Below are 230686 nucleotides of genomic sequence, written 5' to 3'. Positions count from 1 at the left end.
GCCCTGAGTAGCGCCAAGGCACTTTTCTGGCCTTGGTCCCGCGCCCTGAGCAGCGCCAAGGCACTTTTCTGGCCTTGGTCCCGCGCCCTAGCAGCGCCAAGGCACTTTTCTGGCCTTAGTCCCGCAGCCTGAGCAGCGCCAGGGCACTTTTCTGGCCTTAGTCCCGCGCCCTGAGCAGCGCCAGGGCACCTGCTTGGCCTTAGCCCCACAGTCTCGATTCCGCCGCTAAGATTAACCTCCTCGCCAGCATCGGGAGACGGCAAGTGATAACCCTGACCCGCCGACATTGCCCGTTCAATCCCCTCCAAAAAAACGACAAAATAATCAGGGAATTCCCTGATACACGAATTTTCGAATTCATGATACGATATTCGCATGAAAGTGAATTAATTCACAATATTAAGTGAAAATTTTCACAACAGGAGGGGCCCTATGATCAAAGAGAAACTGCTGCTGATCGGCAACGGCATGGCCGGCGTAAGAACCATCGAAGAAATTCTGGAGCGGGCGCCTCGACAATACGAGATCACGATCATCGGCGAAGAGGCCTATCCCAACTACAATCGCATCATGCTGTCGAATGTTTTGCAGCAAAAGATGACGGTGGATGAGATCATTACGAATCCCCTGCAATGGTACGAGGATCACGGCATTACGCTCATTCGTCACGACCCGGCGATCAAATTGGACACGCAAGCCAAGCAAGTCTTGACGGCCAGCGGTCAATATATCCGTTATGACAAATGCATTATAGCGACAGGGTCAAGAGCTTTTATCCTGCCCGTAGAAGGCGCGCAGCTGGCTGGCGTGCTGGGCTTTCGCACCCTCGACGACACGCTGCAAATGATCGAACAGGCCCAGCGGTACAAGCGGGCTGCCGTCATTGGCGGAGGTCTGCTGGGACTTGAAGCTGCCAGAGGCTTGCTCGATCAGGGCATGGACGTTACGGTCGTTCATCTGGAGAAGTGGCTGATGGAGACGCAGTTGAACGAGCCGGCCGGAAATTTGCTGAAAAGGGACCTGGAAAAGCAAGGCATTCGATTTTTGATGGAGAAAAAAACGACGCGGATACTGGGAACGAACAGAGCGGAAGGCCTCGAGTTCAGCGACGGCAGCGTCCTGGAGGCGGATCTCGTCATTATGGCCGTCGGCATCCGGCCGGTCACCGGGCTGGCCAAGGACGCGGGGCTGCATGTCGAACGAGGTATCGTCGTTGACGATTTTATGGCCACAAGCGCGGCGGACGTGTATGCGGTAGGGGAATGCGCGCAGCACAACAAGATGATCTACGGCCTGGTCGCTCCGCTGTACGAACAGGGAAAAGTGCTGGCCGATCTGCTGACCCGCCGTCCGACAGACGGCTATAAAGGCAGCACGGTGTCTACTTCGTTGAAGGTATCCGGCTGCGACCTTTTCTCGGCGGGCATCATCCACGAGGGCGACGACGTAAAAGGCATTGAAGCTTATAACGGCTTGAACAACAGCTATAAGAAGCTGTTTATCCGAGATCGTCGCCTTATCGGCATCGTGCTGTACGGCGATACGACCGAAGAAAATCGCTATTACAAAATGCTGCGGAACGAGACCGATATTACCGCCTTAAATCCCGTCTCGCTGCTGGCGTCCGCCGGCGATGAGGCAAGCCAAAGCGTCGCTCAGTGGGACGATGCCGATACCGTATGCGGCTGCAACGGCGTAACGAAGGGAACGATCGTCAACGCAATCCATACGCAGCAATTAACCTCCGTCGCCGATGTGGTCCGCTGTACCAAAGCCGGCAACTCCTGCGGCAAGTGCAAGCCGATGATCGGCGAACTGCTCTCCCACGTCCTGGGCGATAACGTAACGCTTGCGCCAACGGGAATTTGCGGCTGCACCGACCTCACAAGGGACGACATTGTGCTGCAAATTCGCGAGAAGGGTCTGAAATCAACGAAGGACGTTTTCCGGGAGCTGGGCTTCCGCAATGCCGAAGGCTGCTCGAAATGCCGCCCGGCGATCAATTTCTACCTGAATGTGACCTTTCCGAAAGAGCATCAGGATGAAAAAGAGTCCCGGTTTGTCAATGAGCGCATGCACGGCAACATTCAAAAGAACGGCAGCTTCTCGGTCATTCCTCGCATGAGAGGAGGCAGAACGACGCCGCAGCAGCTGCTGAAAATTGCCCAGGTCGCAGAAAAATACAAGGTGCCGCTTGTTAAAGTCACGGGAAGCCAGCGCATTGGCTTGTACGGTGTCCATAAAGAGGATTTGCCGGATATTTGGAATGAGCTGGATATGACCTCCGCCTCCGCCTATGCCAAAGCGGTTCGCTCCGTGAAAACCTGCGTGGGCGCCAACTTCTGCCGCTTCGGCACGCAGGATTCCATGGGGCTCGGCATGAAGCTGGAGGAGCGATACGAATACATCGACACTCCGCACAAATTCAAAATGGGCGTGTCGGCTTGTCCGCGCAGCTGCGTGGAAAGCGGAGTGAAAGATTTCGGAGTCATCGGCGTGGAAAACGGCTTCCAGATTTATATCGGAGGCAACGGCGGGACAGAAGTGAAGGAGGCTCAATGGCTGACCACGGTCGAAACGGAGCAGGAGGTCATCGATCTGTGCGGGGCCATGCTGCAATATTACCGCAAGACGGGAAACTATGCCGAACGCACTGCGCCGTGGCTTGAACGGCTTGGCTTCGAGCATGTGAAATCCGTGCTGCTCGATCCGGAGCAGAGCCAAGCTTTGCTGGCGGAGCTGGAGGCGGCCGTAGCCGGCAAGCGCCAAGACCCGTGGACGGAAATTCGCAGCAACGAGCAGGAACGAGAGCTGTATACCGTAAGGAGAGGATAAGATGAGAACTCCAAGCAAGCAAAAGGTGTTCGTCGCCCGCTTCGACGAGCTGCCGCCGCGCATCGGACGCGAGGTGGTCGTCGAAGGCCATAAAATCGCCGTGTTCCGCTTATCTGACGATCGGATTAAAGCGATCGGCGGAATCTGTCCGCATAAGCAAGGCCCGCTTGCCGAAGGAATCGTAGCCGGCGAATACGTATTCTGTCCGCTGCACGAGTACAAAGTGTCCCTGCTCGACGGCAAAGTTCAAGAACCGGACGATGGCTGCGTGCCCACATACGACACCCTGGTGGAAGAAAACAATGTGTACGTGCTGGTATAAGAATACGAGACGCGTCTTCCCGAGGGAGGGAGATCGAGATGTTCAAGCAGAATGTTGAAGCGATTGTAGAAGCCGGCGTCGCCAAAGCGAATTATATGAAGCGAGAGAAGCTCGGTTATTTTATTGCGACTATGCTCGCGGGCGCTTACGTCGGTTTCGGAATTATTCTCATCTTTACAGTAGGAGCGCCGCTCGCCCAATCCGGCTCGCCCTTTCAGCCGTTAGTTATGGGGGCAAGCTTCGGGATTGCCTTGACCTTGGTCATCATTGCCGGAGCGGAATTGTTCACGGGCAACAACATGATTTTCACGATTAGCACGCTGGCCGGCAGAACGTCCGTCCGAGATACGCTGCTTAACTGGCTCATCGTATGGATCGGAAATCTGGCAGGGGCGTTGATATTCACCTGGCTGGTGGCAGGCTCGGGACTCTTCCAGGCCGTGCCGGCGGAGCATCTCGTATTCACAGCCGCGGCGAAAAAGATGACGGCGCCGTTTACGGAATTGTTTTTTCGCGGCATTCTTTGTAACTGGCTCGTTTGTCTCGCCGTCTGGATGAGCATCAAGCTGAAAAGCGAAGGAGCTAAAATGTTCGCGATCTGGTGGTGCCTATTCGCCTTTATTGCCAGCGGCTACGAGCATAGCGTAGCGAATATGACCCTGCTGAGCGTGGCGCTGATCTTGCCTCAGCATCCCGAAGCGGTCGATTCGGCAGGCTGGCTGCATAATATGCTTCCCGTAACGCTGGGCAATATGGTGGGCGGTATTCTATTTGTCGGCTTAGCCTATTGGAGAATATCCCCGGTGCGTAGAAACGAGTAGCCGAGCGCGCTCCGAACCATCCAAACCAAAACGCCTCGGCGTCCTCTGGACGCAGAATCGCGTTTTGCCGGAGGTGATTCAGATAAGAATAGCGAATTTGATCCTTTCTGAATCACCAAGCCTAAACGGCTTGCGACGTCCTTGGGTCGGCGGGATCATGTTGATGTCGGCATAACGCGTCCGCTCTTGGCCGTAATGACATGGGCCGTGCCGCTCTTCTCCTCATGGATCAACCGGCGATTCCGATTGAACAGACAGCGTAAAAAATGAACGGCAATCGCCAAGTCGAACACGAACAGGACGAACGCGAACAGCAGCATGATCATCGGAGAAATCGAATGCAAGCCCGCCCGAACGAACGCGACGTTAGCTCCGCCTGCCAGCAGGTAGAGAAGCCCATAGCGCACGCTTAACTCCTTCAGGCTCAGCCGATCGCCCTTCCCCTTCAGCCGAATTCGCACCAGCCACTTGCCGATCGTCAGCCCGTTGGTCGCATATGGAAGCGCGATAAAATAGACGATGATCAGCAGCAGGTAAGAATACGGCACATGCAGGACGGACAACACGGCGAAAACCGGCAGCAGTATGGCCCAGTCGAACAAAAACGCGATGCCTCTCTGCGTATAAGAGACTCGTCTCTTGGACAGATCCGTGCGCTCGTCCAACTGATCCGTCCGCGGCAGCCACCGGCCGAGCCAGTCGGCAAACAGGAAGCCGATCATCCCGCCCGCCGTATTCATCATGAGATCGTCCACGTCGAATAATCTGTAAGGGTAATCGTAAATGCCGAAAATGGCGGTCACCTGCGTGATCTCGAAAAACAGCGACAGCCCCAGCGTGCAAAGCAGGCATGCCGGCCACCTGGTGCGAAAATAATGCCTCATAAACATGCCGAACGGGACCGTTAGCAGCACGTTGAACACGACTTGCAGGAAAGCCCTCTCCGTCAGAAGGCGCACGTAGGTCGCCGGACTGTCCAGTCTCGCGCCGGTTTCCTTGACGATGTCGGAAATAAAATGGAACGGAATCCACTGCGCGTACGACTCCGCCTTCGGCGGCGAGTTGTGAACCGAATCCGGAAACGGAAGAATAATCAGATAGAAGGCATTCATCAGGTACAGCAAAAACAAATACAGGATCAAGGCTCTGTACTTATGAATGTAGCCATGGCGGCGGTATTGCACGACCAGAAACGGCAGCGTGAAGATCGCCGCCGCGATCGGAAACGTGTAGAAAGCATAGGAAATCGGAAACAAATAAAATTCCAGCATGGCAAGGCTCCCGGTTCGTATTCGGAATCTTCCTCTATGAAACTACTTTTCCCTCACTATGCTTACGCTATACGAAGGATGAAAATTTTCAAAAGTCGCGCCCCAATCAAGGCGCGGTATCATTTTACCAGAAAAAACAACCATCGACGACTGAATCAGTCGGCAATGGTTGTTGGAAACCGGATTTCGATAGATTTACTTGTCAATCAATTCCGTTGTCTTCAGCAATCTTGCGATCAGCCCTGTTACTTCGGTGCGCGTCATGTTCGCCTCTTGAGCGTGAAGCGCCCTCGAGATAATCGCCCAACAATCATCCAAGCAGCTTTCATATTGCTCGCTATTCCCGTTCATAGCGCCTAATCGTCTGACTTCATCTACCCTCATCCACATCTTCTTTATCGCTTGCGGGCGATCACCGCTAACCGTCCGTTATCGGTCGAGTATTCACACGTGGACAGAACAATTAGCTGGTCGCCATGCCGGGCGGTTACGCCCGTGTCATAGAGAGAGAGTTCTTTAATGTTCCGAACATACGAATCAAACTCCTCGGATGTTCCGGTCTTCTCCACTTGGTAGAACTTGAAGACTTGATCCGATTTGCGGTAAACCTCCGAGAGAATGACGGCCACAATCTCGTATTCCGCCTTCTCGTAAAGCGTGCTGAACCGGATCGTAGGATGATCCTTATAATAGCTTTCTTGCTTGTAGTTGATCAAGTCCGCAAACATCATGCCGCTTTTCATATTGTGGCCGTGAAGCAGCAAAATGTCCGACTCGCCGATCCGGTTTTGAGCGTCCAGAAAGGGGAGTCCGTTTTCGTTTTCCTTCTTATCGAAATCCCGATGAAGATAGTACTCGCCATCCTGCTCATTCTGCATGACCGGGTAATCGATTCGGGTACCGTCGATGGTCAGCCACCCGACGAGATCCGAGTTTCTCTCGTACAGCGCCTGAAGCTCCGGCAGGATGACCGGCTCGCTCTCCTTCCGGACGATCAGCGGGGAGACGACCGCATCTCCGCCTCTGTCCGGCGCTTTCTCCAGCTGCTGCGCCAGCTCTTCGATCTGCCGCTGGGTCTGATCGTCCCGCAGGAGATTTCGCGCAAGGCCGGCTACAGAGAAGACCAGCAGAAGAGCGGAGAAGGCGATAAGAATTTTTCTGGTTTTGTTCATTTCTTATCGCCTCCCCGCATTAATTGTATTTTTTCTTTCTGAATGGCATCGCGATTCGAAGTCCGATCAAGGCGATCAGCGCCAGCGCCATGTAGAAGATGGAAGATGGGCCGCTGTCTCCGGTCTTCGGAACGTCGTCCAGTTCGTCGTCTTCAGGCGGTCTGGCATCGATTCCCGGGTCCGATCCGTTGTTGCCGTCCGGCGGATTGCCGCTGCCGGGATCCTCGTTGTCGCCGTCAGGCGGGTTGCCGTTGCCGGGATCCTGGCTGTCGCCGCCCGGCGGATTGCCGTTGTCGGGATCCTGGTTGTCGCCGCCCGGCGGATTGCCGTTGCCGGGTTCTTGGTTGTTGCCGTCCGGCGGATTGCCGTTGCCGGGCACATTGTCGTCGCCGTCAGGAGGATTGCCGTCGCCGGATCCGTAGTCGCCCCCGGAGCCGCCGCTGGAACGAATCGGCCTCATCGGCACGTCGTATCTGACGATGTCAAAGTCGACAGAAATCGTATTACTCCTGTGCGTCTCGTATCCGTTCTTCGTTACGATCAGATAGTAATCCGCTTCAGGAAACACCATGTAGGCATAGAAGCCATCTGCGTCGCTGTCCTGCTCCGGGCTCTGGTTGTCGTGCGGCGGAAAATTCGGAACCGGAGGAAGCGTTACTTTCGTACCCGGAAGTCGCCCGTTATCTCTGTTCCGCTGCGTATCCGCATAATACAGCGTAACTTTGGCTCCTTCAATTTTCTTGCCGGTGACGGCATCTCCTGTCGTCTCATCATACACCGTACCGTAAGGGTCGACCAATTCCTCGGAAATGTTCAATTCTCCGTCTTTCTTCACGCTCAACTGTGCGACCTTGAAGAGCACTTCTTCGCCGCTGTCCGCTTTATAGCGAACTTGCATGGTGTACGTCTGCTCGCTTAGCCCTTCCACGGAGAAGGTGCCGTCCGGACCCATTGGGAACGCCGTGGGATTGCTGTTCCCTCCGATATAATTGCCGTCCTTGTCCTTCAAATAAATATGCATCTTGCTGGTAACCGAATTGGTGAATAGCTCTGTCGTTCCATCCATCTGCTTGAACAGAACGATCCCTACCGCCGTAATGTCCGCCGGAACGGTCTCGTCTTTCACGCTGCTGTCCACATTGGCCTTCTGCGTGAACGGGATAGGGACATCCTTTCCGCCTACCTTATACGTCTTCGTATAGGTGATCGTATAGTCGGTATCCGCCTCGGCAGGGACGGAATATTCCCCGTCTCCATTCGTATAGATGGTCTGCTTCGCCTTTGTCTTCGCATTCGTCACAATGATTTCCGCATTCGGAATGATTTCACCTGTGTTGTTGTCGCGCAGCACGCCTTCCAGATACGGTCGGGTATTGACAAAGTGTGCTCTAGCCTCCTCGTCCTTCGGGATGCTGCCCGTGTGAACGAACTCTTCAGGATCCGTCACATATCCGTCTTCCGTGTAATCCACCTGGGTCACCGTATACTTGAGACCCGTCGGAAGGCCTTTCACGAGGAACGTCTGCGCATCTGCAAGCTCGAAAGTGTCCCCACTCTTGATCGTACCTGTGCTTTCGTCCGACTTCTGATAGTCGTAGGATTCGTTCGCTCCCTCGCCTGCGAAGGTGACCGTGTATCGGAACAGCTTCTTCTTGTCGTCTTCTTTACCCCTCACCTCGTTGCTGATGAGCAGGTCACCCTTAAACACTCGCGTGTTCGTGAATGGAGCGTACTCGTCGCTGCCTTTCATGACTCCGGTATGACTCGCAGGGATGGTCGTCACATATCGTTCAGTTTCGTAGTAGTCCGTCTGGGTCACGGTGTATTTCAGACCCTTAGGCAGCCCCGCTATTTCCAGGCTTTCTCCATGCTTGAGCGTGAAGCCTTCGCCGGACTTGATCGTGCCCGGCGTACTCGTCTCGCCAGCAAACTTCGTATACGAGTAGCTTCCATCCTTGCCGGTTTCTCCAAAGACGACGGTGTACTCGAACTCCTTCGTAAATTCGGCGCCGTTGCCCATGACCGTGTTGCTGATCGTCAGCTTATTGACGGTCCGTTCATTGATGAAGTCCTCGCTGCGATCAGCCCTCTCCATGACTCCCTTATGAGACAGCTCCTCAGGGGTAGTCGCGTAGCCCTCGTTCTTGTAACCGTTCTGGGTGATCGTATACTCCAGGTTTTCAGGAAGCCCCTTAATGGTAAAGGACTCTTGATCCTTGAGCCTGAAGGTATCGCCGGACTTGATCTTGCCCGGCGCGTCGCCCGAGTGCTCATAATCGTAGACTTGATCCTTGCCTGTGCCGTCAAAGATTACGGTATACTCGAACAGCTTGTCCGGTTCCGCGCCGTCTCCTGTGACGGTATTGCGGACGACCAGATTGTTAACGTATCGCTTGTTGACAAAATCCGCTTTGTGGTCGCCTTTATTCTCGATGGCGCCATACCGTTCACGCGTTCCCGGATCAGTCGTGTAACCGTCAGAAGTGTAATCTCTCTGGGTTACCGTATAGACCAGACCTGCAGGCAATGCCGGTAGCGTCATCGTTTCCCCGTGCTTTAGGGTAAACTTGCCGCCGCTCCCGGTCGTCCCATACGAATTATCCGACTTCCGGTAACTGTACTCTCCGTCCTTGCCCTCTCCCTCAAAGATCACGGTGTATTCGAACAATTTGTCCGGATCCTTGCCGTTGCCTTCCACCTCATTGCTGACGGTCAGCTTACCCTGGGCCGGGGTGGGCACCTTCAGCGGATTGTTCGAATCCACCCTCTGTCCGTCCACTAGGACAGGCTTGCCCGGGGCGTTGATGACACGTACCCGGTATACCGTAGTCGTAGGCAAGTATGTGTCGGGATCAATAAACGTCTGCTTAAGCAAATAATCCCCCGGCACCTGAATGATGAAGCTCGTCTTGCCGTCCGAACCCGTCGTTTTTTCCTCGATCTCTTCGTTGCTCAAATCCTTGGCCGGAGTACCATCCGGATTATAAAGCTTGAACTTGACGCCCTGCAACGGTGTTTTCTCGTCAGGACCCACCTTCAAGAGGTAGAGCAGGCCGTTCTCATTTGCGCTTCCCGCCACATCGTTCGCGTCCAGCGTAATATTGCTATGCGCTACGATCGGTGGAAGGTTACCGTCGCCCATCAGCTGAACGGAGTTCCCGGCCACCCCTGGCGACATGCCCTGGGATTCGGTCTGGTATACGATCTGATAGAGCTTGTTCGGGTCGGTAAAATCAAACCTGAGCGTCGAACCCTCGGTTGCCGGATCTATGCCTGCGGTAACCTTCACCTCACTATCCGGATCCGCAAGATTCAGCGGCTGTCCGATTCGCTCCAGGGTGCCGTCCGGCTTCAACTCGCCGGGATAAACGGCGATGTCGGAAGGCTCAAGGGAAAGGTTCCCATCTGCATCTTTACGCAGCTGCAGCCCCTTGGATAGGGTATCCAGCAAATAGACGCCCTGCTTCATCTCGAACGGAGGCGTGTAGTTCACCGTCCATTCCTGCACGCCGGAAACGGGCTTTTTCGCCGTCTTGCTTAGCGACTTCACAGGCACAAGAACTCTGTGAGTTTCGGTGGCGCTATAGGACTTGTCCCCCCATTTCATAGAGAACACCGCTTCATTCTTACCGGCATCATTAATCCCGATCGAGTAGGTCGCCAGCTTGGCGTTGGTCGGACGCGCCTTCACCAGAATAACGTAAGGGCTCTCCAGCTTGGAGAAGGTGAAAGTGCCCACATTACCGTTGGCGTTCTTGGTGAAGCTTACCACGTGTCGGGGATCGTCCAGGTGAATGATCCCTTCTGTTGGCCCGCTTGTTATTGCTTGTGCGTATCTGCCATAACCGCCTGCACTTGCTCCTGAGCCTGCATTATAGCCCGTAGTACCTATATAAAGTCGATAAGCCTCTCCCGGAGCGTACTCCACAAACTCCCATCCTTCAGGCAGCGTATCCACCAGCTTAATGTCGCTGGCTATGCGGGTGCCGCCGTCATCGGCCATCTCCTCCGTCTTAAAGCCCGGCATGTTTACCGCCAGTCGGAAAGTGATCGTTCGATCTTTGCGATCGTAGCCGGCCAGCAAGTATTTGTCAGCCCGGGGGGTTCCAACACCGGTAAGGGGGTCGTCCACATACCAGTTCGGATGGTTGACTAAAAATGGCCGCGTCCAAGTGCTGGCGCTCCAGTTGCTGTAATTTCGGTTCCAGTCGGCGGCTATGTTTCCTAGCGGGTTGCCGTTCTCGTCGGCCGCGCTCGCATACAGCATCTCCTTGTTCAGCATCCGCACTGGGTTCTTGACGGTAGCCTCTTGGTGACTCACATAATCGTCACCATCGAAGAGCAAGCCGCGGTTGCTCCAATTGCCCCCGTTATCCTGACGGAACAGGTTGTCCGGGTTGGTCGTAACGGATTCGAATGAAACGCTCCCCAGCACATCTCCTTTATACCCTGTCACCTTGATCAGATCCGCCACCGGCTTGCCGTCCACCGTCAAGGGAATAGCCTCGGCAGTCAGTTCTTGGCGGTTCGTAGACAACGAGTTCTGGCGGTATTTCTGCCAGAGCTGCTTGTCGTCGATTCTGCTCTTTATAGCTGCTAAGGTTTCCGGCGTCACCTTAGGGTTCGCATCTACACGATCCAGCACGTCGAGAGAATCGCCGTGAACGAGCAGATCGTAGATGGTCGGATTATCCAGATCGTACTGCAGCGTTAAATTGATGGTCCACCTGGCGCCTGCGACGTTCATCAGCGAATAGGCAGTGGCATTGTTTGTTGCAACGCTTTTCGTGAAGCTATGCGCGCCGATTTTTACCTGTGCCTTGTCCACAACGGCATCGGGAGCGTCCCCGTTAGTCGCATCGTTGTTCTGGATGGGCTGGCCTCCATCCATCACATCCAATTCCCAATTGGCGCGTGCTTTATAGTCGAAGGTTGACTTGTTACTGTCTGTTACTCTAGTCACAACGGTTAGATAGAGTGGCCCGTTCAGATTCCCGCCGATGGCGGTTCCGATGTCGTATTCCCCTGCGGCGTTACGGGTAATTGAGGTTTCCGTACCGCCGTCCCCATTCTTATAGGTTGCGGAAACCAACTCCGTCCCATCGGGCAAATAGTCTGTAATCTTCACGTTCTGCAAGCCGGTTCTGGACAGCACGCTGTTGTTGTTAATCCTCTGGTTGACCGCAACGGTCCACGTGATGAGCGTATCGCTTCCGCTCTTGCTGGGTTTGCCGCTCACCGCAATCCAGTTGGGGCGAATAGCAACCCGATGGGTATTGGATGAAGCCTTCACATCGGCATCATCACCCACAAGCTTAGCGGTGTAGTCAATGCGGTACCAACCATACGAATTGCTGAAATCGTTCCTCTCCGCGTAATACGTTTCCTTAGGAATCCATGTTTTGAAGGTGATGGTCGCCTTGTTTTTTACATTTTCTGCAGTGGACACATTTGGGAATTGATAGGAAAGTGTGCCGCCAGTGTACGTCGGCTCTACCTCGTCGTCGTCCACAGTGAAGGAGCCAGGCACGTAAACGCCGACGCTCGCAAGATCGTTAGCCAAGATCAGCCCGTCCAGAGGCATCGGAATCGTCTTGTCGTCCTTGTCGGTGGCAGTCACTACCGCTCGCCAGGTGATCGCGCCCTCTTGCAATGAGGCGTTGTAGATCCCGCCGTCATAGCCGCCGTTGCTTAAGGAACTGGCGACAATGGTATACTCCGGCACCAAATTCGAGTTTTGAAAGCGATAATCTTGATAGAAGATGCTCGTGTCTCCGCCGCCGCCAGGGGCCTGATTCGCTGCCTTGGCAGTCGCGGAAAAGCCGATTTTAACCTCGCGTCTGCTGCCGTCGTATACCTCTGCCCCATCAAACGTAATTCGGATAGAATCGGCAAAGAACTGAACGGTCGCAATTTTCAGGCTGCCCTGATTGATGTTCATAGGACCTGCAGGCGTTAAATTTACATCAGGGAAGTACGTTGCCTTGTCCAATACGGCAAAATCTCCCTGCTGAATGACGGTTTCGGGCGGAGCTGTAGTATAGTCGCCCTGGGTTGGCACGGCAATATCAGCCAGCGCAATAGTAAAGTTGTCCCGGCCGTTAATCTCGCCGCCTGCCGGAATCACTGAATCCCCCTGGCTCACCGTAAGATTAAACGTAGGATTGGCGGCTGCCAGCACCGCAGTTTTATCGGCCGGCCCTGCCGCGAAAGGCGTCAGAAGAGCGCCCTCCGGCACGCCGTACACCGTTTCGGTCACCGACGGCTCAGGAGCCGCAAACTCGGGCTCGTCCAGCGAGCTCGCCGCAGCGGAGAACGTCACCGTCTGCAAGGCGAGCACAAGGGCCAAGAAGAAGGACAACGCCGTTTTGTACAGTTTTTGGTTTCGCTTAACAAGCCTACTGGCCAACAACGCCTTGTTCTTGTATCGTTTCAGTCTCACGCTCTATACTTCCTCCATTCCGTTTTCTAAGAATATTTATCCCGCTTTGACCGGGACCGGCGAGGAGACAGCGCTCCTCAAGCATAAACGGCTTACGCCGTCCTTGGGACCGGCGGGATAACGTTTATGTCGGAGGTGATTCAGATAAGGATAACGAACTTTATCCTTTCTGAATCACCAAGCCAAAACGCCTTCGGCGTCCTCTAGACGCAGAATCGCGTTTTTGTCGGAGGTGATTCTAGCGAATTTTTACTCTCTGAATCACCAAGCGAGCCTCAAGCGGCTTTTCTTGCGTTCATCAAGGTTCCTCTCCTTCACTAGGCTGCGTTCTTATCGTCTTAAAACGACAAAGAACGCCCATATTCCACAGTATCTCCAGTCTATCATCTGCCCCTAGACAGATTCTCGACAAGATCCCCCCGCAACCAGGCCTCCGGCAAATAAAAAGGAGGACAAGGCTTCCGCTCATGGGCGCAAAAAGAAAAACCCTTGCGACTATTCGCAAGGGCCGCCGTTCTCTATTCCACCCAATCCTCTCCGCCGCTCACTTCTTCCCGACCGCTCGCCAGCGCTCATACCAGCGGACAATCTCGTCGCTGATCGACAGATCCAGCTCCTTCTCCACCCATTCCTTCAGCATCCAATACTGCACCTCGACCCCTCTCTGGTCCCCCAGCGCATCGTAGAGCTTCATCAGGGCGAAGTAGCTGTCCTCCTGCTCCGGACAGCGGCGCTGAATGCGGCGGCGAATCTCGACCGCTTTCTCCCGCTGATTCGAACCTTCGTAGAATACCGCGAGCTTGTTCATCTGATGCAGCCAGAGCATGCGCAGATGCTCGCGCTCGTGCTCCGCCCACAAATACCCGTGAGGAGCAAGATAGTCCCCCGTGTAGGCTTCAAGCTGACGCTCGTAGTCGGCTGCCGTGCTTTCGTCTAATGCGCCCAACTCCGTCATCCGGCGTTCCCAAATCTCGACGTCCACGCAGGCCGCACCGATATCTAGCCGGTAGCCCGTTTCCAGTTCGCCCATCCGAACCGAGACCGTGCCGTCCATCCGGCACGCCTTCAGCGTTTGGCGTATATGATAGATGGCCGTGTATAGATGCTGCGCCGCTTTGGTCTGTTCGACCTCGGGCCACAGAAGCTCCAGCAGATCGCTTCTGCCGACCGTCCGGTCCCGATGGTGGAGTAAATAGGCGAACAGCTCCTGCGCCTTGCTCGTTCGCCACTTCGGGAACTGCTCTAGCGAGCCGGGAAGCTGAAATCGAAGCTGTCCCAGACAACGAATGAAGGGCACATTCGCCGACTGGGGCTGCCGGGCTCTCGCAGCAGTCAGCTTCTCGCGCACCCTCTCCAGCGTCCGTCGCAGCCGCTCGCTGTTTACGGGCTTCAGGATGTAATCCAGGGCATACAGCTCGAACGCCTTTACGGCATACTGATCGTACCCGGTGACGAACACGATTTCGATGTTCGGAAGAACGGCCTGTATGCGCTCGCCCAATCTTAATCCGTCCGTTCCGGGCATTTGGATATCCAGAAAGGCGACGTCCGGCCCCAGCTCCGCAGCTCCGCTCACCGCTTCTTCAGGATCGGAATACTCGGCCACAATCTCCAACTCTTCCATTTCCTTGTTCAGAGCTCTTCGCAGGCTTCTTAGCGCCAACGGCTCGTCGTCGACCAATATCGCCTTCACTTCCGTTTCCTCCTCGACCCGTGACTTTCTCATCGGTGCTGGCAGGAAACATTATACCATCAGGCGTCCGTAATAGGACAAGTATACTCTTAACCGACCGACGCTCCTGACCGTTTGCTGAAAGTCGGGTCGAACGCCGTGAAGCATTTCGACCTCGGCGTTCGCCGCTGCCAGCAAGCCTCTCCGCCCGACCTCGCGGAGAAGCGACTCGTCGTGCGTGGCGATGGAGACGGGTCGACCGGAGGCAATCGCCCGTTCGGCCAGACGCAAATACGCCTCGGCGCTGTCCGCACGGCCGTCCTTCACCGCCAACGGCAGCTTTCCCTCAACGATACGGATTCGGCCGGAGAACGGCAGCAGATCGGCCATATCCCTCTCCGCGCGCTGCAGATTCGCCTGCAGCGTAAATCCCGCGGTCGGGTATCGCTCTGCGACGGACTTGTACACCGCCAGCGCACGGTCCGATCTGTGCGGCTCCTCTGCATGGATCATGATCGACATCCCGTACACGGCCGCCTCCCGGATTAACTCCTCCAGATGGCTGCGGGCCAGCCCCTCATCGACGTCCATGCCGATTCGGGACAGCCTCAGCGAGATTGTCGAAGAGCGTCCGGCGCTGCCCATCAGGTCGATCAACCGACGCAGCTCGTTCTTGACGGCCGCGCACTGCCGGGCGTCGTTCGCCTCGCTCCCTTCATAGGCCAGCGATACGCCGCAGCCGCCGTACATCAATCGGACGGCCTCGAAGACGACGTCTCTCCTCCCCGTTCCGACGTTCGGTTCCCCCCTGCCCGGTTTCATTTCCGATCTCCTCTTTTCTCTCTCATTTTCGGCTTCTCAGCAGTTAATGTATCGTGTTAAAGTGGTGGGTAAAAGGATCACTTGGAAGCAACTTTGACCATACCACTTTAACCGGAGGAGAATCGCTTTGACGTGGACGGTTATCGATCGCGACTCTGGAACGCCCTTGTTTCGTCAACTCTACGAAAGCTTCCGCAGCCGAATTCTGCTGGGAGAGCTGAAGGAAGGAGAGAAGCTGCCCAGCACGAGGGAGCTGGCCTCCAGCCTGCAAGTGTCCCGAACGGTCGTCGTCGAAGCCTACGAGCAGCTGCTTGCAGAGGGCTACATCGAAGGCCGGCACGGCTCCGGAACGTTCGTCTCGGAAGGCGCGCGACTGCGCCTCGACACGCCCGATGCGCCCGAGCCCGAGCCGTCCTTCCGGGACGCCTGGCAGCCTCGCTCCGCCGACGACCGGGAGCGAATCGACTTTCGCCACGGCATTCCCGCTCTTGACCGGTTTCCGAGAAAGCTGTGGGGCGAGCTGGCCAGACGCGTCTGTGCGGACGCTTCCGCCGAGGCGTTCGGCTACGGCCGGCCGGAGGGCCGCCGCGAGCTGCGCGGCGTGCTGGCCCGCTATCTGCGGAGAACAAGAGGCGTCGTATGCGAGCCCGAGCAGCTCCTGGTGACGACGGGAGCCACCCAGGCGATCTCCCTGATCGCCAAGCTGCTGCTGAAGGGCAGGTCGGACGTGCTGATCGAAGACCCGATCACTTCCGACATCCACACGATGCTCTCTCTCCCGGATACCCGGCTCCATCCGATCCCCGTCGACGAATCGGGGATGATCACCCGGCTTCTTCCTCCGGACATTCTGCCTAAGCTGATCTACGTTACGCCTTCCCATCAATTTCCGATCGGGGGCGTCCTCCCCATTCAGCGGCGCGTTCAGCTGATCCAATACGCCGCCGCGCACGGGAGCTATATCGTCGAGGACGACTACGACAGCGAGTTTCGTTACGAGAGCGCCCCGGTCAGCTCTCTGCAGGGGCTGGATCCGGATCGCGTCGTCTATATCGGAACGTTCAGCAAAATCTTGTCCCCGGCTCTCCGCATCGGCTACTTGATTCTGCCTCGGCCTCTCGTGCAGGCAGCTCGGGACCTGAAGTGGCTAACCGATCTTCATACGCCGTCTCTGGAGCAGCTGATTTTGTCGGAATTCATCGAAGAGGGCCACTTGGACCGTCACATCGCCAAGATGAGAAAGCTCTACCGCAAGCGTCGGGACTTTCTCATACGGCAGCTGCTTCACGTCTTCGGCGACAGGGTGAAGCTGCTCGGCTGTTCTACGGGCATTCATCTGGTCGCCGAATTCTCCGACATCGAATTCACGTCCGAGCTTCTCTCCGGAGTGGAAGAGAACGGCGTCAAAGTTTATCCGGTTGCCGTTCACGCTTTTCGCAAGGACGTCCAGCAGCGGCGACTGATTTTCGGTTACGGGAACCTGACCGAGGATCAGATGGAAGAGGGAGTTCGAAGATTGAACGCCTCATTAAGGAAATATTAAAAGCCGATACAGGATTGTGGCCGATATTGTCGAAAAATTATAGTATTGTTGATAGTGCGGAAGAGCTAGTGCAGCAGAACACGTACTTGCGAGGTGTACGATGAAGTTGGTGCGAAGATTATCGGCTTGGAGATCGTTTTCCCTATTGGCGTTCTTGTTTATTCTGGCTCCCCAGCCTGCTAATGCCCAGCACCACTCGGTTACGCTTCAGCAGTGGCAGATTCACTACATCTCGGACGGCGTAGCCGGCGATGTCCCGCCGGCCGACGAGGCGGCCTGGATGGAGGCCAGCATCGGCGACCCGAAGACCGTTCTTCCCGACGGGAGCCGCGGCGTCTGGGTCCGACTGACCCTGCCACCGACCTCGAGCTGGATCAGCCCGGGGATTCTGGCGGACCGGCTGTACGGCCACCATCTCTCCGTCTATCACGGAGAACAGCTTCTTCTGGACTCCTCCCGGGACTTCGCATTCGATCTGAACAAGCTCGTCATGCCGATAAGCCCGATCGACGAGCCGACAGAGCTGCACGTTCGCATCCTGACGACCGGGGAGAGGGCAGGCTTGCTTAACGGCGTGCGGCTCGACGACTTCAACGAGCTTTCGGAGAGGTTCATCTCCCGCGATATTCCGGACGTCCTGCTCGGATCGGGCATCGCTTTCCTGGGATTGATCATGCTGATCTGCACCGGCTACCTGCATCGGAGACAGCGAAGCACATGGATCTCGCTCTGTTTGATCGCGCTGACGACGGGCATGCTGATGGTTTTCTATTCTCCGCTGCCGTATATCTATTTCAAGGAATACGGCCAGCTGCTTCTGATCCTGTTCGACGCGTCGATGTTCGTGCTGTTTCCCGCGCTGAACTACTATATCGATCAGATGTTCGAGGGCCAGTTCCGCTTCTTCACGAGATTCCGTTACTTCCAGGCCGGCTATTCCGCCCTATGCCTGCTCGCGCTTGCCGTATACGCGCTGACGAACGGACGGTATTACGACCCGTACCATTTGGTGTCGAATCTCATATTCGGCGTCATCATTCTGACTCAGCTCGTGTTGATCGTCGTGCTTTCCGTCATTCATGCCCTCAAGGGGAACAAAAACTCCATCATTCTCTCGATGGGGATGTTTCTTCTGGCGATTCTCGGAACGACCGATATGACCCTCTACTACCTGAGCGGAAAAACCTATGTCCTGTTTCTATGGAAATTCGGCGTGATCGCCCTTATGGTGACGCTTGTCATCATTCTGGCCCGGCGCATCTCCGCCGATTACGCCATGCTGGTCAATTACTCCAAGGAGCTGGAGCTCTACAATCACCGGCTGGAGCGAACGGAGAAATTGAAGATTATCAGCGACCTCGCCGCCTCCGTGGCGCACGAGGTGCGCAATCCGCTGCAAGTGACGCGAGGCTTCCTTCAGCTGCTCTCGGGCAAGTCCGACGAGAAGAACAAGCCGTTCTTCGATCTGGCCACGAACGAGCTGGACCGAGCAGCCGCGATTATTACCGACTTCCTGACCTTCGCCAAGCCGGAGCTAGAAACCGTCTCCGTGTTGGATTTGTCGGAGGAGCTGCAGAAGATCGAAGCGATGATGACGCCGCTGGCCGCCATGCACGGCACCGTGCTTCGCTTCAGCTCCGAACCCGGCCTGATCTTCCAGGGCAATTCCTCGAAGCTTAAGCAGGCTTTCATCAATATCGTGAAGAACAGTCTAGAAGCGACGGGTACGAACGGAAGGATTGAAGTGTCCGCAGTTGCGGAGAACGGAGAGATCGTCATCCGGGTCAAAGATAACGGCGAAGGGATGGAGGAGGAGCAGATCGCCAAGCTTGGCGTCCCGTTCTTCTCCACGAAGGCGAAGGGAACCGGCCTGGGCCTGATGGTTACCTTCCGCATTATCGAAGTGATGAAAGGCACGATCGAATTTCGCAGCGTCAAAAAGCAAGGAACGGAAGCGATCATTCGTTTCCCGCTAATGGCAAGCAAGGAGCAGCTGAATCCGTCCAGCGGTGCCGGCGCCTGATTCGCAAAAAAAGAACCGAAAGGCGTCCTCTCGGTTCTTCCTCTATTCGGTTCTACCATACCGTCTTGACATTACCCGATCCGTCCCCAACATCTTCAGGCTTCGGAGGAAGAACCAGATAATACAGCGAAGCGCTCTCTTCGACGACTTTCAGATCGATTCCTCCGGGAATCTCGACTCCGAATTCCGCTTGGATCGCTTCCTTGGGATTGTTCAGCAGCCGGTTCTTAAAAGCCGAATCCTCCCAAGCCTTTTTGATAATCTGCACTTTAAGAGATTCCAGTGACACGGTGGCACCAACCTTTCCCAGAATGTGGTTGAACTCCCTATCATCATACCATGGACACTGGACAAAAGTCCTCATTTATTTGCTAAATTTGACAGCAGCGCGGACAATCCGCCCTCAGTCGCCAGACTCTCCGTCAAGGCCTCCGCCTCCAGCGCCTCCTTCTCCAGCCCGCTTACGATATCCTGATGAAAAGCGAGCAGATCTCCCGGCACAGCGCCAAAATTCGTCAGCTTCGCCTGATTCTCTTGCGAGATTTGCGCCAATCGGCGCAAGCAGCCGGCGCGATAGACGGCCCGCTTGACCGTTCGTTCATCCAACGCCCGTCCCGGCGGCCATTCGAGCGTTCGCCGGACAAGCGTCAGGAACGCATTGCGCTTCTCACCGCCTTCTGCCAGATCGTCTCGCCAATCCATCCAATCGTCGGAGAGCTGCAGCGTCGCCAGCACGAGATCCAAAGATGCCTCCAACTGCGCAAGCTTCTTCTCCCCCCCGGACAGCAGCAGCATGCCGGCTGCGCACAGCTTGACGGGCGCCGACTTGCGCGCCAGAGATGAAGCATCTGCAGGCTCGGCCGCTTGCCGGCCCTCCTCCGTCACCGCGTAGGCCCAGTCGGCCAAATACGTCTCGTATCGGTCCCAAAGCGGTGAATGCGGCGGAAAATAACGCCCGTACCGCCGTCTGAATCCGTCATGAAGAAGCTGACCCAGGGCGAGCGCCTGTCGGGTTTCCACCGGGTCGGCCGATGCGTCCGCATCCATAACGTCGTCCAGCAGGAAGAAATGCAGCATCGCATACAGGTTGCCAATCGCCAGGCTTCGGCACAGCTCGTCCCCGCATCCGGTCTGCTCCTTCAACCACAGCGGCAGGAGGAAGCAAATGTAATTCGTCCCCCCGCCTTCCCCGTCCCGGCTCGCGCCAAGCGGACGAAACCTCTTCAGCATCCGCCGTCCCTTGTCGGCCAGGCGGGATGGAAGCGGCAGGAGTCCGTCCGCGGCCTCCTCGAATATTCGCGCAACCTCCCCCTCGTACCTCCCCAGCCAACGCGTCCGCATTCCGTTCATCGCTCCCGCCCTCCGTCAACTCCCCGGCGTGGCCCGGAGAAGATGCACCATTTTCAACATGTGGCTTTCCTTGCTCTCGATTCGGATGCCCGCCTCCGCAATCATCGCGGGAATGTCCCTCGTATGGTGGCAGCCAATCGTGCGGTACAGGAGGGGGTTCAGCAGTCTTTGCGCAGCGGCGACGATGGCGTGCCGGCTAATGCCGTGCTCCAGGAACAACAGAGCCCCGTCCGGCTTGCACCAGCGTCGCAGCTTCCTCAGAACGCCGATCGGGTCCTCGTAGCTGCAGAAAGACAGCGTCGAAACGATCGTATCGAAGGAGTGATCGGGAAATTCCAACCGTTCGATGTCGGACAACAGAAATTCCGCCTCCATTCGGCATGCCTTGGCGGCCTCACGAGCCAAAGTCAGCATCCTCGGACTGAAATCCGTCGCGATGACGCGAACGCCCGCCGGATAATAACGGAAGTTCGCCCCAGCCCCTACGGCCAGCTCCAACACCTGTCCCCGAGCCCCGCTCAGAAGCTCCGAGCGCCAGCTCTGCATCGTCGCATTCTCGCGCCTTCTGCCATACTTCGCCGCCTGCCGATCGAACAGACGAACCTGCCTCGCCTTATCCAATTCGATACTCCTCCAGGCCGACTCGATAGTCGCCGTTTTCTGCCAGTATACCACGTTATTGCGGGAACATCTTGGGGAGGGGGGCAATGTTGTCAGGTTAAGCCGTTGTCGTATGCGATCGACGGCATACGGTCGATGGTATGCGACCGATCGTATGCGATCGAAGGCGCGCAACCTGCCGGCAACGTCTAACGGTTGCAGTGGCACTTAATCGATCGTTTTCCCGAAAAAGGAAAAGCTAACGGTTGCCAACGCGCTTATTTTGGGGTTATCGAGCGAAAACGCGCGTTTTCGGCTGAAATAGCCGCTGCCGCAACCGTTACAACCTCCGTACTGCGAAAAGGGCACAATTAGCGGCGCTGGCAACCGTTACGTTAGTGGGCTGGCGGGGGCTCGCGGGGTTGGCGTGTGTTGGCCTGGACTGGCGGGGGTTAGCGGAGTGCGTAGGTTGGTCTGGGCTGGCGAGGGTTGGCATGGGTTGGCACGAGTTGTCCTTGTTCGCGATGACCGTCGGGGCTCCGCCGACAACTGGGACGATTCCTGCAAGGCCGCTTGTTGACCGTTTGCTTAACCTGACAACATGGGGGGTTAGCGAACGGCATGTTCTTGCCCCTCTATGCAGTATCCGTGCGTCCATTCATTCGCACCTTAATCAATCCACGCATCCCATACGGGATGCGACTCGCTGGCCGTGTCGCTCCGGATGCAGGGGTTGGATTTCAATCCACGCATCCCATACGGGATGCGACATGTGATGCGTACCGTCGTAAGCCCGCCTAAGATATTTCAATCCACGCATCCCATACGGGATGCGACTCCGTTTGGCGTGACCAATACGGAGAATGCGACATTTCAATCCACGCATCCCATACGGGATGCGACGGTGTGCAGCATGTTCCTCGAACCGATGCTCCTAATTTCAATCCACGCATCCCATACGGGATGCGACGCATCTTGGGGCAATGTGCGGATCGACGAAAGCATTTCAATCCACGCATCCCATACGGGATGCGACGCTCTCCGAATGTGTAGTTATCAATCAACCGCAATTTCAATCCACGCATCCCATACGGGATGCGACCTACTGACATTGCTATCATAAGCGTCATGGCCAATTTCAATCCACGCATCCCATACGGGATGCGACCTCCCGACGTAGCTTTTGTGTTGAGCGCTGCCGTAATTTCAATCCACGCATCCCATACGGGATGCGACAAGGATAAATCCTCTGTTGTGCATGTTTCTAGCATTTCAATCCACGCATCCCATACGGGATGCGACCACGCTCGATCATCGCAGCCGACAGCGTATCGACATTTCAATCCACGCATCCCATACGGGATGCGACCACATAAAATGCGAGTAAGCGGCACCTAAAGAGAATTTCAATCCACGCATCCCATACGGGATGCGACGTTAACGCGCTTGACGCAGCAGTACCAGCTGATATTTCAATCCACGCATCCCATACGGGATGCGACATCAAGCGGAAAATTAGCCGAAATGCTTGTTCGTATTTCAATCCACGCATCCCATACGGGATGCGACAGCGCATTCTGCGCTTGCTCAAGGCTCATTATACCATTTCAATCCACGCATCCCATACGGGATGCGACTGCAGGAATACGACGAGCATCTATTCGTGATGTGATTTCAATCCACGCATCCCATACGGGATGCGACAGATTCGTGTCGAATATGGGCAGGGAGGTTGTTAATTTCAATCCACGCATCCCATACGGGATGCGACCAAACAGCATCGCGGCGGCGAACGCCGTTCGGTTATTTCAATCCACGCATCCCATACGGGATGCGACTAGGCTCAACGTGTAGTTTGCGATCCCACTCACTATTTCAATCCACGCATCCCATACGGGATGCGACATGAGTCCAGACTCATAAAGCTCTTTGTATACGTATTTCAATCCACGCATCCCATACGGGATGCGACGCTGTGCATTAGGTTTTGTCATCCAGTAGTAGCAATTTCAATCCACGCATCCCATACGGGATGCGACAAAACTCACTCATTCCCGCAATAAGGTGGACACATTTCAATCCACGCATCCCATACGGGATGCGACCGCTGCCGCAGCTCCAACACGACGACAAGGATCCATTTCAATCCACGCATCCCATACGGGATGCGACATGTCGGCTCTTCAGTCCATTTGGTTGTGTAAAGATTTCAATCCACGCATCCCATACGGGATGCGACACTCCAAGCCTAAATCATTCACCGCCGTAAGCCATTTCAATCCACGCATCCCATACGGGATGCGACAGGCGTTCCTCCCTCCTATCTTTCCGTCACCGGAATTTCAATCCACGCATCCCATACGGGATGCGACGGCGAAATTTGGTATAAAACACCCATTAATGGGCATCAAACTTCGCATTAACCGAGAATTCTTCGAAAATAAATGTATAAATATTACATTTAAGTAAATTATGAAGACTATTTGTGGTGCGAATCTCCCAGGGTTTTTATGGGAGCTTCACATTCGCACCTGAATTAAAGGATCAATGGGCCTTCTAAGTCCAATGACATCCTAAGCGTCGCAAACTGGGCCGCATCGACAATTGCTCCTTCGACATGACCACGTTGTCGCCGTCAAGCGACAGGTAAACATCCGGCTGAGTCACGAACAAGGTCCCCAGAAGCTTCTTCATTCCTTGATTTTCCCTTCGATATAACTACGAACAGATCTCTTGCTCATCATGTTCGGCAAGCAAATGTGCTGCAAGGAGCAGCTATTGCAGAAAGAGCCGGTTTTCACCTTGGGCGTATGTCTCCGGCGGTAGTAATCCTGCATTTCACCGACAATCCGTTTGACCTTGTCTCTCAATTCCAGGGTAATCGGAACTTCTACCCGATGCTTGATCTCGTTATAGAACAAATAACCGACCTCAACATCGCAGAGCAGCATCTCCTCCAGGCAAAGAGCCTGAGCGGTCAACTGCATAATATCTTCGTCTGCCGCCTTCGGCTTTCCCCTCTTGTATTCCACCGGATAAGCAAGATATTTCCCTTCCGCGCCGCTGATCTCCACGCCCTTCTCGTCCCGGATGAACTCAACTACGTCGCATATACCCGTTACTCCAAGAGTGTCGGATCTGACCGGCATTGCGCGGACGACAAGCTTATCTCCCCGCTTCTCTCTCGTAAAAGGTTGATCCGCATTTCGGTGCAAATGCTGGCCTTCCACGGTTCTGACGTTGTCTTCCCACTGCTGTTCGATATGGATAAAGGCCCACTGTCTCTTGCAAAACTGAAAATGCTGGATGCCCGACAGCATCAGATAGTCGTCTTCTTCCCTCACAACCCGTTAATGACCTGTACCTTCAGGCCTTCCAGTTCGTTCACGCTGAACCGGTAATCTTCGTAAGCCTTAGGCTCGTCCGAGACTCTTTCGACCGCAAGCGAACGGTGCACCTTGGCGGAGGAATATTGACCCAGCCTGGAAGAGTGCTCCCACCAATAAACATTATGCACTTCCATGCTTCCTTCCGGTCTGGCCGAGGACACGTCGTTCTCGAACAGAGTGATCAGCGCCTGCTTGATCTTCTCCGCATCTTCATTGGTAAAACCGGTCTTCTCCGCCAGTTGAGGGTTGATGCTCCCATAAAACACGTATACGCCGGAGTCGACCCGGTGCTTCATGCCCATCGTATCGGAGCCGCGAGTCGCGCCCGGCTCGGAGTTTACGCTCTTGGTAATCTGCAGGCTCGTAATATCGACAGGGTCGAGGCTGGTGGCGGGATGAACGGATACCGGGCCTCTGACCCCGACGGACACGCCGGGCGAGCCTTTTTCCGCCTTGAAGGCGAATACTTGCCCGAAGCTGCGGACATCCAGCCACTGTTGACAAGCCACTCTGGAGAACTCGTCCCCGGATACCGTCTTGGCCTTTAAAATTTTCTCCAGCTCGGCATTGGCGTCGGCACGTTCCCGCAGGCTGCCGTATGCGTCCGTCTTCCGGTCGTTCGATTGCACAAAGATAGGCTGTCCCATGTCCTGCAGGCGATTGCGGATTTTGCGCTTGAGCGCCACGTCGGAAATCTCGCCATAGCCGTCGTAGTTTTGACGGGGACGGTTTCCGTTCAGCGGATCTCCGTTCGGATTCGCATGTTTAACGGACAGCACTACGGCAAAATCGATTTTATGATCCAAAGTTGTCATCTCGTTCTCCCCTTTAATTGGTATTTTCCGGCGCGTCGTCTTTCGCTTGCTCTTTTTTCCGGTATAGCTCGTGTCTCTGGCTGTAAAATCCGAGCAAGTATAGGCCGGAAAGCGGCTTGTTGTTGAAATCTTCAATGGCGATCCGTGAGCCGACATCGTCGATCATCTTAGACCAGTAGGTTGCCTTGGCTCCCAGTTTGGCCTGGTATGGCTGTAAGCACGCCTGGATCGTTTTCCATGTTCTTTCCGGATGTCTGGAGAAGGCGTTCATGTACCGAATCGCATTGGTTGCACGCTGTTCGTCCGGTCCCAGAGCGTTGCGCTCCAGCACGTCGGCAATCGCCAACAGGCGTCCGAACAGGTAATCGCGTTGGTTGTTTTGCTCATCCAAAGCCATGTCTAATTCCTCCTTCTCGTTAATCAAGGCGCAGGCGATGCTCAGCGTCTTCTCCCATTCCCATCGCTCCAGGCCGGAAGGATTCGATGCCCGCTGGCGGGCGCTGTCCACAATGTCTCTCGGAACGGATCTTCCGTCGACGATGCATGGCAGCATGCGTTCCATCAGCCCTTTGACGACCTTCTCTCCCGCTCGGGGACCATAGGCGGCGAAAGCGATATCCTTCGTAGCCGGAGCGCCGTAAAATTGCACGAGCTCGCCCTGTTCGTTTTTGCGGTAGCGGTGGAGCCAGACACAGGTCGAATGCCAGCGGACGAGCCGGTCGAGGTAAAGTTCTTTGTTCATATTGCGATAGTATAATACGCCCATCCGACCGGTCGTGGCCGAGTCCAGCACCAGAATGTTCACGCGGGTATCCCTGTCGGAGACGATCGCCTTCAATCGGTTCCGATAGCCGTCGATCGCCTTGGAAACCTCTTCGGCAACCGCTTTCCGGGTATAGGCATAGCGCTCGTTCTCTTCGCCCGGCATGCCGACGTCCAGATCGTACGAATCGTCGTCGGGCGCAGGAATGTCTACTTCGTCGTTGCCCCATACGAGAAACACGCGTTGATCGACCATTTTGGCCTGACGGTTGATCAGCCACTTCAGCGCGTTATGCGCCTTCTGCGATACCTCGTAGCTGATCGTCGCGGCCTCTTTGCCTACATTAAACCGACCGCGGAACGTAAAGCCGCTGCTGTCGTTATTCGAGATCAGCTTGGCTTTATCTCCCGAATGTCTGATCTTGTTAGCGTGTCTCTCCGTCGCGGGAAGTCGTCTTCCCGTCACGTAACAATAATCGATATCGCCCAGTTGCTCGCTATAGTAACGGATAAAGGATTCATACACTTCCGGGTCCTTCCACACCTTGACTAGGTGCTTGCCCGGAGCGTGAACGTTAAACCGGACGAAGGCGCTCGTCTGATCGCCAGGCACGACGGAGAAGATTTCCGGCTTAACGGGGTATAAGTCTTCAACCTTCTTGTCCCATCTGTCCACCAGCCGCTGATCGGCATCGACGCAAAGCACCTTATGGCGAACCAGATCCTGAATGAGTTGCCCCTTGCTCAAATAGTTGTAGATGCTCTTGACCTTGGGGTGGGCATGCGCGGATTCGGCCCATTTCTCCAGCTCTCGAATGTAGACGGCAAAGGGCAGTTCCCCGGTCTTGATTTCGCCTCCGTAAGCAGCATAATCTCCGGCGACGTAGCTCAGCTTGTCGTGCAGCGGATAAGGCGCCACCGCCAGGCCGGAACGGCTGGCCGAGCTCTCCGTACATGGAATCAACGTGCTCACGTCGTTCTTGTCAACGACGAACGCGGACAGAAACTCGCCGTCTTCCGTAATTTCAACTTCAATATGAGCATTCTGGGTCGTATGGCAGATCGGCAGCAAGGTGAACTCCTGACCGTTATGTTTTTTTTCGACTTCTCCCACGAATTCCCGGTTGGCTTCGTATGTGTCATACAAATTCAGCAGCCAGCTCATGACGGCCTCCTTTCCTCCAGTTGTTCAAGCAGTTCGTCCGCCAACTGGATCTGGGATGGATCAAAACGCTTCGGCTCCATTTCCTTCACTGATCGCACCAACTCGCACTGCTCTGGGCGTATAAAGGAGATCACGCCGTTTTTCATGACCGGATTCCACAACCGCACCTCCATCTGATTGCGCCCCGTCTCGTCCGGATAGTTGATGCCGTGCACCATCGTCCCCATATGAATGTCTCCGTAATCGTCATAGAAGCTTTCGCCTTCGTCGAAGGGGCAGGGCTCGACATAAGCTTGGCATTCCCGGGTCCCGAGGAAAATGTCCCGCCTGCCTCCGGCACGCAGCGCTCGTTGCAGAATGTTGTGATGCTTGTGTTCGTTGTGGTCATGAGCCAGATCGGGCCGGTGGGGGTTAAATTCGAAATACGCCCGCACGTTATAGCGCACGTCTTTCAAATACGTATAGTTGGCCAGCGTATTGCCGCCCCCGTACTCCAACGGCCTAATCCCCTTCGATTCCATTCGGATGGCTTTCATCACTTTCACTTTGTCGATGTACATAATGAGGGTCGGTTTCCAGTAAATAGACTCTACAATCCCTTTGAGCGCCTGGTAGGTCGGCACTTGGTAGGAAAGCTTCTCTCCTCCCAATTTCGTCAAAGGATCGGTGAAGAGAGCGTAATGGCCATAGACGGTAAACTCGATCGCATTCCTCATTTTTCCACCTCCTTTCATTACCACATATGCAGGCTGCTGCCGCTATCGTTTTCAATGTCCACGCCGAACTCCTTGTTATACGCCTTTTCCTTCAACGCAAAAACCTTCCCGTCCAGCAGCTTGACCCACCCGTTATTGCTCGTAAGCAAATCGCACTGATAGCGGAACAGATTCACCGTATACTGCTGCGCTTCTCGCAACAACTGCGACAGATTATCGATCGTCCCTCCGCCCGTCAGCTCGGCAATGATCTCCTCGCCTCTTCCGTAAGGAACGATCGCCGAAGTCGTCAAATTCTCGATGACGTTAAAGTGCTCCGCCGCGGTCCGATGGCTATGGGTAAGGCCCAGGCGCAAAGGCCCCTTCGTCCAATCCACGTATTCCCGGTAGTACGGGCTGCCCTTGGTACTCGTCATCAGCAATTGCGTCATCGTGAGTCCGAGCTTCTTGATGTCATAGTCCAGACTGGATGCGAATTCGGTGTAAAACTCTTTAAAATACTCCTCCATCGCTTCCATGGATAGAAGATGGCCGCCGTATGCGCCGCTCTCCCGCTTCAGGACGAGAAGCATACGCCTCGCAATCTGCTTGCCTACCTTGATCTCTCGCAGCCGATTCAGGTTCTCCTCGGCGTGATCGATCAGATAGACCTGGCCAAGCTGTCCGTCCTGCCGCTCGCCATGCCGATTGCAACGCCCAGCAGCCTGAGCGATCGAGTCCAGCCCAGCCAAGGAACGCACCACGCATTCGAAGCTGATATCGACGCCCGCTTCTATGAGCTGCGTGCTGATGCAAATCACTTTCTCTTTATTTTGCAGATGGACCTTGACCTGCTCTAATATGGCGCTGCGATGCGCCGCACACATCGAGGTGCTCAAATGATAGACCGGAACCCCTCCCCCCGACAGCCGATCGTATAAGCTTTTGACGACGGCTTTCGTGTTTAGGATGACAAGAATGCTGCGCGCCTGTTCAAGCCGCTCTCCGACAAACTCCGTCAGTCCCTCCGTTGATAGTGCCTCTTGGGTCGCGCGATCGTGAATCTCCACCCTTTTGAAAGCATCGATGACTCGAGGCAGATTGGCGATCATTTCCGCATCCGAATCGATGGCAAGCCTTTGTTTGACGAAGCCCAGCTCCGGCTGGGTCGCCGTACAGAGAATCAGGCTGGAACGGGCATTGCCCTTCAGAAAATTGAGCGCCCGGTTGAACAGAGATAGACAATGAACCGGAACCTTCTGCACCTCGTCGAAAACGATGACCGCTTCGCTCAAATTGTGCAGCCTTCTGATATAGCGGCTTCCTCGTGCGTAGAACGTATTCAGAAACTGCACCATCGTCGTAAACACAATTGGAGAATCCCAATTGTCCTTGGCTAGCTTGAGCTTCTGCCGGGCGGAGAGCGTCCCGTCCTCCCGTTCGTCGTTATCCTCCGCATCGTCCACCACGTTCGAGTGATGCTCAAGCAGATTCCCGTCGTCCTTGACGATGACTCGAACCTCATTCGCGTTTTGCTCGATGATGGTTGTGAAAGGAACGATGTAAAAGATTCGCTTTTTCTCGTAGGCTAGAGCGTGCTTAAGCGCATATCGCAAGCTGGCTAGCGTTTTGCCTCCGCCTGTCGGGATTGACAGCGTATAGACGCCGGACGGCCTGGCTGCAAACCTTTCGCACATCTCCGACATTTCTTGTCGCAGCTCGTTAATCGGAGAAGTCCGCTCTGTTTGGCTGACCGCTTGCAAGCTCTCGATTTTACGCATCAGTTTCTCGTAGTAGTCTGCGAACAGCTCGTCACTCTCAGGCTCCCGGCTCTCCGCCCCGCAATTTTCGAAAGCTCTGGTGTTCGTCCGATCGGCATCGATTAACGCGCTGAAAATGTACTTCGTCAGAAACATCAGCTTGGCCCCGTTATCGGGAGAGGGAGGGGTCAGAAACGCTTGCAATTCGCTAGCCGCCAATCTCGCGTATTCCTGAAAGCTCTGCTCATCCATTACCTCCTCGAAGAAGATTCTCTTAGCCAGCTCATATTCCTCGATTTCCTTGTCTTTCACGCGGCGAAGGTAGTCGGATGTCGCCTCCGGACCTAGAAAGTCGTGAAGGTAGGAATGGTGCGAGATGATTGCATTGCCAACGATTTCTGCCAGAATTTCTTTGTACTTCGAGCTTCTGATCTTTTTGAACAAGTCGTACACCAGTTTGCCGCCCGCTGTCGAATGATCCACTTCTCCTCTTCTTGGGGACCCGTTCGGATTTAACGCGGCTTCTCGAATATAGGTTTGAAAGGCGTTCGCATATTTTCCCAGATCGTGAAGCATTCCGGCCAGACCGGCAATATGTTTAACCCCAATCTTGACTCCATACCTCTCTGCTAATTCTTTGACTTCAAGAAGGTGCTCCTTAACCGTCTGGACAGCCTGATCGGCCTCGCGAATATGAGCAATGTAAGCCAAAAGAGACGCTCCTTTCCACTCCTCACACCTTCACAACTTGGCGCCTAGTTCCTAATACACAATTACGGTAGAATTTTGTAGTAATTGGTCATATAAACCTATTCTTCGTCAAACTTCATGATTCCTCCTCGTACAGAATAATCTCTCCAAATATGGTAAAATTGCGGCGACTTCCGATCATGTCATCTATCATCAACATTTGGAATACCCCATTCTTATTTAATTTAACAAAGGGGTGGAAGAGCGATGCACGGATGGGGATTTAGCGGTATTTTGCTTATACTGCTTATTCTGCTTATTATTGTTGTTGTTTTAGTTAGACTTTCGAACTATATCGTGCATAGTGCGATTAACAAATCCGAATTTAAGAGATCAGTAGATCGTGATCTCAAAAAGATGAAGGAAGACATTAATGGCATTGTTGAACAATTAAAATCAAAGGACAAATAAAACGAGAGTTGACGACTTCTGACAGCAAAAACCTGGATCCATGCTGTCGATCTAACTCTATTTTCTTGGTATAGCTGGCACGTATGTAACAAGAAAGGGGGATAAGCAAAAACGCCTTCGGCGTCCTCTAGACGCAAAATCGCGTTTTTGTCGGAGGCGATTCAAAAAAGTGTAGCGAATTTTATACTCTCTGGAGCACACAAAAAAACGGTTGAACGAGACCACGCTCGTTCAACCGGAAATGAGTTGAGTAGACTACCGTTCTTCGTGGACGATTCAGCGCAGAAGATCGGTGTCGGACAGTCTGTCTAGCAAACGAACGAGCAAAGCCGCCGCTTCCGCGCGGGTGGCCTTCAGGCCGGGAGCGAAGCGGTTGCCGCTGATCCCCTGAACGAGTCCCTCGTTCGCTGCGACCGATATCGCACCCTTCGCCCAAGCCGGGATGTCCGCCTCGTCGACATAGCCTGGCGAGGTGTCGCCGTCGGTCGGCAGGCCGAGCGCGCGGACGACCAGAACGGCAATCTCGGCGCGCGTAATCGCCTGATTCGGACGGAAGGCGCCGTCGGCATACCCGCTTAGAATGCCGGAGGACGCAGCCGCGGCGACGGAATCCTGCGCCCAAGCGGGAATCCGATCCGCATCGGCAAAGTCCGCTGCGGCTTGGTTTCCGTTCTGCCCCGGTTTCACGGCCCGCATCAGCATCGCCGCGAACTCCGCTCGCGTCACGTGCCGATCGGGATGGAACCTGCCGTTCGCATCCCCAATCACGACTCCCGCTAGAGCCGCTTGGCGAATGGCTCCTTCCGCCCAATGACCTGCGGTATCCGCGAAGGCCGTCTCCGGTTTAGCTCCCGGGCTCTCTGGTGTCGGCACGGCTTCCCGCGCAACCGAGAAGACGGCGAACTTCGTGAAGTGATCGACCTCGGCAACGAACATCTCGCTTTCCGCCTTGCCTTTCACTTCCACCCAGCTTTTGCCCGCTTCATCGTAATAGAATAAAGCCGCTCTTCTTCCCTCGCCGATCTGATCGGGATCGAAGCGAAGCTTCAGCACAACCGGGCGCTTGAAGCGGTCTTCAAAGCTCTTCAGCAGCTCGAAGGCCGAGCTGAGCATTCGCATCGAATCCGGAACGATTCCCGAAGCCAGCTCGACCCGGTCGATCGTCACCGTAAACGGTCCGTCCGCGGCGCCTTCCGGAAGCTCCAGAATCAGCTCGTCTCCATATTGCGCCAAGCACGTCCCCGAGCCGCAGCTCGCCGTTACCCTATCTCCCGATGGGGAGGTAGGAGCAGGAGCCACAGATCCGCCGCCGCCGGACGAAGGTCTCCAAACTTCGACGGCGACTTGTGCGGAGAATCCGCCGTAAGCTGCGGAGATGACGGATGTCCCCGGCTGAACGCCCGTGACGAGACCAGCCGAGTTGACAGTCGCGATCTCCGGGCGGCTGGATGAGAAGACGATCTTGTCGGCGGCAATCGCCGACCTGTCCCCGTCGGCATAGACCGCCTGGACGACGGTGGCATGGGTATCCCCTACCCTCAGGCGATAGGAGGCGAGGTCGGTCTCAATGCCGGTCAAGACCGGCTCTTCGGGCCCGGGACTTGGGCTCGGGCTTGGTTCTGGGCTTGGTTCAGGACTCGGACTTGGACTCGGCTCCGGTTCCTGCTGCTCGGCGGCAACCCTCACCTTCACCGATGCGGTCAGATGGTTCGGATTCGCCAGCTCGGACGGCAGCTGCAGCGTCCCTACGAACTCGTAGGTGCCCTCCGCCGCGCCGTTATAGGCCGGCGTGCCCCCGTCCCAATCGACATCGAATGGCGCGATGCCGAGGCCAAGCACCGTCGCATTCGCTTGCGCCGGCAAGCCGATGTCGGACAGCTCCGTGCCGTACGGCACTTCCAGGTCGGCGATCGGAGCGACGGCTTCGACCGGATTAGGCGTAAATACGAACGGCTTCGTCGGCTCGCTTGTCTCGAAGCCCGCGGACAAGTTCTCCTTATACCTGACGGTCACGGACGCGCTTCCCGCGAAGATCGGCGGATTCAGCGGATCGACGTCGGCATAAGCTCCGCCATTCAGCGAGTACTGCATCGATCCTTCCCATCCCGTGATCGTATTCGCCGCATCGTCAAGCGTCAATCCGGACGGCGGGCTGGCGATAACCCTCTCCAGCCCTCCTCCGGAGTCGAGCGCCAAGTAATCGTAACGATCGGCGCTTCCCAGCTGGTACACGCCCTTGAAGGGCTGGTTGGCTCGGGACACCCGCCACTGCAGACGGCCGTCTGCGTCGAACTTCCATAAATCCCCTCTGTTCGTATTGCCGGAGGTCGCCGATACGACGTACCCGCCGTCTCTCGTCTCGGCAAGAGAGTTGCCGATCGTATAGGCGCTCGGAACCGAATAGGTTCTGCTCCACTCAGAAGCCCCGCTCTCCGCAATCCGGAGCAGCATCAGACTTTGGCCGCTGTTCCCCGTGATCAGGTAGTCTCCGCCGTCCAGCGGAAGAATGCGTAGCAGAACTTCGCTGGTCGCTCCGCCCACTCTGTAGGTTTGCTGCCAGACTATATTTCCGGTATCGGGGTTGAGCTTCGCAACGTAGCTCTGACGTTCTAATGCGTTCATGCCGACCGTTGTATTGCCGGCGATCACAAGAGCGCCATCGGCTGAAGGCACGGCATCGTAAATCATGTACTCTCCCGACGCGCCCGTGTTGACCGAAACTTCGCTTAGGAGGTTCCCTGAAGCGTCCAACCGCTTAAGACCGATGTCAATACTGCCCCCCGCTACCGTACGAACGGTGAACGGAACGACATATCCTCCCCCGGCCGCTTCCAGAAGCGCCACGGCTTTGCTCGCAACGCCGCCGGGCTCCTTCCGCTCCCATGCCAACGTATGATTGCTCTTGCGAATTAAGCCGTAATAGGCTTCCGCTCCGGAGTCTCTGTAATAGGTGCCCGCGAACCCGTAGCCTCCGGTCGTCTCCGTCAGGTTCGAGATCGAGACGAAATCCGGGTCCGACAGCGAATAGGCATAGAACCACACCTCCTCCAGGCTCGCGTTCAGACCCATGATGCCGTTGGAGCCTGCCAGCACGTATCCCCCGTCGCTCGTCCTCAGCAGCACGTCCGTGCTGTTGCCCAGCTTCGTCAGACCCCTAGCGGTCTCCAACCAATACCGGTCCGTCGGCGCGATGTTCGCCGAATCGTCGGCGCTTGCCCGGGGCACGAAGGGCAGCGCTCCGGCCAGCACCAGCACCGCAAGCATGCTAGATACCCATTTCTTGATCAGCCGATTCTTCATATGCGTCCTCCTTGCCGAGTCCATCTGGTCTTCCTACGGTGAATGCCGATGCCCCGCTTGCCGCCTTGAGGCGGCCCTCTCCTTTGGCTTGCGACGGGACTCGTCCCTGCGCAGCCCTAATCTCCATTGTAAAAGATCTCTCTCGCCAAAGAATCCCCCGGAAGGGGGATGCTGACCCTCGCCCGCTATTCGCCCGGGCGAATCCCGTCCAGCTCCGCCGCGCGCCGGACCGCCTCGTCCCGATTGCTGACGCCAAGCTTGCTGTAAATCCGGCTTCTGTGCGTTTTTACCGTCTCGTAGCCCATCTTCAACCGCTCAGCGATCTGCCTCCCGTTCAAGTTATCCAGCAGCCCTTGATAAACGTCCATCTCCCTTGCGGTCAGCAAAGCGGAGAGCGGGTCCGTCTCCGCGCCTGCCGCAGCCGTCGCATCCATACCCGCCAGTATGGAGCGAACGAAGCCGAGCGTCGCCGCGTTTCTCCCCCGGTAGCGGCCGCGCTGCTTGGCCAAGGCCAGCTCGCCGAGCAGAAGCTTTACCGTCTCTCCCTCATCCATCAGAATGCGAACGAAGCCGTTCTCTTCGCACAATGCGGCGGCTTCCTCCAGGCGCAGCAGGGCGAGCCGGCGCTCCCTCTGCTTGAACAGAAGCTCGGCGTGAATCCCGAGAATCTCCGCTCCGTCGATCGGCCGCAGCTCCCGCTCGCTGAGCGTGCGAAGACGCTCCAGCAGCAGCGAGGCCTCGCCGTGCTTGCCGGAGATTGCCAAGCCTCTGGCGTACAAAATATAATCGTACAGCTCGTACACCGACACGAGGTCTCCGTGCTTTAAGCTGACGCCCTCCATCCATGCCAGCAGCGGCGCCGGATCGCCGCGATGGACCAGACTCATGCGCGCCGTTTCCATCTCCAGCAGATCCGCTCCTCGAGGGAAGCCCATCGCCCGTATTCGGCGCCTTCCGCCCTCCAGTATGTCGAAGGCTTCCTGCAGATGGCCTTGGGCTGCTCTGATCCGGGCGTCCAGGCTCCACAAGGGGATGAAATCAAATTCCGGACGCGCGGGGTCCTTTTCGATCCATCGCCGAGCTTCTTCGGCGTAACGCTCCGCAGCCTCCAGATCGTTCCAGAGGTAGAGCACCTCCGCGTGATTCAGAAACAATTTGCCCAGAAACACCGGATTGACCGACCGGAACAGCTCCGCCAGCTGCAGCGTGTATGGCTCCGCAATCTCGCGGGAAGCGTGTCCCTTGCCGATGCGGTAGGTTCTGACGTTGGAAGCCTGCAGCGGCTTTTCAGGGAAGCCGAAAATCAGGCCGACGCCGGCCGGCATGCGCCGCGAAGCCAGCTCGTAATGTCTCCGGGCCTCGACCAGATCATGCCGTCCGAACACCATCAGCGTCCCCCAGACATAGTGAGACAGCGCCATAAACCGGTTGCGCTCCTCCTCGCTCATCGAATCGGAGGTCCGGGAGAACCAGGCGTCGGCCGCCTCGAGCAGCGCCTGCCCTTGTTGAGGGTCTCCCGCATCCTCGGCAACGAGAGAATTCGCGTAAGAGAAATAGAGAACGGGATGCTCGATCAGCACCTCGAGCGGGATGACGGACAGCCGCTTTTGGAGATTGGCCCAGCCCCAGTCGACGACTTGAGCGGTCATCTCCTCCAGCACCTCTACAGCCTGAAGGCTGCAGCCTCCGAGCAGGTAATACTCGACCGCCTCCTCCTTCAGCCCCTTCTCCCTGCACCAGTCTCCGGCCGCCGCATATCGCTCCGGAAGAAGAACGGCCTCCCGTTCCGCCCGGTCGCGCAGAAACTCCGAAAACAGATGATGCAGACGGAACCATTCGCCATAGGCGTCGAGCGGCACGACGAACAAGCGAAGCCGCTCCAGCTCGCCGATTTTTTCCGCCGCGTCCTCGAAGCCGGACACTGCCCTGCAGAGAGAGAGGCACCATCGGTTCAACAGCGAACAGCGGAGCAGGAACGTTCTCATCTCTGCGGACAGATTCGAGTAGACCTCCTCGAGCAAGTATTGGCGCACATGGCGAGCGTCTCCCGCGAACCGCCGAACATAAGACGTCCGGTCCGTCTCGTTCTCGAGCGCGCCGATGGCCAGCTTCAGACCGGTCATCCATCCTTCCGTACGGGCCAGCAGCAGCTCGGCCTCTTCGTCCCTCAGCTCCAGTCCCGCACCCCGGAGCAGCCGATTCCCTTCCTCGGCCGTCAGCCGCAGGTCGCCTTCGTTCAGACGAACGGCGACGTCCCGCGCCTCCATTCTGGCTATAGCAAAGCCGGGCTCCGTTCGGCTGATGACGATCAGCCTGACGGAAGGCGGCAAATATTCTGCGAAATAAGCGAAGCCCCGCAGCAGTCGCTTCTCCCGGATGACGTGAAAATCGTCCAGCACAAGCGCAAACCGATCTTCCAGCCGGCTTAGCTCGTTCAAGATTAGAGTCAGAAGCTGCTCCGGTTCGGGCGTATGCAGCAGCGGCGGCAGATGCGCCGTGCGGTCCAGGAAGCCGGGGCGCGCCCGGTCGATCGCTGCACAGACGTAAGCCCAGAAGCGTCCTCCCTCGTTATCCGTCTCGTCCAACGAAACCCAGCCGTAATCGATGCCGCTGGCGGCCAGCCACTCGCAAGCCAGCGTCGTCTTCCCGAAGCCGGCGGGAGCGCTGATGAGCGTCAGCGGCGCGTTCCTCCATCGCTCCAGCTTACTGGTCAGCCGCCTCCGATCGGTCAGCTGCGGCGTCAGCGGGGGGGCGGTCAGCTTGGTATGGAGCAGCGGCTGAAGCCTTCTCTCTCCGGTTACGGAACGGTTCGCCATGAAGTGCCCTCCTCGAACGGGGATGCCGATCCGGCTAGCCGAGACCCCTGCCTCATCCTCATACCAGCCATTGTCGGAGAATTCGTCCGCGTCGTATTTTCCCTGTTGTTTTACCTATTCGACAATCTTCGCCATCTCCCTTCCGGAAGCGGCGGAACGATTCCCGGCCTGGTCTGCCGAAGCTGGTCCTCCCCGAGGTCGAAGTCCCGATGCCTGCGTCCGCAATCGAAATCTCGAGGTCGAAGTCACAACTTCGCCTCTCTCGTTGTCTTATTTGTGCAAGCAAAAAAAACTACGTTTGACCCATTAACGCACATCAGCGCACACCCAGTGGAAGGGTCTTCCCAGGGGAACGATTCGGAGCGGATGACTGCCTCTAACGGCCCGGCAGTCCGTTCATCCTCCGAGAGACTCCAGTCATTTGATGGAAGTCAATAGGTCAGCCGTAGAAAAAAACGCAAGGAGAGATTCGAAATGGAGCTTAGAATGAACCCTCACAGCGCCAACCCGGAAGCTTACAAAGCGATGCTCGGTTTGGAGCAGTTTATCCAAAACAGCGGTCTCGACCGCAAGCTGTACGAATGGATTAAACTGCGCGCCTCGCAGATCAACAACTGCTCGTTCTGCATCGATATGCACGCCAAGGACTTGCTGAGCATGGGCGAAAGCGCGGAGAAGATCATGCTGTTGACCGCATGGCGCGAGGTGCCGCACTTCACCCCCGAAGAGCGCTCCGCTTTGGAATTGACCGAGTGCGTCACGAAGCTGTCCGAAGCGGGCGTGCCCCGCGAGGTGTACGAGCGCGTGCGGGAGCACTACGACGAGAAGGCGTTCGTCGATCTGATCATGGCGATCAACACGATCAACTCGTGGAACCGGATCGGCGTGTCCACGGGGCTGTACCCCGGGGCGCTTTCCTTCAAATAACTCGCGTCAGCTTGTCCGGATTTACGACGATATAGAGACGGCGAATACGGGAGCCTCCCGGCTCCCACTCCGCGCACATCACCTTCGTGACGACTCCCTCCTCGTTGCGAAGCGCCAGACCGGGCTCTCCGTTCAAGTCCATCCGCTCGAAACCCTCCCTGAAGGAGCCCTTGGCCGCCAAACCCTCGAAGAAGGCCAGCACCCGCTTGATCCCGAATATCGGGCGAATCGCCGCCCGGGCCTTCCCCCCGCCGTCGGACACCAGGACGACGTCATCGAGCAGCAGGGCGAGCAGCGGACGGAAATTGCCTGTATCCGAAGCGCGAAGGAACGTGTCGATGAAACGCTCCTTCGCGTCTTCCCTCCCCCCGGCCGGCTGAGCCGCCGCCGCGTCGCCGATCTTCGCCTTGGCTCTGCTGAGCGTCTTCCGGCAGCTCGTCTCGGTGCGCTCCAGCATTCTTGAGACGTCGGCATATTCGAACCCGAGCGCTTCCTTCAGCACGTAGACCGCTCTCTCGAGGGGGGTCAGCCTTTGGAGCAGCACGAGATACGCGTAGCCGATGCTTTCGCGGCGCTCTGCGGGATCGATGTCCCGCTCTCCGGCGGGCAGCGGCTCGGGCAGCCACTCCCCGACATAGGTTTCTCTCCTGCGTCTCGACGACTTGAGCAGATTAATGCAGCGATTGGCGGTCATTTTCGCCAAATACGCCTTTTCGTTCGCAATCTCTCCCGCATCCGTCTGCATATATTGGGCAAACACGTCCTGTACAACGTCTTCCGCGTCGGCAACGATGCCGAGCATCCGATAAGCGAGCCCGAACAGCATCGGCCGATGCTGCTCGTAAGCCAGGGCGATGGTCATCTGCAGTCCTCCGTTCCGCGTTTCAACAGTTTATGAATAACGACAATCCGGAACGGGATTTTGTGACAGACTTGCGCATCCGGCCGGCTCGCCGGCACTAGAACTCCTGGATCGCCTCTCTCAGATCCTCAACGCCGTGAATTCGTCCGAGATCCTCGTGCTCCAACTGGATATATTTCGTTCTCTCTTGGCGATTTTCGGCTTCCGCCTTCCGCGGCAAGGTCGTCACGAACAGCTCGACCTCCAGATCGAGCTCCTTCATTCTGCGAACGGCGTCCAGCAGCAGCTCCAAAAAAGGCTCGGGAATATCCTCCGAGACCAGGCCGATATTCCAGCTGGCCGAATGACCCGGTTGACGGGGAATCGCGACGCCGCTCTCGTCCTTCTCCGGACCGACGCCCTCTCCCAGAGGAAACGTCTCATGGACGGAGGTCACTGCAATTTTGCGAAGGCCTTCGTATTCGTAGATCTGCGGAAAAGCTTCGCGAAGACGCTCCTCCGTCCGGCGCTCCCAGTACACCACCGCGTAGTTGTCCTCCAGACGCTCCCCCCGGCCTCCGCCCTCCTCGTTCCTGTAAGGCAGCCTCTCGACCTGAATGGTCCGCCGTTCCTCGTCCCGAACGTCATACACCTTCGCCATATACGTATCGAACTTGAAGTTGAAAGAGCTCTTCGTCACTCGCGCATCCATTCCGTATTTCTCTTGCATATACCGGACCGCGTCCTTCTTGATTTGCGCACGCTTCCATGGATATCCTTCGATTTCGGTGTAGACGTAAAAGCCCGCTCCGATCAAAACAAGCGCGACAGCGGCCAGCACCAGCTTCTTCATCCCCGCTCTCCCCATCGTCTTTCCGTTGTCAGTGACGCCGATCCGACCGTCTGCACTGTCGGCGTCGCTCTTATCGTCCATCCTACCATAATCAGGGTCAAATGGGGAGCTAACGGCCGACCGCCATGAACGCGAAGCCGAGACGGCGCATCTCCGCCCGATCGAGCATGTTCCTTCCGTCCAGCAGCACCGGCGTCTCCATCCTGTCCTTGACCTCCGCCCAGTTCAGCCGCCGGTATTCGTCCCAGTCCGTGACGATCGCCGCGGCATGGGCGCCGCGCAAGGCGTCGCCCGGATTCTGCGCGAAAGCGATATGCTCCGCCAAGGACCCGTACTGGCCAGGCAGACGCCGGTCACCAGACCGACGTATCCCGCCCCGAATACGGCTAAGCTCACCGCCCAACCCCTCCCGCGACGGCTTCGCCGGCAGAGGAGACGCACACTCGACGAATATCGGAGAGGAGACGTCCGAACACGCCGTCCCACGACCGAAGCGCGGCCTCCCTCGGCCCTACCGCCGACAATATCGCTCTAAGCGCCGCATCGCCATGCAGCCGGGAGAGCGCCGCCGCGAAGGCGTCCGCGTCTCCCGGCGGACAGAGCAAGCCGTTGTCGCCGTGGCGGATATGATCCGGAACCGCTCCTCCGGCGGCCCCGATGACGGGAAGGCCGCATGCCATCGCTTCCTGTACGACGTTGCCGAACGTCTCGGTAGCGGACGGAAAAAGGAACGCGTCCGAGCCCGCCATGACGCGTCTTAGCTCGGGCTGCGGCAGCGCACCGAGAAACCGGGCCGGCACCTCCAGACGATCGGCCAGCGCCCGCACGCTCTCGGCGGAAGGCCCGTCTCCGGCGATCAGAAGCTCGGCGTCCGCACCTGTGTCGTGAACGAACCGATGCACCGCCTCTACCGCCACCTCCGGCTGCTTCTCCGGAGCCAGCCGCCCGGCATAGAGCACGGCGAACCGCCTTCGGGGCAGCTGCAGCTCTTCCCTCAGCGCCTCCCGGTCGGGCTCCGGCCGGAACAGCGACGTATCGACGCCCCGGCTCCAGATCTCCAGCCCTTCCCATCCGTCGGCTCGGCATTCCTCCAGTACGGAAGGCGAAGGCACGTAGATCCGGCTGCAGGGCCGATGAAACCAGTTCATATATTTCCATGTTGCTTTGCTGAGCCATTGGAGATTGTAGTAAGGCAAGTACCTCACGTAATGGGTATGGTGCGAGGCGACGAGGGGGATGCCGTGCTTCAACGCCAGCTGTCTGCCCGTCACTCCGACGCCGAAAGGCGTCGCGACGTGGACGACCGTCGGCTTGAAGTCGAGCAGCTTGCTCTCGGCTCCAGCCATCTGGGGAACGGCCAGGCGCAGCTCCGGGTACAGGAAAAACCGGATGCTCCTGAGCCGCTCGGCCATATCCGGCGCTTGCTTCTCCCCTCTCGGACGGGAAGGAGCGAATACTTGGCACTCGACTCCGCGCTCCCGCAAATAGGCCGTCCATCGCTCCAGCGTCTTCGCCACCCCGTTCATCTCCGGTGCGTAAGTATCCGTAAACAGAGCCAAACGAACCTCCGCCATCCCAAGCACCTCCATACGATTTGCCCCTATCGTATCAGTCGGAAGTTATCGGAATGTCAACGGAGCCGCACAAGCGAATTAACCGGAGACCGCCGGGCCGTCCCGATCGCGCAACACCGGAAAAGAGGGCCGCAGCCCGGGCGGCCCCGCGCGAAGCCGCAGGCTTAGGCCGGGTTGCGACGAAGCTCCAGCAGCGCAATGAGAGGAACGGAGCAAGAGCTGCGGAATAAGAGGGGTGATCTCGGAGCAAGCTAATCTTTGGGTTGGATTCCGAAAAAAGGAGAGTGTTCATCTTGACCGACAATCGCGCATCGAAGGCGGACGTCCAGACGACCCCGCTCAACAGAATGCCCGTCCCCGGCGAAGACGACGTCGAATTTTCCGCCGAGGAGGCCGCCGAAGCATTCGAGCGGCAGAACGACTCGGACGGACAGATCGCCGAGCGCCAGGACGAAAGCGAATAAATCTCGATTCGGGAGAAGCAGGCCGCAGCGGCTTGCTTTTTTCTTGTCGGCCGGCGCCGATCCCGGCTCGCCTAGCCGACGGAGCGTCCGACAAGGACCGGTTTTAGACGGGGACGCGCTCGGCGCGAAGCTAACGTCCGATCGCCAGACCGTCGCCCCTCGGATCGGCAGCCCCGCTGAGAACGCCGTCCTCGACGATGACGATTCCCTGCGCCTGGCCCATCACGCCGTCCCAGGAACGCACCAACTCCAGCTCGTGTCCCCACGCCTTCAGCCGCTCCGCCTCGACGCCGGAGCCGTTTCTGAAGGGCCGGTAAGCCGTCTCCGGACAGCCGCTTCGCTTTGGGGTTCCGGCTGTTCAACCGGAGACGTCCCCTGTCCGACCCTTGCCGGCGAAGAGCCCTCCTTCAGCTTAGCGGCCGCCCGGAAGGCGAGCCTTCCGGAAGTGCGGGTTTATCCGATAGCCTCAGCGGCCGAGCGTCCGGCCGTCCGGCCCGAGAAGAGACAGCCGCCGAGGAAAGTCCCCTCCAGTGCGCGATACCCGTGCATGCCGCCTCCCCCGAAACCGGAGGCTTCCCCGGCGGCATACAGGCCGGGCACCGGCGCCCCGCCCGCGCCGAGCACCCGTCCGGACAGATCCGTCTGCAAGCCTCCGAGCGTCTTGCGGCTGACGATGTGGAGCCGGACGGCGATCAGCGGACCGTTCTTCGGGTCGAGCAGCTTATGCGGACGCGCCACGCGAATGAACTTGTCGCCCTTGTAGTGGCGCGCGCCTCGCAGCGCGGTAATCTGAAGGTCTTTCGTGAAGGCGTTGTCCATCTCCCTGTCCCGGGCCAGAACCTGCCGCTCGATCTCGGAGAAGCGGAGCAGTTCCTCTCCCGTCAGCCGGTTCATCCCCGAGACGAGCTCCGCCAGACTGTCGGCCACGACGAAGTCCTCGCCCTTGTCCATGAACGCCTGAACGGGAGCCGTCGGACCGGGAAGCACCCTGGACAGCACCTGGCGCACGCTCTTGCCGGTCAGATCCGGGTTTTGCTCCGACCCGGAGAGCGCGAACTCCTTCTCGATAATCTTCTGCGTCAAGAGAAACCACGAATAGTCGTACCCTGATCGCCTCAGCGTCTCCAGCGTTCCCAACGTATCGAAGCCGGGAAAGTTCGGCGCCGGAAGCCGCTTCCCCGTCGCGTCCAGCCACAGCGAGGACGGGCCGGGGAGAATGCGAATGCCGTGGCTGGGCCATATCGGGTCCCAGTTCCGGATACCCTCCGTATAGTGCCACATCCGGTCGCGGTTGACGATGCACCCTCCCGCCTCCTCGGCAATGCCAAGCATCCGGCCGTCGACATGAGCGGGAACGCCGGACAGCATTCGCTCGGGCGGACGACCGAGCCGAACGGGCCAGTTCGCCCGGACGAGATCGGGATTGCCTCCGATTCCGCCGCTGGTGACCAGCACCGCTTGGGCTCGATACTCGAACGAGCCCGCAATCTCCCGAGAGCTGGCCTCCCCTCTGGCCGCCTCGCTCGGGATCAACACGGAACCGCTTACACCGGCGACGGCGCCGGCCTGCCGAATGAGCCCGTCCACCCGATGACGGGGCCGGTAGACGATCCGTCCGCCGTTCATATGCTCTCGGACGCGGCGCTCGAAGGGGGCGACGACGGCCGGTCCCGTTCCCCACACGATATGAAATCTCGGAACGGAATTGCCGTGTCCCTCGGCCAGATAACCGCCCCGCTCGGCCCAGCCGACGATCGGGAAGAACCGCACGCCCATGCCGTGAAGCCAGGCTCTTTTCTCTCCGGCCGCGAAGTCGATATACGCCTCCGCCCACTGCCGGCCCCATCGGTCCTCCTCCCGGTCGAAGCCCGCGGAGCCGAGCCAATCCTGCCAGGCCAGCTCCTTCGAATCCTTGACGCCCAGCCGGCGCTGCTCCGGCGAGTCTACGAGGAACAGACCCCCGAACGACCACCACGCCTGCCCTCCGAGCGACGCTTCCGGCTCCTGATCCAGCAGAAGCGTCCTCCTCCCCTTGTCGGCAAGCTCGGCGGCGGCGGCCAAGCCAGCCAGCCCCGCTCCTACGACGATCGCATCGAATTCCCTTTCCATCGCCGCTTCCTCCTTTTTGGGATTACTCCGTATGAACAAGCCGGTTTAATTCTCCTGCACCGTAATATTTCTCGTATTCGTGCATCGCGAATTGGTCCATCATGCCCGAGATAAAATCGATCACGTTCCGCAGCCGCTCGGCTTCGGAGGCGAACATCCGGTACTCCGGCGGCAGCAGCCTCAGATCGGCGTTGGCCTGCTTGTCGGCATAGACCCGGAACAAGCCGCGCAGCACCTTCTCGCCCTTTTTCTCGTATAGCTGGACGGAGGGCCGCCGCATGATGAGAAGGAACACGAGCTTCTTCAGTCCTCTGGCCAGCTTTCCGTGCTCCTTGTAGTCCAGCCTCCGCTCCGTCTCGGAGTAGTGAATGTCCCGAATGAGCCGGTTCACGATCGCGGAAGTCAGCTCCTTGCGGAACAGGAAGGAGTATTCCTCCGACGAGCCGAAGTGACGGCCCTTGTAGGCGAACTCCCGGCAGCGTCCGACGATGCGGTCGAGCTCCTCATACGCCGCCCGGTATTCGTCGTGAATATGAAACTCGTACAGCAGATCGTCGATCGTAAACAGATTTTGGCTGAGGCAATCCTCCAGATCGTGAGCCGCGTAGGCGATCTCGTCGGCCAGATCCATAATCTGCATATCGATCGTCCGCACCTCGTCCAACGGGATGCCCCGCTCCTCCAGCAAGCCCGCCACGTCTTCGTAGTCGTCATCATAGATGAACTTCTTGTTGCGGCCGCCTTCCTGGCGCCGGAAATACTTGATGACGCCCAGCTGCGTCCGGACGGTCAGGTTCAGGCCGCGGTACGCGTGATGCTTCTTCTCCAGCCTGCGCACAATGCGGAGCGTCTGGGCGTTCCCTTCGAAGCCCCCGAACACGCCGGCCAGCTCGTTCAGCACCGTCTCGCCGTGGTGCCCGATCGGCGGGTTGCCGAGATCGTGGGCCAGCGCGCACGCTTCGGCCACAAACGTGTCCCCGATCCCCATGTCGGCGGCGATGCCGCGGGCGATCTGCGCCACCTCCATGCTGTGCGTCAGCCGGTTGCGGATAAAGTGGTGCTGGTCAACGCCGAGCAGCTGCATCTTTCCCTGCAGTCTGCGGAAGGAGGCGGAATACAGAATTCTCGCATAATCGCGCGCATACGGGTCTCTTTCCCGCTCGCTGGACTCTCCCGGATGAAGCCGGAAGACCAGCTTTTTCACGCTTTCGACCTGCTCGCGAACGTATTGAAGCGTCATCGGATCATAAGGATGCGTCATCTCTCGTCTTCAGCCCTTCCCGAATGAAATCCGCCAGCAGATCGATTTTCTCCAGATTGCCGTCGGTGTTGTTCAAGATCAGGTCGCATTCGGACAAAGCCGCAACCTCCGCCTCGAAGGACCCCAGCCTGGCCGCGATCTCGGACGGGTCATGGCCCCTCGATTCCAGCCGCCTCCTGCAGTCTTCTTTGTCCGACTTCACTCCGATCAGCAGCGTCCGCTCGCGATACAGCTCGCGAAGCTTTCCCGCACCCGCCCGGTCCAGAATGACCGATCGCGGCCGGCTCCCGCCCACGACGTCCTCCACCAGCTGCAGCGGCGTTCCGTAGAGGTTGCCGTGATATTCCGTCATTTCCACCATCTGTCCCTGTTCGTAGAGACGCTCCATCTCCGCCCGGCTCCTGAAGAAATAGTCCACCCCCTCGCTCTCCCCTTCGCGAGGCGCCCGCGAAGTCCATGTCACGATCCGAGGCAGACCGAGCCGCGATTGGATCGTGCTTTTGCCGGAGGCGCTCGGCCCTTGCAGCACCACAAGCGATATCGACATATTGGCCTCCCTGTTCGCTTATCGGTTCATGCTTCCACTATACCTTCTTTTCGCGAGAAATGCAGGCCCCGAGCAGGTAAAAAGCGGAAGTCGCTCTGAGGAACAGGAAAATGAAGGGGACATGTCGAAGCTTATCCTCTATGATGTCGACAAACTCTTCCAAACTACTAAAAACAGCCGCAGCGGTCGGCTTATTCCTCTCCTTCCTGATCGGACTCCGATGGCTCTGGTCCGAGATTTTCCAGACTCCGCCGCATCCGGCCGCCGTTCAAGGCACGCTCGACCTGCGGGGGTGGAATTTCGACAACCGCCACACCTTTCCGCTGGAAGGCGAATGGTCGTTCTACCCCGGCGCCTTGGTCGATCTAGCGAACGAAGCGGAGCAGCCCGAGACCGCTCGCCGCTACATTCAAGTGCCGGGCAACTGGATCGACGATCTCCCGGAAGGCTCCAAGTACGCCTACGGCTTCGGCACTTACCGGCTGCGCATCCTGATCGATCCGGATCCCGCGCTTGATCTCGGATTCTGGATCCAGGAAATCTCGACCTCTTCCCGCGTGGAGATTAACGGCAGCGTTGAGAGCGAATTCGGCCAAGTCGCCAGCAGCAAGGAAGCGTATATCCCCGACTCCAGAACCTATACGATAGCCTATAAGACAGTCGGCTCAGGAGAAATCCAGCTTTTCGTTCAAGCGGCCAACTTCGACCGTCCTTTCACCGGGGGAATGTTCAAGCCGATCCGCTTCGGCTCTCTGGCCGCCGTCGATAAGGAGCGTTGGTACTCGATCGGCTTTCAGCTGGTGACGTTCGTCGTGCTGCTCATCCATAGTCTGTACGCCTGCATGCTGTTCCTGTTTAACCGCAAGGAGAAAGCGCTGCTGACCTTCGCGCTGCTGATGTTCGCCGCCGGCATAACGGTGGTCTCGGCTCACGACATGCTGATGCAGCAATGGCTCCCGCTGAACTATACGTGGGCGTTCAAAATAAGACTGCTCTCGTATACCTGGCTGTCGACATTGATTCTCATGATGGGCAGAGCTTTCGCCGGAAGGACGGAGAAGTCCGCAGCCTACCGAATCTATCTCGCAGCGCTGGCGGCCTTTACTCTTTTCGTATTGGTAGCGGACGCTTCGCCGATCTACTTTGCGTATAAAGCCAGAGTGTTTACTTTCTTCTATCTGACTCCGCTGCTCGGCTTTGTCGTGCTGATCGGCAGAATGGCGATTGAACGCAAGAACGACGTCGTCTATCTCTTCATGGCGATCGTCGCCGTCATATCAAGCGTCGTATGGGGTATTGTGAATACGTCTTTCATCTACTATCCGATAGACGTACTCGCTGCGATCATCTCGTTCTCGGCCTACTGGTTTAAGCGCTACTTCAGGAATACGGAGGAGAACGCCAGGCTGAACGAGCGGCTTAAGGAAGCCGACAGGCTCAAGGATCAGTTTCTCGCCAACACCTCGCACGAGCTGCGGACGCCGCTTCACGGCATCCTGAATATCGCCAGAACCGTCGTCGAGCGCGAGAAGCCCTCCCTGAACGAACGGAGCGTTGCCGACATGGATTTGCTGATTACGGTCGGCCGGCGGATGTCCCATCTGCTCGACGATCTGCTGGACGTCGTCCGGCTGCAGGAGCAGCGCGTAGCGCTGCGGAAAGCGCCGGTGTCCGTCGCCTCGATCGCCTCCGGAGTCGCTTCCATGCTTCGTTTCTTGACCGAGGGCAAGCCCGTCCGGATAGAGACCGAGATCTCCGATCAGCTTCCTCCGGCGATGGCCGACGAGAAGCGGCTCGTCCAGATTCTGTTTAACCTGCTGCACAACGCCTTGAAATTTACGAACGAGGGAACCGTCACGCTGTCGGCAGAAACGCAGGGCGGGCAAATCGTCATTCGCGTCAGCGACACCGGAATCGGAATGGACGAGGAAACGAGGCAGCGGGTGTTTCTTCCCTACGAGCAAGGCGGGGCGGGGATGAACGAGGACGGGGGCATCGGTCTCGGCTTAAGCATCTGCAAGCAGCTGGTCGAGCTTCACGGCAGCGAATTGACCGTGACTTCCGAGCCGGGCAAGGGTTCCGTATTCCGGTTCGCGCTGCCGATTGCCGGGCCGTCGGAGCAGACCGGACCGCAGGAAGCGCCGGCCGACTACGAGGAGGCCGCTGCGGCCCTTCTCGTCGCTGCATCGGACAACGAACGCTCCTTCTCCGCAGCGGAGGCGCTGACCGCCTTCGACGCCGGAAAGGCCAACATTCTGGCCGTGGACGACGATCCGGTCAACCTGAAGGTGCTGACCGGCATTCTGTCGTCCGAGCCGTATCACGTGACGACGGCAACGTCGGCTCGGGAGGCGCTGGAGCTGCTCGCCTCGAATTCGTGGGATCTGGTCGTGGCGGACGTCATGATGCCGCACATGTCCGGCTACGAGCTGACCCAGAAAATTCGCGAGAGCTTCTCGATGTCGGAGCTGCCCGTTCTGCTGCTGACCGCTCGCAGCGGTCCGGCGGACGTTCAGACCGGCTTCCTGTCCGGCGCCAACGATTACGTCGTCAAGCCGGTAGACGCGACGGTGCTGAAATACCGGATCGGAGCGCTGACCGCCCTGAAGCAATCGGTCAGCGAACGTCTGAGGCTGGAAGCCGCCTATTTGCAAGCCCAGATCCATCCGCACTTCCTGTTTAACGCCTTGAACTCGATTATGGCTTTAAGCGACGAAGATACGACTCGAATGCGCAAGCTCGGCGACGCCTTCACCTCTTACTTGAGAATCAGCTTCGACTTCCTGAACTCGGGCAAGCTCGTCGCGCTGTATCACGAGCTCGAGCTGGTCCGCGCATATTTGTACATCGAGAAGGAACGGTTCGAGGAGAAGCTGAACATCGTCTGGGAGATCGAGCCCGACTTGCATGTGATGATCCCCCCGCTGACGATCCAGCCCTTGGTCGAGAACGCGGTTCGGCACGGGGTGCGCAGCCGGATTCAGGGAGGCACCGTACGAATCCGCATCGTCCGTCGGGACGGCTTCGTATCGTTCGAGGTGTCCGACGACGGAATCGGGATGAACGAAGACAAGGCCGCGCGTCTGCTTGCTTGGGAGAATCGGGGAAGAGGAATCGGTCTGTCCAATACGAACCGGAGGCTGACCCGGCTGTACGGGCAAGGCTTGACCGTCCGCAGCCGGCCCGGCGAGGGCACGACCGTGTCGTTCCTCGTTCCGGATCGGAGCTAAAAAAGCGCCCTTGGGAGGGCGCTCAGACAGGCGGCCAAGGCGGCGCTAGCGCGTAAGCTCCAGCTGGCGCCGTCCGGCCAATGATTCGGTGAATTCGTCGAGGTCGCGGTCGGCCTTCGATTGATTGCATTCGTTGCAGGCGCAGACGCAGTTCATCGGCGTCGTATGGCCTCCCTTGGCCCGCGGCAGCAGATGGTCGATCGTGTCGCCGTACTGGCCGCAGAAGCGACACGTATAGTTGTCGCGAGTAAGAATGAGGCGGCGAAACTCCCGATTGCTGTGGATGCGGCGTATCGTATGGCGATTGACGACATACGCCGCATGCTCGCGCACGAGCGTCTTGGCGAACTCCGGCTCGATCTCCTGATAATAGGAACGCCCGCTGTCGGTCTTGCCCCGCATGCGGATGAAGCCTTGACGAGTCGCGCGCAGACCGTCGGGGTCGTGCGGATCGAGCTTCGGTCTGGCCGCCGCGATCTTCGGCGCCTCCGGCTTCGAAGCCGCAGACTTCTTGCGGGCCTTCTGACTGCCGGACCGCTTCGCTCCCGATGTGCCGACAGCGGCCGCAGCTTCCGCGACCGTCTCGGCGGCGGCCGGCGGCGGCAGAACCGGCTTCTTCGCCTTGCGCCTCCGTCTTCTCCGGCGGCGCTTGGGCTTGGGGGCCGCCTCATCCTCCGCCGGCAGGACAGCGGCGACCGACGCCTCCGCCGATTCTGCCGGGAGGCTCGCCTGGCGGCGGCACGCCTTGCACGTTCCCCGCCGCCTTCTCTGTCCCGGTCTTCGGCCGCTGCGGCTGGCGAACTCCGTCAGCGGCTTGAGCGTCCGGCACTCCGCGCATATTCTCATCGCCTGATCCGGCTGTATGTTGGTGATTTCCATATCGTGTGTCATAATCAAAGTATATCACATCCAGGAAAACGGCTGTAAAGTCCCGGCATCAGCTTCTGATCGTCTTGACCGCGTCGCCCAGAACGCGAATCACCTTATCGCACCACAGGTCGAACTCCGGGTCTTCAATCTGAAGCTCCGGATGAGCGAGAATATGCTCCACCGTCTGCTTGATCCCTTGATCGAACCGGGTCGTCGCGACGAACCCGGGGACGAGCCGCTTCAGCTTCGAGTTGTCGAATACGACCGAGTTCGCCTTGTCGCCAAGCAATCCGCCCCGGTAGTCCTCCTCGCTGCAAGCGTCCAGAAACGACGACGACGCGTAAACCGCGTTCAGCTTCACGCCGAGAGCGTCCGCGATCGCTTCGTAAATCTGGTTCCAGGTAACGGTCTCGTCCGACGTGATATGTACCGCTTCGCCGATCGCATGAGCGTTGCCCATCAGTCCGATAAAGCCTTTGGCAAAGTCGCTGTTGTGCGTCATCGTCCACAGCGAGGTGCCGTCCCCGTGGATGAGGACCGGTTTATTTTCCAGCATGCGCTTGGCGACCTGCCACGTTCCCTTCCGCCCGTGCACCCCGAGAGGGATGGAACGCTCGTCGTACGTGTGGCTCGGCCTGACGATTGTAATCGGGAAGCCCTGCTCCCGATACTGCCTGATCAAGTATTCCTCGCAAGCGATCTTGTTCCGGGAATATTCCCAACAAGGATTCGATAATGGCGTTCCTTCGGTAATGCGATAATCCGATAGAGGAGTCTGGTAAGCCGATGCGGAACTGATGAAAATAAATTGTTTCGTCTTGTCGTAGAACAGCCGATAGTCTCTCTCGAGCTGGCTCGGCACGAATGCGATAAAGTCCGCCACCACATCGAACTTCATATCCGCGATCAACCCGGCCACCCGTTCCTCGTCGTTGATGTCGGCTTGAATCGCTCTTACGCCCTCCGGCAGCCTCTCGCTCCGGTTGCCTCGGTTCAGCACGTACAGCTCGCTGCCTTGTGCGGCCAGCTGCCGCGTAATCGCGGAGCTGATCGTCCCGGTTCCTCCGATAAAAAGCGCTTTCATTAACCGTCCCGCCTCCCTATCGTTGTTCGATTCTGTGAAACGCCTTGCCTTCCTCTACCTTAGCAAATCCGGCTTCTCTTGACAATTTGGCGAGCGCTGACCTGCGGGACTGCCTTTTTCTAACTATAATTGAGAAACTATATTTAATATAGTATAATGAAAACATCAAAGGAGGCGAATCGGATATGGCCGATACGACAAAGAAAATGGAAATAGGAATCAGCACCTTCCTGGAGGCGTCGCCGCATTCGCCTGCGGGCACTCCCGTAAGCCATGCGGAACGGCTGAGAAACGCCGTAGAGGAGATCGTGCTGGCCGATCAGGTCGGACTGGACGTCTATGGAATCGGAGAGCATCACCGGGCCGATTACGCCGGCACCGCTCCGGCCGTCGTCTTGGCTGCGGCCGCGACCAGGACGAAGCGGATTCGGCTGACAAGCGCGGTGACCGTCCTGTCGTCCGACGATCCTGTGCGCGTGTACGAATCGTTCTCTACGCTGGACGGACTGTCCGACGGACGGGCGGAGATCATGGCGGGCCGGGGCTCGTTCATCGAATCGTTCCCGTTGTTCGGCTATAGCCTCGACCATTACGACGAGCTGTTCGAGGAGAAGCTGGAGCTGCTGCTGCAAATCCGCAAGACCGAGAAGGTGACCTGGCGCGGCGGTCATCGCCCGGCGATCCGCAATCTCGGCGTCTACCCCCGTTCGGTTCAGGATCCGCTTCCGGTATGGATCGCGACGGGCGGCAATCCCGAGTCGGCCGTTCGGGCTGGAACGCTCGGCCTTCCCGTCGTCTTCGCCATCATCGGCGGAATGCCCGAAAGGTTCGCTCCGCTCGTGGAGCTGTACAAGAAAGCCGCCGCGCAGGCCGGGCACGATCCGGCCCGGCTTCAGATCGCCACCCATTCGCACGGCTTCATCAGCGACACGACCGAGCAAGCCGCCGAACAGTTTTTCCCGCACACGCAGGCCCAGATGAATACGATCGGACGCGAACGGGGCTGGCCGCCTTACGACCGCGCCGCGTTCGACGCCGCCCGCAGCCTGCGGGGCGCCCTGTATGTCGGCGATCCCGAATACGTGGCCGAGAAGATCGTCCTGCTGCGCAAAAACCTGGGATTGACCCGCTTCTTCCTGCATGTGGACTTCGGCGCTCTCCCGCACCGCGATCTGCTGCGCGCCATCGAGCTGCTCGGAACTCGAGTCGCGCCGATCGTGCATAAGGAGATCGCCCGGATGGAAGGCGGGCAATAAGGCGAAGCCCCTGCAGTCCGCCCGGGAAAATTCGTTCCCTTCTGCGGACCGCGGGGGCCGAGTCGGCCTGCCCCGGACGGACCTCACCTCTCCCGCTTCCGATACTCGTTGGGCGACAAGCCCTCCAGCTTCTTGAACACTTTGCTGAAATATTTCTCGTCCCTGTATCCGACCAGCTCCGCAACCTGCGCGATGCGGTACTGCGGGTTCATCAGCAGCAGCTTGGCCTTCTCCATCCGCACGCGCTCGATGTAGTCCGAGAGGTTCTCGCCGAACTGCTGCTTGAACTTGCGGGAGATATACTCCCGGCTGAGGAAGAAGCGCTCGGCCAAATCCTGCAGCGTAATCTCCTCCGCATAGCGGGAATCGATATATTTGACAATCTCGAAGATGACATGCTCGTCCTGCCGCTGGTGCTCCACCCACTGCCGGGCCAGCCGCAGCAAATCCTGCTCCAGCCCTTCGGCAAGCTTGGCCACCTGCAGGCAGCCCTCCTGGTCTACGGGAACGGTCGTAAACACGTTCTCGGACGGCCGCGCCGGAGCCGCGGGCAGGTCCCCGAACAGCTCCTTCAGCCATCGCGCGCGAATAACGTTATATTCGTGGTTCCACAGCTCCAGCTGCTCCGTATTGATATAGCTCATCCGCTCGACCTGATTCCTCCAGAGCCGAACGACGTCCTTGACCGGCTGCTCCTGGCCGCTTCGAACCGCCGTGCGCATGCGGTCCTCGAATTCGGACAGATGAATCGCGGACAGACGCGGGTTCTCGTCCGGATCGTAGCAGCGGATTCGCGGCCGGGCCGCGCGCATGTTGCGCTGCCGCAGCACGATGTTGGCCTCGTGATAAGATTGCTTGATCCCGGCCGGCAGCGCCCCCTCCCCTCCCAGACCGAACTCCAGAGTGCTGCCGAACGACTGGCGGATGCCGCCGTTGACCGTGTCCAGCAGCGCGGCGGCTTCGCCGGTCTGCTTCCAGAGCAGAAGGACGACAGCCCCGTTCTCGTGACGGAACGCGACGCCGCGGCGGTGCTTGCGGACAAACTCGTTGCAGATGTTCAGAAGCGAGAAATACAGCAGATCCTCGCTGCCGGAGAACTTGCTGCGAATCGCCGGATGGATCGTGTCCGTCGCCAGCACCGCCACCCGGCAGAGCTTGTCGTCCTTCGACAGCCCGAATTCGGTGCGCAGCGTCTCCGCAATCGAAGAATAATAGGACGGATCCTCCACCAGATTCGTCAGAATCTTGTCCCAATATACCGGCCGCAGCTGATTGATCTCCATCGCCTTGCGCTGTTCCTGCTTCGTGCCTTCCTCCTCCTGCATGCGGCTCGCCACCGCCTTGGCGACCGCCTGATTCAGCTGCTCGGGGTCGATCGGCTTCAGAATGTAGTCCATTCCCCCGTATAGAACCGTCTTGCGCACGAAGTCGAAGTCGTCGTGTCCGCTGATGACGATCACCTTGATCTGCGGCGCATGCTCGCCTATCCAGGAGAGCAGCTCGGTGCCCGGCTTCCCGGGCATGATCATGTCCGTAAATACGATCTGAGGGCGGTCCTCGCCGATCCGCTCGATCGCCGAATCCACGTCCTGCGCCTCGAGCACATCTTCAATACCGTACGTTCCCCAGTTCACCAGCAGCCGGATCGCTTCCCGCACATGCCGTTCGTCATCAACGATCAGCGCTCTCATCCCCGTCTTCCTCCCCATCGATCGGAATCCACAGCACGACGCTTAATCCTCCCGCCTTGCCCGGTCTTATCTCCAGCCTGGCCGATTCGTTGTAGTATAGCTTCAAGCGGGACATGATGTTGGGCAATCCGATGCCCGATTCCCCGGCTTCCCCAACGCTCCTCGCGTATCTCAGCTTCTGCTGCAGCGCCCTCAGTTCCGCAGCGTTCAATCCTTTGCCGTTGTCGCAGACCTCCAGCCTCATCCATCCGAGTTCGGCGGACCTCGTTCCGTAAATCGCGATCTCGGCGTCGTTCGCCGCCGCGTCAAATCCGTGCTTGAAATAATTTTCGACGAGCGGCTGAAGGATCATCTTCGGGACGGGCCGGCTCAGCAGAGCCTCTTCCACTTCCACGATATACCGAAGCTGCTCCCCGAACCGCTGGCGCTGAAGGGAGACATAGGCTTTGACATAGTCCAGCTCCCGCTCCAGAGAGACGATCGGCTCCCCCGTATTCATGCTGTAGCGCATCATTTTCCCCAACGAAAAGATCAGGCGATAAATGTCCGGCTGCTGCTTCTGCAGAGACAGCGTCCCGATCGACTGCAGGGCGTTATTGATGAAATGGGGATTCGTCTGCGCCTGCAGCACGTTCAGCTCGCTTGTCTTGCGGGCCAGCTCAAGCTCGTATTCGCGAATGATCATCTGGTTGATGGTATCCATCGCCAGCTGGAACCGGCGGGCCAGAATGCCGAACTCGTCCTTCCGGTCGACGTCCACCGTCACCTGAAGATTGCCGCTCTGAATCTGGTTCATGTTGCGAATCAGCTTCTTGATCGGCGCCGTCAGCGAGAATGTAATCAGCACGGTCGCCGCCAACGTCAGAATCAGGAACAGAACGGCGACTCCGCTGTTGAACTGCGCGACCTCGCGCGCGGTCTGATGCAGCGTCTCGTTAGGAATTCGCTTCACCAGCGTCCAGTTCAGAAACGGAGTTTCCATTTTATCGTATACAATTTCCCCCGAGAAGCCATCCTGATTCAGAGAGAAGTTGCCGCTCCGCCCTTCCGCCTCCATCACCCGCTCGACCCAGTCCGCCCGAAGCGGCTGCCCGCCGCTGCGTTCGAGGGAGCTGTAGATGAGCGCCCGGTTGTGGTCGATGATGTACAGCTCCTCTCGGCCGACGGTGTACAGCTGTTCGACGATGGCTCGTATGCCGTCCAGACGAAGGTCGATCGACAGCGTGCCGAGCTCCTCCTTCGCCGCCAAGTAATACAGCGAGCTGTGAACGGTCAGCACCTGGTCCGCGTTGGTCGTCGGAATATCGGTCCTCCCGAACTTCTTCACCGGATGGGGAGGCTCGACGTACGAGTTGCCGCGGGACAGGCCTTCGGGGATGAATCGGCCGTCTCGGCCCGCAAAGCTTCTCTTCGAGCGGTTGTTAATGATGAGATAGTGCTGGTCGCTCTTCTTGAGATACAGATGCGCCTGCTCGAAGTCCTTCGCGGAATAGCTCAGCAGCAGCAGGCCGCGGTAGAGCTCCTGATCGTCCTTGTAGTCCTTGATTCCGTCCTCCAGAATGGTGAACAGCCGATTGTCGTTGTAGAAAATAAAAGTCGTCTGCTGGGCCGCGTTCATATAGTTGAGCAAGTTCGTCTTTCCCTGAAACAGCAGATCGGCGTTGCTCTTTAAAGTTTCCTTCGTCACCTTGCTTGTCGTCAAGCTGTAGGTGATGACAATCGAGGCGAGAATCGGAATCAGCGTGGCGGCCAGCAGAAACAGCATCATCTTCGTGCGGATACTGGTAAAGATCAATAAATTCCACCTCTTTGATCATTAGAGTCAGTGGGAGCCCCGAGCTCACATCGATATACTGGGGTCATAATCGCTACGCGCTGCGCGCTCAGGGGGGAAACCGCCATGGAAAACGCCCGTCAGAGAAAGCTTCATCAGCTCTTGTTTATCGGGCCTGCCGTTCTTTTTTTCACGCTGATTCTGGTCATCCCGTTCTTCATGAGTCTGTACTATTCCTTCACGGAATGGAACGGGGTTAGCACAACAGTAACATGGATCGGGATCGAGAATTATAAAAAAATTATGTTCAACGATCCGGATTACTACAAGTCTTTCCTGTTCACGTTCCGTTACGCCATCGTCAGCGTGCTGCTGACGAACGTCGTCGGCTTCCTGCTGGCGCTGCTGCTTACGCAGTCGCTGAAGCTGCGTAACGTTCTGCGCACGATCTTCTTTATGCCGAACGTGATCGGCGGCTTGCTGCTCGGGTTTATCTGGAGCTTTATTTTCGTTAAAGGCTTCGCTTCGATCGGCGAGCTGACCGGTCTGGCGTTCTTCAATCTCCCGTGGCTCGGCGACGCGCCGACCGCCTTCTGGGGGCTGATTATCGTCACCGTATGGAAGGGCGCCGGCTATGTGATGGTCATTTATATCGCCGGCTTGTCCAACGTGCCGAAGGATCTGATCGAGGCGGCGCGGATCGACGGAGCGAACAGAGGGCAGATGCTGTACAAGATCACGCTGCCGCTCATCATGCCGGCCATCACCGTCTGCCTGTTCCTGACGCTCTCCTGGGGCTTTAAGGTGTTCGACCTGATCATGTCGCTGACCAAGGGCGGTCCGTTCAACTCTACGGAGTCGGTATCGCTGAACATCTATCAGGAAGCGTTCCGCAACAACGCGCTCGGGCTCGGCAGCGCCAAGGCGGTCATCTTCTTCCTGATCGTTGCGCTGATCACGATCCTCCAAGTCACCTTGACCAAGAAAAGGGAGGTGGAATCCTGATGGAAGCCCACAAGCGCTATACGGCCCGGCTGTTCTCACTGGAAGTGCTGGGCATCCTGCTGGCGATCGTCTTCCTGGTTCCGTTCTACTTCGTGCTGACCAACTCGTTCAAGCCCTTCGCGGAGATTCTCGTGGATACGACCAGCCTGCCGAGGAGCTTCAGCCTTCAAAATTATGAGCAGGTGTGGGATATCATGAATTTCCCCAAGGTGTTCCTGAACTCCCTGATCATTACCGTCGCCAGCAACATCGGCCTCGTCGTCATCAGCTCGATGGCCGCCTACCGCATGGTTCGCAACAATACGCGGGTGAACCAGCTGCTGTTCCTGCTGTTCGTCTCGGCGATGATTATCCCGTTCGAGTCGATCATGATTCCTCTGGTGAAGCTGGCCGGCATGATCGGCTTCCTGAACGAGATGTGGGGCGTCGTCATCTGCTACTTCGGGTTCGGCGTATCGCTGAATCTGTTCCTGTACCACGGCTTCGTCAAGTCGATCCCCGTAGAGATCGAGGAAGCGGCCATCGTCGACGGCTGCTCCGTGTTCGGCCTGTTCTGGCGCATCATCTTCCCGCTGCTGAAGCCGATCACCGTCACTATCGTCCTGCTGAACAGCTTGTGGATCTGGAACGACTTCCTGCTGCCCTTGCTCATCATTAGCGGGCCGGAGACGCGCACGATACCGCTTGCAACGTATTCCTTCTTCGGTCAATATACGAAGCAGTGGGATCTGGCCCTGGCGGCTCTGACGCTCGGCGTGCTGCCGATCATCGCCTTCTTCCTGGGCATGCAGAGACACATCATCGAGGGAATTACCGCCGGATCGGTGAAAGGGTAAGCGGCGGCGCGAGCCGGGAGCCATGACAATAAGTTCCCCCTAATCGTTCAATTTTCTCGGTGTTTAGCTTGATGTTAATTCAATAAAATTAAAATTGTTACAGTAAAGACATTATAAGGGAGGATCACTTTGATGAAGAAAAGATCCATGATGCTCATGTCGGCCGCTCTGGCGCTAACCGCCGTTCTTTCGGGATGCGGCGCTTCCAACGACAACGCCGCGAATACGCCGGGCGCGACCGGAACCGCTCCGGCCAACGAGTCGCCCAAGAAAAACGTGACGATCAAGATGTTCCAGTTCAAGGTCGAGATCGCCGAACAGCTGCAGAATCTCGTGAACGAATACGAGAAGGAAACCGGCGTGAAGATCCAGATCGAGACCGTCGGGGGCGGAGCCGACTACGGAGCCGCGCTGAAAGCGAAGTTCAACTCCGGCGACAAGCCCGACATCTTCAACAACGGCGGCTTCTCCGATCTGGACCTGTGGCTGGAGAACCTCGAGGATCTGTCCGATCAGCCTTGGGTGAAGGATCTGGTCAAGGGCACCGACGAGCCGATGACGCACGACGGCAAGCTGTACGGCATGCCGATCGGGGTGGAAGGCTACGGCTTCATCTACAACAAGGATCTGTTCGCCCAAGCCGGCATCACCGAGCTGCCGAAGACGCTGTCCCAGCTGGAGGACGCGGCGAAGAAGCTTCAGGACAAAGGCATTACCCCGTTCATTAACGGCTACGGAGAATGGTGGGTGCTCGGCAACCACTTCGTTAACCTGCCGTTCGCTTATCAAGCCGATCCGAACGCGTTTATCTCCGGCCTGAACGACGGCAGCCAAAAAATTCCCGGCAACGAAGTGTTCGACAACTGGACGAAGCTGTTCGACTTGACCGTGAAATACGGCGGCAAAAATCCGCTGCAGACCGACTACAACACGCAGGTGACGGAGTTCGCCACCGGCAAGGCGGCCATGACGCAGCAGGGCAACTGGACGCAGGTGCAAATCTCCAAGACGAATCCGGACATCAACATCGGCTTCCTGCCGATGCCGATCGGAGAAGACGCAGAGGCTAACGACAAGCTGTTCGTCGGCGTTCCGAACAACTGGGTTGTCAACAAGAACTCCCCGGTGAAGGAAGAAGCGAAAGCGTTCCTGAACTGGATGGTCACCTCGGAGACGGGCAAGAGCTATATCACCAAAGAATTCAAGTTCATCCCGGCGCTGACGACAATCTCCGCATCGGAAGAAGATCTCGGCGCGCTGGCCAGCGACATTATGAAATACAACCAGGAAGGCAAGGTTCTCTCCTGGAACTGGTTCAAGTTCCCGCAAGGCGAGGCGTCCAGCAAAAAGTTCGGCGACTCCATGCAGGGCTATGTGGGCGGACAGCTGTCCAAGGAGCAGATGCTCGAAGCGTTCCAAAGCACGTGGGAAAGCTTGAAGAAGTAAGCCAGCCCCGGTAACGGCAAAGGGTCATTCCCATCGTCGGTTTCACGACGATCGGGAATGACCCTTTTGGCAATGGCGCCCTATCGGTCCGGGTGCCGAGCTCCCGGCTATCTAAACAGGTTAAAGAGGTAAGCAATCGCGTGCCAGAGCGTGACGCATGCGTTCCAAAGTGCGGGAATCAGATTGACGACGCTGTGGATCGGATGGAACAGCAGGCCGACGACGCTGCCCAGCAGCAGCATTACGAGGGCGATCCCGATGCCGGATATCGCGTACAGGATGTCCCAGAAGATAAAGACGGCCTTCATCCCGGCGCCGATCCCGCGGCTCAGCGTACCGGCGTTCGAGAAATAGTCCCGCTCGATCGCAATGTCCGTCTTGATGTTGTGCAGCAGCTTGGAGGGCGCGTTGACGATATACGAGAAGTTGTACAGCAGGTTAGTCGAGAGATCAAGAGAAGGGGCCACGAATTGGCCCGACTTGAATTTCAGATGATATCTCAGATCCGTCTCGCCGAACGCCAGCGCCATCTCCCGCTTCGTCTTGGCGTCCATCTTCTTGACGGAAGGCCCCAGCATCTCCATCGCGGCTACGAGATCCGCCTTGCTGTATTCTCCGACACTCGCCTCCAGCAGTCCGCCAAACCCGTCGTCGGCGCTCTCGCTGTCGTTCACGGTCGAGTAAGCGGCTACGACGGCTTTCAGCTGATAAGCGTCGTCGATCTCTCCGCTCAGCGCTTGCGAGCCGTACAGGATGACAATAAGTAATGCGCATAATCCGAAGAAGCGTTCCATTCTTGTTGCACGTCCTTTGCCTAGTTTAACTTCACCTGTCCAATCATACTACGACTGGGTATATATCCCTAGCCTTTTTTACCCAATGGCATTGGACCGAAAGTTCTCCGCTAACCGGAGGTGATTCAGATAAGGATAACGAATTTTATACTTTCTGAAGCACGAACAAAAAAAGCGGCCCATGGAATCCATGGCCGCTTCATCCGGCAAGCCCGAGCTTGCCGGCATCGGAAACGCTTCTTACACGACGCCTTGGGCGATCATCGCGTCGGCGACTCTGACGAAGCCTGCGATGTTGGCGCCGACGACCAGGTTGCCCGGATGGCCGTATTTCTCAGCCGCCTCGACGCTGTGACGGTAGATGTTGCGCATAATGTCGTGCAGCTTGCTGTCGACTTCCTCGAACGTCCAGGACAAGCGCATGCTGTTCTGGGACATCTCCAGCGAGGAGACCGCCACGCCGCCGGCGTTGGCCGCCTTGGCCGGTCCGAACAGGACGCCGTTGTTCAGGAACACGTCGATCGCCGCCAGCGTCGAAGGCATGTTGGCGCCTTCGCCGATCGCTTTGACGCCGTTCTTCACGAGCAGCTCGGCGGATTTCTCGTCGATCTCGTTCTGCGTCGCGCAAGGAAGGGCGATATCGCACGGAATCGACCAGATGCCTTCGCAGCCCGGCGTATAGACGGCGTGAGGATGCGTAACCACATACTCGCTAATCCGCTTGCGCTCGACTTCCTTCAGCTGCTTCACCAGATCCAGATCGATGCCGTTCGGGTCGTAGATGTAGCCGTTGGAATCGCTGCACGCCACGATTTTTGCGCCAAGCTGCTGCGCCTTCTCGATCGCGTAGATAGACACGTTGCCCGAACCGGATACGACGACCGTGCTTCCTTCGAAGCTGAGCCCCTTCGCCTGCAGCATCTCGTTCACGAAGTAGACGCAGCCGTAGCCCGTCGCTTCCTTCCGCGCCAGACTGCCCCCGTAGAGCAGCCCCTTGCCCGTCAGAACGCCGGCCTCGTTGCCGCTTCTAATCCGCTTGTACTGGCCGAACATATAGCCGATTTCGCGGGCGCCCACGCCGATGTCGCCGGCCGGCACATCGATGTCCGGGCCGATATAACGGTACAGCTCCGTCATGAAGCTTTGCGTGAAGCGCATCACTTCCTGCTCCGATTTGCCTTTCGGATCGAAGTCGGAGCCGCCTTTGCCCCCGCCGATTGGCTGACCGGTCAGAGAGTTCTTGAAAATCTGCTCGAAGCCGAGGAACTTGATAATGCTCGCATTAACGGAAGGATGAAACCGGAGGCCGCCCTTGTAAGGGCCGAGAGCGCTGTTGAATTGGACGCGGAAGCCGCGATTGACTTGCGGCACGCCTTTGTCGTCGAGCCAGGGAACACGGAAGTAGACGACGCGCTCCGGCTCGGTGATCCGCTCCAGAATACGGTGCTCGATGTAGTGCGGGCTGACTTCGAAGACGGGAATCAGAGAATCGAGAATTTCTTTAACCGCTTGGAAAAACTCGCGCTCTCCCTGGTTGCGGTTGATCACCGTCTCGTAGACCGACTGAACGTAATCTCTTGCTGCCTGCTGCCTTTCCAGAACTGTAGTCAAGTATAGACGCTCCTTTAGACTGAACGGCGGGGCTTGCGCGGCGCCGTTTGCAGTTTTTGAATGATTTTTTACACTTTTTTGCATTATCGCTACAAATTTTAATCAATTATGCTGTCTAATTCCAATAAAAGATTTTTTTGCAGCCGATAACCTCTGCCTTATTTGCCTTAAGGCGGGACTACAGCAGCTCTCGACGCAGCTCTGCGCCGGATTTCGGAGACAAGTAGGCGAACGGAATGTCGAACACCGTCTTCGCTCCGGTTTGACCTTCCCGGCTCAGGCGGACGGCCGCTCTCGCATAGGCGACCAGCACGCTGGCGGTAAATTCGGGATTGCTTTCAAGCTTCAGCCCGAATTCGATTATTTGCTTCGTGTTCTCTCCGGTCACGCCGCTGCGGATGACGAAGCCGCCATGAGGCATTCCTTGATGCTCGGCCTGCAGCTGCTCCTCGGTAATAAACGTCACCGTCGTGTCGTAATCCGAGAAATAATTGGGCATCGAGACGATCGCCTGGCGGATCGCTTCCTGATCGGCGCCCTCCTCCGCGACGACGAAGCATTGACGAAGATGCTTCTCGCGGGTCGTCAGATCCGGCGTCTCGCCCGAGCGAATCCGTTCGATCGCCGATTGAACGGGCACGGTGTATTGAACGCCGGCTTTAACGCCCGGCACGCGGCGAATCGCGTCGGAGTGGCCCTGACTGACGCCCTTGCCCCAGAACGTATAATCGGTGCCTTCCGGAAGAATCGATTGAGCCAGCAGCCGATTCAGCGAAAACAGGCCCGGATCCCATCCGGTCGAGATCACACTCAGACGGCCGCCTTGCCGAGCCGCGGCATCGACCGTCTCGTAGAACTCCGGAATTTTCGCATGGGTATCGAAGCTGTCCACCGTATTGAACAGGCGCGCGAACGCCGGAGTCTGCTCCGGCAAATCCGTGGCCGAGCCGCCGCACAGAATCATCGCGTCGATGACGCCTTTGTACTGCTCCGCAGCCGAGACGTGCTCGAACTTCACGCCGCCCGCAGCCAATTGCTCCGGCTGACGGCGCGTAAAGACGGCGACCAGCTCCATGTCTTGATTTTGGGCGAGCGCTTTCTCGACGCCCTTGCCCAGGTTGCCATATCCGACAATGCCTATCTTGATCTTGCCCATTTCCTTCCTCCCGGGTTTTTCACTAAATTTGTAGAAAATCAACAAATTTTCCGCATTGATATTTCAGTATTTTAAGATCTTAAGCGGATTAATGCAAATAAATATTTATATAGTGCAAATATAGTGCAAATCATTCGTCAAAAAGTGCAAACTTTATGTGGAATTTTCACAATTTATGGACGCAAAAACGCGAACGAAAGCGACTTTCCGATTCTGTTTTTAGAGGAGGGATCAGACGTTTCCGCATGAAGCCGGTCGGGGCGAGCGGAGATGGGACGAGGGGGCGGAAGACGGCTGGAGGAGAACGAGAAATCAAGGGGCGGACGGCCTCTTGATTACCGGGTATCTCCTACATAACAGGGACTGAATATCCCTTGCCTGATTTTCCCGCCCAAAGCGCTCGGATACATCCGGATGTCATCGAGCCGGTCAAGCGGAATCCATTCCGCTCCGACTTGATGCTCGTCCGGACTGCCTCCGTTGCCGATCTCGACTTCCGGAGACGCCAGTCGGCAGCGGAAATAAAATTCGACCTGGTGGATATCGCCGTCCCGCTCGGCGAATTGGTGATTTCTGCCGATATACTCCCGAACGAACAGCAGCTCTTCCACTTCGACCTCTTGTCCGATTTCCTCGATGCACTCGCGGACGACGGCATCTTTTAATTCTTCCCCCTTCTCCTGTCCGCCTCCCGGGAACAGATAGAAAAATCCCTCGTCATCCTTGTTCTTGGTCAACAGCAGACGGTCGTTGCGAATAATGACGGCTTTGGCCGAATTGCGAATCGGGTTCATAAGGAAGTCTTCTCCATTCTTCTGAAAATCTGTCGCGCTCCCTTCGATTATAGCCCACCTGAGCGCCGATGGCTCGGCTAATTCGCATGGAGACGATGCGGGAGGCTCAGGATAGGGAGGTGAACGCTCCGTCTCCTTCGCCAGCAGGTCGATCGCTCCGGTCCGCGAGGCGTTCGACAAGCAGAAAAGATTCATCGCCGATGCCTCGCACGAGCTACAGCACAGGGGCACAATTCAGGCGAAGAGCGTTGCCGGGGAGACGACCTCGTTCACCGTGCAATTGGGCTAGCGGGATTCGCCGCCCTGCGGCCGTCCCGAGCCGACACGCAACTTTTCGTCCCGGCTCGGCGTCCAACTGTATATCGATTCATCGACATACATTTCGGAGGAAACACCATGACGAAAAAACCTGCGGCGGTTCTGCTGGCTTCTTCCATGCTGCTCTCGGTCTTTGCGGGTCAGATCTCGGCACAGAAGCAGACGGTCACCCAGGTTCAAGGAAAATATGTTCAGGGACGCACCTTGATACCTTTGCGCGCCGTTTCCGAATCGTTGGGAGCGGCCGTGGAGTGGAGTCAGTCGACGTTCACCGCTACGATAACGAAGGAAGACACCGAAATCATTCTGCCGATTCATTCGGACTCCGTCACGATTAACGGGGAAAGCATTTTGCTGGACGCCCGCGCCCGGCTGGAGGGAGGCGTTACGTACGTTCCGCTCCGTTTCGTCGCCCAGACGCTGGGAGGCGCCGTCTCCTGGGAAGCCTCGACTGGCACGGCTACCGCTTCGCTCGGCGATCGCAAGGTCGTCATTGCCACGCAATACGGAAAGAAATTCCCGGCGATTGCCGCCTCACGGGTCAACGCGCTGGTCAAAGCCGCCAACGAGTCGGCCGATCTGTCCGCTTACAAGCAAATCCGTACCCATTTCCGGCCTTATTTTACGAATTCGTACATCAACAAGCTCATTCAGAGAAACGGCGTTTCCACGAAGCACGAGTTCGTCTCCAAGCCCGATACTTTCTTCTACCAAGGGGAAGGCCACGGCTACATCCGTCAATTCGAGAGCCCGCGCGATGCCGGAGGCATGAACGTCGAGCGCATGATCATGGTGCGTTACATCGACGGCGCATGGATGGCGGAGGATATTCATTACATTCTCGTGAGTCCGTAAGCAGGCTCTCCGGCGTATTGTTCAGATTGTGTCGAGTTTTGTAAGCTATAATAAATTCCACTCCGTTAGCTATGACGAGGTGGAATCGCCGTGCATGAAGACGCTCTGAAAGAAATCCGCAAGCAAAGTCACGATGACGAGCAGAGATACCGTCTGCTGATGCAGTATTTACGGACCTTGAACCACGAAAAAAAGCAAAGAGGCTTTCTTAAGAGATTAAAGAGGCAATGGGAAGCCTATAACGATTATAAAGCAGACGGCTCCTGATGGGCGGAGTGTCACTTAGCATAGGTTCTACTTTTTCGAGCAACGCCCTCCGTTCATGCCTCCGTTCATGGGCCTTCGGAGAACCGGTGCTCGATCTATCAGATTTACGGGGCTGTCCCTCAGGTGAGCTTTTGACCTTAGGGACAGCCCCGTCTTTAATTCGCCGGATGGGCTCCCTCGTCGGGAGCTGCAGAAGTGCGGCATAGGCGTTGCCGCATTCACTGACCCTTACCTCCTCTGGCGCATGAATAAAGCCGTGTACTGGCATTCGCCGCCCTTCCCTCCACAGCACGATCCTACGGATTGATAAATTGCCTCGTCTGCAGCATCCGCTTCAACTGGACGGCTCCTTGGGCGCTGGACGCATATTCCCGGGGGCCGAACTTCGATTCGGTCAAACCGCGGATGAGGGAGGCTCCAATCCCGCATTCTATGATCTGATTTACACCCATTTCCGCCCGCTGCTCCCCGCCGGCGGCACACTTTGGCGTACGGCGTGTCCCAATCTCTCCGTATGTTCCCCGCCTTGCGTTACGGTTCCGGAATGAACTTCTCCGTGCCGTCCTGCTGCTTCTCGTAGGAATGGTCCATGGATGCTTCCTGGATATAGCCGTATGCCCAGTGGGCTTGCGTGACGTCCGGCCATTGCTGCGGCGCTCCGATCAGCGGCCCGCGGCCCAGCAGCCTGCCGATCATCGTGACCGCCTCGGCGCGGGTCAGCATCGAATTCGGGCGGAACGTGCCGTCCTCATACCCGTATACGATACCTGCCGCATTCGCTTGCTCGATGACGGCTTGCGCCCAGCTTCCTTCGGTATCGGCAAATCCCGCGCTTGCGCCCGTTGCTTCGGGCAGCAACGGGGCGATCGCGCTCGCCATCTCCGCCCGCGTGATCGTCGCGTCCGGCTTGAAGCTGCCGTCGGGATATCCGATCATGAGGCTCATGCCGGAGGCGCGGTCGATGTACGCCTTCGCCCAATGCCCATCCCCTACGTCCGGGAAATCTCCAGGCGCCGCGTCCTCATTCCGGTCGAACACCCTGACCAGCATCGCGGCGATTTCCGCGCGGGTTACGTTCCGGTCCGGACCGAACGTCCCGTCGGCATAACCGAACAGAAACGCTTGATGCTCCGGATTCATCCAACGGATGACGGCAAACGTGCCCGTCTTGCCGGCGGTGACGGGAAAGCGGATCCCAAGCCGATCTTCTCCGTCATAGGGGACGATGCTTCCTCTCGCCAGCTCCTTCGTGCCGTCGTCATACAACGCGAAGACCGCGACTCTCTTCAGCTGTTCGTCGCTGAGCGGCGCACCGGTCAGCGGCAAAATCGCCTCATATCCGCCGCCGGTCGCGTTCGATCCGATCGTCATCGGACGGCCGACGGTTTCCAACGTGCCGCCTCTCGCGGCTTCGCGTACGAGCGGATCCATCGTTGCCAGCCTTTCGATCGATTCAAGGTCTTTTTCCTTGACCGGTTCGATGCGGAAACGAAGCCCGTCCGTCCCCCCTTCGAACGTTGTATCCGGAATGACGACACGCGCCCGCGTCGCGGAAATCTCCATCCGGATCTTGCTTTCGGACAGTAGGCCGGCCGAAGCCTTCGGGATCGTCACGACCAACTCGACGTCCCCGTTATCTTCGTCCGGTATGAGCATCTTCGCGAAATCGGAACCGAGCGGCTTGAGCTTGTCGATCGCTCGGGCCGCCTGCTCTTTCGTCAGTTCGACCGCCGCTTGCCGGCGTCCGTCGCTGGCGGACGAACGGACGATATAGGCATTCGATACGAGAGATCCGCCGTTGCCGTCAACGACTTGAATCGCGGACCGTCCGGAGTCGGAATCGGAGCCCGGCGTCGACGGAGACGATGAATTCGGAGCGCGCGGCGTCGCGCTCGCCTCGTTCGAAAATCCGCTGACTCCTAGGGCGTTGTGCGCCTTCACCGCGAAATAATAAGTCGTATCGTTGACAAGACCCGTCGCCGTGTAGGTCGCTCCCGTCACCGTGGTCAACGGCAAGGGGTCGTACGCACCGGATGCAGTGCCGATATAAAGGCTGTAATAGACGGCTGACGCGACGCTGTCCCAGGCCAAAGTCGCTTGGCCGTTTCCGGGTGAAGCCCTGAGATTGGCGGGAGCATGGGGAGGATTCAGACTCCACTGGGCGTATACGGTCACATCTCCGTTCACGACGGTCGTATCGTCGAAGACGGTTCCGCCGCCAGTCGGCTGCGTATTCCATCCCGCGAACGCATAGCCGGGACGGGTCGGCGGCGCGGGGAGGGCCGCCACCGTCTCGTCGTCCGTCACGCTTAAGGTCGAGGGAGTCGCCTCCGTATCCCCGCCGTTCTTATCGAACGCGACCGTGTGGGTAACCGCTTCAAGCTTTTTGATCTTGTGGTTGCCGCGGTCCGCCACATACAGGTTGCCGTTATGATCGAGATCGATCCCGAGAGGGCCGCGCAATTGCGCCGATTTCGCCGGTCCGCCGTCACCGGAATCGCCGAAAGCGCCGGTCCCGGCAACGGTCGTGATGATGCCGGTCGGACTTATTTTCCGAACGATGTGATTGCCGTTCTCCGCGACGTACAGCGTTCCGTCGTCGTCTACGGTGAGTCCGATCGGGCTATTCATACGGGCCGCCGTCGCCGGACCTCCGTCGCCGGAATAGCCGGCGACTCCCGCCCCGGCCACCGTACTGATGTTCCCGGACGTATCTACTTTCCGCACCCGATTGTTATTGCGGTCCGCGATGTACAGATTCCCGCTGTCGTCAAAGTCAATGGAATACGGAGTATTCAACTGCGCCAAATTCGCCGGTCCGCCGTCGCCCGAGAAACCGGCAACTCCCGTCCCGACTACCGTGGTGATGATGCCTGTCGTTTGATCCACTTTCCGAATGGTATGATTAAAAATTTCCGCGATATATAAATTGCCGGCGCTGTCCACGGCAACATCCACCGGACGGTTCAGCAGGGCCGCTGTCGCCGGTCCGCCGTCGCCGGCATAGCCCTGACCGCCCGTGCTCGAGCCGGCCACCGTGCTGATGATGCCGTTCGTATCCACCTTGCGTACGCGCTCGTAGCCGATTTCCGTTATGTACATATTCCCTGCGCTATCGAAGGTCACGCCCCCAGGGTATCGCAATGTAGCCGAAGTCGCCGGTCCGCCGTCCCCCGAAGGGATGCTCCAGTTCGCCTCGACTCCGGGCCTTCCGGCTGCCGTCGTGATGATGCCGGACGTATCCACCTTCCGAATCACATGATTATCCGAATCCGTAAAATACAGATTTCCGGCTGCGTCTACGGCAACGTGGTACACGTTGTTGAAATGGGCCGAAGCTGCCGGCCCTCCGTCTCCGGAGAAGCCCGGTGCGCCCGTTCCGGCGATCGTGTCGATCGTATAGTACTCCGCCGCATAAGCGCGGCTCCCCCAGTCGGCCGGCAGCAGGAGGGGCATGCCGTTCATCAACAGGATTGCCAACGCGATAAGGAGCAGCTTGGCTGCTCGTCCCTTCCGTGATGGCACTTTGGTTCTGCTCATCATTTTCCTCCGTTCTTGTAACGCGTCTACGTGCAGAGCACATAAAAGATCGCCATCATCGTCCGACGCTCATTCAAATTCACCGCAGGCACTCCGCCTCCATGAATTCCGGCACCAAAAAAGAGCGGACAACACGTGCTGTCGAACGATTAATGCTGTCAGCTCGGCTTGTTTCGCCATGTTGCCCTTTATATGGGGCTTCGTATTCGCCTGACTTTAACGTAGTCCTAGTCCAGGTGTTTGGACATCTTGTCTCCCCCCCAACTACGGATTTATAATTTAATGAACACCTTGTGGATTATTATGATGCGGGGCAAGCAAGGCTTCAATGAGCAATAATGACGAATGTGTCGGTTAACGAACACATCCGGTCAAGGTGTCGGGTTAAATTTTCGGGAATATCGGGAGGGATTCGGATGAGCGGGAACACGACCGATCTGAGGGTGGTCCGCAGCAAACAGGCGATTCGGGACGCGCTGGTGGAATTGATTGAAGAGAAGGGTTTCGAAGCGGTGACAGTCAAAGACATTACGACGCGGGCCAGAATTAACCGCGGCACGTTCTACGCCCATTATCAGGACAAATACGACCTGATGGCCAAATGCGAAGAAGAGATCATGGTCGGGATGTCCGACATTGCGAAGAGGATTTTTCCATCGTTAAAAACGGAACTGCAGCAGTCCCCGTCCCGATTGGCGATTTATCCGTTCGTTGCAGCCCTCTTCGCTTTCATGAACGGGCACAGCCGATTCATGAAAGCGGCGTTGGGACCAAAGGGAGACATGTCCTTTCAGATCAAGATCAAAGCGTTCATGCAAGAGACGATGCTGGGGAAAAGCACGGACGTGCTGATCCATGAAGAAGAGTGCCTCGTTCCGGCAAAGTATTTTGCTACGTACGTAGGATCGGCGCACATCGGCGTGATTCAACAATGGCTGGAGAGCGGCAGGCAAGAGTCGCCCGAGGAAATGGCGCGAACCCTCACAACCATTCTGGTGCAAGGTCCGTTGTATGCGGCAGGATTGAAGAAGCTGCCCGAGTCCTGAACGTCCGTTGCCGAATCTTACAATTCTCATCTGACGTTTGGGGCAAATGAACAGACGTCCTAATCCGGCTTCAAGCCGATCGCCTGTCGGAACCTATTCAGCTTGTCCATGTCCACATGCTTGTCCGAATAGGCGGCCGTCGTGCCCAAAACGAATACGTTGGCGCCATAGCTTCTGCAGAGCGAAGCCGTATCGGATCCGATATTGCCGTCCACGACGATATCCTTATCGGGGCCGATCAGCTCGCGGATTCTTCCGATTTTCGGAGCGCTGCCCTCCAGAAATTTCTGCCCGGCAAAGCCGGGCTCCACGGTCATGACGAGCACGTAGTCCACATAGGGCGCGATGTTGGCCAGAAATTCCGGGGAAGCGTGCGGATTCATCGCAATGCCAGCCCGCTTGCCCGCCTGCCGGATTTGCGTCAAATATTTGACCGGCTGGCTCGTCGCCTCGATATGGAAGGAAACATGGGTACACGCCGTAAGCAGAACCTCGTTCAGCGCCACGTCCAGATTGCCCACCATCAAATGAACCTCGACGGGAACGGCCGATGTCTCCGCCATTCTTCCGATCTGATCGAACCCAAGCGTAATATTGTTCACGAAAGTGCCGTCCATCACGTCCGCGTGGACGTAATGGGCGCCCGAGAGCCGAATCTCGTCCAGAGCTTCGCCCAAGTTCAGCGGATCGGCGCACATAATCGACAAGGCCACCTTGGCATCCATTTACGATTCCTCCTCTAGCGATCTGGCATAGAGACGATCCACTTCTTCCCGGGACGGCAGCGCGTCTATCGCTCCCGGACGGGTGACGGATATGGCTGCGGCCACGTTGGCGTAGCGGATGCTGCCGTGCATGTCCATCCCTCTCGACAGCCCGAAGGTCAAAGCCGCCATGAAGCAGTCTCCCGCCGCCGTCGTATCCACCGCTTCCCCCGCCCCGCGATAAGCGGGAAAACGGATGAACTCCTGGCCGTCATACAGCATCGCGCCTTGCGCGCCCAGCTTCAAAATGACGTTGCGGCAGCCGGATTCGTAGAGCTTGACGCAAGCCTGCCGCGCTTCCCTGTCGCTAGTTATCGCGATCCCCGTAAGCTCCGCCGCCTCGACCTCGTTCGGACTTAGCACGAGTGCGCCGCGGAACAGGCCGAGGGGAACGGATCTCGCGGGTCCGGCATCGACAATGGCATGCACGCCGCACGCCCGGGCCTCCGAGAGCAGCTCTTCCACAACCGGAAGACTGATCTCCAGTTCCAGAGACAAATAGCCGAATCGAGGCATGGCGGAGAGCAGCTTGTCCAGGTCATTCCGGGTATAGGTTTCGTTGGCTCCCATGTAAGACAGGATCGTATTGTTGCCGTTCTCTTCGACTAGAACGTAGGCGGTGCCCGTACCCGTCTGCTCGTCGTAGAAAATCAGGTCCGGGGCGATATTCTCCCGCTCGTAGGCGGACAAGAGAATATCGCCTTGTGTATCTCTTCCGATCTTGCAGCTGAACTGCATATCGGCTCCCAGACGGGACAGAGCTACGGCCCTGTTCGAGCCTTTGCCCCCTAATCCGTTCAGACGATCGCGCACGAGCAGGGATTCTCCGCTGACGGGGTTTCGGGGAACATGCAGAATGACGTCCGCGTTGGCGCTTCCCACGACCAGGATGCGTTGACTGCTGTGCATGGCTTGGCCTCCTATAAGCGGTTCATTTGATCGATAAAGCCGGCGTTCTTCTCGGCATTAACCAGCCTGTCCACCGCGCCGTACACGTTCGTGGCGCTGACGACGAAGCTGTCCAGCTTGCCGTACCCCTCATTCACACATTCGAATATTCCGTCATGCTCGAAGCTGTCCAGCGCATCCTTGACCGTTTTCGCCGCAAGACCGGCGTCGATCTGCGCCAGGCACCATACGACCCAGCCTGTCGCCGTCGCCCAGTAGGCCCCATTCTGGTATTCTTCGCGAGGCACGTCGATCAGCAGCCGATCCCAGTATTCTCCCTTGAGCAGATGACGAATCTGTCCTTTATAGACATAGTTGCCGTACTGGTCTTTCAGAAAAGCCAGCAAGCGGTCCTTCACGCCTGCCGCCGGGAAGTCAATGTAGAGCATGTAGGCGATGCCCCAGATATCCAGTTGTCTGCAGTCCTGCGAAGCGGCGAAAAACGCTCCGCTCTCCTCGTCGTACAGCCGGAAAATGGCAGACTCGACGGCCGACGCTCTTCGTTCCAGCCCGCCCGCCCCGCGGCCGTCCCCGAATCGCCGATCCAGCTCGGCCAGAAACTTGCAGCTCCGCCAATACAGCAGCGATTCTTTGAACAATTCTCCGGTTTTGCCGATCGTATCGGTAAAGCCGTACGGAGAATGCGGATCCGCCGGGTCGTTGTAGACGAGGCCGGACTCGCTCAGGACGATCAGGTCCAGACCGCCGCGCAGCAGCTCCTTCCATTCCCGGTACAGCCCGGCCGCCTTGTCTTCGGCTATCCTGTTCAAGTAGAAATAGACGACGAATACGAGAAACGGCGTATTGTCCAGGTTCGCTTGGCCTACGGGCTTGCCCGCTTCCCCGGCCGCGAACACGGCCGTGCCGTCGCTGTAGACCCGGTCGGGCATCCAGCCGTCCTCGCGGCGCGCATTTATAATGAACCGAATGGCCTTTTCGATGGAGGCATCCTGCAAATAAGCTCCGGCGTACTCGACCATATACCCGAAATCCCTTACCCACAGTGCGTTATAACTGGCAATGCCGTCCGGGGTAAACAAGACGGTGCCGTCGTGCGCGGGAGTCGCGCATCCCTCGATCAACCTCTTGGACTTCTGCCCGAGCTCGTTCAGGACGTCTTGGATCAACATGTATCAGCTCACCCTTCTGATGCGAAATAAGTGCTGCCCAAATTGTATAACATAAGTAAAATAGTTTTCAACAACACATTTAGAAATCTATTTAGTAAAATATATTTACAAAAGATTTTGTCATTGTTATACTAGCCTCAGTAAGACCCCCCGCCAAATAGAACTTGTATTTTGTCAACAGTTGTCACAAAAATGAAGTATGAAATCAATAAGGTAAAGAAGGTGCTTGTTTTGGCGGGAAATAATACGAAGATTTTGAAGCAAGCGAACAAATATCTGGTGCTGCAGTGCATTTCGACTTATGAGCCGGTCACCATCGAAGACATCGTCAAGAAAACGAACCTGAGCCGGCCGACCGTCATCAATTCTGTCAAGGAGCTGACGGAGAGCGAGATCGTGATCAAGAACGGCTACGCGGAATCGACCGGCGGAAGAACGGCCGCTCTGCTTTCCACGAATGCCGATGCCTATTATGCCATAGGAGCGGATTTCGAATTCCCCAAGGTTCGGCTTGCCCTGGCCAATCTGAAAGGAACGATTCTGGCTTCCCATCATTTTCAATATTCGCTCGACACGACGGCCGAAGAGATTCTAAGCGACTTGCCGGACCGGATCTACGATTTCATGCAAAGCTCCAACGTGCCCGTCGAGAAGATCGAAGGGCTGGGCATGGGCATCTCCGGGATTCTGGACGCGAACAGCGGCAATTCGAAATTCATTGAAAGAATCAACGGCTGGAAGGACATCGACATTCAAGCGATTTTGGAGCGCAAGCTGAAGATGCCCGTCTACATCCGCAATGACGTTCATCTGATGGGACTCGTGGAGAAGCGCTTTTATATTCCTAACGACACCCACTCCTTCATCTACATCGGCCTTCGCTCCGGTGTCGGCAGCGCCATCTTTTTGGGTAATTCCATCTATGAAGGAAAAAACGGCAATGCGGGTTTTACCGGACACATTACGCTGGATGTCAACGGGCCGCGCTGCTTCTGCGGCCAGAGAGGCTGTCTCGATGTATTCGCCGGAGAGCTGTCGCTTATCGAAAGATACAATGCCGCGAAAGGATCGGGGGCCAAAGCCGGGGACAGCGAGGAGATCAATCTGGATTACCTGGTTCGGAAGGCGGAGGCCGGAGACGAGATCGCCGCTACGATTCTGAAGGATGCCGGATTCTATCTGGGCGTGGCCATCGCCAACCTGGTCAAGACGCTGGAAATTCCTAACGTGGTCGTCGGAGGCTGTCCCCGCATCGAAGCCTCCCCTTTCTTCAGCTCCGTGAAGCAAACGGCGGACGCCCATCTTAAGCTTCAGTTCGAGGATGTCCAGATCGGCTGCGGCCAATTGGCGGAGCGTGACTACGCGCTTGGCGGATGCTTCCTCGTCTTCGATCATCTGTTCGACAAGCCGATGCTTACACTGCAAATCTGATTCATTGCCAAATTCAACTAGAGGTGTGACTCCCATGAACACAGCATTCAGCAAACCCGCTATCGGAATCCGTCCGGTCATCGACGGCCGCACAGGAGGAGTAAGGGAAGAGTTGGAAGAGCAAACCATGCGGATGGCCAGGTCGGTTGCCGAACTGATCGGCGATCAATTGCGCTACGGCGACGGCACCCCCGTACAATGCATTGTGGCGGATACTTGCATCGGCGGCATACAGGAGGCCCGACAAGCGGACGAGAAATTCTCCCGGGCCAACGTCGGAGCGACCATCTCCGTCACTCCGTGCTGGGCATACGGCAGCGAAACGATCGATACCGACCCTTTCAGGCCTAAGGCGATCTGGGGCTTTAACGGCTCGGAGCGCTCCGGCGCCGTCTATCTGGCCGCCGCTCTGGCCGCTCATAATCAGAAAGGGCTTCCCGCGTTCGGCATATACGGCCAAGACGTTCAAGATAAAGAGGACGACTCCATTCCAGAGGATGTCCGAGACAAGCTGCTTCAATTTGCCAGAAGCGCGATCGCGGTAGCGGAGATGCGGGGCAAATCGTATCTCTCCATCGGCTCCGTCAGCATGGGCATCGCCGGCTCGATCGTCAACGAGGACTTCTTTCAGTCCTATCTTGGCATGCATAACGAGTACGTCGATATGAGTGAAATCAGCCGCCGGATCGAGTTGGGCATTTACGACGAGGAAGAGTATAGAAAAGCTTTGACATGGACACAAAACTACTGCAAGGAAGGCGCCGACTTCAATGCGCCCGACATGCAGCTTACCCGGGAAAAGAAAGACGATGTTTGGCGCTTTGTCGTCAAAATGACGTTGATTATACGGGATTTAATGATCGGCAATCCCCGGTTGGCGCAGCTTGGACACAGCGAGGAAGCGCTAGGCCATCATGCTATCGCCTCCGGATTCCAAGGGCAGCGGCACTGGAACGACTACTTGCCCAACGGCGACTTCTCCGAAGCGATGCTCAATTCTTCTTTCGATTGGAACGGGATCCGGCAGCCCTTCGTCGTCGCCACCGAGAACGACAGCCTCAACGCTGTTACAATGCTGTTCGGCAAGCTGCTCACGAATACAGCGCAATCCTTCGTCGATATTCGCACGTACTGGAGCCCGGATTCCGTCGAGCGCGTCACCGGCTTCAAGCTGGAAGGCCTGGCGGCCGGAGGCGTCATTCATCTCAAAAATTCCGGCTCCGTCGCTCTGGATAGCTGCGGCGAGCAGTCGATCGACGGCAAGCCCGCCCTCAAGCCATTTTGGGACATTTCCGAGGAAGAGATGAATCGCTGTCTGAAGGCTACGACCTGGCATCCGGCGCATCAAGGCTATTTCCGAGGAGGCGGCTTCTCCAGCCAAGTGCTGTCCCGAGGCGGCATGCCGATCACCTTGTCGAGGCTCAATCTGATCAAAGGCTTGGGCCCCGTCCTACAGATTGCCCAAGGCTATACCGTCGATCTCACGGAGCAGGTTCACCGCATGCTGGATGACAGAACCGATCCCGCTTGGCCAACCGCATGGTTTGTCCCGATCGTTACAGGCAAAGGCGCGTTCAAGGACGTGTACACCGTCATGAACAGCTGGGGCGCCAATCACGGCTCCTTCAGCTACGGGCATATCGGCGGCGATCTGATTACGCTGGCGTCCATGCTCCGAATTCCCGTGACGATGCACAATGTGCCGGAAGAGCAAATCTTCCGTCCCAGTTCCTGGCTTGCATTCGGCGTCGAGGAAGATTACGTCGGCACCGATTACAGAGCGTGCGCGAATTACGGCCCGCTGTATTCATCGCTTTAACCAATCGTTGTGTCGCGCCTGGATGTTGAATTGGCCAACAGCGTCCAGCAGCGCTTTCACATATAACTAAGCTACAAGATAAAGGGAGGCTCTCACATGAAGAAAGTCGCATCTACGCTTACGGCAGTCGTCTTGCTGTCCTCCGTACTTGCCGCTTGCGGATCCAACAACTCCGACAACGGCGCCGCAAGTCCGGGCTCTGCGGCGCCGAGCGCCGGGAATGGGACCGAGCCGGTTAAGCTGCAGGTATTGTCCCTCAAGCAGGAACAATCCAGCCAGGAAGCATTCAAGCAAATTACTGAAAAATTCCAGAAAGAAAACCCGAACATCACGATTGAAATTCAGACGATGAACGCCGATCAGCTCAAAACCACGTTAAGGGCGAGAGCCGCTGCCAAAGAGATGCCCGATCTGGTCACCTGGATGAAGGAGATCGAGCCGGACAGCCTGCTGGATCTATCCGGAGAAAGCTTCCTGTCCAACCTGAATGCCGAAAGCGTCGCCGCAGCTAACGCCATCTACGATGGCAAAGTATACGCCATGCCGATCGACAACGGGTATATCGGCTTCTACTACAACAAGACGGTGTTGGCGGACAACGGGCTTGAAGTACCGAGAACGCTTTCAGAGATGAAGAAAGCCGCTGAAACGCTAAAAGCCAATGGAATTCCGGCATTCGCCACCGGGGCCAAAGATTTGTCCGTCGCCTATATGCCGCTGATCTCGCTGTTCTCCGAGACGGTATTCGGACAAAATCCGAACTGGTCCCAGGATCGCGACGAAGGCAAGGTCAGCATTGCGACCGACCCGAACTGGAAGCTGGCATTCGACCTTCATAAAGACTATGTATACGGTTACAGCGATGTCGGAAATTCGTACAACATTTCCTACGACGACGCCAACGCCATGATCGCTCAAGGAAAAGCGGCGTTCTACGGCAACGGACCTTGGGCGCTGAGCGGCATCCGCGAGGTCGGACCGGATGCCGACCTCGGTCTGATGGCGTTCCCGATCTCCGAGAATCCGGACGATTCGAAGCTTCTTGTTTTCCCCGATACGTCTCTGTCCATCTCCAAGGACAGTAAAAATATCGAGGCCGCCAAAAAATTCCTGGCCTTCATGACGACGCAGGAAGCGGGCACCATCTGGTCCGAGAACGTTAAAGTGGCTTCTACCGTAAACGGGGTCAACGTCGACTACGATCCGATTGCCAAAGACATCAACGAGTATATTTCCAGCGGCAGGTTCACACCTTACGGAGACCGGGTGCTTCGTTCCGTCTTTACGGACAAGCTCTGGGAAGATTTCTCCAAATATATGCTCGGTCAAACGGATTGGGCGAAGCTGTCCGCTGATCTTGACGAGTTCTGGGACAAGGCTAAGGATATCGATAACACGGCAGGAAAATAACGTCCGTTGTTCAGTCTGACGACCGCTTGACGGCACCGCATGGATATTCCTTGACAGGGCTCTGTTGATGGAATATCCATGCCTTTCAATCGACACTTCTTCCCTTCGGGCGATTGAACGGCTAGCCAATATGCATGTCGAAAGAGGAATTTATTATGAAAATAAACCGAAATGGATTGTTTTACTTTCTCATCCTTTCGCCAGCTTTGCTGCTGTTCACTGTCTTTTTCATCATCCCTGTCGTGCAGAGTCTGACGCTTTCCTTGACGGACTCCTACGGTATGAGAGCGACGCACAATTTTATCGGACTGGATAACTACATCGAAGCGCTGAAGGACGACAGCTTCATCGATACGATCAGCGCAACTCTTCTGTTTACGGCCTTTGCCGTAATCGTCGGCAATCTATTATCGCTTGCGCTGGCCTTGCTGCTGGATACCAAGCTAAGAGCAAGGAGCTTCCTTCGCTCAATCTTTTTCATCCCGAACATTATGAGCCTGCTTGTCGTCGGTTATGTATGGTCGTTCGTATACGGAGACGCGATACCGGATCTGCTCAGCTTCCTTCAGGTTCCCCAGCAGATGCAGCGGTCCATTCTCGGAAATCCGGACATTGTCGTCTACGCGCTGGCGATCACCGCCATCTGGAACGCGGCGGGGTACTACATGATCATCTACCTGGCGGCGCTTCAGGGCATCTCCGACGATCTGATGGAAGCGGCCAAAATCGATGGAGCCAGAGGCCGGGATATCTTGTTCAGAATCAAGCTTCCGCTGATCTCGCCTGCCATCATCACCTGCCTGATGCTGTCCGCAGCGGCTCATATCAAAGTATTCGAGCTGCCCTTCACGATGACGTCCGGCGGCCCTGCAGGCGCCTCCATGACGATGGTGCTCAAAATATACAATACGGCATTCAATGCGAACCGGACGGGTTACGCCACGGCGCAGTCGACCATCTTCTTCATTCTGATCGCGACGATTACGCTGGTGCTGGTCAGAATCATGAAGTCGAGGGAGGCGAAGCTCTAGATGCATACCACCGCCAAACGTTCGAAGTCGAAGGGGCGGAACCTGCTGCTGACGGCAATCGTCTGGCTGTTCGCCCTGCTGTTCTTCGCTCCGATCTATATCGTCATTTTGAATTCGTTCAAGACCAAGTCCGAGCTTATGGTTTCGGCCATCTCCTGGCCGAAGAGCTTTACCCTGGACAACTATGCCACGATCCTGACCCATAACGACTTCTTCCCGTCGCTGCTGTTCAGCGTGTTCATCGTCGTGGTAACGACAACGCTCACCATTCTCGTGTCTTCGCTTGCGGGGTATGCTCTGGCGCGTTGGAAAAGCAAGCTTTCGGGCGGAATTATGCTCGTGTTTCTGTCTACGCTGTTCGTTCCCTTTCAGGTGTATATGGTCGCGTTGATCGTCATCGCCAGAGATCTTCATTTTACCGGAAACGCCATCGGCCTCATTCTGATCTACGTTGCCCTCGGAATGCCGGTGCCGATCTTCCTGTACCGGAGCTACGCCTACTCCATGTCCTCCGAGATCGAGGAAGCCGCGGCGATCGACGGCTGCAGCAAACTGCAGTTGTTTTTCCGAATCGTGTTCCCGCTCATGAAGCCGATCACCGCCACGGTAGCCGTTCTGAACGCCCTGTGGGCATGGGGAGAATTTTTGGTCGCCTTCCTGGTCTACGGCAATCACAAACCGATGACGATCCCGTTGTCGCAGCAATACTTTTACGGCACATACAACCAGCAATGGCAGCTTATTATGGCCGGCTTCGTCGTATCGACCATCCCAATCGTCGTGTTCTACATCCTGATGCAAAAGCATATCGTCAAGGGCATTGCCGCAGGCGCCGTCAAAGGATAACTCCAAGCAGAAAAGAGAGCTGACAGCATGTATTCATCCATTCATCGCACAGCGGAAGCCGCGGCCGGGCGGTTGAACCGGATCAACCCGGAGCTTGCGCGCGTATTCCGGCAATCTTATCTCAATACGCTAGATACGACAGTCGAACGGCTGGCGGACGGAACGACGTTCGTCATCACCGGAGATATTCCCGCCATGTGGCTGCGGGACTCTTCCGCCCAAGTTCGGCCTTACGTGAAACTCGCGTCCAAGGACGAGCAGTTGGCCGCGATGATCCGGGGGCTTATCCTGAGGCAGGCGCAATATTTGCTGCTGGATCCTTACGCCAACGCCTTCAACAAAGAAGCCAACGGCAACGGCCACCAGCAAGACCGGACGGAGATGGGCCCGACGATATGGGAAAGAAAGTTCGAGTTGGATTCGTTATGTTATCCGGTTCAGCTTTTGTACGATTATTGGAGCGCCACCGGAGACCGGAGCATCTTCAACGAAGTCGTCCGCATGATGATGACAACCATAGTCGATACCATGATCGTCGAACAGCATCACGATTCGCAATCTCCTTATTCATTCGAGCGTGACGATATTTTGCTGCCTTCCGATACGCTGCCTTTCGACGGCCGGGGCACCCGCACCAATTTTACAGGCATGGTATGGTCGGGCTTCCGCCCAAGCGACGACGCCTGCAAATTCGGTTACCTGATCCCGGCCAACATGTTCGCCGTCGTGATTCTGGGTCATATCGAGTCGTTCGCGCAACAGTTCTATGACGATGCGCCGTTGGCCGAGAAAGCAAAAAAGCTGAGAAACGACATCACCTTCGGCATCGAGACCTACGGCGTGTACAACCACCCCGTCCACGGCCCGATTTACGCTTACGAGACCGACGGATACGGCAACTACAATCTGATGGATGACGCCAACGTGCCGAGCCTGCTCTCCATCCCGTACTTGGGCTTCCTGCCCGCGGACGATCCGATGTACCAAAGAACGAGAGCGTTCGTTCTTAGCCCGGATAATCCCTATTACTATGATGGAGCGTTCGCCAAAGGAATCGGGAGCCCTCATACGCCTCCAGGCTATATTTGGCCTATCGCGCTAATTATGCAAGGCTTGACCGCCACCGCCCGGGAAGAGCGGGAAGCGTTGATCGAACAGCTTCTCGCGACTACAGCAGGCACGGGGTTCATGCATGAAAGCTTCGATCCGGACCAATTCACCCGCGAGTGGTTCGCATGGGCCAACAGCCTGTTCGGCCAGTTCGTCCTCGAGTGGCTGGAAGAGAAAGACGCAACCGTCCCCGTATGACCTATCGCATGTCGCGAAAACGACGGTCGGCTCCTAGACGGAACGCGCCCTTGTACACAGTCGCAGGCGGGACGCTCGAAACCGGCTGATTGTGTATGAAAGCAAAGAAACGACAGAACGGCGGTGCAGGGATAACCCCCTAGCACCGCCATTTCTTTATTTTGCCGATTTGGGATAGCCTCTTCGTCTTGCGGCCTGGCTTAGGACAGCTCCTTCACGAGCTGGCCCACAGCTTCGCGAATCGGCGTCAGCGGGCGGCCGAGCAGCTTCTCGAAGTCGCCGCTCTCGACCTCCAATCCGCCCTCCCGGATGCCCTGCTGGATGCCGACCAGGAACGGGATGACGAAATCCGGCACGCCGGCTTGCGTCATGATGTCAGCGTAAGTCTTGTCGTCGACCTGTCGAACGGGAACGTCCCGGCCCAGGACGGCGCCGACCTCGGCGGCGAGCTGCTCTTGAGTCAGAAGCTTGCCGGACAGCTCATACACCGTATTCTCGTGTCCCTGGCCGGTCAATACGGCCGCCGCCGCTTCCGCGTATTCCTGCCGAAGCGCCCAGCCCACTTTACCGGACTGCGCGGACGTGACCCAGGGCGCTCCGGCCAGCACGCCCTGAATGCCGGAGCTCTCGTTCTCCAGATACCAGTTGTTGCGCAGAATGGAGTACGGGATGCCCGTGCTTAGAATGGCTTTCTCCGTTGCCTGGTGAGGCGGGGCCAGCAGAAGCTTGCTCTCTCCCGCATTGGCCAAGCTCGTATAGGCGATGAAGCGGACTCCCGCCCGGGCGGCCGCCTCCACCGCATTCGTGTGCTGGCGGATTCTCGTCTCGGTGTCTCCGTCGGCCGAGATGATCAGAATCCGGTCGATGCCCGCAAAGGCCGCATCCAGCGACTCCGGACGATCGAAGTCGCCCTGACGAACGTCCACCCCCCGCGCGCGAAGTCCGTCCGCCTTGCCCGGATCGCGAACGCTAACCGCCAGCTCGCTCGCCGGCACGCTTTTCAACAACGCTTCCACCACTTTAGTTCCCAGCTTGCCCGTTGCACCCGTCACTAGAATGCTCAAGTCAATCCCTCCGATATGTCGTATTCTTTTCGTTATAACCATTTTGATTACAACGAATCTATAAAATAAGAGCCCTGTAAAGAGCTTTTATTTCAACTTCCCGATCAGCTCCGCCAGCGTCGTCCGCTCAAGCCTCCGCTCCATCATCGTCTGAGCCTCATCCAGCTCCCGCTGCAACGCTTGCTCGATGCCTCGTCCCACCGGACAGTCGATATTCGGGTTGTCATGGATGCGGAACAATCGATCCCCGTCGGTCACGTTCACGGCCCGATAAATGTCCAGCAGCGTAATCCGGCCGGGCTCCCTCCGCAGGGAGGCGCCCCCCACTCCCGGACGCACGTCCACCAGCCCCGCCCGCTTCAGCATGCCCATAATTCTTCGAATGACGACCGGGTGGGTATTCACGCTGCCCGCGATGTCCTCCCCGGTGCATTCGTTCGGGCTGACTGCAATCAGAGAGAGGGTATGGACCGCCATCGAAAAGCGCGTGCTGATCTGCTTCATCCGTCAATCACCGCCGTTGTAACCATTTTAGTTACTCCCCCTGCAGCTGTCAAGCACAAACAGCCGCCGTCCCTCAACATCGGGGCGGCGGCGGCGGCTCCTTCCGGCTCCGCGGTCTAGACCGCCTGCAGCTCGCGGCTCAATCCGAGCGTCCGGGCCGTCGAGGCTTGGATCTCCTCGTTAAGCTCCGGATGTTCCGCCAAGGACAAGCCATAGGAAGGGATCATCTCTTTGATTCTCGGCTCCCACGCTTTCAGATGCTCAGGGAAGCATTTTTTGATCACTTCCACCATGACATGAACGGCGGTGGAAGCGCCGGGAGAAGCGCCGAGCAGCGCGGCGATCGAGCCGTCGGCGGCGCTAATGACCTCGGTGCCGAATTGAAGCGTGCCTCTTCCGCCCGATGCCGTGTCCTTAATGACCTGCACGCGCTGACCCGCCACGACCAGATCCCAGTCCTCGCTTCTGGCATTGGGGATAAACTCGCGCAGCTCCTCCATGCGTTTTTCCTTGGAAAGCATCACTTGCTCGATCAAATACTTGGTCAGCGGGATGTTCTTCGCTCCGGCCGCGAGCATCGTAATCACGTTGCCCGGTTTAACGGAGCCAATCAGATCGAACATCGAGCCGGTTTTCAGAAACCTTGGAGAGAAGCCGGCAAAGGGACCGAAGAGCAGAGACTTCTTGTTGTCGATAAACCGGGTGTCCAGGTGCGGCACCGACATCGGAGGCGCTCCGACCTTGGCCTTGCCGTATACTTTGGCGTGATGCTGCTCCACCACTTCCGGGTTTTTGCACACCATGAACAGTCCGCTGACCGGAAATCCGCCGATTCCTTTTCCTTCGGGGATGCCCGACTTTTGCAGCAGGTGCAGGCTTCCGCCCCCGCCCCCGATAAAGACGAACTTCGCCGAATGGCGCTCGACGGCGCCGCTGTCGGTATTGCGCACCTTCAGAACCCACGAGCCGTCTGCGGCGCGTTTAATATCATCCACCTGATGCCTATATTTTATACCGACGTTTCTCTTCTTTAAGTGATCGAATAATAGACGCGTCAAAGAACCAAAATTGACATCCGTTCCGGAGTCGATTTTGGTAGCGGCGATCGGTTCGTTAACCGATCGGTCCTGCATAATGAGCGGAATCCATTCCTTCAGCTTGTTCGGGTCCTCGGAATATTCCATTCCTTGAAATAACGGGTGGTTGGACAGCGCTTCGTACCGTTTTCTCAGAAAGGCGACGTCCTTCTCCCCTTGCACCAGACTCATATGCGGCAAGGGCATAATAAAGTCCTGCGGGTTGCGTATTCGGTCGCTGCTGACCAGATACGACCAGAACTGCCTGGAAATTTGAAACTGCTCGTTGATGTTCACAGCCTTGCTGATATCTATCGATCCGTCCGGCTTCTCGACAGTATAATTCAGCTCGCACAGCGCGGCATGTCCCGTCCCGGCATTATTCCACTCGTTGGAGCTTTCCTCTCCGGCGCTGGAGAGCTTCTCGAATACGGTAATCTCCCATTCCGGGACCAGTTCCTTCAGAAGCGTCCCCAAAGTCGCACTCATAATGCCGGCACCGATCAAAATGACGTCTGTTTGGTGTTGTCTGCTGCTCATAATTACCGTCCTTACACGCTTTTATTTGGAGGAAGTCGGATTTGATGCCGCTTGGCTCCATGGCAAGCCAAGGTGCGGCCGAAGCGCGCACCCTTCCCGATTAACGATATTCATAGTAAGAGAATACGAAACGATTACTCTCTATTATATGATAGTTGCAAGCGAGTTGAAAGCCGGAAAATTCAGAGATTGCAGAAAAGAGGCCGCCTAATTGGGCAGGGCCCCTCCAGCACGAACCGCTCCAACGTCTCGAGCGGCTTATCCGACCTTCTCGAAGCTGCTTGACTTCCGCCGCAGGAAAAGCCTAGCGAGGCCACTTCTCCTCCATCGCCTTCCAGAACATGCGCATCGCGGGACTGATCAGCTTATTCCGGTGACGCACGGCGTAGATGAACCGATCGGCGTCCCATCCGGGAATGCTCCGCATTCGCAGCTTGCCTTCGGCGATCTCCGTCCGAACGCACGACTCGGCGATCATGCCGCAGCCGATCCGGTGCATGACCGCCGCCTTGAGCGCCTCCGAGCCGGACACTTCCATCGCCACGTTAAGCGTGACGCCGTTCGACCGCGCCCAGCCGTCCATGAGCGTGCGGCTGATCGATCCCGGCTCGTGAGACACCAGGGGGTGCTCGGCGAGCCGCTCAGCGGACAGGTCGGCCGCGTCGGCAAGCGGGTGGCTCGGATCGAAGACGAGCACCAGATCGTCCCGCATGAGCGGAAGGGCGACAAGATCCGGGTCGTCGATTCGGGTCTGCGAAATGATGCCCAGATCCAGCTCGTACTGCTTGAGCTTCTCCAGAATAAACGAGGCGGGCCGAACGTCAAGCAGGATGGAAAGCCGGGGATAGCTCCGTTTCAGCCCGGCCAGCAGAGAAGGAAGCAGGTACGTCGCCGGCGTATGCGTGCTCCCGATCGACAGCTTTCCCGCTTGGTACTCGCGATAGGCGTCCATCGTCGACGCCGCCTCGGAGGACAGGGCGCTGATCTGCGACGCGTAATGATAGAAGGCTCGGCCGGCCTCGGTCAGCCGTATGACATGATACGACTTCGTATGGAACAACGAGACGCCCAATTCCTCCTGCAGCTTGTTCAGGTGAAACGTAACGGTTGGCTGGGTGATGTCCAGCCTCTGTGCGACCAAGTAAAGCTTCTGCAATTCCACGGCCAGCACGAACGCCTTCAACTGCTGTAAATTCACGGCGATTCCTCCCTTGTCTGCCGCCTTCAATCCTTGATTCTATAAATCTTAAACTACAATTCATAGATATTATTTAATTTCATGTTAACGAGGGGTTAATTTTTGACTGACGCAGCCCTTGTACACTGAGGAAGCGATCGAAGACCAAGCATTTAAAAACCCGTGAGTCAAAATGGAGGATGTCATGAAAACAAATCGAAGGACGAAGCGGCCATCGGCCGCCGCGCTGCTCGTCGCCGTTCTGCTGCTGTCGGCCTGCGGAGCGCGCTCCGCCCCATCGAACGCCGAGGCCCCGGAGACGGGCGCGCCGGCGCCCAGCGCCGCGAGCGCGGGAGCGCCGGCAGCGTCTGCAGGCGGCGAAGCGCCGGAGGATACCGGGAAAACGATTTATTTGTACGGCAACGACTTTGTCAATTTTATCGCCCCCAAGTTTGCCGAGGACACCGGCTATCGAATCGAAGCGGTTCACTACGGCGGGGGCGAAGCGCTGGCCAAGATCGAGGCGGAGCAAGGCAACCCGCAGTGGGACGTCCTGATGATGGACGGGCACGGCTCCGTGCGCAGTCTGGCCAATCGTGATTTTCTGCTGACGGGTTGGCGGCCGGGCAATCTGGACAGCCTGTCCGAGACCGGAGCCTCGCACGTACCGGACGACCTGGCTTATTTCCCGGTCGGCATTCACGCTTCCGGCGTCATCGCTTATCATACGAAGCTGGTGTCCGCAGAAGAGGCGCCCAAGACGTGGGAGCAGTTTTTCGCCTTCCAGGGTCCGGTCGGTCATGCCGATCCGGCGGTGGCCGCCCCCGCGTACCCGCTCGTCTCCGCGCTGTTCGAGAAATGGGGCGTCGAGGAAGCGAAGAGCAAATACGAGCAGCGGTTCAAGGACGGGCTGAACATCTATCCGAAAAACGGACCGGTCGGCAAGGCGCTGCTCAGCGGAGAAATCCAGGCGGCCGCTCTGCAGGAGCATAACGCGTACGAATTGAAGCTGTCCGGAGAACCGGTGGAGGTCATCTGGCCGGAGGAGGGCGCCCCGGGAAGCCTGCGGGTCGTCGCGATCAGCAAGCACACGAAAAATCCGGCGGCAGCCAAAGCGTTCGTCGAATATATGCTGAAGCCGGAGACGCAGCGGCTGCTGACGGAGATCGAGTCGACGGAAAGCTTCTTCACGCCGCTGGCCGAAGGCGTAGAGGGAAGAAGCGAGCGCGAGCCACACGGCAAGTTTCTGCTTCCGGACGCCGAGTGGGCGGCCGAGCACGAAGTAGAGATCAAAACCTGGTTCGCCGATCAGAACGTCAAATAGGAGACCGGACATGAATGCCTCGGAATCGCGTTGGGGAGGCGGGGTAACCCTCCTCCTGTTTCTTTTCATTTTTTTGCCGCTGCTGGCCGTTCTGATCAATGTTGTCTTCCCGGGACTGTTCTTCGGCCGATTCGAATTCGGAGGGTTCGCTCTCGTCGGGGAGATCTTCCACCGCCCCCTCTGGCGGCAGTCGCTGTGGAACTCGGTGCTGCTGGCGCTCGGCGCCGCCACGCTCGGGACGGTGATCGGAGGGGCGCTGGCCACGATACGGGCTCGCTGGAATATCGCCGCCGGACGGCTTCTCGATACGGCGGCTTGGCTGCTGCTGATCGCCCCCTCGTTCATGATCGCCCAGGGCTGGGTGCTGTTCGCCAGCGCGGACGGCCTTGTCCATCAGTGGCTCGGCTGGACGTGGGTGACGTCGTTTATTTTCCAGCCTGCCGGTCTCGTCTTCGTCATGGCGCTCAGCAAGTTCCCGCTGGCGTACCTCGCCATCGCGGCGGCGACGGAGTGGAACGTCCGGCAGTACGGTCAGGCGGCGCGGCTGAACGGCGCCAAGCCCTGGACCGTCTGGAGAACCGTCGAGCTGCCGCTGGCTCTGCCCTCCTTCCTGGCGGGCTGGACGCTGGTGTTCATGGATACGATCGGCGACTTCGGGCTGCCGGCCGCTCTGGCGACCGTCTATAAATTCCCGACGCTGACCTACTCGATCTACTCGGCGATCTACCAATCTCCGGTCCGCTTCGACATGGCCGGCGTGCTGGCCTTCTACCTCGTCGTGCTGCTCGCGCTCGCCATGGCGCTGCTGGTGTTCGCGCTGCGGCGCTCCCGCTTCGATTTCCTGAACGCCAAAGCGGTCCGGACGGCGAAGGAGAAGCCCCGCCGCGCATGGGCGTTCAATATGGCGATCGGCGCCTTCCTGCTCCTCTGCCTCGGCGTTCCGCTCGGGACGAGCGCGGTCGTCTCGCTGCTTAAGCGGACCGGGGAGGGGCTGTCGGCAGGCAACTGGACGCTGGAGCATTATCGCAGCCTGCTGGCCGGAGCGGCCGGCGATCACCGGCTGCTCGCCTATCTCGAAGGCATGTCCCATTCGCTCTCGATCGCCGCGGTCGCGGCTGCGTTCAGCATGATCATCGGCTTCGCGACAGCTTACGTGCTGAGCTTTACGGAATCCCGATTCAGATCGGCGCTGCAGCTGTTCTCGGTCGTCTCGCTGGCCGTTCCGGGCGTCGTGCTGGGGATCGGTTACATCTTCATCTGGAATCAGAAATGGCTGGAGCCGATCGGCCTCCATCTGTACGGTACGCCGGCGCTGCTCGTCATTGCCGGAATCGCCGGGGCGATTCCGTACGCCGTTCGGGTGCAGATGGGCGCTTTCGGCACGTTGTCCGGAACGATGCTCAAGGCTGCGGCCATCCAGGGGGCTGGCATCTTCGACCGGGTGCGCCACATCGTGCTGCCGCTCGTGCGCCAGTCTCTGCTGATGGCGACGCTCGCCGCGTTCGGCACCAGCATCTTCGATCTGGCGCTCGCTTCGATGCTGAAGCCGGCCAATTACTCGCTGATGCCTCTAGTCATTGACCGGGCCTTCGAGTTCTCCCAGTACGGCTACGCGACCGCCGCTACCGTCTTCAGCTGCGCCGTCGTCGTGATGCTGATTGTGACGCTGCAGGCAGCCGGAGGCTGGCTGTTCCGCCGCCTGGACCGAAACCGTTATTAAGGGGAAGATGTTGTGACTGCGATACTAAAGCTAAAAGACGTTACCAAATTCTACGGGGACCAGCAGGTGTTGAAGCCGATCTCGTTCGAGGTTGGGGAAGGCGAACGCATCTGCATCCTCGGCCCTTCAGGCTGCGGCAAGTCGACGCTGCTCCAGCTCGTGGCCGGACTGACCCGCATCGACGGGGGAGAAATCGAAATTAACGGCATCTCCGTCGAGCGAGGAAAGGGAGGCTACGTGCCGCCCGAGCATCGCCCGATCAACATGGTATTCCAGGATTACGCGCTCTGGCCGCATATGTCCGTGCGCCAAAATATCGAATACGGCATGAAACGCCGGAAGGTCGCCAGAGGCGAGATGGAAACCCGGCTGAGCCGGCTGCAGTCGCTGCTGAAGCTGGACGGGCTGCTCGAGAGGCTGCCGGCTCAGCTGTCGGGCGGCCAGCAGCAGCGAATCGGCATCGCCCGGGCGTTGGCCACGGAGCCGCGGCTGCTGTTAATGGACGAGCCGCTGTCGAACCTCGACGTCAAGCTGCGGACCGATATGCGCGGCGAGCTTGCCGGCCTTCTTGGCGATCTGTCCATCGCCACCTTGTACGTGACGCACGATCGGATGGAGGCGTTCACGATCGCCGACCGGATTCTCGTGCTGCGGGAGGGCGGCATCGATCAGATGGGAAGTCCGACGGAGCTGTTCGAGCGTCCGGCTACGCCTTGGGTTGCGCAGCTGATGGGCTATCATAACCGGCTGAACATCGCATTCGGGGACGGGCAACGCTCGACGACGGCGCTCGTGGCCGGTTCTCCGATCCGGGGCGTGCGGATGACGCCCGACTTCTCTCCGGGAAACGGCGTTATGATGCTGCATCCGGAAACGATCTCGGTCCGCGCGGGGAGCCCGGGAGACGGCGAGAACCTGCTCGTAACGAAAACCGTCCAAGCGATCTACGAGGGAACGAGATGGCGACTGATCGCCGAGACGGCCGACGGACAGCCGCTGCATCTGTTTCACGACAGGAGGGTGGAGCCGGGCGAGCCGCTGACGATTCGTCTGCCTTCGCAAAGCGTCATGCTGTACGCCGGCCCGGCTCATGCGGGGAATGGGTAGACTGTTCGCCGTGTCCGACGTTCACGGCTACGGCCTTCTGCTCGAGCGGCTGCTGGCCCGCGCCGGATACGATCCTCGCGCGGACCGGCTGTATCTGCTCGGCGACTACGTCAACAAAGGGCCGGACTCGGCCGGCACGCTGGAGCTGGCGCATCGTCTATGCGGGGACGGAGCCGTGGCTCTGCAAGGAAACAACGAGCGCAAGTGGCTTCACGGCACGGTTCCGGACGGATGGGAGACGGAACGCTATCGCCGGTGGATCGCCAATATGCCGCTTTGGGCGGAGCACGGCCGCTTCCTGTTCGTTCATGCCGGCCTGCGTCCCGGAGTTCCGCTGCGGGAGCAAACGCCGGAGGACTTGACGGAAATTCGCGAGCCTTTTTTCCAGGGGCCCGCGCTGCCGGGCCGAATCGTCGTGTTCGGCCACACGTCCACCTCTCGCTTCGGCATCCCTCCCGATGCCGTCTGGGTTGGAGCCGGCAAGCTCGGCATCGACACGGGCGCGGGCCACGGCCATTACCTGATTAACTGAGGGCCGGCAGTGGGCAGTCTCCGTGAAGCGGCCGCACGCCGTGCGTCTGGCCCGCTTTGCGATCTCCTCCGACCGCCGCGCCGAGGAACGGGCCGGAGATTAGCTCCTTCGCCCAGGCGACTTGAATTCGCATCGCTGCCGGTCAGCCCCACCTGCCGGATGGCCGGTCCCGCTTCGCCCAGAAGCATCCGGCGTCGCTTCGAAGAATCGTCCCGACATTCGGCAGCCGCGCGGTCGAGCTTCATGGCCTCGCGGTTTTTTCTGCAGCCGCCGGATGACGAACGTCAAACATGGGCGCTTTAGTCTCAAAATTCATTGACTGCCTAGTCCGCGGTATGGGCAGGCTCCCTTCCTCCGTCCCACCTTTTGCATATACTGCTAACTATGAAATGTAAAGGAGGCATCTTTCTGATTCTGTGCTCAGACGAACCGCCAACTCGGAAACGCGATCGTTTCAGGACTATCGCGATTTCTTTGCATTTGCCTGCAGCTCTCGATCACTCCGTTTTTAGGCACGGCGATTCATAACTTCATCAAAATAAGGGGACCTGTAAATGCGAAAAACCGTTCCTCTCCCTGCCAAAAGGGTTTCCCGCATATGCTTGCGAGCAGGCGGGAAAAAAAGGCGCGTTTGCTGCTGCATCCGTTGCTTGCGCGGAAGAAGGCGGAATTCAGCAACCGGGCGAACGGCGCGGAGGCGGCCGGGCCGTATCCAAAACCAAAACCGAAACCGAAGCCGAAACCACAACCAAAGCCAAAGGCGAGACCACAGCCAAAGGCAAGACCAAAACCAAAAGCGAGACCACAGCCAGAGCCAAAGGCGAAGGCAAAGAACGTTGAACCGGCTTGAAATAAGGCGGGGGCTTAGAGAACTCAGAGAGCTTAGACGTCAGGTGATCAGGCTTGCGAAACGCAGGGGGCCCAGGGGACCGAGAGGGTATCGGGGCTACAGAGGCGACGAGGGACCCATGGGTCCCACAGGTCCGATGGGAGAGCAGGGTTGGACCGGGCCAGTCGGAGCCCGGGGTTCTACCGGGGCGACGGGCGCAGCTGGCGCGACCGGACCTACAGGAACAACCGGCGCAACCGGCTTGGTCGGATTGCCCGGCGGCATGGGACCGACTGGACCGACCGGGGTGGCAGGCGCCGTCGGGGCGCAAGGTGCGGCGGGGCCTGCCGGCGCGACGGGCGCAACCGGCTTGGTCGGTTTGCCCGGCGGCATAGGACCGACCGGAACATTTATATTAGGAAAACAAACTACCGTTAAAAATGCGGTTCTCTAAACCGCGTCTTCAGAGATATTGATCTCGATGTATTCCGAAACTCTGCGGTACTCATTGGCAAATTTCAGCTTCACGCTTATATTGCCATTTTCGTATACCTTGATGGTGTCAACAAGCTCGATCAAAATATCCCTTGTCAGTTTGTTGATGTTTTCATACTTCCGAAAAGTTGCTAAAAACGGGTTTTCTACATCGACTCCATTTTCAAGCTCTGCCTTTTCTTCTTGCAGATTGCTTATCACTTCGTTAATGGCTTCGATTTGCCGCTCGTAGTCCTCTTTCATCTGGCGATAATCCTTATGAGAAATTTCGCCGTCTTTCCAGTCCTGATAAATACTTTGCTTATAACGTGAAATCTTGGACAGTTCTTTTTCTTTGGAAGCAATTCGTTCATTCAGACGGATAGACTGGCTTTTCTGGAGCGGAGCCTTGTTAATCCGTGAAACCATTTCGGAAAGAGAAACCGCAATGTATACCTGTTGCTTGATGGCATACAATACCGCTTGTTCTAAATGGTTGTGCTTCATCGTATGCTTCGTACAAGCCGCCTTGGATTGGTCTTTGTACGTGCGGCAATAGTAGTACACATTCCCTCTAACGGTGCTTCGTGTCATGGCCTTGCCGCAATCTGCACAGCGTAGGAAGCCGCTGAACAAATACAACGTTTTTTGCTTTGGTGCGGTGCGCGTATCTTTTTTCAAAAGCTCCTGCACTTTGGCAAAATCTTCACGACGGATGATCGGCTCATGCGTGTTTTCGACAATGAACCATTCCTCTTCGGGAACCGTTTCCTGCACATGGATTTTATAACTCTTAATGCGGTAACGCCCTTGCACCATATCGCCCACATAAATGCGATTTTTCAAAATGTTGGTGACTGTCATGGCACACCATAAAGGGTTGCCGCTCTCGCCATTGGGATTCTTGTATTTCATGCCCTTGCTTTTCTTATACGCCGACGGGCATAAAGTGCCGCTTTCGTTCAACTTGCGAACAATCGCATTTTTGCTCATACCCTCTAAGAACCAGGCGAAAATGCTTTTGACATTTTCTGCGGCTTCCTCATCGAGGATAAGAGCGTTTTTATCCTCCGGGTCTTTCTGATAGCCATAGGCGGCAAACGAGCCAATATGCTGTCCTTTTTCACGCTTCTTGTCAAAGGTTCTTCTGACGCTCTCCGAAGTTCCCCTTGCATGTTCCTCATTCAGAACGCCCTGAACCGGAACCGCGATGTTTTGCGCGTTCTGCGGGTCCTTGTACGTATCAACGGGCTGTTGGTAAAGAGAAATAAACCGTACATTGTTTCGCGGAAACCAGTCACCAAGATAGTAGCTTTGATCACCATTGTTGCGGAAGCTCCGCGCAAGGTTCTTTACGATCACACAGTTGATTTTTCCCTTTCGTATATCGGTTAACAGCCGTTGAAAATCTTCACGTTCCTCATCTGTCGTACCGCTTACACCGTCATCGACATATTCACCAACAAAGACATACTCGTCATCATCATCTTGCTGTTCAAGGAAGTCTGTCAAAATCAATCTTTGGTTGGTAATACTTTCGGATTCCTCCTTTCCGCGCTTGTCTTCGCGTGAAAGACGGATATAAAAGCCTACATACCATACCCGCTTTTTTGAAGCTGATTTTACAATATTCTGCCTGTTGGCTACTCTGGCCATGTGTCCTCCTTCCTATCACATTACACCTCTATTATACCATTCGGGCGTAACGCGAACCATGTTGTCGAGGGCACAAAGCCGCATTACAAGCCGCTTTTCTTGCGTATTATAAAGTTCGTGAGTACTTCTTGAATCGGCGGCGCCGTATCGTCAAATTCAAGCTTGATACCCACTTCACCACAACGGAAACACAACGGGTTTTTCAGTTTTTCTAATACATAAGCAGGACGCTTTTCTATCGGGAGAGAATTATCAAATTCAAGCGTGCTGATATCAGCCAGTTTTTCCGTATCTACGGTTTCCATATTTACGCTCATAAAATGATCAATCAATGCGGAAGTAATCATTCATCATGCCCTCCTTGATGTGCATGATTCAATATATGCGTTTTCCCGTTTGTCCTGTGAGGAAACAGAAGCAGCCACCCCGTTATTAACAAAAGGGATGGCTGTTTATCTGTCCGCATACTTCGGGACAAATTGGCCCGAAGTCAATAGGGACTGTTCCGGTAATGCTCGTCTGCTTCCTGTGTGGATTTGAAATCAAAAACTTCATGCAATTCCATCACCACGCGCTGAATATCATCAGAGCCGAAACCGCAGTTTTCCATCGCCCAGATGACATATCCGCGGCAAGCATTATTGCTCCATTGTTCAGGAAGCATTCCTGCGAAAATCGTATCTTTCCCCATTTCGATTCTCCTCACGTTAAAATAGGAGAGGTATCGTGCCGGGAAATATTGGGCTGTCGTTAGACAGAAAAGTCCGGCACGTCCTCCTGTAGTTCAGATAAATAGATAACCCGGACAGGCGACGGCAACCGCCCTCATGGGAATTTCACCCCGCCCCATACTGATGGCGCGACGGTCAATGCTGTGAAGCGTTCAAACCGTAAGTATCATTATCTCACGTGTGGAATCGTCGCCCGGCAGACTGCCACAGTCTGCTTGCCATAGATGGTGTTCCTCGCTCGTTTTCAAGCGATAAATCGCTGAAAAGTTATGGCGCACCCTTGCGGCTTGGCTTCTCCACACATGAAACGTATCCGGATCATCGGTATGCAGTTATCAAAGAACACTAGCGGAAGAAAAATCTCCTTCCAATAACCGTGACATTTTCAGGGCAAAACCGACCCTCATTCAGAAAAGTTTCTCAAAAAAATTTCCAAGTTCCGAAGTCCTTGGCTGATGGACTTGCGGATGTTTTTTTCCGAAACTCCCTCGGCCCGCGCGATCTCGGATTTGCTAATGCCAAGTACGTAATGCGCGTAAATTCGTTTGCCTTGCTTGTCCGGCAAAGCAGTGATAGCGGCATGCAACTGTTGGGCTGTCATTTTGCGTTCGTAGACCTCGAAAGGGGACGGAGATTCGAAGCAAATATCGTGCTCGATTCCATCGTTCCGGTCAAGAGAATACTGTGCCTTGTGGCGGTACATACGCCGCCGATACGCTTCTTCCTGCCGTTCAGCTTCCAGAAGGACTGTTGCGACTTCATCGGGGATGTCAAGAAAAATATCAGTATTGCAAAACGGGTAGTAATCCCGCAGATTAATCATTGACATATGGTGTTCCTCCGTTTCGATTTTTTTGGAGAAGAAAAATCGAAACGGAGGCGGTGGAGAACGACAGCGGGGAGGATGCCGCACATCGGGCCTAGTTGGCCCGTAGAGGTTATGAGGCTTGTCCGAAAAAACGGACTGATGGAATCTAACAATAATCAAAAAAGAATGAAAAAAGACACCTTTTAGGGAAAATCCCTGAAAGGTGTCGAATAAAAAATGGGCGCACTTGTCGCCCATAAATCCCTGCATTTTTTTGGAATCATGTATTATGAAAACTTTTGCTACATCTGACCGCCACCATAAGGTGACGGTCCCTCAAGTGAAAAGAAAGAAAATAGCTTTAGAAACACAAGGAACCCTCCAATCGTATAACTGCCATTGGAAGGCCCCGTGCATTTAAATTACCAACCAATGCCTGTTACTAGACATCTGGGAGTTTGCTTTTCGGCTCCGTATATTATCGTTTACCGACAAAAAGCGTACCAACGCTGTCTCCTTTGATAATTTCATATAGAGCGGACGGGTTTTTGCCGTTTGTAATGATAGTATCGATCCCCTGCGCGGTTGCCAGCTTTGCCGCTTGCAGTTTGGTTTTCATACCACCTGTACCACGCCGAGATCCTGCGCCTCCGGCTAATGATTGTACATTCTCGTCTATTGCGTCGATACGCTCTATTCGTTTTGCGCTGGGATGGAGGCGAGGATCGTTGTCATAAAAGCCGTCAATGTCGGACAAAATGATGAGTTTTTGCGCCCTGCACAATACTGCGACAACCGCAGAGAGCATATCGTTATCGCCAAATAGTCTATCTTCCGATTCGATTTCGGTATAGCTAACCGAGTCGTTTTCATTCACAATCGGTATAATGCCCATGTCCAGCAAGGCGTCAAAGGTGTTCGTTAAATTCTCCTTCTTTTCCTCAATTTCTATATCCTCGGCGTTCAATAAAATCTGTGCGATCGTCTTGTCGTAATCATTGAAAAATTTGTCGTATAAGTACATAATGCTGCATTGTCCTACCGCAGCAGCAGCTTGCTTCAAACGCATACTCGTTGGGCGTGTTTTCATCTGCAGCTTATTTGTGCCCACAGCAATCGCGCCAGATGAAACTAAAATGACTTCATGGCCCATGTTCTGAATATCGGATAATACACAGGCAATGCGGTCAAAGGAACGTAGATCGCTTTTCCCTATATCATTTGTCAAGGTAGAAGTCCCTACTTTGACAACAATTCTGTTTTGATACAGACTCAAATTATTCACCTTTCTTTTGCTAAACATGAATAGTCTTAGGGGAGTGTTTCGCAAATTTAAGGAAGTCATGGAACACTTGTGATGTTTTGATTTTCATATACCCGGTAGTCGTGCCATCACTACACCCATACCATTCTTCCGCAAGAACGTCCTTATCGAAAATAATCTGTACCCTATTGTCCTTATCCAATAAGGCGCTGAAAACAGTCGCTGCACCTATCGTTGTTCCCAGCATCTTCTCCATCAAGTCAGCAGGAGCAAAAGAAACGCGGGAAATACCCAATGCATTACTGAACTCCTTTGCGCTAAACGACTTGTCTGCTGTGGTAACAAACAGGAAAAACTCTGTCTGCTTCCTGTTGCACAGAAACAGCGTCTTGACCATTTTCATATCTAGCGCCTTATTAATCTGAACGCAATCGTTCATTGTAATTGCCTCGTCGGTATCGACTCGCTCAAACGGGATATGCAGGTCTTGCAATACTCTATATGTTTTTTCCTGGAGCTCCGTCTTGAACTTAGACGGCGCTGTTGTATAAATATCACTTACAAAGAACATAGTCACTTTCCTTTCACTTGAAATGGCTGTATTTATAGCGTATCATGACTTTATTAATTACAAAAACGAATATTTATCATGATAATCATGATAAATTCAGATGCAAAGTGGGTGAGAAATGTATGGATATGAACATTCAAAAATATATGGCTTTTGTCAAAACTGTTGAATATGGCAGCTTTACGAAGGCCGCAGCAGTATTGAACTATTCCCAATCCGGTATCAGCCGTATGATTAACGATTTGGAAAAGGAATGGAGCGTGTCGCTTCTTGAGCGTGGGCGCGCCGGTGTGCGCCTGACTTCCGACGGATTGAAGCTATTGCCGTTTGCTCAAAATGTATGTAACGAATATCAAAAATTGCAGGCGCAGGTGGACGAACTGAACGGCTTGCAATCGGGGCTAATTCGGATTGGTACATTTTCAAGCGTAGCGACTCATTGGCTTCCGAATATTATCAAAGAGTTTCAAAAGGACTACCCTAATATTGATTACGAGCTTCTGTTGGGCGATTATACCGAAATTGAAAGCTGGATTTTCGAGGGGCGTGTGGATTGCGGCTTCCTCCGGCTTCCCACACACCCGGAGTTTGAAACGATATTTTTGGAGCAGGATAAGCTACTTGTTGTTTTGCCGGAAGATCATCCTATGGCCGACTGTGAATGCTATCCTGTAAAGGCGCTATGTGACTATCCGTTCATGCTTTTAGAAAAAGGCGCTAAAGCTGAAATATCAGAAATATTTGAAAGATGTAATATTGAACCAAGAGTGCATTTTACGACATGGGATGATTATGCCATCATGTCAATGGTCGAAAGTGGATTGGGAATTAGTATTTTGCCGGAGCTTATTTTGCAGCGTATTCCGTACCGAATTGTAATCAAGGAACTGGACATACCAGCGTACCGTAAGATTGGCCTTGCAATGAGAGATAAAAAATCTGCATCGCTTGCAGTTAAACGATTTTTAGACTATCTACAATGCAGGAACAACTCTAAGAAAGAAAGGGGGTAGCAACTACATCTTGTCATTTTCAAATTTCCATTATCGTACGTTACAATTAGATAAATTTGATCTGCTTGCTTTTAAAGTGCCAGGCGTCAATAGTGTTGAACTATTCCCAATCCGGCATCAGTCGCATAATAACGATTCGGAAAAGGAATGGAGCGTGTCGCTTCTTGAGCGTGGGCGCGCCGGTATGCGCCTGACTTCAGATGGGTTAAAAACTAGTACCGTTTCATAAAACGTATCAGATTTCAGATTTTCACAAACTGGCAAGCAGGGCAAGTGTATTGACACTTGCACATTTTTGAGTTTTTCCCGCAAGGGAAAATCTCAAAAATTGCTTGTTGGGGAGTGCCTTCCCCAAACCCTGCAACTTCGGGCCAAGTTGGCCCGAAGTCGGCGCTTCGCACCTCATGTTGCGTCATGTCGCTATCGCTCCATTTCCTTATTTTTCTGCGCGTCCGTCAGGCCGAGCAGATGGTCAATATTGGCCTTTACCGTCACAATCTCTTGCATGTCCTTTCTTGCCGCCCGGTACTCGCCATAGGCGGCTTTTTTCTTTGCAGCAAGCTCCCGGCTCTCCGCTTTGAGCGTGTTCATTTTCGGGAGCTTAGCCCCGGACAATAAGCGCCGAAAACTATCCTGCGCCGCCCGATAGGCGGCAAGGTCGGCCCCATGCTCCGCAAGATATTTTCGGCTGTATGTTGCGGCCTTGTATCCCTCAAACACTGGCCGGGTTCTGGCGTAAGCAACCATTGCCGTCTTTAGTTCCGCATTGATTCGCATAGCAGCTTCGGTCGTTTTTATGCGGTCAGAAAGAGTATGGAAGCGGTCTGTAAGCTCTGCGGTTTTCTGCGAGAGTTGCTCATATTCCATCAGTCCGTTTTCCTGCAAATACTGTAACGCCGCCGCCATCTGCTTGAGATTGAATATTTTCGCCCACCGTTCATAGGCAGGGCCTTTTCCAGCTCTCATGCGGGATTCAATATCCACAATCAGATTGACCTTGCGCCGTTCCCGTGGAGCGGCCCGGCCCTCAATAACTGCCCGTATGTCCTCCTGACCGTAGCCCTTGCCAAGCGTGGAAGCCCGAAGCCGGGTAAAGCGTTCCTGTCCCTCTGCACGGAAGCTTATTGTACCGCCGCGCCCATGCTTGACCTCATAGCCAGCCGTCGCCATGGCCTGTAAAAAAGCGTCCATATCCGGCGGCTTCTCCACAAGGCAACGATCAATCTGCGCCTTTAATTTTTCTCGAAATGACTGCGGTTTATTGCCGCCAAGCCACTCGCCATAATGCTTGAATGTTCCTTTGCTGTGGAGCTTCGGATTGGTAATGACAGATAGTCCATGTTCAAGACAAATCCGGTCAGAGAGCCGCCGAACCGCACGAGCCGAGCCGATAAAATCCCGGAATTTCCGTGTGCAATCCAGAGAGGTTGAATTGTAGTAAATATGACAATGCGGGTGGGGGCGATCAACATGAGAAACCACGAAAAAAGCGTGCTGGCCTTTCGTCCAGCGCATGGCAAGATCATAGCCGATTTTGAGTGCTGTTTCCGCGTCAATTTCACCGGGCGGGAACGACTGCCGAATCTGATAATACAGTACATCCTTTTTCTGTTCCCTGCCCGTAATCGCCTTATATTTTGCTTTGGAAAGCAAAAATTCTGCGTCGGCTGTGGCAGGGTCACATTCATAGGCGAGAATCAAATCGCCGTTCCGGGTCTTATTCGGATTTTTCCCGTAATCGAAGCTGTCCTTTAAGGTTGCCATGATGGTCTTTCCACTCCCGATATGACGGGTCATCAAGCGAATGGTTGCCATGTGCGTTCCTCCTTTCCAGAAAAAAACTTCGAGCCAAGTTGGCCCGAAGTGATCCGGCAGTCCTGCCATTTCCGGTTTTAGCTTGCGATAAAAAAACGAAGCGAGCTTTTCAGGCTTTGCAACTTGTCAATCAACCATTCTGCAATAGCAGGAATGCCAAGCGGAGAAATCAGAAACGACAGGAACAGGAACACGCCGAAGCCATGCGTTTCCCCGCTTATCAGCAGAACGATACTGATCAGAACGCCGATCCCGGAAACAACCTGTAATATGGCGGCGGCATAAGAAAACAGAAATATAAAAATGGGTATTGTAATCGTCAGTAGAACCACAAGCGGCGCGGCGATAATCTTGAATAAGAGTTTAATGACCTTCATCACGATTCTCCTTCCATCATTTGGTCATACTTCTATTTTACGATCTACCGAAGAGGTCATCAATGTTGTCGCGGCCGCACCGATCTTGTCCTGTGACATCGGGCCAAGTTGGCCCGATGTAGTAAAAAAGAATATAGTGTGCTTATTAATAAAACAGTCTTTATGAAACAGTCTTTATAGTATATATTGTTCATATAGCATTTCCAGCATTCACCTATTTATAGGTCAAAAGGGGTGATTTTCGTGACATATACAGTACAATCATCGGAGAAGCTTAGAAAAAAAGCATCTGATACAGAAACAAAAGCACTGCTATATTTAATGAATTTTTGTGATGATAGCGATGAAATTCACTATTTTGTTGTGGATTTTTTTAATGACTTGACGGGGATGGATCGCTTCTCACACAAACTTTGGGATTTACAATCAAAAGGTGCTTCTAATTCATCGCCAGCTGCAGTTGGCAGAGAATTAGTAACACTTTTCAAAAATTATTGCAGTAACTTTACCTTTCATAAGTACATTTTGTTTTTAGGTGGAGTATCCCCTAGCTTACGAATTGATTCGACAAAAGATGTATTTGATATAAGTAACATAAAGACAAAAGCACTTACTAATTTAAAAGAAGGATTAAAAGATGAATGTAAGGAAAAAACATACATTGATACATCATCAGCAACGGACGATAAAATAGATGATTTTTTAAGCAAAGTGATGTTTGTGATAGATAACAGAACTCCCAGCGAATACGTAAAATCAATTATCAAAATTCACCCAGGTATCATGCCTGAAGAGCATATACTAACTGGAATTTTTAATGAGATAAGAGATACACAAGCAAGTAAAAAAAATATAAATGTTGTGGAAGGTATTACAATAAAAACAACTGATCAGGCTTTAAATTACTATAGACATCTGACAAATGGTGAAATTAAATTATTTGTGCTTGGTCGCATCATAAATCGCAATCCATTTGACAAAGGTTGTCCGCTACCCTTTATACCCATATATAATCATTTCCCAGAAGAAAAGCGGCAAGAAGCATTGGATGACTGTAAGCTTGCATTATCTCGAGCATTGTTTAATAAAAATTGTGCAGATAATTTCTGGAGGCTCTTTAGCAACATATATCATTCTATTATTGCAAATCCGACTTATGGGGTAGAGGAAATATACCGAATTTTGGACGTGACAATAGCAACTTCTTGCCCTGATTTTGATGTCTTATCATTAAAGTACTTTATTTCTACAGTAAAGGAGGGAATAAAAACATGATTATTAGGCGCATTGCTGTCGGTAATGAGAAAGAGGCGTATGTTGAAAATTTGTTAGAAGACAGTGTCAACATTATTTCAAGCGATGATAATAACAAAGGGAAAACTATTATTATTCAATCAATGATGTATTGTTTAGGCAATGTACCTGTTTTTCCTTCCTCATTTGATTACAAGTCGTATTTTTATTATGTGGAGTTTATACATAATGAGATTGATTTTATTATTTGTCGAAAAGGAGATACTTTTGTAATTTTTCATGAAAATAACTTAATGTTTTTTGATAATGTTTCCGAGATGAAACGCTACTGGACAAAAAATATCATTCCATTACCGCAAATAATAAAAAACGATGTGAATCGTATTGTAGATCCGGAACTGTTTGTTCAGTTATTTTTTGTTGGCCAAGATAAAAAGGATACATCCAATATAGCTAATAAAGGATTTTACACAAAGGAAGATTTTGTTAATATGATATATGCCTTTTCTGGTTTTGGGGCAACAGGACTATCTACAGAAGAAATATCAATTGCAAAGAAACGAATAAGTGAACTAAAAACAGAAAAGAAATCATTGCAAACACAACACAAGATATTAAAATCTGGAAGTATTTCTTCTACATATTTAAGCCAATATAGTGATAGGACTGTCTTGGAAAATAAGATAAAAAATGTAGAGAAAATAAAAGATAGGATTTCCGTTTTACGAAACTCAAGAAATGCAACTGTAAATCGCAAAGTAAAGTACGAAATTACACTAAAAGAACTAAATTCATTAAACAGAACTATGAGCAGTGGTGAACTAAGGTGCTTAGATTGTGGCTCTACCCATATCGGATTTGCTACTGACTCAAATGCATCATATACATTTGATGTATCAACACCGGAAATAAGGCGGCAAATTATTGAATCTATAAACGAGAAAATTTCAGCTTATGATGAAGAAATTGAGCGTATCACTCTTGACATAAATAAAGAACAAGAACAACTACAACAAATTTTAGCGGATGATGATATCTCGCTTGAATCAATTGTTATTCATAAGCAATCAATTTTAGATGCAACTGGTGTTGAAGCTCGCTTATCTGAAATCGATAATGAAATAAAAAAATTATCTGATGCATTAAAAGCAAATGATAGCAACACATCAGAACAGGTTGAAAATCAGAAAGCGTTGTTATCATCCATTCTTTCCGAAATGAATCGAACCTATAGGGTTATCGATCCAGCAGGTAACCTTATATTTGACGGTCTGTTCACTAAACGTGATCAAGTATTTTCAGGTAGTGAAGCAACTGAGTTTCATTTAGTAAAGGTTTATGCCCTTGCTACAATACTCAAGCACCCCTATCCTATAATCGTAGACTCATTCCGAGCCGAAGATCTATCGACTGAACGGGAAAACACTGTTATCGAATTATTTTCCCAATTAGGGAAACAGGTGATATTTACGACTACATTAAAAGCCGAAGAAATAGGTAAATATAAACATATGAAAAACATAAACAATATTGACTATAGCAAAAATACCGATAGTAAAATTCTAGATAAAAAGTCAGTTTCCGAGTTATCGAGATTATTAAAAGGGTTATCAATTACTATTTAATGAAAGTCAGGGTGAGGCGAATAATTATGCCACACCCTGATTTATTACGATTAGGATTCAACCACTGTTGCAAGCTGTTGAAGGACATCAGAAACACGATCCCACAACCGGGCATAATCCTTTTGCAAGGTCACTATATCCGATTGGTACACGCCATAGGTATTAGCATGAATGGCAACCTGATTCAGATTGTTGGCACATCTGCGTTGCAGGGAAACAAGCTCCCGGACGGGGGTTAGATCAACATTCAGCACATAGCCGTTGATCGCCATTTTGCGGATATATCCGCTTAAATTCTGTGTACCGGCCTGCTCCATTCGTTCCCTAATCGTCGCGTATTCGTCTTCATTGACCCAAACATACAGCGGAACACCGCGCCTTCGTTTGGGGCGGCTGTTCACCGTTCCTCCCGTTCTCGACTTCGGCGCTTTGCTGGCGGCTCCTTTACTCGGGCCTTCCTCTAGTTGAGCCAGTAACGCGGGTAGAGTAGCAATATTAGATTTCTGTTCGGTGGAAAGCTTTGCGTTCTTCAGAAAGTTGTCCTTTTCATTCATACAAAAACTTCCTTCCTTAAATTGATATCGTATTGCCGCGATGATATAATCTGAGAAATTAGTTATAGAAAATATTGGTGCGATGTGGGGGTATTTATGGATTATCAGGTTTTTGTGAATACAATGATCGAGACACTAAAATTTGATGAGAAATTTAAAGAACATAGAGATAAAATACTACCAATTATCAGGCGTTCAAAAGTAAATTCAATTGCTAAATATGCTTTTGCTATACGTCCAGGACAGCATTATGAAGATGTAGAGATAAGAGTACCTATCCCCTTGATAAATGAGGCAAACAAACTAAAACATCATATAGCTGATTTAGTAGGATATGTATATGAAGAATCTGATGATTATGCTTTAGGTTCCACTCTTATTAAGCCTCAAATGCTTTATTCAGAAACTCAGGAAGACAGGGAACATGATGTTGTTTTCTCAGAAATTGAAGAAACAATTATTCAAGGAATTCGAGATGCAAGATTTCTAATATGGGCAGCCGTTGCATGGTTTACCAATAAAACCATATACGATGAGTTGCTAAAGAAAAAAGAAGAGGGACTTAACATCCGTATCGCAATCTCTGATGAAGAAACGAATAGCAAATTGCTTCCCGATTTAAAAGCTAATTTTGAGTTAACTGTTATTTCGAGATATGGGTGGAACAACTATAACCGAATGCACGATAAGTTCTGTATCATTGACTTGGATTATGTAATGCATGGCTCTTATAATTGGACACCAACTGCAAATCATAATGAGGAAACACTTGCAACAGCATTAGACAAAGACTATGTAAAAAAATTTGCTGATGAATTTATGCGCTTGTTCAAAAAACAGTGTTAATCAAGTATAAAGGGACATCGGGCCAAATTGGCCTGATGCCCCTTATGTTTGTTTCCTCCGAGTCAGGGCACATAAAAATAAAAGTACGGCCTACTCCAGTTTAATATTTTAAAACTGCGTCATAAAATTGTTTTAATCCCATAAAAGCTAACGATCATCCTGCTTTTTTCTCATATATTTCCGTTGACGTTTACGCCAGGCGATGTCGGCACAAGTTGGCGAACAATACGTCTGCCTTCCCTCCGAGACAGTATCTAATCTCGGCGAATAGGCACTTGCACAGGTAGAATCGTTGCAAAACTTACATTCCCCGCAATCAGAACTTTTTAGCCGTTTTTGCGATGGTCTCCGGCGAGAAGGACGCGGTTTTTCTTTCATCATTTTTTCAAAGGGACTGTCTGTAAAGTTCATACGTCCTTGTCCTCTCTGTTGTCAGGATGCTCGTTATCCGTATCCCACGGCGGGGTATCGTCCTCCTGATCGTCGTCGAGATCGGCCTCGTACTCGTCATAGTCCTCGTCAGCTAAAGCGGCCTGTTCCTGCTTCGGGCGGTAAATCTTAACGTAATATCCGACCCCGCCGCCAATCACCACAACGGCCAGCACAAGCAGAAACGTGCCCATATTGCTTTTTTGCCCCGGCTCCGGTTCGGGCGTTGGCTCCGGCGTCACTTCGGGCGTACTCTCCGGCTCCGGCTCGGATAGGGTGCTTTCCCAGTCAGGAGAGTCCCCGGATTTCTCCGCAAGAGCCAGCAGGTCTTTCTCCGTTACGGCGTTCAGAAAATACACATTGTTCTGTCCGCGCTGCTTGTCGATAACCAAGTAAAACACGTTTTCATCAGGGGTCATCACGGTGTAAAACTCTTTTCCATCCTCGTCAGTGGCGTTGTCTACGACAGTGCCCGTTCCAGCAGGAGTAAAAGGATTGGGGCCAGCCTCCGGGGCCGGGGAGTGCATTATCTCCTGCGGGATTTCCTCACCGCCGCCCGCATAGGCAACGGCGCTAAAGAAAAAGGCCAACAAAAAAACGGCGTACAGCGCCGCGATCCTGCGAAATGTTCTCATGCTTCGGATTCCTCCTTTGGGATGTCGATCGGTGCGGTGGACTTCGGGCCAAGTTGGCCCGAAGTTGCACCGCCTGTTTTGACGGCTTTCAATAGCGCGGCAAGGTCGGAAAGCGGAATATCCACACCGCGCACCGCATCTACAATTTCCAGATTTTCAAGCTCGGTTTTCTGCCGTTCCAGTTCTCGCAGCTTCGTTTGAAACCCATGGATTTTGCCTTTGATTTTTTCAATTTCCTTGTTGACACGCGCAATTTTTGCGTTCAAATGAATCCTCCTTTGCACAGAGCTACAAGCGGCCCATCGCATAAAAATGTTCCGTCCAGTATGGGCTGTCCGTGCGGGCATACTGTACACCGCCGCTGGCACTGTGAAGCATCATATTCTCTCCCACATAGATGCCTAAGTGCGACACAGGCCCGGAACTGTCATACGTTCCCGTAAAGAAAATCAGATCGCCGGGCTTGGCTTCGGAGCGCGGAATCTTCGCCGTCAGATTAAAAATACCCTGCGCCGTTGTCCGGCTCATCGGGTACACGCCGGACTTGTCCAACACATAGCTGACAAAGCCTGAACAGTCAAAGGACGTAGCTGGATTTGAACCGCCCCAAACGTATGGGTAGCCCAAATATTTCTCGGCTTCAGCAATCAGAGCGGCAAATTCCGGGTCGGCCAGCGCTTCCGGCGGGATGTCGTATTTGGTGTATTCCCCGGTATGAGCATAAATGTTCCCCGCAAAGAGATTCGGACGGTTGCCCTTGGTTCTCTGATAGATGGCATACTGTTCCTGTTGCTTTGTATCGAGATTAGCTATGGCCACCGCACCAAGCGACTGGTTTCGTAAAGTAACGTTGAGAATGAAATAGTCATAGGGAACCTCCACAGTATAGGTGTCGGAATGCGTGATGGTTTCCCCGGTTTCCAGGTCCGTTTCCGTCCATGTGTCCGTTCGGGTTTCCGTGCGGTAGCGCACCTCCACCGTTTCCGTGATGGTCAGCATATACTGCTCTCCGAACAGGGCTTGCAACTCGGCCTGAACCTCCGCGGGGGAGTAACCGCCGTATTTGGCGGTCAGGTAGGAAGCCAGTTCAAAGGGATCATGCCCGATTTCGTCCACGGCATAGCGGTACTCGTCATAACCGGGATAGTCGCTTTCGATCCGGGCCAGCCTTTCCCGCAAATCCTTTTCCAGTGCGGTATAGCTGGCTTCCACGGCTTCAATGTCGTGGTCCGACGAACCATAGGAAGTGCCGCCTACGACGCTAATCAGGCCGTTCCCAATGGACGCCATTCCCGCCATACAGGATTGCAGAACGACAATCAGCAGGAACAGCGCCAGCCCAATTAGCAGAAGCTTCGGATTTCGTTTCACAAAGATCGTAATCGCGCGGGCGATTTTGTCTGTGAACTTGACCGCCTTTTTGCCAAGCTTGGCAGCTTCTCGTGCCTGTTTCCGAACCTGCCTTTTCAGTCGTTGCTTTTGCCAAAGCCGGGAAACAGGATTGCTTTGTAAGCCCGGATTTTCCTGTACCAACTGGCGGTAGGCATCATCGGCCTTTGCGCGGATCGTTTTCCGTTCCCACTTGCGAACCTGCCGGGCCGGGCGGGTGCGGATATGGCGCCTCATGAAGCGTATACCGCCACGGACAAGACGCTCCCCGGCAAGCTCGGCTTTATGGGCGGCTTCTGTGCCGACATTTTCACGCTCCACCTGATGGAGTTTCCCATGCACATACCGCCATGTTTCATCGTGCGCGGCGCGACCAGCAGCTTTGATGGGGCCGGGCTTTTTCAAGGGCTTTTGCGCGGCCGCTTTCTCACGGGCAGCGTTTAACTTGTCGCCACTCTTTTCCATGCGCTTCCCGTTCTGTGTCGCTTTTTTATCGGTATGGCGAGCAGAGGGGGCGGCTCCGGCATTAGCCTCTCCATCACCGGGCGAGGGTGGCTCCTCACGCCGCAAGCGTTCAGAAGGCCGGGGCTGTTTGCTTTCCTGCCGAAGCTTCCCCGACTTCGGGCCAAGTTGACCCAAAGTTGCCGCCTGTTCCTCATGTTCACGCATGTTGATTCTCCTTTTTCACATCCTCCGGGCGGGTAGTGAGCAGATTGTAAATCTCACCGCGCGGGAAGCGGTCAATAAACGGAATGGTTGTATTCCCGAAAAACAACAGGCCCTCCCCGGAATTGCTGTGCGCGATATAGGATAGCTGGTGTTCAGAGATCCCAAGCTGTTTGGCCAGAATGGCCCGATCGCCCTGCGCTTGTGATAACAGAATCATAAAATCGCTGTTCTCCAAAATATTTTCAATTTCCCGGCTCGCCAAAAGGTCTTTGACGTTTTGGGTTAAAGCGGATGGAACACAACCCTTTTTACGAAGCATTTTCCAGACACGCACAAAGTAGCTGGCGCTCAAGCTGTCCTGCAACAGAATATGAAATTCGTCATAGTAGCACCAAGTCGCAAGGCTCCGCGAAAAGTTTTCGTCTACCGCCTGTGTGACCAGCTCGTTGGTGATGTGCATGGCAATTTTCCGCAGGTTTTCGCCCATGCTTTTCAGTACGATACAGGTAATACGGCGGTCGGTCTGTACGTTGGTCGGGTGGTTGAACATATTCAGGGAGCCAGTGCAGTAAAGCTCCAGCGCGGTTGCGATCCGTTTGGCTTCCGGCTCCGGCTGCTGACACAGCGTTTCGTACAGGTCTTGCAGGAGGGGCATTTTCCCGTCCTCGATTCCAAGCGCAAGCTCTCGGTAAACCAGACGCACACAGCGGTCAATGACCGTTTTTTCAATCGGCTGTAAGCCCTCTTTGCCGCCGATAATCAGCTCGCACAGCGACATTAAAAAGTCCGCCTTCATGGAAAGCGGACTTTCTTCTCCGGTTAAATTCAGTTTTAAGTCCATCGGATTGATGTGATGGGGGCTTTCCGGCGAAATGTCGATCACCTCGCCGCCAAGCCGCCTTACCAGCGGGGCATATTCGCCCATCGGGTCTACGATGATTATTCGATCTTTTGTAGCAAGAAACACGTTGATTAGCTCCCGCTTTGCGGCGAAGCTCTTGCCGCTTCCGGTGGAACCCAAATACAGGCCGTTGGCCGATTTCAGCTTTTTGCGGTCTGCCATAATAATATTGTGGGAAAGAGCATTCATGCCGTAATACAACGCTTGCCCGTCCATACGCAGCTCCTGTGTCATAAACGGCACAAAAATAGCGGTGCTGGATGTCGTCATGCCCCGCTGTATCTCAATACCGTTATATCCAAGCGGGAGAGAAGACATAAAGCCTTGTTCCTGCTGAAAATCCAGCCGTTTCAAAAAACAGTTGTATTTCTGCGTAATGCCCGATACGGTGAAAATATCGTTTTCGAGCTGCTGGCGGGTGGGAGCCGTGTTCACCACAAGAAAGGTCAACAGGAACATTCTTTCATTGCGGCTTTGCAGATCGGCAAGCAGAGCCGCCGCGTCCTTGCTGTACGTCAGCAAATCCGGGGGCAGAATGTCCATGTCATACCCGGCCCGCGCCGCTTTTTTCTGTTCGTCCATCTTCATCCGGTCAATGTCGGTCAGCTTGGCCTTTACCGTCTTTACCGCTTTGGCCTGGTCTACCGTCTGGATATGCAGCGTGATCGTCATTTCCGCGTCCACTTCCAAAAGCTCTGCAAGAAGCTTGTCGGAAAGCTCGGAAGCCATAATCTGCATATGCATCGCCGCGCCCCATGTGGTTCCCACACGAAAGGCGCGGCTTTGGCGAAAGTCAAAGGAAGTGGGGGCAATAAAGTCCTTTGTTCCCATGCCTGTTTTCGGGATCATCTCCCATGAGAAGTGAAACGGCTCTCGGCCACCGGGGTGTAGCTGGCTGTGTATCACCCGCAAGCGTTCCCGCCCATCCAGCGAAGACGATTGTACGCCTAGCTTTTTGAAGTTGCCTACAATGTCAGTCTCGATACGCTCCAAGCGGGAGCGAGCGGTTGCGATTCCGTCCGCATGGATACCAAATGTCATATATTTGGAGCGAACAATGCCGTTATTGCTTCGGGCAATCTGACTTTCCAGCATAGCGGTAAATTCGCCGCGGATGCTGTTAAAATCATCGTCCTGCGGAGTAATGTTCACGCTGTAACGGTTTTCCGGGCGGGAGCGGTGGTTAATGAACGACATTTGAAACGGGAGCGCGCTGTCAAAATAGTTGAGGAACGCGCAGTACCCGTCAAAGATGGCGCTTTGTGCATCCGATGAAGCCACAGCATAGTTAATATCCTCGTAAGAGAGCGTTTTGGTGTAGTAGCCCTCCCGCACCTTGCAGATTCCGTCCCGGAACATTTCTTTATACGGTATGGTCTGCTGTGCCGACTGCGGCCCGCGCCGTTTACGCTTTCCGATTTTGGCGGGAACGGGCGGACGTTTTGCTTTGTGCGTCATTCTGCGGAACCTCCTTTCCAAGATACGCATAGAAATTTTGGGTCTGATACGGTCTTACACGGGGCCACAGCAATTTGGAACGGATGATATTCCGCACCACCTTTTCAAAGGGAAGCCCGTCACGCTCGTACATGGCGAAGAAAAAACAAGGGAGCATCAGGGCAATCATCAGAAGCAAGGCTCCGGTATTGCCAATGGCGGTACGGGTAAAAAGATAACTCGGAATCCCGATGACCGCCGCGATGCCAAAGCAGATAAGCTGGCGTTTGGTCAGGTTAAACGCAATTTTGGTTTTGATTTTCGATAAATCATTGGGGACACTGACGTATGCCATAGATGTCAAAAACTCCTTTCCGTTGAAATGAAAACATCGGGCCAACTTGGCCCGAAGTCCGTTATCGTTCAACGTGGCGAACAGGGGGCATCTGCCGGGCCGAAGCCTTTTCAAGACTGGCCTGCCGCACTCGCCAATAGTCAGGGTTGTGTTTTCGGATCGACTTGTTGATGTTTTCCTCAAAAGCGGCCTTGTCCTTCACACGGTCGGGAACTGTCCAAAGCTTTTTGTCTAAAAGCTCCCGCAGGACAACATCCTCCTGTGTATCTTCCTCAAAGCAGAGAAAGCCACTGTGACGAAAGCCGCACTTTTGAGCGGCGGGAGAGAGAATAGCCGCCATATCGGTGGCAACCATAGTTCCGCCATGACTGGCGGTGCTGACAAGAAACACACCGGGGCAGAGATCGTCACAGGTCTGCACCTTCCCCCACGGCGATTGTTCCGGCTGTTGGTAGAGCATAAAAACCTCCTTTCCGGCACTTCGGGGCAAATCGGCCCGAAGTCGCACGATCATCTTTCAGCATTTTTGGCCCTATTCGCCTTTGCAGAAGCAGGCCGGGCCGCTTTTTCCTGTGCCGCCTGTTTCGCGCCCCCGGCAAGTTGTTTCGGGATAGAATGCTTTTCGGAAGACGTAATAGCAGCGGTGCGGGACTGTAACCTTTCTCGCTCCGCACGATAGGCCGCTGTCACCGCTTCAGTAAGCTCTGCGCGAAACGCCTTTGTGATGGGGCGGGCGGTATCCCGGTAGCCGGTCTTGCTAGTCTTATCCGGCTTGCTCGGCATACCGACAAAAATGCCCTTGTCGCTCTGCAAAATCTTAAAATCATCAATCACAAAGCTGTCATTGATTTTCAGACTGGCAAAGCCCACAAGGTTGCCCTTTGGCTCAATGAGCCGTGCGGTAACGTCCAGTTTCAGCGGCATCGCCGCCTGTTCCGTTTCCTGCGGAATCGTTGTTTTTTCCTTGCTCATCGTAAGCAATTCTCCTTTCTCACTTCGGGCCAACTTGGCCCGAAGTCCTCAATGCGCCCCGAAGATGGATTTGGCAAGGGTTCCTGTTTTGAACATGGTGAAGCACAGCAGCACCGAATAGCCGATAACCGTCCATATGGCTTTAATGGGGTCGCCGCCTATGGCGATACTCTGCACCAGCTTGGCGTAAATCGCCACGCACACCAAGATCAACAGCCCTTGAAAGGCAATGGCGCACAAGGCTTTCAAATAGTTTTGACCCATACCGCCGATTTCCCGATTGACCATTGTCGCCATCGGCACAGGCGCTAAGCTGGTCAGCAAATAAATTTCAATCATTCTGCCGTACACGATCACAAAAACGACAATGTTGATGGCTACGACCACGATTCGGATCAGGAAGGATTGCATCCACAGGCCAAGCAGGGGGCCAATCTCCATCGCCATAAGCTCCGCCTCCAAGCTGTCCAGCATACCGGGGCTTACTGCCGTATCGCTTGCGATCAGCCCGCCCGCGCTATTGATGACGCTTTGGGAAACATCAAATACCGCCATCACGATATTGAACGTGTTGGAAAGAAGCAGTACCGCAACAAAGGTTTTGAATATCCACTTGAAAAAAATCCAAGTGTCCATGTCGTGCAGGTTATTGCGGTCAATCAGCATTTGAATCAGCTCATAGCACATAACAAAGGTCAGGACAAGGCCGGCAATCGGCAAGACAACTGTTTCGGAAAGCTGCCGGATGAGGGAGAACACGCCGGGGTTCCAGTTCCCCGGCGTTGTTCCTACCTGTGTGGCAATCTCTCCGATCTGGTCGTTCACGTTCTCAAAAAGGCCGCCTAAGTTGCCCATGATCCCGTCCACCAGCAGGCTCTTGATCCATTCGTTAATCCAGTCGGTGAGAAAATCCATACGGACTTCCCTTAAAACAAGCTCGACAGCATCGGGACAAGCGTCGTTCCCAAGAGGATGACACCGCCGCCAGCCATAAGCTGTTTAACCCCTTGTGATTTCGCGCCCGGATTGTCAGAGCCATAGCCTTCCAACAGGTTGATCACGCCCCATACGGCAAGGCCCGCGCCAAGCGCCACAACAAGCGTCTGCAACGTGCTTACTGCACTCGTAAAAAATCCCATAATCGAATGACCTCCATCGGTTTGATTTTGTTTTCGGGCATAAAAAAATCGCCATTGCTGGCGGTGTTCACTTCGGGTCAAGTTGCCCCGAAGTCAGGCGAATGCTTCCGGGTCATCCACATCATCATAGTTGAGAATGTCCTCGTTCTCGTTGATGGCGGCGGCTTCCTCGTCAGCGTCTATTTCGTAAACGGTATACGGCTCATTGGGATGGAGCCTTTTCATGCGGCGGTTGACGAGCCGAGCCGGGTCAAAAGCATTCCGCATGTCAGCTTCCGCCGTATGCCTGTAATTCGGATGCTTCTTTAAGTCATATTTGGGAGAAAAAAACGGCCGCAAGCCGCGAAGCTGTAAAATACATCTGTTGCCCGGCATGGTGGTCAGTTCGTCCATGGTCATTAGCTCCTTGCCGAGCCGCTGCATGTTCTGTCCGTAGCTTTCCGACTGCCCTCGCGTCCGGCTTTCCGTTTGCATGGAGATGGTTTCTTTCCCCAAAACCTCCGAAAGCTCCTTGATGGTGCTATGCTCCCGGCCGCCAAGAAAAATCACGCTGTCCATATTGCCCATAATGGTTTCCGCATGATCTTTATACAGCGCTTTTAACTGGCTCTGCGCCTGTAAAAACAGGCACAGGGAGATTTCGCGGGAGCGAATCACCGCCACCAGCTTTTCCAGTTGCGGCACTTGCCCCGTATTGGCTGCTTCGTCCCACAGCACCCGCACATGATGAGGCAGTCTGCCGCCGTGCTTGTTGTCGGCCCGTTCGCATAACAGGTTGAACATCTGCGAGAAGGCAAGGGCGACGATAAAGTTGTAGGTCGTGTTCGTATCACTGATGATAAAGAAGGTCGCGGTTTTTCTATCGCCCATGCGGTCAAGCTCCATTTCATCATCGCTCATCATTTCCCGAAGCTGCTCAATGTCAAAAGGGGCCAATCTGGCCCCGCAGGAAATGAGGATGCTTTTGGAGGTCTTACCACTTGCCAGCTTATATTTCTTGTACTGCCGCACCGCAAAATGGTGCGGGTTCCGTTTCTCCAAGCCCATGAACATATAGTCCACGGCGTTCTTGAAGTCTTCATCATCTTCCCGTGTTTCCATACTGTTCAGCATATCGACCAAGGTATTGAGATTCCGTTCTTCCTCCGGTCCTTCAAAGACGATATAACCGATTAAAGCACAATACAAAAGCGTCTCCGCTTTCGTCCAGAATGGATCGCCTTCCTTGCCGTCGCCCTTGGTGTTCTCAATCAGGGCGTGGACAAATTTCAGAATGTCATTTTCCGTCCTGATATAGGCAAGGGGGTTATAGTGCATCGATTTTGAAAAATCGATGCTGTTGAATACCTTGATTTTGTAGCCCTGCTTTTGCAGGAATGAGCCGACTTGCCCCAAGATGCCGCCTTTCGGGTCAACCACCACGTAGGAAGAATGCGCCTGTAAAAGCTGTGGGGTCAGCCAGAACCGGGTTTTGCCGGAACCGGAGGAACCAATGACACAGCAGTTCAGGTTTCGGGCGTTGGCGGGATTCGCCGGGCGGGTGTTCATCGTCAGAAACTCCGTGCCGGTCAGGATGACGTTATTTTGAAATTTGGGGTCGATAAAAGGCTTGATATCCTTTGCCGTTCCCCACCGGGCCGAACCATATTCCGCATCTCTTCTGAATTTCTTTGCGTTTTTTACTTTGTGCCATACCATCAGCCGAATCAGGACGGTTACGGCTAGGCCAATGAGCCAATCGGACACAACAAAGCCCGGCGCGATGGTTTCAAACGCCGGGCCTATGGTTTTTATCGTGCCGATGAGCTTTTCTCCCAAGGTTGCGCCTACCGCAAGGCGGTAGGCTGTGCCGAGCTTCAGGCCGAACCACAGGATAAACAGATAGGGGATGTTCGGCAAAATAACCTTCCTCATGTTATCGTTCATTCCGCACCGCCTCCCGTGTTCTTTCTTGCTGTCGCGGTTTGGTGCGCTCCTTATCGGCAAAGGTTTGTAGCTGTTTCAAAATAGAAGGACGCTTGCTCTTGCTTTGGTTCAGCACCCGCTTGGTGTATTCGCCAAAACAGGCAGTGATGGCGTCTGCCTGTCCGGCCTTGAAGAATAGCAGGTATTTATCCGGCCCAGTTTTGTGGAAGGCATAGTCCACATTGTATTTTCGGGCCACACGGTCAAACAGGCGGGTATTGCCGGACAAATCAAGACTGTTTGTGGCAACGCCGTGATTCATCAGCTTTTTTACGCTCTGTCTGCCCTGTGGGGTCTGCCGCTTTTGATGTCCCCTTTGAATTTGCCGAAGGGCTGCCGACAGCACATTTGCCAATGTTCGCCCTGTCAGCTTTGTGGCATTAACGGATAGGGCAATCGTCCGCTGTTCGATATCCTCCTGCATGAAAAACCTCCTTTCCTGCCACTGTCGGCACGTACACAGGCGGGAGGACCTCGGGCCAAGTTGGCCCGAAGTGGCTTATCGCTCCACATCGGCAGAGCGGGGCCGCTCAACAGCAGGAGTGTCTTTTTTTTTCAGTTTGGTTTTTTCATGATGGGCTTCAATCGCTTCCCGGATAGACGTTTTTTTCTCTGTTGCCCGTTCTTCCAGCCGGACAACAGCACCGATAGCCTGTTCCACATGCTTTTTCAGATGGGCAAAATGGGAACGCTCGGCACGAAACGGAGCAGATATGGCTTTTGCCAGCTTACCGGGTGGTTTCGCTTCCTGAATAGCTTCCCTACCAAGCATGGCCCGGCCTATGTTTTTCAAATGCCGCTCGGCCTGATGGTATTCGGTGCTGATGGCTTCAATCTTGGTGATAGCCTTGTCGTCAGCCTGGATATTCTTCGTGAGCGTATCCCGCATCACTTCGAGCATGGGCCTGATGTTGAAAAAACGGGCCGCATGATCCAGAGCGGAAATACCCTTTTCCTTAAAAGCGACAACAGCATGTTTGCAGCCGTCTATGACCGTCTGCTTTAGCTCGGAAAGTCGTTCCCGCAAGTCCAATACCTGCCGCTGCATGGCGGTATCGGCTTTTTGCAAGGCCGTTTTAAGCGGGTGGTTTTGTTCTTGCGCCGCTTTCAGCTCCTGCCGCATAGAAGCAAGCTCTTTTACCGCCGCGTCAAGCTGGCGTTCCATTGCGCTGATCTGATTCAGAACCGCAAGAAAATCCGGTGTCGATGGAGCGTTGTTTTCTCGTAATAGGGCCAAAAGCTCTTTTACCTGTTCGTTTTCCAGAATAGGGGCCGTCGGCGTTTTGCTTTTCTCCATTGATGTTTCCTCCCTTCCAGACTTCGGGCCAAGTTGGCCCGAAGTGATTTACCGTTCCTCAAAGGACGGCGCGGGGCGGCTTTTTGAGGAACGGTCCATAGGGTCAATTTTCTGCTGATACTGCTTGAGAGTGTCACGAATAGAAGCCTTTTCAAGCTTTGGATAAGCAAAAACCCGGTGTTCCTCTGGCAAGTCGTCCCTGCCGCTGTAATGCTCATCGAAGCTTTCGCCTGTCCGTACCACATAGCCGCCATCGACAAAGCGCCCGTCCTCGTTGATGCTCATATCCCGCCCGTAGGCTTCATAGTCGATGTAGCTCTGTACATGCTCCGGCACTTCCAGCGCGCACATTTCCTCGATATAGTAGCGGCCCAAATCCTTCTCGTCCGCAATGCCCGAATACAGCTCGAAGCCATCCAGATTTTGAGCCAGGTTGATCAAGTCCTTGGCGCTATGGTACTCCCCAAATTCCAGAGCGGCGGCAAACTTTTCCGCTTCCCATTCCGGCATATCGTCCAGCAGGGAAGCCAGATAGTTCAGCTCGTCAATACTTTCGTATTCGCCCAAACAGTCGTGAAGGCCAGAAATATCGGTTTCATAGTTTGTAATGAAAACTTCCTCGTAGCGTACTCCGTCAACGCCAATACGTTTCAAAAGAGCCTGTACTTCCTCGGTGGTAGCGGGAAGTTTCAGATACTCACCGATGACGTAGCCTTCATTGTATTTGCCAAGATTGGTCACATAGGCTTCAAGCATGTTCTTTCGCCCGGCCCTGTGTATTCACAGTCAGAATCCCGTCCAGCGTAGTGGCTGTGATCTTCAGCCGCCCGGCAACGGCAATGTCGTTTTTGACATCCTCGTCAATATCGCTCCCGCACACGACAAGCACATGGGCGCGGCGCAGCAGATCCCGGCTCATGTCAATGCCGCTTTTGTGTTCCTCCGGGATGGCGTCATTAAGGAACAGCGGGAGATACAGGATCGGGCAAATGGGAGAAAATCCAGCTTCATAGACTGCCCGGCAATACGCCGCCGCCTGTTTGGTGTCGGCGTTGTGATCGCCGCTCCATGCCGCAGTAATATAAGCTAAAGGTCGTTTCATGATAAAAGCACCTCCGTTTATGTTGCGTGAAGCCATCAACCTATCCCCCCGCCCTTTCCATTCTTGGAAAGGGAGCGGCTCAAAGGAATATATATCCCCGTCGCTTGACAGCCTTAAAGCATAACCGGGAGAAATCCGTCAAGAGCTAGCCGCCGTAGGCGGTGCTTCGCACTCTTGACTGATTTTCCCGGTTATGCTGCCATGTATATGGCGACGGGGAATATATCATATCCTTAGAGCTTTGGGGTGTGGGGCAAAGCCCCACAAAAGAAAACTTCGGGCCAAGTTGACCCGAAGCGTTTATTTTTCCTTTTCTGTTTTCTTTCCCGGCTTGGCAAGCTCCGGTTGCTTATCCTTCCATTCATCAAGCAGCTTGATAATGGTATCCTTCATTTCGCGCGGGGTTTTGTCCTTGCCAAAATACTGGCTCAATTCCTGACTGGAAATAATCACTTTGTCTACCTCCTTTTTTTCTTCTAGCATGATGCCGTCAATCACATCGGGATTTAACAGCTTCTTTTGGTCAAGGTCGCGCATCCGTTGTGCTTGTGAAAGAGAAGGGGACGACTGTTGCCCCTCAATGGCTATCGCGATATAGCTTTGATTTTTCGGCGTTATGAAGGCAAGTTCTACCGCCGGAGTAAAGGCAATTTTCTTTTCGTCTACCATTTTCATCAGGTCGGGAACAAGCGCATTCAGTTTGATATATCGCTGAACTTGCTTCACCGTCATTTTGTTGCGCTCGGCTACAACCTCATTGGAGCGTTGCCCGTTGCCGGTACGCGCTCCTTGTCGCTTAATGGCTTCCAACTGCATGTGCAGCGCTTTGGCCCGTTCACTGGGCAGGATATTTTCACGCTGGTTGGTGTTGTCCTCTACCATTTGCGTGATTGCCTGCTCGTCCGTCAAGTTGCGGATAATACAGGGCATATCCGCAAATCCGGCTAATTCACTGGCTTTCTGGCGGCGGTGGCCGGATACGATTTCATATCCTCCATCTTCGCGGGGACGTACAATGGCGGGCTGTGTAACCCCTTTGTCCTTGACGCTTTCCACCATAGCCGCCATTTCTGCGTCATTGCGGACTTGGAAAGGATGATCTTTGAACGGATGAAGCTCGGAAAGGTTCAGATAGACGATCTGCTCCTGTTTGCCTGACCGGGGAGCCTCCCTCGGTTCGGGCGGCAGTTCCAGAGACGGTGCTGCCTGCTGCGCCTGTTCCGTAGATTTTGCGGAAACAGAACGTCCTTTGCCAAGTCCTGCTGCCTGTTTCTGCTTGTCAGGCTTATCGTTCTTTGCAGCCCTCGATGCTTTTTCCTGTTTGGCAGAGCCGGTAGGCTTCTTGACTGCTGTTTCGGTAGTCTTGCTCCGGCTGGTTTCCGGCTTATTTTTCTGCTCGACTGCTTGAAGCGGTTTTTCCCTTTTCTGCCGGGTGTTCTCGGTTTTCGACCTGGTTTTGTCGAACTGTACCGTTTCAGCGGCAGGGTCGCTTTTTTCTGTTTCCTTTCTCGTCGGCTGTTTCTCGGAAACAATCTCTTTGATTTTGTCAAAGGAAACTACGATATCTCCGGGAGTGGAGATACGCTCACCGCTAACAGGAGAGGGCGGCCCCGCTTTAGCTTCGCCTATTTCCTTTGCAGCCGCTTCATTTTTTTGGGCTAATGTCGCTGCTTTCCCCATGCTTGTTTCCGGGGCGGGGGCATTGTCGGCAATCTCTGCCGCTTCAGTGGGAACGGTCTGCTCTTTCGCAGGAGCTTCTTTTTTCGGCACGATTTTTATTTCGTCCGGCTTAGTTGGCTCATTTTTTGCCATACGCTTTACCTCCTTGTCCGTTTTATGGCATGAAAAAAGAGCCTGGTTTTAATCAAGCCCAGTTGGCATGCAGCCATCCCTCCTTTGACTTCGGGTCAAGTTGTCCCGAAGTAGCGCTATCCAGATACAGAAATACCGCCCTGCTTGTCCAATGGGGCGGTATCCTGTGTAATGTGATAGCTCATATTTTATTTTTTGCCCTTTTACCGGGCTATTTGCAGTTTTCCTATTATGTACGCCCCCACCGGACCGACCGGGGCGACAGGCGCAGTCGGAGCGCAAGGAGCAGTGGGGCCTGCCGGCGCGACGGGAGCCACCGGCTTGGTCGGACTGCAAGGCGGCATGGGACCGACCGGACCAACCGGGGCGACAGGCGCCGTCGGGGCGCAAGGTGCGGTAGGGCCTGCCGGCGCGACGGGAGCCACCGGTGCCACAGGAACAACGGGCGCAACCGGAGAGGCTGGAGCCACCGGAGCCACCGGAGCGACTGGAGCCACCGGAGCGACTGGAGCCACTGGGGCGACTGGGGACACCGGGGCGACTGGAGCCACTGGGGCGACTGGGGACACCGGGGCGACTGGAGCCACTGGGGCGACTGGAGCCACCGGAGCGACTGGAGCTACCGGAGCGACTGGAGCTACCGGAGCGACTGGAGCTACCGGAGCGACTGGAGCCACCGGAGCGACTGGAGCTACCGGCGGCACCGGAACAACCGGGAGCACCGGTCCGGAGGGAAGAGTGCTGGCCTATGTCGCCAGCAACCGCAACGATAGTCCCGACAGCGTATACGTGATCGATACAGAGGCCGTTCCAAATGTGGTGATCGCCACCATTCCCGATGTCGGTATTTCTTCCGATCACATCGCCCTCACTCCAGATGGGACGCGAGCCTACGCGGGAGTCTCAAGCAATTCAAGAGTGGCGGTGATTGATACGCAAACCAATACCGTTTCAGTGTCTATCCCGATCATATTTTCTTCTTCCTACCTGCAAATATCTCCGGACGGCACCAGGGTTTACGCTTCAAACATCACACCCATCGGCCAGCAAACTCCCAACCCGGTGTCGGTGATCGATACGGCTTCCAATATGGTGGTGGGGACCATTGAGGCAGGCAGAGAGCAGCGAGGGATTGTGTTTACGCCTGACGGCGCCCGGGCCTATTTGTCCAACTGGAACGAGGCCAATGTGTCGGTGGTCAACACCGCCAATCTGCAGGTGATCCAGACGATTCCGGTAGGCAGTTCCCCGATGGGGATGGCGATTACGCCGGACGGAACGAGGGTTTATGTGGCCAACGACAATTCTCATAATCTATCCGTCATCAATACGGCCTCCAACTTGGTCATCGAAACCGTCCCGGTCGGTTCTTATCCATTAGACCTGGTTATAACCCCGGATGGAGCCAGAGCCTATGTCCTAAATTTGGACCAGATCTCCGTGATGAACACTTCGAATCATCAGATTGTGGCCACGGTGGACAGTCCATCAAACCAGCATGCCGCGGTTACGCCTGACGGGGCCCGTGTTTATGTCACCCATAGTACCGGACTAGTAACCGTGATTAATACGTCAAGCAATACAGTGTCGGAAACGATCACAGTCGGCCCGGCGCCACTGGGCATAGCCATTGGAACAATCCCGATTCAAGCCTGATGCAAAGCAACAATCCATTGAAGGTGGCAGGCATCCGCCTCGCTGCCTTCCTACAATAGCAGGCACATAAAAAGGCTGGGCGGAAAACTTTACGTTTTCTCACCCGGCCTTTTTATTTTTAGGGACTTATTGGGCAGCCCCGTCGGATCAACTCGGATCTGTTTTCTCGGGCAAGCCGTCGTCCAATAAGTTCAATCTCCCGCCTTCTCCTCGGCCGCTGCTCCGGTTCTTTCCTTGCCGTCCTTCAACAACTGCTCCAAAACCAGCAAATTGTTCAGAATGGCCGGGTCGTCCGGGCTGTAGGTCAAGGCTTGCTTATTATGATAGTAGGATTCGGCATACTGGCCCAACCGGTAGTAGCAGAGGGCAAGCTGAATATGGGGCAGCAGCGTCCGGCTCGTCTGATTCACAATGACCCAGCTGCCAGGCTCCACGGGAAAGGCGAGGGCCTGCTTATACCAATAGACGGCTTGACGGTACGCATCTTTCTGCAGAAAATGGTAGCCAAGCCGACAGCAGCTTTCCGGTCTTGGAATATCATATTGGAACGATTCAAAGGTGGCGGAAAATTCCTTGTCCGTCTGGCCAAGTCTGTGATAGCAGTCGGCAAGCTGCTGCAGGGCGCAGATGCGGTTTTCCGGAGAAGGCCCGGAGCGGTCCAGGAAGGCCGTATAGTGTTCCACTGCTTCTTCCAGACGGCCGAATTGGTGCAGCTCTCTGGCGAAATGGAACAAATCCTGGGGACTGAACGGTTTGCCTTCGCGCAATCGCTTTTCATAGATTTGCAAATTCCGGTCGGTCATGCGGCGCTCCTTTTTGTGAGTGACCGCGATGTCGCTGTTCCAGATCCTTCCGCTCACCAGCAGCATCTCATGAACGGCGCCCTGCCAGCGGTACTTCCTGGAACGCTTGACCAGACGAAACCGTCTGATGCTTGTTACCGGGTTGCCGTGCTTGTCGCGGGCGATATGGTAATCCATGGATACCGCATCCACAGCAGGATCCAGGGTCCGCTTCAGCGCAATCAGCTTTTCCTTGTCGGGAGGAAGGAGCACATCGTCGGCGTCCAGCCAGAAGATATAGTCTTTCGTGGCTTGGCTGAACGCATAATTGCGCGCCGCGGCGAAATCGTCCTGCCACTCAAAGTCCAGCACATGAGGCGTATAGGCCTTCGCGACGGTTTTCGTCCTGTCGGCTGAGCCGGTGTCCACGATAATGATTTCGTCGGCCACGCCCGCCGCCGATTCCAGGCATCGCTTCAGCGTCTCCTCCTCGTCCTTGACGATCATGCACAAGCTTATACTTATCATGGCTGCCAGCTATTCCTCCTCGTGTTGCACGGCCTCAGCCCATGGAACAAGATGAGGGCGTTCGTCCAGAATGGATAAATACTGCTCCCGCCAACCATACTTGCCTAACGGATCGTGCTGCATATAGCCGGCAGCTCCTGGATGCTTCCGGGCCGCCTGTCATTTCGACTCCTCCGCAGCCCCGAGCGGCGTCTCTTGCATAAGCTCATGCTCCTGGATAAAGCGCCGGGCTCCTTCCAGATCGGAATCCCGATAAATATGATAGGCCGGATAATGGGTATCCACATAAAGCTCCAAGCCGAGAGCGGCTGCCCGGATGCAGAAATGGCGGTCTTCGCCCCAGAATGAAACATTCGGAATCGGGCTGAAGCTGACTCCGGCCAGCAGCGCTTTGCGGCTGATCAAGGTGCACGCGCCCAAGCCGCCGACCGGATAAAGCCCAGGGGTTTTCAACATGTCGACGAACTGCTGGTAGCGGCCGACCATCTCCTCTTCGCTCAGCACCTCGCCTCTTTCGTGTTCCCATTGCGTGTACTGGTCGCTGAGCCAGACTTGGGGCTGGGGAGAAGCATCCGGCTGCCACCGGGTCCAGAATATTTCCGACACGATGTCTTTGCCCGCGGCCATCAGGCGCGGCACCGTTCCGGGCCGGAGCACAATATCGGAATCGATTAAAAACAAATAATCATAGCCTTCGTCAATCGCCTTCCGAATCATCCGGTTTTTGTACTCCGCCACTTTCCATACAAGCCGTTCATTCCAATAATGCGTGACATCGTCGCGGATGTACGGCTCTTTATGAGCGGAAGGCAGCACCTCGGCTTTCCCGGAAGCTTCGGCAAATTCATGGAGCAGCCGGCTGGCCGCCTCGTCCGGGTTGTCATCGACAAATATATAGCCGGCCTGCAGTTGCCCGGTCTTCTCCTGCAGCTGCAAGGTTTGAAGAAAAAGCTGCAAAATGTCGGCCTTCTGGTTGACCGGACTGCCGATCAGCACTCGCTTCCGGCCTTCGGCCGCCCCGCCGGTCCGGTCCTGTTGTCCGCCTCCCAGAACGGATTGCAAATAGGTGCGGTTGTGCAAAATGCGGGAATCGTCGGGCCGATAGCCGGCCGCCTGTTCATTATGGTACCGGGCCAGCTCGAATTTTCCCGACCGGCTGTAGCAGACGCATAGCTGCAGATGGGGAAGCCAGGTGGAACAGACCGGATTGTAAAATCCCATGGTTCTCTCCGATTTTCCCACTTCCAAAGCGAGGTTGTACCAGAAAGCGGCCGTCTCGATGTCGTCCTCTTGCAGGAAATGAAAGCCGAGCCTGCAGCAAAATTCCGCCCGCGGCCGGCCGAATTGAAAGGATCGCAAGGCAGAAGCCAGCTCCTGCTTCTTGTCCCCCAGTTCATGATAGCAGTCGGCCAGCTTGCCGCAGGAGGCGATATTGTCCTCCACCCATCCTTTGCCGGTGCACAGAAACTGCTCGTAATAGGAAATCGCCCGCTCGTATTTGCCGTGGTCGACCAGCTCATTGGCGTAGTAGTAAAGGTCTCTGGGTGAGAACTTCTCGCCCCGGGCCAGCCGGCTTTCGTAAATTTGCAGATTGCGGTCGCGGGCATGGCGAACGCTGCGGTGGGTAACGGCAATATCGCTGTGCATCTGCTTGCCCCGAACCTCAAGATATTCATGTACGGCGCCGATCCATTGGAACTGGTTGCTCCGCTTGACCAGACGGTTGCGTTTAACGCTGAACGTCACATTGCCGTACTCGTCGAAAGCAAGGTGGTAATCCATCGTTACCGCATCCACCGTCGGATCCAGTTTGCTTTTTAGCGCGGCGAACTTGCTTCGGTCAACCTCCAGCAGCACGTCGTCGGCGTCGAGCCAGAAGATATAGTCTTGAGAAGCCTGCTGAAAAGCATAATTGCGGGCCGCCGCAAAATCGTCCGTCCAGGAAAAATCGAAAATCCGGTCCGTATACCGGGCCGCAATCGATGGGGTTTGATCCGTGGAGCCGGTGTCTACGATCACGATTTCCTCAACCAGGTCCTTGACCGAATCCAGACAGCGTCCCAGCACTTCTTCCTCGTTTTTGACTATCATGCAGAGGCTGATCACGAAGAAACCCTCCCTGTTGCCATAATCTCGACAGTATATGCGGGGAGCGGAAAGAATGGCTCTGTCCGGCTCGTTTTTTACCGCATAGCTGCCGGATCTCCGGTCCATTCCCCGGAGCCCTCACGGCACAAGGGATTGGGAGGTTTAAGAGGACTGCATGCGCGGGGATATTACTGGCGACTGCAAACCAGGCAGCTTGCCAGGGAGGCAAGCCCGCCGGATCACGGGGCAGACCTTCGCGTCAACGGCGGATTGATGGGAGGTCGCGGACGGAGAGGCTCAATCTCTCGGGTCTCTCCCCCGTCCCGCCAATCCGTAAAAGAACAGCTCCGTCCATTGCTCCATGTCCGGATCGGACCGTTCCTCGCCCTTGCCCTCTGCGCCCCAATAGCGGATCAGCTCGTTTTTGAACATCGCGAAGTAGCGCATCGCCGTCTCCTCCGACAACTCCCGATGAATGAAGCCCTCCCGTTTGCCAAGCGCGACATATCTCCGGAAGAAGCTGCCGACTTTCCGATCGCCGTAGCTGTCCATCCGCCGCATCCACCCGTTCCGCTCGGCAGAAGGCAGCTGCGGCCATTCCGCCGTCAGAAGCTTCAAGCTTTCGGCCTCCAGACGAATCAGCTCCCGAGTCTTCCCGGGAAAAGACATTTCCGATTCCAGCAGCCTCTCGTACCGCTCCAGCCGCTCGTCCATCCAGCTCGTCAGCGTATCGGCATACAGCTGCTCCTTCGTGCCGTAATAATTGTAGATCGTGGCGGGCGAGACGTTCGCGCGCTCCGCAATTTCATTTACGCTGACTTTCTGAAAGCCGTATTTGACGAACAGCTCGAAAGCCGCCTCGTGAACCTGCTTCCGCTTTTGCCGTTTCCGCCGTTCGTAACCGTCCATATTCTTCACCTCGTCCTCTACAGTGTAGCCCAATTTTTATAGTACATCAATAATTCGAGTTTAAAACTACAAAACTAAAGCTTATAATGGTTTTGGAGTGATTGTTTAATTGTAGTACATAACTCTATAAAAGGGGTTGCGGAGGATGAAGCCTGTTCGAATTCCTTCTTACTTGCACGACGTCTTTGGCGAGACGCCCGCAAAAGGGGCGATGGCGGGAATTCTGTTGTTCGGCGGTTTGCTGACGGCGGCGCTGTATTGGAGATTTCCAGACATGTCGGACCGCTTGCCGGCTTGGCGCATCGGCTTGGCCCTACTTCTGATCTTCGATATTTTTGCCGGCTGCATCGCGAACTTCACGGAATCGACGAGCAATTATTATGCGGAGAGAAAAAGGCATCGGATCGTGTTCCTCGCCGTTCATATCCACCTCGTCCTTGTCGCGCTGCTGCTCGGCACCGATATCGGGCATGCGACGGGGGTGTGGGTCTATACGATCGCCGGCGCGTTCGTCGTGAACGCCCTGATTGGCAGGTCTTCGCAGCGGTACGCCGCGGCTCTGCTGTTGTCCGCAGGGCTGGCCGCCCTGCCCATGCTGCCGGGAATGCCGCCCTATATGCTGATTGTCTGCTCCCTGTTTATGGTGAAGGTACTGTTCGGCTTCGCTGTCGATCATGAGGCCTGGGCCAAGCCAAAACGCCTTTAGCGGCCTCCAGACGCAGAATCGCGTTTTTGTCGGAGGTGATTCAGAAAAGGATAACGTATTTAATACTTGCTGAATCACGCAAAAAACGGGCGCCGATCGCGGCCTTGACCGCATCGGCGCCCGTTCTGAGCTTAATGGCAGAATAACCCGAAATGACGCAGCGCCAAAGGGGCGCGATCGCTCGGGCCCTCGTGATGGTCGTGAAGCTGATACGCTTCCGTTGATCGGCGTCTGAGACGGTCTCGGGAACGTCCCGAACCCGACTAACGATAAACCCCGTCCATCAGGCCTTTGATATAGCCCACGGCGAACAGCCGTCCCAACGTCTCGTAGCCGGGATTGCCGTTGTCCTCGCCCGCCATGGTCGGCACATGATCCGGACGGAGAGGCCCGTCGAAGCCCACTTCGGCGTACGTTCGGATGCATTCGTACATATCGGTCATCCCGTCGTCGTGGAACGTCTCCTCGAAGCGGTCGGCCGTTCCGCGCGTATCGCGGAAGTGGACGAAGATCAGCTTATCCTGCTTCGCGAACCTGCGAATCGTCGCCGGGATGTCCTCTCCGGCAGCCGACAGCACGCCCTGGCACAGGCAGATGCCGCTGTATTCGCTCGGCACCAGGTCGATCGCCTGCTGCAGCGCGTCCGCACTCGTCAGAATCCGCGACATGCCGCGTACCGGGGAGATCGGCGGATCGTCCGGATGAAGGGCCAGCTTGACCTTCGCTTTCTCCGCCACCGGAACGATCGCCTCCAGGTAGTGCTTCAGGTTCGACCACAGCTCGTCTTCGCTGACGGGCGCGTTCTCGGAGTAGGGCGCTTCGGAGACAAGCGAGTGGTCGTAGCTGGAGACGAGAGCGCCGCCGCGCGTCCGGGTCGTCGTCGAGGTGCGCAGCCAATTGAAGTCGGCCATAAAGTCGTAGCACCAGATCGGGATGCCCAGCTTGCCCATGTTGACGATCAGTTCCTTCACGGCCGCAATCTCTTCGTCGCGTCCCGGCTTGCCCAGCTTGATGAGATTTGCGGGCGGCCGGGATTCGATCACTTCGATCCGGAAGCCGGCATTCTCATACCGCGTCTTCATCTGCAGCAAGTTCATGTAATCCCAAGGCTTCATGCCGTTATGCTCCGGCGGCAGCGCCGCGACGCCGTAGTCGACGCCCATCTGCCTGCACAGCGTCCACAGCGGCGATTCGTGCGTGCCCAGTCTTTCCGCTAGCTTCAGCATTCGCATCCCCTCTTCGTCTAATATTGCCGGTCCGGATCCACCCGGTTGAGCGGCGGGGTGCGGCCCTCTACGTAAGCGGTCAGGTTCTCGAGGAAGATGTCGGTCGCCCGCTCCCGATACCGGTCGGTCACTCCGCCGTTATGAGGCGTCACGATGACGTTGTCCATCGCCCACAGCGGATGATCGGCCGGCAGCGGCTCCTGCTCGAAGACGTCCAGCCCCGCTCCGGCGATCTCGCCCTCCCTCAGCGCGGCCACCAGCGCTTCCGTATCCGTCGTCCCGCCCCGGCTGACGTTGATGAAGTAAGCGGAGCGCTTCATTGCCGCGAACTGGTCGCGGCCGAACATATGCTTCGTCTCGCGGGTTAGCGGCATTACAGCCATGACGTAGTCGCTTTCCCGCAGCAGGTCGTTCAGACCGCTCCGGTCGCTCATCCGGTCGACGAACTCCGCCGGCTCGCCCGAGCGCCTCATGCCGAGAACCCGCATGCCGAACGCCTTGGCCAGACGCGCCGCCTCCAGTCCGATCGTGCCGACGCCGACGATGCCGATCGTCTTCCCGTGAATCTCGCTTAAGCTCCCCGCATCGAGCCAGGCTCCGCTCATCTGGTTGCGAACGGCCGTGTGCAAGCCCCGGCTGAAGGCGAGCATCATCGCGAACGCCGTCTCCGACACCGGGTACGGATGGACGCCGCTGGCGGTCGTGACGGTTACGCCCGCCTGATCGAGCCGGTCCAGCGGCAGTTTGTCCACGCCCGCGCCCCAGACCTGCAGCCACTGCAGCCGAGCGCCTTCGCCCAGACACCGCTCCGCCGCTTCCGGCTTCCAGCCGCAGACGATCTCCGCCTCCCGCAGGCGCGGCAGCCAGTTCGCCCGCTCCTCTCCGGAGATCACTTCCCATCCGGGGGCGGTCAGGCGAATGCGCTCGAGCGTCTCTTCCGGCAGCTCCTGAAGGATAACCATCGTTCGCTTGCTCATGACGAAACCGCTCCTTTAAGCTGCTTGCAGGCGTCGACGAACGCGGAGAAGATCAGCCACGCCGAGGCCGCCCCGGGATCGATATGCCCTTTGGACCGTTCTCCCAGCCGGCCTGAACGGCCGATTCGCGAGACGAGGTCCCGGGTCGATTCCATCCCGAGCCTTCCGGCCTCGGCCGCCTTGTCCAGCGCCGGCTCCCAGGCCTCTCCCGCTTCCAGCGACGCGCCGAGAGCTTCGGCGATCGGAAGCCAGGTATCCAGCATCGTCTTGTCCCCGATCTGCGCCTTTCCCATCTGCTGAATGCCGTTCACCGCCGCGATCCAGAATCCCATGACGTCCTCGATGCTCGCTTCCTTCTTGTCGATCAGAACGGCGCTGCCCCGCAGAAAAGCGGTGCCGTACAGCGGGCCTACGGACGCGCCTACCGCATTCAGAAACGTGCGGGACGCCGATCTCAGCAGTACGCCGAAATCTTCCTCCCGCTCCATCCGTGCGAGCTCCTCCCGGATCGCCTGCCAGCCGATGGCCATGGAGACGCCGTGGTCGCCGTCTCCGATGACGCGGTCCAGATCGCACAATTCCTCCTTCTTGGCTTCGATCTTCTCGCCGATCGCCGTCAAGATCCGTTTCCATTCCTGTCCGGTCAAGATCATGCCGCCACTCCCTTCCTCTCTACTGGATTTGCGTAAAAGCGGGACAATCCGCCGGGTGGTCGATCATCCTCGCCAGCTCGTCATCCAGCTTCATGACCGTGATCGAGCAGCCGCCCATCTCCATAGAGGTGACGAATTCGCCGACATAGGAACGATGGATGCTCACGCCCAGCTCCGTCAGCGTCGCTGCCGCCTTGCGGAAGACGACGAACAGCTCCATCATCGTCGTCGATCCGAGCCCGTTCACCAGGACGGCCACCCGATCGCCCCGGCTCAGCTCCAGCTCGCCCAGAATGCCGGTCAGAAGCCGTTCCGCCACCTCATCGGCCGTCGCCAGCTTGCCTCGCTCCATTCCCGGCTCGCCATGGATGCCAAGGCCGATCTCCATCTCGTCGCCGGCCAGCTCGAACGCGGGCTTGCCCGTCTGGGGCAGCGTGCAGGGACTGAGCGCGACGCCCATCGTCCGCGTTCTGTCGTTCGCCTTGGCGCATACCTGCGCCAGCTCCTCCAGATTGTAGCCCAAGTCGGAAGCGGCGCCCGCCACCTTGAACAGCAGCACGAAGCCGGCGATCCCCCGCCGCTTCTCCGCCTGATCGGCCGGCGCGGAGGCGACGTCGTCCGTAATGCGAACGGTAGCCGTACGAATGCCCGACATCGCCGCAAGCTCCGCGCTCATATCGAAGTTCATCCCGTCTCCCGCATAATTGCCGTAGATGTACAGCACCCCGGCGCCCTGGTGCACCGCCTCGGTGACGGCCACGATCGGCTCGGGCGACGGCGAGGCGAAAATGTTGCCGACGGCCACGCCGTCCGCGAAGCCCTGCCCGACGTAGCCCATGAAGCCCGGCTCGTGGCCGGAGCCGCCGCCGATGACGACGCCGACCTTGCCCGGCGGCAGCTTCTGCCGCACCAGCGCCCTCGGGCTCGAGTCGAGCCGGCGGATGTATTGCGGATACGCGCCTACGTAGCCTTCAACCATTTCATCTACGACTCGCGCGGGATCGTTCAACAACTTTTTCATGGAATTTCCTGCCCCCTGCTCGTCTGATACAACCCGTACCATTCCTCTCTCGTCATCGTCTCCGACTGCCGAACGGCGTCCGCGCAGGCGGCGATCCGCCCGGGATTCAGCGTCCCGATCACCGGCTGGATCGCAGCCGGATGCTTCATCAGCCAGCCGAGCACGATCGCCTCCGGCGTCGTCTCCTTCTCCTGAGCCATCTGCCGCACCCGCTCCGAAGTTTTCCGCTCCGCCTCCGTCCCGCCCGCTTCCTCCAGTCGGCCCGTGAAGCGGCCCTGAGCCAGCGAGCCCCAGGCCTGCAGCTGAATATCGTGCATCCGGCAATGCTCCAGCGTGCCTTCCGGGAATCGCACCGTATGGTCGATCCTCCGGTTCATCAGCACGCCGCTGTCCAGCCAATCGAGCTTGCCGAGGCTGAGATCGAGCTGATTGACGACGAGCGGCATGTCCAGCGCCTGCTGGATGTAACGAATCTGGTCGGCCCCCAGATTCGAGACGCCGAAGTGGCTCGCCTTGCCGGCCGTCCGCAGCCGGTCGAACGCCTCCGCGATCTCGTCCGGCTCCATCAGCGGATCCGGCCGATGCAGCAGCAGAATGTCCAGACGATCCGTGCCCAGCCTGGCCAGACTCCGATCGACGGCTCTCAGAATATGATCGCGGGAAAAATCGTACATCTTCGGAGAGCCGCTCTCCACCCGATACCCGCATTTGGACTGGATCACAATCCGGTCCCGCAGCTGCGGCCTTCTCCGCAGAACCTCGCCGAATACCGCTTCCGCTTGACCGCGCGCATAGACGTCCGCGTGGTCGAACATCGTGATGCCGGCTTCGAGCGCGGCGTCGACCGCCCGCTCGGCCAGCAGAATTTCATCCTCGGTAATCGGATTCGCCTTGATGCCGCCGCACAGCTTCATGCAGCCCAGGACGAGCCGGCTGGCGGCAATGCCGCGCCGCTCCAAGGGCATGATGCGCTTCTGCATCGTACGGACCTCCTCCGTTGGTTATTTTTCGCCAAGGTTACCCGATCCTCATCGCTACGCACGCGGCGCGCCGTCGGACGGCCCGTCTCCTCTTTCCCGCCGCTTCGCCTCTTCCCATTCCTCTTCCCAGGAAAGCGACCGGTATTCCGCCGCCTTCTCCGACGAGCGGAACCAGCCGAGGAAGTCCTCCCACAGCGCCGTCGTCCAGTCGCCGTCGATATCGGCCGTCGTATAGGCGCCCTGCTCGAGCCGCTCGAAGCCGAAGAGGTCGCGAACCTGCGACTTCTCCGCCAGCACGACGACCAGCTCCGCCAGGTGCGGCGGGATGAAGAGCACGCCGACGGGCGTCGCCATCACGACGTCGCCGGGCAGGCAGATCGCATTGCCGATTCGGCACGGAACGTTCATGCCCGTCATCGTGACCTGGCGAATCGGCGTCGGGTCGACGCCGCGATGGTACACGTTCACGTTCGCGATCTGCTCCACCTGCTGCACGTCTCGCATGCCGCCCCATACGACGGCCCCCCCGCGCTTGGTCCGGGTGGAGATCGCCGTCATCAGATTGCCGCCGACGAACGTGCCTTTATAGATCTTGTCGAACATGTCGGCCACGACGACGTCGTCCTCGACGAGACTGTCGATGACCCACTGGTTAAAGAAGCCTTGCCTTCCCTCTTCCCGATTGCCGTATTGAAGCAGCGCGTCGTTCAAGTCGGGACGCTCGGGCACGAACACCGCCGTGACCGCCCTTCCGACGATCGTCAGCTTCGGGTGCACCGTTTGAAAGTCCCCTTGAAACTGAAAGTCGTACCCTCGCCGCCATAGCGGACTCCAGGCTTCCTCCAGCGTAATTCGCCGCATTCTGCGCAGAATGTCGTCCGGCACCTTAGGACGTCCGTTGGCGAACCGTTCCCCTTTCCATAGGGGGGTGATCTGGATGATGTCTTCCGGATTGTCGTATTTCATCCGTAGCTTCCCTCTCTTCTTGTCTGCGTTGAATCGGCGCGTCGCTTCAGCTCCACAGCCGATCGTTCGACCACGATACGTTCCACTGCTCCGTCGGCTCCCACAGCCCCGGAATCTCCGGATGAAGATGCTGCGCGATCACCTCGTCGTTCAAATCCTCGATGCCCAGGCCCGGCGCCTCAGGCACCTGGATATAACCGTTCTGCACGAGCGGCTTGGGCAGCTTGCTGATGATCAGATCGTCCCACCAAGGGACATCGCTCGAGTGGAACTCCAGCGCCAGAAAATGCTCCGTCGCCGCGGCCGCATGCACGCCGGCCAGGCAGGCGATCGGGCTTTCCGCCATATGGATGGCCATGGCGACGCCGTAGGACTGAGCCAGATCTCCGATCTTCTTCGTCTCCAGAATGCCGCCGGCGGTCAGCACGTCCGGGTGGACGACCGAGATGCCGCCGGCCGCCATCAGCGGCTCGAAGTTTTCCTTCAGATAGATATCCTCGCCGGTGCAGATCGGCGTCGTGACGGATCGAGCCAGTCTGGCGTACTGATCCGTGTACTGCCAAGGAATCATGTCTTCCATCCAGGCCAGATTAAATTTCTCGATCCGCCGGCCGAGCCGGATGCAGTCTTCCACTCCGATATGGCCGAAGTGATCGATGGCCAGCGGAATTTCGCAGCCGATCTCCTCGCGAACTTCGGCGACGTACTGCTCCAGCATATCCAGCCCCTTCTCCGTCACGTGAATGCCGGTGAACGGATGCGCGATATTCGTCAGCTCGTAATGTCTGCGCTTTTCCTCCGGAGTCAGCGGCTGCTCAAACCGGTTGCGCCACTTGTCGGCCAGCGTCCGCATTTCCTCCACGAACCCGAGCGGACCGTTCAGAGTGCCCGGTTCGCCGGCAAGCTGGTTAATTCCGAGGTCCATTTTCAGAAAAGTAAAGCCCTTCTCCATCCGCTGCTTCAGCGCCTTGCCCATCGCGCGTCCGGTGTCCTTGCCGTCCACGTCGGTGTCGCAGTATATGCGGATCCGGTCGCGATACTTGCCGCCCAGCATCTGATAGACCGGAACGCCGTAGGCTTTGCCGGCCAAGTCCCACAGCGCGACCTCCAGCCCGCTGACGCCGCCGCCCTGCCGGCCGTGACTTCCGAACTGCTTGATGCGCCGGAACAGCTTGTCGACATTGCAAGGGTTCTCGCCCAGCAGCCTGCTCTTCAGCATCAGGGCGTACAGCTTCTCGGCGTTGTCGCGCACTTCTCCGAAGCCGACGAGACCCTGATTCGTATAGACCTTGATCAGGCTGCAATGAGTCGGTATGCCGTGAATGTCCGCGAAGCGAATATCGGTGATGCGGAGCTCCGAAGGCTTCGAGCAGGTATTGACATGCGCCAGCGCGCTCTCGTGTACGTCTTTCATTTCCATCGCTCTCCCTTGTTGCTTATCCCTTGACGGCGCCGCTGGTCAGGCCTTTGATGAACTGCTTCTGCATCAGGACGAACAGAATGATCATCGGAATCATCAGCATGACCATCGCGGCGAAGAACATCGGCCAATCCACGGAAAACTCGCCCTTCAACCGCTGCAGCCCGAGCGTGATCGGGAACAGCTTCTTGTCTTGCAGCAGAATCAGCGGCAGGAAGAAGCTGTTCCATACGTACAAGCCGGTCAAGATGACCACCGTGGCGATAATCGGACGGGAGATCGGCAGAATGATGCGCCAGAACGTCCCGACGTCCGAGCAGCCGTCCAGCTGCGCCGCGTCCTTCAGCTCCACCGGAATCGTCTTGAAAAATCCGAGAAAAATAAAGACGGCCATCGGCAGATTAAATGCGATAAAGACGAGGATCAGTCCAAAATGCGTATTGATGATCCCGAGCTGCTTCAGCAAAATGAACAGCGTAATGATCTTCGCCTGGATCGGAATCATGATTCCCAGCAGGAAATAGCTGAACAGCGGCTTGCTGCCTTTGAAATTCCAGCTCAGCCCGTAGGCGGTCATCGATCCGAACAGGACGATGAACGCGATGCTGAGCACGGTAATGATCGCGCTGTTGCCGAAGTACGTGGAGAAATTCGCGCTGTGCCACGCGGCTTCATAGCTGGCGAACGTCCAGTTCTTCGGCCAGCCGAACGGGTCGGACATGAATTCCGGACTCGTCTTCATCGAGGAGATGAAGATCAGAGCGATCGGGTACAGAATAAGCAGGCTGGTCGCCGACAGGAGGAGATAGACGGATGTCCGCTCGAGTGTCTGAACGATTCTCATCTCAATACTCCACCTCCCGCTTCTTCAAGTACCTCAGCTGCCCGAGCGAGATGACGGCGATGATGAAGAACAGAATCAGGGACATGGCGATGCCGTATCCGAATCGGTTCATCTCGAACGCGATCTTGTAGATCGCTGTGCCGATCACCTGCGAAGAGTCGAACGGTCCGCCGCCGGTCAGAATATAGACGAGGTCGAATTCCTTCAGCGCGTTCACCGTCGACAGGATCAGATTGATCGTCAGCGCCGGGGCGATCAGCGGGAACGTCACGTGCAGGAACTGCTTCCAGCGTCCGGCTCCGTCCATCCCGGCGGATTCGTACAGATCGGCGGGAATCGTCTGCAGTCCGGCCAGGTAGATGACCATCGCATAGCCCATGTTCTGCCAGATGGAGACGAACACGACCGTATACAGCGCGGTCGAGCGGCTTCCCAGCAGATCGAGCTTCGCGATGCCGTCCAGCCCCAGCGCCTGGAACAGCGTCTGCCACGAGCCGAACACCGGATTGAAGATCGTCACCCACGTGTACGCGACGATGATCGAGCTCAGTATGGCCGGCATAAAAAACACGCTGCGAAAAAATCCCGTCATTCTCAGCTTCTTGTCCAGCAGAATCGCGAACCCCAGCGCAATCGCGTTCTTGATGACGACGACCAGAATCGCGAAGGTGAAGGAGTTCTTCACCGACTGATAGAACAGCGGGTCCTGGAAGATCTCCCGAAAGTTGCTCAGCCCGATCAGCTTATAGGTGGGAGAAATGCCGTCCCAGTTCGTCAGGGAGTAATATAAGCCGCTGAGGCTCGGGTACATCGCGAACAACGTATAGATAATCGTGGAAGGTAAAATAAATAGGAGCAGGCTTAGCGCCCTTCTTCGTTTCATAACTGCTGCTCACCTTCGTTCTGACGGGAAGCTTCGGCCCGCGTCGCGCGGCTCGAAGCCTCCCCCTAATCGCGAGCCGCGGCTCGTCATTCCTTACTGGCTTGCAAGCTCCTTGTCCGTCATGGCCTGCACTTCCTTGGCCAGCTCTTCGAGCGCCGCCGTATCCTTGGAGATGATGCGTTGGAAGGCGGTCGCCAGCACGTTCTTCGTCTGCGGAAGCACGACCGCATGCATCAGGTCCGCCGTCGGCATCGACAGGAGCGGCATGAGCACTTGAGCAATCGGATGGAAATCATACTGGACGCCCTTCACGGAGCTCGGCAGGTTGATCTCCGTCGACATCAGCTGAGCGTTCTCGGTTTGCGAGATGAATTCCAGGAACACCTGGGAAGCTTCCTTGTTCTTGCTGCCGTTGTACAAAGCCATCGTATGTCCGCCGGAGAACGGCAGGCGGAGCGTCTGACCCGGAGCGTTCCCCGGGGGCGCGAAGGCGCCGACCTCGAAGTCCGGCGTATTCGCCGCGAGGAACTCGATGACGCCGACCTGCTGGGAGATCATCCCCGCCTTGCCCTGATAGAAGATCTGGTAAGCCTGATCCCTCCCGATGCCGAGCGCTCCTTCGATGAAGTACCCGTTGTCCGCCAGCTGCTTGTACTTTTCCATCGCCGCAAGCGACTCCGGATCCGTCCACTTGGCTTCGCCTCTGCCGACCTTCTGCACCCACGTCGGATCGTCGCTCAGCAGCGAGCCGTAAGGAATCGTGCTGAAGTGGTTGTTCTCGCCGTAGTCCTTGGACCCGATCACGATCGGCACTTCGCCCGCTTGCTTCAGCGCTTCGCAGACCGCCAGAAACTCTTCCCAGTTCGTCGGCTCCTTCAGGTTGTACTTATCGAACATCGTCTTGTTGTACCAGGTGACGTAGAAGTTCATCGACAAGGACAGCGCGTACAGCTTGCCGTCCACCATGCCTCCTTCGATCACCGCGGGGTTGTAGTTGTCCAGATAAGGCAAGTCGCTCAGATCGACCAATTGGCCGGTCTTGGCCAGCTGCAGATAGTCCGGCCGCAGCGGCGTGATCAGGTCGACATTCTCGCCTCCGGCGGCCAGCCGGGTTTTAATGACTTCGGATATTTTGCCGCCTCCGATCGTCTCCCAGTTGACCTTGATATTCGGATGCTCGGCGGCGAACTTCTCCAGCATCTTCGTCGGCTCCAGCGCTTGCGTCAGCACGTTGACCGTGCCGGACACGTCTCCGCCCTCTCCGCCCGCAGCCGCCTGCTGCGACGGGCTTGCGGCGGACGGCGCGGGAGTCTGCCCCTCCGAGTTCCCTCCGTTGCCGCCGCATGCCGACAATAGCAGAACTGCTGCTCCCAGGACGATCGACAGGAACTTTTTGCTCATCTTGACCATATCCCTTCCGAAGTGTTGTAAACGCTTGCAACTACATCTCAAATTGTAGGGTAAGCGCTTCAAAGACAAAAGGAGACCGTCATGACCAACAAGTCTCCTCTCTTGACCCGATTTGTCCCGGGAAGAGCGTCATTCGCTCTCCGTTCGCGAATCAAGTCCATATTTTTGTCGTTTAGGTCATCTTTCTTGACCCGGCCGTTCCCGATACTCGGTGGGCGTGTGCCCGACCGTCTCCTTAAATAGCTTCATGAAGTAACGGGTGTTGCGGTAGCCCGACCGCTCGGCGATCTCATAGACCGGAAGCTCCGTATGCTGCAGCAGCCGCTTCGCTTCCTGCAGACGAAGCCTCGTCAAATACGCCGTGAACGTCACGCCCGTCTCCCTCTGGAAAAGCCGGCTGAAGTAAGCCCCGCTCATGTGCACTCTCTCGCATACCGTCTCCAGCGTCAGCTCGTCCATATAGTGGGCCTGCAAGTAATCGACGGCTTGACGGATCGACCCGTGGAGAGATCGGGAATGCCGCACCTCCTCCATCCGTTCCTCCAATTGCCGCCTCAGCGACGCATAGGCGGCGGGCCACTCCGAGAAGGCGACCGGATGCTCGCAGCAGACGAAGGCCTCCGACGGGCGGCTTGCGGCCGCCGCCTTCCCGTCCTCGAAGCCCGCCACAATACGGCAGTCCTCGTAGCCGAACGACAGCACGCCCTCTTCCTCGAACGCCTCGGCGATCGTGTCGGCCGGCACGTAAGCCAGTGCCGCCCGGAACGGCTCGTTCCAGTGCGACAGCCCTTCGCTTAACAGCTTCAGATAGCGCTCGTCCGCTTCGTCGTCCAGCGCCATCTTCAGCAGGCTGGCGGCGACGACCGCTCGGCGGCTTAACGATTGGCCTCCGGCAGTACGACCGGACATCGCGATCGCCTGCTCCTGCCGCTTCAGCCAGTCGGACTTCGCCTTGTTCAGACAGCCGAGCAACTCCTCGTCGGAGATCGTGGCCTTATGCACATAGTCGCTGACGTTCAGCTTAAGCGCCGTACGGACATACTCGAAATCGTCGTAGCTGCTCAGGATAACGACCTCGCAGCCCAGCCCGCCGGCCGATATCCGTTCGATCAGCTCGAACCCGCTTAACACCGGCATGCGGATATCGGTCAGCACGATGTCGATCGGCTCGGACGAGAGGAGCTTCCACGCCTCTTCGCCGTTGGCGGCTTCCCCCGCTATCGTAAAGCCGTGCGCCTCCCAATCGATTAACGACTTGATGAATCTGCGGACGATCGTCTCGTCTTCAACCAGCAGCACATTCATTCGATTCATCCCCTTCCTTCAGAATCGGCCACCGGACCGATACCTTCGTGCCGATCTGAGGCGCGCTCTCGACTTCCACATCCGCAGCCTCTCCGAATTGCCGCTTCAGTCTTTCGTACACGTTGCGAACGCCGATCTTATGATACCGATCTTCGCCGTCCGCTTCCCCTCCCGCGTCCAGCAGCCTGCGGCTGGCCGTCCGGTCCATGCCGACGCCGTCGTCCTCCACGATCGCGACGATCTGTCCGGCGCTCTTGCGCAGCGTCACGCGGATGCTTCCCCGGCGCTGCAGAGGGCCGATGCCGTGGAACACGGCGTTCTCGACGATCGGCTGCAGCAAAAACGGGAATACGAGGTGCTCCGACAAGTCCGGCTCCGCCTCCAGCCGGAAATCGAAGTTCTCGTTGCGGAGCTGCATCAGCTTGACGTACTGCCCGATCAGCTCCAGCTCGTCCCTCAGCTTGATCATTTTCCTCTTGTTTTTGGCGCTGAACTTCAACAGGTGGACGAGCGACGCGATCAGCTCGCCCAGCTTGCGGTTCCCGTCCGTGACCGCCTGAATACGAAGCGCCATCAATGTATTGTACAGAAAATGCGGGTTAATCCGCGCCTGCAGCGCATCCATCTCCAGCTGCGCCTTCTGCTGCTCCCTTATCCGGTTCTCCTCCAGGAGAGCCTTCATCCGCCCCATCATCCGGTTGAATCGCTGGGTCAGCTCGCCGACCTCGTCCCGGTGCACGAGGGTGATCTCTCCCTGGAACTGGCCTTTCTCGATTTGCTGCATTTTGTTCTTCAGCGTCTGCAGCGGCTTCACGATGCTGGCGGACAGCAGCCGCGCCATCACGACCGCGCTGGCCGACAGCAGAATCGTCAGCATGATGATGAAGCTGCGGATGTTCTTCGATTCCTTGAACAGCTCCTCCTTCGAGGTCAGGTGAATGCTGGTCCATCCGGTCACCGGGGAATACGAGCTGGACTGAAGCCAGTCCTCGTCCTGCAGCCTGGACTCCGCCTCGTTCGTGGACAGGATCGTCCGGCCGTCCTCGTCCAGAATGACGACATGACGGCCTTTGTCGGCGATGCCCAGTATCGCCTCGAACTCGCTGATCCTCATATTGATCGCCAGCACCCCCATCGGCTGCAGCGAATTCAAGTTTTTGATCAGCCGCGCGAACGTAACGACCTCCACCTCTCCGCGACTCTGGTAGGAGGCGAATTCGCTTTCGACTCTCCGCCCGCTGAGCACCCAGCTTCCGTTGCGCAGCGCCGCCTTTTTGTACCAGTCTTCCTGGGCATAGTCGAACCCGGATTCGAAATTGCGATCGGGATGGGTAAAATCGACGATGCCGTTGTAGCCGAACACGGCAATGCCGGACAGGCCCGGAGTCAGCTTGTGAATGCCGGCCAGAAACTTCTTCACTTCGGATTCCTGCTCGATCTGCTTCGTCGTCCAGGCGACAGGCGGGACGAAAGCCTGCGTCAGCCTCGTCTGGATGACCGGCGCTTCGACGATATTCATCGACAGCGTGTCGAGGTTTTTCACATATTGGGTAAACTGCTGGTTCGTCGCTTCGGATAAATATTGGAACTGTTCTCTCGCCTTTTCTTCCAGTATCGAAGCGCTTTTCAAGTAATTGAACACGGCGATGAGCGACATCGGAATCATCAGCAGCACAATGAACGACACGAGAATTTTGCTCTTGATCGACTGCCATTTGCGCCAATTCACGCCCAGCCCTCCCTATCGATTAGAAGCGCTTTCATTTTCCTTCAGATTGCGCTTGCGGTCAAGTCCCCGCGAATGTCAGGCGCATACGCCAAAGGCCGCAGAGCGTCCTGCTCGCGCGACAAAGCCGGCAACGCAAAAGGCGGGCTCTGCGCAGCCGCGCATCCCCGCCGTTGATCCTCGCTTGCAAAAAGTTAGGCCGACAACTTCTCAGACCTGGGCCGTCCCGGGCGAGCTGCACTCGCGGGTTCGGCCCGTTCGCCTCCCTCCGATTCGCGACTAATCTTGTTTATACTTTTTCTTAAGCGTGTCGGAGCCGATCCCTGCGCCGATCATCAGAATCAGAGGGCCGAAGTTCCACAGAAACGAGCCGCCAGGAAGCTCGATATCCGTCGAAGCGAGCTTGTTCAGAAGAAGGACGACCAGCTTGAACACCAGCATGGCGGCGCCTGCCAAAAACAGAACGTCAAACGTTTGCTTCAGTCTCGGATAGGCCAGCCTCTTGCTTTCCTGGATCACTTTGTTCGTCAACGCCTCATCGCTCCTCAATAATTCGTCGATCGTGATTTCGAGCAGATCGCTCAGCTTGATCAGAATCTCGATACTGGGGTAATTTTGGCCATTCTCCCACTTCGATACCGACTGACGGCTTACAAACAGCTTCGCAGCCAGCTCTTCCTGCGACCAGCCCTTCTTGCTTCTTTCCGTTCTAAGTTTCTCTGCAAAGATCATCGCATGAACTGCCTCTCTATCGTTGATAGGCCTATACTGATTGAACCGCATGCAAAAGTAAAGACCGTATGAGTTGCGCGGCCCCGCAACCTCCGGTTGACGGCCGTCTAGGGCAGGGCGCTGTCGTTCAGAGCGGCCGAATTCGGAGCGACCGGCCTGACCGCTTCCGCCAAGTGATCCGCCAGCGCTTGCTGCAGCGTCCCCTTCGTCACGGCTCTGCGCTCGAAGGACAGGCCCGACCGGATCATCATCTTCACGACCTCCGGCCTCAGACCGGTCACGATCGTGCGGCCGCCCATCATATGGATCCCTTCGAAGACGTTAATCAGCTTTTTCACGACGCAGGCATCCATCTCCATTACGCCTGACAGGTCGATAATTAACGTCTCGATCCGTTCGTTGCCGATCTGCGAGATGACCTTGTCCTCGATCGTATGGGCTCGTACCTCGTCGATTGTGCCGATCAGAGGCAGGATGGACGTCGTCCGCGTCAACGGAATAATCGGAACGGACAGTCCCTCCACCAGCTCGCGCTGCGCCCGGATCAGATCGTCCTTGAACTGCGCGTAGCTGATGAAGAGCTGATTCAGAAATTGGTCCATCAGTTGATTGACGCTTTTCTCCAGATTGTAATAATGCTCTTTGCCGTCGTTCTGGTTGTTCAACCGGTCGAAGTTGTACAGGAAATCCCACATGACGCGCCGAACGGTCTGAATCCATTCCAGCTTAAAGGCGAGGGTCAGGGATTGCTTCGCCCATGTGACCCCTTCCTGCCGGGCGAAGGCGACGACTTCGTACTCTTTGCGGTCTACGACGAGAAGCACCAGCTTGTGCGCGTTGTCCAGCAAGTTAATGTTGCCGATCGCCAAAATCTCGTTGATCTTATCCCGAACGTTAACCGCTTCCGCCAACAGCCGCTGTTCGAACTCCTCCCGGTTTACGATGAAGAAGTCCCTTAAATTCGCCGTCGCCTGCAGATCCAGATCAACCACCTCTTTCCATTGCGCGCTCTTCTTTTCCTTGGGGAACGTAATCGTAAACCGGGTTCCGGCGTTCTCCGCGCTCTGTACGTCGATGGCTCCGTTATGCTGGTAGATGACGGAGAACACCAGGGTCAGCCCCATCCCGGTGCCGTTGGCCTTCGTCGTAAAGAACGGCGTGCCGAGCATGCCGAGCTTCTCCTTCGGAATGCCGACGCCGCTGTCCTGGATACGAACGATCACTTCGTCCTCGGTCGACATGTATTCGATATGGATGGAGCCCTTCTCGGGGATGGCCTCGAAGGCGTTCTTCAGCAGATTAAAAAACACCTTCTTCAGCTGATTCCTCTTGCCCGTTATGTAAGAGCCCGTATCCTCCAATTTTTTGTGAATCGACACCCGGTAAAATTGATCCTGAAACAGCTGCGTCAGCGACTCCAGCTCAACTCTCAGATCCACCGACACGTACGGCTCGTCCTCCAAATCGGGCTTGGACACTTGGAGCAGGTTTTGCAGAATATCAATCGCGTTCTCCAGCTCCGATTCGGCGATCTCTATGTATTTCCTGTCGTTGCGTTCTTTCAGCAATTGAAGAAATCCTTTGACGGCCGTCAACGGATTTTTGACCTCGTGGGCGATGCCTGCGGCGATCTGTCCAACGGAGGCCAGATGGCTCAGATGAGAATCGTTCCTTTTTTTGTCTGCGGCGTTTTCCTGCACCCTGAACAGCCTCCAATCTGCAACAACTATGCTATGCCGAAGCGAGGAATCAAGAGGGGTATTCCATACACACCTATAGTATACCTACTGGCCGGGACTTTTTACCATCCCCCATTGTTTAGGAATGTCCCGAACCTTGGTCGCCCTGGCGTTGTTAGATCGCGAGCTGTTCCGGTTTGCTTCATAAAAAAGGAATCGGCGTACATAATAATCGCGACATCTTTGTCATGTCGGAGGGAGGGGGATCGTTCGTCCATACGCTATTCAATCGAAAGAAGGAGCGGTGACCTGGAGATGGGGATGGATATGTTAAAAGATTTGCTGCTTGTAACCGGGAGAATCGTCACGATCTTCCCCCTTATGCTGCTGATCGGATTGTTCATGGGCAAGCGGTCCGTCGGAGAGCTGCCCATATTCGATTTTCTCGTCATTATCGCTCTGGGCGCTGTCGTCGGCGCCGATATCGCCGACCCGAACATTGAGCATATCCATACGGCTGCGGCCATCGTGCTGATCGGCCTTCTGCAGCGCGGCGTCTCCACGCTGACGATCAAATCCAGGAAATTCGGAAAGCTCATTACGTTTGAACCGACGGTCGTCGTGTATAAGGGCAGTCTGCTGGCGAACAACCTCAAGAAGGCCCGCTACTCGATCGACAACATCTCGCAGATGCTGCGCGAGAAGGATATTTTCCATCTCCATGACGTCGAACTCGCCGTGCTGGAGGCCAACGGCCGGCTGACCGCGTATAAGAAGGAGCCGAAGGCGGCCCCGACTCGAGAGGACCTGGGGCTGGCCATGAGGCGGAAGGATCTGTCCTACCCTCTGATCGTGGAAGGGACCGTCTACGGCGAGACGCTGTCCTACATCCGGAAGGATACGAAATGGCTGGACTCGCAGCTGCAGGCGCAAGGACTTCGCAGCGACGATATCTTCTACGCCGCCGTTGACGACGACGGGAAGATCTATCTTTCCAATCCCGCAGTCGGAAGCCCCCCGCCTATTCGGCACTAATCTTCACGGCTTAGGCCGGCTCCTCCCTCTTCCTTCTTCCCCGGCCGGGCGGGCTTTCTCAAGTTTTCTCGAGCCTGCTCGCGCGCGCCCTTCCCCTCTCTCCCGAATTCAGGGCAACTATCGTCATGCCGATCAAGGATTGAATATTTACATTGAAAGCGTTCTCCCCGTATATTGGGGCATGACGACACGACAGTCATGCCAGGGGGGGAGTGCATCAATGTTGTCAGGTTAAGCCGTTGTCGTATGCAATCGACGGCATACGGTCGATGGTATGCGACCGATAGTATGCGACCGATAGTATGCGACCGATAGTATGCGATCGAAGGCGCGCAACCTGCCGGCAACGTCTAACGGTTGCAGTGGCGCTTAATCGATCGTTTTCCCGAAAAAGAAAAAGCTAACGGTTGCCACCGCGCTTATTTTGGGGTTATCGAGCGAAACGGCGCATTTTCGGCTGAAATAGCCGCTGCCGCAACCGTTACAACCTCCGTACTGCGAAAATGGCACAATTAGCGGCGCTGACAACCGTTACGTTAGTGGGCTGGCGGGGGCTCGCCGGGTTGGTGTGTGTTGGCCTGGACTGGCGGGGGTTAGCGGAGTGCGTAGGTTGGTCTGGACTAGCGGGGGTTAGCGGAGTGCGTAGGTTGGTCTGGACTGGCGGGGTTAGCGGAGTGCGTAAGTTGGCCTGGACTGGCGGGGGCTCGCGGGGTTGGCGTGTGTTGGCCTGGACTGGCGGGGGCTCGCGGGGTTGGTGTGTGTTGGCCTGGACTGGCGGGGGTTGGCGTGGATTGGCACGAGTTGGCCTTGTTCGCGATGACCGTCGGGGCTCCGCCGACAACTGGGACGATTCCTGCAAGGCCGCTTGTTGACCGTTTGCTTAACCTGACAACATGGGGGAGTGCATTGGAAGTCAAGAACAGCGCCGCATTGGCGACTCGAGAGAGCAGACGCCCGCCGGTCGCCAGACGAATACAGCCTCGCTGCCATCCGGGAAATGCTGGACGAAGCGGTGGAGCTTGTCGCCGCGCGCAGGCCGAGCCGCAATCGGGCTTGATCCAGAAGGTCCGGCGCTATATCGAGAGCCAGTACGAGGACAGCTCGCTGTCTCTGATCGGCCTGGCCGAGAACTTCGGCGTATCCGAGGCCTATATGTCCCGGGCGTTCAAGCTTCAGACCGGGGAAAACTTCAACGAATTCGTCGAGAAGCTGCGGCTGGGCAAGGCAAGGACACTGTTGGAGGAAACCGAGCTGCCGGTGAACCGGATCGGGGCGAAGGTCGGCTACAATTCGGCGAACACGTTCGCCCGGGCGTTCAAGCGCCGATTCGGCGTCAGCGCGTCCGAATACCGGGAGAAGCACCGCCGAGAGACTTGAAGGAACCGCTGCGCTCTGGTGAAAAAAAGAGGGAACGCCTGCCGCGCCCAAAAAGGCGTTAAAGGTTCGTCTCGACGGCAGCGGTTCCGCATCGCGCAGGAACGGATCGCTCGGCTAACGCATTCTATCCATCTCCAGCACGTCGACGCGCTGGGCGGCCCGCCAGGCGTCCAGCTGCTTCTGCACTTCGATCCGCACCTCGTCGATGCCCGCCTGCCGAAGCTCCTGGTTAAATTTCGGCAGCACGGTGTCCACATTCACGCTGCCCGTCATCAGGCCGGGATAGTACTTCTCCCAAACCATCTGAATGTTCTGCACCTGGATCGGCATCCGGGACAAGTCGGGGGTGAAGCCCAGCGTGCTCGAATTCACCGCCTCGCGGTTGCTGGCTAGAAACTGGTCCCACTTGTCCAAGGGATCCGGGAATTGTCCGCCCATCGTCTTCAAGATGAACCAGTTGCCTTGGGTGTACTGTACCCCTACATAGCTTGGCTGAGCGTCCGGGAGCGGATGGCCGTTATGATCCTTGAGCGGACTGGGCACCACCTGGCCGTTGTCGTCCAACGTATAGTGCACGCCTTCGATTCCGAAGTTAAACAGATTGCGCACTTCCGGATCCGTATTCAGCAGATTGAGGAACTTGACGGCTTCGACGGGGTGCTTCGTATCCGCGCTTACGGCCATAACCCCTCCCCGAGTCGATTCGGTCGTAATTAGCGCGGGGGTTACCGGGTGCGCCACCAGCTTGTAGCCGCGATCCTTGCTCCAGCTGTTCTCCGACAGCGGTCCGCCTCCCGCGGCTTTCCAGAATACCAGCGCGCCCCGCTTCAGTCCCGGGTTTTCCCGCAAGGCCGCGTCCTCGTTAATAAAGCCCTCCGCATAGTAGCGCCGCAGAAGATCCAGCACGTTGCGGGCTTCCTCGGTTTCGAAGATATTCACGACCGGAGCATCGGGTTCCTGATCTCGCACCATAAGCGGAAGCGTTTTCTCCGACACGTATTGATAGCCGTCCAGCGCGAAGAAATTTTGCGAGCCCTTGTCGAGCTCCATCGGAAGATAATCGGGCTCCTTCTCCTTGATCATTCGCAGCAGCGGCTCGAGGGAAGCGAGCGTCGTATACTTGGAGATGTCGATGCCGTGCTTCTTGACCAGCGCCTCCGGGTACATCCAATGATCGCGCACGGCCAGCTCCTTATTGGTGGGCACGCCGTAGATGCCTCCGTCGTCCATCCGCACGCCCTGCCAGAAAACCGGGTCGATCGCGTCGTACATTTCCTTCCCTACGGTGGACAGATGGTCGTTAAGCCTTAGCCACGCGCCGCGCTGAGCGTAAGTCGCATACTCCATAGCAAAAGCGATGTCGAAAGGCGTGCCTGCAGACACTAACGTGTTCAGGCGGTCCTCGTATTCCTGCCACCCCACTTTTATATAAGTGATCGTAACGCCGATCTTCCTCGCCAGCACCTCGTTAATCTTGTCGTTGACCATCTGAAGGTCCTTGTCGGGATCTCCGATCGTATAATAGATCAGGTTCACCGTATCTCTGCTTATTGAGGCATGCCCGCCATCGCCGGACGCCGAGAAGCATCCGGATATCGGCAGCGCCAGCGCCAGCGCGAAGAACACGGCAAGACGGCTTAAGGTTCGCTCTTGTCGCATGTCGGCGTTATTCCTTTCTGCGCATATCCGACGGCGATTTGCCGAAATAAGCATGGAAATGAGAATAGAAGTAGTTCAAGTTCGGATATCCGACAGACAGCGCGACGGATCTGATCTTCTCGTCCGTGGACTGAATGCGTTCCCGGGCGCGCAGCATTCGGTAGGCCATGAGATATTCGGAGAACTTCTTGTGCGTCTCCTTCAGGAAAAGCTGCCCCAGGTACGTTCCGTTCATGCGAAAGCGCTCCGCAACCGATTTCAGGCTCAAGTTCTGGGCGTATTCCGCCTTGACGATCAGCAGAATGCGATTGGTCAGCCTGGACAGGCTGTCGTAGCGCACGCCAAGCACCGGGTCGATATCCAGGTCGTCGCGATCGGCGCCCTCCACCGTGCCGTTCAAATCCTCTACGATAATTCTCTCGACCAGATGCTTCAGCTTCAGACGATCGACGGGCTTAAGCAGATAGTCCTTGGCCCCGCAGCGGATCGCCTCCAGCGCATACTGGAATTCGCCATACCCGCTCATCATGATATATTTCGAGGGAAGGTGCAGCTCGTTAAGCCTGTGGATGGCATCGTAGCCGCGCTGCTTGCCGATGCACACGTCGAAGATCGCCAAATCCGGCAACAGCTCCACCGCCTTGGAAATCGCGCCCTCATACGTTTCGCTCGTCTCGATGCGGCCGAAGCCGTATTTCTCCCAGTCCAGCGTACGCTTCATGCCCTCCAGAATCTGCGGTTCGTCATCTACGATCAGCAGCTTGTACATCCCTAATCGCCTCCTTGGATAGGATTACGGATATCTGAACGCCGGCTTCCTTGTTGTTGTCGATCTTCATGGAGAAACCTGACCCGTAAAAGAAGTGCAGACGGGTGTACACGTTGCGCAAGCCAATGTTCTCCACCGGGGCGTCGTCCCCTCTGGCCAGCCTTCTCCTAACTTCGGCCAGGCGCTCCTCGGAGATCCGGCGGCCGTTGTCCACGACCTCCAGCACGAAGTGCGAATCCTCCTCCCAACCGTTCACGACGAGCAGGTTGTACTCGCTCTCCGGGCGAAAGCCGTGCACGAAAAAATTCTCCGCCAGCGGCTGCAGCCAAAATTTCACGGTGGGCAAAGCGTGCAGCGCCGTCTCCACATTAAACTGATAAAAAAAACGATTCGGATATTTGAACTCCATAATTTTCAAATACTTTTGGAGCAGGCTCAGCTCGTTGCCGAGCGTGATGATATTGTCGTTCTTCACGATGTCGCGGTACAGCGCACCCAAGGTGGCGATCGCGTCGGAGGTATAGTCTGCGCTGTTCACCAGGGCAGAGGAACGAATCACCTCCAGCGTATTGTATAGGAAATGAGGATTGATCTGATTCTGAAGCGCTTTCATTTCTGTCTCCTGCTGCTTGAGCTTCAGGAGATAGTTGGTGCGGATATGCCGATCGAGCTGGTGAATCATATCGTCCAGCTCCCGGGCGATCATGCCGTACTCGTTCCTCCGGTAGCGGGCCGGGCTCAGCCGCGTAAAATCCGCCGTTTTGGCGCGTCCGATGGAAGCGATAATCCGGCGCAGGAAGTTCGCGTCCTCGCGCAGGTTGTAGACGATCAGCATCAGGACGCAGACCATCGCGGCCAACACGATCAGAAATACGCCGATCAGCACGCTCGCGTTACGACGGATGAGGGAGGCCAGATCCACAACGCTGACGAACCGGTAATCGAACCCGTTGGAGTTAAACGCCACAAAGTAGGCGCGATTCGCCCAGCCTGTCTTGAGAAAGCCATGCGCGCGCCCATCCGCGGCGATCCGCCGAACGAGCTCTTCCGTGTCGGGTCCGCCGCCGGAGATCAGGTACACGTCTCCGGATGCGCTCACGGCTGCCGCTTCGTCCGACTGGTCCATTTTCACCGTGCCGAATATCCGCTCGCTGCTGGCCAGAAATCGAAATTCGCCCAGCTGTCGAGAAATCTGGTTCGGATCCGATAGCTTCTTGTGGTAGACGAAGCCCTTGCGAATCGAATCGCGGAACATCTCGTCCGTATTGGGCAGACGAAACAGGAAGCTCGTATTGCCGCTGCTGTCGAAACGGATCACGTTGCCCTCTTGCCCGGTATGCAGGCTGATCTGGGTGATGTCTCCCTTGCCGCCGTTGCTCAGGAAGGCTTTCATGTCGTCGGGGAAGGAGACGAGCGGACGATGGTATTCGCTGTCCTGCAGCCTGGCCGTCAAATAGCCTTCCGCGTTGTTGCCCAGGAAGCTGCGAATGTCGGCCACCAGCTCGCTGTTGGAGTACACCCGCTGCATGAACGCTTCGATACGGTCGGCATCGTACTGAAGCGCGCTTTCCGCCCGGGAGAACGCTCCGGCAGCTTCGTTCCGGGAATTGCCTATCCACTGATCCAGCAGCACCGCGCAAGTGAGCGCGCCCAAGGCGAGGCCGATGAACACCACAAATACCGCATAAGCAACGAACTTGCCGCGATAGATTCTGATTCGCATAAATGAGAGCATGCGGCGTCTCCTTTGCCGTGGGGTTTGTCGCCTCTCGCTTTCAACCATATAACGTCTTTATCGCTGAAAGCAATCCCCAAGTTGAAAGCGGATCCATACCGGTCGACGAACAAGGCGCTTGAAACCCCGAACGGCCTTCCCGTTCGGGGCTTCAACGATCGATGGCTAGCGGCGCTTATTGGAAATACGTATCGATCTGCTCTTGGGCGGCGTTCATAATCGTATCCATGCCGGCAGCCTTCAGCTCGGCCACGATCTTCGGCACCATCTGCTCCGGATCGGAAGCGCCTGTAAGCAGCTCGTACCGGTATTTGTCCCAGACCGCCTTCGTGTTGGCCACTTCAGTGCTCAGCTCGCTGATGTCCAGGGCAAAGCCCAGGTTCGTGGAGGAGGTCGCCTGATCGTTCAGCTTGCGAACCTGCTCCCACTGATCGACCGGAGCGCCCTTGGTGACCGCCATATTGAAGAACGTTCCTTGCGTGTAGGCGGCCAGCGGCCATGTGTCCGTCTTGCGCTCGATGACTTTCTCGCCGTCCACAGGGTCATAGTCGACGCCCAGTTCCCCGAAGGCCAGCATATTGCGCAGCTTGGAATCCGTATTGACCAATTGCAAATATTTCAAAGCTTCGTTCTTGTATTTCGAGTTGGCCGAGATGGCGTTCAGGGAGCCTTGAATCGTGCTCGTCGTATAGATCGGACCGAAGATCGGGAACATGTCGTACTTCTCGACGCCCTCGGTAATCTGCCAGTTCGCCTCCGCGCCGGGGAACGCCTGCGCCGCGAAGAACGGCCGGCCCTTGTCCGCCTCGGTCTTGGTCGGAGCGTCCGGATTGATGATGCCGTCCTTGTACCACTGGTGCAGCAGCTTCAGGCCATCCATGATGTCCGGCTGCTCCAGCACGGAGACGGCTTGGCGGGAGGCGTCGTCGACCTTGACGCCGATCGGCGGCAGACCGAGCGTCATATCGTCATAACCGTTAAAGAATCCGTTAAACCCGTCGCCCTGGGTGAGCGGCAGCGGATAGAAGCTTCGGCCTTCGCCGGCCTTCATATCGCGGAAAGGCTTGTCGAGATCCTGCAGCGTTTTGATGCTTGCCGTATCGATGCCGTACTTCTCCACGTACTTATGGTCGAACACCCAGTATTGGGTCAGAGACGAATCCTTGTACGTCGGCACGGAATAGATTTTCCCGCCGATCTTCGTTCCGTCCCAGACTTTCTGAGGGATGAAGTTATAGAGCTCGGGCGTCTCGCTTTGCACCAGGTCGGTCAGGTCAGCGAACGCGCCCATGGCCACTTGCTGGCTGTATTTGCTGTTGTTCGTAAACATGATGTCGAACGGCTCGCCGGTGTTCACGATCGTATTGATCTTCGTATCCCAGTCGCCCCAGCTGGCGACCTTGATGTCGATTTTCACGCCGATCTTCTCGGCCGTATACTCGTTCATTGCGGCGACGGCTTTGTCGAAGTTGGCCGGCACTTGGCCGCCGATCGTCCACCAGACAAGCGTAGGCGCCTGACTGGAGTCGGCCGGCTTGCTCGACTCCGTAGGCGCGCTGGAGCCCGAGGGCGCGCTCGCGCTTGGCTCGGAGCCGGAATTTGAGGACCCGCAGCCCGCCAGAGCGGTAGTTAGAAGAGCCGCGGCGCCGATGGCAAGAAGCTTTCTCTTCGTTTCTTTCATTTTCATTTCCTCCCTTTGGTATCGTTCTTCTTATTCCCGCCGGCGCCAACCCGGGCGCGGCGGATATCATAAACCGGAGATGGCCGGTTTATTGCGGGGTTATCCCTTCACGGCGCCTACCGTCAATCCGGAAATAAAATATCGTTGGAAGAACGGATAGACGATGGCGACGGGGACGACGATGACGATGGCCACCGCCATGCGCGCCGATTCCTTGGGCATCGTCGCGACAAGCTCCGCATAGCTGATGCCCATGCTGGAGGCGTTCTTGGCCAAGGCGTCCACGTTGCTCATCAAGCTGTTCAGCAGCGCCTGCAGCGAGTACAGATTCTGGTTGTCAATGTACAGCATGGATTGGAACCAGTCGTTCCAATAAGCGAAGCACAGGAACAGGCCGATTGTCGCCAGCACCGGCAGGGAGATCGGCAGCACGAGCGAGCAGTAGATGCGCAGCTGGCCCGCGCCGTCGATCTCGGCGGATTCGATCAGCGCGTCCGGTATCGTGCTCCTGAAAAAGGTTTTGCAAATAATGACGTTAAAGGAGGAGACGGCCAGCGGCAGAATCAACGCCCAAACCGAGTCCTTCAATCCCAGCAGATTCGAGTTGATATAGTAGCTGGACACCAGACCTCCGTTAAACACCATCGGGATGAATACGACCCAGGTCAGCAGCCCCTTGAGCTTGTAATTCGGCCTCGAGAGGACATACCCCATCGAAGTCGTAAGCACGACGCCGAGCACGGTGCCGACGGCGGTCACAAGCACGGAGACGCCGAGCGCCCGGGTAATCATCTGCCCTTGCCGGGCGATATACTGATAAGCCTCTCCGGAGAAGACCGCCGGAATGAGGCGATAGCCGTCATGGCGGATCGAATCCTCGCTGGTCAGCGAGATGGACAGAACGACCAGGACAGGCACGAGACACGCCAAAGCCAGTAGAATAAAGATCAGATGGAAGGTCCAGTTCGTGACGGTCCCGATTCGGTTGAATCTGTCGAGACCAGACTCGTAGGCCGCTCTCGATTTCATGCCTCGCATCCCCCTTTACATCATGGCGCTGTCCGGATCTACGCGGCGAACGATCCAGTTGGCCAACAGAATGGTCAAGCAGCCCATGACGGATTGCACGAAGGCGGAGGCGGAAGCCATGCCTACCGTTGCGGTCTTCAGCTGCTTGTAGACGAGAACGTCGATGGTCGTCACGACGTCGAACAACGAGTTGGAGTCCCGCGGCACTTGGAAGAACAAGCCGAAATCCGTGTAGAAGATGCGGCCTACGGCCAGAATGAACATCATGACGATGACCAGCTTCATGAGGGGCAGCGTAACGTATCGCGCCTGCTGCCACTTGGAGGCGCCGTCGATGACGGCCGCCTCGTAATACGTGCTGTCGATGCCGGTGATGGTCGCCAGATAGACCACCATTCCGTACCCCAGCCCCTTCCATACGTTCATGAAAATAAGAAAGTACGGCCAATACTTGGGCTCCATATACCAGTTCACAGGATCCACGCCCAGGCCGGTCAGGAGCTGGTTGGCGATCCCTTTGTCGAAGCTCAGGAAGGACCAGACAATGGCGGAAACGACGACCCAGGACAGGAAATACGGCAAAAACATAAGCGTTTGATAGAGCTTGCCGGCCTTGCTGCTGTGAAGTTGACCGATCATCAGCGCGAGGACGACGGGGATCGCAATGCCCAGTACGATGAAGATCATATTGTAGCCCAGCGTGTTGCGGATCACGATCCAGGCGTCGTTGGACTTGAACAGAAATTCGAAGTTCTTAAGGCCGGTCCACTCGCTGCGGATCACATTGCTTAGAAATCCCCCATGGATCTTGAAGTCCTTAAAGGCAATCACCAGGCCGAACATCGGCAAGAAACAAAACAAGACATACCAAATGGTCGTCGGCAGGGCCAGAAGCGTCAGCTCGGTATCCTGGGTGCGCCAGCGCGTTCGCTGACGCACTCGCCCGCTCTTCTTGTCCATCTTAACCCCCCCTTGTTGGCCATTCCTTCCACCGGTTAAACCCCGCCTTGCATACGCTTTCATTCCCGTATAAGCGCATTCGCCGTAACCTTAAGTCTCATCCGATTGATGTTCATTGTATAGAAAATCCCCGGAGCGATTCCAGACCAAAAACATGAGAATGCAGTCAACAAACGTTAGATCGCTTTAAAAAAGAGCGGTTAGGACGGCCAAGCATAATCGAGTTGCGAAGTCCTAGAGGATCGGCCAAGCAAAAACGGCTTCGGCGTCCTCTGGACGCCGAATCGCGTTTTTGTCGGAAGGGGCTCAGAAAAGGATAGCGAATTTTTTACTTTCACGAAAAAAACAACGGCCCGCGAGCCGCGCAGTTCCCTAGCGGAACATGCGGCTTCACGGGCCTTGCACATTTTCTCAGGATAAGGCCCGCCGGACAAGTCCGACGGGCCTCACGCAATTCGGATCGTTTTACAGGCCGAGCTCGTCGGCGCTTGGGCCATAGACGCCCGGCACCGGCTGGTCGAGCAGACGCAAATACACGCCGAGCTGCGCCCGGTGATGAACCATGTGGCTCATGCCCACTGTGCGGAACGCCATCGCCTTCGGCTGAACGGCCATGATCGTATCGCCCCGGCGAAGCGTCCAGTCCGAAGCCAGCGCCGCTTCGTCGACGGCGTCCAGCGCGCGCTCCAGCTCCCGGATGTTCGTATCGAACTCGTCTAGAAGCGCCTGACGGCTCGTTAACGCCGTCCGCCGGGCCGGAATGGCCGCCAGATCAATCTCCGGATCGCGAAGAATGCTCAACTGCCAGTTCAACAGGTTCACGACGTGCGTCGCCAGTTCGCCGAGCGTATACGACTTCTCATGCGGCCTCCAATCGAAATTCCCGTCCGGCAAGCCGGCCAGCAGCCGGCGCGTCCCCGACCATTCGTGCATGACATCCCCGATCAGCAAATCTTTGTTCAACATCGCCTGTTCCTCCTCGCACGAGCAAGTCGTCCTGCTTCGTGCCGCCAGTAGATTCCCCGATACAAGCGTAATGGAACAACCGACGTCTTGTAAAGCGCGCCCGTCACGACAAGCAGCGGGACGGTCAGAAAACTTCAGGTGCGCTCCGCGCGGAGATCGAACCCCTTCGCCATGATCCAGACGGGAAACGCGATCTCGAATACGGCTCCCGGAATATACAGGACGGATCCGACGTCGTAGCCCAAGAGCGCGAGACAGCCGCTTGCCAACAAAGCCGCATACCCGACGAACCCGATGACCGACAAGATTCGCGGAATCAGTCTCGCCCGGTAGAGGACACGGCACAGCAGCAAGCTGCCCAGACTCAGCACGATCATGGCCATCTGGAAAAGCGCGGACCGGACCTCCAGCCCTATCTTTCCGATCGTCTCCAGGTATGAGCCTTGGGCCGCGTCTGCCGCGAGGTAAATCTCGCTCAACGCGACCAGCGCCAGCGGACAGACGGCACTTGCCAGAAGCAGTGCGGACTCCAGCAGCCGGGATCCGAAGTATCCAAGGGCGTACGCTTCGTTATGCTTCTGCAAGACCGGGTACAGAAGAACGGCGATCCCCACCACCGCCATGGCATTCAATAACTCCAGGAAAACGCCCGCAGCCGCGGTCGCTCGATCCGGATACAGACTGGCGAGAAAATCCGGGCGATGCAGAACCCCGTCCAGTAGACCGCTTCCGATCAGGTAGGCCCCCGTCGCCACCAGAAACAATGCTCCTGCCGTTCTTGCCGCTTTTTTCATCCTTTATCTCCTCTTCGCTTCACTCTTTTGTATGCAGTATAGCTCGAGGAGAATGAGGGGCTGTAGACACTTTAGTGTGATTTGCGGGTGGGGGGGAGCAGGTTCAATTCGGCGGCGCGGACGACCGCTTCCGTACGCCTCTGGACCTGAAGCTTCTCGAAAATTCGGCGGTTGTGCCCTTTGACCGTGTCCAGGGCGAGGAAGAGCCGCTCGCCGATTTCCTTGTTCGACAATCCCTTGGCGATGAGCTCGAGCACTTCGGTTTCTCGCTGGCTGAGCGGCTCGATCAGGCGGCTCTTCTCCATCCCGCTCCTGCGTACGCGCTCCAGACCCCGCTGCGCTTCGCGGAGAGCCGGCAGCGGCAGATCGCCGCCCAGGCGCTGAGCTTCCTGGTAGTATTCTTCCGCCGAACGGGGCCGGTTCTCCGCTTCCTCGAGCTGGCCCAGCCCTATGACGGCCATTACCGCCATCAGCTGGTGACCCATCGCCTGGCAGTTTGCGACGACCTCGCGATAGGCCTCGCGAGCGTCGGCATGAAGTCCCCGTCGCTGACAGGCTACGCCCAGCATCCAAGCGGCTGCCGCCCGAACGGGAAGATTGTCCGGGCGCAAATAAGCCAACGCTCGCCGCGATTGGCAGATCACTCTCTCCACTCCTTCGTTCTCCCCGATCCCTGCGTCGCTTGCAGGCGCAATCAGGCCGACCAGCTCGTCGGTCCTGTCGTCCGGTTCCGCATTTCCCATGGCGGCTTCGGCTGCCTGCAGGCTCCGATTCGAATGCTCGCCGGTCAGCGCCAAGGAGGCCAGTGTGGCCCGGGTCGCGGCAATCCATCCGATCAGATCTCTGGCTCCGACGTCCGGTTCCGCATCCGTCAGGGCCGCCTCCGCCGCCTGCAGCTTAGACTCGACGCCCGTTGGCTTGCCCGTAAACAGCAGAGCCGAACCATACATGACCCACAGCGAAGGCCGAGCGTCCAGCTCAGCGGCTGGCAGCGACTGCAGCCAGCTCAGCGACAGGCCCGCAGCTCCGCGAAGATGCAGAGGCATGCCCCCGCCTTCGAGCAGGCGCGCCGCACGCCCGATGTCCCGGGATTCCGCAGCATGGCGGAACGCTTCGATCTCGAAGCCGTCGTTCTCGTACCATTCGCTCGCCCGTCTATGCAGCTCCGCGATCGCGTCTCTGTCGAGACTTTCCTGCAGTCTTCTGCGGAGAAGATCGGCAAATAGATGATGGTAGCGATACCACCGCCGTTCCTTGTCCAGGGGGACAACGAATAAATTTCTTCGCTCCAGATCCATTAAAGCCTGTTGGGCGGAGCCCGCGGAATCGAGCGTCACGGCATCGCAGAGAGAGCCGCTCAGACGGTCGAGGATCGATGTCCGCAGCACGAAGGCCTGTAAAGCTTCGGATTGCCGCTGCAGCACCTCTTCTATCAGATAATCCAGCACGAAATAATGACTGCCGGTGAAGGACGGAATAAGCCGCTCCGCGTCGCGGTCTCCCTGAATGGAGACCGCAGCCAGTTGGAGACCCGCAGCCCAGCCCTCGGTGCGCGCTTCCAGCGAAGCGACCTGCTCCGCAGACAGGTTAAGGCCCATCGTCCGGTTCAGGAAATCCTCGGATTCGGAGAGAGTAAACCTCATGTCGGCTGCGCGGAGCTCGGTCAGCTGGTCCCTAGCTCGCAAACGGGCCAACGGGACGCCCGGATCCTCGCGGGTCGTTATGACCAGATGCATTCGAGCGGGCAGATGATCCAGCAGGAAGCCTACAGCATCGTCCACCTCTTCCGAACGAGCCGCGTGATAGTCGTCGAGAACGAGAAGGAAGGGAGTCGGGAGAGCCTCGATCTCGTTAAGAAGGGCGGCCAGAATCGACTCGGTCGGCGGCCGCTGAGGAGATTGAAGCACGGCAAGCACCCCCGTTCCCACCTTCTCCTCGAGGGTCTGCAATGAGGCAATCATACACGTCAAGAAGCGCGCAAGCTCGCTGTCGCCTTCCTCAAGCGACAGCCACGCGGCCGGCCTTCCGCAGTCGGCGAGCCATTCGCTGACCAAAGCCGTTTTGCCGTAGCCCGCAGGGGCGGAGATCAGGGTAAGCTTGCGGTATAAGCCCTGGTTGAGCCTTGCCGTCAGACGCGGACGGAGAACCGCCATCGGCCGAGGCGCTGGAATATACCGTTTCGTGGCCAAGATGGGGAATGACATCGAGTTTACCCTCCTGCCCGCATAAAACCGGGTCCGGCCTATTGTGCCTGTTGTTCTCCCAAGCCGTACCTGCTTTTAGGAGTTATTCGCTACCTTATTATAACACTTCGGTAAGCGGGCTCTGCAGCTGCTTTTTCGCCCTGCCCCAGAAGGTCCTCATGAAATGGGAATGAGCTGCGCCCCATGGGCTATATCAACATCTTGGCTGCAAGCCGAGGCTGAACGGGATGTCCCGTATAGAAGCCCTGTACCTGCGAACATCCGTGGCTGCTCAGAAAAAGCAGCTGTTCCTCCTCCTCGACTCCCTCCGCGATCACCTGAACGTTTAAGTTGTTGCCGAGATCAATTAACATTTTGACGATACTTCGGGTTTTTGTATCGTTTAACAAGTTTACGATGAAGGATCGATCAATTTTCAACCGGTCAAAGGGGAGCGCAATGAGATAGGAAAGCGAGCTGTACCCTGTGCCAAAATCGTCAATCGCAATTTTCACGCCGACCTGTTTCAGATCCTGCAAAATTTTGATGACCTTATCCGGATTCATCATCATATTTTCCGTGACCTCAATTTCAAGGCATGCAGGCTCCATCTCATAGGTGGACAGGATCTCCTGCACCTTATTCGCAAAACCGGGCTCAAACAGCTGCTGCGGGGATAAGTTGATCGAGATCAACACTTCCTTCTGGTACAGGTCTCGCCATTCTTTCCACTGCCGGCATGCCTCTTGGAGAACCCAGTCGCCGATTTTTTGAATGAGTCCTCTATCCTCAGCAAGCGTAATAAACGTCCCCGGTTCGATTCGCCCTTTCTCCTTATGGTTCCAGCGAATAAGCGCTTCAAACCCAATGAGCTCGCGGTTGACTACATCGAATTGAGGCTGGTAGTCCAGTGTAAAGTCGCTGCTATTCACCGCTTTGCGAAGATCGGTGAGCAGCGCCAACCGTTCCGACGCCGGGTAGTCGAAATCCGAGGAATAAAGCTGGAATCGATTTCCGCCCTTGCGTTTAGCTTCATACATAGCCGCATCGGCGTGCATGATCAGCGCTCCTGCCTCTTGTCCGTCGTACGGAGATAAGCAGATGCCTATACTTGCCGTTACAAAACAATCTTGACCATTGACGCAGAAAGGTACAGCAAAGCCGTCGAGAATTTTTCTGGCTTCTTCGCAAGCTTCTTCAACGGACGCATCGCTTAGGAGAATGGCAAATTCATCGCCGTCCACCCTAGCAACGAATCCTTCTCGGGAAAGCGAATGGGCGATTCGATTTCCGATTTCCCGGATTAGCACATCGCCCAATTCATTTCCGATGGAATCGTTGACCATTTTGAAATCGTCCAAGTCCAGAACCATCACCGCCAACGTATGATCTTGCGACTCGGAGGCCTTGATTTTGAGCTCCAGCTCTTCATTCAGAAATTTCCGGTTGGGTAAGTCGGTTATCAGATCATAGTAAGCCATATGTTTGATCTGCTGCTCCGCTAGCTCTTGCTGTATGGCCAACTTGGAGAGATGGGTAGCGATTTTAATGACCTCTTGCTCCATATAGCTGGGGGCGTGAACGTGTTTATAATACAACGCGAAGGTACCCAGCACCTCCTGTTCCTTCCCCAGAATAGGCGTGGACCAGCAGGCTTTAAATCCATGGGGGGCTGCTATATGGCGATAATCGTCCCACAACGGATCGGTTGTAATATCAATCGAGACGATCTGCGCCTTTGAATAGGCAGCCGTTCCGCAGGAGCCGTTCGTAGGCCCGATAGACATTCCGTTGATCGCATCGATGTAAGCCTCCGGCAGGTTTGGCGCTTCGCAATGCACAAGCGTGTTTCCTTCCTTGCATAGAACCGATACCACCGCATCGGTCTGTCCTTCGACATCTAATATAATCGACCTCAATATTTGGTTCAGCGGCTCCCGGTTCGCTATCATTTCAAGTACATCGTTTTGTTGAAGCAAGCTTTTTTGCAGCCGAACAGACTCTGTCACGTCGTGGCAGGATATCAGCAGGCCCCGTCTGGAACCGTCCTCATCAAAGATCGGAATTTGCAAAATATGGAAACTGATGGATTCGCCGTTCAACATCAGCTCTTCGAAGGTGGAAATCGGCTCCCGCTTCACCCAAAGGTTCGGATTATTTTGTCCAAAGTCAAGTAAGGATAAGAGCCTGCCGCTCCTCTGCGCAAGATCAAACAGCTTCTTCGCCACTTGATTCTGTACGATCACACCATCTCTTAGGTCCTTAACAAATACGGGATACGGAATGGCCTCCATTAAAACGCGAAACCCGTTGATCGATTGAAACAGTGTACGGTTCCCGTCTCCTGACTGGATATCTGGCTTATTCATGTTTGAGCCCTCCGACCAAATGATTAGTCCGCTTTATGAATCGATTCGATGACAAGCCGATTGTCGGAAACATACAAAGCCACATCATATAACGGTTCCGATAGCTGATGGATATATCGGTTATCGATGACCACTTTCCCGCCGTACATTCGGTGAACCAAAAGTCTTCTTCCCGCTTTCACCGTCACTTCCCCGCCTGTTTCTCCGCCGACCACCGCTGCCGAGACGGAAAGTCCCGCCTCCAGCGTCGATCCTCTGCAGATGGCATCCGGATCTTTAAACACAATATTTTGCTTCGAGTACAGCGTGCTTTGCAGCACACCCTCTCTATAAACGACGATGTCTCCGTTAGACAGTATTTTACTTTTGTGGCACTGATCGAATTCGCACAATACCGTTGTCTCCTCAGAACGCTTAATATGCTCAAAAGTTTCGACAAGCAGGTACTGCAAGGATGAAATATAGGTATAAAAGGAAGAATCCCATACGGTCATCGGGTCTTGAAGCCCAAGCAGCTTCTCCTTAAGTTCAGACATCATGCCCGATTGTATGTTTTGAATGTTCGCAATACAAACCAGAATTTCCTTGACCAGGGATGGAATCTCTTTAAACTTCGACTCCAGCAGCATTCGCAGCGCCTGTTGAAACGTAAATGGGAGCCCCCTTTCTTCCAGCTTGCCCACTAGCTGCTTCAGCGCATTTCGCAGTTGCTGCAACTGTTCGTGAAGCGACAACGAGAAATTGTACAGGCGATTGAAAAGGACACCGTACTGGCCGGAATATAAATTCGCTCCGATGACATTTCCTTTAACGGATATACTGCCTGTCGCCGTTACCGTTGCCCGAAAAACGCTGCCCGCCACATATACATTGCCCAGAGACTCAACCAGCATACCGTCTGTAACGTCGCCATATACGACAACATCGCCGGTAAAAAATATATTCCCGGTTTCAAGATTTACATCTCCGGATACTACGTAGCAATCGTTAACTTCAATAAATTTAATCCGGTCTCCCGTCACCTTGGGTCTGCCCTTTTTCGTAGCGACAATTTCATTGTTTCCGGATAGTGCTGCATTCGATTTCGCGATCATAATGTAATCGATCGGCCTGTTCGGCTCAACGGTGTTTCCGTATACGTCAAAACCATTCTTGCCGTATACAGGGAGAACCTTTCTCGCGACCACATCTCCTTTGCTTGCTGTTGGTATCTTCAAATGGTTGCGGAAATCAATTGCTCCGTTAATTTCCTCAAAGCTGCTTTCGATGTTCTCCTTAAAAAACAAATCTATCCTTGCGTCCACGCTTGGAATAGGGGGCACTCCTTGCGATACGATGACCGGACAAAAGGTGGGGTCCAGCAGCTCGCGCTCGATGGCTGAGACGTTAATGTTCTTGATCCCCATCTCCTGCAGCGATTCCAGAATGTTCACCAACTGCAAGGAGGAGATGACCTTGCCGGTATCCTCCGCCGCTGTTATCCTAGCGATACTGGCTTTTTCTTTGTCTTGCAGCCGCCACTCATATTGATTCAGAGTACTCAACTGCAAGGACGCGGTCATGGCGTCGTCAGAAATGAGCACCTTGTATTCCGGCTCCCGAACAATCTCCCATTCAATCTGGTCATCTTGCTTGACTGTATAGTCGCCTTCAATTTTGATGCCATTCACGATTAGTCTCACCGGTGCTTCGGCATGAATAATGGGCCCTGGAGCGAATTTTCCTACAAATGTATGTATGAGATTATCCTTCACCATAACCCAGTTGTCAGAAGCATGGTCGTTATGCCCGTCTGCTTCCTCCTCGCTGCTTGGCTTGTTCAGCCCTTGGATCAGCTGAAGAATTTCCTTTTCCAGATTTGAACCGCGCATTCCGACTCCTCCATTTATAAAAATAAAGAACCCTTTACAGGGATAGAGAAGTACCCCTGCTTTCGGCATTCCCAGCCGCCATAGGGATAACCCCCTTAGGCCTGTGGTTTTGCGTCCGCATCTTTCGACGAGTTTGCCATTTTTCGAGCAGATTCGACATTATTCGACTTAGTTCTTTATGCCTATTATAGAAGCTGCAGAAATAGGTGTCAATTACCGTCTGAACCGATGGCTGCGGCCTCCAAGCGGCCTCGATAAGCCAAGCCCTAGCGCTCGGAATGGAGGCGGGCTGCAACGGCAATCGCTCAATAAGGGGCTCCTTCCAAAATGACGGGTTATAGTATAAAATACCCACGGTAAGACGCAACCAAAGAACCGAATCCGATCATCAGCTGCCCTCGCGCCCCGTTACTCCTTTCCCGCCGCTAAAAAACGGTATACAGCTTCACCCCAAAAAGGGGTTGCCGTATACCGCTTGCTTCAAACTAATTCCCAAGCAACTATCCTTATTTAATACTCTCCCTTAATGACGAAAAACGAGCCCCGAATCGTTCCGGCCAGCTTGGACTTCTGCCTGGCGAACTTAAACTTCTTCTCCTCCAGCTCCCGGGGAACCTCCATCCCCTCGGAAAGCTTAAACCCGACGGCCCGCTTCTTGGGATCATCCACCGTGTACAAGACGTTAACCCCCAGACCGTCTTCATAGAAGACGAAGGTCCACTTGATATTGTCCACCTGAAACTGCGACGTCTCCAGTGGCTTGGCCGCGAATTCAATGCCGCGTTCCTCCTTCAGGATCCGGTTCACATAATCCAGGGTCTCCTGGCTCTCGCTGGCGGGCACCACGGTAAATTCATGCTTGTACTTATTCATGAAGTACCGGGCTTCATTGGCGCGCAATCCGGCAAGCGCCTCCGCGACAGGCGAAGAATCCAGACCCGCCGTGGACACCGTCTTAAAATCAACGACAGTATGCATGACCGCCGCTCCTCCTTTCGATCGGTTTATTTCCTGATGACGGGAATCCACATTTCGCCATAGATTACCCCGTCTCGCTCTCCCATCAACACCGATGTATTCGGCCCTCCTACATAGGCCAAATGGGTCTCGCCCGGCAGCACCTGGCCGAAGGCCATGCCGGCCAGCGCTTGATTCAACTCGTCGGTCGTCTTCCCTTCCCCTTTTACGACCAGGTATTCCCCTTTAGGGAACTGGATAACCCTGGACCCTTCCGACGAAGGAACCGCAGCCTCTGTCATCACTCCGGCATAAAACATCATCTTGTGATTCACAGCCTCGTTCACGGCGAAGACGTAGTCGTTAACGGCCATCGCTTTTAAGCTGTCCAGCCTTCCATCCTCGCTGACCACCTGCCAGAAGTCCGACTTCTCCTTGTTGATGCCCGCATAGTCCGTGTAGTCGCTCTTCAGCTCCGTTCCCAGACCGTAAACGATAAAGCTCTCTTTTTCTTCCAGTCGATAATCCGCCATTGTTCGCAGCCTTCTTTCTTTGATCTTGAATTTGCCTTCTTGATCGGCTAGGTATATGATAACTTCTAATCATGTCAAAAAATGATACTGTTTAGGAGCTTCCATGAAAAAAGTTGAGCGGATCAACACCATCATGCGGTATATCAATAATCGGTCGCATTTTACGATAACTGAAATTATGCGGGAGTTCCGCATCTCCCGTTCGACTGCGATTCGGGATATTAGGGAAATCGAAGCTTTGGGGATGCCGCTTGTCGCGGAGGTCGGCAGGGATGGGGGGTATTCTGTCATGCATAACTCTCTCCTGCCGGGGGTGCGCTTTACCGACAACGAGGTCAAAGCTCTGTTCATTGCGTTCATGGCCACCCGGAACGCGCAGCTCCCCTATCTGAAGAGCCGTCAGTCTTTAGCGGAAAAGCTGCTGGGTCTCATCTCCGCGAACCAGCAGGACGACCTCGTTCTGCTGAACCAGATCTTGCTTTTTGCAGGAACCAATCCGCATAATCCCGATCTGCTCGAGCTATCGGACCTCCCCCACCCGATGTTGGAGAAGCTGATCCGAAGCCTGCTTGTCGACCGCCATCTGTGGATTACTACGGAGGAAGAGAAGGGCGGCAAGTCCTACGCCGTCTACCTGCTGCATCTGTACCATGAGAAAAACCTATGGTTGATGGAAGCCTTCGACCTGCAGGAAGAGAAGAAGTTGATGGTTCCCGTCGACGGACTTGTAGACGTCAAGCCCGACCCGGCGAAAAAAAGCATCAGCCGGAAAAAAATCTCCGAAAAGCTAAGTAAACGGGAAGAAGAAATCAACGTTGATCTTGAACTGGGCCCCGGAGCCATCGCCCAGTACAAAAAGTATCATCCCTTACGGACTTCCATCTCCTTTACGAACCCCTACCAAACGACAGCCATTCTAAAGACGTTCGTCCATGTCAATAAGCCCGAAGAGGTCACGCAAATGGCCGACTGGCTTCTTTTTCTGGGCGGGGATCTCCGGGTCAGGGAAGCGCCGGATGAAATCCGGGAAGAGATGCAGAAGCGATTGCAGCGTCTTCAAGAGCAGTTAAACCGATAAAAATGCAGAGAGCTTCTCAACCCGCCCATAGTTTGATACAATGGCCATGTTGTTGAGGGGGTGCGTCCCGTGCGTCTGTTCCAGCAGACTCACATGAATAGGAGGCATCCTTTTGCTTTTTTGTGATCTTGTCAAGATATGTGCAGCAACTTCCGGACGCACAAGACCATTGGCAGCAGGACATGATGTTCTAGCGGCAACATTACTTGGCCAAAGGAGAGGTCTCTTGTTACGAAGAGGATTGATACTTCTGTTCTCGATGCTATTGCTTCTGTCCAGCAGTGCGACAGTATCGGCTGCGGAGAACGTTAGCGGGGGAGATGACGGAGCGGTCCCTTCCGGGATTCCGCTGGCCGGGTTGGAAGACTATGTCGACCGTTATGTAGAAGAGTACATCGGACGACAAGTCGTAGGCGCGTCTATTGTGGTGGTCAAGGATGGCCGGGTGATTCTCTCCAAGGGCTACGGCTATGCCGATGCGGAGCAGCAGATCCCTGTCTCACAGAAGACGGTCATGGAGTGGGGCTCGATCAGCAAGCTTGCCGTATGGACGGCCGTGATGCAGCTGGCGGAGCAAGGGAAAGTCGATCTGAATGAAGATATCCGCAGCTATCTGCCGGCGAATTTCTTAACCCGGCTAAAATATAGCGAGCCCATTACGATGCTGAATCTGATGAACCACAATGCCGGATTCGAAGAGTATATGTTTGACATGGCCTATCAGTCCCCTGAGGAAGTAAGGCCGCTGGAAGAGGGACTGCTGCTGGCCCAGCCCGCACAGATCTACAAGCCCGGCGAAATTGTGGCCTATTCGAACTATGGCAGCACTCTGGCGGCGTATATTGTGGAAAGAATAAGCGGCCAGCCCTTTCATGAATACGTTCAGCAGCATATATTCGACCCGTTAGGCATGAAGGATTCCATCGCCTATTCCGTCGTAGAGGATCGCCCGGAGCTGCTCGAGCGTAAAGCTAAAGGTTATTTCCTTGAAGGGGAAGGGGCCTTCGCGCAGGGAGCGTGGAATTACATGTCCATGTACCCTAACGGCGGCAATAACGGCACGGCGGAGGATCTGGCCAAGTTCGCGATGGCCCTCCTGCCGGCTGCCGGGGAACCCTCGCCTCTGTTCGACAAGCCGGAGACGCTGGGCGCAATGCTGGCCCAAAGCTATGCCCCGGCTGAGGAAATGCCGGGCATTGCCCATGGGTTCTGGGAATACCCCGGACAACGCCGAACGTTGGGGCATGGCGGGAATACGATCGCTTTTTCCACGAATCTGCAGATCGTGCCCGAAGACCGGTTCGCCATCATCGTCATGGCCAATCAGGCCGGCGAGTCCCATATCGTATACGGCCTGGCCAACGCGATCGTCGGCATGCGCGAGCAGGCGGGTGCTGTCGATCTGCCGGACGCATCGGAGGTTCAAGGCGAGTTCGTCGCCGCTCGCCGCCCTGAACATGGCTTCATGAAGCTGTTCCCCTATCTGACGATGATGAAGCTGAAGCCGCAGGGAGCGGATAAGCTCCAGATGTCGCTTGCAGGCGCGACCGCAAGCTATAAGCAGGTTCAGCCCTATCTCTATCAGAAAGTAAGCGGAGACCCGGCGCTCAACATCTGGCCCATGCTGTATGCCAAGGTCAGTCACGGCAAGGTAGAGAAGATCTCCGTATACACCTCTGATTACTTGCCGCCGCCTGCCGGCAGATCTATGCCGGTGCTGCTTTCGAATGCCGCGTTGGCCGTGCTGGCCATTGCTTATTTCGTCGTCGCCCCGATCGTATTGCTGGTGCAGACGTTCTTGCGAAGAGCCCGAGTACGCCCTGCGCCTCGTGCCGCCAGCCGCAAGCTGCGGGTGGGTCTCACCTTGACCGGCACCGGCCTGGTCGCGAACAATCTGCTTCTGGCCTTGCGGATGCTCAGCAACAACGAGCGCGCCTATGCCGAAGTGTATCCGCAGCTTCTCGCGAACTACGTTCTGACGGGACTGGCTGCACTAGGCATGGCGGCGCTGCTGCTATCCTGGAGGAAGAAACGGACGGCTTCGACTGCTCGCGACAAGTGGGCGACCGTTCTGCCTGCGGCGATGATCGTGGTTCTGGTGGGGCTGCTTGTATTCTGGGAATTCTACGGTTGAACGGCCGAAGAGTCCGGCGACCGGTTCGAGTCCGTCAACCGTTTCAGCAACATGGCTCAAGCAAGATACCCGCTGAGCCGAATAAAACAGGAAACTTAGGGAACTATAACGCAAACCCACGAAAGAGGAGTAAGCCTAATGAATAAGTTGATGGACAATAAGGTTGACGCTTATCGAATTGGCGTCGGACATATGAAGGAAACACTCCCGAACGTAGTTGAGACATACCATAGCTTTACCGCCCAATGTTTTGAAGATCATGCAGTAAGCGCGAAAAATAAACAGCTGATCGCCCTTGGGATCGCTTTGTTCGCCAACAACGAAATATGTACATATTTTCATGTGAAAGAAGCGCTGTCCCAAGGCGCGAGCCCGAGCGAGATCATGGATGCCGTTGCGGTTGCCGCCGCAGTGGGCGGGGGGCACGCCTTGAGCCAGGGAGTGACTCGCGTGCAGCAAGCTTTAGCGGCACAGCTGCAATAAAATTTGCAGGCTGCCGTAAAGTTTGCATATTTTCCATTCGGTTGCAGCACAATTTAATCGTACGACCGCATACAAACCAATTGTGGAGGAATGGAAATCAAATGAATTCTCTCGGGGCACACGAGGTACTGGAGCTTCACGAAGTGTTGAACGATGCTATTCACGGGTTAAATACGCTCAATCTATTCCGCCCGCACGCACAGGACCCTATGCTTCAGGCGATTATGGACCGGCACATTCAGGCTCTTACGATGGAGTACAATAATATGGTTCAATTAGCCAATCAACAAGGCGCCGGCCAGGCTGTGCCTGCTCGGCGGATGAGTGCCGGTATGCCGGCAAATCCCATCAATCAAACGTTTCAACCCTCGTACGGGCTGCGAAATCCGCAAACTCAAACTCCGGCCAGAAGCGCACAGGAGTTGGATGACGTTGATGTAGTCCTGTGCATCGTCAACTGCCACAAGCAGACCGCCGCCCTAAAAATGAAGGCTGCGCTTGAAATGGCTAACCCGACGCTGCGTCGGGTCATGCAGCAGGGGGCTAACGCTTCCGCGGACTTGGCTTATGAGGGATTCCAATATGCCAACCAAAGAGGATATTATCAAGTTCCAACGCTGAAGGATACGACACAAAACACTTACCTTCAATCTTTTGGAATGGCTCAGGCCCCTCAAACGGGTATTCCGATGGTTTAACCTTCCCCAGCAAAAACGCCTTCGGCGGCCTCTAGACGCAGAATCGCGTTTTTGTCGGAGGTGAGGGACCGGCACCTAAGAAAGCCGCCTGCTTCCAGGCGGCTTTCGAACCGTCAGCCCGGTGAAGCTGCCGAATCCTCGATTTCCAAAAAAACTTTTCAGCTCCCGGTTCCTAGCATTTGCCGGATGCTCCCCAAGTGGTAGGCAACATGGGCGGCGCTGGCGATCGCTCCTGTCATCGAATCCGCATCCCAATCCCGCCTCAGATGAACCTGTTGTATCCACTTGTCGGCCTCGTGCCTTAAACCTTCAATGAGTTGACTCCACTCTTCCTCCGTAACGGATTCCACTTGCCAGCTCTGCTCCCAATCAGCATCTTGATAGGCATTCTCGCCTTGCGCCCAACGATTCAACAGCTGCAAGCTGTACCGAATATGATGGACATGAGCGGCGATACACGCCCGATCCAAGCGAGGCTTTACCGAAGCTTCCGCAGAGCTCAAGCGTTGCAGCGAAGGAATAAGCCCGGATTCCGGATTCGGATTCAGCACCCATGTAAATTGATCAGGCCGAGGACCATTGATCAGTTCCCGAAGAAGAGAACTTAAACTACGGCTGACAGCTGCAATGTCGTTCATATGCGCATTCTCCCTTCATTGCGACAATAAGCTCGCCTCAGATCATGCTAGCGGCGGCTCTGGATTTCCGTGAGGGTCAGATCCCACAGCAGGACGTTCGTATTCGGATTCTCGTCTTCATTTCTGACCGTTAGGGTAAGCTCTCTCGCCCCCCGAGCATCCATTTCAAAATATTGGGGTTCGCTGCTCTCCGTTCTGCTTAAGGTTGTCGTAGCCGTGCCGCCTTCGCCGCCGTCCAGGGTGATGACAATCGTACTCACCCCCTCACTGATGTCGTCCGGAACAGCCATGTAACCGGAGAAGGTCACATATTTTCCATCCAACGCGTACGTAACGGTCATCGATCCGGGATTTTCTCTGCTAAACAAATTCACTTGCGGCTTTACTCGGTGACCGCCGACTTCAAAAACGGCGAGGCTAGGGTCCCAGACAACCGAACGAGCCTTCACCGGGAGACTGTCAATCCCGACCTCTCTGCCGGCCTCAACGCTTGTTGCCTTTTCAATCAAATGATTCATCCCCTGGACGGCAACGATCGTTCCGAACGAGAGCAGAGCCGCTGCGGCTAAAATTTTCGCAAATCCCTTCCATGTTCCCTTCGGACGAGGCACCCAACGCTGCGCCATATACCCGACGACTACCCCTAGCATATTCGTCAGTATGTCGTCAATATCGAAGCTGCCCAGCCCGGTTCCCCACTGCAGCGTTTCAAGAATCGAGATCGTAACGAGAAAAAGCCCTGCAAGCCGGAGAAGTCCGACCCGTGCCACCAGCGGGACGAACATCCCATAAGGCAAGAATGCTGCAAAGTTCGCAAAGTTATAAAACCAAAGCCAGCTCCATCCGCCTATCGGCAAAGATAGCGGAATGCCGTTGGGGACAAGGTTGTAACCTTGCGTCCCGTCGTGAATATTGTTCATTCGGTCAAAGCCGAAGTACAAGATATATAACATAATGGCGGTATAAACCGTCAGGGCGATAAGGGTGGCGGTTCGAGCCTTTCCCGCGATCATTTGAAGACCTCTCTTCCTTGGACAGCATGCGCTTATTCCCCATTTTCTTACCTGATATCATTGAAGCGCACAGCAGCCCCAAAATCAAGGACTCATTACGTGAAATATTCAATTTTTGCTTGAGGAAAATAAGTGTGGATATACCCGCTTAGCGTATCTTTAATCTCCTCCTGCTCCCGATCGGTGTACACATATTTCCCAATCCCGTACCGTCCCCATTTCCACTTCCTCTTAGTTTCATCAAGCTCCAGCTTCGTCATCGGATAATTTTTCTCAATCACATTCTTCGCCGGTTTAGTAAAGCGATGCTGAATCAATTCGAAGGTCAAATCTTTAATGGCAGAATGGGCAAGTCCGGACTCCAATTTTTCGAACATGTCCTTATAGCCCTGTTTCCATCCGTCATGCAAATATATGGGGGCAATAATGAAGCCTAATGGATAGCCCGCTTCCCCAACTTTTCTGGCTGCTTCTATTCTCTCTGCCTGTCTGGAGGTGCCCGGTTCAAAATTTTGAATCATATACTCGTCATTCATACTAAAGCGAAAGCGGGTCCGGCCATTATGCTTCGCATCAAGGAGATGATCGATATGAGCAAACTTCGTAACAAAGCGTAGTTGCCCCAAGTCTGACTTCCCAAAATATTCGATCGCCTTCTTGAGCGTATGGGTTAAGTGATCAATACCTACGATGTCCGATGTGCATGAAGCTTCAAACCTTGTCATCTCGGGTGCTCTTTCCTTCATATAATGGTCCGCAGCTTCAAAAATGTCGTCAATGTTGACATAAGTGCGGATATACGGCTTACTTCCCATCGTCGTTTGTAAGTAGCAATAATGACAATGACCCATGCAACCTGTTGCAAACGGAATCGCATACTCTGCGGAAGGCTTTGAGGTATCAAATTTTAAGGCCCATATTTTCAAATTTGGCCACTAATTCTTTCCCGAGCGGATAATCCAATGCCCTTGGCTCTACGTATACTAGCTGAGGCACAAATGGCTTAACCATAATACGACTCCGCATCAGATAAACCGAAAGCTTCTCTATAGGCGTTTTCGGCTTCGCTTGCCGTTGGGTACACCGCGACATCATCGTTTAATGGATAGTACGTTTCATATAAAAATAACGCAACTTTTCCTGGCGAATTCGGATCGTTCACTACAGCGGCTTCCTGAACATTGGCGACTCCCTGAACATGCGGATTTCGAATAATGACATACACGACTTGCCCCGGTTGATATTCATTCATCGCTTCATGACCCCTAACCTTCAAGTTTCAATTAGTGTCACACGAAGCCATGTAGAATATACCGGCATGTAAGGGAATCCTGTACTGTCTGGGGGGAAGTGGCTGCAGGCGGCGCGCACTGGGGCAAGCCCTTTCTCCCAACTGGGGCGGGGGACTTCCTAGACTAGCGCCTGTTTAACAAAGTCAATGAGCCGGGACTTTAAGGTTTCCCCCTGTTCTCCCCTATGGTACATATCCGTTCCGTGATAACCGCTCTCATCCACAATTAACTCTTTATCCGCTGCTCCAGAGGCTTGATACAATTGACGCACTTCTTTTTCAATGGAGCCTCCGTAATCGCCAGGCGAAAAAACGAACAAGGATGGCGCTTTAATCTTCTTGACACTTGGAATTGCGTCAAGGGGCCCGCATTGCGCAGGAGAAGAAAGAATCATTAGCCCCTCTATGGGAAGCTCTTGACGAACGCCAGCAATGATGGCTGTGCTGCCGCCGCATGACGCGCCCGCCAAAAATACTTTTTTTGCACCCAATCGGTTGAGTTCGCTTAGGGCTGCATCCGCATCGCGATCTATATTTTGATTATCCTCCGGGTAATTCTGCGAGGCGCCGTGATTACGGTACTCGGGAATAACAACCAGATATCCGCTGTCAGCCAGTTCCGTTCCCATGTCAACAAAAGAGCAAATGTTATAGCCCTGCTCGTGTGCAAGCAAGACGCCTTTATCTCCGCTGCCGAGCACAAGTGCCGACAGATGCACCCCGTCACTGGTTGTCAATGTCGTTGCTTTATCTTGTAGTTCATCAGGAACACAACTATTGACAAGATGCCCGTTAGAAGACTTCACCGTGCGATCCGGCCAGGCAGGCTCATACTCAACCGGCGGATTTGTTGGCATGTTCGTCTCTTCGGCAAGCGGCGTTTCCTTTACCGTCTCGGTTATGGAGTCAGTATTTTGCGGTTGATTAGATAAAGCTTGACCAGGATTGGGAGTTGCGGCGGTGCATCCTGTAATTGTTATTAACAAACCGAGTATTGCAAAAACGACTTTTGTTCCTCTAAATGTGATGTTCATTGGTTTTCTATACCTCTTCCTATTCGTTTAAATAGGTTGTCACTCTGTTCTGGATCAGCTTTGCGACTTCTTCAGCGGTTTTTTGCTCGCTAAAGAACGCCATCGATTCTTCTCCTACAATAGAAATCACTTTGCCAGCCGCTGCCGAACTGTTATTCGCCGCATGAATGAACGCTTTGAACTGGGCAAATTCATCCTTCGACACTTGCGGCGTTTTCCCTTCCGGCGTCTTGTATGTTCCGTTTTCCACTTGTTCCTGAATGTCGTCCAACTGCTTCTCATTCACAGATTTCAGCAGCGAAAATCCTTGTCTCTCTTGCAGCGATTGCCCTTCTTCGGATAGCATGAAGGCAATAAACTTCCAAGCCTCCTCTTTCACCGAGGATCTGGCTTGAATGGCGAACTGGGATGCGAGAACCATTCTGGCTCCGCCTTTTTGTTCCGGTTTTTGCAGCAGCTTCGGATTGGAGAAGTACAGGTGCAGATCATTGATGAAGTCTGCCGGCGATCTCAACACGGTTGAATAGAACATTTGCATTCCTGCATCCGCCTGTTCTGAAGTCATGACTTTATTATCGTACATAGCTTTAATTTGCTGCATCGCATCCACGAATAAGGGCGAGTCGAACATCGCCTTTTTCGCTTCAGAGTCCACAAACTCCGCGTACCTGTCCACAACCATTTCCTGCATGCGGAACTCAGGCGCTTCGCCCGCCATCGCATACCGACGTTCCGCACCGGTCGCTCCCAGTTCCTTCGATATTTCCTCGAGCTGCTTCCAAGTCCAATTCCGGTCGTCGATCCTCGCATTTCCAAGAATATCTCCATCGCCTACAAACGCCCGCAGGTAAAATCCGAAAGGCATGGCATACAGTCCGTCATTTGACTTTATTGCATTCAAAATGTTCATTTGCAAATCGCTTTTATTGAGCGTTTTGTCTTGCTCCATGAGATCTTCCATGTTCAGGAGAAGGTTTTTATTCACATAATCTTTGAGAGGCAAACTGCTTATTTCAAAGATATCCGGGCCTTTGCCCGATAGTATTGCTGTATTCGTCGTTTTTTGATATTGTTCATAATCTTCTGTCACTTGAATTTGCAGCTCGATATCCGGATGCTTTTCCTCAAACTTTCTCTTTGCTGTCTCATAAAATGAGCTCGCTTGTTGGACAGACCATGTAACGACGGTTTTCCCCGCTGGGTTGACCGAATCTTTCGCGCTTTCCGACGGTTCGCCGCCCCCGGAACTGCATGCGGTCGCTAATGCGATTAGAAAGCCCATAAATATCATCCATAGCTTATTTTTCATCGAACTGAACTCCTCCTGTATTTCTTTCTCATTCTCGCTATCTTATTGCAGTCGAACACGGTTTCCGTCTTGCAAAGGCTCGCTGCTTTCCAGAATCATCAGATCGCCCTCATAGAGGCTGTCCGCCAGAAGCAATGTTTCCGCGTCATTGCTTTCGCTGGACTGAATACGCACTTTGCGGGCGACGAAAACATTGCCCAACGCTCCTCTCTGCTCGTCAATCTTGTAGACGAACATGCCGCCCTGATCGCGATGAATCGCCTCGCTTGAAACGACCAGCCCTTCCAGACGGGAACGTCCTTGGATGTTGATCCATGCTTGCTCACCCCCTTTCAGCTCAGAATCGACGACCTTGATGCGAAGCAGCTTCCGAGGAACCGTCCGAGTCTGGCCCGCCGCTTCTCCGGATTCGGAAGAGCGATCGGTTCTCGGCTCGGCATCCATCATTTCGGCAACCGTTCCTTCGAGGGTACGAGTCTGTTGTTCCTGAACAGTGTGCGCCTCGACCTCTATCTTGGCTCCGACCGCAATGCCCAATCGAGTCAACAGCGCGGAATCGGCAGGAATATCCACTCTGTAACCGAGGCTGTCATTTGTGATCAAGACATCCGCTTCTCCCGATGACGCCAACCCCTCGACGGCATTCAACCTTGTGACGATGCCGTCGAATGGGGCGTTAAGTTCCTGTCCGCGTGCCAAACGGTCTCTCAGCTCATCAATCATTCGTTCCTGCATGTCCAGGTCAAGCTTTCGCGTTTCGATCGCGCGGCGTGCGCTCCGAATGCCGAGTTCGTCCTCTTCCCTTGTTGTTTGGATGAACTGGTCCTGAAGATTTTGCAGCTCAATATGCAGCTTCTTCAAGTTAGCGACCTCATTTTCCAATTCCCGTTCGGCAGTTTTGCTGTCATATTCGATCAGCTTTTGCCCCTTCTTCACGCGGTCTCCTTCCTTTATGAAAATCTTTTGGACCTCCCAGCCGGCCGGATTCGTTAATTTCGCTGCCGCGAACGGCTGCAGCATGCCGCTGCCCTCGAGCGTAAATACAAGACTTCCGGAAGTCAGCGGCTCCGTTCTTACTTTCGGCAAGGTTAATGATTGGAGCGTATTGCCGAAAAACGTAAGCAGCAGCAACAATCCCATAAAAACAAGGAAGACGATTTGAATGGTTCGTTTGCGTCCGCGGTCAACTTGTTCGTTTGCTAACTCCATATCCCGTCATTCTCCTCCTACAAAAGCTTGCCTCCGCTACCCCTTGATGCCGGATAATTGAATGCCTTTAATGAAATAGGTTTCCGCATACAGAAATAACAGCACCATAGGGGTCATATAGAGCACGGATGCCGCGAAAGCGATCCCCGGCTCATCGTTGATCCTGGACAAGTACACGGATAGCGGCTGCCTGAACGGATCGTCCAGAAAAATAAGCGGCTGCTCCACCATGTTCCAATAATCGACAAATAAAAGAACGACAAGCGCGGCAAGACCCGGCTTCACCATGGGAACAATAATCGTGAAGAAAATCCGCAAATGGCCGGCCCCGTCCATCTTCGCCGCTTCTATGTAGGCATACGGAATATGCAGCATGAACTGTCGAAGCATAAATACGCCGAAAGCTGCGAAAATGCCGGGCCATATTACGGCATTCGGACTATTCAGCAGCCCCAATGTATCCGCCATAATATAATTCGGTACAAGAGTCACCTGGAACGGCATGAGCATCGTCATAACATAAACGAGAAACCAACGATCCCGGCCGCGAAATTGCAGCTTGGAGAAGGCGTACGCGGCAAATGCCGATACACAGGTCTGTCCGGCGATGATCGGCACCACCAAAAAGACCGAATTCCAAAACATCGACAAATATCTAGGACTGTCCACCAGCACTTTGCCGTACTGTTCCATAGATACTTGATCCGGCAGCCATTTTAAGTTCCCAAAAAGGCTCTTTCCTCTTTCAGTCGCTTCATTCATCTGCCCGATGGGCCCATAATTGATATCGATTTCCTGTGCGGTCATGAACGAATTCGTGAACGTAATCAAAATCGGAAATAAGAACAGAAACGCGACCGCGCCCATGGCGAGCGTAAGTGCTGTTTTTCGCAATACGTCGGAAATTCGCATGATCTAACCGCCTTTATTCCATGAACTGCCGATACCGGCGCTCAATCGCAAACAATCCCATGACGATCAGAAGAATACAACCGACCATCAACGTCGCCGCGGATGTCAGTTTCTGAATGTCCAACGACGTGAACATGTTGTTCATATAATGCTGCATCATGTATATACTGTCATGCGGATAATCGCCCGCGATCAAATACGTTTCCCGGAATACTTTAAATGAGTGCATGATCGACAAAATGACGACAAAGAACATCGTGGGCGTGAGATAGACAAGGGTGATACCGCCGAACTGCCGCAAGCGCCCCGCTCCTTCCACATGGGCCGTTTCATAATAATCCTTCGGAATTTGCTGCAGTCCCGCCAGGAATAAAATGACGTTATAGCCGATGTTCTTCCATAAATAAACGACAATGATGACAGATCGGGACGCTTCCGTCTTCATCCAATCCACGCGATCGACTCCGAAGCCGCTCAGCCAGGCGTTTACGGACCCGTTCCAATCGAACAGCATTTGCCAGACGAACACAATCGAGGCAACGGGAACGACAAGCGGCAGCACGTAGGCGGTCCGCAGCCATTGTCGCAAATACAGCTTTGAATTCAGCAGCAACGCCAGCCCTAACGACAGCGCGAGAATAAGCGGAACGCTCACCGCGCTAAAAGAAAACGTATTAAACGCCGCCTTGCGGAAGGAGCCGCTCGCAAGCAATTCGCGGTAATTGTCCAAGCCCGCAAAATGACGATTTATCGGGCTGTCCACAAATGAATAGAACAGTCCCATCACAAACGGAATCAGGTAGAACAGCGCAAATCCGACTGCGCTCGGTCCGAGAAATATCCAGACCGCCGCCGCATCCCTGCGCATCCACATCTTTACCTTCCTGGCAACGTCATACCTAATGATCCATTTCTTCATTCAAAACCCCACTTCTTCATTCTCAGTTCCCTTCCATCTATCCCTATCTATAGAATAGGAAGGACTGTTTAAAGAATAAGTGGGGTAAAAATAAAGTTTTTTTAAAAGCTCGCTTCTTGTGAACCAGCTGCTACGGATGCTGTGACCGCGGGAGACGGACTTCAAAAAGCGTACGAATGGAGTCGCTTTGGGCCGAGATCGCGCCTTGGTGCTGCTCGACAATATTTTTGGCAATGAACAGGCCAATGCCGGAGCTTCCTTCCCGCCCCGTGCGCGCCTTGTCGCCCGTATAATACATATCGAATAGATACGGCAGCTCTTCCGAGGGAATGCTATGACCGTAATTGATGACCTTGACCACTGCATGTTCCGTATCCGGACGGCATTGAATGTCAATATACCGGCCGTCTTTGCCATAGCGAATGGCATTCGTCAGGAGATTTTCAAATACGCGCGCCAAAAGCTCCCCGTCACCCCAAATCGTCACATGCGGAGTCACCTGCAATCGGGTTGTCAGGCCGTTTTTTTCTAAAGCAGGGTATAGTTCCTCGTTTAATTGAACGAGAAGCTCGCTAAGATCGATCGGTTGTTTGTCCAACTTCAGCTTGCCGTAGTTCATGCGGGCGATTTCAAACAATTCGTCAATCAGCTTCTCCAGCCGTTGCGACTTGGAGAAAGCAATGCTCGTGTAGTGCCTGATTTGTTCCGCCGTCAGCTTCTCGCCCTGAAGAATGAAGTCCAGGTAGCCCAACACGGAAGTGAGCGGCGTACGCAAATCATGGGCCAAATTCAAAACCAATTGCTCTTTGCTGTTCTCCGCAAAGTCTCCCCTCTCCAGCGCTTGCTTCAGTTTTTCACTTGCCAGATTGATATCCCGCGCAACATCTTCGAACTCGTCATTGGATCGAATGTTGATTTTGCTGTTGAAGTCGCCGTTTGCCAATTGATTGATTCCACGCGATATTTCGTTAAAATAATGCGAATACCGTTTTGTGAGGAGGAAGAAAAAATAAAAGGAGAGCGGAATAAAAAGGATCAAGAAGAAGTTGAGGTCCCCGATTTCTCTCATGAAGTAACGAATTTTGGTCGTCGGGTCTTCAAACTTCGTCGTATGATAATAGAACTGGAAAGCTTTAAAGATCAGAAAGGTGACGATACCGGAGCAGAGTGTGCTTAGCACAAATAGCTGAATCATTTTAAACCGAAAACTTCGGATCTTAGTAGCCATTGAACGTATAGCCCACTCCCCAGACCGTCTTGATCCATTTGTTTTTATGCGTGTCTTCTTCGAGCTTTTTCCGCAACGTGCGGATATGCACCATGACCGTATTGCTGCCTTCATAGTAGGCCTCCCCCCACACCCGTTCGAATATATTTTCAGTGCTGAAGACCTTCTTCGGGTGGCTGGCCAGCAGGTACAAGATGTCAAACTCTTTTGGCGTTAGTTCGACTGGGCTGCCATACAGAAGAACCGTTCGATGTTCAGGATGGATGACCAGGCCGCCCGCTTCCAACACGGGTGTGCTCGAAGAGGCCGGTAGATTGAACTGCTTCGCACGCCGCATCTGCGCATTGACGCGAGCGACCAATTCCATCGGGTTGAACGGTTTGGTTACATAATCATCTGCGCCTCTTACCAGCCCTGTAATTTTATCGAGATCCGTCGCTTTGGCGCTTAAAAAGATGATGGGCAAATGGTAACTTTTCCGAATGAGCTGCGTCGCTTCGTAGCCGTCCAGATTCGGCATCATGACATCGAGAATCGCCAAATCGACGGACTGTGTCCGAATGGCTTGAACGGCTGCCAGCCCATCGGACACTTTGATGCAGCGGTAGCCTTCTTTGGCCAAATGAAGCTCCAGCAAATCAGCGATTTCCGCTTCGTCGTCTGCTATTAAAATCGTGATCGGTTTCATTATTCGCGCTCCAAGTCATTATTTTGCAGCCGAACAACCCAAGTTCGCACCGGTTTCAGCTCACATCCGTTCCCCTACTCCGGAAGCGCACCCGTCGGCTGCTTAACTTCCGGCTTCGTCGAAGCCTTATCGGTCGAAGACTCGTTCATCCTTCGTTCCCTCCTTAAACCTGCAATCTACTCTAGGCTAAGGGAAACAGTTTAAAAAGAAATGGGCCAAAAATTAAATTTTTTCTTAAAATCGGCAGCACGGGCCAGTTTCTTTATGCATTATCCTTAACTTGCTGGGGCCGTCCTATTGGCGGGTCAAATAGGCGGTCGCAGTAGGAGCCTTAATAAACCAAAACTCTCTTATCCAAAACGGATTTATTTTTCACTTGGTTCCCCAAAACATACAGCTTTTGCAATTGATCCAAATTCACTAATGGCTCCACATCATAGCATTGATGGTTTTTACATGGTGCAGCCTGTGCTCCAGGCTTGCAAGGCCAAAGAGTCCAGCTCCAGAGACTGCAGGTTCGGCTTCCACACTCTCAAAATGACTATCCTCGAAATTGTAATGCAGCGTGGCGCTGAAAGTGAAGCTGACTGCTGACGATCTAGCAGATGAACGCATATCCCCTAAAAAGGAAGGGGTCCGGATCCTCATGGTTAACTTAGGTGATTTCCCCGAATGCTGTGGAGGTACAATGAGCACCCTAATCGACCACACTTTGCTCAAAACAAAAATAACCGCTCCGGTTATCCGAGACGGCTTGGTGAAGAGAACCCAAGGCTTTGCCGAACGTATCGGTCCACTCCTTCCTTGACGAGCTGATGAACGAACTCTTCGTTTTCGGAGGACCGGTTGTCCTGATCCTCGACGATTATCACTCGATTGCCGACGGGCAGATCCATGCTAGTCTGACGTATTTTATCGAGTATCTGCCGGACAACGTCCATGTCGCCATCGCGAGCCGAACCGACCTCCCCTTCCCCACCAGCAAATGGTTGGCACGGGAAGGTCGAACGCCGATTACCTCGGATCAACTGCAATTTACAATGGATGAAATGATTGTCTTCTGCGCAAATACGGCGGAACGGCCCCTTTCCCATCGCCATATGGCGAAATTGCTGGAACGGACGGAAGGCTGGGTGACCGGGCTGCTTCATTCTCTTGCAGAAACTCCTGGTATTTTTCTAACTTATCCAGCTCTAATTCAAATGCTTCCAACTCTGCTTCGGATAACTCCCCCTTCTCATAGGCTTCCAGTTTCCTTTTAAATTCATTACTCTTTCTCTCCCGCCTGTCTACCTCTAAATAACAATACCTTGAAATGACTTCGCCGAACGTCCATCACCTCTGCCGCTTCCGCTTGAGATAATCCATGAAAACCATGGAGGAGCACCGCCGATTTATGCTTCTCAGGCAGGTTGTCTAGCAGCGTAACGATCTCCTCCAATTCTTCTTTTGCAACAAGAGCATCCAATGGGGCTTTCTTCTGGTCGGAGAGGTCTGAGAAGAAACCTTGCTCCTTGACCACCACTCGATTATACTTGCGGTAGTAGTCGATATATGCCCGGTACGCTACGGAAAACAACCCCGATTTGGCGGTCCTCCCATCATAATGCAATAAGTAAGGCAATAAGAAAGGCACCTCTCTCGAGAGTGCCTATTGAGGGAATCCGCTTGCTCCAGCACATATGCCAAATTGGCAAGGCTTCCGTAAATTACGATTCGGCCAACCTTGCAAGAGATCTGATAAAAAACTGTCCTCCGCACACGCTAGGCATGGCAGAGGACAGTTTTGACGAGCATGGTATATATCACTATCGCCACCCGCTTGCGGACTGCCCCGCAAGTAAAGAACCATTTCTTAATCGATAAACCGCACGTGCTGCAAGAATCGCTTCAGCATGACTGCGGCCTGTGCCCGGGTGGCGTTTTCCGCCGGCGCGAACGTGGCTGCGGGCATGCCTGCGATGATGCCCGCAGCCACCGCTCGGGCAACCGAATCGCGTGCCCATGAGGAGATCGCCGCCCGGTCCGTGAATCTGGCAAGCTGTCCGCTCTCATCGTCTGACGTGTCCGACGGCTTGTTTACGATCGACAACGCGTTGGCGATCATAACCGCCATCTGCTCGCGGGTGATCCGATCGTCCGGTGCGAAGCGTTGAGGCGTCATCCCCTGCACCAGCCCCGCCTTCACCGCAGACTCCACAGCAGAAGCGTACCAGGCATCTGCAGCCACATCAGTGAATCTCGTATTAACGGCATTCGGGTTCATCGACAGCCCCAGCGCACGAACGAGCAGCGCGATGAATTCCGCTCGCGTGATGTCGGCGTCCGGCGAGAAGCGGCTCTCTGCGACCCCCTTCACAATCAGTTTGGCGGCCAGCAGTTCCACGTCTGCCTCCGCCCAGTGTCCGTCCATGTCGGTGAACGATTTGCCGCCGGTTTCCACGATGGCATAGATACTGTTATGCGGCACGCTCATCACAACCTCCCGTTTGCCGTCCGGGCGGGTGGCCAGAACGGACGGGACGAATGAGAGTGTTCGAGCGACAGGATCGTATCGCACAGCCGTCAAGCTCTTGTTTGCCATTTCCGTGTCCACCGCAATCGCTCGGGCCATATACGTTCCGCCGAAATCACGGATCTCTGCCGTTTGACCGTCCGCCGCCGCGGCTGTCACCTTATAGTCGACAGCGCTGCCGATCACCTTGACCCCCTGGGAAGCGGCGATTTCATCTATTTCTTCCCTGACCTTCCCTTCGACAGTTTCTATGATAACGTTCACCTTCAAATCCTTGAGCTCAACACCGAGTTGTGACGCCAAGCCTTCCAGATCGAGCACGTTGATGACGAGTTGGAAGCTGGAGCCGTTCAGCCTGACTTCGATGACGGCGTTCGGAACGGACTGGAGGACCGTCGCGATCCAGGTCGCCGGCAGCGGCACCTGGACAGCCCGTGCCGTATTCACCTCGATGGTCAAGACCGGGATCTCCGCGTCATTCAACAATTTCAGCGCTTGATTCAGCGTTTTATCATCAAGGTTGACGACTTCGATGTCGGTGCCGTGAGAGCAGGCTTTCTCGATCATGGTCGGATCAATGATCAGTTTAACGCCGCCTCCCGAATCTGTAACAATTTCAGCTTTCGGCGCTTTACACGGTTCATACGTTATATTGCTGGTCGGCCCTTTGCCCGGTTCATCCGTTGAATCGCTGACCGGCGCCGCCCGGGTTACCGTGACGCTGTACGTTGTCTGCAACCCGTTTAGAGCGGTGACCGCCACCGTAATCGTATTCGCCCCAGTATCCAGCATCAACTGCCCGCTCGCCGTACCGCTAGCCACCAGCTGCGGAGTGCCGCCGTTAAGGCTTACCGTTACCGTGTCCGATGTATTTCCGGTGACGGGCGTGACGGTTATGCTGTCAACGCTGTTTGCCACCCTGGCCGTATACATGATCCAGTCTGCCGCGAATGCCGGGCTCAGCGTACCGGCCGATAACGACAAATCCGCTAACGATGGCGGGGTGCTGTCCACCATAAAAACAAGGGGTGAAATCGGTGCGGCCACCGGATCATTATAGGTATCCTCAGCCGTAATATGTAATGTATAGGTCCCGTCACTCCATCCAGCCAATGAGATCGTGCGGGCGAACGATTGCGCGCCGCCGTCGGCATATACGCTGTACGTGGCGCTTGCAACGGTGACATCAAGGCTATCTTTAGCAATAAAATCAATGGTAATCTGCTCGCCGATGCTATTGTCGCGCACCGTGCCCGTCACCGACAGCGCGTCCTGACCGGGAGACAAATTGTACATTGTCGCTGCAAGCGGATCCGCCGAAATTTCCGGCTTGTACGCAAGCAGATACGGATACGTCTCCCCTTCGCGGATCCCCCAGACATTGTCGAAATCGAGATGGGCGTAAGCGGCCCGCGACTTCATCTCCGCCGTTGTCTTCTCTATGCCCGTTGCGCTGGTCGGTTGGCCGGTGGTTTCCGTGTTCCAATAGGAGTTTTCACTGACGCCGCTGTCGTTATTTACAGCCACCAGCCCGCCGGTATTGGCGACGCCGGTTACGAGGCCGGTTGCATACGAATTCACGATGGCGCTTCCGTTTGCGTAATTCCAGCCCACCAGGCCTGCCACATACCGATTCCCGCTTGCGCTGCCTGTCGCATACGAATCCCGGATGGTGCTTCCGTTATAGTTCCAACCCGCCAAGCCGGCGATATACTGATTGCCGCTTACGCTGCCTGTCGCATATGAGCTTTCGATGAGTCCGCTCGTATTCATGTTGACGCCCGCCAACCCGCCGACCCTTTCGTTCCCGTTTATATCGCCGGTCGCATGCGAGTTTTGGATCGTTCCGCCATTAACGCCCGCTGCCCCTCCAACATAACTATTGCCGCTTACGTTGACCGACGCATACGAGTTCTGGATGATTCCGCTGTTGTTGCCCGACAAGCCCCCGACACCATTAGTCCCTCTGACACTGCCGGTCGCATACGAGTTGCGGATGGCGCTCCCGTTGTAACTCCAGCCCGTCAGGCCGCCAACATTATCTTTGCCTGTCACATCGATATCAAGCAGCCGGATATTTTCCAATTGCGCGTTGTTGTCGATGGCTCCAAACAGCCCTACAGCGTCAAGGGATGGACGGTTGATCGTCATATTTCGGATCACATATCCGTTCCCGTCCAGCTTGCCGGAAAATCCCGTGATTGGCATCCAGCCGCCCGTATCGGGGCCTTCTCCGTCGTAGTCGTAGCCGGCGAGATCGATATCTGTCCCCAGCTTGTAGTGCTTCGACGAATCGTTGCGAATATCGGACAAATGATGTTCCGTCAAAATAATAAAAGGATCGCCCGGCGACCCGTCTCCGCCGCCGAACGCCGCATGCACTTTCCCCATCTCGACGGATAGGGACAGCGGCTGAATAACGAGCACAAGCATCAATATGCAAATGATCATTTTTTTCATCATTTCAATTTCCTTTCCATGGATTCTACCAAATGAAAACAAACCGTTCTCATTCTCAGTTTAGAGGAAAGACAATTTTCGCACTATTCCTCCTTGGGGGTATTTTTTTCAGTTTTGTTATACCCCCATATTTCGAGAGACCTTTCCAAACGGCTCTGGTTTTGCTATAATCTGCTGCCGCTGCTCGAACGATTCACGACGGCGGAGATGCGGCAGCATCCGGAGCTCGGGTACATGTACGCCTACTCGCTTGTCCACGCGCGCAGAATACATGCCGCCGAACAAATCATAAGCATGCTGGATACCGCCGCAGACGGCGGAAGCATCATGCTGACCTCCACGGGGGAGCCTCTGAGCGGTTATGTGGCAGCGCTCCGTTCCATGATTCATTTCTCCAAAAGAGAGACGGAGCTCGGGCTGTTCTATATGAAGCAGGCCGAAAGCGAGCTCTCCGGACCCGGCAAGCTTCATCGCGCTTCCCTTTACTTCCATCCCTACACCTCTTCAATTCTGGGAGGAAAGTACGGGCATTACGGTGTGCTGAAATCGGCTCGTGGTACCTACGAATATTGTTTGCCCCGCTGGGGCAGACAAGATACGGCCTATAGCATACTGCTGGTCGGAATGGGAGAATGTTGCTATGAACCTGTCATGGGCGGCGCTCCAGGAGGCGCGGGTGCAACTGATTGAGCGTCATTTGGGAGCTCGACTCACGCTTGTCGATGCTTGTGAAGCCAAGCTGCAAATATTGGAAAAAGATATAAAAATTTTTTTGAAAATGGATGAAATCCCTTGACATCAAACCGAACTCCACAATCCCCCAGATCCGGACGTTCGAAGCGATTGTGTTGTTGCGCGCCTGTTTGTTTCTGGGTATAACAACGGAAGCGTTGATGCTCGGGGAAAAACTGCTGCAGGCTGCATTATCGGCGAACAACCCGAGAAATTTGATTGTAATCAATCTTCTCCTGGCACAAATCCACCGCAAGCAAGGGGACGTCGTTGAGGCACTCGATAAACTGGACCGCGCTCTCGCGGAAGCCCATGAGCACGGCTACGTCCAGATGGTGGTGGATGAAGGGGCTGCCTTGTCCGTATTGCTGAAACAATACCGCAAACAACGGAGGTTGAAAGATTACCCGGAGCTGAGAGAATTTTCCGGCATGATTGCCAAAGCCATTCCCAAAGATGAGATCTATGACGCGGCAAGCTCCCCGATCACCGCTTCGCTGACGCGCCAGGAGAACCGTGTTTTTCAGCTTCTTGTGAGCGCGGTCCGGTTGATCTGCTGTTCGTCGAGTTCTCGGTGAACGACGTCGGAAACCGGGACGAACCTAATTACCTTAGATTCTCCTGATGTTGTTAGATTAACAGACAAACCGGATCATTCGCCCCGGACGTTCACCCACATCGGATCGATTCATGACAGCAAGATTCGTACCCTTCTCAGCCGTCAAGATTGGGGTGAATTGGAACGATTTATCGAACGAATGCTTTCCGTGTGGGAACAAGAAAACTGCTCTTTATACGCGCTCGAACGGAATATGAAGAAACTAACCGGTATAATTGTCACGAGCAGGAAAGTAGTCGCGCATAAAAACACCCCCGGAATGAATCGTCCATTCCAGGGGTGGCGCCTGCGCCTATGCCTCGTTCACCATCGTATTCGTAATCGAGCCCAGCTTTTCGATCTGGACGGTCACGCGATCTCCTGCCTTCAGGTACGTCTGCTGCTCCGGAGGCCGGCCCAGCACGACGCCCTCCGGCGTTCCCGTCAGAATAATGTCGCCCGGGACGAGCGTCATGTGTTGGGAAATATAGCTCACGAGCTCCTCGCAGCGGAAAATCATGTCCGACGTGTTGGAATGCTGGCGCACCTCGCCGTTCACGATGCACTGGATGCTCAACCGGTTCGGATCGCCGACCTCGTCCGCCGTAACCAGATACGGGCCGAGCGGCGAGAACTTGTCGCAGGATTTGCCCGTCAGCCATTGGTGCGTACGCAATTGCAGGTCCCGGGCCGACAAATCGTTTACGTTGCAGTAGCCGAACACGTGCCGAAGCGCGTCCTCCTTCGCGACATACTTCGCCTTCTTGCCGATGACGATCGCGAGCTCCGCCTCGTAATCGACCTTATCCGACACCTTGGGCAGCGGAATGTCCTCCCCGTGGCCGGCAAGCGTGTTGTTGAACTTGTTGAACAGGATCGGATAAGCGGGCAGCTCGGCGTTCGTCTCCTCCGCGTGCTTGCGATAGTTCAAGCCGACGCAAATGATCTTGTTCGGATGCGTCACGCACGGGCCAAGCGTTAGGCTCGACTCTTGCTTAACGCAGGATTGGCGGTCCGAGGATGGCACGCGCAATACGCCCTCGACGAATGTCCTGAGCGCGGACAACGCGGCATCTCCGCCTTCGATGACCTCCTGGATCGTAACCGGAACGCCGTCCGTTTCCGCCGCCGGGAGCTTGCCGGACATGCCCTCCAACGCCTCGGCGATATCGAGAATGTCCTCTCCTTCGTTCGTATGCGCGCCTAGCTTCATTTTCCCGTTCTCGATAAAGGTTAACAGCTTCATCCCGTCGCTTCTCTCCTCTTGGCTGCCTTAAGCATTCTTCCCGAACACGACGCCCCCGTCGATATAGAGCGGGGAGCCCATCATGAACTTCGATTCGTCCGAGGCCAGGAACAGCGCCGCTTGCGCGACATCCTCGGGACGGCCCAGCTCGCCGCTGAGCTGGCGGTTTTTGATCGATTGGATGGCGGCGTCGGGGTCATCATACGAGTTTTTCAAATAATTTTCTACGAACGGGGTCAATATCGTTCCCGGCAACAGGGCGTTCACCCGTATCCGGTACGGCGCATAGTCCACCTGCATCGATTTGGTCAGCGCAAGAATCGCGCCCTTCGACGCAGCGTAGGACGCGCGCTGCGCAAGTCCCATCTCCGCCGCGCAGGAGGACATGTTGATGATCGTCCCCGACTTGCGCGCCATCATGGAAGGCAGGACGTATTTGCTCGGCAGATAGACGCCCCTAACGTTGACGTTCATCACCTTGTCCCACGTCTCGGGCTCTACCTCATGCAGCGCGCCCACGCCGCTGATGCCCGCGTTGTTGAACAGGACGTCGATGCGCTCGTATGTCGACAGCGCGCGATCGACCATCGCCTGCACCGACGCGGGATTCGTTACGTCGGCTTGCATGAACGCCGCCTTGCCGCCCGCGGCCCGAATCTCCTCCGCCGTCTCCTCGCCCTTCGCGGCGTCGAGATCGTTCACGATCACCGTCGCTCCTTCTTGGGCGAAGAGGCGCGCCGAGCATCGCCCGATGCCGGAGCCGGAGCCGGTAACGAGCGCTACTTTGCCACTTAATCGCATGCCGGTCGTCCCCCTTTCGGTTGGTATTTTTTTCGTAAAAAAAGCATGGTCTTCAGCAACGGCCGCCTTACTCGGTTTCTATCCGGTACTCCGCGAAGAATGGAATCGTCTCGCCTGGAGCGATGCCTCTTGCGCCGGTCCGCTCGCTGCCGAAGGCGACATTAAACGCGTCGGTAACGGACGTATACGGCTCGATCGAGAAGGCCGAGCACCAGTCCGGTCTGAACAGTACCGCATGCGAGAACACGGCGCCGAACCGGAAAGCGATCGCATAGCCGCGATCCGGCAGCCTCAGACGGCAGGTCGAGTCGCCTTCCCGCATCGACAGCAGCGAGCAGCCGAGCGCGGGATAACCGGCGATCGAGACGCCTTCGTTCAAGGCGCGGCTGAACGCCGTTTCCTCGGGCTTGCCGTTCACGAATGCCAGATTCGTGACCGGCCATTCGAGCGCGGCGGGCGCTTGCAGCTCGATCCGCTCTCCTTCGGCATACGGCACACGGAAGTAGGGATGCAAGCCGAAGGCGAAAGGCGCATCGTCGCTGCCTTCGTTCGCGATCGTGCCGCTCATCCGCAGCGCGCCTTCTCGCACGCTGTATGTGATCGTGAACGTTAAAGGATGAGGAAAATACGCCATCATATCCGGATGATCCGCATACCGGAAACGGCTAACCGCGTAGGCTCCAAGGTCTTCCGTCGCTCCCGCATCCGTCACCTCCCACGCGCGGGAGCATAGCTCGCCGTGCAGGTGGTGATCAGGCGGCTCGTTGATCGGCAGCCGGTAGGTTCTCCCCTTGAAAGCGAACGCGCCGTTCTTCACGCGATTCGGCGGAAAAAGAATCGGCACGCCGTACCGGTAGACCGCATCCCCCTCCGCGAGCGACGCGACGCTGTCCGGCGGCATAAGCGCCTCGCGCCCGCCGCTTGCGAACCGAATGACGTTGCTGCCGATCGAAGGAATGAGCTCCGCGCAGGTATCGGCTGCCTCGTCCCGCAGCGCGATGCGCATTGCGCCGTCGATCGTCGACCTGTGTACGCGATAACGGCTCACCCGGCCCCCTCCTTTTTGTCGCATGCCCGATAATATTCGTACGGCTTCCAGCGGGAAGTCTCGGATACGGCCTGTTGCGCTGGCCAAGGCCGGCCTGTGATCCAGGCGCCGGAATCCCGGAGCGCCTCGCTCCAGATGAGCTCGACTTCGTCGTAGCCGATAACCGGCGGTTTTTCAGTCTGCGGCCAGCCTTCCGCCTTCAGCCGTTCGGCCTCCTCGCACAGTCGCCTTAAGCAGGCCTTCATGATCCGTTCTCCGAGCTCGGCCGTCGCCTCGTCCGCATCGGCGCCGAGCGCCAGCCTTCCGCCCGCTTCGGGTACGCGCTCCAGCGTCCGCGCCCCCATATCGATTAGCTCGGGATGCAGGTACATCATCTGCGACAGCTCGTACTTGCCGGCGTGGTCGCCTTCGTACAGTCCCTCGACCAGCTCCGGGTCGCTTCTCGCCCATACGCGAACCTGCGGCACGCGCTTCATGAACAGCTCCGCCACGGCGCGCAGATCGCGCTGGTTCCCGCCGCTATGGCCGGATACGACGACGATCGAGCGGAACCCGGCGTTGGCGAACGCGCGCAGTTGGTAGAGAAAGAAATGCAGCATCACCGCCGGCGGAATTGCCGTCATATGCGGATTTTCCTCCCCGACCTCTTCCTCCAGCCACCTCGCGTGGTAGCCCGCCTCATGGATGTGGTAGCCCATCGTCGGGGCCACGATGCCGCCCGTCCTGCGGGCAGCCTCCTCGCACAACCACTCCGCCTTGAACGTATCGAGGCCGAACGGGCTGACTTGTCCATGCGGCTCGCAGATGCCGAGCGGCAGATAGACGATCGGACACGCCGCCAGCCTTTCCCTGAATTCGCCGGGCAGCAGCTCCGCCCACCGCACCTTATGCCCAGTACTTGGTCTCATAGAAGTTTCTCACCCAGCGGTAATGGCGCCGAATTTCCTCGAATACGTCGTCGGGCAGCGGATCGGCGTTGGCGGCCGCGATGTTCTCTTCGGCGTATTGCGGCACGTGCATCGAGCTGATGGCCGTCGTGATGCCCGGATGGTGCAGGACGAACTTGATCGCCAGCTCCGCGAGGCTTCGCGCGTACTTCGGCACGAACGCCTCCTTCAGCTTGTTTACGCGCTCGATGTAGACGCCGCGAGGCATATAGTCGAAGTACGATTTTCGGAAGTCGCCTTCCTCGAAAGCCGTATCTTCCCGCAAAAATCCGGTCAAGCCCCCTTCGTCCAGAATACAGCGCGCGATGATGGCGACACCGTTGTCTTGGCAGATCGGCACGAGGCAGTCGAGCGCCAGCGGATCGAAAATGTGGAACACCGTCTGCACCGAATCGATCTTGCCGCTCTGCGCGAGGGAGAGGACGATATCGTGGCGTTGATCGGGCACCGATACGCCGATGCCGCGAATTTTGCCTTCTTGCTTAAGCTGCAGCAGCTCGTCCATCCAATAGTCCGCCGCATCCCACTGCGGCCAATACTGATGCAGCTGCATCAGGTCGATCGTCTCAACGCCAAGCTGACGCAAGGAGATTTCGGTGCTCTCCCTCAGCCATCCTCGCGGATAGGCCGTCTCGACCGGGATCGGTTGTCCCCAGCCGAGATTGCCGGGGCCTCGGGACTGAACCTTGGAAGCGATGAACGGCCGCTCGCCCTTCCATTCCTTCAGGGCCAAGCCGACGATCCGCTCCGACTCCCCGTAGTTGCGCGCCGTGTCGATGAAATTGACGCCTAGCTCCAGACTGTGCAGCAGCGAGTAGACGAGCCGCTTGTCATCGAACTGGCCGAACGAGCCCCCGAGGCCCATCGCGCCAAAGCCCAGCCGGGACACCGGCGTCTCTAATTTTCCGAACGGATTGTATTGCATCGTCGTTTCCTTCCTTTCCGGGCATGTGCCGCGCGAAATGCGTGCAAGCCGCACCATCCGTTACGGACGATGGATGAAGCCTCGTTCGTAAGTTGTCTTCACGCTGCGATTGCCGTTCGCGCGTTATCCGCGGAGCAGCGCCTTCAGCTTCGCCGACGGATCGGAGAGCTGCTCCCGGGCCGGCGACGCCCGCTGCTCGACCAGCATCTCCGCGAGCCGCATCTCCCTGGCGATGGCGCCGCCAGCGGGTCCGATGCCGCTCGCGGCTGCGAGACGGCCGTCCTCCGCCAGATGGAAGTAAATCCGGCCCGCCGCCCCCATGTCGCGCAGCACGAGCTCGTTCGACGGATCGGCCAATCCGGCGACCTGCAGCGTCCAATCGTACTGATCCGACCAGAACCACGGCACAGACGCGTATTCGTTCGCCGCGCCCAGAAGGTTCGCCGCGACGTGCGCTCCCTGATCCCGGGCATTGCGCCACGCTTCCAGCCGAATCCTTCGCCCGCCGTACAGCGGATGAGGGAAGGAGCAGCAATCGCCGATCGCATAGATGTCGGGATCGGACGTCTGCAGCTGGCCGTTCACCTTGATTCCGTTCTCGATGTCGAGTCCGCTCGCCGCCGCGAGCGCCGTCTCGGGGATCGCCCCGATGCCGGCCACAATCGCGTCGCACCGGATCGCCGAGCCGTCCGCCAGCCTGATGACGTAGCCGTCGTCTTCGCGGTTCGCGCTGTCGATCCCGACGCCCAGCTTGAACGCCACGCCCGCTTCGCGGTGCCTGGCTTCCGCCTGCGCGGCGATCGGCTCGGGCACCCCGCGCATCAGGATGCGGGGAGCGGCCTCGACGAGCGTCGCCTCGCATCCGAGCGCGATCGCGCTGGCGGCCACTTCAAGACCGATGAAGCCGCCGCCGATGATCGCCAGCCGCTTGCCGGGCAGCAGCCGCTTGCGCAAAGCGAGCGCATCGTCATACTTGCGCAAATACAGCACATCGTCCGATGCGTCGCCCTCCACGGATAACCTGCGCGGCTGCGAGCCGGTGGCGAGCAGCAGCCTGCCGTAGCCGACCTCCGCACCGCTCGCCAGGCGTACGACGCGCTTGTCCCGATCGATCGCCATAGCGGCGTCCCCGGATAAGAAGCGGATGCCGTATCCTTCCATTCGCTCGTCGCTCAACACGGAGACAGGCCTGGTCTGCCCTTCGCCGGTCAGCTGTTCCTTGGACAGCGGGGGCCGCTCGTACGGCAGACGCCCCTCGTTCCCGATCAGCGTCATCTTGCCCGCCCAGCCTTGCTCTCTCAGCGCCTCGGCGGCACGCGCCCCCGCTTCCCCGGCGCCGATGATCACCATTCCGTAATCGTTCATCCGAATGCTCCCTTGCCCTTAAATCCGAATAAATACTTTGCGGTTCTCGATTTTGACCGCGTACGTCTTGAGATCGACGCAGACGGGGGCGCGCTTCGCCTTGCCCGTCGCGATATCGAACCTGCCGTTATGCTTGGGACATTCGATGACGCTCCCCATGACCAGCCCGTTGGACAGGTGGAACTTCTCATGGGTGCAGTACCCGTCCGTCGCATAGTAGCCGCCTTTGTCGTCGCGGTAGATCGCGAAGGTGCGCTCGGCGTGATCGAATCGGATCACGTCCTCCTCTTCGATGTCTTCCGCGCCGCAAGCTTCGATCCATTGTTCTTCGCTCATCCCGATCGCCCTCCTGTATCTCAAAATAAATTTTTTGAATATTCCGAATGTTTAACGCACGCTTACAGGAGACTCCCCCTGAACCCCGGTTCCGTAATAATAAGGTCGGGCGGTAGCAGGCAGCGGCTTCACGACCACGTAGGCCGGATCGTGCTTCTGCTTCCGCAGCGCGTCGATGACTTCCTTGAGCGCCGCCAGCAATCCCGGACGGGCTGCCGGGCAGTCCGCCTTCATCTCCTCATGGAGCTTGGGCAGCGCATGGTACGGCACCATCGGAAACATATGATGCTCCGTATGATAGTTCATGTTCCAATATAAGAAGCGGCACAAGCGGTTCATGTAGATCGTCCGGCTATTCAGGCGATGGTCCAGCACGTCCTCGTACAACCCCAAATGCTGCGTGATGCCGAACGCGATGACGACGAACGCGCCGTAGAAGGACGGCAGGAAGACGAACATCGCCGGCAGAATGCTGCCGCTGTAGACGCAAGCCCCGACGATCGCGAGCAGAATCAGCAAGTAGACGCGGGCTTCCCAGAACGTCTTGGTGCGCTGGGAATCCGGAATGTATTCCTTCTCTTCCTTCTCCAGCCGCCCCATCGCGTGTAACGCGAACCGCTTGATCTCTATCGGACCGCCGTAGAGATGGAAAATCTGCATGAGCAGAATGCGCCAGATCGGCGGGCGCTCGGTGATGATCTCCGGATCGCGTCCGACGATGATCGTGTCGGTATGGTGCCGGGCGTGGCTCCAACGCCACGGCGTAGCGGAGCGGAGCACCATGAACGATGCGATCTGGTATAACGCCTCGTTCATCCATGGCGTCTTGAACGCCGTGCCGTGTCCGCATTCGTGCCATCTCGAGTCCCCCGGCGTGGCGTAGAGAATCCCGTATGCGAGAAAAGCGGGAATCGCCCACCAGGTTCCCCAGGACAGGTAAGCCAGATAGCCGAGAACGGCCAGTCCGCCGAACCAGATCAGCGTATCCCTTATGGCGGGACCGTTCCTGCGCTTCATCAATTCCTTCATCTTCTGTCTCGGGATCGGACTCGTATACCATTCGGCAGCGGTCAAGCCGCGTTCCTGCGCGCGCTTGCCCTCCGGGCCCGTTAAGCTGTAATCCCTTCTCCTAGACCTATCGGCCATCGGAAGTCGCCTCCTTGCCCTATCGATAAATCAATGGACGCCGCAACGGAGCAGAATCTTCATCGCGCTGCCGCCGCTCTCCATCGTCTTGAAGCCTTCCGCCGCGCGTTCGAGCGGCAGTACGTCCGTAATGAGCGCGTCGAGCGGCAATCTGCCGGAGTCCGCCAGCTCGATCGCCTTGACGAAATCCTCCCGTTCGTACACCCTTGCGCCGAACAGCTGCAGCTCCCGCCAGAAAAACCGGTGCAGATCCACCGCCGGAGGCTTGGCGAATATCCCGACGACGACGATCCGTCCCCGCGTTCTCGGCAGCTTCGTCATCAGCTCCGCTCCGGCCTGCGAGGAGGTGACCTCGAACACGACATCGGCGCCGGTCCCTCCCGTCATACGGTTTACGAGCTCGACCGGGTCCGCCTCGATCGGGTTGACCGTCATGAAGCCGAGCTGCCGAAGCAGCTCCAGCCGGTGCGGATTGATCTCCGAGACGAGGACTTGCGCGCCTCTGTCCCGAGCCGCCATGGCGATCAGCGCGCCGATCGGCCCGCCGCCGATGACGACGGCGAATTCGCCTTCCTTCACTTGGCCGATACGGACATCGTGACAGGCGACGGCAAGCGGCTCGAGCATCGCGGCCGTCTCCAGGCCGAGCGATTCGGAGATCGGCAGCACCGCGAAGGCCGGCACGGTCCAGAACGTCTGGAACGCGCCCGGCGTCTCGATGCCCAGGAACTTCAGGTGATGGCAGATGTGTCCGTGCCCGGCTTCGCACGCCGGGCATTCGCCGCACGGATGCAGCGGCATGACCGTGACCCTGTCCCCGACGCGCAGCCCTTCCACGCCCGCTCCGAGCTCCTCGACGATGCCGGACATTTCGTGACCGATCGTCTGCGGCGCCGTCACTCTCTGGTCCATATGCCCTTGATAGATATGGAGGTCGGTGCCGCAGATGCCCGCGTACGCGACACGGATCTTCGCTTCTCCCGGTCCGGGCGGAACCGCTGCCGACTCTCCGATCGTGACGGTCTTGTTCCCTTCGTAATACAGCGCTCTGGCCATCGCTTCCCGCTCCTTCTTCATGCAGAATCAGAATCGCCTATTGCCTTATTCCGCTGAGGGTTAAGCTTTCGCATAGGCTTTGCTCTCGATCTCGTCCCAGTCGAACGAATAGCCGATTCCAGGTCCTTGCGGCGCCGTGATGAAGCCGTCCGATTCCACCTCTGCGTAACCGAAGCCGATCGGATCGGTTCCCCATACGAGCACTTCGAAGAAGCTGTTGTTGTTAATGCCGCACGCCAGCTGCACGTTCGCTTGGTCGCCGCCGTGGATTTCCGCTTTCATGCCGAAGCTGTCCGCCAGGTGGGCGATCCGCAGCGCCCCCGTAATGCCGCCTTTCAGCACCGTGCCCGTACGAATGATGTCGCAGGCGCCATGCACGATAAAATCGGCCGCATTGTAATGGCATCCGTCCGACGTCTCTGCCGCGAGCACGGGGATCGTCAACTCGTCGCACAGCTTCTTGTAGTTCCACATGTTGAACTCTCTCATCGGCTCTTCGTACCAATGATAGCCGGCTTGCTCCAGGGACTTGCCCAGATAGATCGCGTCCTGCAGATGGAAGCCCGCCGAGCCGTCGTACATGAGGCAAATATCGTCGCCGACGTGCTTGCGGAGCGCATGACACAGCTTGGCGTCCTCGCGCGCGTCCCCCCAAGCGTGAAGCTTGATCGCCTTGTAGCCTCTCTCGAGACAGTAGTCGGCGACGCGCAAATATTCGTCCACCGTATCGTAGGTGACCGTCGAGGCGTACGCCTGCACGCGGTCTTGCGAGCCGCCGAGCAGTTGGTAGAGCGGCATGCCGGCCTTCTTCGCCGTAATATCCCACAGCGCGACGTCGGGCAAGCCCATATAGTAAATCTGAAATTCCTCAGCGCGGTCCATCTCCCACATCTCGTGCCACAGCCGTTCCTTCAGCAGCGGATCCCGGCCGATCAGCATGTCCCTCAGCCTGCGCTTCGTATAGTCCACGGTCATCAAGCCGCGCTGGGCGACAGCGATGCCCTCGATGCCTTCGTCCGTTAGGATCCGCAGGATCCCCGCCTCGTTCAGATGCGAGCCTTGCGGAAGCCCCTTGCGCCATTTGAACGGAATCTTCACGTCCTGCTTGATCGCGTATGCCTTCACGTCGATGATTTTCACGGTTCTTCCGCACTCCTTCGCTGTCCCCATTTAGACGTTCCTCCCCGGCGCAAGGCCAAGGAGGAACGCGGCGTAACGGCGGTTTCACATCTCTTGCTTCTCTCTCGTCTTTCGGCTCGCGAACGTTTACTTCACGATTTCGTCCCACTTTTGCTTCAGCTGGTCGAAAGCTTTCTCAGGGTCGATCTGGCCGAAGCCGAGCGCTTGCGAGACTTTCGCGTATTCGTCCGTCCAGACGCCGTAGCCTTGCGGTCTTCCCGGGAACTGGTTGGCGACGGGAGCCGTTCGGTCGATAATATCGATCTGCGCCTTGTCCTGGTCGCTGAGGGTTTCTTGCAGCGTTTCCAGCACGCTCTTGTTCACGACGACCCCGCGAGACAAGCCGAGCGCGGCGCCCGCGTCTTTGTCGTTAATGAACCAGTCGATATAAGCCTTCGCTTCGTCCGGATGCTTCGTATCGGCGCTGACCGCGAAGAACTGCGTCGGCACCAGCCATGCGCCCGAGTGCTCGGCATGCGGAACGACCGTGATCGCGTATTGGCCAGGATTGACGCTATTGTAGCTGGGGAAAGCGGCCGCGTAATCGCGCTTGATCAAGGTTGTGCCGTTCAGGAAGTTATCAAGCTTTGGATCGCCCGCCTTGTGGGCTACCGTCACGTCCGCCGGCGGCACGAGCCCTTCCTTGCGGAGATCCTCGAACAGGTTGTTGAACTCGATGAACGTATCGCGGTCGATGTTGAACTTGCCGTCCGCCGTCGTAAGGAAGCCCTTGCCCTTCGACAGCTGATAAATTTCGTACTTGTCGGATTCCTGGGTGATCGTGGAGATCGAGAAATCCTCGAGCAGATACTTGCCTTTCTCCAGCTTCGGCTGCACTTTGCGCGCCGCTTCGATCCATTCGTCCCAGGAGAGGCCTTCGGCGGGCACGTTCACGCCGAGCTTGTCGAGCGCAGTCTTATTGTACATCAGGGCGATCGCGTTGCTGCCGATCGGGATGCCGTATTGCTTGCCGTCGACCATCCCCGCGCTGACGAGCGTCTTGTCTACCGCGCTCGTGTCGATCGTGCCGCCCAGATCGAGGAATTGGCCGCGCTGCGCGTAATCGACGATATTGGACGTATCGATCTGAATGATGTCAGGCAGGTTCTTGGCCGCGGACAGCGTGGCCAGCTTCGTGAAATACGTGTCGAAGCCCATATAATCCGGTGAGAACGTAATGTTGGGATGCAGCTTGCTGTACAGCTCGGTGGAGTTCAACGTTGCGGTGTGCCTGTTCTGGGAGCCCGCCCACGTAATGCCGAGTTTGATAGGCTCTCCGCCCTTGCCCGAATCGCCCGCATTCGTCGAAGCCGCGCCGTTCTGGTCGTTCGAGGATCCGCAAGCCGTCATGGTCGCGACCAACGCGATCGCCGACAAGGAAATCCCCCACTTTTTCATCCGGTTCATGACCCATTCCCTTCCCTGTGTCAGTGTGATTTGCGTTACACGTTGATTATAGTTTCAGGTGTAAGCGATACCAATAAGATAAACTAACAAAAACTTACGTAAATCAACAATCGCGCGCCGAACCTGTTTATTTCTTGACCAGGTCGGTCGGATTAACGCCGATATATTTCTTGAACTGGCTGCTGAAATACGGGGTATTGTTGTACCCGACCATCTCGGCGATCTCGTAGACGAAGTGATTGCCCTCGAGAATGAGCCGTTTCGCCTTCTCCATCCGGATTCTCGTGACGTATTGATTGAACGATTCGCCCATAACGCCGCGGAAGATCTGACCCAGGTAATTTTTCGAGATCTGCACGGCGTCCGCGAGCGCGCCCAGGGTAATCGGCTCCGCGTAATGCTCGTGCACGTAGTTTTTGATGAAATCGGCGATTTGCTTATGCTTCAGGTTGTCCCCGGTGAACTGGCTGTCGATGATCGTCGAGACGATATACGTCAGCCACGTTTGGATGTCGGCCGGCGTATATCCGTCGCCGATGCCGCTCACGGGCGGGAAAACCGGGAAGATGCTCTCCAGCTCGATGCCTACGTCGTACAGGGAGTAGGCGAATACGATCCACAGCTCGCCCGCCCACGATTTCACGTTCCGTTCGGTCATCGCCGCCGGATCGTCCAGGCGTCCGACGAACGCCTCGATGATCCTGAAAGCCTCGTCCGCGTTGTTGTTGCGAACGGCATCCGCGAGCTGCTGGTAGAACGGAAGGGAGCGCAGCGAGTTGTCGGCCGCGTTGCCAGGAATGAACAGCGCCTTGAACGAATCGGATACCCGGTTCCAGTCCTCGACGATCCTGCCCGTCTGGATGCGTACGTTGATTTTCAGCCATTCGCGCAAATACTTGTCCAGCTTGTCCTTCAGGAGCAGCACCCGCGGCATGAACCGGCCCTCCCGCTCGGCACTCCTGTCTCCGTGCAGCAGAATGACCGAGAAGTGGCTGTGCATCTCGATATAATCGTAATCGGCGAACAGCTCGTCCGCGATCTCCGTCGCAACGTTTTGAATCGCGAAGCGAAGCAGGTTCCGCCGGCGCTCCCACCGCTCCCACATCGGATTGCCGATTTCCAGCTCCAATCCGAGGACCAGATGAATCTGGCCGGACCGCCGCTCGATGAGACGGCGGATCTCGCCGAACCGACCGACGTCTCCTTGAGGCGCTCCGGTCAGCACGGACTTGAGCCATTGCTGCCTAACGAACGGCTCGTACAGGCTCATCCGGTCCTTGAGCGACGCGTATTCGCTCTCCGTCCGCCTGCTCTCCTCCAACTGGCCGATGGCGTCGCCCATGACCTTCAGCAAGCTGTCGACCGCAATCGGCTTCGACAAGTAATCCTCGATCTGCAGCCTGAGCGCCTGACGGGCGTACTCGAAGTCGGAGTAGCCGCTCAGAATGACCATTTTCCCTTTATAGCCTTCCCTTCGTAAAATCTCGATCATTTCGAGCCCGTTCATGACGGGCATATTGATATCGGTGATGACGATGTCCGGCGCAGCAGAGCGAACGAGCCTCAGCCCTTCCTCCCCGTCTATCGCTTCCCCGACCCATTCCGCGTCGAGCGCCTCCCACGGAATCGCCTCTCTCATCCCCTCGAGCAAATTCTCGTCGTCGTCGATAATTGCGATTTTCCACATGGCTATGGATGCACCTCCGTTGGATTCTGTTGCTGCAGCAGCGGCATCGTAATCTCGACTGACGTTCCGCCTTCCTCGCGGCTGACGATGTCCAGCTTGTACGCTTCCCCGAAGAAGGCCTCCATCCGCTCCCGGACGTTGCGAAGCCCGTATCCGCCTCTCGTTCTCGGCGCCTTGAGCCGGGAGCGGTCGCGAAGCCCGATGCCGTCGTCCGCGACGGTTAGGAGCAAGCTGCTTCCCGCGATCCGCCCTTCGATGCGAATCTCGCCGTTCGTCCGCCCGTGGAAGCCGTGCTTGATGCAATTTTCGACGATGGGCTGCAGCGTCATTTTCGGAATATAGCAGGCCGGCAGCGGCTCCGGAAAATCCAGCGTATACCGGATCGCGACGTTCTTGCAGATTTGCTGGATGTTCATATAACACTCGATTTGCTCCAACTCGCTGGCGATCGGGATCAGCGACTCTCCGTTGGACAGGCCGATCCGCAGCATTCTGCCCGTCAGCTCCAGCACCTTGCTCATCTTCGCGTTCTTGTCCTTGATCGCCATCCAGTTCAACTGGTCCAGCGTATTGTACAGAAAGTGCGGATTGATCATCGCTTGCAGCGCCTTGATCTCCGATTCCTTCTGCTTGTCGTATTGGATCCGCAGCGATTCGTACAAGTCCTCGATCCGATCGATCAGCTTCGTGAAGTTCTGGTACAGCTGCCCGAACTCGTTCTGGTAATCGTGAGGCAGTTCGGCCTTCACGGCGGACAGCGAATACTGCTTCATCGCGTTCACGAGCAGATGGATAGGCTTGGTCAGCCGCCTGTTCAAGTACCAGAAAATCAAGATCAAGACGAGAACGGCAAAAATGCCCACCGTTACGAGCACTTGAGCCGTGTTTCTGCTGCCTTGGACGAGCTGGCTCAGCGGCGTCACTTCGATAATCAGCCAGTTCTGGTCGCTCAGATTCGTCCATACGAGCAGCGCCTTGGAATAATATTGGAATTTGCCGCTCTGGGCGGCGAAGTTCGTGCTCCCCAGCTGCTCGTTGATCTGGGCCAGGTAGGGCGCGTTCCGGCTCTCGATCGGCTCGCTGCCCACGTAAGTGATGACGGATCCGCCCTTGTCCAGCAGCATGCGGTTGGAAGCTTCGTTCCGATCCTGAATCCACCGCTGCACTTCGCTCGTCAGGACGTCGATCGCGACGACGCCTTTATAGTCGCCGGCGATCGACGTCAGCTTGCGTACGAAGCTGACGACGGACACCTCTCCCTTGTATGAGGATGTCCGGTGCGCTCCGACCCATGTGAAGTCGGAATTCTCGACGAGCGGATACCACGTCTCGGACTTCAGCTCGTTCATATCCGCGAACTGCACGACGTCCTCCGCGCCGCTCTCGGGCGCGCCGTCCATATAGATCCGGATGTCCAGTATCGAAGGCGTGCTGAACGTAAGCGTATTCAGAGACGCCACCACGTTTCTTGCGGCAACGAAATTCAGGTAGGGTTCCTTGGGAGACGAGAGGAGTTCGAGAAGCTCGTTGTTGCGGGCTACCGACAGCGATACCGATTCGATCTGGTCGAACTGGATTTGCAGCCGATGGTTGAGGTCCGTCAACGTTCTCTCCTGGTAGGTCGAGGTATTGGCGATAATGTCCTTGACGGAGAAATAATAGCTGGTCCAGATGACGATCGCAAAAATAACAGTGATGAAAATCGTCGTCGTCCAAAAATACAGCTGATTGATGCGATATTTCTTGAACAAGCTTTCCATCAGGCAGTCCCCCCGGATCAATCGCGCGCGCCGAAGGGGATTGCCGTCCGGTGAAGTCTTTATTTCAGACCGGTAGTCGCGATCCCCTCGACGATGTAGCGCTGGCTGAAGAAAAAGATAAGCGCGCTGGGAACGACGGATAAGAGCGACATCGCGAACAATTGCCCCCACGGCGTGGCCGATTGCGAATCGACGAACAGCTTCAGGGCGAGACCTACCGTATACTTGTCGATCGACTTGATGAAGATCATATGGCCGAAGAAATCGTCCCAGTTCCACAGGAAGCAGAAGATCGCAACGGTCACGAGCGCGGGGAAGAGAAGCGGCAGAACGATGCGATAGTAGATCTTGAAGTTGCCGCAGCCGTCCATCTTGGCGGCCTCGTCCAATTCCTTCGGAATGCCGCGAATGAACTGCACGAGCAGGAAGACGAAGAACGAGCCTCCGATCCCTCCGGCGAGCGCGTGCGGAACGATAAACGGCAGGTACGTGTCGATCCACCGGAATTTATCAAACATAACATACTGCGGTACGATTGTCACTTGATTCGGCAGCATCAGCGTGAGCAGCACGATGGCGAACCAGAAGTTTTTCAGCGGAAAGCGCAATCTCGCGAAGCCGAAGGCCACCAGGCTGCAAGAGACGAGCGACGTGAACAGCACGCTGAACATCAGCTTGAACGTGTTCAGATAAAACGTGGTGAAAGAATGATTGACGATCGCATTCCATCCTTGCGTGAAATTGTCCCATGTCGGATGTCGGGGGAACAGGCCGGCCGACGACAGTTCCGCGTTCGGCTTAAACACCGCGCCGATCCACCAGAGGACGGGGTAGAACATGACGAGGCAGAGCAGGATCAAGCCGAGATGGGCGATAAGATGATGGCGCCGCACGAATGTCATAGCTTAGTCTCTCCCTTCATTCTCGTAGTGAACCCAGGTTCGCGACGTGGAGAAGATCAGCGCGGTAACGATGCCGATAATGACGAGCAAGATCCACGCGAGCGCCGAAGCGTATCCCATCTCGAAACGGGTGAAAGCCTTGTCGAACAAATAAAGCGCATACATATACGTCGCTTCAACCGGCCCGCCCTTCGTGATAATGAACGCTTGAGTGAACATCTGGAAGGAACCGATCACTTGCAGGACGAGGTTGAACAGGATGATCGGGGACAGAAGCGGCAGCGTAATCTGGAAGAAGCTCCGCACCTTGCCTGCTCCGTCCACGGACGCCGCCTCGTAGCATTCCGTCGGAATCTGCTTGAGCCCGGACAGGAAGATGACCATGGACGAGCCGAACTGCCAGACCGCCAGCACGACCAACGTGCCCAGCGCCGTCTCGGGCAGCCCGATCCAGTTCTTGCCCGCGATGTTCAAGTACTGAAGGAAGTGATTGACGATGCCGTCGATGCCGAAAATGTTGTTCCACAGAATCGCCACCGCGACGCTGGCGCCGATGAGCGACGGGAAGTAGATCACCGTCCGATAGAAGTGCATGCCCTTCAGCTTCATGTTCAGGACAAGCGCCAGCAGCAGCGCGAAAGCGAGCTTGAGCGGCACGGACGTCGCGACGAACAGGAACGTCGCTTTCAAGGAATTCACGAACGTCGAATCCCGGTTGAAAATTTTGTCGTAGTTCTGCCACCCGACCCAATTGGCGGGCTGCAAGAGCGAATAGTCGGTGAAGGAAAAATAGAGCGACTGTCCCATCGGCCAAACCGTAAGGAGCAAAAACCCGATCAGCCATGGCGCGATATATAAGTAGCCCTCGAAGGACTTGTCGCGTATTCGGCGATTGCGTCTTCCGGCCGCGGCCGCTGCGTTCTTCTGCGTGTTCATCGTATCCGTCTCCTCGTGCTAGTATCGGTTGCGCATGGCAGCGGTGTTCACAACCCCATTCTAGGACGGATGGACACTTTAATGAAGTAGACAAGATAATGAATGTTTACAGATTTCAACAATGCGGGCCGTTTTTTTATTGAAGCGCCTACGCCGAGGCGGAAACCGCACTGGAAAATAGGCAGCCTGCACGGTGACGGTAACGATTCGACCTTTTCCGGTTTCGTTCGACTGTGGACAGGCGTCGCCACTATCGAATAAAATTGCAATTGATGGAGTTTGTTGGAAGAAGCAAAATAGGGAGGCAGGGATATTTTTGATCAGCAGAATATCAGGGATTAGTTTGCTTGTGTTCGCGATGATCTTGTCCGGTAACTTGGTTGGGATTACGACAACCTATGCCGCATCCGATTCCAATAGCGTCCAGTGGTATCGGGCATCAAGTCAGATGGTGTCCAACAACCTGAACGATATTGTCGTGAACGACCGCCAAGTCTATGTAGCGGTTGGCGATGAGGGCACGATCTTGTCCTCTTCCGACGCGAAAACATGGAGTGCCGCGAACTTTACAGGCACAGTAAAATTGACGTCGGCGGCTACGAACGGGCAGGCTTTCGTGGCGGCCGGAGAGCAGACGATCGTCACTTCGAAGGATGGCGTCAACTGGACGCAGGGGAATTGGAAAAAATCTCCTACGCTTGGGGAGCTTATCTCTCCCTCATACAAAAAGGCGATAGACCAAAGCTATACGGTCAATTGGAAAACGAAATTGCCGATCTCATCTTTGAACGTCGAAAGCGTGATCTGGGACGGTCAGCGCTTTGTGGCGATCGGGTACTGGAGAGCAGAGGCGGGAAAACCGAAAAAGAAAAACGCGGCGGAACCCCAGACGGCTTCGCTAAGCGGAACGTTTGCCATAACTTCCCCCGATGGCCTCAAGTGGGATATTAAAGGCATTGACGCGTACGGCAATAAGCTCGTTTTTACCGGAAAAAAGTACGTAGCGATCAATTTCAACAGGGTCTATATCTCTGCGGATCTGGTCGAATGGAAAGAGTATGTTCCGGAGGCGTTCAAGTCAAGAACCGCTTTTTCATTCAAAGATTTGATCTATCAGAACGGGACGTTCTTCGCTGTTTACTGGGACCCCGGCATCAGCGCCCAGACCGGAGTGATCTATACGTCAAAGGACGGGATCCATTGGAAAGAAGAGACCTCCGGCTTTAAAAACAGGGTCATGAACACGATTTTATGGGACGGGGTGCAGTATTGGATCGGCGGCGCCCACGGCCTCCTGCTTCGTTCCGAGAACGGAACGGACTGGGAGCATTGGAAAGATGCCGTCAACAATCCGTGGGATAACGTTGACCTCGCCGGCGAGGAAGCAGCCATCAACAAGATGATTTACGACGGCAAGCGTTATGTTCTCGTTGGCAATCGCGGAACGATTATCCTCTCCGACAACTTAATGAGCGCTGAAGTTGTTCGCCAGCGAATCGCCGTCGATTATAAATATATCGATTATGACGGCAACCGTTATGTAGCCGGAGGAGCAATGGGGCCCCTTATGGAATCCCCGGACGGTTACGACTGGCAGCCTGCGGACTTGGGCAATTTTACGGGATCATATTTCCATTGGACGGGAGTGGCTGCAGGGAATGGCATCGTAATCGCTCTCGGGCGTATACAGGATGGTCTGGCCATCGAGAACGAGGAGTATTATTATTCTCCGCGTCCCGGCGCTTGGGAGCGGAAAAAGTTTCCGTTGAAGGTAAGAGCCCCGGACGGCGTCGAATTCAGAGACGGGAAATTTTACGTGTACGATGACGGAGGCTATATGGCTTCGACGGATGGAATCAATTGGAGCAGGCTGGTCAAGTTGAATCCTCCGATGGAAAGGGTCGTCTCGAACGGCAAAGTCAAGGTAGGATTGACGGCGATGACGATTGACAAGACGAGTACTGTTCGCCCCGGTGGCGACGTGTATGCATCGCCTGACGGGTCGAAATGGACGACAGCGAAAATCCGGCAAAACAATAAAAGCGTGCCGTTCGCCGGCAAGGATCTTGTATGGAACGGCAAGAGGTTCATTGCCGTTGGCGTAGCGTGGCCGCATCCGCCGGAGTATGAACCCGCGGTCTTCTCCTCCTCGGACGGCTTATCCTGGAGTTACCGATTGACCGAAGCCCGCCTCGAAAGCATGGCCTGCAGCGTGCAAGCTTGCGTCGCGGCAAGCGATGACGGAGATTTATATGCCTCCAAAAGCGACTTAAAGTTCCAGGCTTCTCCGCGGCCGACCGCGCATCGCATTTCGAAGGTGCTGTGGGACGGAGAGAAATTTATCGCATTGGGCAAAAGCGGCACGATTCTGGTATCCAAAAAGCCGCCCGGGGCAAACAAGTTTGTAGAAGAGCAGATCGTGCCGTTCACGATCAAGTACGACCCGAACGCCGCCGCCATTTTGGAAGCTGCGCTGGAACAGGAAGCCGCCGCATTTCGGGCCGAAGCAGAGAAGCAGGTCGCTGTCGTCAAACGAATCGGAAGCGAGAACAAGTACGAACCCTTCGTCCAAGAGAAATACGATGAATGGCTGTGTCGCCTGAATTCCATCGAATATATGGAATATTATTTTTATAAATCAGGAGAGTACCGAAATAAGCTGTCATTCGCCGTGTTCTTCAACGGCATCGACCGCAGACAGCTCAAAACGGCCGGCGAAATTATCGGAGAGCATATCGGGGCCTCGCAGGACGAAGTGAATGCGGCGTTGAAAACCATCGTGGACGGAGGAAATACGAACGCTAACGGGACCGCTCGGGTCGGCGACATCGTGATGAAATATACGCTGACCATGGTCCAGGGTCAAAACAGTCCATACGGCGAGCTCGAGATTTGGTATTAAAAAAAACCATTCACGGAAGAAAATCCCTCAATTCGTCTTGGGACGGGTTGGGGGATTTTATTCGGATCGCCGACCGGATTTGCCCGTCAGCCATTGGTGGGTCGCAATCCCCTAATCATGAGACCCACTACAAAAATGTGCGTATTTTGTCTAAACACTCATTGACGACTTCATTAGGAGCTTTTCCGACAATATCGATGCGTCTAGCTCGCCAATCAAGATTTTTGATCTGATCCGTTATCGCCCCTTGTTCTTTGATGATGGCGATCGGGGTTAGCAACTTCCTGCCCGACCATCTGATGGACCTCATCGCGCACAATGAAATCGTGCCCGCCGTCAACCAGATCGAAACGCACCCCTTCTACCAGCAGTCGGACCCCATTGCCTCAGGTAAGAATCCGCCTAATAAAAAACCCGATAGAATGGAGTTACTCCACTCTATCGGGTTTTTGATTTCGGATGATGTGGGTTGTTTCCACACCTTCACTTCTGATTCAGCCACGGCATCGTCAATTATTTGGATTCTTCCGTATATCGCTTGAAATTGTCCAAAATCGCTTGCCAGCCCGACTGCTGAAAATCAACGGGGTGACTATTTTCGGCGTCGAAGGTTTCAATGACCTTCGTTGTCTCGCCTTGATCGACGAACGTAATCTCTACCTTACGGCCATCTCCCATAGTGTAAGAAATCGTCTTATGAAGCTTCACTTCATCATATATTCCGCCAAAATCAAAGCCCATGCTGCCATCCTTCGCTTCCATTCTGGTTACGAACTTTCCGCCGACTCGCAAATCATTTTCCGCATGCGGCGCATGCCAGTCCTCGGAAGCCTGATTCCACTTGATAATGTGCTCCGGCTCGGTCCAAGAGCTCCATACTTTGGCTACAGGGGCTTGAACGACGGCCTCTACTGTTACTTTTACCGGTTTGCTTGTTTCCATTGTGAATGACACCTCTCTAAGGGTATTTTTTTGCCTCTCCCTTCTATAGACGAATGCCAAGCTTTAAATTCATCGGTCTAATTGTTCCGGAAGCCCCAATCGAGAAAATAATTTTGTGTTTATGAAGTTTTGAACATGTCGTATGCGATTATCCTTCACTTCTAGGACGTGGACTCCCCAAGGCACCAGAACAGACCCGTCCTTGCTCGGCATATACTGTGCCAAAGCCGGATAACCGCCATTCACGGTGGCCGGCAAAAATTTAGACCCCTCGCAATGCCAGCGCGTAAGCGTGAAGAACTTGAACAAGTCGTCCTGGCCGCTTACCCACATAGGGAATGGAGGCATAGACATACAGCCTTCCTCATGGAACAGCGATACAAGCGCGTTAATATCAAATTGTTCGAAGGCCTCCACATACCGGGAGAGGAGATCCGGTTCGGGCTCCGCATCCATCCTGCTGATCTCGTCGGAACGAAGCTGCGTCCGGCTCATCGTCTCTCTGGCACGCTGCAAAGCACTGTTCACGGCCGCCGGCGACATATTCAAGGTTTCCGCGATTTGTTTGGAGGACCATTCAAAAACATCCTTCAAAATGAGAACCGCCCGTTGACGAGGCGGCAAGGCTTGTAGCAGGGCGATAAAGCAGAGCTTAAGGGTATCCCTGCGAACGAGAATGTCTTCCGGGCTTCCCCCAAAATCAGGCGAAGGCCAAATCCAGGCGGATTCTGGCAGGGTCTCGCTCGGTGCGACAATGGCTGCCGCCGGATCGGACAGGTCAACGGGAAGAACCCGGCGCTTGGCCTGCCTCAGCTTGTCCAGACATAAGTTCGACGCGATCCGGTAGATCCATGTTTTAATGGAGGCTTCCTGCCTGAACACGTCCCAGCTTTGCCAAGCCCTAATGTACGTTTCCTGAACCGCATCGTCCGCATCATCCATAGAACCTAACATTCGATAACAAAACGCTGTTAACCCCGGCTTATAGCTCTCAAACAATTTCATATCAAAAGCTGCTCCGCTCATCTTGACCTCCCCAGAATCGTTCTCCTCTCATCATAATCGAAGCGTTCGGCTTCGGCGAGATCTTTCGTATTTATTAGCAGACGACCAGGCACCAAAATTCCATCTCACGAAATTCCACCGAGTTCAGGCCGCCTGCTGCCGGGCACGATGCGGTGAGTCTGTGTGAGTGTCGATAACCTCCGGACACGCCCAAAATTAAAAAACCTTCCATGCCGGAAGGTCGTCCTGTGATAATATTTAGCTATCGGGATCGATTCGGTTATTCCGATCCCACAAGCAACGGATTCGGGAGGCCGGAAAATGAGCGTCATTCTGTGGATCCTCGGTTCGCTCGCCGCAGTCGCAGTCCTACTCGTGACAGCGGCGGGAACTTACGCGGCGCTGAAGGGAAGAGGCAACGAGCTTGACGTCAGGCGGGACGAGCACGGCAACGTGATCCTGCTCGATACTCCCAGCATGCGCATCGGTGCCGCCTCCGCGTACGACCAGACGATCGAGATGGAGAAGCGGGGACACGTGAACTCCGACGGCATGAGTTGGAACGACCGTTGGCTGGGTACGATCTGCTCGATTCGGAAAAATACCGAGAACCCGGAATGGTACGTTCAATATATCATCGACCAGCGGCGCAAGGCGGGACTCCCCGAGCTCGAAGGGGTCGACGAAGCCTGGCCGTGAGGCGGTTAATCACGAGTAAACAGCTTCAATAAAGGTATTTTGGTGGATTCTCTTCTTAATATCTTATGCGTCGTTCTGAATGGAGCCATGATCAACTTGCTCCTACAAAGTGAGCATGAGTTCTGTTATTCCGTCTTATTCTCGAATATAATGACCATTTTTTTGCTGCCTAAATATTCAACAGAAGTGTTAAGCTGCTCCGACACAAAGCGTACAGGAACAAAAGTGCTGTTATTTCTCAGTAGTAAAGGAGCGTCGGACATTACGGTTTGTTGGTTGATCTTAACTTGCTTATTCCCCACATGCCAACGAATCGTTTTACCGTCTCTTTGAATCGTTACCTCTTTCGTATTCTGGCTCCATTTTACTTTTGCCCCAAGTTTCTCGGAAATGAAACGAATAGGAACGTAGGTACGGCCTTTCTGTATGAAAGGAGCTGCTGTTATCTTGTAGATTCTGTCGCCCAAATAAGCTGTCTTGTTGCCGACCATCAACCGCTGAGTCTTACGCTGAGACAGAATACCATAAGGATCCGCATTCAATTTATTAAATACTTTATAGGTTGGGGTTCCTTGGCTTAAATCCAAGTAGTTATCGTTCAACTGCAGTCCGTATCGCTCCGCCCCCGTGTCCCAATGGAAATCATAACGATGATTTTGAATCGGCTCCAAATTCCACACCCGGTTATTGTTCAAATGCAGGATTTTTAGAGCTTTCAAATTTCTTAGCGGTTCCAGGTTCCACACTCGGTTGTTATCCAAGTAGAGGGTACCCAGCTTGTTCAAATGGTTTAACGGCTCTAGATCTTTAATCTTGTTGGAGGATAGATCCAATGAAGACAAGTTCGTTAATTTCGCTAAAGGAGCAAGACTCTCGATTTTATTGTTGTTAGCAGAGAGACCTCCGAGATTATGGAACCCTTCCAGAATCTTAAGATCAGTAATCTGGTTGCCATCAATCTCTAGATACGTCAGACTTTTGGACAGCATCCGTAACGGCGAAAAATCCTTAAATTTATTGTTAGAGATATCCAGGTAGGTCAGCTTTTTTAGGTGGCCGAGGGGAGCTATGTCTTCGATCGCATTGTCGCTTATTTTCAAATACACTAATTCTGCGGCACTGGAGAGCGCCTGAACATTCGAAATTTGATTGTGGTCGGCGTCTAACTCGACTAGACGGGGCAGCTGCTTCACTACATCCAAGGATGAAATCTGATTCCGGCTTACTAACAGATATTTCATCTCCTTCAGAGCCGACAATTCCTCAATCGAGGAAATTCGATTCCCTTTCAGGCTAAGATTACGGAGCTTTGAAAGGTTCTTTAGCGGTGTGAGATCAGTAATCTCATTATTGTCTAAATCGAGTTTCATGACATTGACGGCATACTCCAATCCTTGCAGATCTTTAATTCCTTTACCTGTCAAAGATACGGAGGTGAGAGATTCTAAATCCGCTTTGGTAAGTGGCTCATCGTCTTTTTTACCTAGCCACGAATGAATCGCTTTTTCGAGATTTTCATCTTTAATAATCGGTTCTTGGCTAGAAGCTTCCATCGAAGCTTGTCCTGGAAGAACCAAGCTTAGAACAATAATAAAAATAAATAAGCGTAAAGCAGTACGTTTCTTCATGAAGTTGGCTCCTCCGGTGACTGAATTATGTGTATATTGCCTCGAGCCTTGTAAGACCAAACCTAATGTATATCCGGTATGCTATTGAAAAATTAGTATAACACCAGAAACCTTCTTATCGGGCAGGAAAATACTGGTCAGCATGAATCAATGCTTATAACCGTTTACGATACCAATCAAAAGGGAAGCCCACTATGCCCATTGTGGCTAACACTGAACGGCTTAATGGCAGGATTGTCAACCTTCAATGCCCGATTCTGCTTTCATAAATCTACACAGAAAGCCGCCAAAGTATTCGGTGGCCCTATTAACAATAGGCACCATCCTTGTGTTATACATTGATTTATGGGCCAAGCTTTTTAGCAAGCTTTTTCCCGACTTTTCTCCAGAAACCGTTATTTCTCCCATTAATATGCTTCTCATTGTGAATTAGCAGACTATAGGAAGACCACAGCATAGATGTTCGAATAATTGCATATGCACCCATGGCGATCAAAACGACACAAACCGGATAATATGGGACTAATGCGCCTTCGGAGATCCCCTTTCTCTCTAGCAAAAAAGCCATTCCGCCTACCACCACCATACCAGCACCGACGATGATTACGGTTGCGTACCTACTCTTCAATCGGTTCAAGCGTTCCATCAATTGCTTCACATAACCCTGATCCAGCATAAGTGCTTCTTTCTCCAGTACGTGGTACCGTTCCTCGTCTTTAAGTATGGCAGATATGAGCGTAATGACTCCTCCTGCCGCTAACAAAATAATAAGAAAGGAGTATACGACCGGTTCCTGTCGAAACATCAAATACGGCAAACAAGCCAATATCAGCAGGAACACGCCTGACGCGATGCGATTGGTTGACTTCTGCTGATGACTCAAATACCCTTCCGCCATCTCTTGGCTGACATAATACCCACGCTCTTCAACTCCGCCCTTCACCTCGCTCTCCTTCAGCAAATAATCGATGGACACTTCGAACAGGTTGCCGATCATTAGCAGCTTTTCGGTTTCGGGGAACCCTTGACCGTTTTCCCACTTGCTGACTGCCTGTCTGGTCGTGCCTAGTTTTTCGGCCAGCACTTCCTGGGAATAACCCTTTTCTTTTCTAAGTTGCAACAATTTCTCGCTAAAAGTCATTGGCTTGATCTCCTTTGCTATTTGTGACCTTAAGTATAGAAAAACAATGGAGTCAATGCTATATAATTGAGGTTGCGTTAGCGCCACTTACAGTTGCAAATGCGTAATAGTCAGAAAATCGGTAACATAATTGCCGCCTTTTTGGCCCCCGGTTTATCGGCAAATCTCCCTAAGTGACAGAGAAAATGCATTTGGTTGGTGCGGATAGGGCATGAGGCCGGGAAAATTAATGATAAACCATTCCCGTTCTAAAATACGGAAAATATTTTCATTTGTGACAAATAGAAAGGCCCCTGCAAGCGACAGGAGCCTTATCTTCATTATGGTTCGCATACACTTATACCGCCTACCCCAACGTCCTTGTCCGATGAATTGGCCGATCCGCAGCTTGGAGTGAACCATGATCCCACCAGTAAGTATGCGAACATCATCCCTCGTTACTAGCCGCCCGTTTGCGACAGATGAAAGCTTTGTTACGGATGAACTAATGATTATTTCGTTTGTTAATTTCAATCGCAATGAACTCCGGCAAATAATTGGGAGTACAGCCCTTCGATACCATTTCATCTTTATAAAGACCCGTTTTCTCACCAAGTTTAATACAACGTGCACGATTCTTTTCATCATAAACGCCTATCCAGCCTGCAGTGAAATTCATCGCCCATTGAACTTCCGGTTCTTCCTGCGTAATATTAGCTTCTAATGTAGATAGTAAGTGTGCGGTGTTATCAGGCGGTGTTTGTCCAGTCCATCTCAATCGCGCTTGATAATACCAGAAGGCTCGCCTTTGAAGAGCAGAAGGGCTATTTTCCCATGACTCCATCCATGCAATTGTCTTCTTGTCTTTGGTGAGCTGATTAGCCATTAACCAATCCATTAAGTTATTGCGCTCATCAAAAGTGTGAGTCTGCATATCTTTATCAAGCTTATCTAGCACTTCTTGTGAAAAAAGTTTTTTATCCATAATTAAGATTGCCAATAGTCTGGGCAAATACTCTTCGGTTGACCACAGCTCCATTGCTAGTTCGTGATCTTTTTTAATGTCCTTCGCGATTTTTCGCAAGTCGCCTAGCTTAGTTTCACTATTGATCTGTGCTAGAATGTTTTCTGCTTTGGAAGAGCGTTTCATTTCCGTACTTTTATTCTTATTCATTTGACACAACCCCTTTACTAAAGCACTAAAGAGCGAGTTTTTATCCTGCCGCAGCATACCTTTTCCACTATAAAATTTGAATTTAACACTTCAGTTTCTCACTTTAATTTGCTGTTCAAATAACTTGCCGTATAAGCTACGAATTCAGAAACGTCGTCAACAAAGTCAAAAGACTCATAAGGGATTCCCGCTTGCTCCATAGCTTGTTTTTGGATCGGTGCCGGCGATGTATAAGGAAATAAACCTATCACGTAATAGGATTGCAACTGAAAGAATTTATCAATGGTTTTATCATCCCATGCGGGAAAAACGATTTTAAGTACATCATTTGCCTCGGACATTATATTCAGATACTGTTTTTTAAAATCAACAAGCTTTTCGAGAGAAACATTTCTCTCAATCATCGTAAAGAGAATAGAAATAAGCTTTAAAAACCTTTGATGCCGGTACAAAACTTGTGCCCACTGGTGCGAAAAACCTTGAATATCGCGAGTCATGTCAGTGACAAAAGTCCCTCGGATGTCATCTAACCAATCTGTGAATTCATCCAAAGCTACCAAAAGATAAATTTCCTCTTTTGAAGAGATATATTTATATAGATTACCGCGCGTAAATGTGGTTTCATTGGCAATTTTGGCCAGTTCAATTTTATGGAATTGCTCTGTATCAAGTAGCTTAATCGCTGCTTTTTTAATCTGCTCCACTCTGATCTTTCGTTGCTCATCATTTCTTACTCGATCAAATTCCATCCTTAGTACCCCCTTCGAAAAAAATTATAGCATATATAACTTGCGTAACCTTCAACAACAATTTATAATAACCGTAAATTAACGTGACGTCACGTTACTTAAAAAGCGCAAATCCGGAAAGGGATGGCATGTACATGAATAAGCCGAAAGTTGTTTTGGTCACAGGAGCATCGGCAGGCATAGGCAAAGCCACAGTGGAGTTGCTTTTACGAGAAGGATTTGTTGTATATGGGGCCGCCAGGCGAGTCGAACAAATGAAAGATATTGAATCCAAAGGTGCGCGGATTATAGCAATGGATGTAACCGACGATGTATCCATGATCCATGGTGTAAACCAAATCATGAAGGAACAAGGCAGAATCGACGTATTATTCAATAATGCAGGGTATGGTTCCTATGGGTCGGTCGAAGATGTACCACTAGAGGAAGCAAGACGCCAATTTGAAGTGAACCTTTTTGGATTAAGTCGTCTAACGCAATTGGTTCTTCCTGTAATGAGACAGCAAAAATCAGGGAAGATCATCAATACTTCATCAGCTGGCGGCAAGGTTTATACGCTGCTCGGTGCCTGGTACCATGCAGCCAAACATGCCCTGGAAGGGTTCTCCGATTGTCTGCGCCTGGAAGTCAAGCCGTTCGGTATTGACGTCATTATTATTGAGCCAGGGGCTACTGAAAGTGAATGGTCAAAGATTGTATTCCAACATGTGCAGAAAACTTCCGGGAATACTGCATACAGTAAAATAGCCAATGCTTTTATCAAAACATTTGAAAAGCTTGAAAAATCGAGTACTGTTTATCCTCCTGATCGTGTCGCGCGATTGGTATCAGAAGCGATCCGATCGAAAAAACCAAAAACAAGATATGTGGCAGGCAATGCCCGGCCCGTATTATTCATGCGGAAAGTCTTGTCGGATAAAATGTTTGATCGTATTCTCAATCGAACATTTGGGATATGATCGCTTGACGGTTCTCCGAGGATTTCTTGTTTCGTTCAAGCGGATCTTCGGAGTGACTCGCTATAAACGATCGGACGCATAGTAAGAACAACAGAAACAGACGGATATCCGAGTTAACGAATCCTAATCGCCCGGAGGCCGGATGGAAGGAACATAGATGCCCCGAGCCTTGACGGCCGTGAGCCGGCCTCAGCGTCTGCGTCACCAATTCCTTCGTCATCCGGTCGCCCATGTGCCCAGCCGGCGATTTTGCAGGAGTACCCGTCCATTACGCTCGCCACTGTCCACTATTTAGTCTAGTATCACCCTTCCGCTAATGAAGCAGGGGGGGGCTTTTTGTGTTCCTGGCAAAATAGTTCGTAGTAAGTAGAAGATTATGATAGCAATCTATTTTTTTATATCGTATGATTTTTCACATACACTAAGATTTTACAAAAATAAGCTTCATAATATATATCTTATTACACTTTAGGGGAATAAGGCGTACCGCGGATTATTTATATTTTCCGTACGGGAGTTTTTTCGGAATGGAGAAACTATGAAAAAAATGATTGTCTTTATGATTGCATCACTTATACTGTTCACCGGATTCGCGACACCAAGTTATGCATTGTCAAATTCGCAATCCGATTCAATACAAACATTGTTGGATGATGCAAGCCGTATATCTGGTGTACCGGGAATATCCATCTCAATACTTGCGAACAATGAAGTGCTCTTCTTTTCTTCCGGGTACGCAGATCGTGAAAAGGGACTGTCGGCAAGTGAAAATACTCTATATGAGCTGGCTTCGGTAAGTAAAGCTTTCACCGGCATGGGTATTCTGCTGATGGAAGAACAAGGACTGCTGTCCATGTCAGACTCTATCCAGAAATATTTGCCTTGGTTTACGCTAAAGTATCAGAAGAAACACGTTGATATGCAAAGTATGACACTCAATCATTTTTTACACCATACTAGCGGCTTAACAAATGGCCGTCACAGTCAAAACATTCCACAAGGCAATACGCCGGATATGTTGCCAAAAACCGTAGAAATGCTCGTAGATTCTGAATTGTCTTTCTATCCTGGTGAGCAGTATCATTACGGAACTGTTAATTATGACGTATTAGGTCTGGTTATTGAGATTGTGTCGGGACAAAGCTATGAAGACTTTATGAGGGAACAGGTATTTCAGCCGTTGGGTCTTCACCAGACGTATGTTTATAAGGAAGATGCACAGGCTACCGGACAGTTGGCTCAGGGCTACCGTTCTTCCTTTTTTATGACAACTCCATATAACGCTCCGGATTATTCCGGGAATAAACCCGCAGGCTACATCATTTCTTGTACAAAAGATATGGCGCGTTGGATGGGCATACAGATGGGTATTGTGCAGGACATACCCGAAATATTCCATAAGGTTATCGAAAAATCGCATCAGGGTGATCGGTCTGTTCCGGCTGTCAACGAAATGTATTATGCGGCGGGCTGGTCGGTAAACGCCAACCAAACGATTATAAAGCACCCAGGGAGCAATCCCAATTTCGGAACCGAAGTGGTCATACTGCCAAATGAACGAATAGCCATCTGCTTGCTGACCAACGGCGCAAATATCAATAGGAGCATGGTACTAAAAGTTAAAGATATATTAGACGGCAATCTGACGCAGTCCTATGAAATAAGCGGCACACAGCTTTTGGATATCATTTTGTCGTCTGCCACAATTATTCTTTGCCTATTGGCTGTTCTGTTCTTTCTCTTAGGATTACGCAGAAGGAAAACGAATGAGCGGCAGCCCATGACAAAAAAGCGAATAATCGTAACCGCTATTTTGCTGATTGCTACGATTATCCAGTGTATAATGTGCTGTGCATTAGATTGGTCAACGATACTTATTTGGCAAACCTATAGTGTTCTTACAGCTTTGATTTCGTCGGCATTATTAACAGCAAGCATTACATGGTTTGTATACGCTCGCCGATATAATGCCTCGCTCCGAAAATAAGCATTTCTTTCGTTCGCACCCCCTATTTTTCGCCTTATTTATGATGCAGTTCAGCCTAACGGGTATATCGGCGAAAATGCTAGATGTAAAAATGTGTTTGTAACAAATGTGTTGGGAGGGAACGCTGAAATGATTCCTACATGCTTATCAGATTATTGCTCAAAGATACCCCTGCTGAATGAGGTTGCTAAATGGGCACCATTGAGGAAATGGGCTCTTTCGGAAGTTTACCGAGTAAAGCTGACAACAGGTGAATCACGAATAATTAAATGGGGCGGGAGTGAGATGGCAGGAGAAGCGGGCATTTACCGAAATCTAGTGCATCCACTACAAATCAAGGCCCCACAGATCTTTAAGTTTGTACAGCTGAAGGACAGCGGAGTAATGGTCATGGAGGATGTGGGTGAATATAATTTGGAACAGCAACCGCATCCTGCTCATTTTCTTGAGGCGTCAAGGGAACTAGCGAGACTAAGAGTGAGTGCAACTGCCAACTTAGAAAGAATGCTCTCTAAGAAGGTCATTGACACTTACTCAGTTTCAATGGAAAACTTTCTGGAGCTACTTGATGATCTATTGAAATCCAAAAAGTTAGCAGACACCGAAGTTTTATTAAAACTCAAGAAAGTGTTACCTCGTCATTTAGAAAGACTCTATCAAACGCTACCAACCTCAATAGTACATCATGATTATCATGCAAAGAACCTATTGATTCAAGACAATGGCATTATGCCAATCGATTGGTCCATTGCATATCTAAGCCCTCATCTTGGAGACCTATATTGCTTGATTACAGAAGCACACGCTTGGAGTAATCTCTCAAGAGAAGAAATGATTTCAGCATACCTTGACGTACCTGATCTTCAAATTGATCATCTAAACTGGCAAGTGCAAATAGGCGGTTTATGTTGGCTGATTAAAACATTACGTTGGCTTGTTTATGGTGGTACAGATATAATCCCTGGATCAGAAACTTGGATACCTGATCTGCTGAAGGATGTAGAAAATCTATACCTGGAAATTGTATAACTTTTCTTGCATTCCGAGCTTGTGAAGTGAAAGCATTTATAGACATATATCATATCCGTGAGCCAGTACCTAGACCCCTTTTCGAGGGGTCATTTTAAAGCAGACTTCGCCGAAAGCTATGTAGTCGAACGGATCGCGGCGGTAGTATAAACACCAAAATTGCTGATCGAACGCCAGTTGAGAACGCTAGACTCCCAGAAGCAAAGCACTTTGCCCTCTACGAAAGTGGATTGTCAACACAAAATTGGGCAGTTTTTATGAGGGTAACCGCCTAGCTTACAGGCGTCCGGTAACCTAGAGTCCCACGAATGCGATAATGATTGTCCAATTTAGTGTAGACGATTCACCGTCACTTATTATACGGTTCACCGCGCTGTCTCCGCTATCCGTGTCTTTTTGGCTTTGACATGCGTTCCATGATCAGAGCTACCCTGCGCCTGCTCAAAAATCGGATCATTTGAGCCATAAAGTAATTGTTACGGCCATCGATGATATAGCTTCGTCCCTGGTCAATCCCTCGAAATCCGGCTCGTACAACCTTCTCCGGGGTCGAGAGCTTTTGGCCCGCCCCCATTTCCTCGCTGCCGACCGCATCGAAAAACCCCGTCTCGGTTGCACCCGGGCACAGTGCGAGCACGCGAACGCCTCGCCCGCGCGTTTCCGCCCATAGCGCCTCAGAGAAGGACAATACAAATGCTTTGGTAGCCCCGTAAACGCTAGAATAAGCACAAGGCATAAACGCGGCCATCGAAGCCACGTTAACGATGACTCCGTCCGCTCGCCTCAGCATATCGGGCAGCAACCGATGCGTAAGATCGACTAACGCAGCCGTGTTCAGCATAATCTCTTCTTGCTCGCGCTCCGGGTCTATTTCCTCGAAACGGCCATAGGTGCCAACGCCTGCGTTGTTGATGAGAATATCGACCGACAAGCCCAGTTCGGATATTTGTTCGGTCAGTTGACGCGGGGCATTCGCTTTGGACAAATCGCAAGCGAGCGCATAAGCCTGTACGCCGTACTGGCGGTTGATTTCCCGTGCCATTGCATCCAGTTTGTCCTTGGAGCGCGCTGCCAGGACGACATGACAGCCTCGTGCCGCGAGTTCTTTGGCATACGCTTTCCCGATTCCGGATGAAGCACCGGTGACCACAGCCAGCTTGTTTCTATATGCATACTTATTCAAGATACAAAGCCTCCTATCGATAGCACTGTACTGATGTAATCGTACTATCGGCAGGAGGGGTTAGCCACAGCATGTTTATTCTATTAACGGGAGTAACAGCATCGGTATTCGTTATGGTTCTCTTTGGTGGCAATGAGACCTTAACAGAGATTATAATGATCGTATACGAAGAGCTTTGAGTCCATTTGGTTAATTAAGATACGTATCCCTCATATAAGTAGTTAGAGGTGAGTTACTTGAAAACAAATCGTGTCTCATCCGCATTGGGTGAGTTCATAAAATCGCGCAGAGAACGCTTGCAGCCTTCAGAGGCAGGAATCCGGCCGCTGCCCGGACGAAGACGCACTCCGGGACTTCGAAGAGAAGAGGTCTCTTATCTTGCCAATATAAGCGCGACTTACTATGCCTGGCTGGAGCAAGGCAAGGAGGTGAATCCTTCGCCGGAAGTGCTGCTAAGTATCAGCAAAGCACTTCAGCTTGACGAAGACGAGCAGAAGCATCTATTCGATCTGGCCAATGTAGATGTGGCGAGCGTCGTCACAGTGCCCAATAACGGTGGGCCGGATGCGGGAGTTTTGCAAAAAATCGTAGATCAACTTTATTATCCTTCTCTTATCACGGACGAAGGTACGGATGTTATCGCTTGGAATCGGGCAGCAGAACTGATCGTAGCCGATTTCGGCAGTCTGCCGGACAACGAACGGAATATGATGGACATTATGTTTTTAAAGCCGGATTACCGCAACAGACTGGTGAATTGGGAAGCCGCTGCCCGTTACTCTGTAGCCGTTCTGCGGGCAGGCTTCGATCTCTACAAGAACAACCCGTTATATATGGAACGGTTTGAACGCTTGACGCGGGAAAGCGTGGAGTTCGTACATTTCTGGGAATTATATGAAATTAAACAAAAACGCGTAGCCACCGCTTTATTCCGTATTCCTGACGCACAGGAGATGGAGTTCGAGCTCCATTCCGCGGCTGTAATCGATAATGACCCCGGACTGCACTGGTGTTTTTTTGTTCCGGTGCCCGGTTCAGGTACGGAGGAGAGATTATTACGTTTACTTGAGCAGGACAGGCAGCTCCCGTAGACTGTTACTCCCGTTAATAGTATAGACGTGCTGTGGCTTGCTCCTTCCAGTTGCTTGTATGATTCAGTGGATGACAACGAATGGAGGGTGTTTAGCATGCAAACTTGGTTCATTACAGGAGCGTCAGGAGGCTTGGCTTCACGTATAACTCGCCGGTTGCTGGATAGAGGGGACCGTGTAGCCGCAGCGGTACGCAAGCCGGGTGTGCTGGATGATCTGCAGGCACAGTATGGCTCCCAACTATGGCAGGCTAATCTAGATCTCACAAACCCTCAGCAAATTGCTGAAGTCGTGGAACGTGCATTTTCAGAACTGGGCACGATCGATGTGTTTGTCAATAATGCTGCCTATGGCTTGTATGGCGCAGTGGAAGAAGCAAGCGACAGGCAAATGGAGCATCAGTTTATGACCAATGTGCTTGGATCTCTGCGTGCAGCGCGTGCAGTCTTGCCCTTTTTCCGCAAGCAGGGCGGCGGTCACATGGTACAGATTTCGAGTATGGCAGGTCATTATTCTATTCCGGGTATGGGACTGTATTGCTCTTCGAAATGGGCGGTCGAAGGAGCCTTTGAAGCGCTAGCTAAGGAAGTGGCTCCGTTCAATATTAAGGCCACTATGGTGGAGCCCGGCGGAATCCGAACGAATTTCATTACAACCAACGCCGTATTCGGCGAGCGGATGGACGAATACCGGGATACGGAGGCGGGCCGATTCGTTAGCCTGATGAAGGGAGAACTGCCTGGTATAGATAGGAGCATGTTCAATCAAATGGTTGTCGGCGATCCGGATAAAATGGCGCAGCAGATTATCCGTCGTGTCGACCAGGAAGAGGGTCCGATACGTATGGCGTTGGGCAGTGACGCCTATGAGCAAATCCGGGCAGCCCTGCTGGACAGACTGGCCGCTCTGGAAGCACAGAAAGAGCTGGCTTACTCCACTGATTCAGATGATGTGATAAAACCATTTTAAAGAACACCACAGCATTCGACATCCACGGCAACTGATATGCTCCTCTGCAAGTAGCCGGTTTATTTATGAATCCTGTTTACATAAAGAGGAGCCTATTTAAAACTTGCCCCTATTTGTGATACGGTTCTCCGCGCTGTTTGTAACGGCAAGCTTTAAGTGGCTTGATTGACAAGATAATGAAAAGCCTGTACCGCAGCGTCAGCTACTTCTACATCTTGAGCACTAGTCCCTCCGCTGACGCCTACGCCGCCGATTACTTTATTATGGCTAATTAATGGGATCCCCCCGCCTAAGATCACAACCCGACCCTGGTTTGTTGTATTAATCCCATATGCATCGCCTCCCGGAAGAGCCATCCGGGCAATGGCTGCGGTCGGCATTTTCAAGGCTACACTACTCCAAGCTTTATTCTGCGACACTTCGATATCTCCCGCCCGCGCATGATCCATACGGTACAAGGCGACCAAATTTCCCCCTTCATCTACAATAGCGATGTCGCAGCGAAGCCCCATCTGTCCAGCTTTGTACACTGAGGCGGCAAGAAGTTGTTTGGCCAAGGACAAGGACATTTTGTCCAACTTACTCCCTCCTTCGGAAGGATCTGGATGAAGGTTGAGCGACAGGAACAGTCGTTTCAATTTGCCCGACGATCTGATCAAAAGTCCTGACCGCCACCTGCGCCACTTCCAGATCTTGCGCGCCACTCCCTCCGCTCACCCCAACCCCACCAATGATTCGTTTGTTGCACATGAGGGGAATCCCTCCGCCTAGGATGACGACTTTTCCTTGATTCGTTGTATTGACCCCATACGCATCGCCTCCGGGAAGCGCTAAGCGAGCTAGATCTGCAGTAGGCATCTGCATGGTTACGCTAGTCCAGGCTTTATTTTGCGCAATGTCAATTCCCGCAAGCCGGGCTTCGTCCATTCGGTGAAACGCGATTAAGTCACCGCATTCATCCACAATTGAAATGTTGACGGGAATTCCCAACTGCCAAGCACGCTGCTCAGCGGCTGTAATAATATGAATCGCCATATCTAACGTGATCCGATCCATAGTGATCCTCCTCAAACGAGCAAAAGGAAACGTTAAGTTACAATCGTTCCACCGTTTACGAACAAAATTTGTCCCGATATATATGATGCATCGTCGGAGGCAAGCATGACATAGGTCGGCGCCAGTTCAAACGGTTGTCCCGGCCTGCCTAAAGGCACGTCGGTGCCAAATGTAGTGGTTTCTTCAGCAGTAAACGCCGTTGGTATCAGGGGAGTCCAAGTGGGGCCGGGGGCTACGGCGTTCACCCGAATCCCTTGCTTGGCTAGCGAGAGAGACAGAGATCGGGTTAAAGAAACAATGGCACCCTTCGTAGCCGTATAATCGATCATATTGGCCATTCCAGAGAAGGCTGTATCCGAGGTTGTATTGATAATGGAGCTTCCAGGAGGAAGATGAGGCAGGGCTGCTTTTATCATCTCAAAGAAAGAAATGATGTTTGTATGAAACGTATCCAACAGCTGATCGCGGCTTATATCCAAAATGCTGTTCTGGTGATATTGCACGCCGTGATTGTTGACCAGAATGTCAAGCTTTCCAAAAGATTTTAGAGTGCGCTCCACAACATAAGCACAGGACCCCTCAACCCTCAAGTCAACCGGCATCGTGCAGCATCGGCGGCCCAGTTGATGGATCAGGTTCTTCGTCTCGGCTGCATCCTGGTGCTCGTCCAGATACGGGATGACCAAATCGGCACCTTGTTTAGCAAAGGCAATCGCAACCGCTCGCCCAATGCCGCTATCGCCTCCAGTTACGATGGCAACCTTGTTCAGCAGCCTTCCACTCCCGATGTAAGCAGGATTATCCGAGATCGGCCGCGGGTTCATTAAATACTCGTACCCTGGCCTTCGGTTCTGGTGTTGTGGAGGAAATACGATCGGCACATCGGTACACTGCTGTTTCCATCCCATATAAGGGTACATCGGAAATGACATGATTCAACATCTCCCGAACTTAAGATAACTAAAATATATTCAAGAGAAAATGAATAATGCCATTGCGGCAAGACCTGCCGCTGTTTGTGATACGGGTTCTCCGCGCTGTCTGTATTTGCAAGTTGCTGATGTCTTAGTAACACATCTACAGAATTGGCGGGAGCCAGGAGGATCGATGTTTCATGTAGCCAACGCAGATTTCCGGTCTGGCGGTGTAATCCACTGCAGCCAGAAGCCTTCTGATGGCGACACCATGTGGGTCAAATTTGTATACAGTGAAGTTGTTGAGCGGAGAAAATCGTTTATACCTGTTTCTCTTCAGATGAGGAAGGCAACGTCATTCGCGCACCATTCGAGGCAAACTGGCCGTCACTTATGGTACGGTTCACCGCGTTGCCTGTAACGGCAAGTTTTTAGGGCCATCCTTTGTGGGATGGCCCTTTCCTTGAAGACTTCCTAAACGCTAGTGCTTACTCGAAGAAGAGCTTCGTCAATTGAAAGTATCTGTTTCTCGTTCGTTCCGCGGTCGACGTATTCTACATTACCATGGACCGAGTCCTTACCAACGACGATGCGAATAGGGAGACCGATCAAATCGGAATCATTGAATTTCACGCCTGCCCGTTCGTCCCTGTCATCTAGTAGCACTTCGATACCCCTTTGCCTTAATGCATCGTACATATCATTGGCTATTTTCCTCTGAGTATCGTCCTTAATAGAGATAGGAATGAGATGCACTCTGTAGGGAGCAATTGCAGTTGGCCATACAATCCCGCGCTCATCATGATGCTGTTCCACAATTGCTGAAACGATGCGCGACACGCCAATGCCGTAACAGCCCATAATCATCAGTTGCTCTCTTCCGTTCGTGTCCAGATAGCGGGCCCCTAGTGCCTCACTATATTTTGTCCCAAGCTTGAATACATGGCCTACCTCAATTCCTTTCACGAAGCGTAGCTTGCCTGCTTCGCAACGAGAGCATGATTCACCTTCCTTGACGTTACGGAAATCACCGACGCGCTCAACCGTGAAATCCCGACCTGGAACGACGTTCCTTATATGAAATTCGCTTTCGTTTGCACCAGCTACGCCACACTCCATCCGGGCTACAGCTTCATCTACAAAAAGGGGGATCGACAGCCCGATCGGACCTGCAAACCCTATTGATGCACGTGTAACCGCTACTGTCGTCTCTGCATCTGCAAGCGCCACCGTGTCGACACCTAACGCGTTCTTTACCTTGATTTCATTCACTTCATGGTCTCCGCGAACAAGGACTGCGATTGGATTTCCATCGGCAATGTAGATGAGTGTCTTCATGACGTCAATGGGCCTAATTTGTAAGTGCTGGGTAAGTTGCTCGATCGTTTGCACTCCGGGGGTGTGGATTTTCTCATACACTGGTATTTCACTTTCGCTGCTCTCAAAACGATCCTCCATGGACGTTGCCTTCTCTACGTTGGCAGCATACCCGCAATGAGAGCAAATCGCTATTGTATCTTCCCCAATGTCGGCTAGAGCCATGAATTCATGGGTGCCACCTTCTCCACCGATTGATCCCGCATCGGCTTCTACCGCTTTGAAAGTCAATCCACATCGTTCGAAAATACGATGGTACGCATCGTACATTGCTCGGTAAGATCGGTCCAGTCCTTCCCATGAGGCATCAAAGGAATAGGCGTCTTTCATTAGAAATTCGCGACCTCGAAGCAAACCGGAACGTGGACGACGTTCGTCACGGAATTTCGTCTGGATTTGATATAGTGTTACAGGCAACCGACGATAGGATTTGATTTCGTTCTCCACCAACATCGTAACGACTTCCTCGTGCGTCGGTCCCAATGCAAACTCCCGCTGATGCCGATCGGTAAGTCGGATTAGCTCTGGACCATACGAGTTATAACGGCCCGATTCCTTCCACAACTCCGTAGGCTGAAGTGCTGGCATGAGAAGCTCTTGTGCGCCAGCGCCATCTAGCTCTTCGCGTAGAATTCGTTCAACATTGCGCAGTACGCGCCAGCCCAGTGGCAAGTATTTGTAAATGCCTGCGGCAAGTTGGCGAATATAGCCCGCCCTCAGCAACAGTCGATGACTTGCGACTTCCGCTTCCGCTGGTGCCTCTCGTAAGGTGTTGGCAAATAATGGGGTTTGACGCATGAACATACCTCCTTTTAATACACTAAAGAAACAAAAAGACACACTCGTCAGGGACGAATGTGTCGTGGTACCACCCTAGTTTTGACCGCCTATTCTTGGCGATCCTCCATCCGAATAACGGTCGGCACCGGCAACGGTTACTTAAATTCGCCGTTGCAGCTCACAAGGCGGGAAATGTATCTTTCGGGGGAGACCTTGCAGCTCTAGGGTCCCTCTCTGGGCCGCCGAATTCGATAACATGCTCCTTGGTCTAAGCTATTACTGTCATTTATTGTTATAGATCATAGTTGATGGGGAGCTCCATGTCAACCATTCTGAACGGAGGTGTCGTTGTGCTGTGATAATGTCACCCTATAACTGTTCTGAGATAATCAAGTATACTTCAGGCCACCAACGTTATAGTCCAGAAGTCGGAGCAGATCTCATAGATCTCCCAGATGTTTCCCCTCACCCGCCAATGGGTCGGCATGTAGTATTCGTTCGCAGACATGGCTTAGTTCATCCTCTCTAACAACTGTTCGATTTCGGAATTTAATGAGATCGCTCGCAAGAGGACGGTCAAAGCTTCGGCTCGGGTAGCGCTCTTATCCGGGTCAAAAACATTCTTGCTTCTTCCGCTGATAATGCCGGCAATCGCGGCTTGCTGAATCTGATCCTTAGCCCATGTACGATCGATATCCCGGTAATTCACCGTCTTCAATTGCTTCACCGCAGTCAGATTCACGACCCTTGCGAGTATCGCAATCATCTCGGCTCGCGTAATATTTCGATCGGCCCGGAAAGTACCGTCCTCATAGCCGTTAATGATACCGTTGCTAGCCAGCGTAACGACTGCGTCCCTGGCCCAACTGTCCCCAAGATCGGTAAAACCGGGCGTTGCCGCGGTGCCTTTGGCAAGCGGGAACAGCTTCGCCAGCATCGAAGCGAATTCTCCCCGCGTAATGCTTGCATCAGGCTTGAACGTCCCGTCGCCGTATCCTTGAACGATCCCGAGTCTTGCGAACAAGCGGATGCTATGAGCCGCCCAGTGATTTTCCACATCCGCAAAGACAGGAACGTTCGCATTGCGGTGATCGCCCAATTTGACGGCAAGTGCATCCAGCATCGTTTGGATCGCTCCCGCGTCATTCACGTCGACCGGCGGTCGGCCGGGAACGACATTGAGTATTGGGGGCTTCTCAGACGGCTTCGTTGTCGGGACTGTTGGTGCCTTAGGGTCCGACGGTGTCGTCGGATTCGGATGTGACGGCGTTGTCGGGGTATCACCACCGCCTAGTTGACGCCCGTAGATCGTGATCTCTTGGCTTCCGACGCTCCCGGAACCATCCTGGGCCGTCGCCTGAACCGTTACGAGGCCGGCATGCTCTGCTTTCAACAATCCCGTCTCATCAATGACGGCCCTGCCACTACCCCCTTGTATCGACCAGGATACCTGCTTGTTGGTGGCATCGTCCGGACTCACGGTGACGGTCATTTGCAGCGTGCCGCCTACATAAACGGAGGATGTGGCGCTTGTCACCTTGATGCTGGCAACCGGGATCGTGTCGACCGGTGCCGAGGCCCTCGTGATCGTAACATGATAAGTTTTGGTTGTACCATCTTCCGCCGTTACGATTATCGCTACGGGGTTGGAACCGACATTCAGATTGACCTGTACGGGCTGACCTGACTCCGCTACATTTCCGTTGACGGTTACGGTTGCCGCCTGATCGGATACTTCAGGTACGATCGCGACGATGCTTGTCGCATATCCGACATCGGCGCTATAACTGGTAATCCCGGCTTGGAACCGAGGATCCAAATCACCTGCGCTTAACGTCAACCCGGCTAAGCCGGCATCCGAACTCGGATTCGGGCCAGGCAGCGGACTTACTTGAATCGATACCGTTGCAGGCTCCGCACTCGATCCATCAAGGGTTGCCGACAGCTCGACCGATGCAGTCTCGAAGACATAAGGGGCCTTCCAATAGACTTGGAAAGTGCCATTCATATCGGTTGTCACCGTTGCCTTGTCGCTCTCCGTTTGGCTCCATTTACCTAAGCCCGAGCTGCTCAGGTGAACGGAGATGTTGGCCTGAGGCGTAGCGCCTTCATCATATACCGTACCGGTCACCGAGATTTCATGACCGCTTAACGCCACAGTGCTACTCGTGACTAAACGGATCGCGAGCTGCTTGCGCTCCCACTTGGCATACAAGGTCATGTCCCCGGTAACGGTGTTCTGTTCGAAATTCCATTGAGTCGTATAGCTCGGATCCTTGTACCACCCGGCAAATCGGTACCCCTCTTTGCTTGGTGCCGGCGTCGGCTCGTCGAGAAGAGTCCCCGCATTGGCGGTCGTTGCAGGAATCGCCGTTCCCCCGTTCGTCTCATACGAAACGGAAAATTGCCCAGACTCCCACACGGCATAAAGCTTTACAACTCCTCTGATAAGCTTGAATTTATAGCTTTCGCCTGCCTCATAGAAGTCTCCGCTGCCATCCTTCTTTGTGTTCCACCCTTGAAAGGTATATCCGGTTCTCTTCAAGCTCCCGCTCGGTTGAATGGGAACCGATGAATAATAATCGTAATGAGTACCGTCGACCGGTGCTTCTCCTTCGGTTTCCCCGTTGGCGTTGCCATCATATTCGATGCGGACATCGCTTATTTCAAACGGGAACCCGTTCGAGAGCGCATAGTTGACCATTTCACTATTGCCTTCAGCCGGGAAGATAAGCTTTACCCCGGTCTGCATCGTCCCTCCGAACACGCTGCTCCCTAACTCCAGGGTCGCAGGCATGATCACTTGAGAGAGCTTGTTATTTTTAAAGGCCTCCGAATCCAAGTAGGTTAACGTCTTTGGAAGAACGATAGATGACAACTGATTATCGGAGAACGCGCCGAAACCGATCTCTTGCAAACCGTCTTCGGCGAACGTTACATCCTCTAGAAGATTGTTAAAGAACGCATAGTCATCCACCAGTGTGACGCTATTGGGGATCGTAATCGAAGTTAACCGATTATCCTCGAAAGCATGGCCGTACACTGAAGTTAAGCCATCCGGGAGTATGATTTGGGCTAACTGGTTTTCCGTAAAAGCATAGTATCCTATGCTTTTTAAGTCTTTCGGCAGAGTCACCGCCGTTAACAAATTGTTACTAAATGCGTTCATGGAGATGTTCGTCACGGTATCGGGTATGGAGACGCCCGTCAACTCCAAGTTCGCAAAAGCCCCCGTCCCGATCTCCGTCACGACATAGCCGTCTATCTTCTCGGGAATGACAACGTCCGAATCCGCTCCTTTGTACCTCATAATCGCAATTGTGCCGTCGTCGTCTTTCAAACTGTAAACATAATCCCCGCTGATCACGGTATCGGCTCTGCGCACGAATATCAAGAACGTTCGAGCATTGATCCCATCCCCCGCGGTTACATCGATTCTAATTATATTCATTCCGGTATGCAGCGGTACGCTGACGGGTGAACCGCTGACAACAGGTAAGCCGCTGGTGTTGGCAGACATATTGTCGATCACCAGAGTGGACTGATCGCTGGCGGTCGTTGCCGTTACGTCGATACTCGTTACGACATTGCTGACGTCCGCCACGGTATAGCTGTACGTGTCGCCCGAGAATTCCGGAACGAGAGCGATGGACCCTAGCGACAAATCGCTTAACTGGGCATTGGACTCATCTGGCGGAACGACCTGAAACGTCCGGTTGTCCGCCACCCCGATCGTACCGTCTACGCTTGCATAAATCGTTACTGATCCTGGATTCGCTACCGAAGGAGCCGTCCATTCCACTGCAAACCCGCCGCTTGCATCCGTTGTCGCCGATACGTCGCTGTTATCGGTAAGCTTCCATTTGCCCAGGGTGCTACGCAAAATCACGACGGCGTTCTCAACAGGCAAGCCGGTATCGTCCCTCACTACGCCGGTGACCGTAAGGCTATCGCCGCCAGTTACATGATCGCCATCCTTCCCTAACGCTAAGGACGCGATTGTTGCTGCTCCGTTCCACTTCCATTTCGCATACAACGTCATATCTTCGGTGACCGTGTCGTTGTCATAATCCCACGAGTCGGTATATTCCGGATCCGTATACCATCCGACAAAGGCATATTCCGCCCTCGCAGGCTCCTCAGGCTTGGGAGCTAGTCCTCCGTAGGCAACCGATTGGGCCGGAATTTGCGTTCCCCCTCTCGTGTCGAAAGACACTTGATAGGAATTCGCCTCCCAGTTGGCATATAAGGTAAAGCCTCCAGCCTGAATGCCATAAATAATCGGATAGTTTCCGTCCGAATAATTCATCCCGCTTCCATCTGGCTTCGTGTTCCATCCTTTGAAGGTGTGACCCGTCTTCGTTAACGCGCTTGGATCTTGATCTAGATCTGGTATCGGCACCTTAAATACCCGATTATAGCAAACATAAGGAGTATTCGGGGGAGCGGTTCCCCCTGTGTTGCCATTTCCGTCATAGGTAATATTATAATTGCAGGGAAAAATGTTGATGCTGTATTTCGCAGCGTGGTCAAAAACCTTTACACTTGACTTCGGGAAATAAAGGGTTGCTTTTGAATCAAATACAGGATGCATTTCCGATCCGCCGAGAGTGACTTCCGGCGGAATCGCAACATCACCCAATGAATTGTTCATGAACGCCCCGGAGTAAATGGCAATTACCGACTTCGGAATCTGGAGCGTCTTTAAATGATTGCCATTGAACGCATAAGAATCAATTAGCTCTAGTCCTTCCGGAAGGGTCACGCTTGACAAACGATTATTCTGGAAAGCATACCTTCCGATGGTAGCCAGACTGTCCGGAATCGTTACGCTTTCGAGTTGATTGTCAGCGAACGCATACTCATCAAGAAAGGTAACTTCTCCGAACACAATGCTTTGCAGCAGGTTGTATTGAAAGGCCCCTCTGCCGATGCTCGTGACGCTCGGAATCTCAATAGCAGTTAATTCATTGTGGGCGAATGCAAAATTGGAAATCATCGTAACGCTAGGCGGGAGCGTTACGCTTGTTAGCTTAGGTTGACCAGGATTATTAAGTTGGTCAAATGCATACGACCCGATGGCAGTGACCAGCTTGCCGTTGAATTCGCTCGGAATGACGACGTCCGTGCTCGTTCCCGAGTAATCCGTAATCATTAAAGTGTTGTCCAATTGCAACACATAAGTAAAATCGCTATCCTGGATGGTCTCCGCGTGAGCAGCCGGTAATGGCAAGCTGCCGCCAAGCAGTGCACACAACATCAACAAGGATAAGATCCGACGCATCATTCTTTTCCTCCAATAGTAAGAGATTCATTATCTATTAATGTAGAATAATCGGGTATATTAAAAAATCCCCCGAATGGGGGGGGATTGGGTAGAGTGCCTATCGGCTATGGAATGATCTTCAATTCCTTGGCGCGCTGCAGCGCCCTTACGCGGTTATTGACGTCCAACTTCCGGAAGACGTTCTTCAAGTGATACTTAACCGTCTCCGAAGTGATGTGCAAAGTCTCCGCAATTTGCCTGTTGGATAACCCTTCGGCCATATATTGAACGATTCGAGTCTCCTGTCCGGTCAGCAGACCGATTGCGCCCGGCTCCTCCTCAGAAGCATAATCGCGATACTTTTCCTTGATCTTCTCCCACGTTCGGGCGAGCCGTTGTTCCGTTACTGGCTTCATTAAGTAATCTAATGCACTCACTTCAAAGGCTTGTACCGCATAATCGTCATAGCCCGTAACGAATATGACGGATAGGAAGGGATCGCGCTCTAGCAATAATCGAGACAAAGACATCCCGTCAACATCCGGCATGGAGATATCGAGGAACGCCACCTGAAAGGGGGTGGCTCGCGCATACTCATACGCCTCGCGTGGCGTTAGGAATGCGCCGCATATCTCGAGTTCCTCGAATTCGGCAAGCATATACTTCAGCCGTCGCACCGACAAAGGTTCATCATCCACGATTATGGCCCTTATCATCCATCTTCCTCCTGTCTGGCAGATAGGGAAGCTCGAAAGACACTTTCGTTCCGATTCCGACCGTGCTGTTGACTTGCAAGCTTGAGTCGTACAGCAGCTTGATTCGTCGCGATATATTCCTCAACCCTATTCCAGTACGCTCCGAACCCGAACCAAAGACTTCCTGCTGCTTGGCCACGCTCATCCCGTACCCGTTATCCTCGACAGCGAACTGAAGCTTATCATCATGCTCCAGAATCGAGATTGTGACGGTACCGCCTCTTTCGTTAGACATCAGACCGTGCTTGATCGCATTCTCGACCAACGGCTGCAAGACGAGCGGAGGGATGAGGTGATTCGGATTGGCATCGATGTTGTACTCGATGGCTAATCGGTCGCCGAAGCGCACCTTTTCGATATTAAGGTAAGCCTTGGTCAATTCTAATTCGTTCTCCAATGTCGTGAAAGTATCCATTTGCTTGAAGTTGAGCCCGATTCTGAAATATTGAGATAGATCTAGCGTAAGCTTCTCCGCCTGCCTAGGGTCCTCCACGCAGAGGGCGGCTATCGAATTCAAGGCATTATATAGAAAATGCGGCTGAATCTGCGAACGTAAAAAAGCAATCTCTGCATCTTTGGCTTCGGCCACTCGCTGCTGATTTTTCACTAGCGTCTCCTTAATGACCTCATTCATAGCAACGAAGATCAGCACGACGGTTATCATGACCAAGGTATACAGAAGCATAGCGCCTAAGAATGTTTCGGATAAGCCGATGAAGATAGCCATAGACAGAAAGCTGCAAACGCAATAGCTAACCGTAAGACCTGTCGCTATCCACAGCCTCCGGTTCTTATTCCCTTGCAGGAATCGGGACTGGAAGAATATGAATATGGGGATGCACATGAACACCGCCAGCGTCGTCGCATAGAAACCGTCATCTATCCCAAGGTAGGAGCGGTAAATCAAAATAAGCAAGGATAGAAACATCGTCGTCTCGACCCCGCCGTAGAACGTCCCCAGAAGCAGCGGAACGATACGGATGTCGATGGTTAGTTGGTCGGTAACTTGGACGGGAAAGCTCATGCACAACACAAGCGCTACTCCGAATAAAACAGCCTGCATCAGCCTGAAATACTTAAATCTCCCGAAGCCGATCAAATAAATGAGCTGGAAGGCAAAAATCAACGTAACGACGATCGCTACTTGCAACAATAAGTCTTCGAGGATATTCATGATTACAGCCCCATATCCTTCCTACCATTCTATTAGGAGCATTGTAAATAATTTCTGGCTCTTTTGTCTATTGAGAAACCTTGATCCGCAGGCTCATGGGCAAAAATACTGAAGGTACGGATATTAATCAAATCGTAAAATTAAATTAATATTTCCTATAAAAGATTTCACTCTATTTGTGATACGGTTCACCTTATCATACTAACGGCGACGCAACTGGAAGCTAATTCGTCCCGGAGTCACTAAATTTTCTAAATGGAGCATGACAATATTTATTTGCTGGGTATTTAAAAACTGTCCTCTAAAGTCTTTAGACTTTGTGAGGGCAGTTTTCGTCAAGTAATTATGCAAAAAATCTTCTGAATAAATCCGGGTATTCATCGGGAGGTATTGGTTCGTTGTTTGGTCCTTTACGAACATGGTATTTTCCATCAAACAAAGATGGTTCATTTCTACTCTCAATTTGAAATATAAGTACTGACTTGTCATAGTAATTAATCAGTTTTATATTTCTTGATATTTGGTTTTTATCGGCTTCTGAAATAGGCATTTGAGATATTTTTTGTATGATGTACTGAAAGTATCCATCAAGTCCATTTTTATATTTTGAAGCTTCACCTTGAATGCCCGTAATATCAAACTTATTAAATTTTACTGATCTTGTTCCATAAATTGATTCAATCCTATCAGCTGCGACTTGGTCATCTGCAATTCCAATAATTACGTAACCTACTGTATTCGGACCCACGTTTGCCATTGCTGTCAATGTTAGAATCACTTTTAGGAAAAGGGCTTCATCAAACTCGAAATCCCCTCCCAACCTATGGAATCCTTGCTTAAAATCATATAAGGATTGCTCTGTAAAAGACTGAGTTAAAATATTTTCGAATTGAGTTATCCAAGAGTCTATTGCTGGGTCTCTTCTTTCTTTCTTGACAAAAACACTTCTGATAATGCCTGCTACTGCGGCTACATTACTTTGACGTTCTCTTGCACTCCAACGACCTCCCCCGCCACCTAAATTCATGTTCCTACTACCCATGTTATTTAAAAGATCACTTAATCCCCTATAGTTAGCAATTGATAAAGACTCTAAAATCAATAGCTCATACAATGCTAGGAATAATATTTGGAAATATCTTGGGAGTCGTGGTCCTGCGTCTTCAAAAAGCAATCTATTAAAGGTTTGACCCGCGTGGTTCAATATTTTTCTTAACTCATCGTATACATGTAAGAACTGTTGACCCAAGACTTCTGGTGTAACTTTAAGAACTGCTGATTCAATTTCCTGAAACCTACTATCTCCTTCCCCTTCTCCTAAAGAAAGTCCGTAATACTCATCAAGAATATCCGAACTTGAAGGTGGTTTTATGCTTAACGCCATATATGCCAAAATATCAGCGATCACTTCCTCATCACGTGATTGCCTAACGTATTCTCTAGTTAGTATGCCCTCAGCAACCCAGAAAACGCTATCAACGTTAATCCCATAAGGTAAGTCGCGGCTTGTAATACTAATATTTTTCATACCATTAAGTAGGAGCGTATCGTGCGCAGAAACATCACCACGGACCTTACTAGATATGTGTCTGACAAGCTGAGCAAAATGTCCTGTTGCTCCAGCTTGTCTTAATTCTTGTTTAGATAAATGTTTACCGTTCGAATTAATCCTTCGAAAAATCTCATCAATCTTGTCTATACCTTCAAAAGAATAGATAGATAGTGGTAAATTATAACCAGCTATTTGGGTGCAAACTTTTCTATCCATTTTAGGTAGCTTTTGGGTTAAATCACCGCTGTCTAATAATAGTTTTGTTTTCGCCATTGTTTCTAGGTCAAAATACTCACCTTCTAAATCAAACTCACCCTCAATGAAAGAAATCAACGCATTTAATCTCTGCATACCGTCTATTATTTCAAAGTTTTTTTGGTCATAAAAGCTAACCTCAGCTACTAATATAAGCGGTATAGGAAAGCCTTTACGAATGGAGTCAATAAATGCTTTCTTCTCTTCAATACTCCAAACCAATTTTCTCTGGTATCTTCGATTTACTAAAAAACGCTCACCAATAAAGTAATCATAGATCCTCTGTATACTTTCACCACGTATAGCCAAATCCTGCATTAATCTATCCAATTCTAATGCTGCCTCCCGTCTCTAAGCCAGTTACAAACTAGTATTCTATAGAAATTCTATTTCAAACTTATTTATCCTGCAAGAATCTTCCTGCAGTAAAATTTCGCCGTCACTTATGATAAGGTTCAGCTTAACGGGGCTATCGGCGAAAAATGCTAAGCGATGCATAACTGCCAACTCTTATGCCGATTCAAGAACTTGATCAAGCCTTCATACATATGCACTGAAGGCCGCCGAAGTAATCGGCGGCTAAAGTTCTTGATAATATTTCTATTCGTATGTCCCTTCCCCTGAAACGCGGTAATAAATCCAATATCTTAGTCTAGAATGCAAATAATCCAACTGGTTCTTGAAATGCATAAAATCAATTCCAAAACTTTCTTTCCCATCTCCGTATTTGAACTCTTCAAGTTGTTTGTCAAATGGATACCTGAAAGTCATTGAACTATCATCTGTTTTATGTAGTTCGATAATTAATACGCCTACAGTCTTCAATTCATTTTTTTCACTTTGGTTAGAACCAAAATTGTATTTACTTCGAATTTCATTATTAACTCTTGTCCATAAACTTTCAAGGCTGTGTCCCTCTAGTTTCTCTTTAATCCTATTTTCATCCAGACCGGACGCTATATATATCCGATGCAGAATAGCTTTAAGAGATAACTCAACAGAGTGCCTATACAAGAATAGTGCGGGATTGATTATACCATCAGCAATATGTCCCCGATTAGCACCAATGGAGTCTATTAACTTGTCTGCAGCTTCTTTAAAATGTTCAGAATATAAATCAAAAAATTCATAGGATTCCCTGAAATTTTTTTGCCAATTAGGGTAAGCATTTTTATAAATATCAGAATTTGAAGTAAACAGCATATTAAATCAGTCCTTCCAAAAAAATAACTACTAAATAATACATTGTTCCAAACACTCTTCAAGTTGAATTCTCAGGCGGGAACTAATCAAGCTCTAATCTTCCAATTTCATCAGCATATACTCTGCCACAAGTCCTATTGCTTGTATGGCATTAGATGCTTCAGCTTGTGAAATACTTGGGAGAAAGGGTCGTCCATGACCTGTTCCTTCTTTGTTACGAATTGCGTTCACTGCACATCCGAGATCATATAACGCTTTTTCATAACGGGTTATGAAGGTCTCATTAGCCCCCACTCTTGCCTGAGCTGTTGCCATATCGAGAGCAGTAAAGGCCTGACCTAATAAGAAGGGAAAGTTATAATTAGTACTTACTTGCCCCCATTTAACATTTAATACATGTTTAGCTACAGCCTCAAGTAAGTCCTTCCCTGTACCTGCTAACAATGCCGCATCCCTAGAGCCTTTCTTTGCCCTTCGGACATAAGCTTGAAGTGCTTCCGTCATCTCTCTATCGGATAAATTTTCGAGCACTGCTGGTTGAATCTCACCATTAAGTGTCAGTAGGTAACCCTCTGATTTAAAAGCTTCAATTGCGTTATTTAAAGCATCTTTACCAACAAAATTAGGGGATTCTTCTCTGAACCCACCATAACCTCGGATAACCTCAATTAACCGTTTTGTCACCTTTTCCCCAGTCGGAATATCATTCTCTAGCGCCCAGTAAAGCACCCCCCTTACTCTTTTGAACTTGCCAACTGTCTGCCCCTGAGTTCTTGGATCAGCGTGACTTAGCCCAAATTGACTGAAGAGAAAATCAAGATCAGAGTGAGACGGTTCCCTTTTAGCTTCAGTTTGTGAATCGTCTATCATCTTGGAAACTGCTAGCAATATTGCTTCGTTAATTGGAACATAATCAGTTTTCATATTTCATTAATCCTCCTCGGAGCATTAGATTTTCCCTTGATATGGGTTTTCAGTTCCCCATCTTTCAATAGCCAGTTGAATTAATTTTCCGTGAACTTCTGTTAACTTTTGATAACCATCCAATAAATATTTGATATCCAAGGTGGCTAAATGATTATTAATAAAACTCCCTAGTGAAATAAGCACATAGTTAATAGACTTCTCAAGAGCAAACCAACTAATCCTAATCGATGTTTCTGAATGCTCCGGTCCATTTATAGCTAACACGACATTCCCTTCTATGAGATACCCATGTTGCATCTGGATCAATGGATTACTATGCTTCACCATGCACAGCTGTCTGTAATCAGAATATTCTTTCTCTGTTCTTCCATCTATATCACTAACATTGAAACTTTTAATTGCTTCCTTCGTTAAATCATACACTGATATAAAGAGTCTCTTAGGATTATCATGTTCTATCCACTTGATAGCCCTTTCTTCATCATTGCCTACATAAGCGATCATAAATGAAGACTCATACATTGAAGATACAAGTGAAGCAGACTGAATCGAATATCCCCTTGCACTTAGTAACGAAGCGCATCTGATATCATTCGATATCTTAATTAAAAGAGAGACAGAAACTTTAAAGGAACTTGAAATCTCCGATATGTTCATTTCTGGAAAAACGTTTATCGCGAGGCAAATTAAATTGTACGCGAGTTGTGTAGCATTCAAATGGTGCTCTAATTCTAAGTTCAATATTCTTGAAGATTCTTGTTCACTTTCAGCTAAAGAGTGGTCCATTAGTTGTTTTACCCCCTTTATTGTAAAATATCGAGCCTAGACATATCCCCGAGCAATTGTCTTTATAAGCAAATTATCGATGATAATACAGAATAGGAACAGGGTGAATGTATGGCAAACTATTTATTCTGTATAATTTAACCCGCTTAAGTGGTCTAGCAGCAAAAATACGAAAGGAGCATGCAAAAGCTGCTCCTTCGTTGTTTGTCATTATACCTTCTGTACCGATAGTTCACTAAAAAACTTAGCCTTAGCGACATAGAAGCTTATGTAAAGGATTTTCATCCCAAAAATATATTCTTATTGTTTTGCTTCGCATTAACTTTGGTCTAACTAATTCTTATCTGGATCGGCTACACTAAGTTGGACAGAAAAAATAAGGGCTTGTAGAATAAACCTATCATGCTAAGGAGCGGATCTCTACAGTGCCTAAAAAACAACGACGTACGTTTACAACTGAATTTAAAAAACAGATGGTACAGCTCTATGAAAATGGGAAGACCAGAGCAGCAATTGTGGAGGAATATGACCTCACAGCTTCTGCTTTAGACCGCTGGATCAGCCAATCCCAGACAACGGG

Annotated in this window: 183 protein-coding genes, 5 pseudogenes, 1 CRISPR repeat array and 1 riboswitch; of the genes and pseudogenes, 49 read left to right on the top strand and 139 right to left on the bottom strand. The window is 54.4% G+C overall.

Features of this window, described 5'->3' with window-relative positions; translation table 11 throughout:
* The first annotated feature begins 432 nt into the window (after nucleotides 1–432).
* Genes nirB through ACFO3S_RS08300 form a run of 3 tightly spaced genes read left to right on the top strand, consistent with a single transcriptional unit; the run spans nucleotide 433 to nucleotide 3978 of the window.
* A complete protein-coding gene (gene nirB / locus ACFO3S_RS08310; RefSeq protein WP_378094287.1) occupies nucleotides 433–2835 on the top strand; it encodes a nitrite reductase large subunit NirB in 2403 nt (800 codons plus the stop codon).
* Between the two features lies 1 nt (nucleotide 2836).
* Nucleotides 2837–3157 carry a nitrite reductase small subunit NirD gene (gene nirD, locus ACFO3S_RS08305; protein ID WP_378094285.1) on the top strand — a complete coding sequence of 107 codons (321 nt, stop codon included), beginning with the start codon at nucleotides 2837–2839 and terminating at the stop codon, nucleotides 3155–3157.
* Nucleotides 3158–3195: 38 nt separating this feature from the next.
* Nucleotides 3196–3978, top strand: a complete 783-nt coding sequence (locus tag ACFO3S_RS08300; RefSeq protein WP_378094283.1) for a formate/nitrite transporter family protein — start codon at nucleotides 3196–3198, stop codon at nucleotides 3976–3978.
* Nucleotides 3979–4133: 155 nt separating this feature from the next.
* On the opposite strand, the gene ACFO3S_RS08295 is transcribed toward ACFO3S_RS08300, so the two are convergent.
* The 5 genes from ACFO3S_RS08295 to ACFO3S_RS08275 form a co-directional block, all read right to left on the bottom strand.
* A complete protein-coding gene (locus ACFO3S_RS08295) occupies nucleotides 4134–5249 on the bottom strand; it encodes a VanZ family protein (RefSeq protein ID WP_378094281.1) in 1116 nt (371 codons plus the stop codon).
* A gap of 395 nt (nucleotides 5250–5644) precedes the next feature.
* Nucleotides 5645–6421, bottom strand: coding sequence for a class B sortase (gene srtB, locus ACFO3S_RS08290; protein ID WP_378094279.1), 777 nt, complete (start codon nucleotides 6419–6421; stop codon nucleotides 5645–5647).
* A gap of 19 nt (nucleotides 6422–6440) precedes the next feature.
* Nucleotides 6441–12863, bottom strand: coding sequence for a DUF7601 domain-containing protein (locus ACFO3S_RS08285; RefSeq protein WP_378094277.1), 6423 nt, complete (start codon nucleotides 12861–12863; stop codon nucleotides 6441–6443).
* A 544-nt stretch (nucleotides 12864–13407) separates the two neighbouring features.
* A complete protein-coding gene (locus ACFO3S_RS08280) occupies nucleotides 13408–14556 on the bottom strand; it encodes a response regulator (protein WP_378094274.1) in 1149 nt (382 codons plus the stop codon).
* A 51-nt stretch (nucleotides 14557–14607) separates the two neighbouring features.
* Nucleotides 14608–15357: a proline dehydrogenase family protein gene (locus ACFO3S_RS08275; RefSeq protein ID WP_378094272.1), complete on the bottom strand. Its 750-nt coding sequence runs from the start codon at nucleotides 15355–15357 to the stop codon at nucleotides 14608–14610.
* Between the two features lie 127 nt (nucleotides 15358–15484).
* On the opposite strand from ACFO3S_RS08275, the gene pdxR reads away from it, so the two are divergent.
* Both pdxR and ACFO3S_RS08265 read left to right on the top strand, forming a co-directional pair.
* Nucleotides 15485–16900 carry a MocR-like pyridoxine biosynthesis transcription factor PdxR gene (pdxR, locus tag ACFO3S_RS08270; RefSeq protein WP_378094270.1) on the top strand — a complete coding sequence of 472 codons (1416 nt, stop codon included), beginning with the start codon at nucleotides 15485–15487 and terminating at the stop codon, nucleotides 16898–16900.
* Nucleotides 16901–17000: 100 nt separating this feature from the next.
* Entirely contained in the window at nucleotides 17001–18923 is a 1923-nt protein-coding gene (locus ACFO3S_RS08265) for an ATP-binding protein (RefSeq protein ID WP_378094268.1), read from the top strand.
* A gap of 52 nt (nucleotides 18924–18975) precedes the next feature.
* Here ACFO3S_RS08265 and ACFO3S_RS08260 read toward each other — a convergent pair whose 3' ends face one another.
* From ACFO3S_RS08260 to ACFO3S_RS08210, 11 genes and pseudogenes are all read right to left on the bottom strand, one after another.
* Nucleotides 18976–19212 carry an NHLP leader peptide family RiPP precursor gene (locus ACFO3S_RS08260; RefSeq protein ID WP_378094266.1) on the bottom strand — a complete coding sequence of 79 codons (237 nt, stop codon included), beginning with the start codon at nucleotides 19210–19212 and terminating at the stop codon, nucleotides 18976–18978.
* 71 nt (nucleotides 19213–19283) lie between these two features.
* Nucleotides 19284–20273: a hypothetical protein gene (locus ACFO3S_RS08255; RefSeq protein ID WP_378094264.1), complete on the bottom strand. Its 990-nt coding sequence runs from the start codon at nucleotides 20271–20273 to the stop codon at nucleotides 19284–19286.
* Nucleotides 20274–20288: 15 nt separating this feature from the next.
* A complete protein-coding gene (locus ACFO3S_RS08250) occupies nucleotides 20289–20894 on the bottom strand; it encodes a class I SAM-dependent methyltransferase (RefSeq protein WP_378094262.1) in 606 nt (201 codons plus the stop codon).
* A gap of 649 nt (nucleotides 20895–21543) precedes the next feature.
* Nucleotides 21544–23245: a CRISPR direct-repeat array (repeat unit 33 nt; unit sequence ATTTCAATCCACGCATCCCATACGGGATGCGAC).
* Between the two features lie 232 nt (nucleotides 23246–23477).
* Nucleotides 23478–23567 (bottom strand): annotated as a pseudogene (locus tag ACFO3S_RS08245) (CRISPR-associated endonuclease Cas1); the annotation flags it as partial.
* On the bottom strand, nucleotides 23564–24193 hold the full coding sequence (gene cas4, locus ACFO3S_RS08240) for a CRISPR-associated protein Cas4 (protein WP_378094532.1): 630 nt from the start codon (nucleotides 24191–24193) through the stop codon (nucleotides 23564–23566). The gene cas4 and the pseudogene ACFO3S_RS08245, both read right to left, overlap by 4 nt.
* Before the next feature lie 20 nt (nucleotides 24194–24213).
* Nucleotides 24214–25077, bottom strand: coding sequence for a type I-C CRISPR-associated protein Cas7/Csd2 (gene cas7c, locus ACFO3S_RS08235; RefSeq protein WP_378094260.1), 864 nt, complete (start codon nucleotides 25075–25077; stop codon nucleotides 24214–24216).
* 13 nt (nucleotides 25078–25090) lie between these two features.
* Nucleotides 25091–27004 carry a type I-C CRISPR-associated protein Cas8c/Csd1 gene (gene cas8c, locus ACFO3S_RS08230; RefSeq protein WP_378094258.1) on the bottom strand — a complete coding sequence of 638 codons (1914 nt, stop codon included), beginning with the start codon at nucleotides 27002–27004 and terminating at the stop codon, nucleotides 25091–25093.
* Nucleotides 27001–27720 (bottom strand): type I-C CRISPR-associated protein Cas5c, encoded by a 720-nt coding sequence (gene cas5c / locus ACFO3S_RS08225; RefSeq protein ID WP_378094256.1) that lies wholly within the window; start codon nucleotides 27718–27720, stop codon nucleotides 27001–27003. The genes cas8c and cas5c overlap by 4 nt, the downstream gene beginning before the upstream one ends.
* Nucleotides 27721–27737: 17 nt before the next feature.
* On the bottom strand, nucleotides 27738–30170 hold the full coding sequence (cas3, locus tag ACFO3S_RS08220) for a CRISPR-associated helicase Cas3' (protein ID WP_378094254.1): 2433 nt from the start codon (nucleotides 30168–30170) through the stop codon (nucleotides 27738–27740).
* A 726-nt stretch (nucleotides 30171–30896) separates the two neighbouring features.
* Nucleotides 30897–33920 carry an S-layer homology domain-containing protein gene (locus ACFO3S_RS08215; RefSeq protein ID WP_378094252.1) on the bottom strand — a complete coding sequence of 1008 codons (3024 nt, stop codon included), beginning with the start codon at nucleotides 33918–33920 and terminating at the stop codon, nucleotides 30897–30899.
* Nucleotides 33921–34105: 185 nt separating this feature from the next.
* Nucleotides 34106–36736: a winged helix-turn-helix domain-containing protein gene (locus ACFO3S_RS08210; protein WP_378094250.1), complete on the bottom strand. Its 2631-nt coding sequence runs from the start codon at nucleotides 36734–36736 to the stop codon at nucleotides 34106–34108.
* 474 nt (nucleotides 36737–37210) lie between these two features.
* On the opposite strand from ACFO3S_RS08210, the gene ACFO3S_RS08205 reads away from it, so the two are divergent.
* Nucleotides 37211–37663 carry a carboxymuconolactone decarboxylase family protein gene (locus ACFO3S_RS08205; protein ID WP_378094248.1) on the top strand — a complete coding sequence of 151 codons (453 nt, stop codon included), beginning with the start codon at nucleotides 37211–37213 and terminating at the stop codon, nucleotides 37661–37663.
* Here ACFO3S_RS08205 and sigJ read toward each other — a convergent pair.
* From sigJ to ACFO3S_RS08185, 4 genes are all read right to left on the bottom strand, one after another.
* Nucleotides 37656–38525 (bottom strand): RNA polymerase sigma factor SigJ, encoded by an 870-nt coding sequence (gene sigJ, locus ACFO3S_RS08200; RefSeq protein WP_378094246.1) that lies wholly within the window; start codon nucleotides 38523–38525, stop codon nucleotides 37656–37658. The two genes, ACFO3S_RS08205 and sigJ, sit on opposite strands and share 8 nt — an antisense overlap.
* Nucleotides 38526–38622: 97 nt before the next feature.
* Nucleotides 38623–39357 carry a YfjL-like protein gene (locus ACFO3S_RS08195; RefSeq protein ID WP_378094244.1) on the bottom strand — a complete coding sequence of 245 codons (735 nt, stop codon included), beginning with the start codon at nucleotides 39355–39357 and terminating at the stop codon, nucleotides 38623–38625.
* A gap of 109 nt (nucleotides 39358–39466) precedes the next feature.
* Nucleotides 39467–39682 carry a UDP binding domain-containing protein gene (locus ACFO3S_RS08190; protein WP_378094242.1) on the bottom strand — a complete coding sequence of 72 codons (216 nt, stop codon included), beginning with the start codon at nucleotides 39680–39682 and terminating at the stop codon, nucleotides 39467–39469.
* Between the two features lie 67 nt (nucleotides 39683–39749).
* Nucleotides 39750–40931, bottom strand: coding sequence for a glycosyltransferase family 4 protein (locus ACFO3S_RS08185; protein ID WP_378094239.1), 1182 nt, complete (start codon nucleotides 40929–40931; stop codon nucleotides 39750–39752).
* Nucleotides 40932–41224: 293 nt separating this feature from the next.
* Between ACFO3S_RS08185 and ACFO3S_RS08180 the strand changes: the two genes are divergently transcribed.
* Nucleotides 41225–41395 carry a hypothetical protein gene (locus tag ACFO3S_RS08180; RefSeq protein ID WP_378094237.1) on the top strand — a complete coding sequence of 57 codons (171 nt, stop codon included), beginning with the start codon at nucleotides 41225–41227 and terminating at the stop codon, nucleotides 41393–41395.
* 453 nt (nucleotides 41396–41848) lie between these two features.
* Here the strand turns inward: ACFO3S_RS08180 and ACFO3S_RS08175 are convergent, their stop codons facing one another.
* The 3 genes from ACFO3S_RS08175 to ACFO3S_RS08165 are packed head-to-tail and all read right to left on the bottom strand — an operon-like array spanning nucleotide 41849 to nucleotide 45312.
* Entirely contained in the window at nucleotides 41849–43504 is a 1656-nt protein-coding gene (locus ACFO3S_RS08175) for an FAD-binding dehydrogenase (protein WP_378094235.1), read from the bottom strand.
* Nucleotides 43505–43526: 22 nt separating this feature from the next.
* A complete protein-coding gene (locus ACFO3S_RS08170) occupies nucleotides 43527–44765 on the bottom strand; it encodes a deoxyguanosinetriphosphate triphosphohydrolase family protein (protein ID WP_378094233.1) in 1239 nt (412 codons plus the stop codon).
* A complete protein-coding gene (locus tag ACFO3S_RS08165; RefSeq protein ID WP_378094231.1) occupies nucleotides 44749–45312 on the bottom strand; it encodes a guanylate kinase in 564 nt (187 codons plus the stop codon). The genes ACFO3S_RS08170 and ACFO3S_RS08165 overlap by 17 nt, the downstream gene beginning before the upstream one ends.
* Before the next feature lie 140 nt (nucleotides 45313–45452).
* Here ACFO3S_RS08165 and ACFO3S_RS08160 point away from each other — a divergent pair, with 140 nt between their 5' ends.
* Nucleotides 45453–48542 (top strand): hybrid sensor histidine kinase/response regulator, encoded by a 3090-nt coding sequence (locus ACFO3S_RS08160; protein WP_378094229.1) that lies wholly within the window; start codon nucleotides 45453–45455, stop codon nucleotides 48540–48542.
* 45 nt (nucleotides 48543–48587) lie between these two features.
* Here the strand turns inward: ACFO3S_RS08160 and ACFO3S_RS08155 are convergent, their stop codons facing one another.
* Both ACFO3S_RS08155 and ACFO3S_RS08150 read right to left on the bottom strand, forming a co-directional pair.
* On the bottom strand, nucleotides 48588–49433 hold the full coding sequence (locus ACFO3S_RS08155; protein ID WP_378094531.1) for an HNH endonuclease: 846 nt from the start codon (nucleotides 49431–49433) through the stop codon (nucleotides 48588–48590).
* Between the two features lie 46 nt (nucleotides 49434–49479).
* Nucleotides 49480–50496 (bottom strand): SDR family oxidoreductase, encoded by a 1017-nt coding sequence (locus ACFO3S_RS08150; RefSeq protein WP_378094227.1) that lies wholly within the window; start codon nucleotides 50494–50496, stop codon nucleotides 49480–49482.
* Between the two features lie 185 nt (nucleotides 50497–50681).
* On the opposite strand from ACFO3S_RS08150, the gene ACFO3S_RS08145 reads away from it, so the two are divergent.
* Nucleotides 50682–51752: an LLM class flavin-dependent oxidoreductase gene (locus ACFO3S_RS08145; RefSeq protein WP_378094225.1), complete on the top strand. Its 1071-nt coding sequence runs from the start codon at nucleotides 50682–50684 to the stop codon at nucleotides 51750–51752.
* 83 nt (nucleotides 51753–51835) lie between these two features.
* On the opposite strand, the gene ACFO3S_RS08140 is transcribed toward ACFO3S_RS08145, so the two are convergent.
* On the bottom strand, nucleotides 51836–53443 hold the full coding sequence (locus tag ACFO3S_RS08140) for a response regulator (protein WP_378094223.1): 1608 nt from the start codon (nucleotides 53441–53443) through the stop codon (nucleotides 51836–51838).
* On the bottom strand, nucleotides 53424–55238 hold the full coding sequence (locus ACFO3S_RS08135) for a sensor histidine kinase (protein ID WP_378094221.1): 1815 nt from the start codon (nucleotides 55236–55238) through the stop codon (nucleotides 53424–53426). Before ACFO3S_RS08135 ends, ACFO3S_RS08140 begins: the two co-directional genes overlap by 20 nt.
* A gap of 105 nt (nucleotides 55239–55343) precedes the next feature.
* Here ACFO3S_RS08135 and ACFO3S_RS08130 point away from each other — a divergent pair, with 105 nt between their 5' ends.
* The 3 genes from ACFO3S_RS08130 to ACFO3S_RS08120 all read left to right on the top strand — a co-directional run bounded on the left by ACFO3S_RS08130 (nucleotide 55344) and on the right by ACFO3S_RS08120 (nucleotide 58504).
* On the top strand, nucleotides 55344–56222 hold the full coding sequence (locus ACFO3S_RS08130) for a carbohydrate ABC transporter permease (protein ID WP_378094219.1): 879 nt from the start codon (nucleotides 55344–55346) through the stop codon (nucleotides 56220–56222).
* The gene (locus ACFO3S_RS08125; RefSeq protein WP_378094217.1) at nucleotides 56222–57058 is read left to right on the top strand and encodes a carbohydrate ABC transporter permease; all 837 of its coding nucleotides are present in this window, start codon (nucleotides 56222–56224) and stop codon (nucleotides 57056–57058) included. The genes ACFO3S_RS08130 and ACFO3S_RS08125 overlap by 1 nt, the downstream gene beginning before the upstream one ends.
* Before the next feature lie 132 nt (nucleotides 57059–57190).
* Nucleotides 57191–58504, top strand: coding sequence for an ABC transporter substrate-binding protein (locus ACFO3S_RS08120; protein WP_378094215.1), 1314 nt, complete (start codon nucleotides 57191–57193; stop codon nucleotides 58502–58504).
* Nucleotides 58505–58611: 107 nt separating this feature from the next.
* Here ACFO3S_RS08120 and ACFO3S_RS08115 read toward each other — a convergent pair whose 3' ends face one another.
* The 4 genes from ACFO3S_RS08115 to ACFO3S_RS08100 form a co-directional block, all read right to left on the bottom strand.
* Entirely contained in the window at nucleotides 58612–59298 is a 687-nt protein-coding gene (locus ACFO3S_RS08115) for a hypothetical protein (protein WP_378094213.1), read from the bottom strand.
* Nucleotides 59299–59538: 240 nt separating this feature from the next.
* On the bottom strand, nucleotides 59539–60909 hold the full coding sequence (gene gdhA / locus ACFO3S_RS08110) for an NADP-specific glutamate dehydrogenase (RefSeq protein WP_378094211.1): 1371 nt from the start codon (nucleotides 60907–60909) through the stop codon (nucleotides 59539–59541).
* A gap of 178 nt (nucleotides 60910–61087) precedes the next feature.
* Nucleotides 61088–62065: a diaminopimelate dehydrogenase gene (locus tag ACFO3S_RS08105; RefSeq protein ID WP_378094209.1), complete on the bottom strand. Its 978-nt coding sequence runs from the start codon at nucleotides 62063–62065 to the stop codon at nucleotides 61088–61090.
* 335 nt (nucleotides 62066–62400) lie between these two features.
* The gene (locus tag ACFO3S_RS08100; protein ID WP_378094207.1) at nucleotides 62401–62859 is read right to left on the bottom strand and encodes an NUDIX domain-containing protein; all 459 of its coding nucleotides are present in this window, start codon (nucleotides 62857–62859) and stop codon (nucleotides 62401–62403) included.
* Between the two features lie 396 nt (nucleotides 62860–63255).
* On the opposite strand from ACFO3S_RS08100, the gene ACFO3S_RS08095 reads away from it, so the two are divergent.
* Nucleotides 63256–64032, top strand: a complete 777-nt coding sequence (locus ACFO3S_RS08095; RefSeq protein WP_378094205.1) for a copper amine oxidase N-terminal domain-containing protein — start codon at nucleotides 63256–63258, stop codon at nucleotides 64030–64032.
* Nucleotides 64033–64830: 798 nt separating this feature from the next.
* Here the strand turns inward: ACFO3S_RS08095 and ACFO3S_RS08090 are convergent.
* Nucleotides 64831–67839 carry an NHL domain-containing protein gene (locus tag ACFO3S_RS08090; RefSeq protein ID WP_378094203.1) on the bottom strand — a complete coding sequence of 1003 codons (3009 nt, stop codon included), beginning with the start codon at nucleotides 67837–67839 and terminating at the stop codon, nucleotides 64831–64833.
* Nucleotides 67840–68255: 416 nt separating this feature from the next.
* On the opposite strand from ACFO3S_RS08090, the gene ACFO3S_RS08085 reads away from it, so the two are divergent.
* Entirely contained in the window at nucleotides 68256–68885 is a 630-nt protein-coding gene (locus tag ACFO3S_RS08085) for a TetR/AcrR family transcriptional regulator (protein ID WP_378094201.1), read from the top strand.
* A gap of 59 nt (nucleotides 68886–68944) precedes the next feature.
* On the opposite strand, the gene ACFO3S_RS08080 is transcribed toward ACFO3S_RS08085, so the two are convergent.
* The 3 genes from ACFO3S_RS08080 to ACFO3S_RS08070 are packed head-to-tail and all read right to left on the bottom strand — an operon-like array spanning nucleotide 68945 to nucleotide 71727.
* The gene (locus ACFO3S_RS08080; protein WP_378094199.1) at nucleotides 68945–69610 is read right to left on the bottom strand and encodes a ribulose-phosphate 3-epimerase; all 666 of its coding nucleotides are present in this window, start codon (nucleotides 69608–69610) and stop codon (nucleotides 68945–68947) included.
* Nucleotides 69611–70558: a ribokinase gene (locus tag ACFO3S_RS08075; RefSeq protein ID WP_378094197.1), complete on the bottom strand. Its 948-nt coding sequence runs from the start codon at nucleotides 70556–70558 to the stop codon at nucleotides 69611–69613.
* A gap of 11 nt (nucleotides 70559–70569) precedes the next feature.
* A complete protein-coding gene (locus ACFO3S_RS08070) occupies nucleotides 70570–71727 on the bottom strand; it encodes a hypothetical protein (protein ID WP_378094195.1) in 1158 nt (385 codons plus the stop codon).
* A 231-nt stretch (nucleotides 71728–71958) separates the two neighbouring features.
* Here ACFO3S_RS08070 and ACFO3S_RS08065 point away from each other — a divergent pair, with 231 nt between their 5' ends.
* The 6 genes from ACFO3S_RS08065 to ACFO3S_RS08040 all read left to right on the top strand — a co-directional run bounded on the left by ACFO3S_RS08065 (nucleotide 71959) and on the right by ACFO3S_RS08040 (nucleotide 79572).
* On the top strand, nucleotides 71959–73158 hold the full coding sequence (locus ACFO3S_RS08065; RefSeq protein WP_378094193.1) for an ROK family transcriptional regulator: 1200 nt from the start codon (nucleotides 71959–71961) through the stop codon (nucleotides 73156–73158).
* 34 nt (nucleotides 73159–73192) lie between these two features.
* Nucleotides 73193–74977: an L-fucose isomerase gene (locus ACFO3S_RS08060; protein ID WP_378094191.1), complete on the top strand. Its 1785-nt coding sequence runs from the start codon at nucleotides 73193–73195 to the stop codon at nucleotides 74975–74977.
* A 96-nt stretch (nucleotides 74978–75073) separates the two neighbouring features.
* Complete coding sequence (locus ACFO3S_RS08055; RefSeq protein ID WP_378094188.1) at nucleotides 75074–76387, top strand: ABC transporter substrate-binding protein; 1314 nt, start codon at nucleotides 75074–75076, stop codon at nucleotides 76385–76387.
* Between the two features lie 155 nt (nucleotides 76388–76542).
* Entirely contained in the window at nucleotides 76543–77418 is an 876-nt protein-coding gene (locus tag ACFO3S_RS08050; protein WP_378094186.1) for a carbohydrate ABC transporter permease, read from the top strand.
* Nucleotides 77419–78264, top strand: coding sequence for a carbohydrate ABC transporter permease (locus ACFO3S_RS08045; protein ID WP_378094184.1), 846 nt, complete (start codon nucleotides 77419–77421; stop codon nucleotides 78262–78264). It abuts the gene before it with no gap.
* 27 nt (nucleotides 78265–78291) lie between these two features.
* Entirely contained in the window at nucleotides 78292–79572 is a 1281-nt protein-coding gene (locus tag ACFO3S_RS08040) for a glycoside hydrolase family 125 protein (protein WP_378094182.1), read from the top strand.
* 200 nt (nucleotides 79573–79772) lie between these two features.
* On the opposite strand, the gene ACFO3S_RS08035 is transcribed toward ACFO3S_RS08040, so the two are convergent.
* The 4 genes from ACFO3S_RS08035 to ACFO3S_RS08020 form a co-directional block, all read right to left on the bottom strand.
* Nucleotides 79773–80636, bottom strand: coding sequence for an SDR family oxidoreductase (locus ACFO3S_RS08035; RefSeq protein WP_378094180.1), 864 nt, complete (start codon nucleotides 80634–80636; stop codon nucleotides 79773–79775).
* Nucleotides 80637–80723: 87 nt separating this feature from the next.
* Nucleotides 80724–81140 carry an Rrf2 family transcriptional regulator gene (locus ACFO3S_RS08030; RefSeq protein WP_378094178.1) on the bottom strand — a complete coding sequence of 139 codons (417 nt, stop codon included), beginning with the start codon at nucleotides 81138–81140 and terminating at the stop codon, nucleotides 80724–80726.
* Nucleotides 81141–81256: 116 nt separating this feature from the next.
* Nucleotides 81257–82756, bottom strand: a complete 1500-nt coding sequence (locus tag ACFO3S_RS08025) for a malate:quinone oxidoreductase (RefSeq protein ID WP_378094176.1) — start codon at nucleotides 82754–82756, stop codon at nucleotides 81257–81259.
* Between the two features lie 304 nt (nucleotides 82757–83060).
* Nucleotides 83061–83954, bottom strand: coding sequence for a LysR substrate-binding domain-containing protein (locus tag ACFO3S_RS08020; RefSeq protein WP_378094174.1), 894 nt, complete (start codon nucleotides 83952–83954; stop codon nucleotides 83061–83063).
* A 184-nt stretch (nucleotides 83955–84138) separates the two neighbouring features.
* Here ACFO3S_RS08020 and ACFO3S_RS08015 point away from each other — a divergent pair, with 184 nt between their 5' ends.
* The 4 genes from ACFO3S_RS08015 to ACFO3S_RS08000 are packed head-to-tail and all read left to right on the top strand — an operon-like array spanning nucleotide 84139 to nucleotide 88616.
* Complete coding sequence (locus ACFO3S_RS08015; protein WP_378094172.1) at nucleotides 84139–85257, top strand: extracellular solute-binding protein; 1119 nt, start codon at nucleotides 84139–84141, stop codon at nucleotides 85255–85257.
* A gap of 10 nt (nucleotides 85258–85267) precedes the next feature.
* On the top strand, nucleotides 85268–86977 hold the full coding sequence (locus tag ACFO3S_RS08010) for an ABC transporter permease (RefSeq protein WP_378094170.1): 1710 nt from the start codon (nucleotides 85268–85270) through the stop codon (nucleotides 86975–86977).
* Nucleotides 86978–86989: 12 nt separating this feature from the next.
* Nucleotides 86990–88084, top strand: coding sequence for an ABC transporter ATP-binding protein (locus tag ACFO3S_RS08005; RefSeq protein ID WP_378094168.1), 1095 nt, complete (start codon nucleotides 86990–86992; stop codon nucleotides 88082–88084).
* The gene (locus tag ACFO3S_RS08000; protein ID WP_378094166.1) at nucleotides 88077–88616 is read left to right on the top strand and encodes a metallophosphoesterase; all 540 of its coding nucleotides are present in this window, start codon (nucleotides 88077–88079) and stop codon (nucleotides 88614–88616) included. Before ACFO3S_RS08005 ends, ACFO3S_RS08000 begins: the two co-directional genes overlap by 8 nt.
* A 1279-nt stretch (nucleotides 88617–89895) precedes the next feature.
* Here the strand turns inward: ACFO3S_RS08000 and ACFO3S_RS07995 are convergent.
* From ACFO3S_RS07995 to ACFO3S_RS07970, 6 genes are all read right to left on the bottom strand, one after another.
* Complete coding sequence (locus tag ACFO3S_RS07995; RefSeq protein ID WP_378094165.1) at nucleotides 89896–91575, bottom strand: recombinase family protein; 1680 nt, start codon at nucleotides 91573–91575, stop codon at nucleotides 89896–89898.
* An 83-nt stretch (nucleotides 91576–91658) separates the two neighbouring features.
* The gene (locus tag ACFO3S_RS07990) at nucleotides 91659–91922 is read right to left on the bottom strand and encodes a DUF6870 family protein (protein ID WP_378094163.1); all 264 of its coding nucleotides are present in this window, start codon (nucleotides 91920–91922) and stop codon (nucleotides 91659–91661) included.
* A gap of 143 nt (nucleotides 91923–92065) precedes the next feature.
* On the bottom strand, nucleotides 92066–92266 hold the full coding sequence (locus tag ACFO3S_RS07985) for a hypothetical protein (protein WP_378094161.1): 201 nt from the start codon (nucleotides 92264–92266) through the stop codon (nucleotides 92066–92068).
* A 443-nt stretch (nucleotides 92267–92709) separates the two neighbouring features.
* Entirely contained in the window at nucleotides 92710–93135 is a 426-nt protein-coding gene (locus ACFO3S_RS07980; RefSeq protein WP_378094159.1) for an RNA polymerase sigma factor, read from the bottom strand.
* Between the two features lie 457 nt (nucleotides 93136–93592).
* Nucleotides 93593–94399, bottom strand: coding sequence for a glutamate 5-kinase (proB, locus tag ACFO3S_RS07975; RefSeq protein ID WP_378094529.1), 807 nt, complete (start codon nucleotides 94397–94399; stop codon nucleotides 93593–93595).
* Between the two features lie 10 nt (nucleotides 94400–94409).
* Nucleotides 94410–94949, bottom strand: a complete 540-nt coding sequence (locus ACFO3S_RS07970; protein ID WP_378094157.1) for a prolyl-tRNA synthetase associated domain-containing protein — start codon at nucleotides 94947–94949, stop codon at nucleotides 94410–94412.
* 128 nt (nucleotides 94950–95077) lie between these two features.
* On the opposite strand from ACFO3S_RS07970, the gene ACFO3S_RS07965 reads away from it, so the two are divergent.
* Together ACFO3S_RS07965 and ACFO3S_RS07960 are read left to right on the top strand one after the other, a co-directional pair.
* Complete coding sequence (locus ACFO3S_RS07965) at nucleotides 95078–95962, top strand: LysR family transcriptional regulator (RefSeq protein ID WP_378094527.1); 885 nt, start codon at nucleotides 95078–95080, stop codon at nucleotides 95960–95962.
* A gap of 50 nt (nucleotides 95963–96012) precedes the next feature.
* Nucleotides 96013–96173 (top strand): annotated as a pseudogene (locus tag ACFO3S_RS07960) (helix-turn-helix domain-containing protein); the annotation flags it as partial.
* 209 nt (nucleotides 96174–96382) lie between these two features.
* Here ACFO3S_RS07960 and ACFO3S_RS07955 read toward each other — a convergent pair.
* Together ACFO3S_RS07955 and ACFO3S_RS07950 are read right to left on the bottom strand one after the other, a co-directional pair.
* On the bottom strand, nucleotides 96383–97777 hold the full coding sequence (locus ACFO3S_RS07955) for a relaxase/mobilization nuclease domain-containing protein (protein ID WP_378094155.1): 1395 nt from the start codon (nucleotides 97775–97777) through the stop codon (nucleotides 96383–96385).
* A 77-nt stretch (nucleotides 97778–97854) separates the two neighbouring features.
* Entirely contained in the window at nucleotides 97855–98154 is a 300-nt protein-coding gene (locus tag ACFO3S_RS07950) for a CD1845 family protein (RefSeq protein ID WP_378094153.1), read from the bottom strand.
* 243 nt (nucleotides 98155–98397) lie between these two features.
* Between ACFO3S_RS07950 and ACFO3S_RS07945 the strand changes: the two genes are divergently transcribed.
* Both ACFO3S_RS07945 and ACFO3S_RS07940 read left to right on the top strand, forming a co-directional pair.
* Nucleotides 98398–99429, top strand: coding sequence for a hypothetical protein (locus ACFO3S_RS07945; RefSeq protein ID WP_378094151.1), 1032 nt, complete (start codon nucleotides 98398–98400; stop codon nucleotides 99427–99429).
* Nucleotides 99426–101033, top strand: a complete 1608-nt coding sequence (locus tag ACFO3S_RS07940) for a hypothetical protein (protein WP_378094149.1) — start codon at nucleotides 99426–99428, stop codon at nucleotides 101031–101033. The genes ACFO3S_RS07945 and ACFO3S_RS07940 overlap by 4 nt, the downstream gene beginning before the upstream one ends.
* A 50-nt stretch (nucleotides 101034–101083) precedes the next feature.
* Here the strand turns inward: ACFO3S_RS07940 and ACFO3S_RS07935 are convergent, their stop codons facing one another.
* The gene (locus ACFO3S_RS07935) at nucleotides 101084–101587 is read right to left on the bottom strand and encodes a plasmid mobilization protein (protein WP_465251399.1); all 504 of its coding nucleotides are present in this window, start codon (nucleotides 101585–101587) and stop codon (nucleotides 101084–101086) included.
* Between the two features lie 96 nt (nucleotides 101588–101683).
* On the opposite strand from ACFO3S_RS07935, the gene ACFO3S_RS07930 reads away from it, so the two are divergent.
* Nucleotides 101684–102433, top strand: a complete 750-nt coding sequence (locus ACFO3S_RS07930; protein WP_378094147.1) for a phospholipase D-like domain-containing protein — start codon at nucleotides 101684–101686, stop codon at nucleotides 102431–102433.
* A 407-nt stretch (nucleotides 102434–102840) separates the two neighbouring features.
* Here the strand turns inward: ACFO3S_RS07930 and ACFO3S_RS07925 are convergent, their stop codons facing one another.
* The 15 genes from ACFO3S_RS07925 to ACFO3S_RS07855 form a co-directional block, all read right to left on the bottom strand.
* A complete protein-coding gene (locus ACFO3S_RS07925) occupies nucleotides 102841–103497 on the bottom strand; it encodes a DUF4366 domain-containing protein (protein WP_378094145.1) in 657 nt (218 codons plus the stop codon).
* Nucleotides 103494–103763 carry a DUF4315 family protein gene (locus ACFO3S_RS07920; protein ID WP_378094143.1) on the bottom strand — a complete coding sequence of 90 codons (270 nt, stop codon included), beginning with the start codon at nucleotides 103761–103763 and terminating at the stop codon, nucleotides 103494–103496. The genes ACFO3S_RS07925 and ACFO3S_RS07920 overlap by 4 nt, the downstream gene beginning before the upstream one ends.
* A gap of 22 nt (nucleotides 103764–103785) precedes the next feature.
* A complete protein-coding gene (locus ACFO3S_RS07915; protein WP_378094141.1) occupies nucleotides 103786–105555 on the bottom strand; it encodes a CD1108 family mobile element protein in 1770 nt (589 codons plus the stop codon).
* Nucleotides 105548–107914 (bottom strand): VirB4-like conjugal transfer ATPase, CD1110 family, encoded by a 2367-nt coding sequence (locus tag ACFO3S_RS07910; protein WP_378094139.1) that lies wholly within the window; start codon nucleotides 107912–107914, stop codon nucleotides 105548–105550. The genes ACFO3S_RS07915 and ACFO3S_RS07910 overlap by 8 nt, the downstream gene beginning before the upstream one ends.
* Nucleotides 107862–108248 (bottom strand): PrgI family protein, encoded by a 387-nt coding sequence (locus ACFO3S_RS07905; RefSeq protein ID WP_378094137.1) that lies wholly within the window; start codon nucleotides 108246–108248, stop codon nucleotides 107862–107864. The genes ACFO3S_RS07910 and ACFO3S_RS07905 overlap by 53 nt, the downstream gene beginning before the upstream one ends.
* Before the next feature lie 61 nt (nucleotides 108249–108309).
* Nucleotides 108310–108708: a DUF7007 domain-containing protein gene (locus tag ACFO3S_RS07900; RefSeq protein ID WP_378094135.1), complete on the bottom strand. Its 399-nt coding sequence runs from the start codon at nucleotides 108706–108708 to the stop codon at nucleotides 108310–108312.
* A gap of 50 nt (nucleotides 108709–108758) precedes the next feature.
* Nucleotides 108759–109220 (bottom strand): septation protein SpoVG family protein, encoded by a 462-nt coding sequence (locus ACFO3S_RS07895; RefSeq protein WP_378094133.1) that lies wholly within the window; start codon nucleotides 109218–109220, stop codon nucleotides 108759–108761.
* A gap of 48 nt (nucleotides 109221–109268) precedes the next feature.
* Nucleotides 109269–110135: a VirB6/TrbL-like conjugal transfer protein, CD1112 family gene (locus tag ACFO3S_RS07890; RefSeq protein ID WP_378094131.1), complete on the bottom strand. Its 867-nt coding sequence runs from the start codon at nucleotides 110133–110135 to the stop codon at nucleotides 109269–109271.
* A gap of 11 nt (nucleotides 110136–110146) precedes the next feature.
* Entirely contained in the window at nucleotides 110147–110359 is a 213-nt protein-coding gene (locus tag ACFO3S_RS07885; protein ID WP_378094129.1) for a Maff2 family mobile element protein, read from the bottom strand.
* A gap of 93 nt (nucleotides 110360–110452) precedes the next feature.
* Complete coding sequence (locus ACFO3S_RS07880) at nucleotides 110453–112285, bottom strand: VirD4-like conjugal transfer protein, CD1115 family (RefSeq protein ID WP_378094127.1); 1833 nt, start codon at nucleotides 112283–112285, stop codon at nucleotides 110453–110455.
* Nucleotides 112275–112748 carry a PcfB family protein gene (locus ACFO3S_RS07875; protein ID WP_378094125.1) on the bottom strand — a complete coding sequence of 158 codons (474 nt, stop codon included), beginning with the start codon at nucleotides 112746–112748 and terminating at the stop codon, nucleotides 112275–112277. The genes ACFO3S_RS07880 and ACFO3S_RS07875 overlap by 11 nt, the downstream gene beginning before the upstream one ends.
* Nucleotides 112749–112823: 75 nt before the next feature.
* Complete coding sequence (locus tag ACFO3S_RS07870; RefSeq protein WP_378094123.1) at nucleotides 112824–113621, bottom strand: DUF6674 family protein; 798 nt, start codon at nucleotides 113619–113621, stop codon at nucleotides 112824–112826.
* 48 nt (nucleotides 113622–113669) lie between these two features.
* Nucleotides 113670–114377 (bottom strand): antirestriction protein ArdA, encoded by a 708-nt coding sequence (locus ACFO3S_RS07865; RefSeq protein WP_378094120.1) that lies wholly within the window; start codon nucleotides 114375–114377, stop codon nucleotides 113670–113672.
* Nucleotides 114370–114723 carry a DUF7768 domain-containing protein gene (locus ACFO3S_RS07860; protein WP_378094117.1) on the bottom strand — a complete coding sequence of 118 codons (354 nt, stop codon included), beginning with the start codon at nucleotides 114721–114723 and terminating at the stop codon, nucleotides 114370–114372. Before ACFO3S_RS07860 ends, ACFO3S_RS07865 begins: the two co-directional genes overlap by 8 nt.
* 300 nt (nucleotides 114724–115023) lie before the next feature.
* Nucleotides 115024–116535, bottom strand: coding sequence for a ParB/RepB/Spo0J family partition protein (locus ACFO3S_RS07855; RefSeq protein ID WP_378094115.1), 1512 nt, complete (start codon nucleotides 116533–116535; stop codon nucleotides 115024–115026).
* 738 nt (nucleotides 116536–117273) lie between these two features.
* On the opposite strand from ACFO3S_RS07855, the gene ACFO3S_RS07850 reads away from it, so the two are divergent.
* Nucleotides 117274–118191 carry a YncE family protein gene (locus ACFO3S_RS07850; RefSeq protein ID WP_378094113.1) on the top strand — a complete coding sequence of 306 codons (918 nt, stop codon included), beginning with the start codon at nucleotides 117274–117276 and terminating at the stop codon, nucleotides 118189–118191.
* Between the two features lie 191 nt (nucleotides 118192–118382).
* Here the strand turns inward: ACFO3S_RS07850 and ACFO3S_RS07845 are convergent, their stop codons facing one another.
* From ACFO3S_RS07845 to ACFO3S_RS07835, 3 genes and pseudogenes are all read right to left on the bottom strand, one after another.
* Entirely contained in the window at nucleotides 118383–119501 is a 1119-nt protein-coding gene (locus tag ACFO3S_RS07845) for a glycosyltransferase (protein WP_378094111.1), read from the bottom strand.
* Nucleotides 119502–120542: 1041 nt separating this feature from the next.
* Nucleotides 120543–121592, bottom strand: a pseudogene (locus tag ACFO3S_RS07840) (tetratricopeptide repeat-containing glycosyltransferase family 2 protein); the annotation flags it as partial.
* A gap of 294 nt (nucleotides 121593–121886) precedes the next feature.
* Nucleotides 121887–122498, bottom strand: a complete 612-nt coding sequence (locus tag ACFO3S_RS07835) for a TetR/AcrR family transcriptional regulator (protein ID WP_378094109.1) — start codon at nucleotides 122496–122498, stop codon at nucleotides 121887–121889.
* A gap of 145 nt (nucleotides 122499–122643) precedes the next feature.
* On the opposite strand from ACFO3S_RS07835, the gene ACFO3S_RS07830 reads away from it, so the two are divergent.
* Nucleotides 122644–123204: a hypothetical protein gene (locus tag ACFO3S_RS07830; protein WP_378094107.1), complete on the top strand. Its 561-nt coding sequence runs from the start codon at nucleotides 122644–122646 to the stop codon at nucleotides 123202–123204.
* Nucleotides 123205–123467: 263 nt separating this feature from the next.
* Here ACFO3S_RS07830 and ACFO3S_RS07825 read toward each other — a convergent pair whose 3' ends face one another.
* The 14 genes from ACFO3S_RS07825 to ACFO3S_RS07760 form a co-directional block, all read right to left on the bottom strand.
* Nucleotides 123468–124430, bottom strand: a complete 963-nt coding sequence (locus tag ACFO3S_RS07825) for a mannonate dehydratase (RefSeq protein WP_378094105.1) — start codon at nucleotides 124428–124430, stop codon at nucleotides 123468–123470.
* A 17-nt stretch (nucleotides 124431–124447) separates the two neighbouring features.
* On the bottom strand, nucleotides 124448–125407 hold the full coding sequence (locus ACFO3S_RS07820) for a D-2-hydroxyacid dehydrogenase (protein WP_378094103.1): 960 nt from the start codon (nucleotides 125405–125407) through the stop codon (nucleotides 124448–124450).
* Nucleotides 125404–126060, bottom strand: a complete 657-nt coding sequence (dhaL, locus tag ACFO3S_RS07815; RefSeq protein ID WP_378094101.1) for a dihydroxyacetone kinase subunit DhaL — start codon at nucleotides 126058–126060, stop codon at nucleotides 125404–125406. Before dhaL ends, ACFO3S_RS07820 begins: the two co-directional genes overlap by 4 nt.
* A gap of 19 nt (nucleotides 126061–126079) precedes the next feature.
* Nucleotides 126080–127081: a dihydroxyacetone kinase subunit DhaK gene (locus ACFO3S_RS07810; protein WP_378094099.1), complete on the bottom strand. Its 1002-nt coding sequence runs from the start codon at nucleotides 127079–127081 to the stop codon at nucleotides 126080–126082.
* Complete coding sequence (locus tag ACFO3S_RS07805; protein ID WP_378094097.1) at nucleotides 127078–128061, bottom strand: aldo/keto reductase; 984 nt, start codon at nucleotides 128059–128061, stop codon at nucleotides 127078–127080. Before ACFO3S_RS07805 ends, ACFO3S_RS07810 begins: the two co-directional genes overlap by 4 nt.
* Nucleotides 128062–128115: 54 nt before the next feature.
* Nucleotides 128116–129027, bottom strand: a complete 912-nt coding sequence (locus tag ACFO3S_RS07800) for an RraA family protein (RefSeq protein ID WP_378094095.1) — start codon at nucleotides 129025–129027, stop codon at nucleotides 128116–128118.
* Between the two features lie 46 nt (nucleotides 129028–129073).
* A complete protein-coding gene (locus tag ACFO3S_RS07795; protein ID WP_378094093.1) occupies nucleotides 129074–130441 on the bottom strand; it encodes a mandelate racemase/muconate lactonizing enzyme family protein in 1368 nt (455 codons plus the stop codon).
* A 22-nt stretch (nucleotides 130442–130463) separates the two neighbouring features.
* Entirely contained in the window at nucleotides 130464–131291 is an 828-nt protein-coding gene (locus tag ACFO3S_RS07790; RefSeq protein WP_378094091.1) for a carbohydrate ABC transporter permease, read from the bottom strand.
* A 1-nt stretch (nucleotide 131292) separates the two neighbouring features.
* Nucleotides 131293–132174, bottom strand: a complete 882-nt coding sequence (locus ACFO3S_RS07785; protein ID WP_378094089.1) for a carbohydrate ABC transporter permease — start codon at nucleotides 132172–132174, stop codon at nucleotides 131293–131295.
* A gap of 93 nt (nucleotides 132175–132267) precedes the next feature.
* Nucleotides 132268–133575, bottom strand: coding sequence for an ABC transporter substrate-binding protein (locus ACFO3S_RS07780; protein WP_378094087.1), 1308 nt, complete (start codon nucleotides 133573–133575; stop codon nucleotides 132268–132270).
* A 186-nt stretch (nucleotides 133576–133761) separates the two neighbouring features.
* Entirely contained in the window at nucleotides 133762–134889 is a 1128-nt protein-coding gene (locus ACFO3S_RS07775; RefSeq protein WP_378094085.1) for a helix-turn-helix domain-containing protein, read from the bottom strand.
* Nucleotides 134870–136618 carry a sensor histidine kinase gene (locus ACFO3S_RS07770; protein ID WP_378094083.1) on the bottom strand — a complete coding sequence of 583 codons (1749 nt, stop codon included), beginning with the start codon at nucleotides 136616–136618 and terminating at the stop codon, nucleotides 134870–134872. The genes ACFO3S_RS07775 and ACFO3S_RS07770 overlap by 20 nt, the downstream gene beginning before the upstream one ends.
* A 276-nt stretch (nucleotides 136619–136894) precedes the next feature.
* Entirely contained in the window at nucleotides 136895–137347 is a 453-nt protein-coding gene (locus ACFO3S_RS07765; protein ID WP_378094081.1) for a helix-turn-helix domain-containing protein, read from the bottom strand.
* A gap of 107 nt (nucleotides 137348–137454) precedes the next feature.
* Complete coding sequence (locus ACFO3S_RS07760; RefSeq protein WP_378094079.1) at nucleotides 137455–139047, bottom strand: ATP-binding protein; 1593 nt, start codon at nucleotides 139045–139047, stop codon at nucleotides 137455–137457.
* A gap of 300 nt (nucleotides 139048–139347) precedes the next feature.
* Here ACFO3S_RS07760 and ACFO3S_RS07755 point away from each other — a divergent pair, with 300 nt between their 5' ends.
* The gene (locus ACFO3S_RS07755) at nucleotides 139348–140061 is read left to right on the top strand and encodes a DUF421 domain-containing protein (protein WP_378094077.1); all 714 of its coding nucleotides are present in this window, start codon (nucleotides 139348–139350) and stop codon (nucleotides 140059–140061) included.
* Nucleotides 140062–140967: 906 nt separating this feature from the next.
* Nucleotides 140968–141438, top strand: a complete 471-nt coding sequence (locus ACFO3S_RS07750; RefSeq protein WP_378094075.1) for a helix-turn-helix domain-containing protein — start codon at nucleotides 140968–140970, stop codon at nucleotides 141436–141438.
* 114 nt (nucleotides 141439–141552) lie between these two features.
* Here the strand turns inward: ACFO3S_RS07750 and ACFO3S_RS07745 are convergent, their stop codons facing one another.
* The 13 genes from ACFO3S_RS07745 to ACFO3S_RS07685 all read right to left on the bottom strand — a co-directional run bounded on the left by ACFO3S_RS07745 (nucleotide 141553) and on the right by ACFO3S_RS07685 (nucleotide 158944).
* Nucleotides 141553–143097, bottom strand: coding sequence for an ABC transporter substrate-binding protein (locus ACFO3S_RS07745; protein WP_378094072.1), 1545 nt, complete (start codon nucleotides 143095–143097; stop codon nucleotides 141553–141555).
* Nucleotides 143098–143104: 7 nt separating this feature from the next.
* The gene (locus ACFO3S_RS07740) at nucleotides 143105–143866 is read right to left on the bottom strand and encodes a response regulator transcription factor (protein WP_378094070.1); all 762 of its coding nucleotides are present in this window, start codon (nucleotides 143864–143866) and stop codon (nucleotides 143105–143107) included.
* Nucleotides 143841–145601, bottom strand: a complete 1761-nt coding sequence (locus tag ACFO3S_RS07735; protein WP_378094067.1) for a sensor histidine kinase — start codon at nucleotides 145599–145601, stop codon at nucleotides 143841–143843. Before ACFO3S_RS07735 ends, ACFO3S_RS07740 begins: the two co-directional genes overlap by 26 nt.
* A 175-nt stretch (nucleotides 145602–145776) precedes the next feature.
* The gene (locus ACFO3S_RS07730) at nucleotides 145777–147282 is read right to left on the bottom strand and encodes an ABC transporter substrate-binding protein (protein WP_378094065.1); all 1506 of its coding nucleotides are present in this window, start codon (nucleotides 147280–147282) and stop codon (nucleotides 145777–145779) included.
* 99 nt (nucleotides 147283–147381) lie between these two features.
* Nucleotides 147382–148311, bottom strand: a complete 930-nt coding sequence (locus ACFO3S_RS07725; protein WP_378094063.1) for a carbohydrate ABC transporter permease — start codon at nucleotides 148309–148311, stop codon at nucleotides 147382–147384.
* Between the two features lie 15 nt (nucleotides 148312–148326).
* Nucleotides 148327–149271: an ABC transporter permease gene (locus tag ACFO3S_RS07720; protein WP_378094060.1), complete on the bottom strand. Its 945-nt coding sequence runs from the start codon at nucleotides 149269–149271 to the stop codon at nucleotides 148327–148329.
* 465 nt (nucleotides 149272–149736) lie between these two features.
* Nucleotides 149737–150237: a DinB family protein gene (locus ACFO3S_RS07715; RefSeq protein ID WP_378094058.1), complete on the bottom strand. Its 501-nt coding sequence runs from the start codon at nucleotides 150235–150237 to the stop codon at nucleotides 149737–149739.
* A 134-nt stretch (nucleotides 150238–150371) separates the two neighbouring features.
* Complete coding sequence (locus ACFO3S_RS07710) at nucleotides 150372–151031, bottom strand: DUF4386 domain-containing protein (protein ID WP_378094056.1); 660 nt, start codon at nucleotides 151029–151031, stop codon at nucleotides 150372–150374.
* Nucleotides 151032–151102: 71 nt separating this feature from the next.
* On the bottom strand, nucleotides 151103–153235 hold the full coding sequence (locus ACFO3S_RS07705) for a winged helix-turn-helix domain-containing protein (protein WP_378094054.1): 2133 nt from the start codon (nucleotides 153233–153235) through the stop codon (nucleotides 151103–151105).
* A 188-nt stretch (nucleotides 153236–153423) separates the two neighbouring features.
* Nucleotides 153424–155583 carry an EAL domain-containing protein gene (locus tag ACFO3S_RS07700; protein ID WP_378094051.1) on the bottom strand — a complete coding sequence of 720 codons (2160 nt, stop codon included), beginning with the start codon at nucleotides 155581–155583 and terminating at the stop codon, nucleotides 153424–153426.
* A 23-nt stretch (nucleotides 155584–155606) separates the two neighbouring features.
* Entirely contained in the window at nucleotides 155607–157454 is a 1848-nt protein-coding gene (locus ACFO3S_RS07695; RefSeq protein WP_378094049.1) for a DUF342 domain-containing protein, read from the bottom strand.
* Between the two features lie 61 nt (nucleotides 157455–157515).
* A riboswitch (cyclic di-GMP riboswitch) is annotated at nucleotides 157516–157602 on the bottom strand.
* Nucleotides 157603–157964: 362 nt separating this feature from the next.
* Nucleotides 157965–158432, bottom strand: coding sequence for a phage tail protein (locus tag ACFO3S_RS07690; RefSeq protein WP_378094047.1), 468 nt, complete (start codon nucleotides 158430–158432; stop codon nucleotides 157965–157967).
* Between the two features lie 26 nt (nucleotides 158433–158458).
* Nucleotides 158459–158944: a GyrI-like domain-containing protein gene (locus ACFO3S_RS07685; protein ID WP_378094045.1), complete on the bottom strand. Its 486-nt coding sequence runs from the start codon at nucleotides 158942–158944 to the stop codon at nucleotides 158459–158461.
* Between the two features lie 103 nt (nucleotides 158945–159047).
* Here ACFO3S_RS07685 and ACFO3S_RS07680 point away from each other — a divergent pair, with 103 nt between their 5' ends.
* The 4 genes from ACFO3S_RS07680 (at nucleotide 159048) to ACFO3S_RS07665 (ending at nucleotide 163337) form a co-directional block, all read left to right on the top strand.
* Nucleotides 159048–160022, top strand: coding sequence for a helix-turn-helix transcriptional regulator (locus ACFO3S_RS07680; RefSeq protein ID WP_378094043.1), 975 nt, complete (start codon nucleotides 159048–159050; stop codon nucleotides 160020–160022).
* Between the two features lie 226 nt (nucleotides 160023–160248).
* Nucleotides 160249–162156 (top strand): serine hydrolase domain-containing protein, encoded by a 1908-nt coding sequence (locus ACFO3S_RS07675; protein ID WP_378094041.1) that lies wholly within the window; start codon nucleotides 160249–160251, stop codon nucleotides 162154–162156.
* A 138-nt stretch (nucleotides 162157–162294) separates the two neighbouring features.
* Entirely contained in the window at nucleotides 162295–162639 is a 345-nt protein-coding gene (locus ACFO3S_RS07670; protein WP_378094039.1) for a carboxymuconolactone decarboxylase family protein, read from the top strand.
* 101 nt (nucleotides 162640–162740) lie between these two features.
* Nucleotides 162741–163337: a spore coat protein gene (locus ACFO3S_RS07665; protein WP_378094037.1), complete on the top strand. Its 597-nt coding sequence runs from the start codon at nucleotides 162741–162743 to the stop codon at nucleotides 163335–163337.
* Between the two features lie 158 nt (nucleotides 163338–163495).
* On the opposite strand, the gene ACFO3S_RS07660 is transcribed toward ACFO3S_RS07665, so the two are convergent.
* The 11 genes and pseudogenes from ACFO3S_RS07660 to ACFO3S_RS07610 all read right to left on the bottom strand — a co-directional run bounded on the left by ACFO3S_RS07660 (nucleotide 163496) and on the right by ACFO3S_RS07610 (nucleotide 173578).
* A complete protein-coding gene (locus ACFO3S_RS07660) occupies nucleotides 163496–163975 on the bottom strand; it encodes a hypothetical protein (RefSeq protein ID WP_378094035.1) in 480 nt (159 codons plus the stop codon).
* 47 nt (nucleotides 163976–164022) lie between these two features.
* Entirely contained in the window at nucleotides 164023–164988 is a 966-nt protein-coding gene (locus ACFO3S_RS07655) for a VanZ family protein (RefSeq protein ID WP_378094033.1), read from the bottom strand.
* A gap of 95 nt (nucleotides 164989–165083) precedes the next feature.
* Nucleotides 165084–165999: pseudogene (gene splB / locus ACFO3S_RS07650) on the bottom strand (spore photoproduct lyase).
* Nucleotides 165992–166240 (bottom strand): transcriptional regulator SplA domain-containing protein, encoded by a 249-nt coding sequence (locus tag ACFO3S_RS07645; RefSeq protein WP_378094031.1) that lies wholly within the window; start codon nucleotides 166238–166240, stop codon nucleotides 165992–165994. Before ACFO3S_RS07645 ends, splB begins: the two are co-directional and overlap by 8 nt.
* Before the next feature lie 158 nt (nucleotides 166241–166398).
* Nucleotides 166399–167313 carry an alpha/beta hydrolase gene (locus ACFO3S_RS07640; RefSeq protein WP_378094029.1) on the bottom strand — a complete coding sequence of 305 codons (915 nt, stop codon included), beginning with the start codon at nucleotides 167311–167313 and terminating at the stop codon, nucleotides 166399–166401.
* A gap of 19 nt (nucleotides 167314–167332) precedes the next feature.
* Nucleotides 167333–168622, bottom strand: a complete 1290-nt coding sequence (locus ACFO3S_RS07635) for an ABC transporter substrate-binding protein (RefSeq protein WP_378094027.1) — start codon at nucleotides 168620–168622, stop codon at nucleotides 167333–167335.
* 42 nt (nucleotides 168623–168664) lie between these two features.
* Nucleotides 168665–169831, bottom strand: a complete 1167-nt coding sequence (locus ACFO3S_RS07630) for an efflux RND transporter periplasmic adaptor subunit (RefSeq protein ID WP_378094025.1) — start codon at nucleotides 169829–169831, stop codon at nucleotides 168665–168667.
* Between the two features lie 36 nt (nucleotides 169832–169867).
* Complete coding sequence (locus ACFO3S_RS07625) at nucleotides 169868–170743, bottom strand: carbohydrate ABC transporter permease (RefSeq protein WP_378094023.1); 876 nt, start codon at nucleotides 170741–170743, stop codon at nucleotides 169868–169870.
* A 13-nt stretch (nucleotides 170744–170756) separates the two neighbouring features.
* Nucleotides 170757–171617, bottom strand: a complete 861-nt coding sequence (locus ACFO3S_RS07620; RefSeq protein ID WP_378094021.1) for a carbohydrate ABC transporter permease — start codon at nucleotides 171615–171617, stop codon at nucleotides 170757–170759.
* A gap of 175 nt (nucleotides 171618–171792) precedes the next feature.
* A complete protein-coding gene (locus ACFO3S_RS07615; RefSeq protein WP_378094019.1) occupies nucleotides 171793–172890 on the bottom strand; it encodes a sensor histidine kinase in 1098 nt (365 codons plus the stop codon).
* On the bottom strand, nucleotides 172880–173578 hold the full coding sequence (locus ACFO3S_RS07610; protein WP_378094017.1) for a response regulator transcription factor: 699 nt from the start codon (nucleotides 173576–173578) through the stop codon (nucleotides 172880–172882). The genes ACFO3S_RS07615 and ACFO3S_RS07610 overlap by 11 nt, the downstream gene beginning before the upstream one ends.
* A 776-nt stretch (nucleotides 173579–174354) precedes the next feature.
* On the opposite strand from ACFO3S_RS07610, the gene ACFO3S_RS07605 reads away from it, so the two are divergent.
* Nucleotides 174355–174840, top strand: a complete 486-nt coding sequence (locus ACFO3S_RS07605; RefSeq protein ID WP_378094015.1) for a hypothetical protein — start codon at nucleotides 174355–174357, stop codon at nucleotides 174838–174840.
* 5 nt (nucleotides 174841–174845) lie between these two features.
* On the opposite strand, the gene ACFO3S_RS07600 is transcribed toward ACFO3S_RS07605, so the two are convergent.
* The gene (locus tag ACFO3S_RS07600) at nucleotides 174846–175202 is read right to left on the bottom strand and encodes an RNA polymerase sigma factor (protein WP_378094012.1); all 357 of its coding nucleotides are present in this window, start codon (nucleotides 175200–175202) and stop codon (nucleotides 174846–174848) included.
* A gap of 231 nt (nucleotides 175203–175433) precedes the next feature.
* A complete protein-coding gene (locus ACFO3S_RS07595) occupies nucleotides 175434–178553 on the bottom strand; it encodes an S-layer homology domain-containing protein (RefSeq protein WP_378094010.1) in 3120 nt (1039 codons plus the stop codon).
* A 114-nt stretch (nucleotides 178554–178667) separates the two neighbouring features.
* On the opposite strand from ACFO3S_RS07595, the gene ACFO3S_RS07590 reads away from it, so the two are divergent.
* Both ACFO3S_RS07590 and ACFO3S_RS07585 read left to right on the top strand, forming a co-directional pair.
* Complete coding sequence (locus ACFO3S_RS07590) at nucleotides 178668–179243, top strand: hypothetical protein (RefSeq protein ID WP_378094008.1); 576 nt, start codon at nucleotides 178668–178670, stop codon at nucleotides 179241–179243.
* A 92-nt stretch (nucleotides 179244–179335) separates the two neighbouring features.
* Nucleotides 179336–179863: a tetratricopeptide repeat protein gene (locus ACFO3S_RS07585; protein ID WP_378094006.1), complete on the top strand. Its 528-nt coding sequence runs from the start codon at nucleotides 179336–179338 to the stop codon at nucleotides 179861–179863.
* Between the two features lie 333 nt (nucleotides 179864–180196).
* Here the strand turns inward: ACFO3S_RS07585 and ACFO3S_RS07580 are convergent, their stop codons facing one another.
* The 15 genes from ACFO3S_RS07580 to ACFO3S_RS07510 form a co-directional block, all read right to left on the bottom strand.
* Nucleotides 180197–181129, bottom strand: coding sequence for a fumarylacetoacetate hydrolase family protein (locus tag ACFO3S_RS07580; protein ID WP_378094004.1), 933 nt, complete (start codon nucleotides 181127–181129; stop codon nucleotides 180197–180199).
* 27 nt (nucleotides 181130–181156) lie between these two features.
* Nucleotides 181157–181930, bottom strand: coding sequence for an SDR family NAD(P)-dependent oxidoreductase (locus ACFO3S_RS07575; RefSeq protein WP_378094002.1), 774 nt, complete (start codon nucleotides 181928–181930; stop codon nucleotides 181157–181159).
* 67 nt (nucleotides 181931–181997) lie between these two features.
* Nucleotides 181998–182978: an aldose 1-epimerase gene (locus ACFO3S_RS07570; RefSeq protein ID WP_378094000.1), complete on the bottom strand. Its 981-nt coding sequence runs from the start codon at nucleotides 182976–182978 to the stop codon at nucleotides 181998–182000.
* Nucleotides 182975–183886: a creatininase family protein gene (locus ACFO3S_RS07565; RefSeq protein WP_378093999.1), complete on the bottom strand. Its 912-nt coding sequence runs from the start codon at nucleotides 183884–183886 to the stop codon at nucleotides 182975–182977. Before ACFO3S_RS07565 ends, ACFO3S_RS07570 begins: the two co-directional genes overlap by 4 nt.
* Entirely contained in the window at nucleotides 183864–184850 is a 987-nt protein-coding gene (locus tag ACFO3S_RS07560) for an aldo/keto reductase (protein ID WP_378093997.1), read from the bottom strand. Before ACFO3S_RS07560 ends, ACFO3S_RS07565 begins: the two co-directional genes overlap by 23 nt.
* A gap of 123 nt (nucleotides 184851–184973) precedes the next feature.
* On the bottom strand, nucleotides 184974–186215 hold the full coding sequence (locus ACFO3S_RS07555) for an NAD(P)/FAD-dependent oxidoreductase (RefSeq protein WP_378093995.1): 1242 nt from the start codon (nucleotides 186213–186215) through the stop codon (nucleotides 184974–184976).
* 18 nt (nucleotides 186216–186233) lie between these two features.
* Complete coding sequence (locus ACFO3S_RS07550) at nucleotides 186234–186551, bottom strand: MocE family 2Fe-2S type ferredoxin (RefSeq protein ID WP_378093993.1); 318 nt, start codon at nucleotides 186549–186551, stop codon at nucleotides 186234–186236.
* Between the two features lie 51 nt (nucleotides 186552–186602).
* On the bottom strand, nucleotides 186603–187697 hold the full coding sequence (locus tag ACFO3S_RS07545; protein WP_378093991.1) for a fatty acid desaturase family protein: 1095 nt from the start codon (nucleotides 187695–187697) through the stop codon (nucleotides 186603–186605).
* Nucleotides 187698–187727: 30 nt separating this feature from the next.
* Nucleotides 187728–188753 carry a zinc-dependent alcohol dehydrogenase gene (locus ACFO3S_RS07540; protein ID WP_378093989.1) on the bottom strand — a complete coding sequence of 342 codons (1026 nt, stop codon included), beginning with the start codon at nucleotides 188751–188753 and terminating at the stop codon, nucleotides 187728–187730.
* Nucleotides 188754–188813: 60 nt separating this feature from the next.
* Complete coding sequence (locus tag ACFO3S_RS07535; protein ID WP_378093986.1) at nucleotides 188814–189923, bottom strand: enolase C-terminal domain-like protein; 1110 nt, start codon at nucleotides 189921–189923, stop codon at nucleotides 188814–188816.
* A 96-nt stretch (nucleotides 189924–190019) separates the two neighbouring features.
* A complete protein-coding gene (locus ACFO3S_RS07530) occupies nucleotides 190020–191339 on the bottom strand; it encodes an ABC transporter substrate-binding protein (RefSeq protein WP_378093984.1) in 1320 nt (439 codons plus the stop codon).
* 127 nt (nucleotides 191340–191466) lie between these two features.
* Nucleotides 191467–193026 carry a response regulator transcription factor gene (locus tag ACFO3S_RS07525; protein ID WP_378093982.1) on the bottom strand — a complete coding sequence of 520 codons (1560 nt, stop codon included), beginning with the start codon at nucleotides 193024–193026 and terminating at the stop codon, nucleotides 191467–191469.
* Between the two features lie 2 nt (nucleotides 193027–193028).
* Nucleotides 193029–194786, bottom strand: coding sequence for a cache domain-containing sensor histidine kinase (locus tag ACFO3S_RS07520; protein WP_378093980.1), 1758 nt, complete (start codon nucleotides 194784–194786; stop codon nucleotides 193029–193031).
* A 59-nt stretch (nucleotides 194787–194845) separates the two neighbouring features.
* Nucleotides 194846–195688 (bottom strand): carbohydrate ABC transporter permease, encoded by an 843-nt coding sequence (locus ACFO3S_RS07515; protein WP_378093978.1) that lies wholly within the window; start codon nucleotides 195686–195688, stop codon nucleotides 194846–194848.
* 3 nt (nucleotides 195689–195691) lie between these two features.
* Nucleotides 195692–196624, bottom strand: a complete 933-nt coding sequence (locus ACFO3S_RS07510; protein ID WP_378093975.1) for a carbohydrate ABC transporter permease — start codon at nucleotides 196622–196624, stop codon at nucleotides 195692–195694.
* A gap of 316 nt (nucleotides 196625–196940) precedes the next feature.
* Between ACFO3S_RS07510 and ACFO3S_RS07505 the strand changes: the two genes are divergently transcribed.
* Both ACFO3S_RS07505 and ACFO3S_RS07500 read left to right on the top strand, forming a co-directional pair.
* Complete coding sequence (locus tag ACFO3S_RS07505) at nucleotides 196941–199526, top strand: DUF6242 domain-containing protein (RefSeq protein ID WP_378093973.1); 2586 nt, start codon at nucleotides 196941–196943, stop codon at nucleotides 199524–199526.
* 263 nt (nucleotides 199527–199789) lie between these two features.
* Nucleotides 199790–199912, top strand: a pseudogene (locus tag ACFO3S_RS07500) (aldo/keto reductase); the annotation flags it as partial.
* A 127-nt stretch (nucleotides 199913–200039) separates the two neighbouring features.
* On the opposite strand, the gene ACFO3S_RS07495 reads toward ACFO3S_RS07500, so the two are convergent.
* Complete coding sequence (locus ACFO3S_RS07495) at nucleotides 200040–200468, bottom strand: SRPBCC family protein (RefSeq protein WP_378093971.1); 429 nt, start codon at nucleotides 200466–200468, stop codon at nucleotides 200040–200042.
* Between the two features lie 69 nt (nucleotides 200469–200537).
* Nucleotides 200538–201494, bottom strand: coding sequence for a sigma-70 family RNA polymerase sigma factor (locus tag ACFO3S_RS07490; protein WP_378093969.1), 957 nt, complete (start codon nucleotides 201492–201494; stop codon nucleotides 200538–200540).
* A 300-nt stretch (nucleotides 201495–201794) separates the two neighbouring features.
* Between ACFO3S_RS07490 and ACFO3S_RS07485 the strand changes: the two genes are divergently transcribed.
* Complete coding sequence (locus ACFO3S_RS07485) at nucleotides 201795–202172, top strand: hypothetical protein (protein WP_378093967.1); 378 nt, start codon at nucleotides 201795–201797, stop codon at nucleotides 202170–202172.
* 125 nt (nucleotides 202173–202297) lie between these two features.
* On the opposite strand, the gene ACFO3S_RS07480 is transcribed toward ACFO3S_RS07485, so the two are convergent.
* The 4 genes from ACFO3S_RS07480 to ACFO3S_RS07465 form a co-directional block, all read right to left on the bottom strand.
* A complete protein-coding gene (locus tag ACFO3S_RS07480; protein ID WP_378093965.1) occupies nucleotides 202298–203800 on the bottom strand; it encodes a stalk domain-containing protein in 1503 nt (500 codons plus the stop codon).
* A gap of 343 nt (nucleotides 203801–204143) precedes the next feature.
* A complete protein-coding gene (locus tag ACFO3S_RS07475; RefSeq protein WP_378093963.1) occupies nucleotides 204144–204941 on the bottom strand; it encodes a helix-turn-helix domain-containing protein in 798 nt (265 codons plus the stop codon).
* A 484-nt stretch (nucleotides 204942–205425) separates the two neighbouring features.
* Nucleotides 205426–206094, bottom strand: coding sequence for a DNA alkylation repair protein (locus ACFO3S_RS07470; RefSeq protein WP_378093961.1), 669 nt, complete (start codon nucleotides 206092–206094; stop codon nucleotides 205426–205428).
* Nucleotides 206095–206192: 98 nt separating this feature from the next.
* Nucleotides 206193–206843 (bottom strand): TetR/AcrR family transcriptional regulator, encoded by a 651-nt coding sequence (locus ACFO3S_RS07465; protein WP_378093959.1) that lies wholly within the window; start codon nucleotides 206841–206843, stop codon nucleotides 206193–206195.
* A gap of 128 nt (nucleotides 206844–206971) precedes the next feature.
* On the opposite strand from ACFO3S_RS07465, the gene ACFO3S_RS07460 reads away from it, so the two are divergent.
* The 3 genes from ACFO3S_RS07460 to ACFO3S_RS07450 all read left to right on the top strand — a co-directional run bounded on the left by ACFO3S_RS07460 (nucleotide 206972) and on the right by ACFO3S_RS07450 (nucleotide 210818).
* On the top strand, nucleotides 206972–207802 hold the full coding sequence (locus ACFO3S_RS07460) for an oxidoreductase (RefSeq protein ID WP_378093958.1): 831 nt from the start codon (nucleotides 206972–206974) through the stop codon (nucleotides 207800–207802).
* A gap of 538 nt (nucleotides 207803–208340) precedes the next feature.
* A complete protein-coding gene (locus ACFO3S_RS07455) occupies nucleotides 208341–209789 on the top strand; it encodes a serine hydrolase domain-containing protein (protein ID WP_378093956.1) in 1449 nt (482 codons plus the stop codon).
* A 129-nt stretch (nucleotides 209790–209918) separates the two neighbouring features.
* Nucleotides 209919–210818 (top strand): phosphotransferase family protein, encoded by a 900-nt coding sequence (locus tag ACFO3S_RS07450; protein ID WP_378093954.1) that lies wholly within the window; start codon nucleotides 209919–209921, stop codon nucleotides 210816–210818.
* Nucleotides 210819–211200: 382 nt separating this feature from the next.
* On the opposite strand, the gene ACFO3S_RS07445 is transcribed toward ACFO3S_RS07450, so the two are convergent.
* On the bottom strand, nucleotides 211201–212001 hold the full coding sequence (locus ACFO3S_RS07445) for an SDR family NAD(P)-dependent oxidoreductase (protein WP_378093952.1): 801 nt from the start codon (nucleotides 211999–212001) through the stop codon (nucleotides 211201–211203).
* Nucleotides 212002–212237: 236 nt separating this feature from the next.
* On the opposite strand from ACFO3S_RS07445, the gene ACFO3S_RS07440 reads away from it, so the two are divergent.
* Together ACFO3S_RS07440 and ACFO3S_RS07435 are read left to right on the top strand one after the other, a co-directional pair.
* The gene (locus tag ACFO3S_RS07440) at nucleotides 212238–213092 is read left to right on the top strand and encodes a helix-turn-helix transcriptional regulator (protein ID WP_378093949.1); all 855 of its coding nucleotides are present in this window, start codon (nucleotides 212238–212240) and stop codon (nucleotides 213090–213092) included.
* Between the two features lie 96 nt (nucleotides 213093–213188).
* Nucleotides 213189–214061 carry an SDR family oxidoreductase gene (locus ACFO3S_RS07435; RefSeq protein ID WP_378093947.1) on the top strand — a complete coding sequence of 291 codons (873 nt, stop codon included), beginning with the start codon at nucleotides 213189–213191 and terminating at the stop codon, nucleotides 214059–214061.
* 152 nt (nucleotides 214062–214213) lie between these two features.
* Here the strand turns inward: ACFO3S_RS07435 and ACFO3S_RS07430 are convergent, their stop codons facing one another.
* The 11 genes from ACFO3S_RS07430 to ACFO3S_RS07380 all read right to left on the bottom strand — a co-directional run bounded on the left by ACFO3S_RS07430 (nucleotide 214214) and on the right by ACFO3S_RS07380 (nucleotide 230106).
* On the bottom strand, nucleotides 214214–214630 hold the full coding sequence (locus ACFO3S_RS07430; RefSeq protein WP_378094523.1) for a GlcG/HbpS family heme-binding protein: 417 nt from the start codon (nucleotides 214628–214630) through the stop codon (nucleotides 214214–214216).
* Nucleotides 214631–214640: 10 nt separating this feature from the next.
* The gene (locus ACFO3S_RS07425; protein WP_378093945.1) at nucleotides 214641–215117 is read right to left on the bottom strand and encodes a GlcG/HbpS family heme-binding protein; all 477 of its coding nucleotides are present in this window, start codon (nucleotides 215115–215117) and stop codon (nucleotides 214641–214643) included.
* A 32-nt stretch (nucleotides 215118–215149) separates the two neighbouring features.
* Nucleotides 215150–216049, bottom strand: a complete 900-nt coding sequence (locus ACFO3S_RS07420; protein ID WP_378093943.1) for an SDR family oxidoreductase — start codon at nucleotides 216047–216049, stop codon at nucleotides 215150–215152.
* A gap of 456 nt (nucleotides 216050–216505) precedes the next feature.
* Nucleotides 216506–218206 carry a proline--tRNA ligase gene (locus ACFO3S_RS07415; RefSeq protein WP_378093940.1) on the bottom strand — a complete coding sequence of 567 codons (1701 nt, stop codon included), beginning with the start codon at nucleotides 218204–218206 and terminating at the stop codon, nucleotides 216506–216508.
* Between the two features lie 493 nt (nucleotides 218207–218699).
* Complete coding sequence (locus ACFO3S_RS07410; protein WP_378093938.1) at nucleotides 218700–223475, bottom strand: leucine-rich repeat protein; 4776 nt, start codon at nucleotides 223473–223475, stop codon at nucleotides 218700–218702.
* Nucleotides 223476–223579: 104 nt separating this feature from the next.
* A complete protein-coding gene (locus ACFO3S_RS07405; protein WP_378093936.1) occupies nucleotides 223580–224170 on the bottom strand; it encodes a response regulator in 591 nt (196 codons plus the stop codon).
* Nucleotides 224145–225383 carry a sensor histidine kinase gene (locus ACFO3S_RS07400; protein WP_378093934.1) on the bottom strand — a complete coding sequence of 413 codons (1239 nt, stop codon included), beginning with the start codon at nucleotides 225381–225383 and terminating at the stop codon, nucleotides 224145–224147. The genes ACFO3S_RS07405 and ACFO3S_RS07400 overlap by 26 nt, the downstream gene beginning before the upstream one ends.
* Before the next feature lie 343 nt (nucleotides 225384–225726).
* A complete protein-coding gene (locus ACFO3S_RS07395; protein ID WP_378093932.1) occupies nucleotides 225727–227520 on the bottom strand; it encodes a GmrSD restriction endonuclease domain-containing protein in 1794 nt (597 codons plus the stop codon).
* A gap of 270 nt (nucleotides 227521–227790) precedes the next feature.
* Nucleotides 227791–228393, bottom strand: a complete 603-nt coding sequence (locus ACFO3S_RS07390; protein ID WP_378093930.1) for a hypothetical protein — start codon at nucleotides 228391–228393, stop codon at nucleotides 227791–227793.
* Nucleotides 228394–228486: 93 nt separating this feature from the next.
* Entirely contained in the window at nucleotides 228487–229317 is an 831-nt protein-coding gene (locus ACFO3S_RS07385) for an abortive infection family protein (RefSeq protein WP_378093928.1), read from the bottom strand.
* A 24-nt stretch (nucleotides 229318–229341) separates the two neighbouring features.
* Nucleotides 229342–230106: a hypothetical protein gene (locus ACFO3S_RS07380; RefSeq protein ID WP_378093926.1), complete on the bottom strand. Its 765-nt coding sequence runs from the start codon at nucleotides 230104–230106 to the stop codon at nucleotides 229342–229344.
* Between the two features lie 425 nt (nucleotides 230107–230531).
* On the opposite strand from ACFO3S_RS07380, the gene ACFO3S_RS07375 reads away from it, so the two are divergent.
* On the top strand, nucleotides 230532–230686 hold a 155-nt coding region (locus tag ACFO3S_RS07375; RefSeq protein ID WP_378094521.1), incomplete at its 3' end, for a transposase.

This window comes from Cohnella hongkongensis (assembly GCF_042654645.1).
GTDB classification, from domain to species: Bacteria; Bacillota; Bacilli; order Paenibacillales; family Paenibacillaceae; genus Cohnella; species Cohnella hongkongensis.
The sequence above is the reverse complement of the archived record's forward strand: the minus strand, read 5'-3'. Positions and strand labels throughout refer to the sequence as shown.

Bases quoted from the DNA above. Each gene is read 5' to 3' on its own strand.
- nirB (WP_378094287.1), top strand. From the start codon at position 433: ATGATCAAAGAGAAACTGCTGCTGATCGGCAACGGCATGGCCGGCGTA.
- nirD (WP_378094285.1), top strand. From the start codon at position 2,837: ATGAGAACTCCAAGCAAGCAAAAGGTGTTCGTCGCCCGCTTCGACGAG.
- ACFO3S_RS08300 (WP_378094283.1), top strand. From the start codon at position 3,196: ATGTTCAAGCAGAATGTTGAAGCGATTGTAGAAGCCGGCGTCGCCAAA.
- ACFO3S_RS08295 (WP_378094281.1), bottom strand. From the start codon at position 5,249: ATGCTGGAATTTTATTTGTTTCCGATTTCCTATGCTTTCTACACGTTT.
- srtB (WP_378094279.1), bottom strand. From the start codon at position 6,421: ATGAACAAAACCAGAAAAATTCTTATCGCCTTCTCCGCTCTTCTGCTG.
- ACFO3S_RS08275 (WP_378094272.1), bottom strand. From the start codon at position 15,357: ATGAAACCGGGCAGGGGGGAACCGAACGTCGGAACGGGGAGGAGAGAC.
- ACFO3S_RS08265 (WP_378094268.1), top strand. From the start codon at position 17,001: ATGAAGTTGGTGCGAAGATTATCGGCTTGGAGATCGTTTTCCCTATTG.
- ACFO3S_RS08255 (WP_378094264.1), bottom strand. From the start codon at position 20,273: ATGAACGGAATGCGGACGCGTTGGCTGGGGAGGTACGAGGGGGAGGTT.
- cas4 (WP_378094532.1), bottom strand. From the start codon at position 24,193: ATGCTGTCGGGCATCCAGCATTTTCAGTTTTGCAAGAGACAGTGGGCC.
- cas7c (WP_378094260.1), bottom strand. From the start codon at position 25,077: ATGACAACTTTGGATCATAAAATCGATTTTGCCGTAGTGCTGTCCGTT.
- cas8c (WP_378094258.1), bottom strand. From the start codon at position 27,004: ATGAGCTGGCTGCTGAATTTGTATGACACATACGAAGCCAACCGGGAA.
- cas5c (WP_378094256.1), bottom strand. From the start codon at position 27,720: ATGAGGAATGCGATCGAGTTTACCGTCTATGGCCATTACGCTCTCTTC.
- ACFO3S_RS08215 (WP_378094252.1), bottom strand. From the start codon at position 33,920: ATGAAGAATCGGCTGATCAAGAAATGGGTATCTAGCATGCTTGCGGTG.
- ACFO3S_RS08210 (WP_378094250.1), bottom strand. From the start codon at position 36,736: ATGGCGAACCGTTCCGTAACCGGAGAGAGAAGGCTTCAGCCGCTGCTC.
- ACFO3S_RS08205 (WP_378094248.1), top strand. From the start codon at position 37,211: ATGGAGCTTAGAATGAACCCTCACAGCGCCAACCCGGAAGCTTACAAA.
- sigJ (WP_378094246.1), bottom strand. From the start codon at position 38,525: ATGACCATCGCCCTGGCTTACGAGCAGCATCGGCCGATGCTGTTCGGG.
- ACFO3S_RS08195 (WP_378094244.1), bottom strand. From the start codon at position 39,357: ATGAAGAAGCTGGTGCTGGCCGCTGTCGCGCTTGTTTTGATCGGAGCG.
- ACFO3S_RS08185 (WP_378094239.1), bottom strand. From the start codon at position 40,931: ATGGCGGAGGTTCGTTTGGCTCTGTTTACGGATACTTACGCACCGGAG.
- ACFO3S_RS08175 (WP_378094235.1), bottom strand. From the start codon at position 43,504: ATGGAAAGGGAATTCGATGCGATCGTCGTAGGAGCGGGGCTGGCTGGC.
- ACFO3S_RS08170 (WP_378094233.1), bottom strand. From the start codon at position 44,765: ATGACGCATCCTTATGATCCGATGACGCTTCAATACGTTCGCGAGCAG.
- ACFO3S_RS08165 (WP_378094231.1), bottom strand. From the start codon at position 45,312: ATGTCGATATCGCTTGTGGTGCTGCAAGGGCCGAGCGCCTCCGGCAAA.
- ACFO3S_RS08160 (WP_378094229.1), top strand. From the start codon at position 45,453: ATGATGTCGACAAACTCTTCCAAACTACTAAAAACAGCCGCAGCGGTC.
- ACFO3S_RS08155 (WP_378094531.1), bottom strand. From the start codon at position 49,433: ATGACACACGATATGGAAATCACCAACATACAGCCGGATCAGGCGATG.
- ACFO3S_RS08150 (WP_378094227.1), bottom strand. From the start codon at position 50,496: ATGAAAGCGCTTTTTATCGGAGGAACCGGGACGATCAGCTCCGCGATT.
- ACFO3S_RS08145 (WP_378094225.1), top strand. From the start codon at position 50,682: ATGGCCGATACGACAAAGAAAATGGAAATAGGAATCAGCACCTTCCTG.
- ACFO3S_RS08140 (WP_378094223.1), bottom strand. From the start codon at position 53,443: ATGAGAGCGCTGATCGTTGATGACGAACGGCATGTGCGGGAAGCGATC.
- ACFO3S_RS08130 (WP_378094219.1), top strand. From the start codon at position 55,344: ATGGAAAACGCCCGTCAGAGAAAGCTTCATCAGCTCTTGTTTATCGGG.
- ACFO3S_RS08125 (WP_378094217.1), top strand. From the start codon at position 56,222: ATGGAAGCCCACAAGCGCTATACGGCCCGGCTGTTCTCACTGGAAGTG.
- ACFO3S_RS08120 (WP_378094215.1), top strand. From the start codon at position 57,191: ATGAAGAAAAGATCCATGATGCTCATGTCGGCCGCTCTGGCGCTAACC.
- ACFO3S_RS08115 (WP_378094213.1), bottom strand. From the start codon at position 59,298: ATGGAACGCTTCTTCGGATTATGCGCATTACTTATTGTCATCCTGTAC.
- ACFO3S_RS08105 (WP_378094209.1), bottom strand. From the start codon at position 62,065: ATGGGCAAGATCAAGATAGGCATTGTCGGATATGGCAACCTGGGCAAG.
- ACFO3S_RS08100 (WP_378094207.1), bottom strand. From the start codon at position 62,859: ATGAACCCGATTCGCAATTCGGCCAAAGCCGTCATTATTCGCAACGAC.
- ACFO3S_RS08095 (WP_378094205.1), top strand. From the start codon at position 63,256: ATGACGAAAAAACCTGCGGCGGTTCTGCTGGCTTCTTCCATGCTGCTC.
- ACFO3S_RS08090 (WP_378094203.1), bottom strand. From the start codon at position 67,839: ATGAGCAGAACCAAAGTGCCATCACGGAAGGGACGAGCAGCCAAGCTG.
- ACFO3S_RS08085 (WP_378094201.1), top strand. From the start codon at position 68,256: ATGAGCGGGAACACGACCGATCTGAGGGTGGTCCGCAGCAAACAGGCG.
- ACFO3S_RS08080 (WP_378094199.1), bottom strand. From the start codon at position 69,610: ATGGATGCCAAGGTGGCCTTGTCGATTATGTGCGCCGATCCGCTGAAC.
- ACFO3S_RS08075 (WP_378094197.1), bottom strand. From the start codon at position 70,558: ATGCACAGCAGTCAACGCATCCTGGTCGTGGGAAGCGCCAACGCGGAC.
- ACFO3S_RS08070 (WP_378094195.1), bottom strand. From the start codon at position 71,727: ATGTTGATCCAAGACGTCCTGAACGAGCTCGGGCAGAAGTCCAAGAGG.
- ACFO3S_RS08060 (WP_378094191.1), top strand. From the start codon at position 73,193: ATGAACACAGCATTCAGCAAACCCGCTATCGGAATCCGTCCGGTCATC.
- ACFO3S_RS08055 (WP_378094188.1), top strand. From the start codon at position 75,074: ATGAAGAAAGTCGCATCTACGCTTACGGCAGTCGTCTTGCTGTCCTCC.
- ACFO3S_RS08050 (WP_378094186.1), top strand. From the start codon at position 76,543: ATGAAAATAAACCGAAATGGATTGTTTTACTTTCTCATCCTTTCGCCA.
- ACFO3S_RS08045 (WP_378094184.1), top strand. From the start codon at position 77,419: ATGCATACCACCGCCAAACGTTCGAAGTCGAAGGGGCGGAACCTGCTG.
- ACFO3S_RS08040 (WP_378094182.1), top strand. From the start codon at position 78,292: ATGTATTCATCCATTCATCGCACAGCGGAAGCCGCGGCCGGGCGGTTG.
- ACFO3S_RS08030 (WP_378094178.1), bottom strand. From the start codon at position 81,140: ATGAAGCAGATCAGCACGCGCTTTTCGATGGCGGTCCATACCCTCTCT.
- ACFO3S_RS08025 (WP_378094176.1), bottom strand. From the start codon at position 82,756: ATGAGCAGCAGACAACACCAAACAGACGTCATTTTGATCGGTGCCGGC.
- ACFO3S_RS08015 (WP_378094172.1), top strand. From the start codon at position 84,139: ATGAAAACAAATCGAAGGACGAAGCGGCCATCGGCCGCCGCGCTGCTC.
- ACFO3S_RS08010 (WP_378094170.1), top strand. From the start codon at position 85,268: ATGAATGCCTCGGAATCGCGTTGGGGAGGCGGGGTAACCCTCCTCCTG.
- ACFO3S_RS08000 (WP_378094166.1), top strand. From the start codon at position 88,077: ATGGGTAGACTGTTCGCCGTGTCCGACGTTCACGGCTACGGCCTTCTG.
- ACFO3S_RS07995 (WP_378094165.1), bottom strand. From the start codon at position 91,575: ATGGCCAGAGTAGCCAACAGGCAGAATATTGTAAAATCAGCTTCAAAA.
- ACFO3S_RS07990 (WP_378094163.1), bottom strand. From the start codon at position 91,922: ATGATTACTTCCGCATTGATTGATCATTTTATGAGCGTAAATATGGAA.
- ACFO3S_RS07985 (WP_378094161.1), bottom strand. From the start codon at position 92,266: ATGGGGAAAGATACGATTTTCGCAGGAATGCTTCCTGAACAATGGAGC.
- ACFO3S_RS07980 (WP_378094159.1), bottom strand. From the start codon at position 93,135: ATGTCAATGATTAATCTGCGGGATTACTACCCGTTTTGCAATACTGAT.
- ACFO3S_RS07970 (WP_378094157.1), bottom strand. From the start codon at position 94,949: ATGTTCTTTGTAAGTGATATTTATACAACAGCGCCGTCTAAGTTCAAG.
- ACFO3S_RS07965 (WP_378094527.1), top strand. From the start codon at position 95,078: ATGAACATTCAAAAATATATGGCTTTTGTCAAAACTGTTGAATATGGC.
- ACFO3S_RS07955 (WP_378094155.1), bottom strand. From the start codon at position 97,777: ATGGCAACCATTCGCTTGATGACCCGTCATATCGGGAGTGGAAAGACC.
- ACFO3S_RS07950 (WP_378094153.1), bottom strand. From the start codon at position 98,154: ATGAAGGTCATTAAACTCTTATTCAAGATTATCGCCGCGCCGCTTGTG.
- ACFO3S_RS07940 (WP_378094149.1), top strand. From the start codon at position 99,426: ATGATTATTAGGCGCATTGCTGTCGGTAATGAGAAAGAGGCGTATGTT.
- ACFO3S_RS07935 (WP_465251399.1), bottom strand. From the start codon at position 101,587: ATGAATGAAAAGGACAACTTTCTGAAGAACGCAAAGCTTTCCACCGAA.
- ACFO3S_RS07930 (WP_378094147.1), top strand. From the start codon at position 101,684: ATGGATTATCAGGTTTTTGTGAATACAATGATCGAGACACTAAAATTT.
- ACFO3S_RS07925 (WP_378094145.1), bottom strand. From the start codon at position 103,497: ATGAGAACATTTCGCAGGATCGCGGCGCTGTACGCCGTTTTTTTGTTG.
- ACFO3S_RS07915 (WP_378094141.1), bottom strand. From the start codon at position 105,555: ATGCGTGAACATGAGGAACAGGCGGCAACTTTGGGTCAACTTGGCCCG.
- ACFO3S_RS07910 (WP_378094139.1), bottom strand. From the start codon at position 107,914: ATGACGCACAAAGCAAAACGTCCGCCCGTTCCCGCCAAAATCGGAAAG.
- ACFO3S_RS07905 (WP_378094137.1), bottom strand. From the start codon at position 108,248: ATGGCATACGTCAGTGTCCCCAATGATTTATCGAAAATCAAAACCAAA.
- ACFO3S_RS07900 (WP_378094135.1), bottom strand. From the start codon at position 108,708: ATGCTCTACCAACAGCCGGAACAATCGCCGTGGGGGAAGGTGCAGACC.
- ACFO3S_RS07895 (WP_378094133.1), bottom strand. From the start codon at position 109,220: ATGAGCAAGGAAAAAACAACGATTCCGCAGGAAACGGAACAGGCGGCG.
- ACFO3S_RS07890 (WP_378094131.1), bottom strand. From the start codon at position 110,135: ATGGATTTTCTCACCGACTGGATTAACGAATGGATCAAGAGCCTGCTG.
- ACFO3S_RS07885 (WP_378094129.1), bottom strand. From the start codon at position 110,359: ATGGGATTTTTTACGAGTGCAGTAAGCACGTTGCAGACGCTTGTTGTG.
- ACFO3S_RS07880 (WP_378094127.1), bottom strand. From the start codon at position 112,285: ATGAACGATAACATGAGGAAGGTTATTTTGCCGAACATCCCCTATCTG.
- ACFO3S_RS07875 (WP_378094125.1), bottom strand. From the start codon at position 112,748: ATGCAGGAGGATATCGAACAGCGGACGATTGCCCTATCCGTTAATGCC.
- ACFO3S_RS07870 (WP_378094123.1), bottom strand. From the start codon at position 113,621: ATGGAGAAAAGCAAAACGCCGACGGCCCCTATTCTGGAAAACGAACAG.
- ACFO3S_RS07865 (WP_378094120.1), bottom strand. From the start codon at position 114,377: ATGCTTGAAGCCTATGTGACCAATCTTGGCAAATACAATGAAGGCTAC.
- ACFO3S_RS07860 (WP_378094117.1), bottom strand. From the start codon at position 114,723: ATGAAACGACCTTTAGCTTATATTACTGCGGCATGGAGCGGCGATCAC.
- ACFO3S_RS07855 (WP_378094115.1), bottom strand. From the start codon at position 116,535: ATGGCAAAAAATGAGCCAACTAAGCCGGACGAAATAAAAATCGTGCCG.
- ACFO3S_RS07845 (WP_378094111.1), bottom strand. From the start codon at position 119,501: ATGATAAGTATAAGCTTGTGCATGATCGTCAAGGACGAGGAGGAGACG.
- ACFO3S_RS07835 (WP_378094109.1), bottom strand. From the start codon at position 122,498: ATGGACGGTTACGAACGGCGGAAACGGCAAAAGCGGAAGCAGGTTCAC.
- ACFO3S_RS07830 (WP_378094107.1), top strand. From the start codon at position 122,644: ATGAAGCCTGTTCGAATTCCTTCTTACTTGCACGACGTCTTTGGCGAG.
- ACFO3S_RS07825 (WP_378094105.1), bottom strand. From the start codon at position 124,430: ATGCTGAAGCTAGCGGAAAGACTGGGCACGCACGAATCGCCGCTGTGG.
- ACFO3S_RS07820 (WP_378094103.1), bottom strand. From the start codon at position 125,407: ATGAGCAAGCGAACGATGGTTATCCTTCAGGAGCTGCCGGAAGAGACG.
- dhaL (WP_378094101.1), bottom strand. From the start codon at position 126,060: ATGATCTTGACCGGACAGGAATGGAAACGGATCTTGACGGCGATCGGC.
- ACFO3S_RS07810 (WP_378094099.1), bottom strand. From the start codon at position 127,081: ATGAAAAAGTTGTTGAACGATCCCGCGCGAGTCGTAGATGAAATGGTT.
- ACFO3S_RS07805 (WP_378094097.1), bottom strand. From the start codon at position 128,061: ATGCAGAAGCGCATCATGCCCTTGGAGCGGCGCGGCATTGCCGCCAGC.
- ACFO3S_RS07800 (WP_378094095.1), bottom strand. From the start codon at position 129,027: ATGAAATACGACAATCCGGAAGACATCATCCAGATCACCCCCCTATGG.
- ACFO3S_RS07795 (WP_378094093.1), bottom strand. From the start codon at position 130,441: ATGAAAGACGTACACGAGAGCGCGCTGGCGCATGTCAATACCTGCTCG.
- ACFO3S_RS07790 (WP_378094091.1), bottom strand. From the start codon at position 131,291: ATGAGAATCGTTCAGACACTCGAGCGGACATCCGTCTATCTCCTCCTG.
- ACFO3S_RS07785 (WP_378094089.1), bottom strand. From the start codon at position 132,174: ATGAAACGAAGAAGGGCGCTAAGCCTGCTCCTATTTATTTTACCTTCC.
- ACFO3S_RS07780 (WP_378094087.1), bottom strand. From the start codon at position 133,575: ATGAGCAAAAAGTTCCTGTCGATCGTCCTGGGAGCAGCAGTTCTGCTA.
- ACFO3S_RS07775 (WP_378094085.1), bottom strand. From the start codon at position 134,889: ATGAATGTGCTGCTGGTTGAAGACGAGACGATCGTCCGCAGATTCATC.
- ACFO3S_RS07765 (WP_378094081.1), bottom strand. From the start codon at position 137,347: ATGATCTTTGCAGAGAAACTTAGAACGGAAAGAAGCAAGAAGGGCTGG.
- ACFO3S_RS07755 (WP_378094077.1), top strand. From the start codon at position 139,348: ATGGATATGTTAAAAGATTTGCTGCTTGTAACCGGGAGAATCGTCACG.
- ACFO3S_RS07745 (WP_378094072.1), bottom strand. From the start codon at position 143,097: ATGCGACAAGAGCGAACCTTAAGCCGTCTTGCCGTGTTCTTCGCGCTG.
- ACFO3S_RS07740 (WP_378094070.1), bottom strand. From the start codon at position 143,866: ATGTACAAGCTGCTGATCGTAGATGACGAACCGCAGATTCTGGAGGGC.
- ACFO3S_RS07735 (WP_378094067.1), bottom strand. From the start codon at position 145,601: ATGCTCTCATTTATGCGAATCAGAATCTATCGCGGCAAGTTCGTTGCT.
- ACFO3S_RS07730 (WP_378094065.1), bottom strand. From the start codon at position 147,282: ATGAAAGAAACGAAGAGAAAGCTTCTTGCCATCGGCGCCGCGGCTCTT.
- ACFO3S_RS07725 (WP_378094063.1), bottom strand. From the start codon at position 148,311: ATGAAATCGAGAGCGGCCTACGAGTCTGGTCTCGACAGATTCAACCGA.
- ACFO3S_RS07720 (WP_378094060.1), bottom strand. From the start codon at position 149,271: ATGGACAAGAAGAGCGGGCGAGTGCGTCAGCGAACGCGCTGGCGCACC.
- ACFO3S_RS07715 (WP_378094058.1), bottom strand. From the start codon at position 150,237: ATGTTGAACAAAGATTTGCTGATCGGGGATGTCATGCACGAATGGTCG.
- ACFO3S_RS07710 (WP_378094056.1), bottom strand. From the start codon at position 151,031: ATGAAAAAAGCGGCAAGAACGGCAGGAGCATTGTTTCTGGTGGCGACG.
- ACFO3S_RS07705 (WP_378094054.1), bottom strand. From the start codon at position 153,235: ATGTCATTCCCCATCTTGGCCACGAAACGGTATATTCCAGCGCCTCGG.
- ACFO3S_RS07700 (WP_378094051.1), bottom strand. From the start codon at position 155,583: ATGAATAAGCCAGATATCCAGTCAGGAGACGGGAACCGTACACTGTTT.
- ACFO3S_RS07695 (WP_378094049.1), bottom strand. From the start codon at position 157,454: ATGCGCGGTTCAAATCTGGAAAAGGAAATTCTTCAGCTGATCCAAGGG.
- ACFO3S_RS07690 (WP_378094047.1), bottom strand. From the start codon at position 158,432: ATGCATACTGTCGTTGATTTTAAGACGGTGTCCACGGCGGGTCTGGAT.
- ACFO3S_RS07685 (WP_378094045.1), bottom strand. From the start codon at position 158,944: ATGGCGGATTATCGACTGGAAGAAAAAGAGAGCTTTATCGTTTACGGT.
- ACFO3S_RS07680 (WP_378094043.1), top strand. From the start codon at position 159,048: ATGAAAAAAGTTGAGCGGATCAACACCATCATGCGGTATATCAATAAT.
- ACFO3S_RS07670 (WP_378094039.1), top strand. From the start codon at position 162,295: ATGAATAAGTTGATGGACAATAAGGTTGACGCTTATCGAATTGGCGTC.
- ACFO3S_RS07665 (WP_378094037.1), top strand. From the start codon at position 162,741: ATGAATTCTCTCGGGGCACACGAGGTACTGGAGCTTCACGAAGTGTTG.
- ACFO3S_RS07660 (WP_378094035.1), bottom strand. From the start codon at position 163,975: ATGAACGACATTGCAGCTGTCAGCCGTAGTTTAAGTTCTCTTCTTCGG.
- ACFO3S_RS07655 (WP_378094033.1), bottom strand. From the start codon at position 164,988: ATGATCGCGGGAAAGGCTCGAACCGCCACCCTTATCGCCCTGACGGTT.
- ACFO3S_RS07645 (WP_378094031.1), bottom strand. From the start codon at position 166,240: ATGAATGAATATCAACCGGGGCAAGTCGTGTATGTCATTATTCGAAAT.
- ACFO3S_RS07640 (WP_378094029.1), bottom strand. From the start codon at position 167,313: ATGAACATCACATTTAGAGGAACAAAAGTCGTTTTTGCAATACTCGGT.
- ACFO3S_RS07635 (WP_378094027.1), bottom strand. From the start codon at position 168,622: ATGAAAAATAAGCTATGGATGATATTTATGGGCTTTCTAATCGCATTA.
- ACFO3S_RS07630 (WP_378094025.1), bottom strand. From the start codon at position 169,831: ATGGAGTTAGCAAACGAACAAGTTGACCGCGGACGCAAACGAACCATT.
- ACFO3S_RS07625 (WP_378094023.1), bottom strand. From the start codon at position 170,743: ATGCGAATTTCCGACGTATTGCGAAAAACAGCACTTACGCTCGCCATG.
- ACFO3S_RS07620 (WP_378094021.1), bottom strand. From the start codon at position 171,617: ATGTGGATGCGCAGGGATGCGGCGGCGGTCTGGATATTTCTCGGACCG.
- ACFO3S_RS07615 (WP_378094019.1), bottom strand. From the start codon at position 172,890: ATGGCTACTAAGATCCGAAGTTTTCGGTTTAAAATGATTCAGCTATTT.
- ACFO3S_RS07610 (WP_378094017.1), bottom strand. From the start codon at position 173,578: ATGAAACCGATCACGATTTTAATAGCAGACGACGAAGCGGAAATCGCT.
- ACFO3S_RS07595 (WP_378094010.1), bottom strand. From the start codon at position 178,553: ATGAAAAAAATGATCATTTGCATATTGATGCTTGTGCTCGTTATTCAG.
- ACFO3S_RS07585 (WP_378094006.1), top strand. From the start codon at position 179,336: ATGAAATCCCTTGACATCAAACCGAACTCCACAATCCCCCAGATCCGG.
- ACFO3S_RS07580 (WP_378094004.1), bottom strand. From the start codon at position 181,129: ATGAAGCTGTTAACCTTTATCGAGAACGGGAAAATGAAGCTAGGCGCG.
- ACFO3S_RS07575 (WP_378094002.1), bottom strand. From the start codon at position 181,930: ATGCGATTAAGTGGCAAAGTAGCGCTCGTTACCGGCTCCGGCTCCGGC.
- ACFO3S_RS07565 (WP_378093999.1), bottom strand. From the start codon at position 183,886: ATGAGACCAAGTACTGGGCATAAGGTGCGGTGGGCGGAGCTGCTGCCC.
- ACFO3S_RS07560 (WP_378093997.1), bottom strand. From the start codon at position 184,850: ATGCAATACAATCCGTTCGGAAAATTAGAGACGCCGGTGTCCCGGCTG.
- ACFO3S_RS07555 (WP_378093995.1), bottom strand. From the start codon at position 186,215: ATGAACGATTACGGAATGGTGATCATCGGCGCCGGGGAAGCGGGGGCG.
- ACFO3S_RS07550 (WP_378093993.1), bottom strand. From the start codon at position 186,551: ATGAGCGAAGAACAATGGATCGAAGCTTGCGGCGCGGAAGACATCGAA.
- ACFO3S_RS07545 (WP_378093991.1), bottom strand. From the start codon at position 187,697: ATGGCCGATAGGTCTAGGAGAAGGGATTACAGCTTAACGGGCCCGGAG.
- ACFO3S_RS07540 (WP_378093989.1), bottom strand. From the start codon at position 188,753: ATGGCCAGAGCGCTGTATTACGAAGGGAACAAGACCGTCACGATCGGA.
- ACFO3S_RS07535 (WP_378093986.1), bottom strand. From the start codon at position 189,923: ATGGGGACAGCGAAGGAGTGCGGAAGAACCGTGAAAATCATCGACGTG.
- ACFO3S_RS07530 (WP_378093984.1), bottom strand. From the start codon at position 191,339: ATGAACCGGATGAAAAAGTGGGGGATTTCCTTGTCGGCGATCGCGTTG.
- ACFO3S_RS07525 (WP_378093982.1), bottom strand. From the start codon at position 193,026: ATGTGGAAAATCGCAATTATCGACGACGACGAGAATTTGCTCGAGGGG.
- ACFO3S_RS07520 (WP_378093980.1), bottom strand. From the start codon at position 194,786: ATGGAAAGCTTGTTCAAGAAATATCGCATCAATCAGCTGTATTTTTGG.
- ACFO3S_RS07515 (WP_378093978.1), bottom strand. From the start codon at position 195,688: ATGACATTCGTGCGGCGCCATCATCTTATCGCCCATCTCGGCTTGATC.
- ACFO3S_RS07510 (WP_378093975.1), bottom strand. From the start codon at position 196,624: ATGAACACGCAGAAGAACGCAGCGGCCGCGGCCGGAAGACGCAATCGC.
- ACFO3S_RS07495 (WP_378093971.1), bottom strand. From the start codon at position 200,468: ATGGAAACAAGCAAACCGGTAAAAGTAACAGTAGAGGCCGTCGTTCAA.
- ACFO3S_RS07490 (WP_378093969.1), bottom strand. From the start codon at position 201,494: ATGAGCGGAGCAGCTTTTGATATGAAATTGTTTGAGAGCTATAAGCCG.
- ACFO3S_RS07485 (WP_378093967.1), top strand. From the start codon at position 201,795: ATGAGCGTCATTCTGTGGATCCTCGGTTCGCTCGCCGCAGTCGCAGTC.
- ACFO3S_RS07480 (WP_378093965.1), bottom strand. From the start codon at position 203,800: ATGAAGAAACGTACTGCTTTACGCTTATTTATTTTTATTATTGTTCTA.
- ACFO3S_RS07475 (WP_378093963.1), bottom strand. From the start codon at position 204,941: ATGACTTTTAGCGAGAAATTGTTGCAACTTAGAAAAGAAAAGGGTTAT.
- ACFO3S_RS07470 (WP_378093961.1), bottom strand. From the start codon at position 206,094: ATGAATAAGAATAAAAGTACGGAAATGAAACGCTCTTCCAAAGCAGAA.
- ACFO3S_RS07465 (WP_378093959.1), bottom strand. From the start codon at position 206,843: ATGGAATTTGATCGAGTAAGAAATGATGAGCAACGAAAGATCAGAGTG.
- ACFO3S_RS07460 (WP_378093958.1), top strand. From the start codon at position 206,972: ATGTACATGAATAAGCCGAAAGTTGTTTTGGTCACAGGAGCATCGGCA.
- ACFO3S_RS07455 (WP_378093956.1), top strand. From the start codon at position 208,341: ATGAAAAAAATGATTGTCTTTATGATTGCATCACTTATACTGTTCACC.
- ACFO3S_RS07450 (WP_378093954.1), top strand. From the start codon at position 209,919: ATGATTCCTACATGCTTATCAGATTATTGCTCAAAGATACCCCTGCTG.
- ACFO3S_RS07435 (WP_378093947.1), top strand. From the start codon at position 213,189: ATGCAAACTTGGTTCATTACAGGAGCGTCAGGAGGCTTGGCTTCACGT.
- ACFO3S_RS07430 (WP_378094523.1), bottom strand. From the start codon at position 214,630: ATGTCCTTGTCCTTGGCCAAACAACTTCTTGCCGCCTCAGTGTACAAA.
- ACFO3S_RS07425 (WP_378093945.1), bottom strand. From the start codon at position 215,117: ATGGATCGGATCACGTTAGATATGGCGATTCATATTATTACAGCCGCT.
- ACFO3S_RS07420 (WP_378093943.1), bottom strand. From the start codon at position 216,049: ATGTCATTTCCGATGTACCCTTATATGGGATGGAAACAGCAGTGTACC.
- ACFO3S_RS07415 (WP_378093940.1), bottom strand. From the start codon at position 218,206: ATGCGTCAAACCCCATTATTTGCCAACACCTTACGAGAGGCACCAGCG.
- ACFO3S_RS07410 (WP_378093938.1), bottom strand. From the start codon at position 223,475: ATGATGCGTCGGATCTTATCCTTGTTGATGTTGTGTGCACTGCTTGGC.
- ACFO3S_RS07405 (WP_378093936.1), bottom strand. From the start codon at position 224,170: ATGATAAGGGCCATAATCGTGGATGATGAACCTTTGTCGGTGCGACGG.
- ACFO3S_RS07400 (WP_378093934.1), bottom strand. From the start codon at position 225,383: ATGAATATCCTCGAAGACTTATTGTTGCAAGTAGCGATCGTCGTTACG.
- ACFO3S_RS07390 (WP_378093930.1), bottom strand. From the start codon at position 228,393: ATGCTGTTTACTTCAAATTCTGATATTTATAAAAATGCTTACCCTAAT.
- ACFO3S_RS07385 (WP_378093928.1), bottom strand. From the start codon at position 229,317: ATGAAAACTGATTATGTTCCAATTAACGAAGCAATATTGCTAGCAGTT.
- ACFO3S_RS07380 (WP_378093926.1), bottom strand. From the start codon at position 230,106: ATGGACCACTCTTTAGCTGAAAGTGAACAAGAATCTTCAAGAATATTG.